Origin of the sequence: Pseudomonas sp. SJZ103, from assembly GCF_007828335.1 — a bacterium.
GTDB lineage: Bacteria > Pseudomonadota > Gammaproteobacteria > Pseudomonadales > Pseudomonadaceae > Aquipseudomonas.
The window spans coordinates 397,905-628,590 of record NZ_VIUN01000001.1 but is presented as its reverse complement, the minus strand read 5'-3'; the positions used below and the strand labels follow the sequence as shown (position 1 = coordinate 628,590).

The 230,686-nt window shown below is 61.0% G+C and carries 214 protein-coding genes (1 of these 214 running past the window's edge); 88 read left to right on the top strand and 126 right to left on the bottom strand.

The annotated features are described in order from the left end of the window. From FBY10_RS03115 to FBY10_RS03100, 4 genes are all read right to left on the bottom strand, one after another. A protein-coding gene (locus FBY10_RS03115) for a protein-glutamate O-methyltransferase CheR (protein ID WP_145335089.1) crosses the window boundary here: on the bottom strand, positions 1-786 show its 5' portion. Its footprint begins 468 nt before the window's first position; the window shows 786 of its 1,254 coding nt (coding positions 1-786); the start codon lies at positions 784-786; its stop codon lies beyond the left edge, outside the window. After that, on the bottom strand, positions 783-1,295 hold the full coding sequence (locus FBY10_RS03110; protein ID WP_131697296.1) for a chemotaxis protein CheW: 513 nt from the start codon (positions 1,293-1,295) through the stop codon (positions 783-785). The genes FBY10_RS03115 and FBY10_RS03110 overlap by 4 nt, the downstream gene beginning before the upstream one ends. Continuing rightward, positions 1,295-2,917: a methyl-accepting chemotaxis protein gene (locus tag FBY10_RS03105; RefSeq protein WP_145335091.1), complete on the bottom strand. Its 1,623-nt coding sequence runs from the start codon at positions 2,915-2,917 to the stop codon at positions 1,295-1,297. Before FBY10_RS03105 ends, FBY10_RS03110 begins: the two co-directional genes overlap by 1 nt. A gap of 159 nt (positions 2,918-3,076) precedes the next feature. Further along, positions 3,077-3,784, bottom strand: a complete 708-nt coding sequence (locus tag FBY10_RS03100) for a tellurite resistance TerB family protein (protein WP_131697298.1) — start codon at positions 3,782-3,784, stop codon at positions 3,077-3,079. Positions 3,785-3,975: 191 nt separating this feature from the next. Here FBY10_RS03100 and FBY10_RS03095 point away from each other — a divergent pair, with 191 nt between their 5' ends. The 8 genes from FBY10_RS03095 to FBY10_RS03060 all read left to right on the top strand — a co-directional run bounded on the left by FBY10_RS03095 (position 3,976) and on the right by FBY10_RS03060 (position 14,178). After that, positions 3,976-4,887: a LysR family transcriptional regulator gene (locus tag FBY10_RS03095; protein ID WP_145335093.1), complete on the top strand. Its 912-nt coding sequence runs from the start codon at positions 3,976-3,978 to the stop codon at positions 4,885-4,887. A gap of 132 nt (positions 4,888-5,019) precedes the next feature. Beyond that, positions 5,020-6,477 carry a gamma-aminobutyraldehyde dehydrogenase gene (locus FBY10_RS03090; protein ID WP_178116712.1) on the top strand — a complete coding sequence of 486 codons (1,458 nt, stop codon included), beginning with the start codon at positions 5,020-5,022 and terminating at the stop codon, positions 6,475-6,477. 71 nt (positions 6,478-6,548) lie between these two features. After that, entirely contained in the window at positions 6,549-7,700 is a 1,152-nt protein-coding gene (gene ydcS / locus FBY10_RS03085) for a putative ABC transporter substrate-binding protein YdcS (protein ID WP_131697301.1), read from the top strand. A gap of 139 nt (positions 7,701-7,839) precedes the next feature. After that, positions 7,840-8,874 carry an ABC transporter ATP-binding protein gene (locus FBY10_RS03080; protein ID WP_131697302.1) on the top strand — a complete coding sequence of 345 codons (1,035 nt, stop codon included), beginning with the start codon at positions 7,840-7,842 and terminating at the stop codon, positions 8,872-8,874. A 1-nt stretch (position 8,875) separates the two neighbouring features. Further along, positions 8,876-9,805: an ABC transporter permease gene (locus tag FBY10_RS03075; protein ID WP_090408657.1), complete on the top strand. Its 930-nt coding sequence runs from the start codon at positions 8,876-8,878 to the stop codon at positions 9,803-9,805. Continuing rightward, a complete protein-coding gene (locus FBY10_RS03070) occupies positions 9,795-10,604 on the top strand; it encodes an ABC transporter permease (protein ID WP_016977919.1) in 810 nt (269 codons plus the stop codon). Before FBY10_RS03075 ends, FBY10_RS03070 begins: the two co-directional genes overlap by 11 nt. A gap of 169 nt (positions 10,605-10,773) precedes the next feature. Further along, positions 10,774-12,198 (top strand): gamma-aminobutyraldehyde dehydrogenase, encoded by a 1,425-nt coding sequence (locus FBY10_RS03065; RefSeq protein WP_131697305.1) that lies wholly within the window; start codon positions 10,774-10,776, stop codon positions 12,196-12,198. 354 nt (positions 12,199-12,552) lie between these two features. After that, positions 12,553-14,178, top strand: coding sequence for a glucan biosynthesis protein D (locus FBY10_RS03060; RefSeq protein WP_131697306.1), 1,626 nt, complete (start codon positions 12,553-12,555; stop codon positions 14,176-14,178). Positions 14,179-14,226: 48 nt separating this feature from the next. Here FBY10_RS03060 and FBY10_RS03055 read toward each other — a convergent pair whose 3' ends face one another. The 3 genes from FBY10_RS03055 to FBY10_RS03045 form a co-directional block, all read right to left on the bottom strand. Then, a complete protein-coding gene (locus FBY10_RS03055) occupies positions 14,227-14,412 on the bottom strand; it encodes a hypothetical protein (protein WP_131697307.1) in 186 nt (61 codons plus the stop codon). Between the two features lie 270 nt (positions 14,413-14,682). After that, the gene (locus FBY10_RS03050) at positions 14,683-15,789 is read right to left on the bottom strand and encodes an NADH:flavin oxidoreductase/NADH oxidase (RefSeq protein ID WP_131697308.1); all 1,107 of its coding nucleotides are present in this window, start codon (positions 15,787-15,789) and stop codon (positions 14,683-14,685) included. A 221-nt stretch (positions 15,790-16,010) separates the two neighbouring features. Beyond that, on the bottom strand, positions 16,011-17,912 hold the full coding sequence (locus tag FBY10_RS03045) for a potassium transporter Kup (protein WP_027604535.1): 1,902 nt from the start codon (positions 17,910-17,912) through the stop codon (positions 16,011-16,013). Positions 17,913-18,201: 289 nt separating this feature from the next. Between FBY10_RS03045 and rimO the strand changes: the two genes are divergently transcribed. The 5 genes from rimO (at position 18,202) to tsaA (ending at position 22,127) form a co-directional block, all read left to right on the top strand. Continuing rightward, positions 18,202-19,542 (top strand): 30S ribosomal protein S12 methylthiotransferase RimO, encoded by a 1,341-nt coding sequence (gene rimO / locus FBY10_RS03040; protein WP_145335097.1) that lies wholly within the window; start codon positions 18,202-18,204, stop codon positions 19,540-19,542. Between the two features lie 100 nt (positions 19,543-19,642). After that, positions 19,643-20,116: a GNAT family N-acetyltransferase gene (locus FBY10_RS03035; protein ID WP_145335099.1), complete on the top strand. Its 474-nt coding sequence runs from the start codon at positions 19,643-19,645 to the stop codon at positions 20,114-20,116. 71 nt (positions 20,117-20,187) lie between these two features. After that, positions 20,188-20,898 carry an rRNA pseudouridine synthase gene (locus FBY10_RS03030; RefSeq protein ID WP_027604539.1) on the top strand — a complete coding sequence of 237 codons (711 nt, stop codon included), beginning with the start codon at positions 20,188-20,190 and terminating at the stop codon, positions 20,896-20,898. Positions 20,899-20,966: 68 nt separating this feature from the next. Next, positions 20,967-21,428: a DUF1456 family protein gene (locus tag FBY10_RS03025; RefSeq protein WP_131697343.1), complete on the top strand. Its 462-nt coding sequence runs from the start codon at positions 20,967-20,969 to the stop codon at positions 21,426-21,428. 3 nt (positions 21,429-21,431) lie between these two features. Further along, the gene (gene tsaA / locus FBY10_RS03020; protein ID WP_131697344.1) at positions 21,432-22,127 is read left to right on the top strand and encodes a tRNA (N6-threonylcarbamoyladenosine(37)-N6)-methyltransferase TrmO; all 696 of its coding nucleotides are present in this window, start codon (positions 21,432-21,434) and stop codon (positions 22,125-22,127) included. 116 nt (positions 22,128-22,243) lie between these two features. On the opposite strand, the gene fpr is transcribed toward tsaA, so the two are convergent. Then, positions 22,244-23,023 carry a ferredoxin-NADP reductase gene (gene fpr, locus FBY10_RS03015; RefSeq protein ID WP_024073760.1) on the bottom strand — a complete coding sequence of 260 codons (780 nt, stop codon included), beginning with the start codon at positions 23,021-23,023 and terminating at the stop codon, positions 22,244-22,246. A 124-nt stretch (positions 23,024-23,147) separates the two neighbouring features. Here fpr and FBY10_RS03010 point away from each other — a divergent pair, with 124 nt between their 5' ends. Further along, entirely contained in the window at positions 23,148-24,074 is a 927-nt protein-coding gene (locus tag FBY10_RS03010; RefSeq protein ID WP_042944277.1) for a LysR family transcriptional regulator, read from the top strand. Between the two features lie 3 nt (positions 24,075-24,077). On the opposite strand, the gene FBY10_RS03005 is transcribed toward FBY10_RS03010, so the two are convergent. From FBY10_RS03005 to FBY10_RS02995, 3 genes are all read right to left on the bottom strand, one after another. Beyond that, positions 24,078-24,440: a diacylglycerol kinase gene (locus tag FBY10_RS03005; RefSeq protein ID WP_065938722.1), complete on the bottom strand. Its 363-nt coding sequence runs from the start codon at positions 24,438-24,440 to the stop codon at positions 24,078-24,080. A 75-nt stretch (positions 24,441-24,515) separates the two neighbouring features. Beyond that, positions 24,516-25,166 carry a response regulator transcription factor ErdR gene (gene erdR / locus FBY10_RS03000; RefSeq protein WP_131697345.1) on the bottom strand — a complete coding sequence of 217 codons (651 nt, stop codon included), beginning with the start codon at positions 25,164-25,166 and terminating at the stop codon, positions 24,516-24,518. Positions 25,167-25,427: 261 nt separating this feature from the next. Continuing rightward, positions 25,428-26,138, bottom strand: coding sequence for a tRNA-uridine aminocarboxypropyltransferase (locus tag FBY10_RS02995; RefSeq protein ID WP_131697346.1), 711 nt, complete (start codon positions 26,136-26,138; stop codon positions 25,428-25,430). A 179-nt stretch (positions 26,139-26,317) separates the two neighbouring features. Here FBY10_RS02995 and FBY10_RS02990 point away from each other — a divergent pair, with 179 nt between their 5' ends. After that, positions 26,318-26,758: a PA3611 family quorum-sensing-regulated virulence factor gene (locus FBY10_RS02990; RefSeq protein ID WP_065903274.1), complete on the top strand. Its 441-nt coding sequence runs from the start codon at positions 26,318-26,320 to the stop codon at positions 26,756-26,758. Positions 26,759-27,134: 376 nt separating this feature from the next. Continuing rightward, complete coding sequence (locus tag FBY10_RS02985; protein WP_145335100.1) at positions 27,135-28,247, top strand: TIGR00730 family Rossman fold protein; 1,113 nt, start codon at positions 27,135-27,137, stop codon at positions 28,245-28,247. A gap of 186 nt (positions 28,248-28,433) precedes the next feature. On the opposite strand, the gene recX is transcribed toward FBY10_RS02985, so the two are convergent. From recX to FBY10_RS02870, 23 genes are all read right to left on the bottom strand, one after another. Continuing rightward, positions 28,434-28,901 (bottom strand): recombination regulator RecX, encoded by a 468-nt coding sequence (gene recX, locus FBY10_RS02980; protein WP_016977936.1) that lies wholly within the window; start codon positions 28,899-28,901, stop codon positions 28,434-28,436. An 8-nt stretch (positions 28,902-28,909) separates the two neighbouring features. Next, the gene (gene recA / locus FBY10_RS02975; RefSeq protein WP_048720087.1) at positions 28,910-29,968 is read right to left on the bottom strand and encodes a recombinase RecA; all 1,059 of its coding nucleotides are present in this window, start codon (positions 29,966-29,968) and stop codon (positions 28,910-28,912) included. 83 nt (positions 29,969-30,051) lie between these two features. Continuing rightward, on the bottom strand, positions 30,052-30,552 hold the full coding sequence (locus FBY10_RS02970; RefSeq protein WP_131697348.1) for a CinA family protein: 501 nt from the start codon (positions 30,550-30,552) through the stop codon (positions 30,052-30,054). 81 nt (positions 30,553-30,633) lie between these two features. Continuing rightward, positions 30,634-31,134 (bottom strand): lysis system i-spanin subunit Rz, encoded by a 501-nt coding sequence (locus FBY10_RS02965; RefSeq protein WP_131697349.1) that lies wholly within the window; start codon positions 31,132-31,134, stop codon positions 30,634-30,636. After that, the gene (locus FBY10_RS02960; protein ID WP_131697350.1) at positions 31,122-31,679 is read right to left on the bottom strand and encodes a glycoside hydrolase family 19 protein; all 558 of its coding nucleotides are present in this window, start codon (positions 31,677-31,679) and stop codon (positions 31,122-31,124) included. Before FBY10_RS02960 ends, FBY10_RS02965 begins: the two co-directional genes overlap by 13 nt. A gap of 22 nt (positions 31,680-31,701) precedes the next feature. Further along, a complete protein-coding gene (locus FBY10_RS02955) occupies positions 31,702-32,712 on the bottom strand; it encodes a contractile injection system protein, VgrG/Pvc8 family (protein WP_145335102.1) in 1,011 nt (336 codons plus the stop codon). Positions 32,713-32,721: 9 nt separating this feature from the next. Beyond that, positions 32,722-32,934 (bottom strand): tail protein X, encoded by a 213-nt coding sequence (locus tag FBY10_RS02950; RefSeq protein WP_145335104.1) that lies wholly within the window; start codon positions 32,932-32,934, stop codon positions 32,722-32,724. Further along, positions 32,927-33,310 (bottom strand): phage tail protein, encoded by a 384-nt coding sequence (locus FBY10_RS02945; RefSeq protein ID WP_131697353.1) that lies wholly within the window; start codon positions 33,308-33,310, stop codon positions 32,927-32,929. The genes FBY10_RS02950 and FBY10_RS02945 overlap by 8 nt, the downstream gene beginning before the upstream one ends. Then, on the bottom strand, positions 33,310-34,767 hold the full coding sequence (locus FBY10_RS02940) for a hypothetical protein (protein WP_145335106.1): 1,458 nt from the start codon (positions 34,765-34,767) through the stop codon (positions 33,310-33,312). Before FBY10_RS02940 ends, FBY10_RS02945 begins: the two co-directional genes overlap by 1 nt. Positions 34,768-34,894: 127 nt before the next feature. Then, positions 34,895-35,467, bottom strand: coding sequence for a phage tail assembly protein (locus FBY10_RS02935; protein ID WP_145335108.1), 573 nt, complete (start codon positions 35,465-35,467; stop codon positions 34,895-34,897). 51 nt (positions 35,468-35,518) lie between these two features. After that, positions 35,519-36,025 carry a phage major tail tube protein gene (locus FBY10_RS02930; RefSeq protein WP_145335110.1) on the bottom strand — a complete coding sequence of 169 codons (507 nt, stop codon included), beginning with the start codon at positions 36,023-36,025 and terminating at the stop codon, positions 35,519-35,521. Beyond that, entirely contained in the window at positions 36,025-37,191 is a 1,167-nt protein-coding gene (locus FBY10_RS02925) for a phage tail protein (RefSeq protein WP_145335112.1), read from the bottom strand. Before FBY10_RS02925 ends, FBY10_RS02930 begins: the two co-directional genes overlap by 1 nt. A 2-nt stretch (positions 37,192-37,193) precedes the next feature. Continuing rightward, on the bottom strand, positions 37,194-37,385 hold the full coding sequence (locus FBY10_RS02920) for a hypothetical protein (protein WP_131697357.1): 192 nt from the start codon (positions 37,383-37,385) through the stop codon (positions 37,194-37,196). An 84-nt stretch (positions 37,386-37,469) separates the two neighbouring features. Further along, positions 37,470-37,706, bottom strand: a complete 237-nt coding sequence (locus tag FBY10_RS02915) for a tail fiber assembly protein (protein WP_131697358.1) — start codon at positions 37,704-37,706, stop codon at positions 37,470-37,472. A gap of 9 nt (positions 37,707-37,715) precedes the next feature. Beyond that, complete coding sequence (locus FBY10_RS02910) at positions 37,716-38,468, bottom strand: hypothetical protein (RefSeq protein WP_145335114.1); 753 nt, start codon at positions 38,466-38,468, stop codon at positions 37,716-37,718. 67 nt (positions 38,469-38,535) lie between these two features. Continuing rightward, positions 38,536-39,078, bottom strand: coding sequence for a hypothetical protein (locus FBY10_RS02905; RefSeq protein ID WP_131697360.1), 543 nt, complete (start codon positions 39,076-39,078; stop codon positions 38,536-38,538). Further along, positions 39,075-39,713, bottom strand: coding sequence for a phage tail protein I (locus tag FBY10_RS02900; protein ID WP_131697361.1), 639 nt, complete (start codon positions 39,711-39,713; stop codon positions 39,075-39,077). Before FBY10_RS02900 ends, FBY10_RS02905 begins: the two co-directional genes overlap by 4 nt. Then, complete coding sequence (locus tag FBY10_RS02895) at positions 39,710-40,705, bottom strand: baseplate J/gp47 family protein (protein ID WP_145335116.1); 996 nt, start codon at positions 40,703-40,705, stop codon at positions 39,710-39,712. The genes FBY10_RS02900 and FBY10_RS02895 overlap by 4 nt, the downstream gene beginning before the upstream one ends. After that, entirely contained in the window at positions 40,702-41,034 is a 333-nt protein-coding gene (locus tag FBY10_RS02890) for a phage baseplate protein (protein ID WP_099601229.1), read from the bottom strand. The genes FBY10_RS02895 and FBY10_RS02890 overlap by 4 nt, the downstream gene beginning before the upstream one ends. Positions 41,035-41,043: 9 nt before the next feature. After that, positions 41,044-41,655: a phage baseplate assembly protein V gene (locus FBY10_RS02885; RefSeq protein WP_145335118.1), complete on the bottom strand. Its 612-nt coding sequence runs from the start codon at positions 41,653-41,655 to the stop codon at positions 41,044-41,046. Between the two features lie 3 nt (positions 41,656-41,658). After that, complete coding sequence (locus FBY10_RS02880; protein ID WP_145335120.1) at positions 41,659-42,174, bottom strand: hypothetical protein; 516 nt, start codon at positions 42,172-42,174, stop codon at positions 41,659-41,661. Positions 42,175-42,194: 20 nt separating this feature from the next. Further along, a complete protein-coding gene (locus FBY10_RS02875; RefSeq protein WP_131697366.1) occupies positions 42,195-42,539 on the bottom strand; it encodes a phage holin family protein in 345 nt (114 codons plus the stop codon). A 599-nt stretch (positions 42,540-43,138) separates the two neighbouring features. Then, positions 43,139-43,882 (bottom strand): XRE family transcriptional regulator, encoded by a 744-nt coding sequence (locus tag FBY10_RS02870; protein WP_178116720.1) that lies wholly within the window; start codon positions 43,880-43,882, stop codon positions 43,139-43,141. A 176-nt stretch (positions 43,883-44,058) separates the two neighbouring features. Here FBY10_RS02870 and FBY10_RS02865 point away from each other — a divergent pair, with 176 nt between their 5' ends. The 3 genes from FBY10_RS02865 to fdxA all read left to right on the top strand — a co-directional run bounded on the left by FBY10_RS02865 (position 44,059) and on the right by fdxA (position 47,571). Continuing rightward, positions 44,059-44,280, top strand: coding sequence for a hypothetical protein (locus tag FBY10_RS02865; RefSeq protein ID WP_145335648.1), 222 nt, complete (start codon positions 44,059-44,061; stop codon positions 44,278-44,280). Positions 44,281-44,513: 233 nt separating this feature from the next. Then, positions 44,514-47,105, top strand: coding sequence for a DNA mismatch repair protein MutS (gene mutS, locus FBY10_RS02860; protein ID WP_131697367.1), 2,592 nt, complete (start codon positions 44,514-44,516; stop codon positions 47,103-47,105). 142 nt (positions 47,106-47,247) lie between these two features. Continuing rightward, positions 47,248-47,571 (top strand): ferredoxin FdxA, encoded by a 324-nt coding sequence (gene fdxA, locus FBY10_RS02855; RefSeq protein WP_053137462.1) that lies wholly within the window; start codon positions 47,248-47,250, stop codon positions 47,569-47,571. Between the two features lie 496 nt (positions 47,572-48,067). Here the strand turns inward: fdxA and apbC are convergent, their stop codons facing one another. Then, positions 48,068-49,162 (bottom strand): iron-sulfur cluster carrier protein ApbC, encoded by a 1,095-nt coding sequence (gene apbC / locus FBY10_RS02850; RefSeq protein WP_131697368.1) that lies wholly within the window; start codon positions 49,160-49,162, stop codon positions 48,068-48,070. Between the two features lie 172 nt (positions 49,163-49,334). On the opposite strand from apbC, the gene metG reads away from it, so the two are divergent. The 4 genes from metG (at position 49,335) to FBY10_RS02830 (ending at position 53,530) form a co-directional block, all read left to right on the top strand. After that, positions 49,335-51,386, top strand: a complete 2,052-nt coding sequence (gene metG, locus FBY10_RS02845; protein WP_145335122.1) for a methionine--tRNA ligase — start codon at positions 49,335-49,337, stop codon at positions 51,384-51,386. A gap of 114 nt (positions 51,387-51,500) precedes the next feature. Beyond that, complete coding sequence (gene rsxB / locus FBY10_RS02840) at positions 51,501-52,463, top strand: electron transport complex subunit RsxB (protein ID WP_145335124.1); 963 nt, start codon at positions 51,501-51,503, stop codon at positions 52,461-52,463. Between the two features lie 138 nt (positions 52,464-52,601). Next, positions 52,602-53,240 (top strand): endonuclease III, encoded by a 639-nt coding sequence (gene nth, locus FBY10_RS02835; protein ID WP_145335126.1) that lies wholly within the window; start codon positions 52,602-52,604, stop codon positions 53,238-53,240. A gap of 107 nt (positions 53,241-53,347) precedes the next feature. Continuing rightward, on the top strand, positions 53,348-53,530 hold the full coding sequence (locus FBY10_RS02830; protein WP_090408779.1) for a PA3496 family putative envelope integrity protein: 183 nt from the start codon (positions 53,348-53,350) through the stop codon (positions 53,528-53,530). An 84-nt stretch (positions 53,531-53,614) separates the two neighbouring features. Here FBY10_RS02830 and FBY10_RS02825 read toward each other — a convergent pair whose 3' ends face one another. From FBY10_RS02825 to FBY10_RS02815, 3 genes are all read right to left on the bottom strand, one after another. Next, positions 53,615-54,247 (bottom strand): response regulator transcription factor, encoded by a 633-nt coding sequence (locus FBY10_RS02825; protein ID WP_027604587.1) that lies wholly within the window; start codon positions 54,245-54,247, stop codon positions 53,615-53,617. Between the two features lie 592 nt (positions 54,248-54,839). Further along, entirely contained in the window at positions 54,840-56,057 is a 1,218-nt protein-coding gene (locus FBY10_RS02820) for an argininosuccinate synthase (protein ID WP_012722490.1), read from the bottom strand. 129 nt (positions 56,058-56,186) lie between these two features. After that, a complete protein-coding gene (locus FBY10_RS02815; RefSeq protein WP_145335128.1) occupies positions 56,187-57,095 on the bottom strand; it encodes an OmpA family protein in 909 nt (302 codons plus the stop codon). A 156-nt stretch (positions 57,096-57,251) separates the two neighbouring features. Here FBY10_RS02815 and pyrC point away from each other — a divergent pair, with 156 nt between their 5' ends. Further along, positions 57,252-58,298 carry a dihydroorotase gene (pyrC, locus tag FBY10_RS02810; protein ID WP_145335130.1) on the top strand — a complete coding sequence of 349 codons (1,047 nt, stop codon included), beginning with the start codon at positions 57,252-57,254 and terminating at the stop codon, positions 58,296-58,298. Further along, positions 58,295-58,966, top strand: coding sequence for a ribonuclease T (rnt, locus tag FBY10_RS02805; protein ID WP_078740972.1), 672 nt, complete (start codon positions 58,295-58,297; stop codon positions 58,964-58,966). Before pyrC ends, rnt begins: the two co-directional genes overlap by 4 nt. Before the next feature lie 65 nt (positions 58,967-59,031). Here the strand turns inward: rnt and FBY10_RS02800 are convergent, their stop codons facing one another. Beyond that, a complete protein-coding gene (locus tag FBY10_RS02800; protein ID WP_003172097.1) occupies positions 59,032-59,634 on the bottom strand; it encodes a peroxiredoxin in 603 nt (200 codons plus the stop codon). 244 nt (positions 59,635-59,878) lie between these two features. Between FBY10_RS02800 and FBY10_RS02795 the strand changes: the two genes are divergently transcribed. Together FBY10_RS02795 and bfr are read left to right on the top strand one after the other, a co-directional pair. Next, complete coding sequence (locus FBY10_RS02795) at positions 59,879-60,097, top strand: bacterioferritin-associated ferredoxin (RefSeq protein WP_078740971.1); 219 nt, start codon at positions 59,879-59,881, stop codon at positions 60,095-60,097. 200 nt (positions 60,098-60,297) lie between these two features. Beyond that, positions 60,298-60,768 carry a bacterioferritin gene (gene bfr / locus FBY10_RS02790; RefSeq protein ID WP_012722487.1) on the top strand — a complete coding sequence of 157 codons (471 nt, stop codon included), beginning with the start codon at positions 60,298-60,300 and terminating at the stop codon, positions 60,766-60,768. A 69-nt stretch (positions 60,769-60,837) separates the two neighbouring features. On the opposite strand, the gene grxD is transcribed toward bfr, so the two are convergent. Together grxD and FBY10_RS02780 are read right to left on the bottom strand one after the other, a co-directional pair. Continuing rightward, positions 60,838-61,176, bottom strand: a complete 339-nt coding sequence (gene grxD / locus FBY10_RS02785; RefSeq protein ID WP_027604591.1) for a Grx4 family monothiol glutaredoxin — start codon at positions 61,174-61,176, stop codon at positions 60,838-60,840. Between the two features lie 86 nt (positions 61,177-61,262). Next, a complete protein-coding gene (locus tag FBY10_RS02780) occupies positions 61,263-63,371 on the bottom strand; it encodes a molybdopterin oxidoreductase family protein (protein ID WP_131697373.1) in 2,109 nt (702 codons plus the stop codon). Positions 63,372-63,802: 431 nt separating this feature from the next. On the opposite strand from FBY10_RS02780, the gene argF reads away from it, so the two are divergent. After that, entirely contained in the window at positions 63,803-64,723 is a 921-nt protein-coding gene (argF, locus tag FBY10_RS02770; protein WP_145335132.1) for an ornithine carbamoyltransferase, read from the top strand. Then, the gene (locus FBY10_RS02765; RefSeq protein WP_131697375.1) at positions 64,720-65,829 is read left to right on the top strand and encodes an ABC transporter ATP-binding protein; all 1,110 of its coding nucleotides are present in this window, start codon (positions 64,720-64,722) and stop codon (positions 65,827-65,829) included. Before argF ends, FBY10_RS02765 begins: the two co-directional genes overlap by 4 nt. A 63-nt stretch (positions 65,830-65,892) precedes the next feature. Here the strand turns inward: FBY10_RS02765 and ybaK are convergent, their stop codons facing one another. Continuing rightward, positions 65,893-66,363 (bottom strand): Cys-tRNA(Pro) deacylase, encoded by a 471-nt coding sequence (ybaK, locus tag FBY10_RS02760; RefSeq protein WP_145335134.1) that lies wholly within the window; start codon positions 66,361-66,363, stop codon positions 65,893-65,895. A gap of 326 nt (positions 66,364-66,689) precedes the next feature. On the opposite strand from ybaK, the gene FBY10_RS02755 reads away from it, so the two are divergent. From FBY10_RS02755 to FBY10_RS02705, 11 genes are all read left to right on the top strand, one after another. Next, entirely contained in the window at positions 66,690-67,544 is an 855-nt protein-coding gene (locus FBY10_RS02755; protein WP_145335136.1) for an MIP/aquaporin family protein, read from the top strand. Positions 67,545-67,622: 78 nt separating this feature from the next. Further along, complete coding sequence (gene glpK / locus FBY10_RS02750; protein ID WP_145335138.1) at positions 67,623-69,128, top strand: glycerol kinase GlpK; 1,506 nt, start codon at positions 67,623-67,625, stop codon at positions 69,126-69,128. A 95-nt stretch (positions 69,129-69,223) separates the two neighbouring features. Beyond that, positions 69,224-69,979, top strand: coding sequence for a DeoR/GlpR family transcriptional regulator (locus tag FBY10_RS02745; RefSeq protein ID WP_027604598.1), 756 nt, complete (start codon positions 69,224-69,226; stop codon positions 69,977-69,979). Between the two features lie 235 nt (positions 69,980-70,214). Next, entirely contained in the window at positions 70,215-71,753 is a 1,539-nt protein-coding gene (glpD, locus tag FBY10_RS02740) for a glycerol-3-phosphate dehydrogenase (protein ID WP_145335140.1), read from the top strand. A gap of 312 nt (positions 71,754-72,065) precedes the next feature. Beyond that, the gene (locus tag FBY10_RS02735) at positions 72,066-72,992 is read left to right on the top strand and encodes a glutamate/aspartate ABC transporter substrate-binding protein (RefSeq protein ID WP_090408822.1); all 927 of its coding nucleotides are present in this window, start codon (positions 72,066-72,068) and stop codon (positions 72,990-72,992) included. Between the two features lie 194 nt (positions 72,993-73,186). Continuing rightward, positions 73,187-73,933 (top strand): amino acid ABC transporter permease, encoded by a 747-nt coding sequence (locus FBY10_RS02730; protein WP_024073702.1) that lies wholly within the window; start codon positions 73,187-73,189, stop codon positions 73,931-73,933. Beyond that, entirely contained in the window at positions 73,933-74,604 is a 672-nt protein-coding gene (locus FBY10_RS02725; RefSeq protein WP_145335142.1) for an amino acid ABC transporter permease, read from the top strand. Before FBY10_RS02730 ends, FBY10_RS02725 begins: the two co-directional genes overlap by 1 nt. Further along, positions 74,601-75,335, top strand: coding sequence for an amino acid ABC transporter ATP-binding protein (locus FBY10_RS02720; RefSeq protein ID WP_131697381.1), 735 nt, complete (start codon positions 74,601-74,603; stop codon positions 75,333-75,335). The genes FBY10_RS02725 and FBY10_RS02720 overlap by 4 nt, the downstream gene beginning before the upstream one ends. 107 nt (positions 75,336-75,442) lie before the next feature. Then, positions 75,443-77,344, top strand: a complete 1,902-nt coding sequence (locus FBY10_RS02715; RefSeq protein WP_145335144.1) for a sensor histidine kinase — start codon at positions 75,443-75,445, stop codon at positions 77,342-77,344. Further along, the gene (locus FBY10_RS02710; RefSeq protein ID WP_131697383.1) at positions 77,341-78,678 is read left to right on the top strand and encodes a sigma-54 dependent transcriptional regulator; all 1,338 of its coding nucleotides are present in this window, start codon (positions 77,341-77,343) and stop codon (positions 78,676-78,678) included. The genes FBY10_RS02715 and FBY10_RS02710 overlap by 4 nt, the downstream gene beginning before the upstream one ends. Beyond that, positions 78,678-79,016, top strand: coding sequence for a GlpM family protein (locus FBY10_RS02705; protein WP_131697384.1), 339 nt, complete (start codon positions 78,678-78,680; stop codon positions 79,014-79,016). Before FBY10_RS02710 ends, FBY10_RS02705 begins: the two co-directional genes overlap by 1 nt. 124 nt (positions 79,017-79,140) lie before the next feature. On the opposite strand, the gene FBY10_RS02700 is transcribed toward FBY10_RS02705, so the two are convergent. The 6 genes from FBY10_RS02700 to FBY10_RS02675 are packed head-to-tail and all read right to left on the bottom strand — an operon-like array spanning position 79,141 to position 86,497. Next, the gene (locus FBY10_RS02700) at positions 79,141-80,538 is read right to left on the bottom strand and encodes a sigma-54 dependent transcriptional regulator (RefSeq protein ID WP_131697385.1); all 1,398 of its coding nucleotides are present in this window, start codon (positions 80,536-80,538) and stop codon (positions 79,141-79,143) included. After that, entirely contained in the window at positions 80,528-82,297 is a 1,770-nt protein-coding gene (locus tag FBY10_RS02695) for a HAMP domain-containing sensor histidine kinase (protein WP_145335146.1), read from the bottom strand. Before FBY10_RS02695 ends, FBY10_RS02700 begins: the two co-directional genes overlap by 11 nt. Next, on the bottom strand, positions 82,297-83,421 hold the full coding sequence (locus tag FBY10_RS02690; RefSeq protein ID WP_131697387.1) for a GNAT family N-acetyltransferase: 1,125 nt from the start codon (positions 83,419-83,421) through the stop codon (positions 82,297-82,299). The genes FBY10_RS02695 and FBY10_RS02690 overlap by 1 nt, the downstream gene beginning before the upstream one ends. Positions 83,422-83,452: 31 nt before the next feature. Beyond that, a complete protein-coding gene (locus FBY10_RS02685) occupies positions 83,453-84,412 on the bottom strand; it encodes a carboxylesterase (RefSeq protein WP_145335148.1) in 960 nt (319 codons plus the stop codon). Beyond that, a complete protein-coding gene (locus FBY10_RS02680) occupies positions 84,409-85,803 on the bottom strand; it encodes an aspartate aminotransferase family protein (RefSeq protein WP_053133503.1) in 1,395 nt (464 codons plus the stop codon). Before FBY10_RS02680 ends, FBY10_RS02685 begins: the two co-directional genes overlap by 4 nt. Beyond that, complete coding sequence (locus FBY10_RS02675; protein ID WP_131697390.1) at positions 85,796-86,497, bottom strand: MtnX-like HAD-IB family phosphatase; 702 nt, start codon at positions 86,495-86,497, stop codon at positions 85,796-85,798. The genes FBY10_RS02680 and FBY10_RS02675 overlap by 8 nt, the downstream gene beginning before the upstream one ends. Positions 86,498-86,712: 215 nt before the next feature. On the opposite strand from FBY10_RS02675, the gene FBY10_RS02670 reads away from it, so the two are divergent. After that, entirely contained in the window at positions 86,713-87,483 is a 771-nt protein-coding gene (locus FBY10_RS02670) for a MipA/OmpV family protein (protein WP_145335150.1), read from the top strand. 116 nt (positions 87,484-87,599) lie between these two features. Here FBY10_RS02670 and FBY10_RS02665 read toward each other — a convergent pair whose 3' ends face one another. The 5 genes from FBY10_RS02665 to FBY10_RS02645 all read right to left on the bottom strand — a co-directional run bounded on the left by FBY10_RS02665 (position 87,600) and on the right by FBY10_RS02645 (position 91,150). Then, positions 87,600-88,004: an EamA family transporter gene (locus FBY10_RS02665; protein WP_145335152.1), complete on the bottom strand. Its 405-nt coding sequence runs from the start codon at positions 88,002-88,004 to the stop codon at positions 87,600-87,602. After that, positions 88,001-88,381 carry a transporter gene (locus tag FBY10_RS02660; RefSeq protein ID WP_131697393.1) on the bottom strand — a complete coding sequence of 127 codons (381 nt, stop codon included), beginning with the start codon at positions 88,379-88,381 and terminating at the stop codon, positions 88,001-88,003. Before FBY10_RS02660 ends, FBY10_RS02665 begins: the two co-directional genes overlap by 4 nt. Next, entirely contained in the window at positions 88,378-89,298 is a 921-nt protein-coding gene (locus FBY10_RS02655; protein ID WP_145335154.1) for an arginase, read from the bottom strand. Before FBY10_RS02655 ends, FBY10_RS02660 begins: the two co-directional genes overlap by 4 nt. Positions 89,299-89,415: 117 nt before the next feature. After that, positions 89,416-90,075, bottom strand: a complete 660-nt coding sequence (locus tag FBY10_RS02650) for a DsbA family oxidoreductase (protein ID WP_131697395.1) — start codon at positions 90,073-90,075, stop codon at positions 89,416-89,418. A 55-nt stretch (positions 90,076-90,130) separates the two neighbouring features. Beyond that, positions 90,131-91,150, bottom strand: a complete 1,020-nt coding sequence (locus tag FBY10_RS02645; RefSeq protein WP_145335156.1) for an alpha/beta fold hydrolase — start codon at positions 91,148-91,150, stop codon at positions 90,131-90,133. Positions 91,151-91,332: 182 nt separating this feature from the next. On the opposite strand from FBY10_RS02645, the gene metR reads away from it, so the two are divergent. Next, on the top strand, positions 91,333-92,250 hold the full coding sequence (gene metR / locus FBY10_RS02640) for a transcriptional regulator MetR (RefSeq protein WP_053133526.1): 918 nt from the start codon (positions 91,333-91,335) through the stop codon (positions 92,248-92,250). 17 nt (positions 92,251-92,267) lie between these two features. Here metR and FBY10_RS02635 read toward each other — a convergent pair whose 3' ends face one another. From FBY10_RS02635 to FBY10_RS02625, 3 genes are read right to left on the bottom strand one after another with little or no spacing between them, the layout of a single operon-like run. After that, positions 92,268-92,774 (bottom strand): GNAT family N-acetyltransferase, encoded by a 507-nt coding sequence (locus FBY10_RS02635; protein WP_131697397.1) that lies wholly within the window; start codon positions 92,772-92,774, stop codon positions 92,268-92,270. A 5-nt stretch (positions 92,775-92,779) separates the two neighbouring features. After that, positions 92,780-93,193, bottom strand: coding sequence for an NUDIX domain-containing protein (locus FBY10_RS02630; protein WP_145335158.1), 414 nt, complete (start codon positions 93,191-93,193; stop codon positions 92,780-92,782). A 32-nt stretch (positions 93,194-93,225) separates the two neighbouring features. Continuing rightward, complete coding sequence (locus tag FBY10_RS02625; RefSeq protein ID WP_145335160.1) at positions 93,226-94,542, bottom strand: HD domain-containing phosphohydrolase; 1,317 nt, start codon at positions 94,540-94,542, stop codon at positions 93,226-93,228. A 255-nt stretch (positions 94,543-94,797) separates the two neighbouring features. Between FBY10_RS02625 and FBY10_RS02620 the strand changes: the two genes are divergently transcribed. From FBY10_RS02620 to FBY10_RS02605, 4 genes are read left to right on the top strand one after another with little or no spacing between them, the layout of a single operon-like run. Continuing rightward, entirely contained in the window at positions 94,798-96,672 is a 1,875-nt protein-coding gene (locus FBY10_RS02620; RefSeq protein WP_131697400.1) for a bifunctional diguanylate cyclase/phosphodiesterase, read from the top strand. A gap of 25 nt (positions 96,673-96,697) precedes the next feature. Continuing rightward, positions 96,698-97,666: a cytochrome-c peroxidase gene (locus FBY10_RS02615; protein ID WP_131697401.1), complete on the top strand. Its 969-nt coding sequence runs from the start codon at positions 96,698-96,700 to the stop codon at positions 97,664-97,666. Positions 97,667-97,676: 10 nt separating this feature from the next. Beyond that, entirely contained in the window at positions 97,677-99,491 is a 1,815-nt protein-coding gene (locus tag FBY10_RS02610; protein WP_145335162.1) for a DAHL domain-containing protein, read from the top strand. Next, positions 99,488-100,867, top strand: a complete 1,380-nt coding sequence (locus FBY10_RS02605; protein WP_131697403.1) for an ATP-binding protein — start codon at positions 99,488-99,490, stop codon at positions 100,865-100,867. The genes FBY10_RS02610 and FBY10_RS02605 overlap by 4 nt, the downstream gene beginning before the upstream one ends. Before the next feature lie 158 nt (positions 100,868-101,025). On the opposite strand, the gene FBY10_RS02600 is transcribed toward FBY10_RS02605, so the two are convergent. Continuing rightward, entirely contained in the window at positions 101,026-101,553 is a 528-nt protein-coding gene (locus tag FBY10_RS02600) for a hypothetical protein (RefSeq protein WP_145335163.1), read from the bottom strand. A 371-nt stretch (positions 101,554-101,924) separates the two neighbouring features. Here FBY10_RS02600 and FBY10_RS02595 point away from each other — a divergent pair, with 371 nt between their 5' ends. The 6 genes from FBY10_RS02595 (at position 101,925) to FBY10_RS02570 (ending at position 115,701) form a co-directional block, all read left to right on the top strand. Further along, complete coding sequence (locus tag FBY10_RS02595) at positions 101,925-103,505, top strand: glucan biosynthesis protein (RefSeq protein ID WP_256663401.1); 1,581 nt, start codon at positions 101,925-101,927, stop codon at positions 103,503-103,505. Then, positions 103,502-105,766, top strand: coding sequence for a beta-glucosidase BglX (gene bglX, locus FBY10_RS02590; RefSeq protein ID WP_256663389.1), 2,265 nt, complete (start codon positions 103,502-103,504; stop codon positions 105,764-105,766). Before FBY10_RS02595 ends, bglX begins: the two co-directional genes overlap by 4 nt. 81 nt (positions 105,767-105,847) lie before the next feature. After that, positions 105,848-107,467, top strand: a complete 1,620-nt coding sequence (locus tag FBY10_RS02585; protein ID WP_145335168.1) for an FMN-binding glutamate synthase family protein — start codon at positions 105,848-105,850, stop codon at positions 107,465-107,467. A 12-nt stretch (positions 107,468-107,479) separates the two neighbouring features. Next, positions 107,480-107,764 carry a putative quinol monooxygenase gene (locus FBY10_RS02580; protein ID WP_131697407.1) on the top strand — a complete coding sequence of 95 codons (285 nt, stop codon included), beginning with the start codon at positions 107,480-107,482 and terminating at the stop codon, positions 107,762-107,764. 248 nt (positions 107,765-108,012) lie between these two features. Beyond that, the gene (locus FBY10_RS02575) at positions 108,013-109,146 is read left to right on the top strand and encodes an OpgC family protein (RefSeq protein ID WP_145335170.1); all 1,134 of its coding nucleotides are present in this window, start codon (positions 108,013-108,015) and stop codon (positions 109,144-109,146) included. 66 nt (positions 109,147-109,212) lie between these two features. After that, positions 109,213-115,701 carry an NEL-type E3 ubiquitin ligase domain-containing protein gene (locus FBY10_RS02570; RefSeq protein ID WP_145335172.1) on the top strand — a complete coding sequence of 2,163 codons (6,489 nt, stop codon included), beginning with the start codon at positions 109,213-109,215 and terminating at the stop codon, positions 115,699-115,701. Positions 115,702-115,751: 50 nt separating this feature from the next. On the opposite strand, the gene FBY10_RS02565 is transcribed toward FBY10_RS02570, so the two are convergent. Both FBY10_RS02565 and FBY10_RS02560 read right to left on the bottom strand, forming a co-directional pair. Then, a complete protein-coding gene (locus tag FBY10_RS02565; protein WP_131697410.1) occupies positions 115,752-117,170 on the bottom strand; it encodes an amino acid permease in 1,419 nt (472 codons plus the stop codon). Positions 117,171-117,428: 258 nt separating this feature from the next. Continuing rightward, positions 117,429-122,048, bottom strand: coding sequence for a hypothetical protein (locus tag FBY10_RS02560; RefSeq protein ID WP_145335174.1), 4,620 nt, complete (start codon positions 122,046-122,048; stop codon positions 117,429-117,431). A gap of 192 nt (positions 122,049-122,240) precedes the next feature. Here FBY10_RS02560 and FBY10_RS02555 point away from each other — a divergent pair, with 192 nt between their 5' ends. After that, a complete protein-coding gene (locus FBY10_RS02555; protein WP_145335176.1) occupies positions 122,241-125,384 on the top strand; it encodes a transglycosylase domain-containing protein in 3,144 nt (1,047 codons plus the stop codon). On the opposite strand, the gene FBY10_RS02550 is transcribed toward FBY10_RS02555, so the two are convergent. The 7 genes from FBY10_RS02550 to FBY10_RS02520 form a co-directional block, all read right to left on the bottom strand. Next, complete coding sequence (locus tag FBY10_RS02550) at positions 125,327-126,067, bottom strand: molecular chaperone (protein ID WP_131697413.1); 741 nt, start codon at positions 126,065-126,067, stop codon at positions 125,327-125,329. The genes FBY10_RS02555 and FBY10_RS02550 overlap by 58 nt on opposite strands. A gap of 13 nt (positions 126,068-126,080) precedes the next feature. Next, entirely contained in the window at positions 126,081-126,599 is a 519-nt protein-coding gene (locus FBY10_RS02545; protein WP_237683036.1) for a CS1 type fimbrial major subunit, read from the bottom strand. Continuing rightward, positions 126,599-127,339, bottom strand: coding sequence for a molecular chaperone (locus FBY10_RS02540; protein ID WP_131697414.1), 741 nt, complete (start codon positions 127,337-127,339; stop codon positions 126,599-126,601). Before FBY10_RS02540 ends, FBY10_RS02545 begins: the two co-directional genes overlap by 1 nt. A gap of 15 nt (positions 127,340-127,354) precedes the next feature. Beyond that, a complete protein-coding gene (locus FBY10_RS02535) occupies positions 127,355-128,278 on the bottom strand; it encodes a hypothetical protein (RefSeq protein ID WP_256663390.1) in 924 nt (307 codons plus the stop codon). Between the two features lie 365 nt (positions 128,279-128,643). Beyond that, positions 128,644-129,903 carry a hypothetical protein gene (locus FBY10_RS02530; RefSeq protein WP_237683035.1) on the bottom strand — a complete coding sequence of 420 codons (1,260 nt, stop codon included), beginning with the start codon at positions 129,901-129,903 and terminating at the stop codon, positions 128,644-128,646. 5 nt (positions 129,904-129,908) lie between these two features. Then, positions 129,909-132,434, bottom strand: coding sequence for a CS1-pili formation C-terminal domain-containing protein (locus FBY10_RS02525; RefSeq protein ID WP_145335180.1), 2,526 nt, complete (start codon positions 132,432-132,434; stop codon positions 129,909-129,911). 118 nt (positions 132,435-132,552) lie between these two features. Further along, positions 132,553-133,044 carry a CS1 type fimbrial major subunit gene (locus FBY10_RS02520; protein WP_131697417.1) on the bottom strand — a complete coding sequence of 164 codons (492 nt, stop codon included), beginning with the start codon at positions 133,042-133,044 and terminating at the stop codon, positions 132,553-132,555. 522 nt (positions 133,045-133,566) lie between these two features. On the opposite strand from FBY10_RS02520, the gene FBY10_RS02515 reads away from it, so the two are divergent. Both FBY10_RS02515 and FBY10_RS02510 read left to right on the top strand, forming a co-directional pair. After that, positions 133,567-134,115 (top strand): PadR family transcriptional regulator, encoded by a 549-nt coding sequence (locus FBY10_RS02515; RefSeq protein WP_145335182.1) that lies wholly within the window; start codon positions 133,567-133,569, stop codon positions 134,113-134,115. Next, a complete protein-coding gene (locus FBY10_RS02510) occupies positions 134,112-134,879 on the top strand; it encodes a siderophore-interacting protein (protein WP_131697419.1) in 768 nt (255 codons plus the stop codon). The genes FBY10_RS02515 and FBY10_RS02510 overlap by 4 nt, the downstream gene beginning before the upstream one ends. 18 nt (positions 134,880-134,897) lie before the next feature. Here the strand turns inward: FBY10_RS02510 and FBY10_RS02505 are convergent, their stop codons facing one another. From FBY10_RS02505 to FBY10_RS02455, 11 genes are all read right to left on the bottom strand, one after another. Then, positions 134,898-135,854, bottom strand: a complete 957-nt coding sequence (locus tag FBY10_RS02505; RefSeq protein ID WP_145335184.1) for a fimbrial protein — start codon at positions 135,852-135,854, stop codon at positions 134,898-134,900. A gap of 106 nt (positions 135,855-135,960) precedes the next feature. Then, a complete protein-coding gene (locus tag FBY10_RS02500; RefSeq protein WP_145335186.1) occupies positions 135,961-136,509 on the bottom strand; it encodes a fimbrial protein in 549 nt (182 codons plus the stop codon). 11 nt (positions 136,510-136,520) lie between these two features. Further along, the gene (locus tag FBY10_RS02495) at positions 136,521-137,000 is read right to left on the bottom strand and encodes a fimbrial protein (protein ID WP_131697422.1); all 480 of its coding nucleotides are present in this window, start codon (positions 136,998-137,000) and stop codon (positions 136,521-136,523) included. Positions 137,001-137,013: 13 nt separating this feature from the next. Beyond that, positions 137,014-137,526 (bottom strand): fimbrial protein, encoded by a 513-nt coding sequence (locus FBY10_RS02490; protein WP_371920959.1) that lies wholly within the window; start codon positions 137,524-137,526, stop codon positions 137,014-137,016. Continuing rightward, complete coding sequence (locus tag FBY10_RS02485) at positions 137,519-138,100, bottom strand: fimbrial protein (RefSeq protein WP_131697423.1); 582 nt, start codon at positions 138,098-138,100, stop codon at positions 137,519-137,521. Before FBY10_RS02485 ends, FBY10_RS02490 begins: the two co-directional genes overlap by 8 nt. A 21-nt stretch (positions 138,101-138,121) precedes the next feature. Continuing rightward, entirely contained in the window at positions 138,122-138,883 is a 762-nt protein-coding gene (locus tag FBY10_RS02480) for a fimbria/pilus periplasmic chaperone (RefSeq protein ID WP_145335188.1), read from the bottom strand. Continuing rightward, the gene (locus FBY10_RS02475; RefSeq protein ID WP_178116711.1) at positions 138,880-141,483 is read right to left on the bottom strand and encodes an outer membrane usher protein; all 2,604 of its coding nucleotides are present in this window, start codon (positions 141,481-141,483) and stop codon (positions 138,880-138,882) included. Before FBY10_RS02475 ends, FBY10_RS02480 begins: the two co-directional genes overlap by 4 nt. A gap of 19 nt (positions 141,484-141,502) precedes the next feature. Beyond that, positions 141,503-142,063 carry a fimbrial protein gene (locus FBY10_RS02470; RefSeq protein ID WP_131697426.1) on the bottom strand — a complete coding sequence of 187 codons (561 nt, stop codon included), beginning with the start codon at positions 142,061-142,063 and terminating at the stop codon, positions 141,503-141,505. Positions 142,064-142,113: 50 nt separating this feature from the next. After that, entirely contained in the window at positions 142,114-142,635 is a 522-nt protein-coding gene (locus FBY10_RS02465) for a fimbrial protein (protein ID WP_131697427.1), read from the bottom strand. Positions 142,636-143,062: 427 nt separating this feature from the next. Further along, positions 143,063-143,686 carry a Pr6Pr family membrane protein gene (locus tag FBY10_RS02460; RefSeq protein ID WP_131697428.1) on the bottom strand — a complete coding sequence of 208 codons (624 nt, stop codon included), beginning with the start codon at positions 143,684-143,686 and terminating at the stop codon, positions 143,063-143,065. Positions 143,687-143,690: 4 nt separating this feature from the next. Continuing rightward, positions 143,691-143,924 (bottom strand): VF530 family DNA-binding protein, encoded by a 234-nt coding sequence (locus tag FBY10_RS02455; RefSeq protein ID WP_016977534.1) that lies wholly within the window; start codon positions 143,922-143,924, stop codon positions 143,691-143,693. A gap of 507 nt (positions 143,925-144,431) precedes the next feature. Between FBY10_RS02455 and FBY10_RS02450 the strand changes: the two genes are divergently transcribed. Next, positions 144,432-146,849 carry a glucose/quinate/shikimate family membrane-bound PQQ-dependent dehydrogenase gene (locus FBY10_RS02450; protein ID WP_145335192.1) on the top strand — a complete coding sequence of 806 codons (2,418 nt, stop codon included), beginning with the start codon at positions 144,432-144,434 and terminating at the stop codon, positions 146,847-146,849. A 104-nt stretch (positions 146,850-146,953) separates the two neighbouring features. Here FBY10_RS02450 and FBY10_RS02445 read toward each other — a convergent pair whose 3' ends face one another. The 9 genes from FBY10_RS02445 to FBY10_RS02405 form a co-directional block, all read right to left on the bottom strand. Further along, complete coding sequence (locus FBY10_RS02445) at positions 146,954-149,290, bottom strand: bifunctional diguanylate cyclase/phosphodiesterase (RefSeq protein ID WP_145335194.1); 2,337 nt, start codon at positions 149,288-149,290, stop codon at positions 146,954-146,956. A gap of 214 nt (positions 149,291-149,504) precedes the next feature. Continuing rightward, positions 149,505-150,677: a PotD/PotF family extracellular solute-binding protein gene (locus tag FBY10_RS02440; protein ID WP_131697431.1), complete on the bottom strand. Its 1,173-nt coding sequence runs from the start codon at positions 150,675-150,677 to the stop codon at positions 149,505-149,507. Next, positions 150,674-151,648 (bottom strand): GTP-binding protein, encoded by a 975-nt coding sequence (locus FBY10_RS02435; RefSeq protein ID WP_145335196.1) that lies wholly within the window; start codon positions 151,646-151,648, stop codon positions 150,674-150,676. The genes FBY10_RS02440 and FBY10_RS02435 overlap by 4 nt, the downstream gene beginning before the upstream one ends. A 14-nt stretch (positions 151,649-151,662) precedes the next feature. After that, the gene (locus FBY10_RS02430) at positions 151,663-151,965 is read right to left on the bottom strand and encodes a hypothetical protein (RefSeq protein ID WP_065938646.1); all 303 of its coding nucleotides are present in this window, start codon (positions 151,963-151,965) and stop codon (positions 151,663-151,665) included. A gap of 13 nt (positions 151,966-151,978) precedes the next feature. Then, positions 151,979-152,728, bottom strand: coding sequence for an SDR family NAD(P)-dependent oxidoreductase (locus FBY10_RS02425; protein WP_145335198.1), 750 nt, complete (start codon positions 152,726-152,728; stop codon positions 151,979-151,981). Between the two features lie 138 nt (positions 152,729-152,866). Then, the gene (locus tag FBY10_RS02420) at positions 152,867-153,628 is read right to left on the bottom strand and encodes an SDR family NAD(P)-dependent oxidoreductase (RefSeq protein ID WP_145335200.1); all 762 of its coding nucleotides are present in this window, start codon (positions 153,626-153,628) and stop codon (positions 152,867-152,869) included. 10 nt (positions 153,629-153,638) lie between these two features. Then, complete coding sequence (locus FBY10_RS02415; protein WP_145335202.1) at positions 153,639-154,979, bottom strand: MFS transporter; 1,341 nt, start codon at positions 154,977-154,979, stop codon at positions 153,639-153,641. Between the two features lie 38 nt (positions 154,980-155,017). Beyond that, positions 155,018-155,896, bottom strand: a complete 879-nt coding sequence (locus FBY10_RS02410; RefSeq protein WP_003234086.1) for a polysaccharide deacetylase — start codon at positions 155,894-155,896, stop codon at positions 155,018-155,020. A gap of 11 nt (positions 155,897-155,907) precedes the next feature. Continuing rightward, a complete protein-coding gene (locus FBY10_RS02405) occupies positions 155,908-157,239 on the bottom strand; it encodes an amidase (protein WP_145335204.1) in 1,332 nt (443 codons plus the stop codon). A 336-nt stretch (positions 157,240-157,575) separates the two neighbouring features. Between FBY10_RS02405 and FBY10_RS02400 the strand changes: the two genes are divergently transcribed. From FBY10_RS02400 to cmoB, 6 genes are all read left to right on the top strand, one after another. Then, positions 157,576-158,565, top strand: coding sequence for a GntR family transcriptional regulator (locus FBY10_RS02400; RefSeq protein WP_027604651.1), 990 nt, complete (start codon positions 157,576-157,578; stop codon positions 158,563-158,565). A gap of 119 nt (positions 158,566-158,684) precedes the next feature. Then, the gene (lon, locus tag FBY10_RS02395) at positions 158,685-161,105 is read left to right on the top strand and encodes an endopeptidase La (RefSeq protein ID WP_131697436.1); all 2,421 of its coding nucleotides are present in this window, start codon (positions 158,685-158,687) and stop codon (positions 161,103-161,105) included. A 190-nt stretch (positions 161,106-161,295) separates the two neighbouring features. Continuing rightward, the gene (locus tag FBY10_RS02390) at positions 161,296-161,685 is read left to right on the top strand and encodes a protease inhibitor I42 family protein (RefSeq protein WP_131698287.1); all 390 of its coding nucleotides are present in this window, start codon (positions 161,296-161,298) and stop codon (positions 161,683-161,685) included. A gap of 1 nt (position 161,686) precedes the next feature. After that, positions 161,687-162,343, top strand: a complete 657-nt coding sequence (locus tag FBY10_RS02385) for a lysoplasmalogenase (RefSeq protein ID WP_131698288.1) — start codon at positions 161,687-161,689, stop codon at positions 162,341-162,343. Between the two features lie 35 nt (positions 162,344-162,378). Next, positions 162,379-163,122 (top strand): carboxy-S-adenosyl-L-methionine synthase CmoA, encoded by a 744-nt coding sequence (gene cmoA / locus FBY10_RS02380; protein WP_145335206.1) that lies wholly within the window; start codon positions 162,379-162,381, stop codon positions 163,120-163,122. Further along, entirely contained in the window at positions 163,119-164,075 is a 957-nt protein-coding gene (gene cmoB, locus FBY10_RS02375; protein ID WP_065938637.1) for a tRNA 5-methoxyuridine(34)/uridine 5-oxyacetic acid(34) synthase CmoB, read from the top strand. The genes cmoA and cmoB overlap by 4 nt, the downstream gene beginning before the upstream one ends. A gap of 78 nt (positions 164,076-164,153) precedes the next feature. Here cmoB and tadA read toward each other — a convergent pair whose 3' ends face one another. The 10 genes from tadA to lptF all read right to left on the bottom strand — a co-directional run bounded on the left by tadA (position 164,154) and on the right by lptF (position 174,546). Beyond that, positions 164,154-164,651 (bottom strand): tRNA adenosine(34) deaminase TadA, encoded by a 498-nt coding sequence (tadA, locus tag FBY10_RS02370; protein ID WP_145335208.1) that lies wholly within the window; start codon positions 164,649-164,651, stop codon positions 164,154-164,156. Then, positions 164,651-166,027, bottom strand: coding sequence for a multicopper oxidase family protein (locus FBY10_RS02365; RefSeq protein ID WP_145335210.1), 1,377 nt, complete (start codon positions 166,025-166,027; stop codon positions 164,651-164,653). The genes tadA and FBY10_RS02365 overlap by 1 nt, the downstream gene beginning before the upstream one ends. Positions 166,028-166,184: 157 nt before the next feature. Then, positions 166,185-166,928 carry a pyridoxine 5'-phosphate synthase gene (gene pdxJ / locus FBY10_RS02360; RefSeq protein WP_131698293.1) on the bottom strand — a complete coding sequence of 248 codons (744 nt, stop codon included), beginning with the start codon at positions 166,926-166,928 and terminating at the stop codon, positions 166,185-166,187. A gap of 52 nt (positions 166,929-166,980) precedes the next feature. Beyond that, on the bottom strand, positions 166,981-167,670 hold the full coding sequence (gene recO / locus FBY10_RS02355) for a DNA repair protein RecO (protein ID WP_131698294.1): 690 nt from the start codon (positions 167,668-167,670) through the stop codon (positions 166,981-166,983). 142 nt (positions 167,671-167,812) lie between these two features. Beyond that, positions 167,813-168,715: a GTPase Era gene (gene era, locus FBY10_RS02350; protein WP_027604661.1), complete on the bottom strand. Its 903-nt coding sequence runs from the start codon at positions 168,713-168,715 to the stop codon at positions 167,813-167,815. After that, entirely contained in the window at positions 168,708-169,397 is a 690-nt protein-coding gene (gene rnc, locus FBY10_RS02345; RefSeq protein WP_027604662.1) for a ribonuclease III, read from the bottom strand. Before rnc ends, era begins: the two co-directional genes overlap by 8 nt. Before the next feature lie 147 nt (positions 169,398-169,544). Then, positions 169,545-170,399: a signal peptidase I gene (gene lepB / locus FBY10_RS02340; protein WP_131698295.1), complete on the bottom strand. Its 855-nt coding sequence runs from the start codon at positions 170,397-170,399 to the stop codon at positions 169,545-169,547. A gap of 5 nt (positions 170,400-170,404) precedes the next feature. Then, entirely contained in the window at positions 170,405-172,204 is a 1,800-nt protein-coding gene (gene lepA, locus FBY10_RS02335; RefSeq protein WP_027604664.1) for a translation elongation factor 4, read from the bottom strand. A 151-nt stretch (positions 172,205-172,355) separates the two neighbouring features. Then, positions 172,356-173,435, bottom strand: a complete 1,080-nt coding sequence (gene lptG / locus FBY10_RS02330; RefSeq protein ID WP_145335212.1) for an LPS export ABC transporter permease LptG — start codon at positions 173,433-173,435, stop codon at positions 172,356-172,358. After that, complete coding sequence (lptF, locus tag FBY10_RS02325) at positions 173,428-174,546, bottom strand: LPS export ABC transporter permease LptF (RefSeq protein ID WP_145335214.1); 1,119 nt, start codon at positions 174,544-174,546, stop codon at positions 173,428-173,430. The genes lptG and lptF overlap by 8 nt, the downstream gene beginning before the upstream one ends. A 284-nt stretch (positions 174,547-174,830) precedes the next feature. On the opposite strand from lptF, the gene FBY10_RS02320 reads away from it, so the two are divergent. The 5 genes from FBY10_RS02320 to rlmF all read left to right on the top strand — a co-directional run bounded on the left by FBY10_RS02320 (position 174,831) and on the right by rlmF (position 181,429). Continuing rightward, complete coding sequence (locus tag FBY10_RS02320) at positions 174,831-176,321, top strand: leucyl aminopeptidase (RefSeq protein ID WP_131698298.1); 1,491 nt, start codon at positions 174,831-174,833, stop codon at positions 176,319-176,321. Positions 176,322-176,372: 51 nt separating this feature from the next. After that, positions 176,373-176,801 carry a DNA polymerase III subunit chi gene (locus FBY10_RS02315; protein WP_131698299.1) on the top strand — a complete coding sequence of 143 codons (429 nt, stop codon included), beginning with the start codon at positions 176,373-176,375 and terminating at the stop codon, positions 176,799-176,801. Positions 176,802-176,808: 7 nt separating this feature from the next. Then, positions 176,809-177,201: a DNA polymerase III subunit chi gene (locus tag FBY10_RS02310; protein ID WP_371920956.1), complete on the top strand. Its 393-nt coding sequence runs from the start codon at positions 176,809-176,811 to the stop codon at positions 177,199-177,201. Between the two features lie 150 nt (positions 177,202-177,351). Then, positions 177,352-180,198, top strand: coding sequence for a valine--tRNA ligase (locus FBY10_RS02305; protein ID WP_145335218.1), 2,847 nt, complete (start codon positions 177,352-177,354; stop codon positions 180,196-180,198). Positions 180,199-180,412: 214 nt separating this feature from the next. After that, positions 180,413-181,429 (top strand): 23S rRNA (adenine(1618)-N(6))-methyltransferase RlmF, encoded by a 1,017-nt coding sequence (gene rlmF, locus FBY10_RS02300; protein WP_145335220.1) that lies wholly within the window; start codon positions 180,413-180,415, stop codon positions 181,427-181,429. 67 nt (positions 181,430-181,496) lie between these two features. Here the strand turns inward: rlmF and FBY10_RS02295 are convergent, their stop codons facing one another. After that, the gene (locus FBY10_RS02295; protein ID WP_003188840.1) at positions 181,497-181,778 is read right to left on the bottom strand and encodes an HU family DNA-binding protein; all 282 of its coding nucleotides are present in this window, start codon (positions 181,776-181,778) and stop codon (positions 181,497-181,499) included. Positions 181,779-182,173: 395 nt separating this feature from the next. On the opposite strand from FBY10_RS02295, the gene yejK reads away from it, so the two are divergent. Next, positions 182,174-183,178 carry a nucleoid-associated protein YejK gene (yejK, locus tag FBY10_RS02290; RefSeq protein ID WP_131698303.1) on the top strand — a complete coding sequence of 335 codons (1,005 nt, stop codon included), beginning with the start codon at positions 182,174-182,176 and terminating at the stop codon, positions 183,176-183,178. Beyond that, positions 183,178-183,528 (top strand): glutaredoxin family protein, encoded by a 351-nt coding sequence (locus FBY10_RS02285; protein WP_131698304.1) that lies wholly within the window; start codon positions 183,178-183,180, stop codon positions 183,526-183,528. The genes yejK and FBY10_RS02285 overlap by 1 nt, the downstream gene beginning before the upstream one ends. On the opposite strand, the gene FBY10_RS02280 is transcribed toward FBY10_RS02285, so the two are convergent. The 5 genes from FBY10_RS02280 to FBY10_RS02260 are packed head-to-tail and all read right to left on the bottom strand — an operon-like array spanning position 183,529 to position 187,291. Continuing rightward, complete coding sequence (locus tag FBY10_RS02280) at positions 183,529-184,506, bottom strand: FecR family protein (RefSeq protein WP_145335222.1); 978 nt, start codon at positions 184,504-184,506, stop codon at positions 183,529-183,531. After that, positions 184,503-185,081: an RNA polymerase sigma factor gene (locus tag FBY10_RS02275; RefSeq protein WP_131698306.1), complete on the bottom strand. Its 579-nt coding sequence runs from the start codon at positions 185,079-185,081 to the stop codon at positions 184,503-184,505. The genes FBY10_RS02280 and FBY10_RS02275 overlap by 4 nt, the downstream gene beginning before the upstream one ends. 9 nt (positions 185,082-185,090) lie before the next feature. Then, on the bottom strand, positions 185,091-185,417 hold the full coding sequence (locus tag FBY10_RS02270) for a DUF3325 domain-containing protein (RefSeq protein ID WP_131698307.1): 327 nt from the start codon (positions 185,415-185,417) through the stop codon (positions 185,091-185,093). Continuing rightward, on the bottom strand, positions 185,418-186,992 hold the full coding sequence (locus FBY10_RS02265) for a PepSY domain-containing protein (RefSeq protein ID WP_145335224.1): 1,575 nt from the start codon (positions 186,990-186,992) through the stop codon (positions 185,418-185,420). Beyond that, positions 186,989-187,291 (bottom strand): DUF3649 domain-containing protein, encoded by a 303-nt coding sequence (locus FBY10_RS02260; protein WP_145335227.1) that lies wholly within the window; start codon positions 187,289-187,291, stop codon positions 186,989-186,991. Before FBY10_RS02260 ends, FBY10_RS02265 begins: the two co-directional genes overlap by 4 nt. A gap of 183 nt (positions 187,292-187,474) precedes the next feature. Between FBY10_RS02260 and FBY10_RS02255 the strand changes: the two genes are divergently transcribed. The 3 genes from FBY10_RS02255 (at position 187,475) to fecA (ending at position 191,331) form a co-directional block, all read left to right on the top strand. After that, complete coding sequence (locus FBY10_RS02255) at positions 187,475-187,963, top strand: sigma-70 family RNA polymerase sigma factor (RefSeq protein ID WP_131698310.1); 489 nt, start codon at positions 187,475-187,477, stop codon at positions 187,961-187,963. Continuing rightward, positions 187,960-188,901 (top strand): FecR domain-containing protein, encoded by a 942-nt coding sequence (locus tag FBY10_RS02250; protein ID WP_145335229.1) that lies wholly within the window; start codon positions 187,960-187,962, stop codon positions 188,899-188,901. Before FBY10_RS02255 ends, FBY10_RS02250 begins: the two co-directional genes overlap by 4 nt. A 90-nt stretch (positions 188,902-188,991) precedes the next feature. After that, positions 188,992-191,331 carry a TonB-dependent Fe(3+) dicitrate receptor FecA gene (fecA, locus tag FBY10_RS02245; protein WP_145335231.1) on the top strand — a complete coding sequence of 780 codons (2,340 nt, stop codon included), beginning with the start codon at positions 188,992-188,994 and terminating at the stop codon, positions 191,329-191,331. On the opposite strand, the gene FBY10_RS02240 is transcribed toward fecA, so the two are convergent. Further along, positions 191,328-192,200 (bottom strand): LysR family transcriptional regulator, encoded by an 873-nt coding sequence (locus tag FBY10_RS02240; RefSeq protein ID WP_145335233.1) that lies wholly within the window; start codon positions 192,198-192,200, stop codon positions 191,328-191,330. The genes fecA and FBY10_RS02240 overlap by 4 nt on opposite strands. Positions 192,201-192,304: 104 nt before the next feature. Here FBY10_RS02240 and FBY10_RS02235 point away from each other — a divergent pair, with 104 nt between their 5' ends. Continuing rightward, positions 192,305-193,816, top strand: coding sequence for an MFS transporter (locus tag FBY10_RS02235; RefSeq protein WP_145335235.1), 1,512 nt, complete (start codon positions 192,305-192,307; stop codon positions 193,814-193,816). A gap of 49 nt (positions 193,817-193,865) precedes the next feature. Here the strand turns inward: FBY10_RS02235 and FBY10_RS02230 are convergent, their stop codons facing one another. Together FBY10_RS02230 and FBY10_RS02225 are read right to left on the bottom strand one after the other, a co-directional pair. Continuing rightward, the gene (locus FBY10_RS02230; RefSeq protein WP_131698315.1) at positions 193,866-194,276 is read right to left on the bottom strand and encodes an HPF/RaiA family ribosome-associated protein; all 411 of its coding nucleotides are present in this window, start codon (positions 194,274-194,276) and stop codon (positions 193,866-193,868) included. 213 nt (positions 194,277-194,489) lie between these two features. Beyond that, positions 194,490-195,437: a LysR substrate-binding domain-containing protein gene (locus FBY10_RS02225; RefSeq protein WP_131698316.1), complete on the bottom strand. Its 948-nt coding sequence runs from the start codon at positions 195,435-195,437 to the stop codon at positions 194,490-194,492. 137 nt (positions 195,438-195,574) lie between these two features. Between FBY10_RS02225 and FBY10_RS02220 the strand changes: the two genes are divergently transcribed. Then, positions 195,575-196,951, top strand: coding sequence for an L-serine ammonia-lyase (locus tag FBY10_RS02220; RefSeq protein WP_145335237.1), 1,377 nt, complete (start codon positions 195,575-195,577; stop codon positions 196,949-196,951). Positions 196,952-197,288: 337 nt separating this feature from the next. Beyond that, the gene (locus FBY10_RS02215) at positions 197,289-197,606 is read left to right on the top strand and encodes a DUF3509 domain-containing protein (protein ID WP_131698318.1); all 318 of its coding nucleotides are present in this window, start codon (positions 197,289-197,291) and stop codon (positions 197,604-197,606) included. On the opposite strand, the gene FBY10_RS02210 is transcribed toward FBY10_RS02215, so the two are convergent. The 4 genes from FBY10_RS02210 to FBY10_RS02195 form a co-directional block, all read right to left on the bottom strand. After that, the gene (locus tag FBY10_RS02210) at positions 197,603-198,091 is read right to left on the bottom strand and encodes a phosphate-starvation-inducible protein PsiE (protein ID WP_027604688.1); all 489 of its coding nucleotides are present in this window, start codon (positions 198,089-198,091) and stop codon (positions 197,603-197,605) included. The genes FBY10_RS02215 and FBY10_RS02210 overlap by 4 nt on opposite strands. A 168-nt stretch (positions 198,092-198,259) precedes the next feature. Then, a complete protein-coding gene (locus tag FBY10_RS02205; protein ID WP_145335240.1) occupies positions 198,260-198,529 on the bottom strand; it encodes a type II toxin-antitoxin system RelE/ParE family toxin in 270 nt (89 codons plus the stop codon). Continuing rightward, a complete protein-coding gene (locus FBY10_RS02200) occupies positions 198,519-198,707 on the bottom strand; it encodes an antitoxin (protein WP_115487608.1) in 189 nt (62 codons plus the stop codon). The genes FBY10_RS02205 and FBY10_RS02200 overlap by 11 nt, the downstream gene beginning before the upstream one ends. A gap of 154 nt (positions 198,708-198,861) precedes the next feature. Beyond that, a complete protein-coding gene (locus FBY10_RS02195; protein WP_065924200.1) occupies positions 198,862-199,107 on the bottom strand; it encodes a DUF6124 family protein in 246 nt (81 codons plus the stop codon). Positions 199,108-199,530: 423 nt separating this feature from the next. On the opposite strand from FBY10_RS02195, the gene FBY10_RS02190 reads away from it, so the two are divergent. Next, positions 199,531-199,791 (top strand): YebG family protein, encoded by a 261-nt coding sequence (locus FBY10_RS02190; protein WP_012722374.1) that lies wholly within the window; start codon positions 199,531-199,533, stop codon positions 199,789-199,791. Positions 199,792-199,846: 55 nt separating this feature from the next. Here FBY10_RS02190 and FBY10_RS02185 read toward each other — a convergent pair whose 3' ends face one another. Next, a complete protein-coding gene (locus FBY10_RS02185; protein ID WP_027604689.1) occupies positions 199,847-200,866 on the bottom strand; it encodes a Glu/Leu/Phe/Val dehydrogenase dimerization domain-containing protein in 1,020 nt (339 codons plus the stop codon). A 184-nt stretch (positions 200,867-201,050) separates the two neighbouring features. On the opposite strand from FBY10_RS02185, the gene FBY10_RS02180 reads away from it, so the two are divergent. Then, positions 201,051-201,854, top strand: coding sequence for a SirB1 family protein (locus FBY10_RS02180; RefSeq protein WP_145335242.1), 804 nt, complete (start codon positions 201,051-201,053; stop codon positions 201,852-201,854). A 161-nt stretch (positions 201,855-202,015) separates the two neighbouring features. Here the strand turns inward: FBY10_RS02180 and maiA are convergent, their stop codons facing one another. The 3 genes from maiA to hmgA are packed head-to-tail and all read right to left on the bottom strand — an operon-like array spanning position 202,016 to position 205,237. After that, entirely contained in the window at positions 202,016-202,651 is a 636-nt protein-coding gene (gene maiA, locus FBY10_RS02175) for a maleylacetoacetate isomerase (protein WP_145335244.1), read from the bottom strand. Positions 202,652-202,663: 12 nt separating this feature from the next. Continuing rightward, positions 202,664-203,950 (bottom strand): fumarylacetoacetase, encoded by a 1,287-nt coding sequence (gene fahA, locus FBY10_RS02170; protein WP_145335246.1) that lies wholly within the window; start codon positions 203,948-203,950, stop codon positions 202,664-202,666. Positions 203,951-203,953: 3 nt separating this feature from the next. Beyond that, entirely contained in the window at positions 203,954-205,237 is a 1,284-nt protein-coding gene (gene hmgA, locus FBY10_RS02165; protein ID WP_145335248.1) for a homogentisate 1,2-dioxygenase, read from the bottom strand. Between the two features lie 120 nt (positions 205,238-205,357). Between hmgA and FBY10_RS02160 the strand changes: the two genes are divergently transcribed. Beyond that, positions 205,358-206,137 (top strand): IclR family transcriptional regulator, encoded by a 780-nt coding sequence (locus FBY10_RS02160; protein WP_131698323.1) that lies wholly within the window; start codon positions 205,358-205,360, stop codon positions 206,135-206,137. Between the two features lies 1 nt (position 206,138). Here the strand turns inward: FBY10_RS02160 and dacB are convergent, their stop codons facing one another. From dacB to FBY10_RS31425, 7 genes are all read right to left on the bottom strand, one after another. Beyond that, the gene (gene dacB, locus FBY10_RS02155) at positions 206,139-207,584 is read right to left on the bottom strand and encodes a D-alanyl-D-alanine carboxypeptidase/D-alanyl-D-alanine-endopeptidase (protein ID WP_131698324.1); all 1,446 of its coding nucleotides are present in this window, start codon (positions 207,582-207,584) and stop codon (positions 206,139-206,141) included. A 206-nt stretch (positions 207,585-207,790) separates the two neighbouring features. Then, on the bottom strand, positions 207,791-210,208 hold the full coding sequence (locus FBY10_RS02150) for a TonB-dependent receptor (RefSeq protein ID WP_145335251.1): 2,418 nt from the start codon (positions 210,206-210,208) through the stop codon (positions 207,791-207,793). 109 nt (positions 210,209-210,317) lie between these two features. Then, positions 210,318-211,253: a glutathione S-transferase family protein gene (locus FBY10_RS02145; protein ID WP_145335253.1), complete on the bottom strand. Its 936-nt coding sequence runs from the start codon at positions 211,251-211,253 to the stop codon at positions 210,318-210,320. Between the two features lie 75 nt (positions 211,254-211,328). Continuing rightward, positions 211,329-211,604 carry a GIY-YIG nuclease family protein gene (locus FBY10_RS02140; RefSeq protein ID WP_090409144.1) on the bottom strand — a complete coding sequence of 92 codons (276 nt, stop codon included), beginning with the start codon at positions 211,602-211,604 and terminating at the stop codon, positions 211,329-211,331. Positions 211,605-211,640: 36 nt separating this feature from the next. Next, entirely contained in the window at positions 211,641-212,111 is a 471-nt protein-coding gene (locus tag FBY10_RS02135) for a nuclear transport factor 2 family protein (RefSeq protein ID WP_065938610.1), read from the bottom strand. A gap of 96 nt (positions 212,112-212,207) precedes the next feature. Next, positions 212,208-212,843, bottom strand: a complete 636-nt coding sequence (locus FBY10_RS02130; RefSeq protein ID WP_131698327.1) for a response regulator transcription factor — start codon at positions 212,841-212,843, stop codon at positions 212,208-212,210. A 207-nt stretch (positions 212,844-213,050) separates the two neighbouring features. After that, on the bottom strand, positions 213,051-213,476 hold the full coding sequence (locus tag FBY10_RS31425) for an Hpt domain-containing protein (protein ID WP_131698328.1): 426 nt from the start codon (positions 213,474-213,476) through the stop codon (positions 213,051-213,053). Positions 213,477-213,928: 452 nt separating this feature from the next. On the opposite strand from FBY10_RS31425, the gene FBY10_RS02120 reads away from it, so the two are divergent. From FBY10_RS02120 to FBY10_RS02085, 8 genes are all read left to right on the top strand, one after another. Then, positions 213,929-214,555 (top strand): DUF1120 domain-containing protein, encoded by a 627-nt coding sequence (locus FBY10_RS02120; RefSeq protein ID WP_145335255.1) that lies wholly within the window; start codon positions 213,929-213,931, stop codon positions 214,553-214,555. Positions 214,556-214,597: 42 nt separating this feature from the next. Then, positions 214,598-215,212: a DUF1120 domain-containing protein gene (locus FBY10_RS02115; protein WP_131698330.1), complete on the top strand. Its 615-nt coding sequence runs from the start codon at positions 214,598-214,600 to the stop codon at positions 215,210-215,212. Positions 215,213-215,243: 31 nt separating this feature from the next. After that, complete coding sequence (locus FBY10_RS02110) at positions 215,244-215,864, top strand: DUF1120 domain-containing protein (RefSeq protein WP_131698331.1); 621 nt, start codon at positions 215,244-215,246, stop codon at positions 215,862-215,864. A gap of 89 nt (positions 215,865-215,953) precedes the next feature. Then, the gene (locus FBY10_RS02105; protein ID WP_145335256.1) at positions 215,954-216,580 is read left to right on the top strand and encodes a DUF1120 domain-containing protein; all 627 of its coding nucleotides are present in this window, start codon (positions 215,954-215,956) and stop codon (positions 216,578-216,580) included. A gap of 32 nt (positions 216,581-216,612) precedes the next feature. Then, positions 216,613-217,317, top strand: coding sequence for a fimbria/pilus chaperone family protein (locus tag FBY10_RS02100; RefSeq protein ID WP_145335258.1), 705 nt, complete (start codon positions 216,613-216,615; stop codon positions 217,315-217,317). A 79-nt stretch (positions 217,318-217,396) separates the two neighbouring features. Further along, positions 217,397-219,829, top strand: a complete 2,433-nt coding sequence (locus tag FBY10_RS02095; RefSeq protein ID WP_178116710.1) for a fimbria/pilus outer membrane usher protein — start codon at positions 217,397-217,399, stop codon at positions 219,827-219,829. Positions 219,830-219,840: 11 nt separating this feature from the next. After that, positions 219,841-220,980, top strand: a complete 1,140-nt coding sequence (locus tag FBY10_RS02090) for a DUF1120 domain-containing protein (protein WP_145335260.1) — start codon at positions 219,841-219,843, stop codon at positions 220,978-220,980. Positions 220,981-220,997: 17 nt separating this feature from the next. Beyond that, complete coding sequence (locus tag FBY10_RS02085) at positions 220,998-221,645, top strand: DUF1120 domain-containing protein (RefSeq protein WP_131698335.1); 648 nt, start codon at positions 220,998-221,000, stop codon at positions 221,643-221,645. On the opposite strand, the gene FBY10_RS02080 is transcribed toward FBY10_RS02085, so the two are convergent. From FBY10_RS02080 to FBY10_RS02055, 6 genes are all read right to left on the bottom strand, one after another. Then, positions 221,642-222,907 carry a CynX/NimT family MFS transporter gene (locus FBY10_RS02080; RefSeq protein WP_131698336.1) on the bottom strand — a complete coding sequence of 422 codons (1,266 nt, stop codon included), beginning with the start codon at positions 222,905-222,907 and terminating at the stop codon, positions 221,642-221,644. The genes FBY10_RS02085 and FBY10_RS02080 overlap by 4 nt on opposite strands. After that, the gene (locus FBY10_RS02075) at positions 222,897-223,556 is read right to left on the bottom strand and encodes a FadR/GntR family transcriptional regulator (RefSeq protein WP_145335262.1); all 660 of its coding nucleotides are present in this window, start codon (positions 223,554-223,556) and stop codon (positions 222,897-222,899) included. The genes FBY10_RS02080 and FBY10_RS02075 overlap by 11 nt, the downstream gene beginning before the upstream one ends. A 260-nt stretch (positions 223,557-223,816) precedes the next feature. Further along, positions 223,817-224,581 (bottom strand): amino acid ABC transporter ATP-binding protein, encoded by a 765-nt coding sequence (locus tag FBY10_RS02070; protein WP_003171943.1) that lies wholly within the window; start codon positions 224,579-224,581, stop codon positions 223,817-223,819. An 11-nt stretch (positions 224,582-224,592) separates the two neighbouring features. Next, positions 224,593-225,690, bottom strand: a complete 1,098-nt coding sequence (locus tag FBY10_RS02065) for an amino acid ABC transporter permease (RefSeq protein WP_131698338.1) — start codon at positions 225,688-225,690, stop codon at positions 224,593-224,595. A 10-nt stretch (positions 225,691-225,700) separates the two neighbouring features. Then, positions 225,701-226,882 carry an amino acid ABC transporter permease gene (locus tag FBY10_RS02060; protein ID WP_145335264.1) on the bottom strand — a complete coding sequence of 394 codons (1,182 nt, stop codon included), beginning with the start codon at positions 226,880-226,882 and terminating at the stop codon, positions 225,701-225,703. A 72-nt stretch (positions 226,883-226,954) separates the two neighbouring features. Then, complete coding sequence (locus FBY10_RS02055) at positions 226,955-227,986, bottom strand: amino acid ABC transporter substrate-binding protein (protein WP_145335267.1); 1,032 nt, start codon at positions 227,984-227,986, stop codon at positions 226,955-226,957. A gap of 345 nt (positions 227,987-228,331) precedes the next feature. On the opposite strand from FBY10_RS02055, the gene FBY10_RS02050 reads away from it, so the two are divergent. Both FBY10_RS02050 and rhlB read left to right on the top strand, forming a co-directional pair. Beyond that, a complete protein-coding gene (locus FBY10_RS02050; RefSeq protein WP_131698341.1) occupies positions 228,332-228,988 on the top strand; it encodes an alpha/beta hydrolase in 657 nt (218 codons plus the stop codon). Positions 228,989-229,083: 95 nt separating this feature from the next. Then, the gene (gene rhlB, locus FBY10_RS02045) at positions 229,084-230,547 is read left to right on the top strand and encodes an ATP-dependent RNA helicase RhlB (RefSeq protein WP_167654877.1); all 1,464 of its coding nucleotides are present in this window, start codon (positions 229,084-229,086) and stop codon (positions 230,545-230,547) included. The last annotated feature ends 139 nt before the right edge of the window (positions 230,548-230,686 follow it).

The following is a 230,686-nucleotide window of genomic DNA, read 5'->3' as shown; positions in this document are numbered from 1 at the left end:
GCTGAACGCAAAGGACTGCGGCACACCGATCGAACGCATGCCATGCCGGCCCAGCAGGCTGCCCTCGGCCGGGCCGATAAACAGCACGCCGTCCACGTGGGTCAGGCCTTTGAGCACATCGAAGACGTGCTTCTGGGTCGGCTGGTCGAAGTAGATCAGCAGGTTGCGGCAAAACACAAAATCGTAGCTCGCCTCGTTGGTCAGCAATGCGGGGTCGAGCAGGTTGCCCACCTGCAGGCGCACCTGTTCGCGCACCCGCTCGGCGATGTGGAAGCCGTCGCCATATTCGACGAAGTGGCGATCACGAAAGGCGATGTCACCGCCGCGAAACGAGTTCTTGCCGTACACCCCGCGCCGGGCACGCTCCACCGACAGAGGGCTGACGTCGATGCCCTGCACTTTGAACTGGTGCGGCGCGAGGCCGGCATCCAGCAGCGCCATTGCGATCGAATAAGGCTCTTCGCCGGTGGAACAGGGCAGGCTGAGGATACGCAGCGCACGCATCTGGTTGATCTCGAGCAGGCGCGCCTTGGCCAGGCGGGCCAGGGTCGCGAAAGATTCGGGGTAACGGAAAAACCAGGTTTCGGGGACGATCACCGCTTCGATCAGCGCTTGCTGCTCATCGTGGGAACGCTGCAGATGGTGCCAGTAGTCATTCGTGGTGCCGGCCTGAATGGCTTGGCACCGCTGGCGTACGGCACGTTCGATGATGGCCTCGCCGACCGAGGCGACATCCAGGCCGATGCGTTCCTTCAGGAAGGCAAAGAAGCGCGGGTCGCTGCTCATAGGCTCTGCTCGGCGCTGAACAGCAGAGTGCGCACTGGCTCAGTGAGCAATTCATCGACGCCGATCCACTGCATCAGGCCCAACGCATCTTCACGGACCAGCCCCAGGTACGGGGCTTCACGGTTGTCCAGGCCATAAGGTTTGAATTCCTCAATCGCGCAACGCAGGGTGTCGGTGGCCTGCTCCAGGATCAGCCCCAGCCAGCGCGCTTCGACCCAGGGTTCGGGTTGATAGTTGACCAGCACCAGCCGCGTGCTGGTGCGGGCCTGGGCAGGTTTGCCGAAGGTCAGGGCGCTGAGGTCGATGACCGGCACCAGCAGGCCACGATGGGCGAAGATCCCCGCCACCCACTGCGGCGCATGGGCGATGGGCTTGAGGGGCAGGCGCGGCAGCACCTCGGCCACTTCCGTAGCCTTGAGGGCAAAGCGCTCCTGGCCGACGTGGAACACCAGGAACAACGCTTTTTTCGCTGCCGGGACGGCGCCGCGTTTAGCCGCGAGGTCGCTCATCAGACTTTGAAACGCGACACGCCGCTGCGCAGACCCACCGCAACCTGGCTCAGTTCATCGATGGCAAAGCTGGCCTGGCGCAGGGACTCCACCGTCTGGCTGCTGGCATCACCCAGTTGCACCAGGGCGTGGTTGATCTGCTCGGCGCCCGTGGCCTGGGCCTGCATGCCTTCGTTGACCATCAACACCCGCGGCGCCAGCGCCTGTACCTGATGAATGATCTGCGACAGCTGCTCGCCCACTTGTTGCACTTCGAACATGCCTCGGCGCACTTCTTCGGAGAACTTGTCCATGCCCATGACACCAGCGGAAACCGCCGACTGAATCTCACGCACCATCTGCTCGATGTCGTAGGTCGCCACGGCAGTCTGGTCGGCCAGGCGGCGCACTTCGGTGGCGACCACGGCAAAACCGCGCCCGTATTCACCGGCCTTTTCGGCTTCGATGGCGGCATTCAAGGACAGCAGGTTGGTCTGGTCGGCGACCTTGACGATGGTCACCACTACCTGGTTGATATTGCCGGCCTTCTCATTGAGGATCGCCAGCTTGGCGTTGACCAGATCGGCGGCGCCCATCACCGAATGCATGGTTTCTTCCATCCGCGCCAGGCCTTGTTGGCCGGAACCGGCGGCCACCGAGGCCTGGTCGGCGGCGGTGGACACTTCGGTCATGGTACGGACCAGATCCTTGGAAGTGGCAGCGATCTCCCGCGAAGTGGCACCGATCTCGGTGGTAGTCGCAGCAGTTTCAGTGGCAGTGGCCTGTTGCTGCTTGGAGGTGGCGGCAATTTCGGTGACCGAGGTGGTGACCTGTACCGAAGAACGCTGGGCCTGGGACACCAGGGCCGTAAGCTCGGTCATCATGTCGTTGAAGCCGGTTTCCACCGCGTTGAATTCGTCCTTGCGCGCCAGGTTCAGGCGTTTGCTCAGGTCACCGTCACGCATGGTGCCGAGGATGTCGACGATGCGCTGCATCGGCGCCATGATCGCGCGCATCAGCAGCAGGCCGCACAGACCAGCGGCAAGAATCGCCACGGCCAGCGACATGAACATGCTGACCTTGGCCGAGGCAACCGCGTCGTCAATAGCCGCCGTTGCTTTATCCGACACTGCCTTGTTTTCGGTGATGATGTCGTTGAGCTTCATGCGCCCTTCGGTCCAGATCGGCGTCAATTGCTCTTCCAACAACTCGCGTGCGGCCGGCATGTCATTAGCTTCGACGCGCTCAAGCACCTGGCCCAACACCTTGTTGTAGTTGATGTGAGCGGCCTTGAAGTTATCGAACTCCATGCGATCGGCCTGGCTATGGACCGTTGTTTCGTAGTTGGCCATCTGCTGCTCGATACGCGATTCGAAGGCCCTGTAGTCCGACTTATCGCTACTGGTGAGGGTTTTATCCTCGCGCAGGCCAATAATATCGATGGTCTGCAAATAGCTGTCGACCCACGCGCTGCGAATCATCGAACTGAGATAAACCCCCGGCACCGCATCGTCACGCACCGCTTCCTGACTGGCTTCGATCTTCATCAACCGTGAGTAGGACACCACAACCATCAGCAGCATGATCGCGATAATGACCGCAAAGCTCGCCAAAATCCGCTGGCGCAAGGTCCAATTCTTCACAGTACTTCCTCGAAGGGCCATTCAAATGGAGGGGAGTATAGCTGAGCAGAAGCCCTCATTTATCAATGGGTTTTGGTGTTGTGCCGACATAAATGCAAAAACACCTGTGGGAGGGGGCAAGCCACCTCCCACATCTATGGTTTTGCGTACACCCGGTGGTTATTGACTAAGCCGTACCTGCTTTTCCAGCTCTAGCTTCAAGCCGGGCTCGAGTTTCAGTTGGCGGGCCAATTCGTCCAGATAGGCCTTTTCCATAAAGTTCTCCTCGTCCACCAGCATCACGCTGGCGATGTACATCTCGGCGGCCATTTCCGGGGTACTGGCGGCGCGGGCGACGTCGGTCGGGTCCAGCGGTTTGTTCAACTCGGCGTGCAGCCAGCTTTGCAGTTCGCGGTCGTCGTCCAGCTTGGTGAATTCACCTTCGATCAGTGCGCGTTCACGCTCATCCACATGCCCGTCGGCCTTGGCTGCAGCGACCAGGGCCTTGAGGATCCCCTGGCTGTGCTGCTCGACCTGGGCCGGTGGCAGGCGGTCGATGGTTTGCGGCTCGCCCTGAGGCACGTTGGCCTGCTTGGCCTGCCAGTTGCCGTAGGCTTTGTAGGCAATCACGCCCAACGCGGCCAGCCCGCCGTAGGTCAGGGCCTTGCCGCCAAACTTGCGCGCCTTCTTGTTGCCCAGCAACAGGCCCATGGCACCCGCCGCCAGGGCGCCGCCGCCCGCACCGCCGAGCAAGCTACCCAGACCGCCGCCGCCGAGCAGCCCACCGAGGGCGCCTTTATCGTCCTGCTTGCGCTGGCCGCCGGTTTTGTTCTGCAACATGTCCTGGCCGGACTTGAGCAACTGATCGAGCAATCCACGGGTATTCATTCGTAGCCTCCAGACACTAGGGTTCATAGGACCAATAGGCCCTCAGCGTAAAACTAAGTGCCAAAAAGCCGCGATCTAGAGTGCTTCCAGATGTAACGCCGCGCTGACCGCTTGTAGCTTGTCGCTGCCGTTCGCTAAAACCGATATACACTCGGACAAATCTATAAAAATACCCCACCGGTAATTCCAGCATGATGACCTTGCGTCAAATCCGGCATTTTATCGCCGTGGCCGAGACCGGCTCGATCTCCGCAGCCGCGCAGACCGCGTTCATTTCCCAGTCCACGCTGACCCTGGCGATCCAGCAACTGGAGCAGGAAATCGGCGTCAACCTGTTCAACCGCCATGCCAAGGGCATGAGCCTCACGCATCAGGGCCATCAGTTTTTGCGCCAGGCGCACCTGATCCTCGCCACCGTCGACAATGCCAAGCGCAGCCTGCAACAGAGCACTGATCAGGTAGCCGGGCAGTTGATCGTCGGCGTGACCAGCCTGGTCGCTGGCTATTACCTGGCAGATTTGCTCACCCGCTTCCAGCGTGCCTATCCCAACGTGGAGATCCGCGTGATGGAAGACGAGCGCCCGTATATCGAGCATTTGCTGGTCAGCGGTGAAATCGACGTGGGCGTGCTGATCCTCTCCAACCTGGAAGATCGCCACGCCCTGCAGACCGAGGTCCTCACCCACTCGCCCCACCGCCTGTGGCTGCCGGCGCAACACCCGCTGCTGGAGCACGACAGCATCAACCTCGCCGACGTGGCAAGCGAGCCGCTGATTCAGCTGAACGTCGACGAAATGGGGCATAACGCCCAGCGCATGTGGACCGGTGCCGGCCTGCAACCGCGCGTGACCCTGCGCACCGCCTCCACCGAGGCCGTGCGCAGCCTGGTGGCGGCAGGCCTGGGCGTGTCGATCCAACCGGACATGACCTACCGCCCCTGGTCCCTGGAGGGCGACATTATTGAAGCGCGACCGATTGCCGACCTCAGCCAGACCCTGGACGTCGGCCTGGCTTGGCGTCGGGGCACTGCACGCCCGGCATTGGTGGATCCGTTCCTCACCGTAGCGCGGGAACAGCCACACCCACGCAAGCCATCTATTTAATCGAATGCTGCGTTCAGTATTTAGTATTTGTTGACCTCGCGCCTGACCTCTAGTCTCTCTCTATCCATAAGAGAAGGTGAGGCGCCTCGTAGGAGAACGCCCATGACCACACAAGAAAAGAGATCGCGAAAAATGTCCGGCGCCCCCACCCCGCTGCTCACTGCGTTGTTGATCGACGGCGAACTGGTCCAGGGCCAGGGCGTTGCCGAGTCGATCCTCAACCCGGCCACCGGCGAAGTGCTCACCCGGATCGCCGAAGCCAGCACCGAGCAGGTCGAAAGCGCCATCCTCGCCGCCCACCGCGCCTTTGCCGGTTGGTCGCGGACCACGCCGCAACAACGCTCGAACATCCTCCTGGGCATCGCCGACGCCATCGAGAAACAAGCCGACTACCTGGCCCGCCTGGAATCGCTGAACTGCGGCAAGCCATTGCACCTGGCGCGCCAGGATGACTTGAGCGCCACCGTCGATGTGTTCCGCTTCTTCGCCGGCGCCGTGCGCTGCCAGACCGGCCAGCTCAGCGGCGAGTACCTGCCGGGCTACACCAGCATGGTGCGCCGCGATCCAATTGGCGTGGTGGCCTCGATTGCGCCGTGGAACTACCCCTTGATGATGGCCGCATGGAAGATCGCCCCGGCGCTGGCGGCCGGTAATACCCTGGTGTTCAAGCCGTCGGAACATACGCCGCTGTCGATCCTCGCATTGGCCCCGGTCATGAAGGACTTGTTACCACACGGGGTCGTCAACATTCTGTGTGGCGGCGGTGAAGGCGTCGGCAGCCATTTGGTCAGCCACCCGAAGGTGCGCATGGTGTCGCTGACCGGCGACATCGTCACCGGCCAGAAAATCCTGCAAGCCGCCTCCAAGACACTCAAACGCACACACCTGGAATTGGGCGGCAAGGCGCCGGTGATCGTGTGCAACGACGCCGACCTGCAAGCCGTGGTCGAAGGCGTGCGTGCCTACGGCTACTACAACGCCGGCCAGGACTGCACCGCGGCGTGCCGCATCTACGCTCAGGCGGGCATCCACGACAAATTGGTCGCCGAACTGGGCGCGGCGGTCAGCAGCCTGCGCTTTGCCGGCAAGCGCGATGCCGATAACGAACTCGGCCCGCTGATCAGCACACGCCAGCGCGACCGCGTGGCCAGCTTTGTCGAGCGCGCCCTCGGCCAACCGCATATCGAGCGGGTCACCGGTGCGGCCGTGCATTCGGGGGCTGGCTTCTATTACCAGCCGACGCTGCTCGCCGGCTGCAAACAAAACGATGAAATCGTCCAGCGCGAAGTGTTCGGCCCGGTGGTCACCGTGACCCGCTTCGACGCACTGGAACAGGCGGTGGACTGGGCCAACGATTCCGAATACGGCCTGGCCTCCTCCGTCTGGACCCAGAACCTGGACAAGGCCATGCAGGTCGCCGCGCGCCTGCAATACGGCTGCACCTGGATCAACAGCCATTTCATGCTGGTCAGCGAAATGCCCCATGGCGGGTTGAAGCGCTCGGGGTATGGGAAAGATCTGTCCAGCGACTCTCTACAGGACTACAGCGTGGTGCGCCACATCATGGCCCGCCACGGCCAGCACCTTTAAAACAACAACTAAGCTCATGCGTTACGGCTTCACACACTGCCCCGACCATAATTAAAGAAGAGGGAACCCCCATGTCTGCGCATAAGACCGCACTGCTCAGTGCCCTGACCACCGCGCTGCTGGCCAGCGTCAGTATCCAGGCCGCCGAACCGCTCAAGGCGGTGGGCGCCGGTGAAGGCCAGTTGGATATCGTCGCCTGGCCCGGCTATATCGAACGTGGCGAAAGCGACAAGGCCTACGACTGGGTCACAGGTTTCGAGAAGGAAACCGGCTGCAAGGTCAACGTGAAAACCGCCGCCACCTCTGACGAAATGGTCAGTTTGATGGCCAAGGGCGGTTATGACCTGGTCACCGCGTCGGGCGATGCGTCGCTGCGGTTGATCGTCGGCAAGCGTGTGCAACCGATCAACACGGCGTTGATCCCCAACTGGAAGAGCATCGACCCGCGCCTCAAGGATGCGCCGTGGTATGTGGTGGGCCAGCAGACCTACGGCACCCCGTACCAGTGGGGCCCGAACGTGCTGATGTACAACACCACCGTGTTCAAGACCGCGCCGACCAGTTGGAACGTGCTGTTCGATGCGCAAAACCTGCCGGACGGCAAGCCGAACAAAGGACGCGTGCAGGCCTATGACGGGCCGATCTACATCGCCGATGCGGCGCTGTACCTCAAGTCCACCAAGCCTGAGCTGGGCATCCAGAGCCCGTACGAGCTGACCGAGACCCAGTACAAAGCCGTGCTCGAGCTGTTGCGCGCGCAGCAACCGTTGATCCACCGCTACTGGCATGACACCACCGTGCAAATGAGTGACTTCAAAAACGAAGGCGTGGTGGCCTCCAGCGCCTGGCCGTATCAGGTCAACGGCCTGCAAAACGAGAAGCAGCCGATTGCCTCGACCATTCCCAAGGAAGGCGCCACCGGCTGGGCCGACACCACCATGTTGCACAGCGAGGCCAAACACCCCAATTGTGCCTACAAGTGGATGGACTGGTCGCTGCAGCCGAAGGTCCAGGGCGATGTCGCCGCCTGGTTCGGCTCGCTGCCGGCGGTGCCTGCAGCCTGTAAGGAAAGCGAACTGCTCGGCGCCGAGGGTTGCAAGACCAACGGCTTCGACCAGTTCGACAAGATCGCCTTCTGGAAAACCCCGCAAGCTGAGGGCGGCAAATTCGTGCCGTACAGCCGCTGGACCCAGGATTACATCGCGATCATGGGCGGCAGGTAAAACCCTGCAGACGGCATAGATCCCCTGTGGGAGGGGGGCAAGCCCCCTCCCACATTGACCGCATTCACAGATGTTTTGACTTTTCAGAAGTCCAGGCCGGGCCGCTGCGACGACCCGCGCCCTTTTGGAGCACCGCACCATGACGCTTGCAGTCCAATTCACCCACGTCTCCCGTCAGTTCGGCGAAGTGAAAGCCGTTGACCGGGTTTCCATCGATATCCAGGACGGCGAGTTCTTTTCCATGCTCGGCCCATCCGGCTCGGGCAAGACCACCTGTCTGCGCCTGATCGCCGGTTTCGAGCAGCCCAGCGCAGGCTCGATCCGGATTCATGGCGAGGAAGCCGCCGGCTTGCCGCCGTATCAGCGTGATGTAAACACTGTGTTCCAGGACTACGCGCTGTTCCCCCATATGAATGTGCGCGACAACGTCGCCTATGGCCTCAAGGTCAAGGGCGTGGGCAAGAGCGAACGCCGCAACCGCGCCGAAGAAGCCTTAGGGATGGTCGCCCTCGGTGGCTATGGCGAGCGCAAGCCGGTGCAGCTCTCCGGCGGCCAACGCCAACGGGTGGCCCTGGCCCGCGCGCTGGTCAATCGCCCGCGTGTGTTGCTATTGGACGAGCCGTTGGGCGCCCTCGACCTCAAGCTGCGCGAACAAATGCAAAGCGAGCTGAAGAAGCTGCAACGCCAGCTTGGCATTACCTTTATCTTCGTCACCCACGACCAGACCGAAGCGCTGTCGATGTCCGACCGTGTGGCGGTGTTCAACAAAGGCCGGATCGAACAGGTCGACACCCCGCGCAACCTGTATATGAAACCGGCCACCGCGTTCGTCGCCGAGTTCGTCGGCACCTCCAACGTCATTCGCGGCGAGTTGGCCCAGCGCCTCAGTGGCAGTGCGCAGCCGTTCTCGATTCGCCCGGAACACGTACGTTTTGCCGAGGGCCCGCTGGGTGCTGGCGAAGTGGAAATCAGCGGCTTGCTGCACGACATCCAGTACCAGGGCAGCGCCACCCGCTATGAACTGAAACTGGAAAACGGTCAGGCGCTGAATATCAGCCAGGCCAACAGCCAGTGGCTGGACATCAGCAGCGGCCATCAGGTCGGCCAGTCCATCACCGCCCGTTGGGCACGGGAAGCCATGACGCCGCTGACTGACCGCGCAGGCGAGGTGTGACATGAGCCTGGCCCTTTCCCAACCGCCGATGCGCAGGTTTTCCAACCTGCTGTACCGCAAGCCCAACCTATACCTGGCGATGCTGCTGATACCGCCGCTGATCTGGTTCGGCGCGATCTACCTGGGTTCGTTGCTGACCCTGCTGTGGCAAGGCTTCTATACCTTTGACGACTTCACCATGGCGGTCACGCCGGACCTGACCCTGGCCAACTTCGCCGCGCTGTTCCAGCCGTCGAACTTCGACATCATCCTGCGCACCTTGAGCATGGCGATCGTGGTGTCGATCGCCAGCGCCATCGTCGCCTTCCCGATTGCCTACTACATGGCGCGCTACACCACGGGCAAGACCAAGGCGTTCTTCTATATCGCGGTGATGATGCCGATGTGGGCCAGCTATATCGTCAAGGCGTATGCCTGGACCTTGCTGCTGGCCAAGGGCGGCGTGGCGCAATGGTTCGTGCAGCACCTGGGCCTTGAGCCGGTGTTGCAATTCGTGCTGGGCATTCCCGGCGTGGGCGGCAGCACCTTGAGCACCTCGCACCTGGGACGCTTCATGGTGTTCGTCTATATCTGGCTGCCCTTCATGATCCTGCCGATCCAGGCGTCCCTGGAGCGCTTGCCGCCGTCACTGCTGCAAGCCTCCGCCGACCTGGGCGCCAAGCCGCGCCAGACCTTCATGCAGGTGATTCTGCCACTCTCGGTGCCGGGGATTGCCGCCGGTTCGATCTTCACGTTTTCGCTGACCCTGGGCGACTTCATCGTGCCGCAACTGGTGGGCCCGCCGGGCTATTTCGTCGGCGGCATGGTGTACGCCCAGCAAGGCGCCATCGGCAATATGCCCATGGCCGCGGCGTTCACCCTGGTGCCGATCGTGCTGATCGCGGTTTACCTGTCCATCGTCAAACGCCTGGGGGCCTTCGATGCACTCTGAAAAATCGTCTATTGGCCTGAAGATCGCTGCTTGGGGTGGATTGGTCTTTCTCCATTTCCCGATCCTGATCATCTTCCTCTACGCCTTCAACACCGAAGAAGCCGCGTTCAGCTTTCCGCCCCAGGGCTTTACCCTAAAGTGGTTCAGCGTGGCCTTCGCCCGGCCGGACGTACTGGAAGCGATCAAGCTGTCGTTGCAGATCGCCGCCATCGCAACCCTGATTGCCATGGTGCTTGGCACCCTGGCCTCGGCGGCGCTGTATCGCCGCGAGTTCTTTGGCAAGCAAGGCGTGTCGTTGATGTTGATCCTGCCGATCGCGCTGCCGGGGATCATCACCGGTATTGCGTTGCTGGCGACCTTCAAGACCCTGGGCATCGAGCCGGGGATGTTCACCATCATCGTCGGCCACGCAACGTTCTGCGTGGTGATCGTCTACAACAACGTGATCGCCCGCCTGCGCCGCACGTCCCACAGCCTGATCGAAGCCTCGATGGACCTGGGTGCGGACGGCTGGCAGACCTTCCGTTACATCATCATGCCCAACCTCGGCTCGGCGCTGCTGGCCGGCGGCATGCTGGCGTTTGCACTGTCGTTCGACGAAATCATCGTCACCACCTTCACCGCCGGCCATGAACGTACGTTGCCGCTGTGGTTGCTCAACCAGTTGAGCCGGCCACGGGATGTGCCGGTGACCAACGTGGTCGCGATGCTGGTGATGCTGGTGACGATGTTCCCGATCCTCGGTGCCTATTACCTGACCCGCGGCGGTGAAAGCGTGGCCGGGAGTGGTGGTAAATAATTTTTTGTTGAAGACACCGAGCTCAAATGTGGGAGGGGGCTTGCTCCCGATAGCAGTGTGTCAGTTGTAGATGATGTGACTGAAAGACTGTCATCGGGAGCAAGCCCCCTCCCACATTCAGAGCCGGTTTATTCAGTGACATAACGATCGCTTTTTGGAGGAATGAACCATGCAAACCAAACTCTTGATCAACGGCCACCTGGTCGAAGGCGAAGGCCCGGCGCAAGCAGTGTTCAACCCGGCACTGGGCCGTGTGCTGGTGGAAATCAACGAAGCCAGCGAAGCCCAGGTCGACGCCGCCGTGCGCGCCGCCGATGCGGCCTTCGAAGGCTGGTCGCAAACCGCGCCCAAGGATCGCTCGCTATTGCTGCTGAAACTGGCCGACGTGATCGAAGCCCATGGTGCAGAGCTGGCCAAGCTGGAATCGGACAACTGCGGCAAGCCCTACAGCGCCGCCCTGAACGACGAGATTCCGGCGATTGCCGACGTGTTCCGCTTCTTCGCCGGCGCCAGCCGTTGCATGAGCGGTTCGGCCGGTGGTGAATACTTGCCTGGCCACACCTCGATGATCCGGCGCGACCCGGTGGGTGTGATCGCGTCCATCGCGCCCTGGAACTACCCGCTGATGATGGTCGCCTGGAAAATCGCTCCCGCCTTGGCTGCAGGTAATACCGTGGTGCTCAAGCCATCGGAACAAACCCCGCTGACCGCGTTGCGCATGGTCGAGCTGGCGTCGGAGATCTTCCCGGCCGGCGTCCTCAACCTGGTGTTCGGCCGTGGGCCCACCGTGGGCAGTCCGCTGGTAAACCACCCTAAAGTGCGCATGGTGTCGTTGACCGGCTCCATCGCCACTGGCGCGAATATCATCTCCAGCACCGCCGACAGCGTGAAACGCATGCACATGGAGCTGGGCGGCAAGGCCCCCGTGATCATCTTCAACGACGCGGATATCGATGCCGCCGTGGAAGGTATTCGCACTTTCGGCTTCTACAACGCCGGCCAGGATTGCACCGCTGCGTGCCGAATTTATGCGCAAGCGGATATCTACGATGCGTTTGTCGAAAAGCTCGGCGCGGCGGTCGCCAGCATCAAATATGGTGTGCAGGATGACCCGGCGACCGAGCTGGGCCCGCTGATCACCGCGCAACACCGCGACCGTGTCGCCGGGTTTGTCGAACGCGCCGTAGCACAACCGCATATCCGCCTGGTCACCGGTGGCAAGGCGGTGGAAGGCAATGGCTTCTTCTTTGAGCCGACCGTCCTGGCTGACGCGCAGCAGGATGACGAGATCGTGCGCCGCGAGGTGTTCGGGCCGGTGGTGTCGGTGACCAAGTTCACCGATGAGGCGCAGGTATTGGGCTGGGCCAATGATTCGGACTACGGGTTGGCGTCGTCCGTGTGGACCGCCGACGTAGGACGTGCCCATCGCCTGGCCGCGCGCTTGCAATACGGCTGCACCTGGGTAAACACCCATTTCATGCTCGTCAGCGAAATGCCTCACGGTGGTCAGAAACTGTCGGGGTATGGCAAGGACATGTCCATGTACGGCTTGGAGGACTACACCACGGTTCGCCATGTGATGTTCAAGCACTGATCCCCCCAAGCGCCGTAACGCTTTATTGTAGGAGCGAGCTTGCTCGCTCCTACAGGCTTCCCCCATGGACATCACCCGCCGCGACTTCCTCAACGGCGTCGCCATCCGCCCTCCCACATTTCGATCTTCATAATTCCCAGGTAATGTGTCCACTCACAGCGCTGGAAATGTCTTGTTTCACATGCAATGCCATCACCCAGCCATCAATCAATTTTCCTACGTCATCGAACCGCTTAAGCTATCCGGCGTCTGTTTAATGTCCGTTGTGTTTGGCCGAAGGCATGTCCGAACCGTAATTTCTGATCCAGCACGTGCCAGGAACGGCGCGGGATTTGCTCACGACAGGTTGTCTCTATGCACCGCAGGAATTTGCTCAAAGCCTCCATGGCCATTGCGGCCTACACCGGTTTGTCAGCCAGCGGCCTGCTTGCCGCGCAGGCCTGGGCCGGTAACCGTGCCGCCGATGGCAAGGCCGTGGCGTTCGATTTTGAAACGCTCAAGGCCCAAGCCAAGCAGCTCGCCGGCACCGCGTATAAAGACACCAAACAGGTGCTGCCGCCCACACTGGCGACCATGACCCCGCAGAATTTCAATGCCATCGGCTACGACGGCAACCATTCGCTGTGGAAGGAATTGAACGGCCAACTCGACGTACAGTTCTTCCACGTCGGCATGGGCTTCAAGACGCCGGTGCGCATGCACAGCGTCGACCCCAAGACCCGTGAAGCCCGTGAGGTGCATTTCCGTCCTTCGCTGTTCAACTATGAAAAAACCACTGTCGACACCAAACAGCTGACCGGCGACCTGGGTTTCTCCGGCTTCAAGTTGTTCAAGGCGCCGGAGCTGGATCGCCATGACGTGCTGTCGTTTCTCGGCGCCAGCTACTTCCGCGCGGTGGACTCCACCGGCCAGTACGGCCTCTCCGCCCGTGGCCTGGCGATTGATACCTACGCGAAAAAACGCGAGGAGTTCCCCGACTTCACGCAGTTCTGGTTCGAGACCCCGGACAAGAACGCGACCCGCTTTGTGGTCTACGCCCTGCTCGACTCGCCGAGCGCCACCGGTGCCTATCGTTTCGATATCGACTGCCAGGCCAACCAGGTGGTGATGGCCATCGACGCCAACATCAATGCCCGCACCGCCATCGAACAGCTGGGCATCGCCGCCATGACCAGCATGTTCAGCTGCGGCACCCACGAGCGGCGCATGTGCGACACCATCCATCCGCAAATCCACGATTCGGACCGCCTGGCGATGTGGCGTGGCAACGGCGAGTGGATCTGCCGCCCGTTGAACAACCCGGCCAAGTTGCAGTTCAACGCGTTCGCCGACACCGACCCGAAAGGTTTCGGCCTGGTGCAGACCGATCATGAATTCGCCAGCTATCAGGACACCGTCGACTGGTACAGCAAGCGCCCAAGCCTGTGGGTCGAACCGACCACCGCGTGGGGCGAAGGCTCGATCGACCTGCTGGAAATCCCCACCACCGGCGAGACCCTGGACAACATCGTGGCTTTCTGGACCCCGAAAAAACCCGTGGCGGCCGGCGACTCACTCAACTATGGCTACAAGCTGTACTGGAGCGCATTGCCACCAGTGAGCACGCCGCTGGCGCAAGTCGACGCGACCCGTTCCGGCATGGGCGGCTTTACCGAAGGCTGGGCGCCGGGCGAGCACTACCCGCAAGTGTGGGCACGCCGCTTTGCCGTGGACTTCAAGGGTGGCGGCCTGGACCGTCTGCCAGCCGGCACCGGGATCGAGCCGGTGGTGACCTGCTCCCACGGTGAAGTGAAGGATTTCAGCGTGCTGGTGCTCGACAACATCAAGGGCTATCGCATTCTGTTCGATTGGTACCCTACCAGCGACAGCGTAGAGCCGGTGGAACTGCGTCTGTTTATCCGCACCCAGGACCGCACCCTGAGTGAAACCTGGTTGTATCAGTACTTCCCGCCTGCACCGGACCAACGTAAGTACACCTGATCCAGATCGTTCCCACGCCCTGCGTGGGAACGATCCTTAAGCACGGCATCAGAACCGCGACACACTCTTCATCGCCCCAATCAGATAGCGCATCGCCACCTGATCGCTCTCGGTCAGGGCGCGATACTGCGCCAGTAATTCGGCTTCGTCCGAACTTAACCTGCGGCCACGCAAGGACACCCTGCGGGTGAAAAAAGACGCCACCACACCCGCTACACCATAGGACTTGGCCATGGGCTGTTTCTCCTGATATCGATCAAATACTCCTGTGCCCACAAACCGTTTCCCGTGAAGCGCAATGCCCCCGTGGACAAACAGACTGACTCCCTGGGCCAGAAATCAGTCCTAACCTAAGCGTAGAAACAATCTCGTCACGTGTGGGATTTTTTTAGAGTATTCACTTAAAAAATCACTTCGGTAACAAATACCTACAACCTCATCCCACAGCATCAGGCAAAAAAAACCCACCGATTCAAGGTGGGTTTCGATGGAGCCGATGCTGGATCAATCCCTCAAGTCAGACTCATGAATCGGCTGGTCCCGATGGGTCGCCCGTTGGTACTGAGCCGGCCAAATGGCCTTGCGCCCGCCCAGATCATCATCGGCGTGCAACGGCCAGTAAGGATCACGCAGCAGTTCACGGGCCAGGAAGATGATGTCGGCCTGGCAGGTACGCAGGATGTGCTCTGCCTGGGCCGGTTCGGTGATCATGCCGACGGTGCCGGTGGCGATGCCCGACTCCTTGCGCACGCGCTCGGCAAAGCGCGTCTGGTAGCCAGGGCCGGTGGGGATTTCGGCGTTGGCGGCAGTGCCACCGGAGGACACGTCGATCAGGTCAACGCCCAGGTCTTTGAGACGGCGCGCCAGTTCCACGGTTTCATCGGGGTTCCAGCCATCTTCCACCCAATCGGTGGCCGACACCCGCACGAACAGCGGCAGCTCCTGGGGCCAGACTTCGCGCACGGCTTCGGTCACTTGCAGCACCAGGCGGATACGGTTCTCGAAGGAGCCGCCGTATTGGTCCTGACGCTGGTTGCTGATGGGCGAGAGGAATTGATGCAGCAGGTAACCATGAGCAGCGTGGATTTCCACCACTTCAAAACCGGCGGTCAGGGCGCGCCTGGCGGCGGCGACAAAGTCGGCGATCACCTGCTGGATCTGCGCCTCATCCAATGGCTTGGGTTGTGTGTGCTGCGGGTCAAAGGCAATCGGCGACGGCCCCACCGGCACCCAGCCACCGTCCTGCGGCTTGACGCTGCCGTGCTTGCCGATCCACGGCCGGTGGGTGCTGGCCTTGCGTCCGGCATGGGCCAGCTGGATGCCCGCCACCGCGCCCTGGGCGGCAATAAAGCGGGTGATGCGTTGCAGGGGGGCGATCTGTTCGTCGTTCCACAGGCCCAGGTCTTCGGCCGTGATACGGCCATCGGCGGTCACGGCAGTGGCCTCGGTGAATATCAACCCGGCGCCGCCAACCGCGCGGCTGCCGAGGTGGACCAGGTGCCAGTCGTTGGCCAGACCATCGACACTTGAGTACTGACACATTGGCGACACGGCGATGCGGTTGAGCAGGGTCAATTGGCGCAGGGTATAGGGTTCGAGCAGCTGACTCATGGCGCACCTCTTATTGGCTTTTGGGCACTTTTGTAGGAGCGAGCTTGCTCGCGAAGGTCTCATAGGCGCCGCGTTTATCCAGGATTAACGCGTTACCGTAACGTTTTTCGCGGGCAAGCCCGCTCCTACACAACAGTGCTTAGAGCCTAGTCGACAACAGTGGATTGCACAGGGTTCAGAAGCAAAGCGGGAGCCGATTGCCGGCTCCCGTACCGCAGCGCTTACATTTCGACCTGGGTGCCCAGCTCGATCACCCGGTTGACCGGGAGCTTGAAGAACCGCAGGTTGCCGTTGGCGTTCTTGAGCATGAACGCAAACAACGCTTCGCGCCAACGGGCCATACCCTTGATGCGCGAGGCGATGACTGTTTCACGGCTGAGGAAGTAGGTGGTGCGCATCGGACTGAAATCCAGGCCGTCCAAATGGCACAGCTTCAAGGCTTCGGGCACGTCCGGCTCATCGGTAAAGCCGAAGTGCAGGATCACGCGGAAGAACCCTTCGCCGTAGGAGTCCACCTCGAAGCGCCGTGAGGCCGGGACACGCGGGATGTCTTCGTAGACCACCGTCAGCAACACCACCTGTTCATGCAGCACCTGGTTATGCAGCAGGTTGTGCAACAGCGCGTGGGGCACGGCGTCCGGGCGGGCGGTGAGGAACACCGCCGTGCCCTGCACGCGATGCGGCGGCTGCACGCGAATGCTGCTGATGAAGATCGGCAACGGCAGGCCACCTTCGTCGAGGCGGTCCACCAGCAATTGCTTGCCGCGCTTCCAAGTGGTCATCAGTACGAACAGCACAATCCCCGCCAATACCGGGAAGGCGCCGCCCTGGATGATCTTCGGCACGTTGGCCGCGAAGTACAGCCCGTCCACCAACAGGCAGCAGACCAGGACCGGCACGGCCAGAATCGGGGGCCATTTCCACAGCAACAGCATGACTGCCGACACCAGGATAGTGGTCATCAGCATGGTCCCCGTCACCGCCACGCCGTAGGCCGACGCCAGCGCGTTGGAGGACTCGAAACCCAGCACCAGCAGGATCACGCCGACCATCAACGACCAGTTCACCGCACCGATATAGATCTGGCCCTGTTCGGCGCTTGAGGTGTGCTGGATATGCATGCGCGGGATATAACCCAGCTGGATCGCCTGGCGCGTCAACGAGAACGCACCGGAAATCACCGCCTGGGACGCAATCACCGTGGCCAGGGTGGACAACACCACCAGCGGGATCAGCGCCCAACTCGGCGCCAGCAAGTAGAAGGGGTTGCGCGCGGCTTCCGGATCGCCCAGCAGCATGGCGCCCTGGCCGAAATAGTTGAGCACCAGCGCCGGCAACACCAGGATGAACCAGGCGCGGGCGATGGGCTTGCGGCCGAAGTGGCCCATGTCGGCATACAGCGCTTCGGCACCGGTCAACGCCAGCACGACCGCACCGAGGATCGCCACGCCGATGCCAGGATGGGCCTCGAAGAAACGCACGCCCCACATCGGGTTCAGGGCATTGAGCACTTCAGGGTGCAGGGTAATGCCATACACGCCGAGGCCACCCAGCACCAGGAACCAAGTCACCATCACCGGCCCGAACAGCTTGCCGATGCGGTCAGTACCGTGCTTCTGGATCAGGAACAGCGCCACCAGCACCACCAAGGCGATCGGCACCACCCATTTTTCCAGGCCGTCGAACGCCAGTTCCAGGCCTTCAATGGCCGACAGCACGGAAATCGCCGGCGTGATCATGCTGTCACCATAGAACAGCGCCGCACCGCACAGGCCGCACACCACGAGGAAACTGCGCAACTTCTTGCGCTCCCCTGCCGCCCTTCGCGCCAACGCGGTCAGGGCCATGATGCCGCCTTCGCCCTGGTTATCGGCGCGCAGCACAAACAGCATGTACTTGATCGACACCACCCAGATCAACGACCAGAAGATCAGCGCCAGGATCCCCAGCACGCCGTCATGGTTGACCTGCACCCCATAACCACCGTTGAACACCTCTTTGAGGGTATAGAGCGGGCTGGTACCGATATCGCCGTAAACCACCCCGACCGCTGCCACCAGCATGCCGATCGGCTTTGCGTTGGAATGCTCGGCACCTGCTGCCTGACTACTTGCCTGACCCATCAACCACTCCTGCCCTTTGACCTGAGGTCTCTTATAAACAACGCGTCTAAGCTGACCCTAGCATGCGCTGTTTTACTTCTCGTAACAGACGTTTTATTGACCCAAGGGTTTTACCCGTGCGCAACGGCGCGAAGCATAGCGCAGCACTCGTCGCATTTCCCTGCATAAAGCTGGTCAAGTGCGTTGCCCGTCGCTAGAATTGCGCACTTTTTGATCAGAGGCGCAGCAAGCGCCCGTCCGCAGCCCTGTCGTGCCCGACTGGCGGCGTCATTCAATACCGAGGTTAGACATGTCCACCACCATCGCAAAAGCCAACCCCAAGGTTGGCTTTGTTTCCCTGGGTTGCCCGAAGGCTCTCGTCGATTCCGAGCGCATCCTCACGCAACTGCGTATGGAAGGCTATGACGTTGTGTCCACTTACCAGGACGCCGACGTGGTGGTGGTCAACACCTGCGGCTTTATCGACTCGGCCAAGGCAGAGTCCCTGGAAGTGATCGGCGAAGCCATCAAGGAAAACGGCAAGGTCATCGTGACCGGTTGCATGGGTGTGGAAGAAGGCAATATCCGCAACGTGCACCCAAGCGTGCTGGCCGTGACCGGCCCGCAGCAGTACGAGCAGGTGGTCAATGCCGTGCACGACGCGGTGCCGCCGCGCCAGGATCATAACCCGCTGATCGACCTGGTGCCGCCCCAAGGCATCAAGCTGACCCCGCGTCACTATGCGTACCTGAAGATTTCCGAAGGCTGCAACCACAGCTGCAGTTTCTGCATCATCCCGTCGATGCGTGGCAAGCTGGTCAGCCGTCCGGTGGGTGACGTACTCGACGAGGCCCAGCGCCTGGTCAAATCCGGCGTCAAAGAGCTGCTGGTGATCTCCCAGGACACCAGCGCCTACGGCGTCGACGTGAAATACCGCACCGGCTTCTGGAACGGCGCGCCGGTGAAAACCCGCATGACCGAACTCTGCGAAGCCCTCAGCAGCCTGGGCGTGTGGGTGCGCCTGCACTACGTCTACCCGTACCCGCACGTGGACGAGCTGATCCCATTGATGGCCGCCGGCAAGATCCTGCCTTACCTGGACATCCCGTTCCAGCACGCCAGCCCGAAAGTGCTCAAGGCCATGAAACGCCCGGCCTTCGAAGACAAGACCCTGGCGCGCATCAAGAACTGGCGCGAGATCTGCCCCGAGCTGATCATCCGTTCGACCTTCATCGTCGGCTTCCCCGGCGAAACCGAAGAAGACTTCCAGTACCTGCTGGACTGGCTGACCGAAGCGCAACTGGACCGCGTGGGTTGCTTCCAGTACTCGCCCGTGGAAGGTGCGCCGGCCAACCTGCTGGACCTGGCCGTGGTCCCGGATGACGTCAAGCAGGACCGTTGGGAGCGCTTCATGGCGCACCAACAGGCAATCAGCTCGGCGCGCCTGCAACTGCGTATCGGCAAGGAAATCGAAGTACTGATCGACGAAGTGGACGAGCAAGGCGCAGTCGGCCGCTGCTTCTTCGATGCGCCGGAAATCGACGGTAATGTGTTTATCGACGATGCCAGCGGCTTGAAGCCGGGTGACAAGGTCTGGTGCACCGTGACCGACGCTGATGAGTACGATCTGTGGGCTGAAAAGCGCGACTGATCAAAAAAACTTGAAAAGCCCTGCCTCTGGACAAGATGCGGGGCTTTTTTAGGTCTATTGTTTTGCCCATCGGCACCCATCATGGCAAGGGGCAGCGGGCATGCGCCAGCATTCGGTTATCCACACACCTAAAACCAGCGACTACGCAGAGTTGACGCGCATCTGGGAGGACTCGGTGCGGGCCACCCATGATTTTTTACCGGACAGCTACATCGAGCTGCTGAAAAACCTGGTGCTGACCCGCTACCTGGATTCGGTGATGCTGATCTGCACCCGTGACCCGCGCCAACGCATCACCGGGTTTGCCGGGGTGGCGTGCGGTAAGGTGGAGATGCTGTTTATCGACCCGCAATACCGCGGGCAGGGCCTCGGCCGGCAGTTGCTGCGTTATGCAATCGAAAGCATGAACGCCGACGAACTGGACGTTAACGAGCAGAATCCCCAAGCCTTGGGGTTCTATTTCAAGCAGGGTTTCGAAGTGATCGGGCGCACCGAGCATGATGGCTTGGGGCAGCCTTATCCATTGCTGCACCTGCGGCTGCGCCAGCAACAACAAAAGGCCCGTCAGGGCTAAATGAAATGGGGCCGGGATTAACCGCGCCCACACAGGTACAATAGCCGCCCCCTTTTGTTACGGCCCTTGTCATGACTGACCCCATACGCCTCTCCAAACGCCTTATCGAACTGGTCGGTTGCTCCCGTCGGGAGGCTGAGCTGTTTATCGAAGGCGGCTGGGTCTCGGTGGACGGTGAAGTGATCGACGAACCGCAATTCAAGATCACCACCCAGAAGGTCGAACTGGACCCAGAGGCCAAGGCCACCGCGCCAGAGCCGGTGACCATCCTGTTCCACGCCCCGGTCGGTGTAGATGCAGAGACGGCAATGGCCTCGATCAGCGCCGAAACCCTGTCCGAAGAACACCGCTTCAGCAAGCGTCCGCTCAAGGGCCACTTCCTGCGCCTGACCGCCAGCGCCGACCTGCAAGCCAAGGCCAGCGGCCTGTTGGTGTTTACCCAGGACTGGAAGATTCTGCGCAAGTTGACCGCCGATGCCGCCAAGATCGAGCAGGAATACGTGGTGGAGGTTGAAGGCGACATGGTTGCCCACGGCCTCAACCGCCTGAACCACGGCCTGACCTACAAAGGCAAAGAGCTGCCAGCCGTGAAAGCCAGCTGGCAGAACGAAAATCGCCTGCGCTTTGCGATGAAGAACCCGCAACCGGGCGTGATCGCCCTGTTCTGCGAAGCCGTTGGCCTGAAAGTCGTTGCCATCCGCCGCATTCGCATCGGCGGCGTGTCCATCGGCAAAGTGCCAGTCGGCCAATGGCGTTACCTGTCCGGCAAAGAGAAGTTCTAAGCCGCCTCCCCTTTCCAGGCACCGCCCCACCCGGCGGCGCCCACCGTTGAAAACCAGGATTGCCCACCATGATTCACAACGACGTACTGCGCAGCGTGCGCTACATGCTCGACATCAGCGACAACAAGATGGTCGAGCTGATCAAGCTCGGCGGCATGGAAGTGACCAAGGAAGACCTGCTGACTTACCTCAAGAAAGATGAGGAAGAAGGTTTTGTGTTCTGCCCGGATGACGTCATGGCCCACTTCCTTGATGGCCTGGTGATTTTCAAGCGCGGCAAGGACGAAAGCCGTCCGCCGCAGCCGATCGAAACCCCGGTAACCAACAACATCATCCTCAAGAAGCTGCGCGTGGCCTTCGAACTGAAGGAAGACGACATGCACGCCATCCTCAAGGCTGCCGAATTCCCGGTGTCCAAGCCTGAACTGAGCGCACTGTTCCGCAAGTTCGGCCACACCAACTACCGCACCTGTGGCGACCAGTTGCTGCGCAACTTCCTCAAGGGCCTGACGCTGCGGGTTCGTGCGTAAGCCATGAGTTACCAGGTCTCGCCCGTCGGTTTCGTACGTTCCTGCTTCAAGGAAAAGTTCGCCATCCCGCGCCAACCGCAACTGGCGCCTGCCGCGCGGGGCGTGCTGGAGTTGGTGGCGCCGTTCGACCAGGGTGAGGCGGTACAGGGCCTGGAACAGGTCAGCCACGTGTGGCTGTTGTTCCTGTTCCACCAGGCCCTGGAAGATAAACCTCGTCTGAAAGTGCGCCCGCCACGCCTGGGCGGCAACACGTCCATGGGCGTGTTTGCGACCCGCGCGACTCATCGGCCCAACGGGATTGGCCAGTCAGTGGTCAAGCTGGACAAAGTGGAGCCGGGGCGGCTGTGGATTTCCGGGATCGATTTGCTCGATGGCACACCGGTGTTGGATATCAAGCCGTATGTGCCCTACGCCGACATCATCGACACGGCCACCAACAACATCGCCAGTGGAGCGCCGCAGTTGATTCCCGTGCAGTGGCTGAAGACGGCTCTGCAGCAGGCACAAGGCCACGCTCAGCGCCTTGGAGAGCCATTGGTGGAGTTGATCGATCAGTGTCTGGCACAGGATCCGCGGCCGGCGTACCAGACGCCTGGGCCTGAGCGCGAATACGGGGCGCAGTTCTGGGATGTGGATGTGCGCTGGCACTATCCTGAGGCGGGGATGATTTGTGTGCTGGAAGTGGTTCCGGCGGGATAAACCGGAAACCAAATGTGGGAGGGGGCTTGCTCCCGATGGCGGTGGGTCAGTCGATATACAAGTTGACTGATCCACTGCCATCGGGAGCAAGCCCCCTCCCATATTTTTTACCGCAGTTATTTCTCGACGAACGCGCGTTCGATCAAGTAATCACCCGGCTCACGCATGCGTGGCGAAACCTTCAGGCCGAAGCTGTTCAGCACTTCGCTGGTCTCATCCAACATGCTTGGGCTGCCGCACAACATGGCGCGGTCGTCCTCGGGGTTGATCGGTGGCAGGCCGATGTCGCGGAACAGCTTGCCGCTGCGCATCAGGTCGGTCAGGCGGCCTTCGTTTTCGAAAGGCTCGCGGGTCACGGTCGGGTAGTAGATCAACTTTTCACGCAGGGCCTCGCCGAAGAACTCGTTCTGCGGCAGGTGCTCGGTGATGAATTCGCGATAAGCGACTTCGTTGACGTAACGCACGCCGTGGCACAGGATCACTTTTTCGAAACGCTCGTAGGTTTCCGGGTCCTGGATCACGCTCATGAACGGAGCAAGGCCGGTACCGGTGCTGAGCAGGTACAGGTGTTTACCCGGCTTCAGATCGTCAAGCACCAGGGTACCTGTCGGTTTCTTGCTGATGATGATCTCGTCGCCTTCCTTCAAGTGCTGCAATTGGGAAGTCAGCGGGCCATCCGGCACCTTGATGCTGAAGAACTCCAGATGCTCTTCCCAGTTTGGGCTGGCAATGGAGTAAGCGCGCATGAGCGGGCGGCCGTTGGGCTGTTGCAGGCCGATCATCACGAACTGACCGTTCTCGAAGCGCAGGCCCGGATCGCGGGTGCACTTGAAGCTGAACAGAGTGTCGTTCCAGTGATGAACACTGAGGACACGCTCGTGGTTCATGTTGCTCATGTACGGGGGACTCCTGGGAATGGGTCTGCGCCAAAGATGAAGTGCGCAATTGCACAGCATTCTAATGGCGGCGACAATATCTGTTAACTGGATTATTAAGATAAGGGTTATCGGTTATATCGATATGCGATTTACTCTCCGTCAACTGCAAGTCTTCGTCGCCGTCGCCCAGCAGGAAAGCGTCTCCCGCGCTGCTGGCCTTCTGGCCTTATCTCAATCCGCCGCCAGCACCTCGATTACCGAGCTGGAGCGCCAATCCAGCTGCCAATTATTCGACCGCGCCGGTAAACGCCTGAGTCTCAACGCTTTGGGCCATCAGCTGTTGCCTCAAGCGGTGGCGCTGTTGGACCAGGCCAAGGAGATCGAAGACCTGCTCAACGGTAAGTCCGGCTTCGGCTCCCTGGCGGTCGGCGCCACCCTGACCATTGGCAATTACCTGGCCACCCTGCTGATCGGCAGCTTCATGCAGCAGCACCCGGAAAGCCAGGTGAAGCTGCATGTGCAGAACACTGCCAATATCGTGCACCAGGTTGCGCACTACGAAATTGATCTGGGTCTAATCGAAGGCGACTGCAGCCACCCCGATATAGAGGTGCAAACTTGGGTGGAAGATGAGCTGGTGGTGTTTTGCGCGCCTCAGCACCACCTGGCCAAGCGCGGCGTGGCCACCATGGAAGAGTTGACCCATGAGGCATGGATCCTGCGGGAGCAAGGCTCCGGCACGCGCCTGACCTTTGACCAAGCCATGCGTCATCACCGCAGTGCGCTGAATATCCGCCTGGAGCTGGAGCATACCGAGGCGATCAAACGGGCGGTGGAATCGGGTTTGGGGATTGGGTGTATTTCCCGGCTGGCGCTGCGCGATGCATTTCGCCGTGGCAGCCTGGTGCCGGTAGAAACCCCGGACCTGGACCTGGCCCGGCAGTTCTACTTCATCTGGCATAAACAGAAATACCAGACCTCAGCGATGCGCGAGTTCCTGGAGCTGTGCCGCGCCTTCACCGCCGGGGTTCAGCGCAGCGACGAGATCGTGCTGCCAAGCATTGCCTGATCGTTAGATCAGAATCACTGCCCACACCAGGGTGATCATGGTCAGTGCCACGAATTGCGCGGCGCTGCCCATGTCCTTGGCGTTTTTCGACAAGGGATGGCGATCAAGAGAAATACGGTCGATCGCCGCTTCTACCGCCGAATTGAGCAATTCAACGATCAAGGCCAACAGGCACACCGCAATCAGCAGCGCCCGCTCAACACGGCTGACGTGCAGGAAAAAACTCAGCGGGATCAGGATGACGTTCAACAGCACCAGTTGACGGAACGCCGCCTCACCGGTGAAAGCCGCGCGCAGGCCATCCAGGGAATAGCCCCCTGCATTAAAGATACGTTTGAGACCGGTTTGACCCTTGAAAGGCGACATAGACGTAGGCAACTGAACCAAAGAAGTGGGGAAACTAGATCACGCAAAGTCAAAAAAGCGTGAATCGGTAACAACTTAATGCTGCGAAATAGACTCAAGTTGTTGCAAGAGCAGCGCCGCCTGGGTCCGCGTGCGCACCCCCAATTTGCGAAAGATCGCCGTGACGTGAGCCTTGATGGTCGCTTCCGACACACTCAGCTCGTAGGCGATCTGCTTGTTCAGCAAACCTTCGCAGACCATGGTCAGCACTCGAAACTGCTGGGGCGTCAGGCTGGCCAGGCCATCGCGGGCGGCCTTGGCTTCGTCGGACACGTTGATTTGTTCAAACGCTTGGGGCGGCCAGGAAACATCACCGTCCAACACTGCGCGCACGGCCTTCTGAATATCTTCCATCGCGCTGGACTTTGGAATGAAGCCACTGGCGCCAAATTCCTTGGAGCGCACCACTACGTCGGCGTCTTCCTGGGCAGAGACCATCACCACGGGGATCTGAGGGTATTGCCCACGCAGGAGCACCAGCCCCGAGAAACCGTAGGCGCCAGGCATGTTCAGGTCGAGCAGCACCAGGTCCCAATCGGATTTTTCAGTAAGGCGGGCTTCCAGCTCGGCAATGCTGGCCACTTCAACCAGGCGCACGTCGGGGCCAAGACCCAGGGTCACGGCCTGATGCAGCGCACTGCGAAACAGCGGGTGGTCATCGGCTATCAGGATTTCGTATGTGGCCATTGATTAAATGATCCTGTTTTTTATGGCAGCCCTGATGGGTTCAGGGTTCGCCAGTACACCAGGCAACGGCCAGGCAGCCATTGCCACAGGGCAGGTTCAACGTCAAAAGCACCTGAATCGACGTCGAAAATTCACGGTTGCGCCCCAATCGGCGCCCAGCATGCCCAGCGCAGCCTGGGGGGTCAAGCACTACGCCCATGGGCATTTTAGCGAGGTGCGGGTTTACGCTGCCATCATGCAAACGTCGCCTGGCTATCGCGCTTATATATAGGGTGCAAGACGAGTATGGACGCTGTCGGCCGGATCCAGTGGCAACTGGAACTTTGCGGCCAGGTAATGGGTGCTGAATACGTCAAGATAGGCGTCCAGCACTTCGCTTGCCGCGGCGTCATCGGCCAGCTCCAGGCACAGGGCCGCGACTTCGGCGGTGCAGAAATGGTCGTCGCGCTTGGAGCGGCGCAGTTTGTAGCGCGAGAGCTGCTCCGGCGCCAGACTCAATACCGGCAGATGCTCCAGATAAGGGCTCTTGCGGAACATCTTGCGCGCTTCGCTCCAGGTACCATCCAGCAGGATGAACAGCGGGCGCCTGCCTTCTGCCACCGTCACGGTACTGACGACACGCTCGGCGGCCACGAATTCGCCGGGGAACACAATGTAGGGCTGCCACTGCGGGTCAGCGAGCAGGGTGAGCAAATCCGGGTCGACTTCGGTGCGCGACCAGGCGAAGGCGGTAGTGTCGTCGATAACATCGGCGATCAGCCAGCCGGTGTTGCTGGGCTTCATCGGTTCGACATCGTGCATCAGCAGGCACATGGCAGACCTGGCTGCGACCCGGGGGCGCCAGGCGCACAGGCAATACTCGGGAATGACCCGGCAGCCGGGACAGCGTTCGGCACGGGAGCCTCGATTGACGAAGGGCTTGATCGCGCGTGCCAGTCGCTGGGTACGCAGGCGGGAGACGGCGTGGCTCATCGGATGCGCCGTACAGAGGGGTAGATCGACACGGACAAAACTCGTGAAAGGCTGAAGTGGCCGCAGTTTACCAGCGATACGCCTGGCTGTAGTGGCAAGGCGTCACCTATAATTGCGCGCCACTGAACGCACAGCGCAGTGGCTGGTCTATGCACCAGTAACCGAATCAGGAGAGTTTCATGCTGCGTTCCATGCTGCGTCTTGCCGCCCCATCCATCGCACTTGCGCTGGTACTGCCTGTGGGCGCCCAGGCGGCCTCGCTGCTGGAGGCCCAAATGAACCGGAAGCTGCAAAGCGTCGCTGCTGAAAGTAACAAGGACCTGCCCCGGGAAATCGACGAGAAAACCCTCGAAGTCGCCTACACCGTTGAAGGCATGCAGTTGATCGATCACCTGAGCGTCTTGCCCGACCGTGCCGAACAAATGCGCGCCAACCCCAAGGCTGTGTACTTCCAACTCGGGCAAAGCGTGTGCCTGAACAAAGGTTATCGCGAGCTGATGGCCAAGGGCGCAGTGATGCGCTACGAAATCACCGAGAACAAGACCAACCGTCCTGTGGCATCGGTGAAGTTCGTGGAAGCGGATTGCCCGGCACCGGCTGCCGCCAAGAAGAAAAAGTAATCTTCGCTAGCCCCTAGCGCGCTGCTGTCCAGTAGCGCGCACTCCCCCGCGTCAACTCCCTGAACATCGCTGAACTACCTGATGAGCGACCAATAAGCGGTTGCCAGCCAAGGGTTTTTCGGCCCATCATCAAGTCATCCCAATCGCCCGTTCATAACGGCTCCCGTGCTGTTCTGTAACAATTTCTGAGCAAAACAGGGTTGCCCTCCTGCGACTTGCAGTGCAAAGGTTTTTTAAATCACAAGGAACATACAGAGCCCGTTTGTCGCCTGGCAAACATGTGCAATGCCTTGGGCATGCAGCGACACAAGCAGTGTCGTGGCCCCGGACGAATTTCTCGCCGCAGGCCCAGCCTCTGTGAAGAAGGAGAAGTTGAATGCCTTACGAACCGAATGACAGCCTGATCCGGCATTTTGAAGAAAACGGCGCTGACCTTACGCAGCAGGTCGAAGCTCAACTCCAGCAGATCGCCCCCAACAGCCCGAATATCCCCCTGTATCGCGACATGATTCTGACCGTGCTACGGATGGCCCAGGACGACCGCAACCGCTGGAACGCCAAGATCACCTTGCAAGCCATTCGCGAACTGGACCACGCCTTCCGCGTACTCAAACAGTTCAAGGGGCGCCGCAAAGTCACGGTGTTCGGCTCGGCACGCACCCCGGTGGAAAGCCCGCTGTACGCCTTGGCCCGCGAGGTGGGTGCCGCACTGGCACGCTCGGACCTGATGGTGATCACCGGTGGTGGCGGCGGCATCATGGCGGCGGCCCACGAAGGGGCTGGCTTGGAACACAGCCTGGGCTTCAACATTACCCTGCCGTTTGAACAGCATGCCAACCCAACCATCGATGGCACCGAGAACCTGCTGTCCTTCCACTTCTTCTTTACCCGCAAGCTGTTCTTCGTCAAGGAAGCCGATGCGCTGGTGCTGTGCCCGGGTGGTTTCGGCACACTGGATGAAGCCCTGGAAGTATTGACCCTGATCCAGACCGGCAAGAGCCCGCTGGTGCCGGTGGTGTTGCTGGATGCGCCGGGTGGCGGTTTCTGGCAGGGGGCCCTGGACTTTATCCGTAGCCAACTGGAAGCCAATCGCTACATCCTGCCCACTGACCTCAAGCTGGTACGCCTGGTGTACAGCGCTGAAGAGGCAGTGGAAGAGATCAATAGGTTTTATGCCAACTTCCATTCCACGCGCTGGTTGAAACGTGAGTTTGTGGTGCGCATGAATCACCCGCTCAGTGATCGAGCGCTGGCTCATTTGCAGAGTGAATTTGCCAGCCTGCGGTTGAGTGGAGAATTCCAGCAGCTTGCCTATACGGGCGAGGAGCATGATGAGCCGAAGTTCAGCCATTTGACGCGGTTGGTGTTCAACTTCAATGGCCGCGACCAGGGCCGGCTGCGGGAGCTGGTGGATTACATCAACTTGCCGGAGAACTGGGCGCAGGCCCAGGGGAAGACGCAACAGCGGGTAGCGCCGCAGCCGGCGTGAAATCCAGAAACGCAGAATCCAGAAACGAAAAAAGGCCCGCTATTTTCATAGCGGGCCTTTTTTGGGGGCTTCAGGTTTGGTGTTTCAGGTGTAGATCGAAGGTGAGGCCATTGGGGCTGCTTCGCAGCCCAACGCGGTGCAAGCCCGCTCACCACAAACAAGCCCGTTCACCGCACAACAAAGTGTTCAGTCGTCCATATCTCGACCGCTGAGTAAGCGGCTGATCATTTCCATCGAAAAACCGCGATAACTCAAGAAACGCCCCTGCTTCGCACGTTCCCTGGCATCGATGGGGAGATGACCAGAAAATTTGCGACGCCAGGTGTCTTCCAGTTGCGCCTGCCAACTGATACCGCACTCACGCAAGGCAAGGTCGATATCGGCGCGCTGTAAACCGCGCTGGCTCAGCTCTTCGCGAATCCGCGCGGGGCCGTAGCCGGAGCGAGCTCGGTAGGAGACAAAACTTTCGAGGTAACGGGCTTCCGAAAGCAGCCCCTCTTCCGTCAAACGGTCAAGGGCAGTTTCGATCATCTCGGGTTCCGCGCCGCGCTGACGCAGTTTACGCGTCAGCTCGACTCGACCGTGCTCGCGGCGAGCGAGCAGGTCCATTGCGGTGCGCCGAACGGCGACAAGTGTATCCAGTACAACAGTCATCGTTTGCTTCAGATGTCAGTGTCGGCTTCTTCTACTTCTTCAACCGGCTCGCGGTTGGCGGCAGCTTTCACGTCTGGTGCTGGGGTCAGCAGTTTGTCGCGAATCTGCTTCTCAAGCGTGGCAGCGATATCCGGGTTGTCCGCCAGGAACTTGGCCGAGTTGGCCTTGCCCTGACCGATCTTGCTGCCGTTATAGGCATACCAGGCACCGGACTTCTCGACGAAGCCGTGCAGCACGCCCAGATCGATCATCTCGCCGTTCAGGTAGATACCCTTGCCGTAGAGAATCTGGAATTCAGCCTGGCGGAAAGGCGGAGCCACTTTGTTCTTCACGACCTTGACGCGGGTTTCGCTACCCACAACCTCATCACCCTCTTTCACCGCGCCAGTACGGCGGATGTCCAGACGGACCGACGCGTAGAACTTCAGCGCGTTACCACCGGTGGTGGTTTCCGGGCTGCCGAACATCACGCCGATCTTCATACGGATCTGGTTGATGAAGATCACCAGGCAGTTGGCGTTCTTGATGTTACCGGTGATTTTACGCAGCGCCTGGGACATCAGGCGGGCTTGCAGGCCCACGTGCATGTCGCCCATTTCGCCTTCGATTTCTGCCTTGGGTACCAGAGCTGCCACGGAGTCGACCACGATCACGTCGATGGCGTTGGAGCGCACCAGCATGTCGGTGATTTCCAGGGCTTGCTCACCAGTGTCCGGCTGGGACACCAGCAGGTCGTCAACGTTGACGCCCAGCTTGCCGGCGTACTCAGGGTCGAGGGCGTGCTCGGCGTCGACGAACGCGCACGTGGCGCCCATTTTTTGCGCTTGGGCAATCACCGACAGGGTCAGGGTAGTTTTACCGGAAGATTCAGGGCCGTAGATTTCAACGATACGGCCTTTTGGCAGGCCGCCAATGCCGAGCGCGATGTCCAGACCCAGAGAGCCAGTGGAAATAGCCGGGATCGCCTGACGGTCGTGATCGCCCATACGCATTACGGCACCCTTGCCGAATTGACGTTCGATCTGACCCAGGGCCGCAGCCAAGGCTTTCTTCTTGTTGTCGTCCATTAAAGTCCTCACGTAATCAATAAGGCCTGACGGCCAACACCTGTATAAGTAGACAGTATTGTTCCACAAAGATCAGAGATCGCCTACCCCTGATTTTCTATTTCTGCTGCAGCTCGTCGCAACAAGCCCTCCAGCGCGGCCTTCACCGTTTGTCGGCGGACCTCATCGCGGTTGCCGGGGAAGTGCGCAAGCTCGGCCGTGACCTCCTCGCCAACACCAAAGGCCAACCATACGGTGCCCACCGGTTTGTCCGCCGAACCACCATCCGGCCCCGCCACACCGCTGACCGCCACGGCAAAGCGCGCCAGGCTTTTCTCCTGGGCGCCGCGCACCATGGCCTCCACCACTTCCTGGCTGACCGCCCCAACCTTTGGAAACAACGTCTCCGGCACATTCAACTGCCGGGTCTTCTGCCGATTGGAATAGGTGACATACCCCGCCTCGAACCAGGCCGAACTCCCCGGGATCCGCGTAATGGCCTCGGCGATACCGCCACCGGTACAGGATTCGGCCGTGGTGACGTGGGCATTGAGCACCTGCAGGCGGCGACCCAGTTCAGCGGCAAGTTGAGTGATTTCCTTCACGACGGTCTCCAGAAGTGGGCGGGGGTTTGCCTACCCTACAGGAGCAAATCGCTCATGCAAGCGACAGACGGGAACAAGAGATTAGCGGGTGACAGCGCGCACATAAGCCTGGCAAGCGCGCAAGGCGATCAGTCCTTGGTCGCCGGCATCGGTGATGCCGATAATTCGTTGAGCATGCGCCGGGTCAAGTCGGGCTCGCGCGGCTGCATGAACCACGCGGACGGCGGTGGCGGCGGTTGGCATTGCACAGCCACTGGCGGGCTCGGCTGCGTCGAGAAGGACTGACAACCGCACATCAGCAGTGGCCAGGCGGTCGCGCAGAGCAGCCTGGTTATGTTGCGCATCGCTTAACTCCCGAGCATGGTGTTGGGCGCTGGCACTGAGCTGTTGCTCCAGGGCCAGCCGTTTGTCCTGCTGTACCTGTTGCTGGCGCAGGGCTGCCTGGGTTTGTTGACTGAGCGCCTGGGCATGGACAGCCGCTTGCCGCTCCAACTGCGCCCCCAATCGCCAAGCCTGTACTTGCCAGGTCACCGCCACTAACAGGCAAACGCCGATCAATCGCCAAGCCCCTAGGAAGCGCATAACACCGCCTTCGCCAGCGCCCACAATCGCAAGCGATCCTCGAGCCCATTCAACCCGCCGTTGATCCGCCGTGTGATGGCGGTGAACTGATCCTTGTCTGCCAGCTCATTCAGGCCATTGCTCTGCCAGAACCAGGCGGCCGACTCAGCCGCCCATTGTGGTTGCTCCAACAACATGGGATATCTCAACAGACGATCATCACCAAACAACGCCTGGCTGCATGCCAGGTAATTGCGCCGACCGGTGATCTGGATCAGCCCCCTGCCCCGGTACAACTGACCATCGCCATCCGCTTCAGAGGTGTTGCCCAGGCGCGCGGCCAGGCTGCCGGTGTCGTATTTGCTCAGGTAGTGATCGCTGCCCAGTTCACGGACGTAACGCAGTTCGCCGGATTCGTGGCCAATCTGGGCGAGGAAGGCGGCGATGCGCTTCGCACGGTTGATCTCGAAACGAACGAAAGCCGCATTCAAGGGCGCTAAAAAAAGGCCCGCTCTAAGGCGGGCATCCGGCATAACGCCAAGCAGTTGGGGGAGTGTTATCACCATTGGTTTTACTCTCGAAAAGTAGCTATCTCGACAACCCACCGGCCGTAATCGAACTGCGGTATCCCGTCGCCGGATCGCCGACATGAACCACCTGCCTTATCGACCATCGCCCCTGCATATAGGACGGCCAGCTCTCATCCAGCACTAACAGCCCTTCCGCGGCCAACAATGGATTGCCCGGGCAATCGATCAGCAACTTTAAATTTTCACGCCCCACACGGCGTAGTTCGCCTTCGGCAACGGCGCGGGCTTCGGCTTCGTTCTGGTAGCGTTGGCGTAAGGTTTTGAACGGGGCGTTCCCCACCTGGACTACGCGCTGCTTGCCGGCTGAGGCATCCCACCAACTGGCGCGGCAGCCTTCGTATTTCGAGCGGGATTTTTCGTCGAGTTTGGCGGTAATGAAGCTCTGTTCACCGGGGCGGTTATCATCCGTCACGGACAGCTTCACTTCCGGCAGTAGCTGGCCGGAGAGCGACTTGACTCGGCCGGCTTCGGCCAACACATAGAGTTCGTTAAACGGTTTGGTCACCGCACTATAGAGTCGGGCAAGGCGCGAAATGAACGCCATGTCGCTTTCGTTGGACTGGTCGATGTGCGCGATCGCAATCCCCTCCAGCGCTGGCGCCACTCGCGGTGAATAGCCGTGACGACTGACCAGTCGGCGAAACAGCGCGCCCAGGGTGGTCGGACCGTAACTGGCGGATCGACGCTGGCGGTAACCCGTTGCATCGACCACGCTGAAGGGCGCTGCGGTGGCTACGATCATCAAGCGCATGGGAAACAGCACCGGGGTCCGTTGGGTGACGACAAACTCGCCCTTCTCCACCAACCCCGATTCCAGGTAACCGACACGCAAGCCGATCTTGCCGTTCAGAGTGGGCAGGCCGTCCAGCCCCTCGATATTGAGGGTCAGCTCCAGCCGGTCACTCTCAATGCCCGCAGCGTCAGTGTGGCTCCAGCGCATCAGGCGTTGATTGAGCAGCGCCGCGTTGGCGCCATAAAACTCGACGATAGGCGTAAATCCCTGTGCCATGCAGCCTCCTTAATCCCAGGCCAAAACGGGTCGCACAGCACCTGACCGAGCGTGCAATTCCGGCACGATCACCCACACGCCGGCCGGTAGCACCGGGCCATATTCGGCAAGCTCGGGGTTCAGGCGCCAGAGGGTTTCTTCCGCTGCGTCATCGCAACGGCCCAACTCCCGATAAAGCAACAGATTGACCGAATCACCGGCGATACTTCGCACTCTACGCATTGACGAATTCCTCTAACTCCAGCGTCCAGGCCATGACCATAGCGGTGCCGTCATCGATCACATTGCTCTGGGTTTCCACCACCGAATTAATCCGCCACAAGCCCCAGTTACGGCCGATGCCGTCAACCAAAGGCAACGGCGCACGCGTGTTTTGCAGCGCGCGCAACTCGTCCAAGCGCTGCATGCCTACGCCGTACATGGCCGTGCCGCTGAATGTGAGTTTTTCCAGCTTCTGCCCGCTCTGCCGCGACTGCGACTTGCTGGCAATAATCGCCAGGTCACTCCAGCCGCCGTCGCTGGCACGGATCAACGAGGAATAGGCAAATCCTCGGGACAAGCCAAAGATAAAGTCGCCGAGCACCATTTGTTGTCGCATCAGTCACCTCCTGGAGGATCGGCCAGTGCCGCGTTGCGTCGGATGCCCAGGCTGTCGGTGAGCATCGGCATGCATTGGAACTGCAGCGCCTGGATCACCTGGTTGACGACCTGCTGGGCATCGGCGGGGTTTACACCGGTGATCTGGATACTCGGGGCGAGGGTGACTTGCACGTTATCCGTGCGCGCCGCGTTGAGTTCCTTGCTCACCGCATTGGGTGCAGGCAGGCGATCACTTGAACTGAACAATTTGTCGCCCAGCCAGGCGCCCGCCTCACTGCCCAGCAAACCGCCAATTGCGCCACCGACAGCGGTGCCAACGCCGGGGAAAACCAGAGTGCCGATAGCGGCGCCTGCGGAGGCACCGGCCCAGGCACCACCGGCGGTGCTGAGGCCTGAGCCGACGGCTTTTACGTCACCATTGCGCACGCCTTGAACCACATTGACTGCAGCGTCAACGTACCGCAGCGGACCGAGACGGCGGGCGCCGACCGACTCCAGCCGGTTCATCGTGTCAGCCAGGCGGGAGGTTGTCGGCATTGGTACGCGGACAACATCTCCAGTGGAATGACTCAAAGGGCTGGACGATAAAGGTTGGGGAGTATTCGCACCCACTTGGCCGGGCATCGGAATCAAGCCTCGTTCCAATGCGTCAATTAACCCGACGCCCCTGCCTGGCGCCAGATTGCGCACGGCACTGCTCCCCAGCCGAGTGTCCGGCGAACTTGGGGAGACACGCTGAGTTGTTGCGCCGCCATGAAAGCCTAATCGTGGGGCTTCCAATACCTTGCTCACCTTCTCGAACAGGTTGCGCACCGTCGCGTTAAACCCACTGGTCGCTTTACTGGAGGTAGAGGTGTTCCTCAACCTCGCCAATCTTGGTCTACCCGAATTTTTGCGCCCGCTCGTGTACTTTGGTCCGAAGCGCTCGCGCCCACGTAGCGCCTCGCTGACGCCTGGGCAGCAACCGTCGCTCCCCTTGCTGGCGCCCTTGAACAACGCGCCAACGCCGGGAATTTTACCAAGCGTCACCTCAAGTGTTTTGTCTGAAACCTTGGTCCTGGCCGACTCCGCCAGGCCTTCACCCGACCACTTGAGCAACTGTGTGATCGAGGATTCGTCGGCAGACGCTTTTTCTTTCGGCGTGTTTTTCGCTTCACTGCCGGTGGAGCCGCCAGCCGTGCCCGCCAGTGCTGCGCTCGTAATGAACAATGTGCTGTTGAGCGTTTCCAGTGTTTCACGCAGCCGCACTTGCTCCAGGGTCAAGGCGTTGATATCCACACTGACGGTGATCAGCGCCGAGCTGAGTTCGGACTGCGGCTGCGGCGCCGCCTCCAGACTCAGAGGAGTGGCAAGGCTTGCGGAAAACGGCGCGAGCACACTACCAAGCTCCACATCGCCGATCATCCAGCGCTTGTCTTCCTGGGCGAGCCTGGTCTGATATTGAGTCTCTTGCATCCCGCTTACTCCTGTTTAACGCCAAGGCGAGTGATCGCGATGTCGTAGCGGCGCAATGCTTTGCCGGCGTCCCAGTCAAGGATCTCAGCCTCATTGACCGAATAAATCAGCGGCACCACATCGAGGATTACTTCGATGTCGCGCTCCGAAAGAAGTCCGCCGGTTTGTTTAAAAAATCGTCGATGTGCCCTTGCAGTTCGGTCCAGTCGGGCACGGTCAGGTTGGCGAGGTCGGGGATCATCAAGCCGGTGCAATGGGCGGTAATGAACTCGGCGCGCTCTTTGTTGGTGACGAGTTTTTTCATTACCTTGGTGGCACGCAGAGCGGGCATTTCCAAGGGCAGTTCAGTGAGCGTCCGACCGGCCGCGTCGAGAGGCAGCAACAATTGGACGGGCTGATCGTGGGTTGCCGTCGCTTGCTCATCCAGAAAAAACGACGCAGGACGCGTCGACATCTCGTGTACGTATTGGGCGATGCTGACGTAGTCCGGGCGCTTGAGTTGGTCGAGCTCTTTTTCCGACAGGCCGGTGGCGAGTTTCGCCAGTTCGAAGAACTGGTCGTCCTCGTCGTCACCGGCCCGGGCCAGCGCTTCTTTTTGCGCGGCGTAGTACAGCGGTTTGAGTTGAACCTGCTGGATCGGCGCGCCTGTGTCGGCGGTGATCGGGGACAGCAGGCTATGCAGCGGAGGCATCCAGGCCATGGAGCAATTCCTTGGTTAAGTATGGGGGCGAGCACGCCCGCCCCCCGGGGGTTACGGCATCAGCACGGCGCGGCGCGCATCGCCGAGAATGTCGACACCGTTGAGCACGAATTTCTGAGTGCGCACGTCGATGTCGATCACCGGAATGCCGTTTTCCAAGCGGTTGTAGGTGCGGCAGGACAGCTCCAGGGTGGTGGTGGGTTTCTCGCCCATCTTCAGCGCGGCCTCGCCCAGGGACTTCAGCTTGCCGCCGACGGTGTGGTAGGTGAAATACGTCCTGCCGTCCTGGTCCTGGCCGGCTTCACGCACGTTCAGCAGGATGTCCTCGCCCAAGGTTACGCCCAGGGCTAGCATGATTTCCGGACCCGCGCCTTGCAGTTCCAAAGTGGCATTCAGCACCTTGGCGCTCTTGGCCATTTCTTCGCCGATAAAGCGTCCGCCGGTCATCGACTCCATGTCGAAATCGATCTTCGGCGGTGTGAACGAGTTGACCGTCGCGGACAACGGCAGGCCTTGAAGGGTGGCCGCAATGGCCTGTCTGACTCGGTTGGTAAACATTAGAGAACGTCCTCCAAGAACTGCTCGATGATTTCATCGCGGGCGTTGAGTTGATAAATCATGTGTTCGTTCGGCGCATAGCGGCCGTAATCGATGACGATGAACCAGGTGCCGTTCTTGTACTTCTCGACACTGTTGAGTTCCGGGTGCAGGTACACGCTGCCGCCGGGAATGGTTTCGTCGGCGACCAGGGTTTGCAGCCAGTCGTTGATGCGCTTGACCTCCTGGTCCATGAAGGACTTGGTGAGGTTCTTGGCCATGGCCTTTTGACCCGCCTTGACCAGCTTGCGGCTGATGGCGTCTTCCAGGCCGACGTAGCTGATGAACTTGCCGGTGATGGAGCGGTTACCCAGCAGCGAAAAACCGCCGAGGATGGTGCGGGCGTAGTAGCTCACGCCGTAACGGTTGAGCAGGTCGCCTTCGGTGGAGGTGTCGAGGATGTTGTACTCGACCACGCGGGAAACGTCCTCGGCGAACGTCACCTGATTACCTGGGCTTTCCCACTGCTTGACCTTGGCCAGCGCAGCGATCGCCAGGGACGATGGCGCGAGGAACACGTTTTTCTTCGCCGCCTTGGAGTACACCGACGGCATGTTGTGCACCAGCAGGCAACGGTCGAAACCGAGGTCAGCACCGCCCAGTTCACCGCTGTAGGTCACCTGATCGGCCACCGCAGCGTCCTTGCCATCCAGCACCACACGGGCCTTGATACGCTTGCCGAAGGCAGCGAACTCACCGGCCACCGCCTTGGTACCGGTGAAGCCTGGGGCGCCGATGATGGTCAGGTCTTCCGGCACGCTGGCCAGTGCGGCCAGGCCCAGCTTGCGACCGGTGACCGGCTCGTTGCCGCCGATTACATTGTTGAGGGTGTCCGCCAGGGTGGCGCCCTCCTCCACGATCACCACATAGACCGGAACCTTGACCACTTTGAGGATCTGGTAGACCGCGTGGAACAGCGTGCCAGTCTCCGCACCAGTAGGGTCCAGCAGCGCCTGGGTGGTGAAACTGTTGATACGGAACGGCGCGTTTTTCGGGATCGACGCATGGGCATTCGGCGCGGTGCCGACCAGGCCGATCACGTTGTCGCCGAGGCCACCCATGGCCTCGGGGGATTCGGTGGCATTCACAGTGATGCCGTTGTGCTCGAAGTTCAGAACCTCAGCCATGGTTAGTCAGCCTTCTTGGTGGTGGCCTTTTTGGCCGGGGTGGCGTTGAGGACGCTGGTCAGTTCCAGGCGACCAGCGGTGCGCAGAGCGGATGCTTCGACGTCCAGCAGTTCCAGTTCCTCACCGACGGTGGACCAATGGCCACCTCCGGTGGGGAATGGGATGAGGACGGTGTAGGTTTGGCGGGTGGGCATGAGTGGAATTCTCCGAGTGGAAAACGCCAAAGCCCCTGCGGGAGGGGCTTTGGGGAGGCGAAAAAAAACCGCTTTCGCGGAGGGTTACTTTAGGAACTCCGGTTTAGGAGGCCATACAACGGCATCAGGATCGCTCCCTTGATCTGGAATATCTCGCAGGCCCTGACGGTACGCCAAGAACACAGCTTTATTTTTATCCAACATTGGATAGTCGGGCATCGCCGCATAATCACTGGCAGACAAATCCTGATCACGAGCACTACGAATGACTTGCCACTTAATGAGTGGGTGAAGTTCGGCAGGCACAAAAATTGGTTTCATAGTCTCTCCTTAGCTCAACGCCAACATAGTTCCCCAGTCGCCTGGACTGGTAACAACACCTGTGCACGCGCCTGCCAACATCACTTCGACAATGCCGGAAGCAGAAGTCCGCATTGGATGAAGGTGGTAATAGGCGCCAAACAGTTCACTGGGCGCAACCACCGTCGAGCACCAGCGCCACTTGCCTTTTTCTGCACCGACACTCCAAGCGCCAGTAATTGAACCCTCCAAGACACGGACGAAAGCGCCCAATGTAATATAGGAGTTGAGTGGAACCGCGCCCGTTCCATTAGCAAGCGCCGTATCAACCGTATAAGGGAAAGCGAGCCAAGGAGCAGCGTCGGCGGTTGCCCACTTCAATTGCCACACGTTTACAATAGTTCGAAAGTACTCACTGGCTCTGATATTGAAGCCGGGGAATTGTTCGCGCACGTCTGCCTGGACCTGCAGCAGAAAATCCACATCTGCCTGCGGACGACCTGTAGCTTGAGAGGCAGTGGTGATTGAACGAAGCTTGTTACATGCCACCTCGCCATGAATCCCCCAGTTATCGATCAACTTTCCATCGGCGCTGGGGTACAAATTGAAATTTTTAGTCACCGCAAGCCTGGGCAAACGGCTTTTCAAATCTAAAAGCTGTGCATCGTAGGCGCGCCGAGCATCCGCAATCGCCTTATCAATCTCACCGACCTTTCCAGTGATTACATTGGTAAGACTATTCGCCGCACTGACGACGGCAGCCAGCTGCTGTTCTGTACTCAAAATACGATCTCCTTATCTGTTTTGATCACTCAGAAAAACTTAATTAACCACTACAAAAAATTCACTGCTAAAAAGTACTACCCTTACGCTCAAGTACCATTACTCGAAATAAGAGCCCGACCCCTCTGGCCATATTGTCGACACTCGCGGCAGAGAGAGCCGCCAACTCATCGACCAACAACACATTAAGATTTTCACTCCCTACCACAATTGTCACGCTATCCGCCGGCAACGGCGAAACATCCAACGTAAACTTTTGCAGTACCCGAGCTGCCGCCGCTTTATACGTCAGCAACTTCCCCGCCACGGAATACACCGCCAGCAAAGTCCCACTGGCGAGGTAAAAACCAAACTCGCCAATTTCATACTCAGCCTCGCCATCAAACAGCGCGGCCATCCTGAGTTGGCGGTCGCCTAGGTCTTCGTAATCCACAATGGCGACCCGCTGGCGCTCATCGCGCAAGGCCAGCTCTGTGCCCTCAGGGTTGTAGCGGCCGGTACCGGCGCCGATGTGCGTGATTTCGCCTTTCAAACCCTGGTTTTTGGCCTGCAGCACTTCATCCAAACCCTTGGAGGTGAAGCGCACCAGGCGCGTAATGTCATCTGTCATGGCTGCGCCCTAAGGTCGTAGTCGTTAATGGTGTAGTGCTGGGCAACGCCTGCACTGTTTAGTCGAGCAACCAATGCCAATTCAGGTAGTGCACCTCGCAGGCTTAACTCGCTGTCGCTGAACGGGGCGTGAACAAACGCGGTCAAGGCAAGTCGACCTTGCGTCTCATGCACTACGGTGATCGTGGCTCGATCCCGCTCACTCTTAGCCGCATTGATACGGCGAATCAGCCGATTGTGATCACCACTGGACCAACTGCGCCCGATGATCGCCTGCACATCAAAGGTGTAAGGCACGCCCAATGGCCGCTGCTGATACCAGGCGCTGATGTTGGGGGTGAAACCCAGCGATTCCACCGCGTGGTTCAACGATTTTGGTGTGCCCGCCTGGCGCTGGATCTGCCAGGACAAGGCCACGGTGAGACGTTTTTCGGTCTCGCTGGCGTCTGCATCCCATTCGCTGACGCCACGGTCGGCGGCCAAGTAAGGAAGAAATTCGGTGGGCGTCTGCAGCGGATTCATCAAGGCAGGAAAAGGTGGTACAACCCGCTCCAGCAACGTCCCAAACCCCAAATCCAAGGCCTTTTCCAGTGGTGAGCTGTTGGCGGGCAACAAACTCGCTTTGGGTTCACTCATAGCGTGCGCACCTCCACCTCGACGCCCGTGCAATACGGGGCCTGGAATGCCGTGCTGATGATCGGCGCCAGCGGCTCGAGGATCTGCAGTTGCGCGGCGCCGGCGCTGTGGATCGCATAGTCGATCCAACTTGGGTCCACGCGGCCTTCCAGGCGATGGCAGGACTCTGCGTAGTCTTGCAGCAGTTTCTGCGCAGCCACTTGCGTGAGCCCGGAGTCCGGGCCGGCGTTGATCTTCGCGATCACGCGGATTTTGTAAGGCAGGATTTGCGCAGCTTGCACGCTGACCAGATCGGTCTCTGGTCGTACATCCGGCCGTGCGAAATGTCGGCGAACACCGTCAAGCAAATTGGCGGAAGGTGCTCCGTCGCCGTCCCTGGAAAGCACGGTCACCATCACTTCGCCGGGCGCGGTTCGTCGACCGTTGCCGTCCTTGACCTGGGCCGCGTAGCCGTCCGGATCGAAGGTGTAGCTGACAGTCACCACGCCTGGCGTGGCGCTTTGCACCTTGACCGACGGCCGCTCGCCAAGGGTGAAGACTTCGCGGCGATACTGCATACGCGAACCCGCCGCCGGCGCATGGGGTGCCAGGTAATAACGCAGCCGCGCGTCGTCATCGCTCTCCAATGTCGGCGGTACAGGCGGGAAAGCCGCCGGATCACCGGGGTCGAGCACTTGGCGCTCCAGGCCCATATCGGCCAGGCGTGCATCCAGGTTACTGCCGGTGGCCCACCACGCCAGCATCTGCTTGATGCGGGCGTTGTACTTGCGTTCGTGGGTTTGCAGGCGCACGCAAAAAGCTTCCAGGGCCAGGGTCAGCAGCTCGCTTTCGTTGTCGAGGCTGACCTTGAGTTTGGCCGCGCTTTGCGGCGCGCGGGTGGCGACGTAATCGACGACAAACGCCTTGAATTCCGCCAGCAGCGGTTCGAATTCATCGACCGCGATAATCGCCGGCTCCGCCAGTTGGTTCTGGCCTGGGATCAGCATGCTCATGTCACGACCTCGAAGGATTGTTGGCGGTTTTTCCAGGTGCCGGCAAAACGCAGCAATAAACCGGCGCCCTGGCGGGTGGCGACGATGACCTGGGGTTGAAAGTCGGCAATGCCGTTCTGGGTGTTATAGAAGGCTTGCGCGGCATGGCTTTGAGCAAGGATCAGCAGGTCGTCGCCGAGGTTCTGGCCGAGCAGTTGCGGGATCATCGAGCCGTACATCGGGCGCTTCTGACGAGTGCCTAAGGGGGTGGTCAGCGCTCGGGTGGCACGCTGTACGAATTGCAGCCAGTCATCGACGGCTGCCCCCGTGTTCCTATCGATTCCGATCATGGCAACTCCTTATGCGCGGCTGATCACGCGCCCCTGGTGATCCACCACCGGGCCGCTCAAATGCACGCCGGCGGCATCCAGCGAGAGGCCGGTGGCGCCGAGTTGCAGGGTGATGCTCTGGGCACTCATGGTCAGGCTGGCAGCGCCGACCTTGATGTCGACCTGTTCGCGAGAACCGCTGAACGTGGTTGGGCCGTTGATCCAGTTGAAAGTGTGGCTGGCGTCGTCGTAGTCGCTTTGGGTGCCATCCTGATGGCGCCGTCGGGTCAGCGAGGCCACGCTGGACACGGGTGGAAACAGACTACTGTTCAGCCCGAACAACGCCACAGACTGCGCGCCCCCTTCCCCACCACCGTAGTTGAGCAGCAGGCATTGTTCGCCCACCGATGGAATTCGGGTTTCGGTCTGCGCACCCGCACTGGGGTTGAAGAATCGAATCGCCGGGGTAAGCAACTCACCATGGCTGACCTTGCAGGTATTGCTGGCAGCGTCGACCTCCTGGCACACGCCAATGCGGCAGAAACTTTCCGCGCGTCGATACAAGTCTTCGAGCTGGGCTTCCATTTCCGCCAGGCGCTCGACAATCGGCCCCAGTTGCATGCGTAACAATGCGTCGAACATGGACTACTCCTGCAGGGGCCGATATTGATCCGGATCGTCGATGTCCGAGACTTCCCAGGTGCGGGCAAACAGCGGCGTACCTGTGGGATCTTGGAGCAACGACGGGCCGAGATAGAGGGTTTGGGTGAAGGAAACGGTCCAGGTGTCGTAGTCCGTTTCAGCGCTGTAAAATCCGGAAGGCGCCGCAACGATGGACGTGGGTAAATCGCACTGATCCGGCGGCAGGCCCCAGCGGTTATCCAGGGCCAGGTCCATCAATTGGCTGGCCAGGTCGCACGCGTCAAAGGGTGCCGCGCCGCTGGCGACCGTAGCCTTGAGTGAAACCGACAAAACATGCGCCTTGCGCCCTTCAGGTGAACGAACCCCGGGACCGTTACGCTCCATGCTGATCAGCACGCCGGTGTGATCCCCGGCGCCGGCAAAGTCCTGGTGGTTGCCTACCTGTAATTGTGGGAAGGCACGCTTCAGCGCGTCCTCAATCGCTACAGGCAGTTGGGATGGTTTTTCGATATGTGTCATCAGTTGCGTCCTTGCAGCAGTTACTGCTGATCCGGTCGGGACGTCGGCGCTTCGTTGACCCCGATGCGCTTGGCCGCCCAGCGTTCATAAAGGCCGATGGCGACATCTGCGCCGGCCATGGCCGTCAGGCAACCAATGGCGCCGGCGGTCCAGATTGACATGCCGGCGGCGTAGCACAGCATCAATGCCGAAACCCCGCAGACCATGCACGCCCCGGACCGCAGGGCCAGGCGCCGGACCAGCGACCAACCGCGGGCGCCCTCCTTGTCGGCGCGCCACATTTCGCCGGATACGCCGCCGATCAGGGCCAGTGCGATCACCAGCCAGATAGGCATTTCCGCTAACGCTTGCTGCTCGTTTGTCATGTCACGCCTCCTGGCTGAGCAATGCCGGCGAAGGGCCGGCTTTCGGGTAAATCCATTTATAGGTAGGCATTCCAAAAAGCCCGGTTGCCCGGGCTTTTCAGTAATGCGGTCCAGCTTCGATCTTTCGGCGCTACTGGCGCGGTACGGATCTTTCCTCAATGTTTTTCCGACCACGATCCCTGTCTGCCGGATAACTGCTTCTGGTGCTTTACGCTGCACACCCGGGTCAGTTGCCAACCCTCTGAACCGTTAAGGCCGGTTCATCGCTGCCTGTTCTTGCAAAGCTGTGAAACTAAAGAGCGTCGGCATCCTTGCCGGTGTTGCCTGACATCCCTGCCATCGCTCTGATGGCGTCCTTGCCGATGTTGCGTGCCTTCCTTGTCTTCCTTGGCAGCATCCTTGCCGCCTCCACCAGGCCTTGTTGGCTGGCTTGAGATGAAGAGTATGCATGTATGCATATACAGTCAATGCACAAATGCATTTATTTTCGACATACTCATGCATGGATGCATTTCCGACCTTACGGGTAAAGGGTTTGACGATTTTCTATAGACGAAAAAAAGCCCGCTCGATGGCGGGCTTTCTCTTACACAAGAAGGTTAACGGGCGTACATCCCCCACCAGAACACATGGCCAAGGATGCTGATCTGCTCATCCTGAATATCCTGGAAGCTGTAGTCCTCATCCGGGTGTTCATCGCGATTGAAACTACGCAGGCGAATCCCGGAAGGCAGGCGATAGAGCTGTTTCACCCGCAACTGGCCGTTGTGATTGATGGCATACAAGTCGCCATCGACGATGTCGCCGATGCCACTTTTGCCAGCATTCACGCCGACCGTCGCGCCGTCGCGCAGTACCGGCAACATACTGTTGCCGCGCACCGTCACACACTTGGCCTGGTCGAACTGCACACCGTTATGCCGCAGGCTGCGCTTTCCAAAACGCAGGCTGGCCTTCTCGCTTTCCTCGATGACGAATCTTCCTGATCCAGCAGCCAATTCAACCTCGCGCAGAAAGGGGATCGACACCTCGTCATCATTAACTGGGGTGTCGTCGTCCCACAGGCTTATATCCTTGAGTTCCGAATGCATCGGGTCGCGCCCGTCATCGCGCAAAGCCCCCACTGCTGCGCGCCCGCGCAGTTGGTCGGTGCTGACGCGGAAGTACTCGGCGATGCGCGAGATGTGTTTATCCGACGGATCAACGATCTTGCCGCTGAGGATCCGGGACAACGTGGATTGAGGCACGCCAGTACGCCGGTGAAGCTCCGTAGGGGAGATCCGGTCGCGGTCCAGCAGCTCTCTCAAGACGATAGAAACGTTGCGTTTTTGCATAGCGGGGATAGTGAAGGGAGTTTTCGAGGTTGGCAAATGCTAATTTGCATAATCCATGCATTAATAATGCATTTGCCATGCCTGCGTCGCCTTCAACCTTGCGTGCTAACCTTGCCGCCATCACAAAACATGCCGGGCCAAGCGCCCCCTTTAGCCCATTTGAAGCGGTATGCGGAAAACCAAGAATGACCCAATGGCGAAATCAGAGCTTCTGGGGCAAGGCATGGATCTATGCTCTGCTGGCACTCTTCATGATAATTTCCGATGGCTCAGATCTTAGCTCGCTGGGCGACGGGGGCTCATCCAATCGCAAGCGCGTCTTCAGCCCGGGATTTATTGTGCTATGCGTTTTCGTCGCAGTGATTGAATTGACAGCGCTGAACCATTTTTATGGGGCAAACGCATGAGTCAGGCGCTGTAGTACAACGTTAAAGCCGCCCCAATCAAGTAAGGCTGCTCGGCCCCTGCAACGAAGCCTTGCGCATTTAAATTAATGCACCACCCCCTTTGCGTTTTACCTATCCGCTTGCGACCTGCGAAGGGCCGACCTCGCGTGTTAACCTTGCGGCCATTGCAAAATCAGCAGGGCCGAGCGCCCCACCTTTGCCCCACTCCTTTCAACGAATTTGCCTATTATCCAATGAGTAAAAACACGTCCGATCTGTCCTCTCACACCCCGATGATGCAGCAGTACTGGCGCCTGAAAAACCAGCACCCTGATCAGTTGATGTTCTATCGCATGGGCGACTTCTACGAGATCTTCTATGAAGACGCGAAGAAGGCGGCCAAGTTGCTGGACATCACCCTGACCGCGCGCGGGCAGTCGGCGGGGCAGTCGATTCCGATGTGCGGGATTCCCTACCATTCGTTGGAAGGCTACCTGGTCAAGCTGGTGAAGCTAGGCGAGTCGGTGGTGATCTGTGAGCAGATCGGCGATCCGGCCACCAGCAAGGGCCCAGTGGAACGCCAGGTGGTGCGCATTATTACGCCGGGGACGGTGAGTGATGAGGCGCTGCTGGATGAGCGTCGCGATAACCTGATCGCCGCGGTGTTGGGCGATGAGCGCTTGTTCGGGCTTTCGGTACTCGATATCACCAGCGGTAATTTCAGCGTGCTGGAGATCAAGGGTTGGGAGAACCTGCTGGCAGAGCTGGAGCGCATCAACCCGGTGGAGTTGTTGATCCCGGATGATTGGCCGAAGGATCTGCCAGCGGAAAAACGTCGTGGGACCAAGCGTCGTGCGCCGTGGGATTTCGAGCGTGATTCGGCGCTGAAAAGCCTGTGCCAGCAGTTCTCGGTACAAGACCTGAAGGGCTTCGGCTGCGAAACCCTGACCCTGGCCATCGGCGCTGCCGGCTGCCTGCTCAGCTACGCCAAGGAAACCCAACGCACCGCCCTGCCGCATTTGCGCAGCCTGCGCCATGAGCGCCTGGACGACACCGTGGTGCTCGATGGCGCGAGCCGTCGCAACCTGGAACTGGACACTAACCTGGCCGGCGGGCGCGATAATACGTTGCAATCGGTGGTCGACCGTTGCCAGACGGCCATGGGCAGCCGCTTGCTGACTCGCTGGCTGAACCGTCCACTGCGGGATTTGACGGTACTGCAAGCGCGTCAGACATCTATTACCTGCCTGCTGGACGGCTATCGCTTTGAAAAGCTGCAACCGCAGTTGAAGGAGATCGGCGATATCGAGCGCATCCTGGCGCGGATCGGCCTGCGCAATGCGCGGCCCCGCGACCTGGCGCGTCTGCGCGATGCCCTCAGCGCCCTGCCGCAACTGCAAGTGGCAATGACCGAGCTGGATACCCCTCACCTGCAACAGCTCGCTGTAACGGCTGGTACCTACCCGGAACTGGCAGCGCTGTTGGAAAAGGCCATCATCGACAACCCGCCGGCGATCATCCGTGACGGTGGCGTACTCAAGACCGGCTACGACAGCGAACTGGACGAACTGCAGTCCCTGAGCGAAAACGCCGGGCAGTTCCTGATCGACCTGGAAGCCCGCGAAAAAGCCCGCACCGGCCTGGCCAACCTGAAGGTGGGCTACAACCGCGTGCATGGCTATTTTATCGAGCTGCCGAGCAAGCAGGCCGAGTCGGCGCCCATCGACTATCAACGCCGCCAGACACTCAAAGGTGCCGAGCGTTTCATCACGCCCGAACTGAAAGAGTTCGAAGACAAGGCGCTGTCGGCCAAGAGCCGTGCCCTGGCCCGGGAAAAGATGCTCTACGAGGCCTTGCTCGAAGACTTGATCAGCCAACTCGCACCGCTGCAGGACACCGCTGCTGCTCTGGCGGAACTGGATGTGCTGAGCAACCTCGCCGAGCGGGCGCTGAACCTCGACCTGAACTGCCCGCGCTTTGTCAGCGAGCCGTGCATGCGCATCGTGCAGGGGCGTCACCCGGTGGTGGAGCAGGTGCTGACCACGCCGTTCGTCGCCAACGACCTGTCGCTGGATGACGATACCCGCATGTTGGTGATCACCGGTCCGAACATGGGCGGTAAATCCACCTACATGCGTCAAACCGCGTTGATCGTACTGCTGGCGCATATCGGCAGTTTTGTACCGGCAGCCAGTTGCGAGCTGTCCCTGGTGGACCGCATCTTCACCCGGATCGGCTCCAGCGATGACCTGGCCGGTGGCCGCTCGACCTTTATGGTGGAAATGAGCGAGACCGCGAATATCCTGCACAACGCCACCGAGCGCAGCCTGGTGCTGATGGACGAAGTGGGACGCGGCACCAGCACCTTCGACGGCCTGTCCCTGGCTTGGGCTGCGGCCGAACGGCTGGCGCACCTGCGTGCCTATACGTTGTTCGCCACCCACTACTTCGAACTGACCGTGCTGCCGGAAAGCGAGCCGTTGGTGGCCAACGTGCATCTCAATGCCACCGAGCACAACGAACGCATCGTGTTCCTGCATCACGTGCTGCCCGGGCCCGCCAGCCAGAGTTACGGCCTGGCCGTGGCGCAATTGGCCGGCGTGCCGAACGACGTGATCACCCGTGCCCGCGAGCACCTCAGCCGCCTGGAAACCACGGCCCTGCCCCATGAAACCGTAGTTGCCAGCCCAGCCAAGACGAGCCGCAAACCCGCTGCGCCGCACCAGAGCGATATGTTCGCCAGCCTGCCCCACCCGGTGCTGGATGAGTTGGCAAAGCTTGACCTGGACGACTTGACGCCGCGAAAAGCGCTAGAAATGTTATATGCACTGAAGACTCGGATATAACGCTGACGCTTACAAGCTGATAGACTCTCGCGCGGTTTGGGATGCTGCTGGCTTTTAGCCTGGCCTGCAGACTATCGCTCCCAAACCTCGCGAGCCCTACCACAAAGGGTTTCGCTGCCGCCGCCTGAGGAGAGAATTAGAAATGACCTTCGTCGTCACCGACAACTGCATCAAGTGCAAGTACACCGACTGCGTAGAAGTGTGTCCGGTGGACTGCTTCTACGAAGGGCCGAATTTCCTGGTTATCCACCCGGACGAGTGCATTGACTGCGCCCTGTGTGAGCCTGAATGCCCGGCCGTCGCTATTTTCTCCGAGGACGAAGTCCCGGCGGATATGCAGGAATTTATTCAGTTGAACGTCGAGCTGGCGGAAATCTGGCCGAATATCACTGAGAAGAAAGAACCGCTTCCAGACGCGGAAGAGTGGGATGGCAAGAAAGGCAAAATCAAAGACCTTGAGCGCTAACGCGCTGCTGCCCTCCCAAAAAGGCCCCTTGCGGGCCTTTTTTGCATTCAGGGGCAGGCGTTCACTTTTCTACAGGCAAAAAAAAGGGGCGGTATGACCCGCCCACATTTTTTCCCTAGTCCCTGTGTTCCTTTTCATCATCCTGATGAATCGCATCCTGCGACGTTCCTTCAACCATCGTTCCTTGATGGCTGTGTCAATCCGTGGACACAGGGCTGATGTTAGAGAGTTCCCAGGGAAGTTCAACGGGATCCAACCCGGGCACCGACAGGCTTCAGCGTACAGACAAATATAAATAATTGTTATATTTCAAACAGATAGAAAAATCTCTCAAGGATTCGAGACGCACCCCCCCAGCAAAAAAACCAAACACTTACGAGAAAGTAAGTGAATGCTTACACGAGCAATTGCGTAAAAGCGCAAGGGAACCCCGTTGACCGATCCCCAGGCAAGAAAAAGCCCCGACAACGTCGAGGCTTCTTGTCCTTCAGCGAGTTCAGTCGTCGCTGACCGTAATCGTCGGCATTGCCGGGGCGGCCGCTTCCTGCAGGACGATCCGCGCGCCCACATGACGAGCCAGCTCCTGGTAGATCAGGGCGATCTGACCATCGGGCTCTGCCGCTACAGTGGGCTTGCCGCCGTCGGCCTGTTCACGAATGCCCATCGCCAATGGCAACGAGGCCAGCAGTTCAACGCCGTACTGGGTCGCCAGCTTCTCGCCACCGCCCTCGCCGAACAGGTGCTCGGCGTGACCGCAGTTGGAGCAGATATGCACCGCCATGTTCTCCACGACACCCAGCACCGGGATGTTGACTTTGCGGAACATCTCCACGCCTTTTCTGGCGTCCAGCAGCGCCAGATCCTGGGGCGTGGTCACGATCACCGAGCCGGCCACCGGGACTTTCTGCGCCAGGGTCAGCTGGATATCGCCGGTGCCTGGCGGCATGTCGATCACCAGGTAATCCAGGTCGCCCCAGGCGGTCTGGGTAACCAATTGCAGCAGGGCGCCGGAGACCATCGGTCCACGCCACACCATAGGCGTGTTGTCATCGGTCAGGAACGCCATGGACATGACTTCCACGCCCATGGATTCGATCGGCACGAACCACTTCTGGTCCTTGACCTTAGGTCGCGTGCCTTCGGCGATGCCGAACATCACGCCTTGGCTTGGGCCGTAGATGTCGGCGTCGAGAATCCCCACGCGCGCGCCTTCACGGGCCAGGGCCAGGGCCAGGTTGGCCGCAGTGGTGGATTTGCCCACGCCGCCCTTGCCGGAAGCGACTGCCACCACGTTCTTGACATTGGCCAGGCCCGGGATCTGCGCCTGGGCCTTGTGCGCGGCAATCACGCACTGGATGTCGACTTTGGCCGAACGCACACCGTCGAGGCCCTCGATGGCGATTTGCAGCATCTGCGCCCAACCGCTCTTGAACAGGCCGGCGGCATAACCCAGTTCCAGTTGAACCGAGACCTGATCGCCCTGGATTTCGATGGCGCGTACACAACCGGCGCTGACCGGGTCCTGGTTCAAATAGGGGTCGGTGTACTGGCGAAGAACGGCTTCCACCGCTGCGCGATTGACGGCGCTCATGGGCTACTCCCGAAAAAAGACTGACTGAAACAGGCGGCTATCCTAACCGTTCCAGCGGCGTTACGGCACGCTTTCGCAGATGCAGAAGATTCTGAAACAGCGCCACGGGGTGAAATAAATTTCCCGGCGCTTTATAGTGGCCGACCTCCGTTTCATCAAGTAGCCGAGCCCCATGTCCGAGCCACGCAAGATCCTCGTCACCAGCGCCCTGCCCTATGCCAATGGTTCCATCCATCTTGGCCATATGCTTGAGTACATCCAGACCGATATGTGGGTGCGCTTCCAGAAGCATCGCGGCAATCAATGCATCTATGTCTGCGCAGACGACGCCCACGGTTCGGCCATCATGCTGCGCGCCGAAAAGGAAGGGATCACCCCGGAACAACTGATCGCCAATGTGCAGGCTGAACACAGCGCCGACTTTGCCGAGTTCCTGGTGGATTTCGACAATTTCCATTCGACCCATTCCGAAGAAAACCGTGAGCTGTCGAGCCAGATCTACCTGCGGTTGAAAGACGCCGGGCACATTGCCACGCGCTCGATCACGCAGTATTTCGACCCGGAAAAGAAAATGTTCCTGGCCGACCGCTTCATCAAGGGCACCTGCCCGAAATGCGGCACTGAAGACCAGTACGGCGACAACTGCGAGAAGTGCGGTGCCACCTATGCCCCCACCGACCTGAAGGATCCTAAGTCGGCGATCTCCGGCGCCACACCGGTGCTCAAGGATTCCCAGCACTTCTTCTTCAAGCTCCCGGATTTCCAGCAGATGCTGCAAACCTGGACCCGCAGCGGCACCCTGCAGGACGCCGTGGCGAACAAGATCGCCGAATGGCTGGACGCAGGCCTGCAGCAGTGGGACATCTCCCGCGATGCGCCGTACTTCGGCTTCGAGATCCCTGGCGAGCCCGGCAAATACTTCTATGTGTGGCTGGACGCGCCGATCGGCTACATGGCCAGCTTCAAGAACCTCTGCGACCGCACGCCGGAGCTGGACTTCGACGCGTTCTGGAGCAAGGACTCCACCGCCGAGCTGTACCACTTCATCGGCAAGGACATCGTCAATTTCCACGCCCTGTTCTGGCCAGCCATGCTCGAAGGTTCGGGCTACCGCAAGCCCACCGGCATCGCCGTACATGGCTACCTGACGGTCAACGGCCAGAAGATGTCCAAGTCCCGTGGCACCTTTATCAAGGCACGCACTTATCTGGATCACCTGTCGCCGGAATATCTGCGCTACTACTACGCCTCCAAGCTGGGCCGTGGTGTGGACGACCTCGACCTGAACCTGGAAGACTTCGTACAAAAGGTCAATTCGGACCTGGTCGGCAAGGTGGTCAACATCGCCAGCCGTTGCGCCGGGTTTATTCACAAGGGCAACGCGGGCCTGCTGGTGGCCGAGAATGCCGCGCCGGAACTGACCGACGCGTTCCTGGCTGCCGCGCCAAGCATCGCGGACGCCTATGAAGCCCGCGACTTCGCCCGCGCCATGCGCGAGATCATGGGCCTGGCTGACCGCGCCAACGCCTGGATTGCCGACAAGGCCCCCTGGTCGCTGAACAAGCAGGAAGGCAAGCAGGCTGAGGTCCAGGCGATCTGCGCCACCGGCGTCAACCTGTTCCGCCAGTTGGTGATCTTCCTCAAGCCGGTGCTGCCGTTGCTGGCCGCCGACGCCGAGGCGTTCCTCAATGTCGCGCCGCTGACCTGGAACGACCACGCCACCTGGCTCAGCAACCATCAGTTGAACGAATTCAAGCCTTTGATGACCCGTATCGACCCAGTCAAGGTCCAGGCCATGACCGACGCATCGAAAGAAGACCTGGCCGCCAGCCAGACCGATACCGGCGAATCGAAACCGACCGGTAACGGCGAGCTGGCCAAAGACCCGATTTCTCCGGAAATCGACTTTGACGCCTTTGCTGCCGTGGACCTGCGTGTGGCGCTGATCATCAAGGCCGAAGCAGTGGAAGGTGCGGACAAGCTGCTGCGCCTCACACTGGATATTGGTGACGAACAACGCAACGTGTTCTCCGGGATCAAGAGCGCTTATCCGGACCCGTCCAAGCTCGATGGTCGCCTGACCATGATGATTGCCAACCTCAAGCCGCGGAAAATGAAGTTCGGCATCTCCGAAGGCATGGTGATGGCGGCAGGCCCTGGCGGCGAAGAGATCTACCTGCTGAGCCCGGACAGTGGCGCCAAGCCGGGTCAACGTATCAAGTAAGCCCTGCAAAACAGCCCTGTCGTTTCTGCGACGGGGCTTTTCAGCTAGTCCCCCTTTCTCGCTTGCCGGATAATCAGACCCTGTTTGTTCAACCGGCACGCCAATGATCACTCCATGAATCTGATTCAACGTATCGACGCGCTGCTGCCGCAGACACAATGCGGCAAGTGCGGGCACCCGGGCTGCAAGCCTTACGCCGAAGGTATCGCGCGCGGCGAGGCGATCAACAAGTGTCCGCCCGGAGGACAGGAGACCATCGCTGGCCTTGCGCTATTGCTGCGTGTGCCGGTTCTGGAACTGGACACCAGCCGCGGGGAAGCGCCGGCCCAGGTCGCCTACATCCGCGAGGCCGAATGCATCGGCTGCACGAAATGCATCCAGGCCTGCCCGGTGGACGCGATTGTCGGCGCCGCCAAGTTGATGCACACCGTTATCATCGATGAGTGCACCGGTTGCGACCTGTGTGTCGCGCCCTGCCCTGTCGACTGCATTGAGATGCGCCCACTGGCCACAGGGCTGCCGATCGTTGGCGGCCTGGCAGCGAACGAAAACGAGCGCCGTGAACGAGGCTTCAAGCGCGACCGTGCCCGGCAACGCTTTGAACAACGCAATGCGCGCCTGCGACGGGAAGAAGAACACAGGATTGCCCAACGTTTGGCGCGGGCCCAGCGCTCAGCGCCAGTGCCCCCCTTGCCACTTGACGCAGTGCGGGCCACCCAGGATGCGGCGGTAAAAAAAGCCAAGATCAATGTGGCCATGAGCCGCGCCCAATTGCACAAATCCTTGAAGGCTTTTGGGCACCCGCCGACCTTTGACCAGCAATCCCAGCTGATCGCCCTGCAACAGCAGTTCGAGGCAGCGGAGCAGGTATTGGCAGCCTTGGACCAGCATCACACACCCGCGACACCGCTGCCTGCCGTCAACAACCCCGACCTCAAGCGCGCCAAAATCCAACTGGCGATGCGCCGAGCCGAGTTGAAGAAAGCCCTGGATCAACAGGCTGATCCGCAACAATTGGCCGACGCGCAACACAAGCTCGATGACGCGCAGCGCCAAGTAGACGCCCATGGTGCATGACTGAATAATCCTGGGGGTTGTTACGGTCCATCGCCGACACCACATTGATATCCGTCGGGTTGATCCCGCTCGCAGGCTCCCAGGCCTGGCCCCATTATTCGAAACTACGCTGACCGCCCGAAAGGAAGCCTGAACCCCATGAACGCCGCAAAACGCCTGGAAATTTTCCGCAGGCTTCACGAAGACAATCCGGAGCCCAAGACCGAACTGGCCTACTCCTCGCCGTTCGAATTATTGATTGCAGTGATCCTGTCGGCCCAATCCACGGACGTCGGCGTCAACAAGGCCACGGCCAAGCTTTACCCCGTGGCAAACACGCCAGAGGCGATTTATGCCTTGGGTGTGGATGGGTTATCGGAGTACATCAAGACCATCGGCCTGTACAACAGTAAGGCCAAGAATGTCATCGAGACCTGCCGCTTGCTGATAGAACGGCATGACAGCGAAGTGCCACAAACCCGCGAAGCGCTGGAGGCCCTGCCGGGGGTGGGCCGCAAAACCGCCAACGTGGTGCTCAACACCGCATTCCGGCAATTGACCATGGCCGTGGACACCCACATTTTTCGGGTCAGTAACCGAACCGGCATAGCCCGTGGCAAGAACGTGGTCGACGTGGAAAAGCAGCTGATGAAGTTCGTGCCCAAGCCATACCTGCTCGACTCTCACCACTGGCTGATCCTGCACGGGCGCTATGTTTGCCAGGCCCGCAAGCCGCGCTGCGGCAGCTGTCGCATCGAAGACCTTTGCGAATATAAGGACAAGACATCCGACGATTGAGGGTCCATTGGTTTTCTCGATCAGCCGATTGAAAAAATCTTTTTTACCCATTCATGGATTATCGTTATAAGGAGCGCCAACGGCAGTCTTACTCCGGAGTTAACGTTATGAGCACTGACAAAGAACAGTTGGACGTAGAAGACGACCTCGTTGAGTCGGAGGACGATGGCGCAGAGGCACCTGTGGCAGAGGTCGCCAAGACCAATCTGAGCAAACGCCGTACTATCGACAACCTTCTGGAAGAACGACGCTTGCAAAAACAACTGGCCGACTACGACTTCGACCTCTAATCAAGCGGTCGACGGCCGGAAGCCTCCCTGACGGAGGCTTTTTTCTGCCGGTTACGCGGCCTGTGTGCAGTGCTGTGCCCTCACCTATACCAAGCCGTTACGCTGAGCCAACTCGATCAGGTCCACGAGAGAGCGGGCATTGAGCTTGAGCAGCAGACGAGTCTTGTAGGTGCTGACGGTCTTGTTGCTGAGAAACATACCGTCGGCAATCTCCTTGTTTGTTCTGCCCCGAGCCAATTGCTGCAACACCATCATCTCCCGGCCCGACAGACGCTCGACCATATCAGCCTCACTGGCATTGCCCATGGTGGAGCGTACCGAGTTGAGTGCCTGGTTTGGAAAATAGCTGTAGCCCGACAAAACCGCCTTGATCGCACTCAGCAACTCGGTCAGGTCCTGTTGCTTGCACACATAGCCAGCAGCGCCCGCCTGCATACAACGCATGGAAAAGTGACCTGGGGCCTGGGAGGTGAGCACCAGGACCTTGAACGGTACAGCCTGTTTGGTAGACGAAAGCCGGCAAATAACTTCCAGGCCATCGAGTTTGGGAATCCCAATATCCAGTATGACAATGTCCGGCATATGCTCCCGCGCAAGTTGCAACGCATCGACACCGTTATTGGTCTCGGCAACGACCTCATAACCATGACGTTCCATTAGCATACGCACAGCAAGACGAATGACGGGATGATCATCCACGATCAGCACTTTATTCATGAGAAAGTCCAATTTCGCTGTTCGAATTATTTAGAGCAAACACAATAGCCTAGTCGTTTCCTAGTTGGCATAGCGTTCCCCCCCGAGCAACAGCAAGCAGAGACCCACCCCACAACGATAAAGGAAATCCCCTACAAAAAAACACCGATTCGGATGTTTCCAGTTTTATGGAGCCTTTCAGAACTTTCCGGGGCATCACATATTTTGAGTGAAATTTCCAGAGTCCCCAGGGGATAAGGTAAACGTGCCGTACGCAACTATCAGGAAATGCCCCTTGCCTGGCGACTGCAGGTGCCGGAGCTGGCAGAGAAAAATCGGTAGTTTCAGTTCCATTTAACATATTTACTTACATCCTTATTTCCTACAGAATTTTTGACTTCTCACGTACTCCTCGCATCTATATGAGTGAATTATCTGTAAGACTGGTTCCTACATAAATGATAAAAAATCATTCACCCGACAAAAAAACCAGCGACCCGATAAGTTGGAGCACTGATTAAACAAGTTTAAACAACGTGGACTTAATCAAAATCTCCAGGCAAAAAAAATGGCCCCTTGAACAAGGGGCCATTTTTTACAACAGGCTAAACACTCAGAACAACGAACGGCCTTTGTTGGCAGCAATGCGCATGCGCAATGCATTCAACTTGATAAAGCCCGCTGCGTCGGCCTGGTTATAGGCGCCGCCATCTTCTTCGAAGGTGGCGATGTTGGCGTCGAACAGCGAGTCATCGGATTTGCGGCCGGTAACGATCACATTGCCCTTGTACAACTTCAGACGCACAACGCCGTTCACGTGGGCCTGGGAAGCGTCGATCATCTGTTGCAGCATCAGACGCTCAGGGCTCCACCAGTAGCCGGTATAGATCAGGCTGGCGTACTTGGGCATCAGCTCGTCTTTGAGGTGAGCCACTTCACGGTCTAGGGTGATGGATTCGATGGCGCGGTGGGCACGCAGCATGATGGTGCCACCGGGGGTTTCGTAGCAGCCACGGGACTTCATGCCCACATAGCGGTTCTCGACGATGTCGAGGCGGCCGATGCCGTGTTCGCCACCGATACGGTTCAGGGTCGCCAATACAGTGGCCGGGGTCATTTCCACGCCGTCCAGCGCGACGATGTCGCCGTTGCGGTAGGTCAGTTCCAGGTACTGCGGCTTGTCTGGAGCGTTCTCCGGGGAGACGGTCCATTTCCACATGTCTTCTTCGTGCTCGGTCCAGGTGTCTTCCAGCACGCCGCCTTCATAGGAGATGTGCAGCAGGTTGGCGTCCATCGAGTACGGGGACTTCTTCTTGCCATGACGCTCGATCGGGATCGCGTGCTTTTCAGCGTAATCCATCAGCTTTTCACGGGACAGCAGGTCCCATTCACGCCAAGGGGCAATCACTTTCACGCCGGGCTTGAGCGCGTAGGCACCCAGTTCGAAACGCACCTGGTCGTTGCCCTTGCCGGTAGCGCCATGGGAAATGGCATCAGCGCCGGTTTCGTTGGCGATTTCGATCAGGCGCTTGGCGATCAGCGGACGTGCGATGGAAGTACCCAGCAGGTACTCGCCTTCGTAGACGGTGTTGGCGCGAAACATCGGGAAGACGAAATCGCGGACGAACTCTTCGCGCAGGTCGTCAATGTAGATCTCTTTCACGCCCATGGCTTGCGCCTTGGCACGTGCAGGTTCGACCTCTTCGCCCTGACCCAGGTCAGCGGTGAAGGTCACCACTTCACAGTTATAAGTATCCTGCAGCCACTTGAGGATCACCGAAGTGTCCAGGCCGCCGGAATACGCGAGAACGACCTTGTTTACGTCGGCCATGCCATCACTCCACGGGGTTTTACGGAAAGGCGTCGATTCTACCGATCAAAACCGTGGATTTACAGGGGCGCGACAGCAAATGAAGATAAAGCGACAGATTATGTCGAGCGAGCGACCGATGGTCGCACGTTACGAAGTGTGCGCAGGGTTGCTCGGGCCAGTGACCTGGGGGGCCGGCTTCTCGGGGGCAGCCACACGTTCGAGCTGAATATTCACACGGCGGTTACGGGCCCGGTTGGCGGCAGTAGTGTTGGGCGCCAAGGGGTAACTTTCGCCATGGAACCGCAGGGTGATCTGGGACTCCGGGATACCGTTGGCCTTGAAGTAGTCCATCACCGCCAGCGCGCGACGGCGGGAAACATCACGGTTGCTCAGGCGATTGCCGCTGTTGTCCGAGTGACCGTTCAACTCGATATGGTTGACGGTCGGGTCCGCCTTCATGAATTCGAGAATCACCGCCAGCTTCTGCTTCGCCGCAGCGTCCAACTCGATGCCGCCACCGGGGAAGCCCACTTCGGTCTGCTTGACCTGATCGTAATTCATCGGCAGCAATTTGGCCGTGCACAGCTGATAGTCGCTGTAGGCCTTGTTGAATTTCACCGGCAGCAGGCGAATCTCTGAATAGCCACCCTCGCGTCCATAGTGCCGCACAGTGGGCGAGCGTCCATCGAGCAACCCGTTGAAAAGACGCCCGGCCTGGGCCTGAGAGCTATTGAAGAGCACATCACCGCTGCCGGCACGTACGGCACCGAGATTGATGTCACCCCGACCGGGCTGCCAGGGGGCAGCGGCGGCCAACAAGGTGGCCGACCCTGCACCCAGCGATCCGTTATAGGCTTTCAGACGAAACGTCGCCTGCTCGCCGGCCCGGCGCACGAACTCACCCGAACCGAAGTCGGTGATCGGCTGGGTCAGGCGGCACTCGAACTTGTCCCCCTCTACCTTCCACTCAATGTTCTCCAGACGTGTCTGGAACGTGAGGGCCATCGCAGGCAGGCTGGCGAACACACTGAGCAAGGCTAGATAATGCTGGCGCACGGGAGGCTCCACTGGTTTCTACAACACTTCAAAGCGTCATACATCGATAAGGCATACGAAAGGCTATCGGATGCATCCCGCAAAACTTGATAGCGAGTGCCTGCAAGAGTCTTTTCCGGTAGCATTCCCACCAGATTGACCCGCCTGGAATCCCCAATGTCCGACCGCCTGACCCTGCTGCGTCCCGACGACTGGCATATTCATCTTCGCGATGGTGCTGCGTTGCCCCAAACCGTGGCCGATGTAGCGCGTACGTTTGGCCGCGCCATCATCATGCCTAACCTGGTACCACCGGTGCGTAACGCCGCCGAAGCCGACGCCTATCGCCAGCGTATCCTCGCTGCACGGCCGGCCGGCAGCCGCTTCGAACCGTTGATGGTGCTCTACCTCACCGACCGTACCCAACCTTCCGAGATCCGTGAGGCCAAGGCCAGCGGCTTCGTGCACGCCGCCAAGCTGTACCCGGCCGGCGCAACCACCAACTCCGACTCCGGCGTGACCAGCATCGACAAGATCCTGCCCGCCATCGAAGCCATGGCCGAAGTCGGCATGCCGCTGCTGATCCACGGTGAAGTCACCCGTGGTGATGTGGACGTGTTCGATCGCGAGAAGATCTTCATCGACGAGCATATGCGCCGTGTGGTCGAGCTGTTCCCGACCCTCAAGGTGGTGTTCGAGCACATCACCACGGCCGATGCCGTGCAGTTCGTCACCGAGGCCTCGGCCAACGTCGGCGCGACCATCACCGCTCATCACCTGCTGTACAACCGCAACCACATGCTGGTGGGCGGGATTCGGCCGCACTTCTATTGCCTGCCGATCCTCAAGCGCAATACCCACCAGGTGGCCTTGCTGGATGCTGCGACCAGCGGTAATCCGAAGTTTTTCCTCGGCACCGACTCTGCGCCCCACGCTCAGCACGCCAAGGAAGCCGCATGCGGTTGTGCCGGTTGCTACACCGCGTTCGCCGCCATCGAGTTGTATGCCGAAGCGTTCGAACAGCGCAACGCCCTGGATAAACTCGAAGGTTTCGCCAGCCTCAATGGCCCGCGTTTCTACGGCCTGCCAGCGAATACCGACCGCATTACCCTGGTCCGTGAAGACTGGACCGCCCCTGCCAGCCTGCCGTTTGGCGAGCTGACCGTTATCCCGCTGCGCGCCGGTGAAACACTGCGCTGGCGCCTGCTGGAGGAAAGCAAGTGAGTGAAGACCATTACGATGACGAACACGAGCACAGTGGTGGCGGCTCCCGCCACCCGATGGCCGAGCGGTTTCGCGGCTATCTGCCGGTTGTCATCGACGTAGAAACCGGTGGTTTCAACTGCGCCACCGACGCCCTGCTGGAAATCGCCGCGACCACCATTGGCATGGACGAACAGGGCTTTGTGTTCCCGGAGCACACCCACTTCTTCCGCGTCGAGCCGTTTGAAGGCGCGAACATCGAAGCAGCGGCCCTGGAATTCACCGGGATCAAGCTCGACCACCCACTGCGCATGGCAGTCAGTGAGGAAGCGGCGCTGACCGATATCTTCCGTGGCGTACGCAAGGCCTTGAAGGCCAATGGCTGCAAGCGCGCGATCCTGGTCGGGCATAACAGCAGCTTCGACCTGGGCTTCCTCAACGCCGCTGTGACGCGGTTGGACATGAAACGTAACCCGTTCCACCCGTTCTCCAGTTTCGACACCGCCACCCTCGCCGGCCTGGCCTATGGCCAGACCGTATTGGCCAAGGCCTGCCAGGCGGCCGGTATCGACTTCGACGGTCGCGAAGCCCACTCGGCCCGCTACGACACCGAGAAGACGGCCGAATTGTTCTGCGGCATCGTCAACCGCTGGAAACAAATGGGCGGCTGGGAAGACTTCGGCGACTGAGGTCAAATCCCACCCATAAAAAAACCGGCCTTCTCAGGCCGGTTTTTTTGTCCCGCGAATCTGGCTTACAGCTTGCCAGCGTTCTCGGTCAGGTAAGCCGCAACGCCTTCTGGCGAAGCGTTCATGCCCTTGTCGCCTTTTTTCCAATTGGCAGGGCAGACTTCGCCGTGCTCTTCGTGGAATTGCAGGGCGTCGACCAGACGGATCAGCTCTTCCATGTTACGGCCCAGTGGCAGGTCGTTGATGATCTGGGAGCGTACAACGCCCTTGTCGTCGATCAGGAACGCGCCACGGAAAGCCACGCCGCCTTCGGACTCAACGTCGTAGGCCTTGGCGATGTCGTGCTTCATGTCGGCAGCCATGGTGTATTTGACTTTGCCGATGCCGCCATCGTTGATGGCAGTATTGCGCCAGGCGTTATGGGTGAAATGGGAGTCGATGGAAACGGCAACCACTTCAACGTTACGCGCCTTGAAATCGTCCATGCGGTGGTCCAGAGCGATCAGCTCCGAAGGGCAGACGAAGGTGAAGTCCAGCGGGTAGAAGAACACCAGGCCGTATTTGCCTTTGATGGCTTCAGACAGTTTGAAGCTGTCAACGATTTCGCCATTGCCGAGCACGGCAGGTACGTCGAAATCCGGGGCTTGTTTGCCGACGAGTACGCTCATTGGGTATCTCCTGATGTAAAGGTGACGATTGAAGTAAAAGGACCGGCCCTGAGTCTGCCGCATTCAAGCGACAGCCCTGTGACGCAGTCACGCTTCGTGAAGACCGACCATCATACACTGAAAAAACCGTTCGTCAGCGTGAGGGCAACGCAGGCAAATACCCTACGAATCTACTTTGACAATCATTCTCGTTAACATTAAGATCCATCGCACTTAAGCCTTAAACCCGCGACGGTTCTCCCTTATGTATGTGTGCCTGTGTACTGGCGTCACCGACGGACAAATCCGCGAAGCGATCTACGAAGGTTGCTGCAGCTACAAGGAAGTACGTGAAACCACCGGCGTTGCCAGCCAGTGTGGTAAATGTGCTTGCCTCGCCAAGCAAGTGGTACGGGAAACCCTGACGCAGCTGCAAACAGCCCAGGCTGCGCTCCCCTACACAGCAGAATTTACACACGCATAATTGGCGTGTTTTAAAGAGCCGGACTTAGTGTCCGGTTTTTTTATGCCTTTAATTCAATTAGTTAGCGCCAAGACGCGGAACACAAACATTCTTATTCCGATTAATTTTCATTTATTATTCAATAACTTAGGTTTGACACTAGGGTTTTCGCCGCTCAAACTCCGCCTTATACACAGCTATTACAGGGCAGGACCCCAGTCATGAAAGGCGACATCTCAGTCATCCAGCAACTCAACAAAATCCTTGCCAATGAACTGGTCGCGATCAATCAGTACTTCCTGCATGCGCGCATGTACGACGATTGGGGCCTGGAAAAGCTGGGCAAGCGCGAATACAAAGAATCCATCAAGGCCATGAAGGACGCCGACGCACTGATCAAGCGCATCCTGTTTCTGGAAGGGCTGCCGAACGTCCAGGACCTGGGCAAGCTGAACATCGGCGAGCACACCCAGGAAATGATCAGCAGCGACCTGGGCTTCGAGCGCAAGAGCCACAGCGACCTCAAGGCCGCCATTGCGCACTGCGAAACCAAAGGCGACTTCGGCAGCCGTGAACTGCTGGAAGACATCCTGGAAGACCAGGAAGAACATATCGACTGGCTTGAAACCCAACTGGGCCTGATCGACAAAGTCAGCCTGGAGAACTACCTGCAATCGCAGATGGGCGAATAACCCCCCCGCTCACAGGTACAAAAAAGCCCCGCTCTCTCACGAGAAGCGGGGCTTTTTATTGCAGGCGAATCAAGCGTCGGTCTTGGCCGCCGCGTTTGCCGCTGCATCTTTGATCAACGCCTGCAACGAACCATCAGCTGCCATTTCAGTGATGATATCGCTACCGCCGACCAGTTCACCGGCTACCCACAGTTGTGGGAACGTAGGCCAGTTGGCGTACTTCGGCAGGTTGGCGCGGATTTCCGGGTTTTGCAGAATATCCACGTAAGCGAACTTCTCGCCACACTGCATCACAGCCTGGGAAGCCTTCGCGGAGAAACCGCACTGAGGAGCGTTAGGTGCGCCCTTCATGTAAAGCAGAATGGTGTTGTTGGCAATCTGCTCTTTGATCGTTTCGATGATATCCATGGAACACCTCGGCTGGAACTTTGCGACTCACAGGTCGGCACGGTGGCGCATTGTAACGCAAAATTCCAACGCGGTGCTCGGGCGCCTTATGCGGCAGCGACTTGGACCGGTACGCCATTCAATGCCGCATTGCCCGATAACTCATCCAATTGCCGCTCGTCGGTCAAGTCATTGGCGCTCGCCCCCGGTAGCTCGCTGGCGATGGTCATCTGCACGCCCGGACGGCCGTGGCCCCAACCATGGGGCAGGCTGACGACGCCGGGCATCATGTCCAGGCTGGCGACCACCTCCACCTCGATCATGCCGATACGTGAACTGACGCGCACCCGCTGCCCATCTGCCAACTGGCGACTGGCCAGGTCGTCGGGATGCATATGCAGCTGGTGCCGAGGCTTACCCTTCACCAGCCGGTGATAGTTATGCATCCAGGAATTATTACTGCGCACATGGCGACGGCCGATCAGCAGCAACTCGCCAGCCACCGGCATCGGCTGCGCCGCAAAGCGCGCCAGATCCGCCAGAATCACTGCCGGTGCTGCCTGCACTTTGCCATCCACGGTTTTCAAGCGCGCGGCAAGATTGGGCTTGAGCGGCCCCAGGTCCATGCCATGAGGATGATCCGCCAGCTTCGCCACCGACAACTTATGGCTCGACGCATCACCATAAGCACCGGCGCGCAACCCGAAGTCGATCATTTGCGCAGGCGGCATGGTTGGCTTGAGCGCCATACCGGTCTGCGCAGCGAATGCCGTGGCCAGGCCGACAAAAATCTCCCAGTCATGCAGCGCCCCCTCAGGCTTGGGCAAGATCGCGCGATTGAAACGTGTGACATTGCGCACGGCGAACATATTGAACGTGGTGTCGTAGTGGTCGTTTTCCAGTGCCGACGTGGAGGGCAGGATCAGATCGGCATAACGCGTGGTCTCGTTGATATAGAGGTCGACGCTGACCATGAACTCCAAGCCGTCCAGCGCCTGCTCCAACTGGCGGCCATTGGGAGTCGACAGCACCGGGTTGCCCGCCACCGTCACCAGAGCACGGATCTGTCCTTCGCCGCCGGTGAGCATTTCTTCTGCCAATGCAGACACTGGCAACTCGCCACCGTACTCCGGGCGCCCGGACACGCGACTCTGCCAGCGATTGAAATGCCCGCCACCGGTAGACGCGACCAAATCCACCGCCGGACTGGTGCATAACGCACCGCCCTCGCGGTCGAGGTTACCGGTGACCAAATTGATCAACTGCACCAGCCAATGACACAGCGTGCCGAACGCCTGGGTCGACACCCCCATACGCCCGTAGCACACCGCTTTATCCGCAGCAGCGAAATCCCGCGCCAACTGGCGGATCTGCCCGGCAGGCACGGCACACTGGCGGCTCATGGCTTCGGCGGTAAAGCCGAGGATCGCACGGCGCACATCCTCAAGGCCTTCTACCGGCAAATGACTGTCGCGCGTCAGGTTCTCGGTAAACAGCGTATTGAGTACCCCGAACAGCAGCGCCGCATCCCCACCAGGCCGCACGAACAGGTGCTGATCAGCGATCGCCGCCGTCTCACTGCGCCGAGGATCGACCACCACTACTTTGCCACCCCGGGCCTGGATGGCCTTGAGGCGCTTCTCCACATCGGGCACGGTCATGATGCTGCCATTGGAGGCCAACGGGTTGCCGCCCAGAATCAGCATGAAGTCGGTGTGGTCGATGTCCGGAATCGGCAGCAACAGGCCGTGGCCGTACATCAGGTGGCTGGTGAGGTGATGGGGCAACTGGTCAACGGAGGTGGCAGAAAACCGGTTGCGCGTCTTGAGCAGGCCCAGGAAGTAGTTACTGTGGGTCATCAGCCCATAGTTGTGCACGCTGGGGTTGCCCTGGTACACCGCCACCGCATTCTGCCCATGCCGCGCCTGGATGCCCGCCAGCCGCTCGGCGACCAGGGCAAACGCCTCATCCCACGGGATGGGCTGCCATTCGCTGCCCACCCGCAACATGGGCTGATGCAGGCGGTCAGGATCATTCTGGATGTCCTGCAACGCCACAGCCTTCGGGCAGATGTGGCCACGGCTGAAGCTGTCCAGCGCGTCGCCCTTGATCGAGGTGATCGCCAGGCTGCCGTCTTCAGCTTGGGTGGTTTCCAGGGTCAGGCCACAAATGGCTTCACACAGATGGCATGCACGGTGGTGGAGAGTCTTGGTCATGGCCAGTCTCTTTATTGGGCTTTGGCCTGACTATGGGCCGTGACCCTGACAGGCACCAGCATCGTTAGTCCTGTGAATCGAGAGCCATCAAGCCAGGCCATGAGCAAACATGAGCAAATGTTACAGAACCTGTAATCAACCCCTGAAACCGACGCAGCCTGGCCCAAGCCCGCCCCCGCGCATTGCAAAAGGTTGCGGCGTCAGTGTACAAATGGCCCGCTGCTGTCTGGAAATCGTCTTCAAAAGCGCTAGCGCGCCCGTCTGAACATCCGTAAAAACCGTAGCCCTATTGGTAAGACGCGACATTTAATTATAAGATCGCGCCTTCCCCTATTTCGTCGCCCCGTGCGGCTTTCGCCGCAGGTCTCGCCCGTTGTCACAATAAACAAGGCTTTGAGTATCTGCGGTCTGTTGCAAAAAGGTAGTTAATGATGAGCGCAAGGCACTTTCTCTCCCTGATGGATTGCACGCCCGAAGAGCTGGTCAGCGTGATCCGTCGAGGCATTGAGCTTAAAGACCTGCGTAACCGCGGCGTACTGTTCGAGCCTTTAAAAAACCGCGTGCTCGGGATGATTTTCGAGAAGTCGTCGACCCGCACTCGCCTGTCCTTCGAAGCCGGCATGATCCAGCTGGGTGGCCAGGCCATCTTCCTGTCGCCGCGTGACACCCAACTGGGCCGTGGCGAGCCGATCAGCGACTGTGCCATCGTCATGTCGCGCATGCTCGATGCGGTGATGATCCGTACCTTCGCCCACAGCACCCTGACCGAATTCGCCGCCTACTCCCGCGTGCCAGTGATCAATGGCCTGTCCGATGACCTGCACCCGTGCCAGTTGCTGGCCGACATGCAGACCTTCCTTGAGCACCGTGGCTCGATCCAGGGCAAGACCGTGGCCTGGATCGGTGATGGCAACAACATGTGCAACAGCTATATAGAAGCGGCGATTCAGTTCGACTTCCACCTGCGCATTGCCTGCCCGGAAGGCTTCGAGCCGGCTGCCGAGTTCCTGGCCAAGGCCGATGGCCGCGTGCAAATCCTGCGCGATCCAAAGGATGCAGTGATCGGCGCGCACCTGGTCAGCACCGACGTCTGGACCTCGATGGGCCAGGAAGACGAAACGGCCAAGCGTCTCGCTATGTTCGCTCCCTATCAGGTTACGCGGGAACTGCTCGACCTGGCCGCGCCCGATGTACTGTTCATGCACTGTCTGCCGGCACACCGTGGCGAAGAGATCAGCCTCGACCTGCTCGACGACCCGCGCTCCGTGGCCTGGGACCAGGCCGAAAACCGCCTGCATGCCCAGAAGGCCCTGCTCGAATTCCTCGTCGAGCCGGCGTACCACCACGCATGAGCCAGCCCTTACTGCTGAACTTGCGCAATCTGGCATGCGGCTATCAGGATCAACGGGTGGTGCAGAACCTCAATCTGCACCTCAACGCCGGCGATATCGGTTGCCTGCTCGGTTCTTCGGGCTGCGGCAAAACCACGACGTTGCGGGCAATTGCCGGATTTGAGCCGGTGCACGAAGGCGAAATCAGCCTCGCCGGCGAAGTGATCTCCAGCGCCGGCTTCACCTTGGCACCGGAGAAACGTCGCATCGGCATGGTGTTCCAGGACTACGCGCTGTTTCCCCACCTCAGCGTGGCCGACAACATCGCCTTCGGCATTCGCAAACACCCGCAAAAAGACCGCGTGGTCGCCGAACTGCTGGAATTGGTCAACCTGAAGAACCTGGGCAAGCGATTCCCCCACGAATTATCGGGCGGCCAACAGCAACGCGTTGCCCTCGCCCGCGCCCTGGCGCCGGAGCCACAACTGTTGCTGCTGGACGAGCCGTTCTCCAACCTCGACGGCGAACTGCGGCGCAAGCTCAGCCACGAGGTACGCGATATCCTCAAGGCGCGGGGCACCAGTGCGATCCTGGTCACCCATGACCAGGAAGAAGCGTTCGCCGTGAGTGATCACGTCGGAGTCTTCAAGGAAGGCCGCCTGGAGCAGTGGGACACGCCCTACAACCTCTATCACGAACCACTGACGCCTTATGTCGCGAGCTTTATTGGGCAGGGCTATTTCATCCGCGGCCAATTAAGTTCGCCCGATTCCGTCCATACCGAACTGGGGGACCTGCGCGGTAACCGGGCCTACACCTGGCCTACGGGCGGTGCAGTTGACGTCTTGCTACGCCCGGACGACATCGTCTACGCGCCGGACAGCCCCTTGAAAGCGCGGATCGTCGGCAAGACCTTCCTCGGCGCGTCGACCTTGTACCGCCTGCAACTGCCGACCGGCGCGCAGCTGGAGTCGATTTTCCCGAGCCATGCCGACCATCAGGTGGGCGCCGAGGTGGGCATTCGCGTAGCCGCTGAGCATTTGGTGCTGTTCCAGGCGTCAGGCAGCATCGCGGCGCAGGTGCCTCGATCCGAGTCCGGCGTACGGCGCTATAGCCCGGCTGGCTGAGTCGATGATCAACGTGTGGGAGGGGCTTACCCCCTCCCACATTGGCTCTCCAGTGGCCAGGAATTACACCCGGCCAATTTCTGCAAATTTGGCCTGGGTATGTTCCGCCAGCACCGCGGCGGACAACTCCACCTCCAGCCCCCTTCTCCCCGCACTCACAAAAATTGTCGCAAACGGCTGCGCCGTCACGTCGATAAATGTGCGCAAACGCTTTTTCTGCCCCAGCGGGCTGATACCGCCCAGCAGGTAACCGGTAGAACGCTGCGCCGCGGCTGGATCCGCCATTTCGACTTTTTTTACCCCGGCCGCATGAGCAAGGGCTTTTAGGTCAAGACTTCCGACGACCGGCACTACAGCCACCAATAATTCGCCTTTTTCGCTGCTGGCCAACAAAGTCTTGAATACCCGCCCCGGGTCGAGGCCCAATTTTTCTGCGGCCTCCAGACCATAGGAGGCCGCCTTGGGGTCATGTTCATAACTGTGGATGCGATGTTCGGCGCGAACTTTTTTCAACAAATCCAGTGCGGGTGTCATGAAGTCTCCGGGCGTGGCAAACAGATGGCCAATTCTAGGCCAACCCCATACAAAACGCTCTAGTCCGCCCTCCACGCCGACGAGACTTAACGCAGAGGGCGTGATCATTCATCAAACCAATAGTTCGAAAGTGACCAACAGTTCACTTTCGACCTTTGACAGCCGTCATTCTTGTCTATATTTTTTCGTTTCCGAATACTGTAGGAATACCTCTACAGAGTTCCAGCAGTAAGCCGTGCCTTGGATGGGGATCCTCGTCACGGTGAAAATCGCGCAACCGCCCGTTGAGGCCGTGCGCCAGACAAGAACAACAATCGAGGTTTTCCATGACAACTGCTCTTCAACAGCCTTCACTTTCAAGCCAATGCATGGCTGAGTTCCTGGGGACTGCGCTTCTGATCTTCTTCGGTACGGGATGTGTCGCTGCGCTCAAGGTCGCGGGTGCCAGCTTTGGGTTATGGGAAATCAGTATCATCTGGGGGATCGGCGTCAGCATGGCGATCTACCTGAGCGCCGGCATCTCCGGGGCTCACCTCAACCCAGCGGTGAGTATCGCCCTGTGTATTTTTGCGGATTTCGAAAAGCGCAAACTGCCCTTCTACATTCTTGCCCAAGTCGCCGGCGCCTTCTGCTCGGCCGCCCTGGTGTACACCCTCTACAGCAACCTGTTTTTCGATTACGAACAAACTCACCACATGGTCCGCGGCACCCAAGCCAGTCTGGAATTGGCGTCGGTATTCTCCACCTACCCTCACGCGCTGCTGAGCACCGCCCAGGCCTTCCTGGTGGAAATGGTCATTACCGCGATCCTGATGGGCGTGATCATGGCCCTTACCGATGACAACAACGGCCTGCCGCGCGGCCCGCTGGCCCCCCTGCTGATCGGACTGCTGATTGCGGTGATTGGCAGCGCCATGGGGCCGCTGACCGGTTTTGCGATGAACCCGGCGCGGGATTTCGGGCCCAAGCTGATGACCTTTTTCGCCGGCTGGGGTGAAATGGCCTTTACTGGCGGCCGCGATATTCCTTACTTCCTGATTCCGATTTTCGCGCCGATTGTCGGCGCATGCCTCGGTGCTGCGGCCTATCGCGGGCTGATTGCCCGCCACTTGCCGAGCGCCGCACCTGCTATAGCTGAAACAACTGACACGGCTGTCAACGGCAAGACTCGTATTTCCTGAAAGCGCCAGCCTGGTCCTCTGCCCCTTCGCGGCCCAGGCTGATTTCTGACTTCCTTATTTCCGTGCAAGGCAATCAATATGACCGACCTTCAGAATAAGAACTACATCATTGCCCTTGACCAGGGCACCACCAGTTCCCGGGCGATCATCTTCGATCGTGACGCCAACGTGGTCTGCACTGCCCAGCGTGAATTCACGCAGCACTACCCACAGGCTGGTTGGGTCGAACATGACCCAATGGAAATCTTCGCCACCCAGAGCGCGGTGATGGTAGAAGCCCTGGCACAGGCCGGTCTGCACCATGACCAGGTCGCCGCCATCGGTATCACCAACCAGCGTGAAACCACCGTGGTATGGGACAAGGTCACCGGCCGTCCGATCTACAACGCCATCGTCTGGCAGTGCCGCCGCAGCACCGAGATCTGCCAGCAGCTCAAGCGCGACGGTCACGAGCAATACATCAACGACACCACCGGCCTGGTCACCGACCCGTACTTCTCCGGCACCAAGCTCAAGTGGATCCTCGATAACGTCGAAGGCAGCCGCGAGCGCGCGCGCAACGGCGAGTTGCTGTTCGGCACCATCGACAGCTGGCTGATCTGGAAATTTACCGGCGGCAAGACCCACGTCACCGACTACACCAACGCCTCGCGCACCATGCTCTTCAACATCCACACCCTGGAGTGGGATGCGAAGATGCTGGAGATCCTCGACGTTCCGCGGGAAATGCTGCCGGAAGTGAAGTCTTCCTCCGAGATCTACGGCCGCACCAAAAGCGGCATCGCCATCGGCGGTATCGCCGGTGACCAGCAAGCGGCGCTGTTCGGCCAGATGTGCGTGGAGGCCGGCCAGGCCAAGAACACCTACGGCACCGGCTGCTTCCTGCTGATGAACACCGGTGATAAAGCGGTGAAATCCAAGCACGGCATGCTCACCACCATCGCCTGTGGCCCGCGTGGCGAAGTGGCGTATGCGCTGGAAGGCGCGGTGTTCAACGGTGGCTCCACCGTGCAATGGCTGCGGGACGAGCTGAAAATCATCGCCGATGCCACCGACACCGAATACTTCGCCGGCAAGGTCAAGGACAGCAACGGCGTGTACCTGGTGCCGGCCTTCACCGGCCTGGGCGCCCCGTACTGGGACCCGTATGCCCGTGGCGCACTGTTTGGCCTGACCCGCGGCGTACGCGTGGATCACATTATTCGTGCCGCTTTGGAGTCGATTGCCTACCAGACCCGCGACGTACTCGACGCCATGCAACAGGACTCGGGCGAACGCCTCAAGGCCCTGCGCGTAGACGGCGGGGCGGTGGCCAACAACTTCCTGATGCAGTTCCAGGCCGATATCCTCGGTACCCAGGTCGAACGTCCGCAAATGCGTGAAACCACGGCACTCGGCGCCGCTTACCTGGCGGGCCTGGCCTGTGGCTTCTGGAGCAGCCTGGACGAGTTGCGCGGCAAGGCCGTGATCGAGCGCGAATTCGAACCGCAACTGGAAGAAACCGCCAAAGAGAAACTCTACGCCGGCTGGCAAAAAGCGGTAAGCCGCACCCGTGACTGGGAACCGCACGAAGGCGCCGAATAAGCCACGCGCTGGACCCATATTGGGTTGTAACTGGCAGGGAGCAGATTCCTACGTCATCATGGGCCACTTTTGTATGGCAGCCCAAAGGACGCCCCATGAATCTGCCTCCCCGCCAGCAGCAAATCCTCGAACTGGTCCGCGAACGCGGCTACGTGAGTATCGAGGAAATGGCGCAGCTATTCGTTGTCACCCCGCAAACCATCCGCCGCGACATCAACCAGCTGGCGGACGCCAATCTGCTGCGCCGCTACCACGGCGGCGCGGCCTATGACTCCAGTGTCGAGAACACCGCGTACGCCATGCGTGCCGACCAGATGCGCGATGAGAAACAACGCATCGGCGAAGCCATCGCGGCACAAATCCCCGATCACGCCTCGCTGTTCATCAATATCGGCACCACCACCGAATCCATCGCCCGTGCGCTGCTCAACCACAACCACCTGAAAATCATCACCAACAACCTCAACGTCGCCACCATGCTCAGCGCCAAGGACGACTTCGATGTGTTGCTGACCGGCGGCAATGTGCGCCGTGACGGCGGCGTGGTGGGCCAGGCCAGTGTCGACTTCATCAACCAGTTCAAGGTCGACTTCGCGTTGGTGGGTATCAGCGGTATCGACGAGGACGGCAGCCTGCTGGACTTCGACTACCAGGAAGTCCGGGTTTCCCAGGCGATCATCGCCAATGCGCGCCAGGTGATCCTGGCGGCGGACTCGAGCAAATTCGGGCGCAATGCCATGATTCGACTGGGGCCGATCAGCCTGGTGGACTGCCTGGTGACGGATCAGGAGCCGGTGCCCGCCTTGGTGCAGTTGCTGAATCAGCACAAGGTTCGTCTGGAAGTCGTATAGCGCCTGCACTGACGCCATCGGGGCCGACGATTCGACTTGCCCCCGATGGCGGTTTATCCAGCGCTTTTTTCTCGAGCCTTGCCCAGGCTTATGTTCACAAATTTTCCTTTTCCCGCCCTTCGATGAGTTTTTTCAATCGAAGTCGGCTGGCTGTGGCCACGTTTATCAGCTACCATTTTCGGAAATGAACATTAATGTTCGAATTCCAATATGAAAAAGATCGCGAGGCCAGCCGATGAACCCTTCTACCTTGCCTGCTCCACCGCTTGCCGAAGTCTATGACGTTGCCGTAATCGGTGGCGGGATCAATGGCGTCGGCATTGCAGCAGACGCAGCCGGTCGCGGTTTGTCGGTATTCCTTTGCGAAAAGGACGACCTGGCCAGCCACACCTCCTCCGCCAGCAGCAAGCTGATCCACGGCGGCCTGCGCTACCTCGAACATTACGAATTCCGCCTGGTACGCGAAGCCCTGGCCGAACGTGAAGTGCTGCTGGCCAAGGCCCCGCACATCGTCAAGCAGATGCGCTTTGTCCTGCCACACCGCCCACACCTGCGCCCAGCGTGGATGATCCGTGCCGGCCTGTTCCTGTATGACCACCTGGGCAAGCGCGAGAAACTTGCTGGCTCCAAGAGCCTCAAGTTCGGCCCCGACAGCCCGCTGAAAAGCGAAATCACCAAAGGCTTCGAATACTCCGACTGCTGGGTCGACGACGCGCGCCTGGTGGTACTCAACGCCATGGCTGCCCGTGAAAAGGGTGCGCATATCCACACCCAGACCCGCTGCATCAGCGCCCATCGCAGCAATGGCATGTGGGACATGAACATGGAACGCGCCGATGGCAGCCTGTTCTCGATCCGCGCCCGCGCGCTGGTGAACGCTGCCGGCCCGTGGGTCGCCAAGTTCATCAGGGACGACCTGAAGCTGGACTCGCCCTACGGCATCCGCCTGATCCAGGGCAGCCACCTGATCGTGCCGAAGCTGTATGAAGGCGCCCACGCACACATCCTGCAGAACGAAGACCAGCGTATCGTCTTCACCATTCCGTACCTGAACCACCTGACCATCATCGGCACCACCGACCGCGAATACACCGGCGACCCGGCGAAAGTGGCGATCACCGAAGGTGAAACCGACTACATGCTCAAGGTGGTTAACGCGCACTTCAAGAAACAGCTGAGCCGCGACGACATCGTCCACACCTACTCGGGTGTGCGCCCACTTTGCAACGACGAGTCGGACAACCCGTCGGCCATCACCCGCGACTACACCCTGTCGCTGTCCGGTGGCGTGGGTGAGGCACCGATCCTGTCGGTGTTCGGCGGCAAGCTGACCACCTATCGCAAGCTCGCCGAATCGGCGATGGCGCAACTGGCCCCGTACTTCACCCAGATGCGTCCAAGCTGGACCGCCACCGCCAGCCTGCCCGGCGGCGAGGACATGACCACGCCAGAAGCCCTGGCCGAGGCCATTCGCAGCAAATTCGACTGGGTGCCGAGCGAGATCGCGCGCCGTTGGTCCACCACCTATGGCAGCCGCACCTGGCGCCTGCTGGAAGGCGTGCAATCGCTGGCTGACCTGGGCGAGCATCTGGGTGGCGGCCTGTACACCCGCGAGGTCGATTACCTGTGTGCCGAGGAATGGGTAACCCAGCCCCAGGACGTGCTGTGGCGCCGCACCAAACTCGGCCTGTTCACCACCCCGCAGGAACAGGACAACCTGCAGCGCTACCTGTCCAAGGTTGAGCAGAACCGCAGCAAGATCGAAGCGGCCTGACAGGCCCGTCGTACAAAAGCCCCTGCGCCGTAAGCCCAGGGGCTTTTTTATGCCGGCCTTGGCATTCGGTTTTCCGAACGCCACAGGTAAGCCTATTCGGTTTGCCGGATCAAACGGTTACATATTTGCCGTCATACAAAATTAATTTTCATATAAATCAACTTGTTAACCTTTTATTTCCGGTCTGGCACGACTCATGCTCTACACTCCTAGACGATTGCCTGGGACGCCTCAGGAGCCGTCACGGGCATTCGCTGTACAAGAGAGCCGTTAGCTGGCTTCATAAAAAAAACAAATGTCGAGGAAGTATTGATGCGCATCGTTCCCCATATCCTGGGCGCAGCTATCGCTGCTGCTCTGATCAGCACTCCAGTTTTTGCCGCCGAACTCACCGGCACGCTGAAGAAAATCAACGACTCCGGCACCATCACCCTCGGGCACCGCGACAGCTCCATTCCGTTTTCCTACATTGCGGATGGTTCGGGCAAACCTGTGGGCTACTCTCACGACATTCAGCTGGCCATCGTTGAAGCCCTGAAAAAAGACCTGAACAAACCCGATCTGCAGGCCAAGTACAACCTGGTCACCTCGCAGACCCGTATTCCGCTGGTTCAGAACGGCACCGTCGACATTGAGTGCGGTTCCACCACCAACAACGCCGAACGCGCTCAGCAAGTCGCCTTCACCACCAACATCTTCGAAATCGGCACCCGTCTGCTGGTCAAGAAAGACAAGGAAGGCAAGCCTAGCTACGCCGACTTCGCCGACCTGAAAGGCAAGAACGTCGTCACCACCGCCGGCACCACGTCCGAGCGCATCATCAAGGCGATGAACGCTGACAAGCAGATGGGCATGAACGTCATCTCCGCCAAAGACCACGGCGAGTCCTTCCAGATGCTGGAAAGCGGCCGTGCCGTAGCCTTCATGATGGACGACGCCCTGCTGGCCGGTGAAGAAGCCAAGGCCAAGAAGCCGGATGACTGGGTCATCACCGGTACTCCACAGTCCTTCGAAGCCTACGCGTGCATGGTTCGCAAAGAAGACCCTGCCTTCAAGAAAGCGGTAGATGACGCCATCGCGGGCCTGTACAAGTCCGGCGAAATCAACAAGATCTACGCCAAGTGGTTCGAAAGCCCGATCCCACCCAAAAACCTGAACCTGAACTTCCCAATGAGCGACAAGGTTAAGGAACTGATCAAGAACCCGACTGACAAGCCGGCGCCTGACGTAAAAATCTGATTTCTGACTAACCTTATCGCCTGAGGGAGCCAACCCTCCCTCAGGCGTCTGTTACTACCTGCTGGTTATACTTTGGAACACTCGACCTGGCGGTTTTCGAGCCGATCGTGTGTGCCTGGCGTTCATCGTCAGGCGGGAATGGACTTTCCCCAAGCGGGTGCTTGTACATCGATCGATCTCGAGGGGAGACCCTAATGAATTACAACTGGGACTGGGGCGTGTTCTTCAAGTCCACCGGCGTGGGCAGCGAGACTTATCTCGACTGGTACATCGCCGGCCTGGGCTGGACCATCGCCATCGCTGTCGTGGCATGGATTATCGCCTTGCTGCTGGGCTCCATTCTTGGGGTCATGCGCACTGTGCCAAACCGCCTCGTATCAGGCATCGCGACCTGCTACGTGGAACTGTTTCGTAACGTGCCGCTGCTGGTGCAGCTGTTCATCTGGTACTTCCTGATACCCGACCTGCTGCCGCAGAACCTGCAGGACTGGTACAAGCAGGACCTGAACCCGACCACCTCGGCCTACCTGAGCGTTGTCGTGTGCCTGGGCCTGTTCACCGCTGCCCGTGTGTGCGAGCAAGTGCGCACCGGTATCCAGGCGCTGCCACGCGGCCAAGAGGCCGCCGCGCGTGCCATGGGCTTCAAGCTGCCGCAGATCTACTGGAACGTGCTGCTGCCCCAGGCTTACCGGATCATCATTCCACCGCTTACCTCGGAATTCCTCAACGTCTTCAAGAACTCCTCCGTGGCGTCCTTGATCGGCCTGATGGAACTGCTGGCACAAACCAAACAGACCGCCGAGTTCTCGGCCAACCTGTTTGAAGCCTTCACCCTGGCCACGCTGATCTACTTCACCCTGAACATGAGCCTGATGCTGCTGATGCGCGTGGTCGAGAAGAAAGTCGCCGTGCCCGGCCTGATCTCCGTGGGGGGTAAATAATGGAACTCGATTTCAGCGGCATCATCCCCGCCATCCCAGGCCTGTGGAACGGCATGGTCATGACCTTGAAGCTGATGGTCATGGGCGTGATCGGCGGTATCGCGCTGGGTACGATCCTCGCACTGATGCGCCTGTCGTCAAACAAACTGCTGTCCCGGTTGGCCGGCGCCTATGTGAACTACTTCCGCTCGATCCCGCTGCTGCTGGTGATCACCTGGTTCTACCTGGCGGTGCCGTTCGTGCTGCGCTGGATCACCGGCGAAGACACACCGATCGGCGCGTTCGCCTCCTGCGTCGTGGCGTTCATGATGTTCGAAGCCGCGTACTTCTGTGAGATCGTGCGGGCCGGCGTGCAGTCGATCCCCAAGGGCCAAATGGCGGCGGCACAGGCAATGGGCATGACCTATGGCCAGACCATGCGCCTGATCATCCTGCCCCAGGCGTTCCGCAAGATGACCCCGTTGCTGCTGCAACAGTCGATCATCCTGTTCCAGGACACCTCGCTGGTCTACACCGTGGGCCTGGTGGACTTCCTCAACTCCGCCCGCTCCAACGGCGACATCATCGGGCGCTCCAATGAGTTCCTGATCTTCGCCGGTGTCGTCTACTTCATCATCAGCTTTTCCGCCTCGCTGCTGGTCAAGCGTCTGCAAAAAAGGTTTGCCGTATGATCTCTATCAAGAACATCAACAAGTGGTATGGCGACTTCCAGGTGCTGACCGATTGCAGCACCGAGGTTAAAAAAGGCGAAGTGATCGTGGTGTGCGGGCCATCGGGCTCGGGCAAGTCCACCCTGATCAAGTGCGTCAACGCGCTGGAACCGTTCCAGAAAGGCGACGTGATCGTCGACGGCACGTCCATCGCCGATCCGAAGACCAACCTGCCGCAACTGCGTTCGCGCGTGGGCATGGTGTTCCAGCACTTCGAACTGTTCCCGCACCTGACCATCACCGAAAACCTGACCATCGCGCAGATCAAGGTGCTCGGCCGCAGCAAGGAAGAAGCCACCAAGAAAGGCCTGCAACTGCTTGAGCGCGTGGGGCTGTCGGAACACGCCCACAAGCACCCCGGCCAACTCTCGGGAGGTCAGCAACAACGCGTGGCCATTGCGCGTGCACTGGCCATGGACCCGATCGTCATGCTGTTCGACGAACCGACCTCGGCGCTGGACCCGGAAATGGTCAACGAAGTGCTGGACGTGATGGTGCAACTGGCCCAGGAAGGCATGACCATGATGTGCGTGACCCACGAAATGGGCTTTGCCCGCAAAGTGGCCGATCGCGTGATCTTCATGGACAAAGGCCAGATCATCGAAGACTGCCCGAAAGAGGAATTCTTCGGCGACGTCAGCGCCCGCTCCGAACGCGCGCAGCACTTCCTTGAGAAAATCCTGCAGCACTAAGCACTCCATAGCGCCTACTGTAGAAACCGGGCCAATGTGGGAGGGGGCAGCCCCTCCCACATTGGACCGCACAGGCTGGCAGCTCTGGTTGACCCAAGGCATCTGTGATGAAATGCGACCCCAACCAATTTCGCGCCGCACCGCCATCACTTGCCGTGAAACCTCGCCTGATTCGCCAACTGTTCCTTCCGCCGTTGATCATCGCCCTGATGATCGGCCTGGGTTATATCGGCTTCTGGATCAGTGAGTACTACGGCATCCGTACGCTCAGCGACAATGGCGAACGCCAGCTGGAGCTGCACGCCCGCACCGTCGAAAGCGAAATCAGCAAATACACCTACCTGCCCAGCCTGCTGGAGCTGGAGACCAGCGTCTCCAAGCTGCTGGCCGAGCCTAACCAGGAAACCCGCAAAGCGGTCAACGATTACCTCGAAGGCCTGAACCGACGCAGTCGCAGTCGGGCCATCTACGTGATGGACACCACCGGCCGCGTGCTGGCCACCAGTAACTGGCGCGATGCCGACAGTTACCAGGGTGAAGACCTGTCCTTTCGCGCCTATTTCCAGAATGCCGTGCGCGGCCAGCCCGGGCGTTTCTACGGCATCGGCAGCACCAACGGCGAACCCGGTTACTACCTGGCCCACGGCCTGGAAGAGCACGGCAAGATCATCGGCGTGGCGGTGGTCAAAGTGCGCCTGGAAGCCCTGGAGGAACGCTGGCAACGTGCGCGCCTCGAAGCCTTTGTGAGCGACGAGAACGGCATCATCATCCTCTCCAGCGATCCCGCCCGTCGCCTCAAGGCGGTACGCCCGCTGAGCGATGAGATCAAGGAACGCCTGGCGCACAGCCTGCAATATTACTGGGCCACGCTGAACGAGCTGGAACCCCTGGCCCGCGAGCGCTTGAATGAACGCAGCGAAAAGCTGACCTTCCCGGCCAACACCGAAGTGGTCAACGACGAGCACGAAGTCAGCTACCTGGCGCAAACCCGTCCACTCAATGACACACCGTGGAATTTCACCCTGCTCACCCCGCTCAACGACCTGCGCCGCGCGGCGATCAACCAGGGCATCCTGGTGGCTGTCGCGTTTGGCCTCGTCGCGTTTTTGCTGATTGCCTGGAACGAGCGACGCAAAGTCATTGCCACCCGCCTCGCTGCGCGCGAAGCCTTGCAGGAAGCCAACAGCCAGCTGGAGCGACGGATTGCCGAACGCACCGCCGACCTGCGCGCCAGCAACGAACGACTCAAGGGCCAGATCCGCGAACGGCGCCAGGCCGAAGAAACCCTGCGCCGCGCCCAGGATGAACTGGTACAAGCCGGCAAACTGGCAGCCATCGGCCAGATGTCCACCAGCATTGCCCATGAACTGAACCAGCCGCTGGCCGCGCTGCGCACCTTGTCCGGCAACACCGTGCGCTTCCTCGAACGCGGTGCGCTGGACACTGCCAGCGCCAACCTCAAGACCATCAACGAACTGATCGACCGCATGGGCCGCATCACCGCCAGCCTGCGCTCCTTTGCCCGACGCGGCGATGACCAGGGCGAAGCCAGCCTGGCCAAGGCCGTGGACGCCGCGTTCCAGGTCCTCGGCCCACGCCTGGACAGCCTGCCGCTGACCCTGCACCGCGACTTTATCCCGGCCCAATTGCAGATCGACCAGACACGCCTGGAACAGATCCTGGTCAACCTGATCGGCAACGCCCTCGACGCCATGCAGGCACAACCGGCTCCCGAGTTGTGGCTGGAAGGCTGCGTCGCCGAGGGCAAATACCGCCTGCTGGTACGCGATAACGGCCACGGCATCGACGCCGAGGTCCGCAAGCATTTATTCGAACCGTTCTTCACCACCAAACCCGGCGAGCAAGGCCTGGGCCTGGGCCTGACCCTCTCCGCCAGCCTCGCGGCGGCCACCGGCGGCAGCCTCGCCGTGGAACACCCGGCCGGTGGTGGAACTGCCTTTGTCCTGAGCCTGCCGCTGGTGGGCGCTCAACAAGCTGAGTCGACATGAATATTGATCCTCAAGACCTCACCGTGCTGATCGTCGAAGACGACCCCCATGTGCTGCTCGGCTGTCAGCAAGCCCTGGCGCTGGAAGATATCCCAAGCGTGGGCGTGGGCAGTGCCGAGGAGGCATTGAAACGTATCGGCGAGAACTTCGCCGGCATTGTGATCAGCGATATTCGCCTGCCGGGCATCGACGGCCTGGAGCTGCTCACCCGTCTCAAGACCCTGGATAAAAGCCTGCCCGTGGTGCTGATCACCGGGCATGGCGATATTTCCATGGCCGTCGGCGCCATGCGCAATGGCGCTTACGATTTCATGGAAAAGCCCTTCTCCCCCGAACGCCTGGTCGATGTCGCACGTCGCGCCCTGGAACAACGCGGGCTGGCGCGGGAAGTCTGGTCGCTGCGCCGCCAGTTGGCTGAACGGGATTCGTTGGAAGGCCGCATCATCGGTCGCTCGCCGGCCATGCAGAACCTGCGTGAGCTGATCGCCAACGTCGCCGACACCTCGGCCAACGTGCTGATCGAAGGCGAGACCGGCACCGGTAAGGAACTGGTCGCGCGTTGCCTGCATGACTTCAGCCGCCGCCACGATCACCAGTTCGTCGCCCTCAACTGCGGCGGCCTACCCGAGAACCTGTTCGAAAGCGAGATTTTCGGCCACGAAGCCAACGCCTTTACCGGCGCCGGCAAGCGCCGTATCGGCAAGATCGAGCACGCCCACGAAGGCACGCTGTTCCTCGATGAAGTGGAAAGCATGCCGATCAACCTGCAGATCAAATTGCTGCGGGTGTTGCAGGAGCGCACCCTGGAACGCCTGGGCTCGAACCAGAGCGTGGCCGTGGATTGCCGGGTAATCGCCGCCACCAAGTCCGACCTCGACGAACTGAGCCGCGCCAGCCAGTTCCGCAGCGACCTGTACTACCGCCTCAACGTGGTGACCCTGGAACTGCCGCCCCTGCGCGAGCGCCGCGAGGACATCCTGCAACTGTTCGAACACTTCCTGCAGCAGTCGTCGCTGCGTTTTGACCGCACCGCGCCGGAACTGGACAACCAGACCCTGTCCAGCCTGATGAGCCACGACTGGCCCGGCAACGTACGCGAACTGCGCAACGTCGCCGAACGCTTCGCCCTCGGCCTGCCCGCCTTCAAGAAAAGTGGCAGCAGCAGCGGCAGCCAAGGCCTGGCCTTTACCGAGGCGGTCGAAGCCTTTGAACGCAACCTGCTCAGCGATGCCCTGCAACGCAGCGGCGGCAACCTGACCCAGGCCAGCCAGGAACTGGGCATGGCCAAGACCACCCTGTTCGACAAGGTCAAGAAATACGGGTTGAGCCACTGATGGATCTTTTTTTGAAAGCCGCCCTTGGCGCGGCGGTGGTGTTGATCCTGGCGGCACTGGCCAAGACCAAAAACTATTACATCGCAGGGTTGGTGCCGCTGTTCCCGACCTTTGCGCTGATCGCCCACTACATCGTCGGCAAGGGCCGTTCGGTGGACGACTTGAAGACCACCATCCTGTTCGGGATGTGGTCGATCATTCCGTATTTTGTGTATTTGGCGACGCTGTATGTGATGGTGGATCGAATGCGGCTGGAGGCCTCTTTAGCCGTAGCAGCGGTAGCGTGGCTGATGGCCGCGACGATCCTGGTGAGTATCTGGGTACGCATCCATACCTGACCCGACTCGGCCAAAAAATGTGGGAGGGGGCTTGCCCCCGATAGCGGTGTGTCAGTCAGCTCATCTTTAACTGATCCACTGCAATCGGGGGCAAGCCCCCTCCCACATTTTTATCCCGGTTGAGTCAGCGGACTATCTTGTCGACCTGAATGCCCAGCTTCTTCAACCGATACCAGAAGCTTCTCTCGGAAATCCCGATCTTCGCCGCCGCAGCAGCCTGCACGCCATTACTCTCCTGCAACGCCGCCAGGATGTAGGCTTTCTCCACCTCCGCCAGCGCCGCATCCAAGTCCCGGGGAATGCCCGGCCCGTCGCTGAGGATCGCGGTCACGCCGCCTTCGCTGGGTTTGGAAGCAAACAGATAACCCGGCAAATCAATGTCTTCGATCACAGGCGTGGCGGCCACGATGGTCGCGCGCTCCACACAGTTTTGCAGCTCACGAATATTGCCCGGCCAGTGATACGCGGCCATGGCCTGCAACGCCTCAGGGCTGAAACCGGTGATACGCTTGCCGGCCGTGGCGCTGAGGGTCTGGGCAAAGTGACGGGCCAGGGGCGCGATGTCCTCCACACGCTCACGCAGGGCCGGCAGCGGGATCGGGAAGACGTTGAGGCGGTAATACAGGTCTTCGCGAAACTCTTTATTGGCCACCGCCTCCAGCAGGTTCTTGTTGGTGGCGGCGATCACCCGTACATCCACCTTGCGCTCGCGCGGGTCGCCCACCGGCTCGATCACCCGCTCCTGCAAGGCCCGCAGGATCTTGGCTTGCAGCGCCAGGGGCATATCGCCCACTTCATCAAGAAACAGCGTGCCCTTGTCGGCCTGCTGGAAACGCCCTACCCGGTCAGACACGGCGCCGGTAAACGCGCCCTTGCGATGGCCAAACATTTCGCTTTCCAGCAGCCCTTCGGGGATCGCCGCGCAGTTGACCGCCACGAACGGTTTGTCGGCACGGCTGCCGTGCTTATGGATGGCGCGGGCGACCATTTCCTTGCCGGTGCCGCTTTCGCCGGTCAGCAGAATGGTGGTGCTGCTGTCGCGCACCGAATCCACCGCCTGCAGCACTTTGCGAAACGCCGGGCTGTCGCCGACCAGGCTGTCGAACTGCGTCTGCTCATCCAGCTCGGCGCGCAGGCGGACGTTGTCGCGCATGATGTCGCGAAACTGCAGGGCCTTGGCCACGGTGATGTCCAGCTCGTCGATATCGAACGGCTTGGCGATGTAGTCGTAGGCACCGTTGCGCATCGACTGCACGGCGTTTTTCACCGTGCTGTAGGCGGTCATCACGATCACCGGCACGTGGGGATAACGCACCTTGATCTCGGCCAACAAGGCCGGCCCGTCCATGCCCGGCATGCGCCAGTCACTGATCACCAGGTCAATGTCTTCCTGTTCCAGCACCTTGAGCGCATGCAGGCCGTTGCCCGCAATGAACACCTGCACGTTGTTCTGGCCCAGGGCCGACGCCAGCAGGTCGCAGAGCTTGGGTTCGTCGTCGACTACCAGAATGTTATGCGTCATGACTGTCCTCGTCGTCTTCGCCTATCGCTGGAATGTACAGGCTGAAGGTGGCGCCGGCATCGTTTTCGCTGGCGCATTCGATGCTGCCGTCGTGACTTTCCATGATCGAATAGACCTTGGCCAGGCCCAGGCCCGTGCCCGAGGCCTTGGTGGTGACGAAGGGCGTAAAGATGCGCTCGATCATCTCCGGCGCAATGCCCTGGCCGGTGTCGGCGATGGTGATGACGGTGTTGTCGCCCACGCTGCGAATGCCCAGGGTCAGGCACCCGCCTTCGGGCATGGCATCGATAGCGTTGATAATCAGGTTGAGGCACGCCTGCTTGAGCTGCTTGGCATCGGCGTAGATCGTCGCTCCCGGCGCCTGGTCATCGATCTGCGCGTCGATGTTATGGCTGGCCAGTTCCGGCGCACAGAAGCCAAGGATCTCCTCCACCAACGGGCGGGCCGGCTGCAGCACGCGCAACGGTGGGTTGGGTTTGGCAAAGTCGAGGAACTCGGTGATCAAGTCGTTGATGCGGCTGACTTCGCTGATCACATATTCCAGGTGACGCTTGTCGGCGTCCGGCAGGTCTGCGCGGCGGTGCAACAACTGGGTAGCCGTCTTGATGATGCCCAACGGGTTACGAATCTCGTGGGCCAGGCCCATGGCAACTTCACCCAGGGCATGCAGGCGATCACGCCGGCGCAGTTGGGCTTCGAGGTGGTGCAGCTCGCCCAGGCGCTCGGTCATATGGTTGAAGGTGCTGCTCAATTGCGCCAGTTCGTCGCCACCACTGACCAGCACGCGGTGCGCGTAGTTGCCTGAGATCACCGCGCTCACGCCTTCGGACAAGTCCCGCAACGGCTTGGTCAGGCGCCGCGACACCAGCACACCGGCCGCCAGGGACAATGCCGAACTGAGCAGGAAAATCAGCACGAACAGGTTGCTCTGGTTCACCAGCCCCACCAGGCTGGTATGGCGCAGCAGGCCGCTGAAAATCACGCCTTGCAGGTCACCGGCGTCATTGAAGATCGGCCAGTACAACCCACTGTAGCTGTTGGTGAACTGCTCGCTGGGCTGCTTGGTGCTGCGCATCGCGGTCTCGACACTTTTCGGGATGCGCGAAGGGTGATCCACGAAGCGCTGGGTCGAAAATATCTCCGAGAACCCCTCGGGGTTGGCCAGGTACAAGCGCAGGTCGAGGGAATGCACATCGGCCACGCTGGTGAGGAAGCTGCTGTCCAGGTAGGTCGCCACCAGCAAGCGGTAGTCGACGCCGTCCTGGCTGGTTTCGAAGGTCGAGACCACAATCCCCGTGCTCACCCCCGCCACTTGCACGGTCTGCAGCACCGCGTTGCTGGTCAGGCTGATCTGTTTGACGATGTCATCGGAGGCGGTGCTGAACACCACCTTTTGATCGCTGGTGCGAATCAGCGCCACCACGTCGATGTCAGTGGCATCGGCGATGTCCGCGGTCAGCCGGTCATGCTTGGCGGCCTGCTTGCTTGAGGGGGGGCTGGTGTAGCGCAGGAACAACTTGGCCATGCGCGCGTTGTCGTGAAGGATGTCGCCGATCTCATCCTTGACGATCTTGGTCGATTCTTGCAGCCAGATACGCACGTTGCTGTCGAAAATCTGCGACAGCGTGGTCGCCGCCAGCTCTGCCGCGATCATGGTGGGAATCACGCTGACCAGCCAGAACGCCAGCACCAGCTTGCGCTGGACGCTCCAGCGCGAAATGGCAAAGGGGCGGGCTTTCTGGCGGGTCTTGGTGATCATCAGGTTTCGCTTATCGCAGCAGCCATGGCAGGGTCGGAACGATCCGGTCGAATAAACAGTTTTACAAGCTTGAGCAGGCCGTTGACCAGCCGGTTGCGGTGGCGGAAAAACACACTGTTGCCCTGGAACTCGCAGCCCAGGCGCAGCTTACTGGCATACCCGGCCTGACCGCACTCATACACCGCAATATTGTGTTGAATACAGTAGTCGACGTTGGTCAGCCAACTGCGGAAGTACAGGTTGTAGTCACGGGAGAACGCAACGTCATGCCCGAAAAACTTGTCCACCAGCCGGTGCTCGTCCACCAGGATCAGGTTGAACGCCACCAACTGCTCGTCGACCCAGTAAAGAACACAGACGGCGCGATCGCCAAGGCGTTCGAGCACGCCGGTAAAATAACCGGCAGGCAGGCGTTCGAACTGCAACTCGGCCCGCTTCAGCGTGGCCTCGTACAGGCGCATGACCTCGGGCAGCACATCGTCGATATTGCCTCGCCATTCCACCCGTGGTCCCGGTGCACGCAGCTTGCGGCGCAAGTCCTTGCGGGTGGATTTGCCCAGCGAGCCGAGGTAGGCGTCCACCGAGCCGTACGGCAACGGCAACACCCCGGTGGGCAAGCTCGGCATGCTTTGAAAACCCACCGCCCGGCAACTATCGAGCCAATGCGGGTCCTGGCTGGGTGCATCCTTGACCGCCACCAGGCCGATACCGAAATCATCGGCATCCTGTCGCGCGGCGTCCAGCAAGTGTTTAAGCAACAACGGGCGACGCGACTCGGGCACGCCACTGGCAACCCCGGCGTCGCAACGCTCGGCCACCGGGGAGCCAATGGCATACAGGCCCAATTGCAAAACACCCGGCCACAGCCGCTCCACACGTTCGGCCAAACGCTTGCCGGCGCCCGACACCGTGGTGTCGAGCCGGTAATGGGTGATGAACGCAGTGGCCACGGCCACCAGCGTACCATCGTCGTAGACCGCCAGGTAGCGCCATTGGAAGTCATCGATGGCGGCGTTTTCCACGGCGACGTAATAGTCCCAGTCTTCCAGCGCACCGGGAAAACAGTCGTTCCAGGCGCTACGCTGGAGGGCCCGGATAGTCGGGAAGGCTTGGGTGGTGATCACAGGTATCCCTTATTTCTGTGGTGAACGCCGATCAAATGTGGGAGCTGTCGAGCCCCGGCGAGGCTGCGATGGCATCACCTCGGTGTACCTGAAAGACCGAGGCGCCTGCAGCGCAGCCTCGCTGAAGCTCGACAGCTCCCACATTGATCTGTATTGGGTTGACGCCCGTGTGCTGCTCGACAAAGTCGGCACTCAACTCGATCACCCGCCGGTATTGCAGGTCGACGGTGATCATGTGGTAACAGTTGTCCAGCAGGATCTTGGTCACCGGGCCACCCAGGTGACGCTCCACGTAATCGGCGTTCCAGCGGCTGGTGATGTCGTCTTCGAGGGAGTGCAACACCAGGGCCGGCACCTTGACCTTGGGCATGCGTTTCCTGACCACGGCGTTCATGCGGTGCAACTCGCGCACCGTGATGCCTTCCATGGTCAACAAACCGGCTTCGCTGCTCTCCCCTTCCTTCATCTGCCGCTCGACGATTGCCCGCAAGCGTTCGTTCTTGATGCCGTAGGGCGGCTTCTCTTCGAAGCGACAGACGTGCACGCCGAACGGAATCTTCATCAGCAACGGCGTGAGGAATGCCAGCTTGTTGATGCTCCAGCCGTCGTACTTGAGGGTGGTGGAATACATCAGCAGCCCGGCGACTTGCCCTGGGTGCTCGGCGGCCACGTACATCGACATCACCGCGCCCATGGACAAGCCACCGACAAACACCTGTTCGTGGCGTTGCCTGACCTGTACGAAGGTCTTGCGCACGCCTTCGTACCAGTCGCGCCAGCCGGTGGCCTGCAGGTCGCTGTTATCGCCGCAATGCCCGGCCAGGGTGGGCACGTACACCGTGCAGTTACCCGCCTTGGCCAGGCCCTTGGCGACCTGTCGCAATTCCGTCGGGGTGCCGGTCAGGCCGTGGATCAACAGGATCCCGACCGGACCTTCACCGAGAACGAAACCGGCACTACCTTCACCGAGGTCGATCCCAGTTGCGTTCACCGTTTGGTCGCCCGTACCAGCAGTTGTTCGAGCAGCTTCAGGCCCAGCTCGATTTCCGGGTAGCTGATTTCCAGGGACGGTGCCAGGGTGATCACGTTTTTGTAGTAGCCGCCCACGTCGAGGATCAGGCCGAGTTTGCGCCCATCCACCACCATGTCGCCTTTCATGCCTTCTTCGACCATGTAGTCCAGGGTCGCCTTGTCTGGCGTAAAGCCGTCCGGGCCGCAGATTTCGCAGCGCAGGGCCAGGCCCAGGCCGTCGACGTCGCCGATGATCGGGAAACGCTTCTGCAGGTCTTGCAGGCCTTCGAGGAAGAATTTGCCTTTGGCCATGACCATCGCGCCGTAGTCGACTTCGTTGGTCATCTTGAACATTTCCAGGCCCACCGCCGTGCCCAATGGGTTGGAGGCGAAGGTGGAGTGGGTCGAACCTGGCGGGAAGATCTTCGGGTTGATCAACTCTTCACGGGCCCAGATGCCGCCCAGTGGGTTGAGGCCGTTGGTCAGCGCCTTGCCGAACACGATCACATCCGGTTGTACGTCGAAGTGCTCGATCGACCAGAGTTTGCCGGTGCGGTAGAAGCCCATCTGGATTTCGTCGGACACCATCAGGATGCCGTGCTGGTCCAGCACATGCTTGAGCTCGCGGTAGAAGTTCATCGGCGGGATCACGTAGCCACCGGTGCCCTGGATCGGCTCGACGTAGAACGCGGCGTATTCACTCTGGCCGACTTTCGGGTCCCACACACCGTTGTATTCGGTCTCGAACAAGCGGGCAAATTGCTGCACGCAGTGGCTGCCGTACTCTTCCTTGGTCATGCCTTTGGGGCCGCGGAAGTGGTACGGGAACGGGATGAACTGGGCACGCTCGCCGAAGTGACCGTAGCGACGACGGTAGCGGTAGCTGGACGTGATCGACGAGGCGCCGAGGGTACGCCCGTGGTAGCCGCCTTCGAAGGCGAACATCAGGCTTTTGCCGTTGGTGGCGTTACGCACCACCTTCAGGGAGTCTTCGATCGACTGCGAGCCGCCGACGTTGAAGTGCACGCGACCGTCGAGGCCGAATTTCTTCTTGGCGTCCACCGCGATCATTTCCGACAGCTCGATTTTGCCTTTGTGCAGGTACTGGCTGGCGATTTGCGGCAGGGTGTCGATCTGCTGTTTCAGCGCGTTGTTCAAGCGCGGGTTGGCGTAGCCAAAGTTGACCGCCGAGTACCACATTTGCAGGTCGAGGTAGGCCTGGTCTTCGGTGTCCCACACGTAGGAACCTTCGCAACGGCTGAAAATACGCGGTGGCTCGATGTAGTGGACGGTGTCGCCGTAGGAGCAGTACTTGGCTTCTTTATCCAGAAGGATCTGGTCTTCGGCGGTAGCGATGCGGATATCAGACATGATGGAAGAGTTCCTGGTTGTCGGCAGCAGAAAAAGGGGTGGCGTTGGCGGCGATGCCCTGAGGCAGTCGGGCCAGCAATGCAGGCACTTCGGCGAAGGTGTCGAAGCGCGCGTAAGGAATGTTGTTGGCTTCGCAGTACAGGGCGAGGCTGCCTTTGGCGAACACGAAGTCGGCGGTGGAGGCCACGCACATGTCCGACTTGCCGTCGCCGATCACCAGCACGCGCTTGTTGCGCGGGGTGGATTTGCACTTGCAGTTGCCGGACGCCGCTCGGCAGGCGTCGCTGGCGTACGGGAAGTCGATGCGCCAGCTGTTCTGGTCGACCTGGCGCAGGCGGTTGGCGAGGATCGGCAGCAAGGTCACGTAGTTGCGCGACAGGATCCGCGCGATGCCTTGCTCGATGCCGTCGCTGACCACTTCGATGGACGCACCCAGGCCCATGACGTGATCGACGAAATCCGGGAAGTCCGGGTCGATCTCGACACTGTCGAAGTACGCCAGCAGTTCGCTTGGGGTCGCCTTGATCAGCGCCAGTTGGCGGCTCAGGCATTCGCGGGAACCGATATGCCCATCCAGCCATTCCTGTTCGATGGTTTCCCACTCGGGGCCGGCGAAGCGTTGGAGGACGTTGTCGATGACATCGGTGGGGGTAATGGTCCCGTCGAAGTCACACACGATATGCCAGTGGATCATCTGCGTTTACCTTGAGGAGCGCGCTGTGTGCGCTTGCCCAAGGGGTAGAGCAGGGAGTGTGCCAACTGGCTGAAGCCCGGCGGGGCTGGGCGCGCGCGGGGATATGTGTCGCAGGAGCTACAATTTTTGTAGCTTGCTACAAACAAGATGAGTGCTTGCGCAGGCGCGGCGGTTTGCGCGTTCATGCGGGCGTATTCAATCAAGGAACTGGGACCATGTTGAGGATCACATGCGCGGCATTCGCCGGTTTACTCGGACTGTGGAGTGTCTCCAACACCGCATTGGCGAATAGCATCAGCGGTGACGTCGGTGCTGGCATCAGCTACCAACCCCACGACCCCACCGGCAGCCGCTATGAAACTCGGCCGGTGCCCTATCTCGACCTGGACTGGGGCAACGTCAGCCTGGGCACCGATGACGGTTTGACCTGGAGCGCGCTGAACACCCACGGCTTCAGCGCCGGCCCTTACATCAATTACCTGCAGGGGCGCACCTCCAATGGCTCACTGCAGGGGCTGCGCAATGTGTCGGACATGGCCGAGATCGGCGGTTTCATCCAATACGCACCGGCCGACTTCTGGCGGGTCTATGCCCAACTGGGCCAGGCGGTTGGAGGCGGTCATTCGCAAAGCGGCGCGCTCGGCAAGGTAGGCGGCGAACTGGGCTACCCGCTGGGTGGCGGGATTATCGGCAGCAGCGGCCTGGTGGCGCACTTTGCCGATGCGCGCCAGACCCAGACGTTTTTCGGGGTAGACGATAACGAGGCGGCAGCCACAGGTTTCAAGGCCTATAACGCCAGCGGTGGTTTCCAGAACCTCACGCTGAGCCAGAGTTTCCAGTTCCCGCTGGCGCCCAACTGGTCACTGCTGACCAGCGCCAGCTGGGTGCACCTGGTGGGTTCGGCGGCCAACAGCAGCATCGTCAAGGAAACCGGGGACGTGAACCAGGGCCAGGTACAGACGGCGATCAGCTACACGTTCGATTGATCACTTCGGACGAAATGTGGGAGGGGGCTTGCTCCCGATAGCGCAGGGTCAGCCAATGCATACGGGACTGATCTACCGCTATCGGGAGCAAGCCCCCTCACACATGGGTGCGTATTTCAGTTTTCCTCGCCTTCGGCCAGCAGCGCTATACCGCCAATAATCACCGCCACCCCCGCCCAATGCAGCGAACTGATATGTTCCCCCAGCCCCAGCCACGAACCCAGCAACACCACCACAAACACCAGTGAACTCAGGGGAAACGCCAGGGACAGGCTGCTGCGCCGCAGGATCAGCATCCACACGAAAAACGCGCCGATATAGCAGGCAATCGCCGCCAGGATCCCCGGATTGCGCGCCACCTCGGACAACCACTGCCAGTTGAAATCCATCTGCCCCAACTGGTCGCCGGCAACCTTGGTAAACAGCTGCCCGGCACTCTCGGTGCAGATCAGCAAGGCCCATAGCACCACCGTGCCCAGGCGCCCATGTAACCAACCGGTATGGATCGTTTGCGTACTCATGCCTGACTCCCTGCAATCGCTACCAGCATCACACCCAAGGTAATCACCAGCGTGCCCAACCAACGGCGGCGGCTGACGACTTCGCCCAGTACCACTTTGCCCGCCAGCACCACGCCGCAATAGGCCAGCGCCGCGGCCGGGAACAACAGGCTCAACGGCGCACGAGACAGCGCTTCGAGCCACACGAAAAACTCAATCACATAAGCACCGATCCCCGCCCACAGCAGCGGCGCATTGAATACCTGGCCCCAGAACGCATTCAGGCGAAAGTTGCCCTCCAGCTCCGGCAAACGGTCCAGGCCGAGCTTGAAACACAGTTGGCCGATCACATCGAGCACGATGGAAAAGGCCACCAGCAACACCACGGTCAGGGTCACGGGAACAGCTCCTCAAACAGGTCGATCAGGGCTTCATTGGTGGCGGCGTTGCGCTGCAAATCCTCCGGGCTCCAGCGCTCCGGTGGCGGTTGGTCGGACTTGGCTTCCCAACGCTTGAACGCATTGCTGAAGGCCGGCGTGGCGAACTCGCCGCACACGTCGATGCCGATGATGCGCTTACGCGCTGCCAGCGCCCGCAGGGCTTGCAGCAGGTGGGTCAGGCGCATGCCACCCTGGTCCCAGTTGGTGGCGGCGTCTTCGCTGGCGAGCACGTCTTTGTCGAGGGTGATCCAGATCGCTTCGGTGGGCAGGCTGCTGATCATCTGTTCGAGAAACGCCGCCCAGTCCAACTCGGCCAGGTTGCGCCAGTGCAGATGGTTTTCCCGTTGCTGGTGGCCGGCGCCATCGCCGACCCGGCCCCAGACTTTCGACGGTGGGTGCTGCCAGGGAAACAACTGCAACTGCCCACGCTTGAGGGCAGCGAGGTTACCGCCGCGCAGTTGCGGGTTGTGCAGGTCATCGCTGCACGGGCCGAGGGTGACGATGCGCTTGATCGCCGGCATTTTCAGCGCGCGGTTGACCCATGAGCCACAGTGGCGCTTGGGCGCAAAGCGCACCCAGTCGGGGTGGTTGTCGAAGTGGATCAGGCTGGTGGGTTCTTTCAGGTCGGCCAGAAACGCCGGGGTCAGGTGGTGATAATCACCGGAGCCGACAAACAGGATTTCCGGGCGCGCATCCGTGGGCCGGGGCCGCTGGGCCAGGCGTTCGGCGAAGCGCTTCCAGGTTTTTTCGGTAGACCACAGGCGCAGCTTCGGGCCCAGGTCCAGCAGGTCGATACGCGTGGCACGGCCACTGGCCAAACGTCGGGCAATCGGTGCCTGACCGGTGAGGCTGTGGTCGAGGTCAAGAATGTTCAAGGTCATGTTCCCCTATGGCTTTAGGGGGTCAATGCAAGGGGCGGGCCAGCGCTTACCTCAAGGTCAGTGAGAAATAAATGTGGGAGGGGGCTCGCCCCCTCCCACATTGGATCTCAGTCAGCCTTGGTTTTTGGCTTCGCTGATGATCTGGCGAATCGCGCCGACAAAGGCTTCCGCCGGCTGGCCACCGCTCACGGCGTACTGGTCGTTGAACACGATGGTCGGCACCGACGTCACCCCACGGGAAGTCCACAACTGCTCTTGCTCGCGGACTTCGGCGGCGTATTCATCGGAGGCGAGAATCTCGGCGGCGCGCTTTATATCCAGGCCGACGCTTTCAGCGATGATCGCCAGGGTGGCGTGATCGGAAGGGTCCTGGCCATCGGTGAAGTAGGCTTTGAACAACGCTTCCTTGAGGTTGTACTGCAAGCCTTCGAGCCCGGCCCAATGCAACAGGCGATGCGCGTCGAAGGTGTTGTAGATGCGGCTTTGGCCATCGGTGCGAAAGGCAAAACCGAGCTCGGCGCCCATGTCACGGATGCGCGCACGGTTGGCCTGGGATTCTTCGGCGCTGGAGCCGTATTTCTCGGTGATGTGTTCGACGATGTTCTGACCGATGGCGGGCATGTTCGGGTTCAGTTCGAACGGCTGGAAATGGATCTCGGCCTGGACCTCGGCACCGAGCTGGTCGAGGGCTTCGGTCAGGCCGCGCAGGCCGATGATGCACCAGGGGCAGGACACGTCGCTGACGAAATCGATTTTCAGGGGAGTACTCATGGTAGGCAACCTCGCAGGCTTCAATACGCCGTAAAGGGTGCACGATACACCAATGTCACAGCAGCTTCGAAGGCGCGACCGGGTCAATCTGCGCCCAATGTGCGGCATCTTCGCGATGAGCCTGCAGGTACGGCAACACCGCTGTCAGCAGCGGCGCCTTGAACGCTTCCTGGAAACGATGGGCCATGCCGGGAATCAACTTCAACTGGCTGCCCTGGATATGCGCCGCCAGGTGCACGCCGTGCATCACCGGCAGCAACGGATCGGCGGTGCCGTGGACCACCAGCGTCGGTACACGCAGTTGGTTGAGCAACGGCACGCGGCTCGGTTCGGCGAGGATCGCCATGATCTGGCGCTTCACGCCTTCCGGGTTGAAGGCGCGGTCGTAAGACAGCGCCGCCTGGTGCAGCAACGCCTGGCGATCATCCTTCACGTTCGGGCTGCCCAGCGCCGCGAGCAAATCGGCCTGCTGCTCCAGCGCCACTTCACGATTCGGCGCACTGCGTCGCGACAACAACTGCACCAGCGCCGCATTCGGTGCCGGCAAGCCTTCGGCACCGGAGCTGGTCATGATCAGGGTCAGGCTTTCCACGCGCTGCGGCGCCATCGCCGCCAGGTGCTGGGCGATCATGCCGCCCATGCTTGCGCCCAGTACGTGAAACTGCTGGATCTGCAAGGCGTCCATCAAGCCCAGGGCGTCGTCGGCCATATCCGTCAGCGTGTAGGGTGCCGCCACCGGCAGGCCGAGCTTGTAGCGCAGTACCTCAAAGGTCAGGTTGGCGTTTACCGGCGCCTGGCGCCAGGTCGACAGGCCGACATCGCGGTTGTCATAGCGGATCACTCGGAAACCCTGCTGGCACAGGGCGACGACGACTTCGTCGGGCCAGTGGATCAGTTGCCCGCCCAACCCCATCACCAGCAGCAAGGCAGGGTCGGACGCACGGCCGATACTCTGGTAAGCGATGCTCACCTGAGCCAGGTCGACCGTTTGGGTCGGGACATTGACATCACATCGAGAAGCCGCAAAAGACGGCAGGCCGAACAGTAGAGCGGCCAGTAAAAGCAACACGCGCATGAAAAACACCGAAACGCAGAACCCCAGTAGAGCGCGAGTCTGATGAAGTTTGTTCAAGCGCGCTGCCACAGTTCCATGACAGTTTGATGAAGAGTGCCCGGCGGTCCTGGTCGACACGCGTTGCAACATGAGACAAACTCACGCTATCCCGCTTCGTCACAAATTGTCTTCATGGAGAGCCCGTGCTCGAGATCCGCCACCTCAAGACCCTGCACGCCTTGCGCGAAGCCGACAGCCTGGTGGAGGCCGCCGAGCGCCTGCACCTGACGCAGTCGGCGCTGTCCCACCAGTTCAAGGAGCTGGAAGAACGCCTGGGCATGCCGCTGTTCGTGCGCAAAACCAAGCCGGTGCGCTTCACCAGCGCCGGTCTGCGCCTGCTGCAATTGGCCGACGCCACCCTGCCCCTGCTGCGCGGCGCCGAACGCGACATCGCGCGTTTGGCCGGTGGCACCGCCGGGCGCTTGCACATGGCGATCGAGTGCCACAGTTGTTTCCAGTGGCTGATGCCGACCATCGACCAGTTCCGCGATGCCTGGCCGGAAGTCGAGCTGGACCTGGCGTCGGGCTTTGCGTTCGCCCCGCTGCCGGCCCTGGCCCGTGGCGACCTGGACCTGGTGGTGACCTCCGACCCGCTGGAGCTGCCGGGCATCACCTATGTGCCGCTGTTCACCTACGAAGCCATGCTCGCCGTGGCCAACCAGCACGCGCTGGCGAACAAGGCTTACATCGTGCCCGAAGACCTGCTGACCGAAACCCTGATCACCTACCCGGTGGAGCGCGATCGCCTGGACATCTTCACCCGCTTCCTGGAACCGGCCGATGTGGAACCGGCCCAGGTGCGCACCTCGGAACTCACGGTGATGATGATGCAACTGGTCGCCAGCGGCCGCGGCGTGTGCGGCATGCCCCATTGGGCGCTGCATGAATACAGCTCGCGCGGCTACGTGAAGGCCAAGCGTTTGGGCGAGAAAGGGCTGTTTGCGACGTTGTACGCGGGGATTCGTGCGGACATGCTGGATGCGCCGTACATGCGCGACTTTTTGCTGACGGCCAAGGACACGTCGTTTTCAACGCTGGATGGCGTGAGCGCGGTACGCTGAAGCAACACATCTGGAACTCAGTAAGCCGTGAGTTCGCGCCACATGTAGATTTTGTCGAAGTAGTCCACGCCCACCCGCACCGCCAACGGTTCCAGGCCGTACTGGATAAACCCGCAGCGTCGGTACAGTGCAAACGCTGCATCGTTGCCGGCAGTGACGGTCAGCTGGATCACTTTCAGACGCGGATGTCGGCGCGCTTCATCCAGCGCGGCCTCGACCAAGCGCCGACCCAAGCCTTTGTGCTGGTAAGCCGCGTTCACGTACATGCCGAACAGGGTCACCTTGTGCCGCGCCTTCTCGCGAGGCTCGAAGGCCAGGCCGACGATGCCGGCCAGTTCCCCGTCGACGTACGCGCCGAGCAAGCGATCCAGCGGACTCTCCAGGCGCTTTTCCCACCAGCTCAACGGCATGGCTGCACGCTCGGCCACACTGGAAGTGAACGCCTGGGGATAGGCGCCGTAAGCTTCCAGCATCAACGCCCGATAAGCTTCGGCATCGTTGGCCCCCAGCGCACGGACGCTCATTCGCGTCAGGCCGGCGTGGTCAGTGACGCACGGTAAAACGGCAGGATCAGGTCACGGGTCAAGGGCGCCAGAACCAGGCCACCATCACCGGCAGGATCGATCCAGCGCACCTCTTCGATTTCAGCGGCCGGGCTGACCGGACCATCGATCTGCACCTGGAACAATTCAGCGTCCACGGTGAATCCCGGTTCGTTGGCTGCGGGGGCCGAGAAGTGACCGAGGTAGACCGCGTCACCGGGCTTGATGCGCAGGTTCAGCTCTTCGTACAGCTCGCGGGCCAGGGCCTCGGCGGGCTGCTCACCGGCGTCGATCTTGCCACCGGGTTGCATAAAGGCCTGGGTGCCGCGCTTGCGTACCAGCAGGGTGTGGCCATCGCTGCCGATCAGCAGGGCAGCGGCGATACGGATAGTGCTAGGCATGAACTGAAAACCTTGAACTCAAAAAATGAAAATTAATGAAGCACCGCGTCGGTCTCGTCCGGCTCCTTGATAAACACGCTGTACTTGGCGCCTTCCATCGCCTCAAACGCAATCAGCTTGTCCACCAACGGCAGGTTCAACACCTTGCCGGCATTGAGCAGCAACATGCCGTTATCGGCGTTGAGGTTGCGCGCCAGGACCATGCCTTCTTCCAGCTCACGGGTGGTGAGCACCTTGACGGTGGGGTCGCCCAGGGTCACATCACTGAGAAACGCGGCGCAGGCCAGGATGAAGTCCTCGACCAGCTCCGGATCGTAGAGGCGCCCGGCATATTTGCGGATGTACAACAATGCCTCATCGCTGTTCATCTGCCGCTCAAGGATCAACCCCTTCTGCAACTCGATGAAGTCCACCGCCAGTTTCAGCAGGCGCGAACCAAACGGAATCGCATCGCCCTTGAGGTGGTCGGGAAAACCGCTGCCGTCCCAGCGCTCCTGGTGATGACGAATGATCCGCGCGGCATCCTTCATCGGCTCCAGGGTCATCAGCAGCGATTCGCTCTGGGCCGGATAGCCACGGTAGCGCTCGCGATCAGTGCTGTGCAGCTTGTCGGCCGGCTCGATCAACATGCTGTCGCTCCAGCTCAGCTTGCCGATGTTGTACAACGCGGCGGCCATGGCCAGGTCGCGCGAACTGGCTTCGTCCATGTACTGGGCGGCGCAGTACACGCGCACCAGTTCGATCAGCGGACGATTGGTCTGTTTGTTCTTGGGCAGGCGCAGGTTGGCCAACAACGAAAACACTTCAGTGCCGGTCACGTAGCTGCGCTTTAGCTCGTCGTAGGCAAGGTCGAGCATGTCGGCGGTTTGCTGCAACTCGGACGTGCGCGCCGCCACCCGTTTTTCGAGTGTGGCGTTGAGCACCTTGAGCTGTTCGTTCTGCTCCAGGGTCAAGCGCTCCAGGCGCTGATGATCCAGGGTCTGCTGGAGGATCAGCTTGAGTTCGTCGTCGTTCCAGGGCTTGCCGATATAGCGGTGGATCTGCCCTTCGTTGATCGCCTTGATGATCGTCGGCAGATCGGCGTAACCGGTCAACAGGATACGGCAGGTGCCGGGGTACAACCGATGGACTTCGGCCAGCAATTGCGCGCCGTCCATGCCAGGCATACGCGCATCGCTCATGATCAGGTCGATGGGCTGGGCCGCCATTATTTCCAGGGCTTGGGCACCGCTGCCGGCCAGCACCACATCGAAAGGCTGGCCACGCAGCAGCCGACGCAGGCTGTTGAGGATCGACTCTTCGTCGTCGACCAGCAAAATAGTGGGCTGTTTAGCGAGTTGTTCATCCATGCTGACTGCGCCTTCAAATTAAACAAAATTGAGCCGATTTATACACTTGTGCCATGCCGCCTCCGTCTCTGGAAGGGCAAAGCCGGTCGACGCGGTGTGTATACATGCAAAAGCCTGCACTGATTTGACGCCAACTGGCCGTCGATATCAAGGGAGCTCGACTATGCTGTCACCTTAAGTGGGCGTCTCACTCATCTTTGCAATCAGGGAAGGAATCGTTATGTCGTCGAGTCGCTTGCAGCTGTGGAGTGCGTCATGACCCCGGACTCAGGACGGGCCAATCGGCGAATTCTGATCGTCGATGACACCACATCCATCCACCAGGACTTTCGCAAGATCCTCTGCGCCGACACAGACGGCGAGGCTTCCCTGGACACCCTTGAGCAAACCCTGTTCGGCACCACGACGGTTGTGCGCCAGGCGTTTGTGCTGGACTCCGCCTACCAGGGCCAGGAAGCCCTGGATCTGGTGAATCGGGCCCTGGCAGCCAATGCGCCCTATGCCATGGCGTTCATCGACATGCGCATGCCGCCTGGCTGGGACGGCCTGGAAACCATCGAGCAGTTGTGGAACGTCGATCCCAACCTGCAGATCGCCCTGTGCACCGCCTATTCCGACTATTCGTTTGAAGCGATCGAAGCGCGATTGAAGTACAATGACCAGTTGCTGATCCTGAAGAAGCCCTTCGACCACCTGGAAATCCGCCAGATGGCCAGCGCCCTGACCTGGAAATGGCAGCTCGCCCAGGATGCCGCCCTTAAGGTGATCGGGCTCGAACGCACGATTGAGGACCGCGTGCAGGAGTTGCTGAAAGTCTCGCACCTGCTGCAATACGACGCGCTCACGGAGTTGCCCAACAGCACGTTGCTGGGCGACCGCCTGACCCAGGCCATTGCCCTGGGCCGACGCCATGACACGCAACTGGCGGTGATGTTTATCGGGCTCGACCGCTTCAAGCGCATCAACAACGCCCTGGGTTATCCGGTGGGAGATGAGGTGCTCCAGCAGGTCAGCCAAAGCCTGGTGGCGGCCGTTCGGGCGTCGGACTCGGTGTTTCGCTATGGCTCGGACGAGTTTGTGATCCTGCTCAATGATGTCCAGCATCCCCAGCAAACCCAGCACATCGCCCAGAAGGTACTCAAGGCCATCAGCGTCACCCGCCATGTCGCGGGGCACGACCTGAGCGTTACCGCGAGCCTGGGCATCAGCCTCTATCCGAATGACAGCAGCACTGCGGTGGAGCTGATCAAGCACGCCGAAACCGCCATGCACACCACCAAGGAGCGTGGCCCGGACGATCTGAGTTTCTACACCGAAGACATGAACCTGCGCGCCCAGCATCAACAGAACCTGGAAAGCGCGATCCGCCAGGCCCTGGAACACGATGAGTTTGCGCTGCACTACCAGCCCAAGCTGGACCTGAAAACCGGACGGATCCTCGGCGCAGAGGCGCTGATCCGCTGGTTTCAACCGCGCTCGGGCTGGGTCCACCCGGCCGACTTCATTCCGGTGGCCGAAGACAGCGGACTGATCGTCCCCTTGACCCAGTGGGTGCTGCGCCACGCCTGCGAACAGGCACAGGCCTGGCGCACCATGGGCCTGGCGCCGCTGCGCATCTCGGTGAACATCTCGGCCATCGACTTCCGCCAGCGCGAGTTTGTCGACAACCTGGCCGCCATCCTCAAGCAGACCGGCCTGCCGCCCAACCAGCTGGAGCTGGAAATCACCGAAAGCGTACTGATGCAGAATGTCGACGATACGGTCGATATCCTGAACCGGATCAAGGCCATGGGCGTGCGCCTGGCCCTGGATGATTTCGGCACCGGCTACTCCAGCCTCAGCTACCTGCGACGCTTTCCCATCGATGTGCTGAAGATCGACCAATCATTCGTGCGCGGGCTGCACGAAAATAGCCAGGACGCGCAACTGATCAGCGCTATCATCGGCATGGGCAAGAGCCTGGAGCTGAACATCATCGCCGAAGGGGTGGAGACCGTCGAACAGCTGAACTTCCTGAGAGCCCAGCACTGCGAAGAAGGCCAGGGTTTTCTGTTCAGCAAGGCCGTACCTGCGAAGGATTTCGCCCAGTTACTGCAGGTGGGCAGCCCCACACTGATGCCCGACCAATAGCCCTATGCCTGCAAGGAGTGCTCGCTTGAGCGACGTTTCAACCTACCGTTTCGGCCTCACCCTCTCGTTGGGGCTGTGCCTGGGGATGACCGTGACGGCCGCGCCGCTGGACGAAGCGCTCAAACCCATGCCGCCGGTGCCGCCACTCGACCCGGCCAAGGTCGAGCTGGGGCGCCAACTGTTCAATGAGCCGCGCCTGTCGGTCAACAACACACTGTCCTGTGCCAGCTGCCATCACCTCGAATCCGGGGGCGCCGACACGAAACCCTTCTCCCTGGGTTTCGACGGCAAGCCCGTGGAAATCAATACGCCTTCGGTATTCAACGCCAGCCTGAACTTCAAACAGTTCTGGAATGGCCGGGTGGATACCCTGGAAGCGCAGGTCGAGCAGGTGGTCATCAGCCCGGTGGAAATGGGCAGCGACTGGAAAACCGTGGTGCAGAACCTGACCGCCCTGCCCGCCTACCAGGCAGCGTTCAAACAGACCTACCCCGATGGCATCACCGCGGCCAATGTGCAAAATGCCCTGGCCACCTATGAACGCACGCTGCTGACGCCCAACTCACGGTTTGACCAGTACCTGCTGGGCAACACGGAAATCCTCACGATCCAGGAAAAGTACGGTTACCAGCGCTTCAAGGATTACGGCTGCATCGCCTGTCACCAGGGCATCAACATCGGCGGCAACATGTTCCAGAAGTTCGGCGTGATGGGCGACTACTTCAAGGCACGCGGCAACCCCGTCGAGTCGGACCTGGGGCGCTACCTGCTGACCAAGGATGAAGAAGACCGCCACGTGTTCAAGGTGCCCAGCCTGCGCAACGTCGCGGTCACGGCGCCGTATTTTCACGATGCCTCGGCCAGGACCCTGGAAGAAGCGGTTGACGTCATGTTCAAGTACCAACTGGGACGCAACCCCTCACAGGAGGATAAAGACCTGATTATCCAGTTTCTCAAGACCCTGACCGGCGAATGGTTGGGCAAGCCTTTATGAGCAGATTGTCATGACCCTCTATCGCCGCCGCGCCAGCCAGTTGGCCTTGGGGTTCATCACCCTGTTGCTGGCCTCGACGCTGATCTTCCTGTACGTCAAGTCGTCCAGCGACCAGGCGTCTTCCTACACCCACTCCCGGGACCTGATCCGGCAGCTGCAACAACTCAACGCCCAGTGGGACAGCGAAGTGCTCAAGGCCAGGATCGCCATCACCCACAATTACGACCCCCTGGTGGCGCCTCTGACAGAAATGACGCGGCTGTGGGCCGAGCTGGAAGCGCACGACTCGTACCACAGCCCGCAAGACCTGCCCGCCTGGCAAGCCAGCCGGCAGGCTTATCAAGCGGCCATCCAGGAAAAGGCCCGGCGCATCGACCAGTTCAAGTCCCACAATGCCGTGTTGCGCAACTCCCTGGCCTTCCTGCCGACCGCCGAAGACGATATCCAGGCGCAGTTCAACCAGGTGAACGACGATACAAAACCGCAACTGCAAAGCGTGGCCACCGACACCTACGACTTGCTGCTCAGCAGCCTGGAATTCGCCCTGGTCACCACCCAAGAGCGCGCCGCCGACATCCTCGTCGGCCTGGGCAAGCTGGCAGTCAACAAGGAACTGCTGCCCAGCGAGTTTCGCGCCCCGGTGGAGATCCTGAGCAATCACATCGAACTGATCCTGCGCGAGCAGCCGGTGGTGAACACCTTGCTCCAAGAGATCGCCGCCATCCCGGTTGCCGAACGCCTGGATGACCTGACCAACCACCTCAACCAGGACCAACAGGCCCTTGACCTTGTCGAACAGCAATACCACCGCTACCTGCTGGTGTTCTCGACCCTGCTGGTGGCCTTGCTGCTGTACCTGACGATTCGCTTGCTGCGCAGTTTCGCCGAGATCAACCGCGTCAATCGCGCCTTGCAGGCGGTGAACGAAACCCTGGAACAGCGCGTGGAGCGGCGCACCCAACAGCTCAAGAATGCCCAAACCGAGCTGATGGACAGCGCGCGCCAGGCCGGCATGGCAGAGATCGCCACCAACGTGCTGCACAATGTCGGCAACGTGCTTAACAGCGTGAACATCTCCGCCGACCTGGTCACCCGCAAACTGCGCAGCAGCAAGGCGATGGGCCTGGGTAAAGCCATGCAGTTGATCAATGAGCGCCAGACCGACCTGGGCACCTTTATCACCGAGGATGAAAAGGGCAAACTGCTGCCCGGCTACTTGAACCAGTTGGTGGACGCCATTGCCGTCGAGCAACAAGGCCTGATCGAGGAACTGGCGCAGTTGAGCAAAAGCGTGGACCACATCAAGGACATCGTCTCCACCCAACAATCCTATGCGGGTGCAGCCTCACTGAAGGAGCCGGTGCAGATCAGCACCTTGATGGAAGACGCCCTGCGCATGAACGCGGGGGCACTGAGCCGGCACAATGTCACGGTGGTCAAGCACTACGGGCAGGTTCCGGAAGTCCTCGGCGACAAACATCGCTTGCTGCTGATCATGGTCAACCTGATCAGCAACGCCAAGTACGCCATGTCCAACCTCACCGACCGGCCACGGCAGATGACCCTGACGGTCCAGCAGCTGGATGAAGACACTCTGCAGATCAGCGTGAAGGACGAGGGCGAAGGTATACCCGCAGAAAATATGACGCGCATCTTCACCCACGGTTTTACCACCCGCAAGGAAGGCCACGGCTTCGGCCTGCACAGCTGCGCACTGGCCGCCGTGGAAATGAATGGACGGCTCACCGCCCATAGCGACGGGCCGGGCCAAGGTGCGATATTCACCCTGACAATCCCCCTCACTCCTGCCGGAAGCCCCGTATGAACCAGCCTCCCAACCGGCGCATCCTGCTGATTGATGACACGCCGTCGATTCACGACGATTTCCGCAAGATCCTGATGCCTGCCGTTGAATCCAACCAGGTGCTGGACGACATGGAGTCGGCACTCTTCGGCGATACAGCCAAAGCCCAGGCCCAGGTGTTCGACCTGCACTCGGCCTACGGCGGCGAAGAAGGCCTGCAGTTGCTCATCACCGCCATGGCGCAACAAAAGCCCTATGCCCTGGCGTTTGTCGACATGCGTATGCCCCAAGGCTGGGACGGTGCGAAGACCATAGAAGAACTCTGGAAAGTCGCCCCCGACCTGCAAGTGGTGGTGTGCACCGCGTACTCGGACTATTCCTGGGAAGACCTGCTGGATCGCCTGCACGGTCATGATCGCTTGCTGATCCTGAAAAAGCCGTTCGACAACATCGAAGTCCAGCAGATGGCCAACACCCTGAGCAATAAATGGGACATGGCCCGTCGCGCCACCCTGCAAACCAGCCAGCTGGAACGGCAGGTGGAACAACGCACGCAAGCGCTGCAGCAGGAAATCGAAGAGCGCAAGCACCTGGAAAGCCAACTGGTGCAGTCGGAAAAACTCGCCTCGCTGGGGCAGCTCGCCGCGGGCGTGGCCCATGAGATCAACAACCCGGTAGGCTTTATCTCGTCCAACCTCAGCACGCTCGACGGCTACTTCAACCAGTTGCAACAGATGCTGGAGGCTTACCAGCAGGCCGAAGAAACCCTCGCCACGGGTGAACAGCACGCGCAGCTCAAGGCATTGCGCACCCGCCTGGAACTGGACTTTCTACAGGACGACATTCCGATATTGATCCACGAGTCCAAGGAAGGCATCGGTCGCGTGGCGCAGATCGTCAAGGACCTGAAAAACTTTTCGCGGGTGGACAACGACCAGACCTGGCAATTTGCAAACCTGCAACAAGGCATCGATTCGACACTGAACATCGTTGCCAGCGAACTCAAGTACAAGGCCGATGTGGTCAAGCACTACGCGCCGCTGCCAGAGATCGAATGCCTGGCCTCGCAGCTCAACCAGGTGGTGATGAACCTGGTGATCAATGCTGCGCAGGCCATGGGGCCGGAACGCGGCATCATCACCCTCAGCAACGGTGTGGAAGGCGAGAACGTGTGGCTGGAAGTGGCGGACAACGGCTGCGGGATTGCCCCCGAGGCGATACAGAAAATCTTCGACCCGTTTTTCACCACCAAGCCGGTGGGCGAAGGCACGGGGTTGGGGCTGTCACTCTCCTACGGCATCGTCAAGAAACACCATGGCGATATCTCTGTCAGCAGTGAGCTGGGCAAGGGGACGACGTTTCGCGTGGTATTGCCGATTCGGCAGACGACGACGTAGGACACGCCCTCCGCGAACTGAACGTAGGCCGCTTGACGCTCAGCGGCCCCGCCAGTAAGGACATCGCTCGAATGCGGGGGATCAAATCCCAGTCGGCGCTGTTTTCAGTGCTCCTGCAAGCCCGGCAGCGCAAACGAACGTGCCCCCCAGCGCCTGGGTCAGCCCAACATCGACTTGACCGACTTGGGCGTGGACTCGTTATGGGCGACCGCTTGCCCGTATCCGTTTATAACCGACAACCAATCGCCCCTCGTGGCCCCCGCAATCGCTGTGGCCAAACCCGTCTTCAGGGTTTTATCAAGGCCGCTTTTCAGCCCTTCCATCATCCCGTCTACGCTGCCATCTGACTTTTCCACCCCATGAAGCATGTTGCTCAAGCCGGGAATAAACCAGGTGTGCCGAGCAATGTCGCCACTCGCCTTTTGTATCCCGCTGCGCTCTGCGGCTTCGGGCGTCTGCGCCGATGGAGCCCGGTGAGTAGAACCCAATGACGGTGCCAGTTGCCGATCGAGCCTGGCCTTGACCAACGCGTTGTCATTGGACATGGCGGGTGCAGATTCGCGGCGTGTCGACGTATAGAGCGGCGTGCTGTCTGACGCAGAATGAGGCGCGGTAGAAGGCACCTGCGGCGGCTGGGCAAAGCGTGCCAGGAGGTCCAAAGAGGTCAGGGCAGTATTGATATTCATGGTCGGCTCACTTTGGGAAAGGTGGAGGAACTCCCGTTTAAGTGGCCAGGGACGACCTATGAGTTCCGCGCGCCAAGGCCTCTGAAATGGGCACCTGCGTGGCCAAGCCTTGGCCGCGATTTCGCAGCAGACGCAGCATGAACGATCGACCTTTAAAAAAACCTGCTCAGAGCGTTGATCTGCCTGCCCTCGCAACCTGTTATTTCTGACAGTAGACAGACCCTTTTCCCGACTCGACACTCCACACAAGCAACACGATTGCATGCCGGTGGCGTGCTGAACGTGAGGCCTGGCCCCTCATCGTCGAAGGAAAGGACACCATGTCTACGCGCCGCGAGTTCCTCACATTCGCTTCACTGGGCGTCCTGCTCATGCCTCTGGGCAGGGGCGCCCAGGCGGCCAATACAACCGACCAGTCACGCGCTTTTTCCTTCGAAGACTTGATCGAACAGGCACAAGCCGATGCCTTGAAACCCTACACCTACCCCAGCACCGCATCGGCCACGCTGCTGGCGAGACTCGACTACACCGCCCACGGCCAGATCCGCTTCAAACCCGAGCGCGCCCTGTTCGCCAAAGGCCCGGGTAAGTTCCCTGTGACGTTCTTTCACTTGGGGTCGTTTTTTCGCACCCCCGTGAGGATGTATGTCCTGGACAACGGCATAGCCCGCGAGATCGTCTACGACCCGGCGCACTTCGATATGCCAGGCGACAGCCCGGCCCATGCCTTGCCCCGTAACAGTGGGTTCGCCGGTTTCCGTATCCAGGAAAGCCGCCTGGGCGACCAGGCCAGGCTGGCGTGGCAACAGAACGACTGGGTGGCCTTTCTTGGCGCATCGTACTTCCGGGCCATCGGCGAGTTGTACCAGTACGGTCTATCGGCACGGGCGATTGCCCTGGACGTGGCACAAGCCGGCAAGGCCGAAGAGTTTCCCGACTTCACCCACATCTGGTTCGAGCCGCCAAAGCACCCACACGCAAACGCCATGATCCTCTATGCGCGGCTCGACGGTCCCAGTATCTGCGGCGCCTACCGTTTCGAGATCCACCGCACACAGGGCGTGGTCATGGACATCGACTGCACGTTTTTCCTGCGCAAGAACGTCAGCCGGCTGGGCATTGCGCCGCTGACCTCGATGTTCTGGTTCAGTGAAACCGCCAAGCGCACCGCCGCCGACTGGCGCCCCGAGGTCCACGACAGTGACGGCCTGGCGCTGTGGACCGGCAGCGGAGAACGTATCTGGCGCCCCCTGAACAACCCGCCACGCACCCTGGTTTCGGCGTTCAGCGATCGTCAACCGAAGGGCTTCGGCCTGCTACAACGCGACCGCAATTTTGACCACTACCTCGATGGTGTGAATTACCAGCGGCGTCCCAGCCTGTGGGTCGAGCCGTTGGGCGATTGGGGCGAAGGCAGCGTGCAACTGATGGAAAACGGCACCGACGACGAGATCCACGACAACATCGTCGCAATGTGGGTGCCCTCGGCGCCAGCCGAAGCGGGCAACCGCTATGCGCTGCGTTATCGCCTGCACTGGCTGGCCCGGGAGCCCTACGTTTCGCCACTGGCAGTGTGCGTGGCCACACGCCTGGGCAAAGGCGGCCAACCGGGCCAGCCGCGCGCTGTGGGTGTGCGTAAATTCGTGGTCGAATTCCAAGGCGCACCCTTGGAAAAACTCGCGCCGGGGGTCAAGCCCGAGGCCGTGATCAGTTGCTCCAGAGGCGAGCTCAGCCAGGTTTTTACCGAAGCGGTGCCGGACGACGTCGCCGGCCATTGGCGAGCACAGTTCGATTTGAGCGTCGACGGCAAGGACCCGGTGGAACTGCGCCTTTTCCTGCGCCTTGACGGCCAGCCGCTGTCAGAGACCTGGCTGTATCAGTACCATCCCTTCAATTCGGAATCGACGGCAATTGGTACCCCTTCAACGGCTGACACCGGCAATCGCCCGTGAGGCTCTATAGCAAATTGGCACTGTGCTACCTGGCGTTCAGTCTCAGCGGCAGCGCTCTCCACGCCGGCGAGCAAGACCCCGTCGAGCGCTTGTTGCAGCAGATGACACTCGAAGAAAAAGTTGGCCAACTCAACCAACTCGGCGTCCAGGACACGCCTACCGGCCCCGTCATTGACCAGGGCGAACTGACGCAACTGCCCATGCACACCGTTGGTTCGGTCCTCGGCGTCTACGGTTTCGAGCGGACTCGCCGGTTACAGGAACAGGTCGTCACGCGTTCGCGCCTGCATATACCGCTGTTGTTTGCGTTCGATGTGATTCACGGTTTTCGTACCGTATTTCCCGTTCCGCTGGCAGAAGCCGCGGCCTGGGACCCCGACCTGGCGCAACGGACCGCTCGCGCGGCGGCCGTTGAAGCGACGGCCAGCGGCGTGCATTGGACCTTCGCCCCGATGGTCGACATTGCCCGCGACCCGCGCTGGGGTCGCGTGGTGGAAGGTACCGGCGAAGATCCGTTCCTGGGCGCGGCGCTGGCCAGCGCTAAAGTGCTGGGGTTCCATGGTCCCGGGCCTCCAGCCCCCTCATTTATGCTGGCGACCGCGAAACACTTCGTGACCTACGGCGCGGCCGAAGGCGGGCGCGACTACAACGTCGCTGACGTGTCGGAACGCACGTTGCGGGAAGTGTATTTGCCGCCTTTCCAGGCGGCTATAGCAGCTGGCGTCGATGGCATCATGCCCGCATTCAACGAGCTGGCCGGGACACCCCTGCACAGCAACAGCGCCTTGTTGACCGGTGTGCTGCGCAATCAATGGAGGTTTCGCGGCCTCATCGTCAGTGACTTCAACGCCATTTGGGAGCTGAGCCAGCACGGCATCGCAGGAGGCCCGGCCGACAGGGCAAGGCTGGCGTTCAACGCCGGCGTGGACATCGACATGGCCAGCCAGACTTACCGCCAATACCTGCCCACGCTGGTGCGCAATGGCCAGGTTCCCCTGACCGCCGTGGACGATGCGGTGCGCCGCGTACTCCAGGCCAAGCAGCGCCTGGGACTGCTTGAAGATCCCTACCGCTATAGCGACGAGGCACGGCAACGGGCCAATGTGCTGACACCGCAGCACCGGGCACTGGCGCGCGAGGCCGCGCAGAAGTCGATTGTCTTGTTGAAAAACACCGATGCCCTGCTGCCGCTGTCCAAGCACCTGCGTAACGTGCTGGTGGTCGGCAGCCTGGCCACGGATGCCGAGGCCACGATCGGCCCATGGGCCTTGGCGGGTCATCCCGAAGATTCGATCACGGTCTTGCAGGGCATACGCCGCGCTGTCGCGCCTGACACTGAGGTGGTTTACCTGCCCGGCGCTTCGCCCATCAGCAACGAGACTCAGAACCTTATCGAGCTCCAGCAGGCCGCCCGCGCTGCCGAGGTGGTGGTCGCCGTACTTGGCGAGCACGCAGATCAGAGCGGCGAAGCCCGCAGTCGCGCGAATCTGGGCTTGCCGGGTGGCCAGGAGACGCTGTTGCGTACCCTGCTGGACAGCGGCAAACCCGTGGTCATCCTGCTGATGAATGGCCGCCCGTTGGTGCTCTCGCAGACCGTGCGCCAGGCGCCGGCGCTGCTGGAAACCTGGTTCCTGGGCAGTGAGATGGGCAATGCCGTGGCCGATATCCTGTTCGGTGACGTCAACCCCAGCGGCAAACTGCCGATCACGTTCCCGCGCAGCGTGGGGCAGATCCCCCTCTACTACGCGCACAAGCGCACCGGTCGTCCGCCCAGCGGCGATGAGAGGTATGTCTCCGGCTACATCGATGAGCACTGGGCGCCGCTGTACCCCTTCGGCTTCGGCCTCAGCTACACCTCGTTCAGCTACTCCCCGCCGCGGCTCAGCGCACAGCGGCTGGCGTCCACCCAAGCGTTGGCCGTATCGGTCACCGTCACCAATACCGGAGCGCGCTCAGGCGAAGAAATCGTGCAGTTGTACCTGCGCGATGATGTCGCCAGCGTGACCCGCCCGGTTCGCCAATTACGCGGCTTTCGCAAAGTGCACTTGGCGCCCGGCGAGGCTCGGGACCTGACCTTTACCCTTGATCAAGAGGACTTCGCCCTGCTGGACCGCGATTTTTCGCCGGTGGTTGAGGCCGGCACGTTCACCGTCTTCGTCGGGGCAGATTCGACCACCGAAAACCAGGCCCGGTTTGAACTGACCGATAGCCGCGCATTGTCTATTTCGGGCCAGTCTGTCCCATCACGGGGATCAAACTGAGCACACCTGCAGGTTGTCTGGCGTTTCGTTACTGGCGCAGAATGCCGGATCGACCTGAGAGTCCGAACCCAAGGAAACCGTATGAGCCTGTCCTTGCTAAGCCGTTACGCCTTCTTTGCCGTGTGCGTCATTTTCACCCTCGCCAGCCTCCCCTTTATCCAACACGAATGGCTGTGGCCCATCACCCTGGTCACCGGTGTGTTGAGCCTGATCGGTATTTTCGACCTGTTGCAAAGCCCCCACGCGGTGCGCCGCAACTACCCGATCCTGGGCAATATCCGTTACCTGGTAGAAGCCATCCGCCCGGAAATCCGCCAGTACCTGCTGGAGTCCGACAGCGACGCCCTGCCCTTCTCGCGCTCGCAGCGCTCGCTGGTGTATTCGCGCGCCAAGAACGAAACGGCCGACAAACCCTTCGGCACCCTGATCGATGTGTACCAGCTGGGTTTCGAATTTATCGGCCACTCCATGCGCCCCGCGCCGCTGAGCGACCCCAGTGCCTTTCGCGTGATGGTCGGTGGTCCGCAATGCTCGCAGCCGTATTCGGCGTCGGTGTTCAATATCTCGGCGATGAGCTTTGGCTCGTTGAGCGCCAATGCGATCCGCGCACTCAACCAGGGCGCCAAGCTCGGCAATTTCGCCCATGACACCGGCGAAGGCAGCATCAGCCCCTATCACCGCGAAAACGGCGGCGACCTGACCTGGGAATTGGGCAGCGGCTACTTCGGCTGCCGCACCAGCGACGGCCGCTTCGACCCGGAGCGCTTTGCCGTGCAGGCGCAAAACCCGCAGGTGCGCATGATCGAAATCAAGATGAGCCAGGGCGCAAAACCCGGCCACGGCGGTATCCTGCCCAAGCACAAGGTGACTAAAGAGATTGCCGAAACGCGCGGCATCATGATGGGCGAAGACTGCATCTCGCCGTCGCGTCACAGCGCCTTCTCCACCCCTGTCGAGTTGATGCAGTTCATCGCGCAACTGCGCGAGCTGTCCGGCGGCAAGCCGGTGGGCTTCAAGTTCTGCCTGGGCCACCCGTGGGAGTTCATGGGCATTGCCAAGGCCATGCTCGAAACCGGCATCCTCCCGGACTTTATCGTGGTGGACGGCAAGGAAGGCGGTACTGGCGCGGCGCCCGTGGAGTTCACCGACCATATCGGCGTGCCGCTGCGCGAAGGCCTGTTGTTCGTGCACAACACCCTGGTGGGCCTGAACCTGCGCGACAAGATCAAGCTCGGTGCCAGCGGCAAGATCGTCAGCGCCTTCGACATCGCCAGCGTGCTGGCCATCGGCGCCGACTGGGCCAACTCGGCGCGTGGCTTCATGTTCGCCATCGGCTGCATTCAGTCCCAAAGCTGTCACACCAACAAATGCCCGACCGGCGTCGCCACCCAGGACCCATCGCGCCAACGCGCCCTGGTGGTACCGGACAAGGCCCAGCGCGTGTTCAACTTCCACCGCAACACCCTCAAGGCCCTGGCCGAGATGCTCGCGGCGGCAGGTTTGGACCATCCGTCGCAGCTGTCGGCCAAACACTTGGTACGGCGCATGTCGGCGACCGAGATCAAGCTGTTCTCGCAGTTGCATGTGTTCCTCAAGCCTGGCGAGTTGCTCACCGGCGAGGTCACTGGCGAGTTTTATTCACGCATGTGGCAGATGGCGCGGGCGGACAGTTTTGAGCCCCATGAAGTCGACGCTGCTTAAAGGACCCAGATCGTGTTGAAAGTCATCGCCGAAGATTTCATCAAACCCGAATACCTCGACACCGTGCGCCCCTGGTACGCCGAACTGGTGGAAAAAACCCGCCAGGAACCGCTGTGCATTTCGTACGATCTGTTTGTCGATCAGAAAGACCCAGGGCACTTCATTTTCATCGAGCAATGGCCCGACCAGGCCGCGCTCGACACCCATTGCCGGACCGAACACTTCACCCGGCTGGTGCCGCAGATCAACGAGCACCAAGCCAAGCCGTGCACAGTACTGTTGATGAATGCGTTCTAGCCCCCCCTTTCCCCGCTGAACCGGACCACCGACGGCATCGTTGAAACAAGGAAATTCACATGCCGTTACTGGACTTCGCTGCAATCGCCGGGCTACTGGTGATCATTGATGCCTAGAGACATTCAGTAATACCCAACCTTTGCAATTACTTACAAATAACGCCAACCTGCGCCCGCCCGACGTGCGGCGTACGACGACGCGCGCGTTCGCCTGTCATTACTAAACCTTTTGTTCAAGAGCCCGCTGCCATGCTGAACGGACGCGACCCACGCATCGATTTTTTTCGGGGCCTGGCGTTGATCTTCATTTTCTGGGATCACGTCCCCCACAATCCTCTCGGCCAGATCACCCTGCGAAATTTCGGCTTCAGCGATGCGGCGGAGGTCTTTGTATTCCTCGCGGGTTACGCCGCCGTCCTGGCCTACGGCAAGATCCTGCAACGTGACGGCTACTGGATTGCCGCACTGAAAATCCTGCGCCGCGCCTGGGTGTTGTACGTGGTGCATATCTTCCTGCTGGCGATGCTGATGGGCATCGTGTTCTTCGCCAACAGCCATGTGGAAACCCGCGACCTGGTCGAGGAGATGGGCCTGACGCACTTCGTCACCCACCCGCAACAGGCCCTGACCGATGAGTTGCTGCTGCGCTTCAAACCCAACCTGATGGACCCGCTGCCGCTGTACATCGTGCTGCTTGCCGGATTGCCGCTGGTGTTGCCGCTGCTGTTGCGCAGGACCTGGCTGGTGGTGGCCGCGTCGGCGACCGTGTACCTGCTGGCGCCCTGGATGGGCTGGAACCTGCGCGCGATTGCCGACGGTGTGTGGTACTTCAACCCGGTGACGTGGCAGTTCCTGTTTATCCTCGGTGGCGCGGCGGCGCTGCATGCCAGCCAAGCGCGCCCGCCGGAACAGCGCCCGCTCAAGCGCCAGCCGTTGTTCCTGGCGGCGGCGGTGTACACCGTGGTGGCGTGTGTGCTGACGCTGTCGTGGCGCTGGCCCGAGGTGCATGACGCGGTGATGCCGTCCTGGCTCAGCGACCTGATCTACCCCATCAGCAAGACCAACCTTTCGCCGCTACGCCTGCTGCACTTCCTGGCCCTGGCCTATGTCACCGCCAAACTGTTGCCGGGTCGCGGCTGGACGCAAAACTGGCTGGCCGAGCAAAGCTGCCGCATGGGCCGCTACTCCCTGGAGGTATTCTGCCTCGGCGTGCTGCTGGCGCCGCTGGCAGACATGCTCAACGCCCAGGCCGAGGATGCCTGGCCTATGCAGATTTTCAGCGCACTGTTGGGGCTGGCGCTGATGGCCGGGCTGGCGGCGTGGCTGGAGTTCAACAAGCGTCTGGACCAGACGCTGCGCGGCGATGCACCGGCCTTTAAATAGATAGCCCCGGCGCCGGCATGCGCGATGGTTCCATCTGCCTTCCACTTATCGTGAAAGGTAGAGCGCATGCCGACTCATCAATTACTCAACGGCCTGTCCGGCAATCTGCAATCAAGTACCGCCTGGTCCCAGCAACAGGCACTGGCACTGATCCAGCGTAATGTCCTGCAAGCCCTGGAGGGCCTGGACGCCGAGGAAAAACCACGTTTCCTGCGCTTGCAACGCAACGCCCTGGCGGCCCTGGCCGCGGTTGAGGCCGAAAAGGAGCGGGTGGTACGCAGCTTCAAGACCGATGGTCTGGCGCAGTTGCGTAACCGAATCGGTGGGCGCGATCCGGAGCACTATCGCTTCGAGACCACCTACCTGGAAAAGGTCGAGCAACCCTTGCCCTGGGACCGGCAGCCGGGCAGCCACGTCCGCGTGCCCCGTCGCTCCGATAGGGATCTGCGCGACATCGAACACGTCAAGAGCCTGTCGTTATGGGAAGCCGCGTGCCTGAATTTTGGTTTCACCACTTCGATCCACCAGGACTCCGGCTACAGCCTGGTGGACGCCAGCCGCGTCGTGGGCGAAGACGGTGATCTGAGCCTCACGGCGCAGGCATTCATCGCCATTGCCCGCGAGCTGGACCTGGGCCACCAACTGCAAGTGAAAATCCAGGCCACCCTCGGTGAGAACGGCACGCTGCGCCGGCTGATGGGCGAGGCGGTACTGGCGCTGTTGCAATTCGATGTGCTCGACGCCTGGCGCAACCGCGCCCGCAACGGCCTGACCCGCGAGGTGTATGACCGCCTTACGGCATCGCTCGAAGGCAGTGGGCCGCAACTGCCGGTCGACAGCCTGAGCCTGACCTCCGGCGTCACGCCCATCATCGCCGTGCCTTTCGTCCCCTGGGAAAGCGCGATTCCCGTACCGCTGCTGCTGATCAGGGTGGCCAGCCTCGGCGTGCTGTCCTATTTTCCGTTCCGCCCCGGCGGGGCGTTGCGCCACCACAGCGACGCGCGCGCGGCAGAGGCGGATTTTCGCCAGCAGTTGCTGGACAGTCACCAGCAAGGCGACCTGGGTTGGTTTTCCCAGCAACTGCCGTTGGTGGGGCTGTCGGTGTTCCAGTCGTTGCTGACCCAGGCGCCACGCCCCGAGGGCATGAGCTGGCTGGCCGGGCGGCTTTACGATGGCTTTCACACGGCGTTCCCGGAGCGGACGCTCAACGATATGCGCTTCTCCACCGACCCGCATACCGGCCCCGCCGTCACCCTGGTGCAAGCCCTGACTTACCGGCAGATCCAACGCTGCCAGGCCGATCTGGACACCCTGGCCAACAGCCGTTCCGAAGCCGATTGGCAAGCGGTCAAGGACGCCACCGCCGCCATTGCCGCCGAAGTCCTGCAACTGCTGCTCACACCCCTGCCCGGCGGGGTCACGGGCATGAACCGGGTCATGCAACTGGCAGTACTGGGCAGCATGACCTACAGCGTCAGCGCAGGCCTGGATGAAGCGGTCAAGGGCGATGCCAGCAGCTTCGCCTCGACCCTGAGCGATGTCGCCGACCTGGCCATCAGCGGGCGCTTGATCAGCGTTGCCGGCAGCGCCCATCGCCAGCGCATGCGCGAACACCTGCACCGGCTGGGCAACCCGCGCAAAGTCACGCGCCCCGACGGTGTGGATGAACTGTGGAAACCCGACGCCCGCCCCTACGCCCACAGCCAGCAATACCTGCTCGAGGGTAAACGCGCCGACGCCCTGTGCGTGTTCACCGTACAAGACCGGCAATACGTCAAGCTACACCATGACAACCAGACCCTGGTGGCAGAGGTCGTCCACGACCAGGTCTCGCAGCGCTACAGCCTCAAGCGCAGCAGCAGCGGGTACAAGCCGCCGATTATCTTCAACCCGGCGCTGCAAGCCTGGACCTTCGACCTGCACAACACCCAAGCCCTGTCGGATACCCAACTGCTGCAGCAGATGCTGCCCAACGATGCATCGGTTATCGCCCAGGCCGATCTGGAACGCACACTGCGCAGCACGGCCACCTCCCGCGATACCCTGGAGCATGTGTGGCGCGGCGAACCGGCACCGTTGAACCTGATCGAAGGCGTGCGACGCCTGCAGGCCGACCAGGTGATCGAACACATCATCAATCGCTTTCATGAAGCCGGCTACCTGCCTCCCTATGGCGAAAGCGTGGTGCTATGCCTGCTGACCCAGCTCCCCGATTGGCCCAGCGCCGCCCTGCTGAGCATCAAGGACCCGCAACGCAGGGTGATCGCAACCTTCGGCAAGACCGAGCAGCCGATGCCCGGCTCGACGACGATCACGATCATCCGCAGCGCTAACGGCAGCTACCAGGCCGAAGGCGATCACGGCCAGCCGCCCTATCGGGCCGCCCCCCTGTTGAGCCTGGTCATCAGCCTGCAACCGGGCACCTCACCACTGGGCTTCACGGATCAACCCGACGCCACGCCTGAACAGCGGATCATGGCGGTACGGCGCGACGTCGCCGCCCTCGCGCGTCGCGAACGCCTGGCATTGTTCGCCGCCGTGGTGAATTACGCCGGTTATGAAAAACATGAGGCATTGCCACCCACCAATGTGCGCCGCTTCCTGCCACTCAAGGCGTCAGCGCCGGCGGTCGCCGTCACTCCACTGCTGAAAAAATTGCGCGACCTCAATAACCCACTGTCACCGGCCATGCTGGAGCGTCTATTGGCCCAGCATCCGCTGACCCCGCGCCAACAGCAGGCCTACTTACGAGAAGGAGGACTGCCGACGGTCTTTGCCGAACTGCTGGATAACCATCGCACCGCGCTGCGTATCGACGCCGCGATCGACGCGCTGTATCACCCGCGCCAGTTCAACAACGATGCCGATCAATGGGCCAGGGAGTTTGCCTCGGCGTTGATACGCCGAAGTCTCAAGCGCAATTTCGTCATCACCGAAGTGGTTGCCGGCCGTATCGCCAAGCCGTATGCCAGCAGCGGTCCTGACGACCTCACTGTAGAGCTGCGTCACTACGGCGAGGGCGTCTATGAAGCCTACGATATGCACAATGCCGGCACGATTGCGGTATCGCCGGCGGTGGACAGTTTCTACCTGGCCATCAGCTCGGTGCTGCAACCCCATGAGCGGCAACAATTGGGCATGCGCAGTGCCTCCGACGCCATGGGCCTGCGGGTCACCTTGGGCGACTACATGAGCAACCAGCGCGGCCCGGAGGGTTTTGTGAGGCTGGCCGACGGGTCGCTGGCGCAGTACGAGCATACGCTGTCACTGCCGAGCCACCTGCGGCCGGATGCCCTGGGCATTTTCGCGCTTGGGGGCGAGCACTATCTGCCCCTGTTCGGTTCCTGGTACCGGATTGCCCATGACACGCGGACCTTCAAGTGGCGGCTCAAGCACCCGCAAAAGATCGGCGTCGACACCCCAACCCTGGAGCACAATGGCGACGGCGCCTGGCGCCTGTCCAGCGAGAATCCCATGGGGTGGGACGACCACAGCCTGCTCTACCGTCTTGGGGGCGACCACTACGCATTCCCTCGGGATACCGCCCGCACCCTTCTCGCCCTGACCGACACCCCGGCCCACGTGCTGCGCCAGGCACACCGCAGCGGCCGGGCGGCGCCGCCGCTGCTGGCCGATACCTGCAAACGCCTGCGTATCGACCAGGAAATCAACCGGTTCATCGAGGCAATGTATGAGTTCCCCGGCTCCCCTTCCGCGCGCCCGGACCTGCAGTTGCTGGTGATCTCCAGCCTGCCCGGCTGGCCCGACAGCCACGTGCTGCAGATTGTCGACAGCAATGATCGTGTCACCCACCAATACCCTGAGCATCGGCGGCCCAACGACCAGGTCGTGAAGGTCACCGATGCGCAGTTCAAAAGCGCCAGGCTGCTGGACGCCATTGTCCCCCACGACGATGTGGTCCAGGGCCTGTTGGGCCGGCTACCGAAGACCCCGGAACAGCGCCGGGTCGAGCTGATTACGCAAATCGTCGAGTACACCGACCGGGAGCGGGCGCAAATCCTCAAGTCCCTTTACCGACGCAGCGAGTCCGAAGGCACCGAGCAAGAGCGCCGCTTCAAGACCCGGCATCCAGACCTGCCGACCCGCACGGTCAAGGCCATTCTTGGCCACGCCTCGCCACGCGAGCTGAAGCAGTTGCACGAGAAAAACCAGTTGAGCCTGCGCCTTTCGGAACAGGCGCGCCTGAGTAGCCACGAGTTGCGCTTGAATCGCGCCTTCGAAGGCTTATATGCAGACGCCTGCGCCAATGCCGACAGCGACAGGATCACCTTGTACCTGCTGCGTTCCCTGCCGGGTTGGCCACGGAGCCTGCGCATCGATATCCGTGAACGGGACAACGAGGGGCGCCTGCTGGAAACGGCGGGTTACCTGGTGGGTTCATCACGCAAGACCGTGGCCCGAACCACCCACGGCTATCAAGCCTATGACCAACAGGGCCAAGCCTTGGGCCAGCCTTCGATCAGACTGCTGCGGGTCATTCTCAGCACCTTGACTGCCGCCGAGCAGGCCGTCCTTGAAGTGGACACCGAAGCCGGTATCGCCGACCTGCGCAACCAGCTTGCCGAACTGGCCTTCGCCCGTCGCGTGGACATCAAGGGCCTGCTGGACATCCCGCACTTGCAGCCCTGGATGCAACCGGCCATGGGGCTGGACCGTTCGTTTCTGGTGTATCCGCTATGGCGCCAGATCCAGTCTTTTTTCGGCCCCCGACCGCCGAGTCTGGTGGCCAAGGCCCAGGAGCTTTACCCCAGCTTCAACAACGACGACGCACGGCGCTTCTTGCGGTCGTTGAACATGACGGACCCGGAAATACTGATCGAGCTGGAGCGCCGCCAGGCCGAGTACCAGGCCATGGATGTGGAGCTTTCCCGCTGGAGTGAAACCTTGCTGCCGGCTGACAACGCACTCAATGACCCCTTGGGCATGAACCGTGGCCGGCGGCGCCATATCGCCTACCAACTGCGGGGCGCATGGCGGCGCGAAAACGCGACGTTCTATATCGCCGGCCTGTTCAACGTGCCGTCACTGGAGTTGCAACTGGACGACGAAGGCCTGCCGCCGGGGGCTTTCCTGACGGGTACCAGCGGCTTCAGCCACATTGAATACCTGCGAATTTCCGGCAACACGTTCCCTGCCACGGGGGCGGAATTTCTCAGTAAGTTCGCCCAGCTCAAGGCATTGCGCGTCGACTGTCGCCTCACGGACTTGCCCAGCGCGATCACGGATATGACCACCCTCACCCACCTTGACCTGAGTGACAACGACCTGCGTTTGACCGAAGAGGCCGTGCAGCGCCTGGCAAACATGGTCAACTTGCAAAAACTCGACCTGAACGACAACCCGGACCTGACCCTCACACCGGATGTCAGCCGGATGCTGCAGATGAATACACTGCGCCTGGCCAACACCGGCATCACGCAATGGCCCATCGGGGCCAGCGCGCTGCCGGTGCTTACAGAGCTGCACCTGCAGGCAAACGGGATCACTACCGTTCCCGAAGAAGTCTTCACCAACCCCTGGCTGCAAACCGCCAATCGCAACACCCTGCTGCACGAAAACCCGCTGTCGGTGGAGACCCTGGAGAGCATCGACGCCTACCGGATTGCCACGGGTATCCGACTGGGTGGCCAACTGCGTACACCGGCCCATGCCCCGGCGGCGCCGAACGACCTCGATACCTGGCTGACCGGCGTGGCGGCGCAGGACGTGGCCGCCCGCCAACAACTGTGGGAGCAGTTGAAGGCGAATGAAACGGCAAGTGCCGATGATGTGTTCCGGGTACTGCGTGACCTGAAGAGGACCCACGCCTACCGCAGCCCCGCGTCAAGAACACGGCTGACCGAGCGGGTCTGGAGCCTGCTGATCGCCATGGGCGAATCGACGCAACTGCGTAACACGATCTGCCTCAATACCTACGGTTCAGGCAATTGCGGCGACAGCGTGCTGCTGGCCTTTACCAACATGGAGCTGCATCACCGTATCCACCAGGCCAAGCTGCAACCCAGGAGCTACCTGGCCGACCGGGCCTTGCTGGAACTGGCCAAGAGTTGCTTCTACCTCAATCAGCTCGATCACTTTGCCGACCAGTTCGTGCTTGCGCGCGAGCGTGCCGACCTGGACGTCGATCACGCCGAGGTGACCATCTACCTGCGCAGTAAACTGGCGCGGGAATTCAACCTGCCGTTTTATCCACTGGAGCTGCTGTACAGCGTGGATGACTATGTGACGCCGGCAGTGATCGACGACGCGCGCCGGACCCTGCGCCGGCTCGGCCAGTCACCGGCGTTGCAGGAGGCGATCGTGGCCACCGAGTTCTGGATCGAGTACCTGGCCAGCAGTGAGCCGGAGGCGTTTTTCACCGTCAAGGACACCATCACCTACAAAGTCAGCGTGTTGGATCAGGCGTTTTCGGACAGGCGTTCGGATGAATACCTGGAGCGTCGCCAGCAACTGGCCGACGAGGAAGCCAACGAACACAACCGCCTGGTGCGGCAGTTGACCGAGGGCACGCAACGCACGTTGCAGCGGGTCTGAGACAGTGCGGGCCGACCTGTCGCGAAACAGGCCGGCCCGCGCTCAAGGGATCACGCCGACGGCTGTGAACCCTGGGCGACCTGGGTCGGCTGCAGCTTGAACACGTAGAACAACACGGTCAGCAGCACCAGGAAGGCCGGTCCCACATAGAGCGCCACGCGGGTATCCGGGAAGTACGCCATCAGGCCCACCACCAGCACCAGGAACGCCAGGGCCAGGTACGAACTGACCGGATACAGCCACATGCGGTACTTGAGGGCTTTCTGTTCGGCCGGGCTCAGGCTGCTGCGGAACTTGAGCTGCGCCAGCAGGATCATGACCCACGTCCAGATCGCACCGAAGGTGGCGATGGACGTGACCCAGACGAAGACTTTCTCCGGCACCAGGTAGTTGAGCAACACGCCCAGCAGCAAGGCAAAAATCGACAACAGCAGTGCCTTGCGCGGTACCCCGTTGCTCGAGGTGGTACCGAACGCGGCCGGTGCCTGGCCGTTCTGCGCCAGGCTGTAGAGCATGCGCCCGGTGCTGAAGATGCCGCCGTTGCATGACGACAACGCTGCGGTGATCACCACGAAGTTGATGATGCCGGCGGCGGTCTTGATGCCCAGGCGCTCGAAAGTCATCACGAACGGGCTGCCCTGGGTGCCGATTTCATTCCATGGGTAGATCGACAGGATCACGAACAACGCGCCCACGTAGAACAGCAGAATGCGCCAGAACACCGAACCGATGGCGCGGGGAATGGTCTTCTGCGGGTTCTTCGCTTCCCCGGCGGTGAGGCCGATCATCTCTACGCCCAGGTAGGCGAACATCACCATTTGCAGGGACATCAACACGCCCTGGACGCCATTGGGCATAAAGCCGCCGTGGGTCCACAGGTTGGAAATGCCGAGTGCCACGCCGTCGTTGCCAAAGCCGAACGCGATGATGCCGACGCCGCCGATCACCATCGCAATGATGGTGACGATCTTGATCAACGCGAACCAGAATTCGAATTCACCGAAGGCCTTCACTGCGATCAGGTTGATGGTACCCATGCTGATCAGGGCTGCCAGGGCCCAGATCCAGCGCGGTGTGTCGGGGAACCACACGCCCATGTAAACGGCCACGGCGGTAATCTCCGCCACGCAGGTCACCAGCCACAGGAACCAATAGTTCCAGCCGGTCAGGAAGCCCGCCAACGGGCCGAGGTAATCCTGCGCGTAGCGACTGAATGAGCCGGCGACCGGGTTGTGCACGGCCATTTCGCCGAGGGCGCGCATGATCACCAGGATGGCCAGGCCGCCGATGATGTAGGAGAGCATGATGGCCGGGCCGGCCATTTCGATGGCCTTGGCCGAGCCAAGGAACAGGCCGACACCGATACAGGCGCCGAGCGCCATCAGGCGGATATGCCGTTCGCCCAGTTCGCGTTTGAGCGGGCCGCCCGAAGCGGTCTCGCCATGGGGCAGGTGGTTGCCGACTGGCATAGGGATACAACCTCGTCTTGTTATTGGATATGAGCCTCCGAGTCCGGCACGCCACGGCGGGTGCGCCATGGGGTGCCGTCTCCGCTTGACCTTTTGGGTCAAACGGTCTGGCCGGGCCAGATCAGGGGGGTGCAGTATAAAAAGCTCAACCCAGTGATTTTCACTCTATAAACGGCAATATTCAGCGGGAATTCCCGGAAAACTCCGATTGCGCGGTTGGAGTATCGCACGGCAATGGTGCGTCATTTCAAGCCGCGCCTATTCGTCACGCCTCCACTGCGGTGCGTCGAAGAACAACTTGCGCGCCATGCGCAGGTTGATTTCGCCACGATGGATCTCCAGGGCCTGCGAGGCCCGCCCGCCCTGCCCGGCCTGGATGCTGGCAAACGCCTGGGCCTGCGCCTGGGCCTGGGTTTGTTTGCCCATGCGGTGTTGCTCCGGGGTCTTGAGGTGCGCCGCAGTGAAATGGTCGTCCGGCCCCGCCTGGCGTTCATAGTGGAAATGCGCGTACCACAGGGGCTGGCGCGTGTGTACATCCACCACCCCATAAGCCTGCAACCAATCATTGGGGCGTGCGGCGAGAGCGACACGCCCGCCCTGCCGGAAAATATTCGCCTCATGATGGCTGACCAGCACGTCCACCCCGGACTGAGTGGGCAGGCGGGCCTTGATCGCATTCAATCGAGCCTGCAAACCCTGCTCGGATAAACGACTGGCCGCAGCCCGCAGTGCGTCGGCTTCGGTCCTGGCCCGCGCCCGCTGGGTGGCAGCCAGGCGCGCCGGCTCGCTGTGCTGAAGGTGTCGCTGGATGGCCTCGGCACACTGGCGCAACTTGTCGGCGCGCTGCTCCAGGATGTCCTGCAGCGACTGTGGTTCGTTGGCCCTGCGCGCCATTTTCAGGACTTCGCCAATGGCTTGCTCCACCGCAGCCCGCAAGGCCTGGCCCTGCTCAATCAAGCGACTGAGACTGGGCATTGAACCTGCACGCCGGGGAGCCGCTTTCTCGACCGGTTCCCAGATCCCATCGGCGGCCGGGGTGAACGAGGCAATCACGCTGTTCTGGGCATCCAACACCTCTGCCACCTGCGTCGGCTGTTCGCCAGTCGTCATCTTGAGTTGAGCGACATACAAACCCTGATTGCGTGTGCGAATGATATTTTTGCGCGGTGCACGAGGTGCCGGCACCGGGCGTGGCGCAGGGTTCGCGGGCATCAGGGCCGCAGACAGCTCGCGTTCGACCTCAGCGTGCAGTTGGGTGAACAGCTGCTGCAACTTATCCAGGTAATCGAGATGGAATTTATCCGGCTCCATGGCCCGCCAGAATTCGATGCGGTCATCGGTCTGGGCGTAGACACGGTTGAAGCTCTCCAGCAACTCGATGCGTAACTCCGTGCTATGGGGCGCCAATTCGTCCAGTTGCGCCTGGGACCCACTGGCCCAACGCGCGCGCTGAATGGTGTCGTCCAGGCTTTGGAAAAAATCTTCATCCAGCCTCGGCCCTTCGGTCTTCAGCGCCACCGCCCACAGGGCCGTCACCTGCAACGACTGCAGTTCCAGCACCGTCGGCCCAACCAAATCGCCCTGCCGCAAGGCTTGGGCCCTGTCCCGCCCGAACTTGGGAACCGCTTCCAGCTCTTGCAGCAAGTTGAGTTCCTGAGTACGCCAGCGGATCGCATTTTCGTTGCTGTCAGCCAACTGCCGTAGCCCTTCCATCAACACCTGGTGGGCCTGTTGATTGACGTCCCAGGTGGCCTCGTCCTCACTCAGCGATTGCACCCGGTCCAGCAACGGTACCAATCGGGCATTGATGGCGACGGTCGTTGCCCGGGCGTGCATCAGCAGTTGCCGCAGGCTGAGGATCAGCCCCTCGAGCGACGTCGACAGTTCACGTTCATAGCCCGCTCGGGGCTTGAGCAGTTGCAGCGCCTTGAGGCATTGCAGTTCCAGCAATGACGCCTCCAGCTTGCTCTGCAACTCCTGGGTATAGCGACTGCTCGCCGTGGCGCGCTGCTGGTCGGTGACGCTGGCGGCATCACTGGTCTTGAGGGTGTAGGCCACGACCATGGCCCGATTCGCGGTTTCCCGACGCTGGCCGTATTGACGATAGTCCCGCTCCAATTGCTCGTGACGCGACTCAGTGTCCGCCCCTGCCACCGGTGTATCGGGCTGCCCGCCGATCAAGCGCAGACGCAGGCTCAAATCCACGTCCCAATAGACATTGTCCACCAACTTGAGCCAAGGCCCGGACACACGACCATCGGCGCTGATGATCCGCACACTGTTGTCCGTGACCCTGGCCCGGTACAAATGACCGCGTACCAGCACCTGCCACTGCGGCGGTTGCGTGGCGGGGTTGAATAACATCCCATTGAGCCGCCCGCCCACCTGCGCGCCGGGCAAACGTACCGGCCAAGGCAGGGCAAAGGCCTTGAGACTCAGCTGCTCAAGGCGGGCTTTCAAATCCGCTGTCAGGGTGTCGCGGGCATTGCTCCAGCCACCGGGGGCGCGTAGTTGCACGTCGAGTGGGCCACGCACCAGGGTTGCCGGCGCGAGCCTCCGGGGGGTCGGCTCGAACGCCGGGTGTTGCAGGTCCAGGGTCGACGGCCACTCGTGGGGCGAAGCCCGGTGCGCGAGTATCAGCACCAGGTTGCTCAACAGGTCCATCACACCCGATACCTGTAAGGCCGGCTGGTTGCCGCTGATGGCCTGCACGTCCTGCTGAACACTGTCCATCACCTGAACCATCCATCCCACCAACGCCACCGGTCCCCTGAGGAACGGCAACAGGCTGTTGAACAGCAACCAGCCGCCTTCCTTCAACGTCGCCCAGCGCTGCTCGGCGTTGGACACCGATTGGCGTTGGGCCAGACTGACCAGCGCCTGGACCGTGGAAGCAAATACCTGAGGCAGCGGGTCAGCGGCCAGCGGTTGCTTGCTCAAGCGCGCCGGCGCCGGGCGCTCGGGCACGCTGAACTCATCGCCGGCCAGGAAGCGCCGCACATGCGGTTCCTCGAAACCGCCGTTGGCATACACCGCCTGGCGTGTCGCGGGGAGCCAGGCCAGTACCGTGTCCTGCAGTTCGCCGGGAGCCTTGATCGCATCGAACAAGGCTTGAGCCGTTGCGAATTCACGCAGGCAGGGACTGAACAAGGGCTGGTAGAGCAGATGCGGCCCCTCCTCGGACTGCCGGGGGCCAATCACATACAGATTGACCACCGCATCCGGCGATGAGGTCGGCGTGGCCTCGAATGCCAACGGCCAAAACGCCGCATCCGGTTGCTGCATCACGGCCGCCTGCACCAGGCGATAACCGGCCTCGGTCAAGCCGTGCTCGCCCTTGATCTTCATCTGCAACGCCAGCAGCGGCAGTTGTGCACGGACCTGCCGGGTGAACAACGCTTCACGGCGCTGCCGCTCAGCCGCATCGTCCACCAGCGTTTGCTGGAGCAGCGCCGGGTAGGTTTGCCCGATATCCACCTCGGTCACACATCCCTTGAGCAACGTTGCCGTCAGCCAGTCGGGGGCGGGGCTGCCGTTGAGGTGGATCGACGACGGCAAATGGGGAAAACCACCCAGGTTCGCCAAGGCCAGGTCCGTAAGGCTCAGGCTCACCGGGTGCACCTCGCCCGTGGCAAACCCGCCCGGCGTCATCGCCGCCGTCACGATGTGGTAAGTCATTTCGATGTCCTCCGGCTCGATGCCGTCGGCCCGGCGATCCTTGCGCAGGCATTGCTTCAGAGCCTGTGCGGCAAAGGTACGCAGCGGCGCGATGCCGTCAACAAAGCTACGCCCGTCGGCTGCGGCCTGCGCCACGACCAGTGCCTGAAGCGCACGGGCGTACGCCAGGCTGTCTGCCGCCGACGCATGGATCAGCCACAGTGGCAGTTGGTCCTGCAAGCGCAGTTGAAACGGGGTCAGGACTGACTCAAACCAGCGCGAAGGATCAGTCACATAGTCGAGCATGTGCTGAAACTGCGCGGGCGTTCGGGGCACCGTGAGGTCGATGGCCAATACATCCGCCCGCTGACGCTCGGCATAACTGGCGGCCAGCGCATCGAACGGATCCCCCCAGGGCACCTGGACAAACCACTCGAGCGTCGGGCCGGCCAGGCGCTGGCTGAGGTAGTCGGGAATCAATGGCTCGATGTCCTCCAGGCGGGCGAGCGGGTGAAGGCCGGTCGCCGGGCTGAACAGCAGCAAGGTAGGCAGCTCGGCACCGGGCAACCGATGGGCGAGGATCAGCAGCGGCAGCATTTCCGAGGTCTGTGAACCTTGCGGCCTGACATGTACGGTCTGGACCTGCAACGTTGCGCCGTGCAGGCTCCATTCGCGATCCGGGCGACTGGCGCGTAACGCCGTGCGGGGGAATAACCGGGCAAATTGCTGCTCATCCATCCCCGGCGGTTTCTGGCTGTCATACAACAAGGCCAGGCAGTCATCGGACAGGTAGGCCCATCGCGTGGTGTTCACCGACACCGTTGCCCGCCACCATGCTTCCAGCCGCTCCAGCCAGGCCTGCAACAGGTTCGGCCCGAGCTGGTTGACCACCTGCTCGATAGCCGCCAAGGGCGGGCCACCGGGCACATGGATTTCTCGTTGACGCAGGCATACTTGATGGTAGTCCTCGATATACCGCATCGGCCGGGCACTGGTCAGGCGCACCATCACCTCATCGGCAAGCAGGCTGTAGTGGTACTGGTCGGCCTGCATCGGGGTGCCGATGGCCACCCGTTCGGCCAGCAGGTTGAAGGCTGGGAAACGTCGATCGAGTGTGGCCTGCACCTGCGTGATCGCCACCTCCCGCAGGGTGGGGACGTTGGAAAACAGCGTGAGAACTTGCTCGATATGGTTACGACGCAATGAAGGTGTTTCAGGCATGGGCTGGACTTCCTTGTACGGACGCTGGAATCGGTCCGATAAGCCCTGAACGGTAGGGGCAGTCCCGCGCCCATTTGTGGTAACCGGGTATGCACCCGCCCGCCCTCACTGCAGACAATTTCCTCGACAGCGCCAATCAGCGTCTAAGCTTCAGTCAAGTCCGATCAATCTGCAGGGATGGATCAATCGACTATGGGCGCTTTATGGCAAACCGATTCAACCGAGGCTGCGGCTCCCACCGACAGCATGGACGAACAGCCATTGCCACGACGCCCCCGCAAACCGTTGTACAGGTGGCGAATGGTATGGCTGCTGCTGGTGATCGGCCTGATAGCTGCGGGCTTTGCCGCCCAGCGCGAAATGCGCACGTCGCACTGGCAGGCCCGGGAACTGAGCCGCCTGGCCGCGACCTTGACCTACACCCTGGAACCCGGCCCCAGCGAGGCGCTGGTTTATCCTGGTGCCGGGCCGTTCGACAAACGCCTGGGTTACAGTGACCTCGATGAGTTCCTGCCGCGCCTGCTCAAGCGCAACTACCTGATCCAGAGCCAGGTGCGCTTCTCCGCGCCCTTGATGACCTATGTCGAGCGCGGCCTGTTCGTGCCCTACACGGAGAAAATCCAGGCGGGCTTGTCGATCAGCGACTGCCGCGCCGAGCCGTTGTACCAGTTCATCTATCCACAGCAGTCCTACCAGCGTTTCGACGCGATCCCGCCTGTGGTGGTCAACAGCCTGCTGTTCATCGAAAACCGCGACCTGCTCGACCCGGCACACCCCCAGGCCAACCCGGCGGTGGACTGGCCGCGTTTCGCCAAGGCGGCGTGGTCGCAAGTGGCCAAGCTGTTGCATTTGCCCGGCCAGACGGCCGGCGGCAGCACCCTGGCCACCCAGCTGGAAAAATACCGCCACTCCCCTGATGGGTTGACGCTGTCGGGCGGCGAGAAACTGCGCCAGATGTTTTCCGCCAGCGTGCGCGCCTATCAGGACGGCCCGCAGACCTTGCAGGCGCGCCAGAACATCGTGCGCGACTACCTCAACAGCGTGCCGTTGTCTGCGGTGCCCGGTCACGGCGAAGTGCATGGTATGGCCGACGGTCTGCGGGTGTGGTACGGCGCCGACTTCAACCGCACCAATGCGCTGCTCGCCGACAACAGCCCGCAGAACCTCGCGCAAAAGGGCCTGGCCCTGCGCGAAGTGTTGTCGTTGATGATCGCCCAGCGCCGGCCTTCCCATTACCTGTCCAAAGGCCACGCGGAGCTGGCGACCCTGACCGACAGCCATATCCGCCTGCTGGAACAAAACAGCGTCATCGCCCCTGCCCTGGCCAAGGCGGCCCTGGCCAGCAAGGTCAGTTACCGCGACTGGCAGCAGCAACCGACGATCCAACCGATTGAAACCAACAAAGGCATCAGCGTGGCCCGCAACCGTCTAGCCACCCTGCTCAACCGCCCGCTGTATGACCTTGATCGCCTGGACCTGAGCGCCACCAGCACCTTGCAAAATGACCTGCAAACCCAGACCACCGCCTACCTCAAGCACCTGGCCGATCCGGCCTTCGCCGGGCAACTCGGCCTGCTCGGCCCGCGCCTGCTGACACCCGCCAGCACGACTCAGGTGCGCTACAGCTTCACGCTATACGAGATGACGCGCGACGGCGCGCGAGTGCGGGTGCAGACCGACAACACCGACCAACCTTTCGATATCAACGAGAGCAGCAAGCTCGAACTGGGCTCCACCGCCAAGCTGCGGGTGCTCACCACCTACCTGCAAATCATCAGCGAGTTGCACCAGCGCTATGCCGGCCAGACGCCCGCCGTGTTGAAAAAAGTCGAGATTGACGAGCAGGACCGCTTGTCGCGCTGGGCCGTGGACTACCTGGCGCAAAACCGCGACCAGAGCCTGTCGAAGATGCTCGACGCCGCGCTCGACCGGCAATATTCCGCCAGCCCCGGCGAAAGCTTTTTTACCGGTGGCGGCCTGCATCGCTTCCATAACTTTCGCAATGAAGACAACGGTCGCAACCCGACCTTGCGCGACGCCCTGCGCGAGTCGATCAACCTGCCGTTCATTCGCCTGATGCGCGACCTGGTCCGCTACAGCACCTATCACGGTGACAACAACAGTGCCGAGTTGCTCAAGGACGACAGCGACCCACGGCGCCAGGAATACCTGGCCCAGTTCGCCGACCGCGAAGGCACGACCTTCCTGCTGCGCTTCTGGAAAAAATACCGCAACAAGGACACCCAGGCCCGGCTCGCGACCTTTCTGGACGGCCTGCACCCTACCGCCATCCGCCTGGCCGCCGTGCACCGCTACCTGTTGCCCCAGGCCAGCCAGGCGAGTTTCAACAGCTTCGTGCGCTCGCACCTGACCGGCACCAAAACCGCAGAAAAACTCACCGACGAGCGCCTGAGCAAGCTCTACAAAAACTACGGCCCCGGTGCCTACGACCTGCCGGACCAAGGTTATATCGCCAAGGTCCACCCCCTGGACCTGTGGTTGCTCGGTTACCTGCTGAACCACCCCGACGCCACCTTCACCCAAGCCGTCGCCGCCAGCGAGCACGAGCGCCAGGAGGTCTATGGCTGGCTGTTCAAGAGCCGTCATAAGAGCGCGCGCGACAGTCGCATCCGTACCATGCTGGAGATCGAGGCGTTCCTGGATATTCATCAACGCTGGCGGGCGGTCGGCTACCCGTTCGACCATTTGGTGCCTTCCCTGGCCACCGCCATCGGCAGCTCGGGAGACCGCCCGGCGGCGTTGGCGGAACTGGTGGGGACGATCCTTAACGACGGCATACGCGAGCCGACGCTGCGCATCGACAGCCTGCATTTTGCCGCAGACACCCCCTATGAAACCCACCTGGTCAACAACCCCGACAAAGGCAAGCGGGTGATGCCCAGCGAAGTCGCCACCGCCTTGCGCGGGGCGTTGTCCCAAGTGGTGGATGCGGGCACGGCGAAACGCGTGTCGGGCAGCTTCAAGCTGGGCGACGGCACACCGCTGGCCATGGGTGGCAAGACCGGCACCGGCGACAACCGCATCGAAGCGATTGGCGCCGGTGGGCGCGTGCTCAGCTCCAAGTCGATCAACCGCACGGCTACCTTTGTGTTCTATATCGGCGACCGGCATTTCGGCACCCTCACCGCCTTCGTCCCCGGCAGCGGCGCGCAGAACTTCACCTTTACCTCGGCACTGCCGGTGCAGGTGCTCAAGGGCATGGCGCCGGTGCTGATGCCGTATCTGCAACCGGGTGGCCATACCTTGTGCAGCGTACCTCAGCCACTGATCTCGACGACTTTCTCGGTGCTGCCCTCTACCACGAAGAACCGATAGACCCGTCCGGCCTGCTTCTCAAAGCTGAACACCCGACCCGGGAAGATATGGTTCTTGGTGATCGGCGCGCAGTCCGTGCGGTCGGCGACCGAACAGTCCTTGAACTCATCCACCACTACGACGGTGTTACCGGCATTGCGCAGGGTGTAGGTGCGCCCGCCGTTCTCGACGCGGGTATCAAAACGGCTGTGTTCGGGCCGCACAAAAAACACCGTGCCGTATCCGGACATCACCCGCACACCCGCCGCCAGGGATGCTTCATAGGCGGCGCGGTCTTCGTCATTGATGCCGAAGTCATCGTCCTTTTCCGGCGCCACCGGCAGGTAGCGCACCCGGAAGTAACGTTCCCGATCGCGCTCGCCCATGAACAGGAAGCGCGTGCTTTGCATCGCATTGGCCGGCACGATCAGGCGTGCCGGGCTGGCCATCAGGCCATCGCGCACGAGGCCGTCGGCCTGGCTTTTGAGGGGCACTTCGTCGTAGCTGCCATCGGGTTTGTAGAGCATCTCCGTGACTTTGATCTTGACGAACGCGGTGCTGGTGCCGCCGTTGAACACGCGCTTGAGGTAAGTGTTCTTGTCGCCATTCAAGTAGTCGTAAAAATCGCCGACGTTGATGGCCGGCCCGGCCTGGGCGTTGAAGGACCACAGGCACATGCCCAGTACTGCATAAACGTATTTCATAAGCACCTCGTTATCACGGTCGCAACGCGTCGAAGATCAGATGAACGCTGCCGAAATAGTCGCCCGGGGTATAACCGTCCTCGGGCTCGACAGCGGCAATTTCCAACAGCACCCGCTTGCCGGCCCGCGCCTCCTCGGCAGGCACCACTAGGGTGTCGGTCAAGTCCAGCCATTCGCCGTTGAAGTTGACATTCAACAGAATCAGGCGCCGGCCGTTGGAGAGCACCGGCAACTCCCCCAGGCGCGCGACGATGCCGCCGCCGCTGTTCTTCACATCGAAGTGCTCACGCAATGGCTTGAGCGTGCGACTCACCAGGTTCCAGGCCATCTCCTGCTCGCGCTCCAGAAACACCGGGTTGATGGGCAGCACGTAAAAATCGGCGGTTGGGATGGTGACCGACACATCGAACACCTGCTCCTCACGGATCGCGAGGGCCTGGGTACTGAGCAGCGCTGTAACCATCAACAGCAATAGCGTCGCGATGACCTTGTCCGGGCGATACCCGGCTCCATGGGCTCTTTTCCTGAGCATCAGCCTTTGACCTCATAAGGTTTTTTTTCGCTGCCCTCAACCAGGGTAAAGCGGTAGGTACGCCCGGCCTGCTTGGTAAAGCTGAAGGCACGACCGGGCAGGATGTGGTTCTTGGTGACGGGCAGACAGTCCTGGGCATCGCCGCTGGCGCAGTCCTTGAACTGATCCACCACCACGACGCTGTTACCGTCGTTATGCAGCGCGTATTGGGCGGGTTGCTCGTCGATACGGGTGGCAAAGCGAGTGTCTTTGGGGCGCACGAAGAACACCGTGCCAAACCCGGCCAGCACCGTGACCCCGGCCGAGAGACTTTCTTTGTAAGATTCACGCGCCTCACTGGACACGGCAAAGTCATCCTCCGGCTCCGGCATCACCGGCACGAAGCGCAGGCGGAAATAGCGCTCTTTTTCCCGCGCGCCCAGGTACAGCAAGCGTGTGCCCTGCATGCCATTGGAGGGGACGATCAGACGCGCCGGCGTGGCCATCAAGCCATCGCGAGCGGTGTTTTCTGCGTTGCTCTGGAGCTCGACTTCCTCGGAGCTACCGTCGGCCTTGTAGAGAATCTCCATCACCGACACCTTGATGAACGCCGTACTGTCGCCGCCGTTGAAGACCCGTTTCAGGTAGGTGCTTTTGTCGCCGTCCAGGTAGTCATAAAACACCCCCACGTTGATATTGGGGGCCGCTGGTGCCGACAGCGGCAACCAGCACAGCGCGCACAGCGCCAACAAATGTTTCATTGCTGTAAACCTCATTTAGAGCTCCGAATCCCAGACCACCGTGACCTGGCCCGAGTAGGTGGATCCACCCCGGCTGAGCATCTGGTCGGCGTAATTCTTCTTAACCTCGAAGTGCAAGGTGCCGGGCCGTTGGTTGACATAGAAGCCCGGCTGGAACTGCTCGGTACCGGCGCCGCTGCGCAACAGCGGTTGGCGATTCACAGCGCTGCCGTCCGGTCGATTCAGGCCATGGGGCAGGCTGACGCTGACGTCCAGCGGCACCTCATGGCCGTCGGTGGGGTTCTTCAGGGCGCAGGTGTCGCCTATGGTCCGCTCGCAGCTCATTTGCATCTTGAAACGCGACGAAGCAGAAATGCGGAAGGTCTGGTCGCGGAACAAACGCGCAGGTTTGCGGCCCTGGTTCAGCCAGGCTTGCCAACCGCCTTGGGGCACCAGCTCGATACGGTTGCCGTTGGGGGGAACTTCGACTTTAAGGTCATGTTGCACCGCCAGGGTGAAGTTCAGGGTCAGGGTAGGACTGCTGGGCAACATCACGTCGCCCAAATCAAAGTCCTTCCCTGGCCCTACGGTGTATTGATGGCGACCGACGTACTCCCCTGAAGTCATGCCCAAGGGGTTGGGCGTGATGAGTTCATAGGCGAACTCCAGGTTGGTTAAGCGCATGGTGGGAATATCGAACCTGGCTTGTCTGGCACAGAGAGAACCGACCGGTGTTCGCCAGAAAAACCCATACGTTGTCGTCCCATACAAGCTCACCCCTGTGCCCAGGCAGGTGCGCGGCGGGTAAACCCAACTGGAGCCGGTCCATAATTGCTGGTGAGCTTGCAAAGGGGTAACGCCGCCGCCCACCAGGCTGACCAGATTGGGGATGGCATACGTCGAGCCGACACCCATGATCCGTACCCTTAACGTCTCGGTCTCCTGAGTCTGTCGATGCACGACGGTCAGGTCCTGCCACTCCGTTGGCACTTTAAACATCGCGCCTTGGCGTTGATCCGTATGAAAAGCAGCGATCTGCGTAACGGAATCCGCCGAAATGGCGGCCCTGAGACTGAATATATTCAAGGCAGTACATTGGGCGGGAAAAGACGCACAGTAACCAACGCTTGGCGTTTTGTTCTCGAACTTATTCAAGTGCGGCTGTGAAGGGTCCGGCCGAAACTCAGCATGGATGTTCATCTCCACACCCATTACGGGCATTGCCAGCGACGCCAATAACAAACTGGCAGCAAGCTGCGAACACCGCCCTGCCAGCCTCGATACAGTCTTGCCGCTTCCCGCAACGGCATCCATCTGACGGCACCTCATACTTCTGAATCCCAGACCACAGAAACCTGGCCCGAATAGGTCGATCCGCCCCGGCTGAGCATCTGGTCGGCGGAGTCTTTCGTGACCTCGAAGTGCAACGTACCGGGCCGTCGATCGACGTAGAACCCCGGCTGGAACAACTCGGTACCGGCACCGCTCAACAGCAGCGGCTGGCGGTTCACGGCTGCGCCATCCTGACGATTCAAGCCATGGGGCAGGCTGACGCTGATATCCAGGGGTACTTCATGACCGTCGGTGTTGTTTTTCAACGCACAGGTGTCACCGATGACGCGCTCGCAGGCCATCTGCATCTTGAAGCGCGACGAGGCGGAAATATTGAAGGTCTGGTCACGGAACAGCCGCGCCGGCTTGCGCCCCTGGTTCAACCAGGCCTGCCAGCCGCCCTGAGGGATCAGTTCGACACGGTTGCCACCGGGGGGAACCTCGACCTGAAGTTGGTGTTGCACAGTCAGGGTGAAATTGAAGGTGATGGAATTTTGTGAGGGCATCATCACATCACCAAAATCATAATCACCCCGAGGTCCCATCGTGTAGGTGAGGCTACCGGTGTATTCGCCGGAGGACATGCCCAGCGGGTTGGGCGTCCTGAGCTCATAGGCATACTCCAGCTGAGTGAACCTCATCACCGGGATGTCCACCGAGGGCTTTCGATTGCAAATGCCAGCCCCTTCAGGAACCAGCCAGAAGTAAGAGGCAAACGTAACGCCTGCCGCCAGATGGTTGGTGCTTTGGCAAGGACTGGGCGCTTGTCGCCATTGACGGTCCCAGCCAACACCTGGTTGGGCCCAAGCCGAGACTCCCGGCGGGCGCGAAACACTCCACATCCCACCCAGACCTGCAATGCGCATCTGTACAGTCTCAGTCTCTCCCGTTCTAAGATGCGTGACGGTCAAATCTCGCCAGTCTGAAGGCACCTGCACCATAAACCCTTGACGGTCGTCCTCGTGATTGGCCAAAACCGGTCCATTGGAGCTGGCGGTGAAGGTCGGTTCTCGAAGACTGAAAATATCCAGCGCCTTGCACCGCGCCGGAATATGGAATTCGCAGATCGTACTGATGGGCGTGGTGTTCTTGAATTTGTTGACCATCGGGTTGCCGGGATCGGGGCTGAACACAGCAGTAATTTCCTGGGTAAATGCAGCCGCCGTTGTACTGAACAACAGAGCTGCGCCCACACTGCCGAACCGGGTGATCAATGTGCTGATAGGTCTCATGGTAATTAGTGAACGTGTCATGACACTCAACCTGCTACGTGTGTGGTGATAGCGGAATCGGCCAACGTATCCGGCGTACACCGCAGATCACCGATCATCAGCACGTCGTTTTCATTGCGCGCGTTGGCGGTATCCAGGCGGAACTGGCACAGCAACTGGTTGTTGCGGCGCACTTCGAGGGTCGGCGAGCTGGCGTTCATTTCCAGGGAGAAGAACCCATCCACTTCGCTCACACCTCGGCTGGCGTGGTTGAGGATGTGATGGCCCTTGAGCGGCTTGCCCTGGGGGTCCACCAGGCGCCCGAGTACGGTGACGGTGCGCATCACGCTGATCTTGCGGTAGTCCACGCCGCCCTTGTTCAAGTGGTAGGCGGTGCGCGGTGGCTGGATATTGGCCGCCGGGGCGTGGTTGCCATCGAAGTCGAAGCTGACCGAGCTGCCCCTGTAGGCGGTGATCGGGATGAAGTTGCGCCCCGGTCGCAGCACGGTGCTGCCGCCACTCAGGTCATCGGCGCGCAGGACGATGTCGTCCACGTCGCTTTCAATATCGACAATCATCCCCGAGCCGCTGCCGGCGTATTGGCTGGTGAACACCATCTTCTGCCCGCCGAAGGCGAAGGTACTGTCCAGGTTCAGGCCACCGGTCAGTTCGTTATTGAACGATGAGCGCTGCACGAAGCCGTCGCCATTGACCGCGTCGTTCTGGAAGCTGGCCATGCCCGACAGGCCCACGCCGTAGGTATCGGTCAGTACCGTAGCGGAGACGCTTTGCAGCACGTGGTCCTGCAGGTCGCGTCGGTAGCTCAGCGAGCCATTGTTGTCACGCTTGCCATCGCGGGAGGTTCGCGTACCGATGCTGGCGGACCACTGCTCGCCGGGGCTGCCGAGCGCCAGGCTGACGCTCAGGTCGATCCCGCGATTGCGTTTGTCGCCGGTGCTGGAGCTGGCCGGGCGGTCGAACACCGACAAGCGCCAGTTGGCATCGCTGCCGAACAATTGGGTGCGTTCGGTCCAGCCCAGGTCCAGGCCCAGGCCTTCGTTGTTGCCTTCGCTGTAGGCCAGCCGCGCATTGATGGAACGCAGGTTGCTCAGGCGATGATTGATGGACAGCGACGAGAGGCTGGTCTGGCCGATGAACACATCGCGCTGGCGGATGCGGGTACCGTCGGGCAGGGTTTCGTAGGTGTTGCGGTTGTCCAGCCAACTGCGCGTGTGGTTGAACACCACGCTGCCCAGGCCGTAGTTGTAGAGGCTGTTGAAGTCGACGCCGGTGCCGTAGTTGTCGGTCTGGTAGACGTTGGCATACAGGCTGGCGTTACTGGCCAGGCTCCAGTCCAGCGACGTGCCGTATTGCATGCTGTCCTTGACCTGGCGCCCGGACATGCCCAGCACCACCCGCGGGTGAGCCAGGTAGTTGAGGGATACGCCGGCGGTCAGGTCGCCGCTGGATTGTTCGTCCCAGTTGCTGAGCAACTTGCTCTCTTGCCCGGCAAATACGTTGTAGCGCCAGCGGTTGTCGAGGTTGCGCCAGTTGTTGGGCTTGTACACCAACTCCTGGGTGGTGCTGGTGATCTGGCCGTCTTCTACCAGGCGCACTTCCACCTCGTAGATGCCGCCGGGCAAGGGCCGCGTGTCCAGGCTTTGCAGGCCGGTGGAAACGGCTTGGGTGTTGATCAGCAGGCCGTTGCGGTAGATCTCCGCCGAGGCCTGGCGATTGGCGGTGACGTAAATCGGGTAGATGCTCGGCTTGGGGTTGCTGATCATCAGGCTGTCGGAGCTGCCATACATCACGCCGACGGCGGTGTCGGGGCTGGCACCGAAGGTGCGCAGTTGGCGGGTCAGGCCTTCGGCATTGGGGGTGAAATAGCCCAGGCGCAGGAACTCACCGCGCATTTCGCGCTGGGCATACAGCGAGTACACGGCATGGTTGAGGGCATCGTCGTCCGGGCCGCCCAAGCGCGAAAACTGCATGTTCATCACCTGGTTCCAGTTGCCCAGGCTGCCGCTGGCGTCCAGCCCCAGGCGTCCGCCGAGGTCCTGGCCCTGGCCGCCGCTGAGGTTGAGCTGGTTACGTACGATCAGGCCGGTGCTGCCACCGGAGGGCAGGGAGTAATACTTGGACTCTTGCCCCTCACGTTCGGCGTTTTCGGTCAACAACGTGACCAGGGACTTTTCCAGGTTGTAGTGGACCGCCAGCAGTTGCGCCGGGCAGCTGCTTTCGCAGGCGCCCAACGGCACGCCCTGCTTGAGGTAATCACCCCAACTATCACGCTCGACGTCCTTGATCACACTGCCTTCGTGATCGGTGAAATCCAGCAGGGTCAGGCGGTCATCACGGGTCAGCACGATCATCGCCTCGGCGACAAACTCCTGGTCCAATTCGACCCGTACTGCCAACGGCACATCAAAAAAGTGCTCTTCAAAGTCCGCCGGTAAACCCTTGGCCTGGGACAGCAAACTTCTTGGGGTTGTGCCAGTTGTCGCGTCAGCTGCAAACGCCCCCGTACAAAACAACAAGGCAAGCGCTGCCGCGATGAGAATCATCGGGAACATGAACGGATACTCTGATTACACTCGGGGAATTCTTGGATACCGATCAACCGACAGAGGCTGCCCGTCGATCGGTAAGGGCTAAGCAATAAGCCGATGCTTATCGATCAACAAATCGCGCTCAACGGGTGACGCGCGGCTCGTGATCGAACACCACGGTGTAGTTGGTGGTGTACAGGCCAGCGTCGGTGTCAGCCGGTTTGGCGGCCGCAACGACCAGGTCAGCCTGGGTGCCGGGAGTGGAGCTGGCATCATCCACGACTTCCAGTGGCGAACCGGTGAGGGTCACGCCGTTGAAGGTGGTGGTCAGGGCAATCGAAGAGGTGCCGTTGCTCAGGGAAGCCGGGCCGCCTTCGATGTAGGCCTTGATCGAACCGTCGGTATTTTTTACCGCGTAGGTCGCACGGATCGGGCTCAACTGACCGGTCACGGTGTTGTAGGACATGGTTTCGTCCTTACCGAAATCCGGGTCCAACGGCTGGGCGTGGAACTGTTTGGTTGGGATCGTTGCCTTGATGTTGATGACGCTGGTGGCTTCACCGGCGGCAAACACGCTGGAAGCGCCGACAGCCAGTGCGATCAGTGGCAGTACGAAAGCGGTCTTTTTAAGCATTTTAATTACCTGTTGTGGCATCAGATGTTAGTGGGGGATTCGTTATTTACTGCATGGCAAAACCCGAGCAATTCGTGTCTTGCGACGCCGGTAAATAGTCCCTCGAAAACCCACTTAACGATGCCAGCGCTTTCGCTTAAACGCGTAATTAATCACGACGCGACGCGACAGATAAAAACCTTATTATTCAATAAGATGAATATTAACTGTCATCCATTTATTACACCGCAGATACCTCAGTACCACTCGCATTAATCACTTATCCGTAGGACATGGGCTACACGCTATCTATTGAGGGGTTCTCAACGTGATTAGAACTAACGCACTGATTAACCAGTTTATCTTTCATTCATAAAAGTGCCATTTACCTGTCAAGTAATTGCTGGTATTGCCAGGCGCTAATTCAATGCATCCGGCCCGTTGCAGGCTGCCTTTTGTCGCCGCTACCGCTCGTCAGACGCTTTTGCGCAAAGCGTAAGATATATCTTAAGTTGTATCTAAATCAGACAGGAGAACACGACAATGAGAGACCCTCATCACCACCGAGACCACGGTGACGACCGCGACGGCTTCGAAAAACGCCCCGGCCGCGAACGCGGCGGACGTGGCCCGCGCGTCTTTGCGCCGGGTGACCTGAAATTGCTGCTGCCAGCTCTTATCGCCGAACAGCCATGCCACGGCTATGACCTGATTCGCCGGATCGAAACCCTCTTCGATGGCGCCTACAGCCCCAGCCCCGGCGTGATCTACCCCACGCTGACCTTCCTGGAAGAAAGCGAATTGATCGCCGGCGATGCCGAGGGTGGAAAAAAACGCTACACAATCACCGACGCCGGTCGTCTGTTCTTAAGCGAACAGGCTGTCGCTCTCGACGGCATTCGCCTGCGCATGGAGGTGAGCAAGCGCTCGTTGCGCGGCCATGATCGCCCAGCGGAAATCCACGAGGCGGTGCATAACCTGCGTCACGCCTTGCATTCGCACCACGGGCGCTGGAGCCCGGAAGAAATCGTTCGTGTCGCGGCGCTGCTCAACGGCACCGCCCAAGCCATTGCCGACGGGGAAGCCCAATGAATACTCAAGCCATCCACCGCGTGACCCACGAAATCAAACGCCGCCGCCTCGAGGTACTGCGGGTAGTCGATATCACCCCGCGCATGCGCCGTATCACCTTGGGCGGGCCGGAACTGGCGGGCTTTATCAGCCTGGGCAGTGACGATCACATCAAGCTGCTGTTCCCGCAGAACGCCGCCGAACAGGCAGCGCTGGAGAGCCCGACGTTCAGCATCAAGGGTGACGGCCCGCAACCGGCGATGCGCGACTACACGCCACGCCGCTTCGACCTGGACACCGGCGAGCTGGACATCGACTTCGTGCTGCACGGCGACGGCCCCGCCTCCACCTGGGCCGACCAGGCCAAGGTCGGCCAACACCTGTACATCGGCGGGCCACGCGGCTCGATGATCGTGCCGGACATCTTCGACAGCTACCTGCTGATCGGTGACGAAACCGCGCTGCCGGCCATTGGTCGACGCCTGGAAGAACTGCCGGCGGGGCGCAAGGTACTTGCGCTGATTGAAATCGCCAATGCGGCGGAACAGCAGGCCCTGGAAAGCGCCGCCGATGTGGAGGTGATCTGGGTGGTGCGCGGTCAGGATGACCTGCTCGACAGCGTGAAAAACCTCACGCTGCCGAGTGGCTCGCTGTACAGCTTTGTCGCCACCGAAACCAAGCTGTCGCGCCAGGTCCGCCGGGTGCTCCTGGACACGCATAAGGTCAATGAGGAATTCCTCAAGGCCGTGGGTTACTGGCGTGCGGCCGACAGCGAAGAGGAGTAAGCCTCAGGTGTGGGGATGTCATGGCACCCCCATGACAAGTACACCGCTGCCGCTCACAGCCCCGGCGGCAGGCAAGGACCCGGCACGCCGTACGAGGGAAAACGTCACATCGTCGCCTCCTACACTGTTGGTAATCTGGGTCAGGAACGAACCACCGACTTGAACCGCACTTGCGCCACGAACAAGGGCTGTCCCCACGTCCGGGTTGGTCATCATCAGCAGACGCGTGTCGAACGATGAGGGGCTGCCCTTGTAAGTGATGGTGATCGGCGTGGAAATCCCGCCGTCCGGGCATGAATAAGTGAGCCGGCGATTGCTGCGGATGGACGTGGTCAGCGGATCGGTACCTATTGCTCTCTGATGAACATCGCCGAAGTTGATCTCGATCGGGTTGTTATTGTTGATCGTGCAGGTAGACGGGGAGATGGTGAAGTTGTTGGCGGCCGTATAAGTGACGGTGAGTTGCGGCCGAGTCGCGTCGTAATTGTTCGAGCTGGTCAGGCGTAACAGGCCGAGGGTGTCGCCTGCTCGAATATCGATCGGGTTGGAGGGACTGTGGCGCACCAGAATATAGGGGGTGATATTGATCGGATAGCCGATCCCGTTGTTGGGCATGGTGGCCACCCGTATACCCGCCGGAACCGGGGTATTGAGGAAAGCGCCATTGATGCGCAAACCACTCTGTTCACCGGCGAACTTGGGGCCGGATGTCCAAGGTGTACCTGAGGCATTGCCCGTTTCCCAATAGTCAGCGCCCCACACGGGGCCCGCTCCAGCCGTAAACCGACATTCGAGCCGAGCACCTTCCATCAGAATCCTCGTGCGATCTGTATCGAGTCGCACAGTTACGGGAACGGTCAGATGAGTGACGCGCGCCCACTCACCGCCATTGACCCTGCAGTCTACGGCTTGCGCGGTTGTGTTAATGCCCATCAGCAGGAGAAGCACAATGGCGCTGTCATATAGTCGTTTCATGTTGATCTCTCGTTGCTTCTCTACACAGGCGCCATCCAGCGAACAATCAGCCCGTGTAAATGACCTGAAAGCCAATGCGTATGCACCCGGTTGTTGAGCTTATGAATTACGGATAGTCCAGCGTAAACGTAGAGGTCACGGTGTAGGCGCCATGGCCAATGGTCTGATCCCTGATGGCATTCGGCTCACCCTGCACATAGGCTTTGAGCTCGATCACATTGCTGCCATTGACCAATACCTGTTCGTCACTGACGTTATTCACGGGTAATGGCTTGTTGCTCAGCGTCTCCAGCCCCAGCCCGATACCCGAGGCACCGCTACCGCCATCAAGCGCGAACAATCCGGGCAGCGCCTGGTTTTCCACGCCGCCGAACGTGATGGTCACCGTGTTGCCGATCGTGGTGTCACAGTCCTCCAGATGCAGCTTGAAACCTTTGCCCACTGAGCGCGTGTTGATGTAGAGGTGCTTGCTGGTAAGGTCCCAGAGCTCCAGGTTAATTGCCTCGTCGCCAGGCCGGATAGTGCAGGCCTCTTCAACCAGGTTGCCCTTGAAATTCAGGTTGTCCGCCGCCTGCGCCCCGGGGATCAGGCTGAAGGCTGGCAGCCCCGCCAGCACGGCACACAGCCACCTCCGATGAACCCTTTCATGTCCCATGGCTTCAACTCCTACTGGTATTCGGCCAACAGCGTGGCCACCGCTGTAAACCTTGCGGGGGCCAGCGTTGCACCCGGCTGCTTGACCGGCACGACTTCCAATACCGGCGGTGACGACACGGTTATGTCCAGTGGCGTATTGAGTCGAAACGGCAGGTTATTCTGAAATATCCGAATCCCCAGGTCTGGCGCACTGGTCTGCAATGCCGCGCCGTCGAATGTCGTAGGTGCCCCGTTGACACTCAACTTCAGCACCCACGGCAGCGTGTCAGCCCCACAACTGATGGTGTAGCCAACCTCCTGACGGTATCTCACACCATCGACTCGCTTTACGCCGACATCGCCGAAATCGACTTCAATTTTGTTCCCCGCATCGATCGTGCAGGGCGGCGGTTCATTAAGCGTTCCGCTGAAGGTCAAGTTGGCCGAGGCGCCGCTGCTGAGGGCGATGGAACACAAGGCGAGCAAGGCTCGCCGCTGCCAACAGGTCATTGATCGTTCCTCATCACTGGTAATCGACCACGAGGGTAGCGGCGGCATCGAACGCGCCCCCCGTCAGTCTGCTGCCCGCGCGTTTGACAGGCACCGCCTGCACGACGGGGAAGGTTGGATAGGTAAAGTTCACGGCCGCATTCAGGGGCCAATCCGCGCCATTAACGAACAGTTTCACCCCAAGATCCGGGTTACGGGTCGAGAGTACGCGACCATCGAACGAAGCCCCGGTGCCCCTGAGCTCAAGCCTCATCGCATTGCTGAAAGGCGCGTCGCAGGTGACGGTATAGGGCACGTCGCGACGATAGTTGACACCGTCCACCCGCGACGTCAGCAGATCATTGCCAAAGGGCACGTTGAGCGTACTCCCACCATTAATGACGCATGGAGGAGGCGCAATGATGACCGCGCGGATGATCAGGCTGGTTTCGGCCAGCGCACCCTGGCTGACGGCCCACAGCAGGCCTCCCCCTATAAGAATGGCCCGCGAGCCGACTGCCTTCGTCATTAGATTGCCCTCACTCATAACTGAGCCTGAAATCCACCACGGCCCGAAATGCCCCACTGGTCAACGGAGCGGAGGTGCGCGTGGGTTGAACATGCCAGGTCTGGAGACTGCTGCCCTCGGTCAAAAACAACGGCTCGCCCCGGGAGCCCAGTTGCACGTCCCGGCCCAGGGCGTCGGTCAAACGCAGCCCCATCCCGGTGATGCCTTGCACTTTGACCAGCCGTGGATCATCAGCATCGGCAGGCGCGATAAACGTGACCGACAGCACCGGTTGATGGGCGCTCCATGCCAGGTTCCCGGTACGCTCACTGCGGATACTGCCGGCGATGCGCTGGCAGTCCTGGAAGCGCAGCTGAAAGGGCCTCGATGGCGCCTGATCGCCAGGTCTTTGCAACTGGCTGGCCGACACAGCGCCCAGGTCAATCGTTTGATGGCGCGATGTCATCTCCAGGCTGCAAGGCGATTCATGCATGGACCCGTTAACGTTCAACCGGCCACGCTGACCATCGATACCGTCGTCATCCTCGGCGCTCACACGCGCCGCCAAGGCCAATAACACGCAGCCCAGGACTTTCACGTTGTGCGACTTCATGGCGTTCTCCCGCAGCAGACGCTACTCATTAGGCGATGAGACTTGCGCGTTCACCGTGCAAGTCTGGCCACTGCAGGTGAACGCCAGGAGCGGGCGTCCACCGTAATCGTTCACATAGGCCAGATAGGGGGCCTGGCCAAGTGCCTTGGCCGTTGGCCCCAAAGCCAGCGTGCCCTTGGGCGGGATCATCACCGGTTCAAAGCCCGCCACGGTTTTGCCGTCTTTGCTGCTGCGCGCGTCCACCAGGGACACGTAGTAAGGCGTGGGGTTATTCACCTGGTAACGGTCGCCTTGCCGGGTGAGGGTGAGCTTTTCCTGCCAGGGATTAGCCAAGTCCTGCTGGCTGGGCATGATGGCTTGCGGGCGGTAAAACAATTTGATGCGGGTCTGCAGCGCAATTTGCAGGGTGTTGGATTTGTCGCTGCGCGGCGGAATTTCCCTCAGGTTGAAGTAGTAGACGGTCTCGCGATCCTGGGGCAACGATTTGACCGCTGGCAACGCCTGGACTTTCACCTGGCTTTGTTTACCGGGCTCCAAGCGTTGAACCGGCGGCAGCACGATAAGGGGCGAGGCGATTTTGTTGCCCTGCTCGTCCTCGATCCACCCCTGGGCCAGGTACGGCAACTGGGTGTTGTTATTGGTAATGTTCACGCTGGTGGCATCCTTGCCCCCATCAAAAATCACACGGGTCCGGTCCAGGCCAACCGCAGCGTCAGCGTTCGGATTGAGGCCCAGAGCCAGCAGTGCGAAGACCAGGAGTGTAGGGCGCGTATTGAGCATCATGAGGCGGTATTCTCCGTATCGGTGCGCTTCCCGGTCAGCGCTGCTGGCTCGGGTGAGGATTGATCAGTGGCGACACTCTGGCAGCGCAGTTGCAGGGCATCGGTCAAGCTGTCTGCTGGCAACACCACAGGCAGCGTGAGCAGGCATTGGTCGATGCCGCCCCAACTGACGATCATCTGCTCGCCGGCCTGGATGCCGCTCAGGTAAACGGCGCCGCCGTCGTTCACAATTCCGGTGTCCTGCTGTTTTATGTTTTTCACCGTCGCGCCGAAGGGCGGTGAACTGCCATCCGGCAGGCGCAGGACTGCCATGGCCTTTTCACCGGCAATCACGTCCAGCGATCGATAACCAATGGCCCCGTCGGTGAGTGTCAGTTGCGTCACCGACTGAGTGGCCTCGACGTTGCTCGGCAAGCTCTCCAGGTCAACACTGGCGGCCGTACGCTGGTAGCTGCTGATATCGGAGATCACCGCCTTGCCGAAGGCATTGGTGCGGGTCGACACGCCGTAACCCCGCACAGGCACGTCGGGTACCCCACCGGTGTCGAGCATCAGGCGGGTCCCGCCGACGGTATTGGTTCGGTGCAGGGCCGCACCGTAGGGCGTGAGCGTGCCGCCACCGCGAATAGACGCACTGAGGGTTCTGCCATTGCCTTGTTGTGTGCTGGCGCTGAGATCGATATCAGCCTGGTCGCCAATATGGCTCAGATAACCACTGGCAGAGCGATCGCTGGCACTGAGCTGGTAGCTGTTGCGTTCATCGATGCGGTCACTGTAACGCGTGGAAAAGCTCTCTTTGCCCGAGGTCCTGCTCCCATCCAGCGACAGTGTGCCGCTGCGCCCCAATGGCAGGCTGACCGTCAGCGCCATTCCGCTATCCTTGTAGGCGTACTCCTGACTGCGGTACATGTTCAGGGACAGGCTCATGTTCCTGACGGAGCCCACATTGAAGTAGCGCGACATCGACAGGTTCCAGCGCTGCGTGTCCGGGCGCCCCCAATACGTCTGTTTGTTGTAACTGGCGTAGACCGTCGCCCCAAGGTCACGAAACTGCTTATTGAGCGTCACCGTATACAGTGCCTTGCTGTCGCCGATCGGTTTCCAGCCCTCGATGAACTCAACGTTATCGATTTCGCCGCGCTCGCCGTTCAACCCGTAATGGCGAGCGTCCAGGTACTCACTCATGCTCAAGTAGTTTTTCTCGGAAAACCGGTAACCGGCAAACGTCACCTGGCTGTCGTACTGCTCGAAGTGCTTGGAGTATTGAAGGCGGTAGGATTTGCCCGAGAGCGACTGACTCCACACACTGGCGTGGGACTGAGTGACATCCAGCGATACGGCTCCAAGCGCCAACAGGTCACGACCGGCGCCGACAGACAACGCACGGTAGTTGTTATCGGTGATAGCGCCGCCGAACAGCGACCAGCCATTGCTGACCCCCCAGGAGAATTCACCGGTACCGAAAACATTGCCATCGGCGCCGTATTGAAGATCGGAGGGTCGCCCCGCCGCCAGCTTGTAACGAACCTGGCCAGGGCGCGTCAGGTAGGGAATGCTTGCCGTATCGATCTGGAAGGTGTGTACCGAACCATCCTGCTCTTCCACCCGCACATCCAGGGTGCCGCTCACGGCGTCATTGAGGTCCTGAATACGATACGGGCCTGCCGCGACCAGCGTTTCATAGAGCACGCGGCCCTTCTGGCTGATAACAACCCTGGCATTTGTTTTGGCGACCCCTACCACTTCCGGCGCGTAACCACGCAAGTTGGGGGGCAGCTGGCTTGCATCCGAAATGAGAGCGGCGCCGGTATAGCGGAAGCTGTCAAACAGGTCCGAATACAGGTAGTCCTCTCCCACCGTCAGGCGCGCCTTCAGTGCAGGCACTGCGCGATAGGCGTAGTAACGACTCCACTCCAGCTGTTGTGGGTCCCCGTACCCGCTGTCGAGGCCTTTTTCGACACGCGCCTGCCAGTCCGCCCTCAGGCGCCAGGGCCCGGCATTCGCCCCCAGGGTACCGTTACCACTGAGATTGTTTCGGGTGCCGTCATTCTTCTGATAACTGGACTGCACCGTCATGTTGTAATCGACCAGCAGCCCCGGCACGCCCTCATCCCAACGGGAAGGTGGATCCCAATTGATGGCGCTGTATTCAAGGTAGGCCTGGGGCACGCTGATGTTCAGCGTGGAGGTGGCCAGGTCGCCACTGACCTCCATGCCCGGCAAGCTTTCTATATCCAGGCAGTCACTGCCTTTCCACCACTTGAGTTCAGCAGCGCCCGACGCCTTGAGGCCCAACAGGCCCACCAAGGCCGGCGACAAACAGGCCTGGCTGCCTTTAGGATCATTATCGGGAGGATAGAAAGCCACTGAGTGCTCGGCAATCGCCTGGTTATTGATCTGCACCCCCATCGAGTAAGTGCCAGGCAGAATAAAACCGCTGCGCGCGAACTGAGACAAGTCAATATTAGTTCGATCACTCAGATCAAGAACGTCCGTATTAAACTCAATATCCCCGACAGCCATCGCAGTGCCCGGCAATAATATCAACCCACTGAAAAAGTTTGAGCGCAGCGTATTTTTGACCTTCGCCGTATTCAACATGCAAGCAACCCATCAAAGTTCAGAAATATTCCAACTTGAACCGCACTGCGGCACGGTGCGCGCCGGCCACTATGGGCAATCCGTTGCCAACAAAATGAAGCGTGAAGTGAAGCGTCATGTCGCCTTCCGACAAGGGATGCGGCGTCATCGGCTGACCGGGAATACTCAATTGGCCAACGGAATCCTCGATATTGAGGGCAACACCTTGTGAGCCACCAAATACCGCAAAAGAACGGCCGCCTCTGTCGGTGGGGCCATCAAATGTCACCCGCAGGTGCTGCCAGTCGGGCAGCGTTACTCCAGGGCGCAACGGGTCGGTGCGACTCAATGTGCAATTGACCAGGCGCAACTGGAAGGATTGGTCCCCTCCCCTGGCGCGTCGCAAAAACCGGCCAATGGGCTCGGGGTCCACATCGATGGTTTGATCGACACTGACCAACTCCAGCCCACAGGCCGAGTCAACGACCTCTCCTCCCAGCGTGACGAGCCCATTACCTTGCGCAGGCACCTGGGCAACCACCCAAGGGCTGATGAACATCGTCAATGAAGAGGAAATAGCGAGACTTATGAATGTTTTCACCTATGCCTCCACCAGCCTCCCCCGCCACCCTGGGTGGCGGGGGAAAAAGCTTACTGATAAGCCAAGGTGAAATTGGTCACCGCGCTGAAATCGCCCGGCACGATGTCGCCCGTAGCAGCGCCTTGCACATAGGCACCGAACTCCAGTGTGTTATCACCGGTGGCAATAACCTGCGGTGTGGTAGCCACACCCAACTGAACGGGTTGGCTGCCATGGGTCATCATGATGCCCACATTGCCCGCGCTACCGACGGTACCCAGCGCACCCGGCACAACGCTGGATGGCGCCCCCGTGAAAGTCGTGGTCACGGTGTTATCGGTGAGGCCGGCCAGATCGCAGCCTTCGAGCTCAATCAGCAAGCGCCGAGGCTCGGACTTCCCTCCCGCCTGCAACTGATGCTTGGCAATCGCGCCGAGGGGAATGGTTTGATCGACGGAGTCAGGCTTGATGGAGCAGGCCCCGGAATGGACCGAGCCCACAAACGTGACCGTTCCATCCGCCGCCTGAGCGACAGACATCGACCCTACCAACAACCCGATGGATAACAGCGCAGTGTTAATTTTAGCGTTCATGTATAGAGGCTCACATAGTAATAAACGTCATTAAGTCATTCCGCCGCTTTAGCACGCAGAACATCCCACTTTTTTTCCAATTACTTGCATTGCAACTCAGCTCATTTGAAGCCCGGCAATTATCCAGCGCAGATTTTAGAAGTTAAGTCGGCACATTCATTTAATTACGTAGCCCTGCAACACCAAGACACATAGGAAAATTATGGCAATTTGCCAAAACTTTGAATGTATCTGTAAGAATTGGATTACATGGATTTTAACGAGAAGGTTTTATGGGTAAATATAACTGTAGGAACAGGATTACATCACCTGAAAAACCAGGGCATTTATGTGAAAAGATTAACTAATGAGTTGAAGAGTTCGAGAGGAAGCACGCAACCGTTCGACAAGACGGTGCGTGCCCAATAGCGCTAAGGAAAGGAGTGAATCAGGCGCGGGGCTTGATGAGCTTATCCAGCCCCACCACGGCCAGTGCAACCAGCACAAACCCGGCCAGAATGCCCCCGGCATTCACAAACACCTGTGGATAACCGAGGGTGCCGACATCGATGAACGGGTATTGATATTGCCCGAGCAAATCCCCGCGCAGCAGCACATAAGCGAAGTAGATCAGCGGATAAATTACCCACGCACCAACGTGCTTGAGGCGCAGGCTGCCCTTGGGTACACACCGGCACCAGTAGATGACAAACAACACCGGCATCACGTCGTGCAGCAATTCGTCGGCGATAAATTGAAAGCCTTCGGGCTGCCACAAGTGCCGCAGCAACAGGCTGTAGGCCAGGCTCACCACCACGATGCTCACGGCAATGCCACTGCTGACACTGGGCGCGAGAAAAAACCGCCTGGCGGCAGAGTCCCGACGAATCAGTGCGTAACTGAGCACCACCGCTGCCAGGGTATTGGTCAGCACCGTGAAGAAACTGAAGAAGTTGATCAGCCCGCCCAGCAGGCTGGCGCCGGCTTCCCAGCGCGAATAGAAAATCAGGTATTGCTGAATCGCCAACCCCACCCAACCGGCCAGCGCCGCTGCCGCCACATACCGCTTCATGGGATCAATCCAGCGGGCGTTTGGTGCGCATCAGCTTGACGTACAAGCCTTCGACCTTCTCCCGCGCCCAAGGCGTCTTGCGCAGGAAGGTCAGGCTGGACTTGATACTCGGGTCACTCTTGAAGCAGCGCACATCAATGCGTTCGGCAAGGCCTTCCCATTCGTAATGTTCCACCAGGGTGGTGAGGACGTGTTGCAGGGTCACGCCGTGGAGGGGGTCGTTGCTTGTCGCGGTCATGCCGGGCCTATGAAAAAGTACTCACGAAGGTGCACACCTTATCACTCCACCCTTACAGGTAAAAAAGTTCCCGCTTTCGGCGAAAGACAGATGTTAGGTTGTAACCACCCGTCTCAACCCTTATCACCGTCCGCCCCCACCGTCTAAAAAACCCTGAAGTTCCCCCTCCCCCCCTATTTGGCAGCGGCGATCTGTCACTGTTACCAAATCGGAAATGATGCATCTTGCGATTCGTGCTTTCTCTTGGTGCGCCGGCGCTTTATCCTTGTCGGCAATAACCTGAAACGTTTCACTCCCCCGGTCGACCCCATTTTGCTGATTATTCCTACCCGTCAAGACAGCGCTGTCTTACACCGATCTGCGCCTGGGAATAAATCGCCCGCCTGTGGATAACGCTGATATCCCCAGAAAAACGTAATTAACGCTGAACCAAGCCCGTGCCGAATCGTCATCTACAGTGAAGAAACACGGGGATACATAATTCCAACGTAACGGAGAAACACAACTATGAGCACTGACGGTGCTTCAAGTCCAAGCCGCCTGCTCCCAAGGCTGCTAGGCGTCTTGCTGCTGATCATGGGGCTGGCCCTGCTGGCCGGTGGTATCAAGCTGAGCCTGCTCGGCGGGTCGCTGTATTACCTGCTGGCCGGTATCGGCATCACCCTGACCGGCCTGTTGCTGCTGGCCACCCGCCGCGCCGCGCTGGGCCTGTACGCGCTGGTGCTGTTCGCCAGCACCGTGTGGGCCCTGTGGGAAGTCGGCCTGGATTGGTGGCAGTTGGTGCCGCGCCTGGCGCTGCTGTTCGCCCTGGGCATCGTCATGCTGCTCCCGTGGTTTCGCCGTCCATTGCTGCGTGGCCAACCTGCCCCGCTGGGCACTGGAGCGCTGAGCGTGGCCGTGGTGCTGGCCGGTGCTACCGCCCTTGCCAGCCAATTCACCAACCCCGGTGAAATGGTCAAGACCGGCCAACTGGACCGCGACGCGGTACCGGGCATGGCCAGCGCCGCACCGTCCCAGGCGGATGGCGATTGGAATTCCTATGGCCGCTCGGCCTACGGTGATCGCTACTCGCCATTGGCGCAGATCACCCCGGAAAACGCGCACAAGCTGGTACCGGCGTGGACCTATCGCACCGGCGACATCCCAGGCCCGAACGATCCGGGTGAAACCACCGCAGAAAACACTCCGCTGAAAGTCAACGGCATGCTCTACGTGTGCACGCCGCACAGCCAGGTGATCGCGCTGGACCCGGACACCGGCAAGGAAATCTGGCGCTTCGATCCGAAGATCAGCAGCCAGGGCGCCGAGAACTTCAAGGGTTGGGCACACATGACCTGCCGTGGCGTGTCGTATCACGATGACGCCGCCTACGCTTCCGAGCAGAGCCCGACCGGCAGCGCCAGCCCGGCTGCCGCGCCGAACGCCTGCCCGAAACGCATCTTCGTACCGACCGCCGACACCCGCCTGATCGCCCTGAACGCCGACACCGGCAAGATGTGCGAAGACTTCGGTGACAAAGGCCAGGTCGACCTGCGTGCCAATATCGGCAGCTTCGCCCCCGGCGGTTACTACTCCACTTCGCCACCGGCCGTGACCAAAAACCTGGTGGTGATTGGTGGCCACGTCACCGATAACGTCTCCACCGACGAGCCCAGCGGCGTGATCCGCGCGTTCGACGTACACACCGGCAAGCTGGTGTGGAACTGGGACAGCGGCAACCCGGACGACACCACCCCGTTGGCCGAGGGCAAGACCTACACCCGCAACTCGCCGAACATGTGGTCCATGTTCGCCGTGGATGAAAAACTCGGCATGCTCTACCTGCCGATGGGCAACCAGATGCCTGACCAATACGGCGGCGACCGTACCGACGATTCCGAGAAGTACGCAGCGGGCCTCACCGCTTTGGACATCGACAGCGGCCACGTGAAGTGGACCTTCCAGTTCACTCACCATGACCTGTGGGACATGGACGTTGGCGGCCAGCCGTCGCTGATCGACATCAAGACCGAAGCCGGCGTGAAGCAGGCGGTGATGGCGTCGACCAAGCAAGGCAGCATCTACGTACTGGACCGCGCCACCGGCCAGCCGGTCGTGCCGATCCACGAAGTGGCCGTGCCGCAAGGTGCAGTCGCGGGTGACCGTACTTCCCCGACCCAACCGAAGTCCGAACTGAACTTCATGCCACCGCCGCTCAAAGAGCGTGACATGTGGGGCGTGACGCCGTTCGACCAGATGCTGTGCCGTATCGATTTCAAATCCATGCGCTACGACGGTGCTTTCACCCCGCCTTCGCTGCAAGGTTCGATCGTTTACCCAGGTAACTTCGGCGTGTTCGACTGGGGTGGCATTTCCGTCGACCCGGTACGCCAGATCGCCTTCGTGAACCCGAGCTACATGGCGTTCAAATCCAAGCTGATCCCGGCGGCCGATATCGCCAAGCAAGGCCCACGGGTCAGCGAAACCGAAGGCGTGCAGCCGAACAAAGGCGCGCCGTACGGCGTGATCCTCGAAGCCCTGCTGTCGCCCCTGGGCCTGCCGTGCCAGGCACCGGCATGGGGTTACGTGGCCGCGGTCGACCTGACCACCCACCAGACCATCTGGATGCACAAGAACGGCACCGTGCGTGACAGCTCGCCGGTCCCGGTTCCCCTGACCATGGGCGTACCGAGCCTGGGCGGCACCTTCACCACCGCCGGTGGCGTGTCGTTCCTCAGCGGTACCCTCGACCAGTACCTGCGTGCCTACGACGTGAAAAACGGCAAGCAACTGTGGGAAGGCCGCCTGCCGGCCGGCGCGCAAACCACACCGATGACCTACACCGGCAAGGACGGCAAGCAGTACGTGCTGGTCGTGGCGGGTGGTCATGGTTCCCTGGGGACCAAACAGGGTGACTACGTGATGGCGTTTAAACTGCCGGATTAAGCGTTATCGGCGGCAAAACAAAGGCGGCTACCCTCACAGGTAGCCGCCTTTTTCATAAGCAATGAAGATCAACATCCGGGAGGGGCGATGGACTGCACCCGTCGTTAGAGCGGTGTCCGTTCACGCCGCATCCACATCTCGAACGCCATGGCATTGAGCGGCCGGCTGATCAGGTAGCCCTGGGCAGTGTCGCAGTTCCAAAGCTTGAGCAGCTTGAGGCTGGGCTCGAATTCCACGCCTTCGGCCACCACCTTGAGCCCCAGGTTGTGGCTCATTTCGATGGTCGAACGCACGATCACGCCGTCACCGCTGGTGCTGTCGAGGTTGCGCACGAAGGACTGGTCGATCTTCAACTCCTGCACCGGCAGGCGCTGCAGTTGCGCCAGCGACGAATAGCCGGTGCCGAAGTCATCCACCGACAGGCTGATGCCACACCCGCGCAGTTGCTCCAGCACGCTCAAGGCTTGTTGCGGGTTGTGCATGATCGCGCTTTCGGTGATCTCGAAAATCAGCTGCTTGGCCGCCACGCCGTACTGCATCAGCAGGGTGGTGACACGGATCGCCAGGTCGTCATCGACCAAGTCATCCACCGAGATATTCACCGACAACTGAATGTGCATGCCGCGCTGCGACCACTCACCGATCTGGCGGATGGCTTCTTCGATCACCCACTGGGTCAGCCCGCCCATGCTGCCGGTGCGCTCGGCCAGGGGGATGAATTCGGCGGGCGACACCAGCCCCAGGGTGGGATGCTGCCAGCGCAGCAGGGCTTCGGCCTGGCACACGTCGCCGTGCTTGAGGTCGAGCTTGGGCTGGTAGCACAGGTACAACTCGCCTTCGACGACGGCCCGGCGCAGGTCGCGGATCAGGGTGATCTGGCGCTGGTGGGCGAGGTCGCGGTCCTGCTGGTATATCTGCAGATAGCCCGGCAGCGTCGCCGCATCATGGCGAGCGATAGCGGCGCGGCTGATCAGTTCTTCAACGTGCTGACCATCGGCGGGGTAAGCGGCGATACCGATGCTGACTTCGTGGCGCACTTCGTCATTGCCGATGCGCTGGGGTTCGGTAAGCAGCGCGTAGAGGCGGTCGGCGCGGGCCACGGCACGGTCGACCTCGGTGTTTTCCAGCAACAGCAAAAACTCGCTGCCGGTGATGCGCGCCGCCGTGTCGCTGGCCAGCAGGCTCATGGACAGGCAGCGGCTGGCTTCGCGCAGCATTTCATCCACACCCTCGGGACCGAAGCCCTCGTTGATAACGCGGTAGTTCTCGATCCCCAGGTACAGCAACACCACCGGCCGCCGCGCACTGATCGCACTGCCCAGGCGCTCCATGGCCAGGGCACGGTTGGGCAGGCCGGTGAGGGAGTCATGCAAAGCGTTATGGGCCAGTTGCCGTTCGCGCACGGCGATGCCGCTTTGCATGGCATTGAAGGCGCGGGCCAGCAAACCGAATTCATCGTGGCTGCGTACCCGCACCGGCGTGCGGTAATCACCGGCCCCGATGCGCCCGGCCGCCTCCACGAGTGCATTGAGCGGGCGCGAGACCCGCCGCGCCAGGAACAGCGCGCCGGCCAACGACACCAGCAGCACCGCCAGGGCAATCCCGAGAAACTGCCGGTCCAGCGGCGCAAAGGATTCCAGTGCATGGTCCAGCGGGCTCTGAAGCAATACACGCACTTCATCACCCTCGCCAGTGTTGGCCAACGCCAGCACTCGGCTGAGCACGCGCTGACCGTGAAACACATGGATCTGCGCCTCAGGGTTGAGCGGTGCGCCGTGCAGCAGGCTGAGGGCAGTGGCCTGGTACGCGTCGGGCTGGGTGCTGAACAGCGGGCCGGGCGTGCCGTCCTGCACACTGAGGAACGACACTTCCAGGTTGCTCATGGCGCGCAGTTCATAGGCGAACAGTTGGTCCATGGCAAAGCCCATCACGATGCGCGCGATGGGCAACGGGTCGCGCACCTCATCCTGCACCAGCAGGTAAGGCCGCCCGTCCAGGGCCACGATCAACATTTGCAGGCCATTGCGCCGCGCATGACGCAAGGCGACGTCATAGGGGAACCGCTGGCCGCGGGTGAGGATGGGGAGCGTGCTGACCATGACCTTGCCGTCCAGGCCCAGCACAAACACTTCGCTGGAACGGATGCCGGTGCCGTGGCGACGCAGTGCCGCCAGGATCGGCGCAGGCTTGCCCCCGGCCACGGCCTGCTTGAACGGGCCATCGCCGGCGAGCCAGTCGAGCCCGTATCGCAGGCGCCGCCCGCGCAGGTCCAGCAGACGCTCGAATACCTGGGTTCCGGTTTTCAGTTGGACTTGTGCCTGGTTCTCCACGGCTCGGCGGGTGGCGCTCTTGACGGCGAAATAGGTCGCGGCGACCACCACCAGCAGCAACAGCGCCAACACCCCGGCGATGCGGGTTTGAAAGGTATGGCGCCATGTCATGGCAGTGCCCTCCGGCAGCGTTCGCCTCTCTCTGCCGCCGCGTCCCTTAGTCATGTGCATTCCCTACGCCCAGACCCGCCGTCAAAAAAACATCCATTTAGACTGGAAATTTTGTCTTAGCAGATTAGCTGGGACAGAGCAGAAGCGCACCGAATAAAAACGGGGTTTTCACCGTCACTTTATTGGCGACAACCCCTTGGCCATACCCGCTTATTCAGCCGCGGGCGCGCATGAAGTCCCCCCAACGCCGCACCAGATAGTTGTGCTCATCCATGACCGAATTCCACACCGCGATATGCCCCATGCGCTGCTCATAGGAGCCGCCATCGCGCACCTCGCCGATATCGATCAACGGCAACCCATCACTGCCGGGCAACTCTTCCCGCGCAGGCTTGCCGGCGTACCAGTAATCCCATTCGGCACTGCTGAGGTGATCGCGGCTGCGCGCCGGATTGCCGATGTAGTAACCCTGGCGCGCCATCACCGCACCCGGCCAGCCGGACAACCACCAATTGAGGTACGCATACGCCGCATCCAGCACCGGGCCCTGGGCATGGCGCGACAATGACAAGCCGCCGAACCAGGCGCGATAGCCTTCGCGGGGGACCGCCAGGCGGTATTTCACCCCGGCGCGGTGCAGGCGCATCAGGGTCGGCGACCACAAGCTCTGAATATCGATGCTAGGGCTGAGCATCAGTTGCGCCGCCTCTTCATCGTCGGACCAGAACGCGGCGAAATGTCCTTCCTTCTGCTTGCGCACCAGAATATCGGCGAGCACGTCGATCTCTTCGATGCTCATATTGCCGATGTCGTTAAAGCGCGCCAGCCCCGCGCCCTGCACGGCCAGCGCAGCATCCAGGGCGCCGATGGCGGCATCGCTCTGCAGCGCCGTGCGTGCGCGCCACGCCGGGTCCAGCAGCCAGCCCCAGCTTTCGTTACCGTGGCAAAACCCCTCGGGCAGGCGCTCGGGGCGGTAGGCGAAGCTGTCGGCATTGTGGGTCAGAGGCAGCATGCTGATGCGTTCGGTGACGGTGCTGCCAAGGCCGCCGTCGTGCTGAACGAATAGGCGCTCGCTGGGTACGCTGCCGCTGCCCAGGCGGTCGCTGGGCGACAGCCGACCGCGCTTGGGCAGGTCGTTGATCTCGTGCCACAGCGCGATACGCCGCGTGTCGATGGGCTGGATCGCCCGGGCCGGCCACACGAAGTCGACGTTGTGAAACCATTGGTCGTACAGGTCATAACTGTCGGGCTGCATCACCGCGATGCGCTGGGCCTGTTCGACGTCGTGCACCTGGTACACCAGCCGAATCCCCAGTTCCTGTTCGGCGCGCACGCGCAGGCATTCGAGCAAGGTGACCGAGGTGCCGAGCACCCGTAAGGTGATCATCCGGCGAACCGCCGTGAGAACACTTCAAAGGAACGCTGCAGCAACGCAGGATCGAGGCCACGCAGGATAAACACCAGGCGCGATTGCCGGTCGGTGCCTGGCCACGCAGGCAGATGGACCGGAGCATGCAGGCAATGCTGCACGCCATGAATGACGATGGGGGCGTTACTGGCGTTCACGTTGAGCAGTCCTTTGACGCGAAGGATTCGTTCGCCGTGGCATCTTAACAGCATCGACAACCACACCCCGAAGCCGACCCAGTCCAGCGGCTGGTCGAAGGTCATACTGCACACTTGGGCTGCCCCATGGCTGGCGCTGGTGGTCTGATGCAATTGCCAGCGGCTGACTTCCATGGCGGGTTCGGCACTGCGCAGGCCTTCACCGAGCAACAGTTGGTCGCCGCTGTGGATGGCGTGGGTATCGAGGATCGGCGTACCGGCGTTGAGCGCCTGCAGATGCGCACGCAGCGGTTCGCAGTCATCCACAAGATCAGTCTTGCTCAGCAGCAAACGGTCTGCCGCCGCGACCTGGGCCAGCCATTCCGGGTGCAGGCGTTCTTGCAACGCGGCGTGGCTGGCGTCGACCAGCGTCACCACCAGGCCGATATGAAAACGCCCGCGCAGTTGCACGTCGTTGTTCAAGGTGGCAAGGATCGGGGCCGGGTCGGCCAGGCCGGTGGTCTCGAGGATCACCCGTTTGAACGCAGGAATTTCGCCACGCTCGCGGCGTTGCAACAGACCGAGCAACGCGTCCTTGAGCTCGCCACGGATGGAGCAGCAGATGCAGCCGCTGGGCAACAGCACGGTATTAGGCGCGACTTCTTCCACCAGCAGATGATCGATGCCGATGTCGCCGAATTCGTTGATCAGCAGTGCCGTGTCACCCAGGCTTTCACCTTGCAGCAGGCGCTGGAGCAAGGTGGTTTTGCCGCTGCCGAGAAAGCCGGTGATCACATTTAGAGCAATGCTCATATTTACCTCCGGCCCTACAATGGGGTGTTTTCCAGGTGGTCAAGTAGACGCGGGTCAAGGGGATCCAGCGGCCGGCCGAGCATGGTTTCAGCTGCCTGCCAGAGTTGATCCAGCCCGCTTGCCAGTGCCTGTTTGCCGGTGGCGCCCAACAGCAGATAGGAGGCGCCCTGGAAGTCTTCGACCTTGAGTCGGAACACCGCCAGCACCTGGTTGATCGCAGCGATACGGCGCAGGCGTTCGCGGCGCCGGGGCAGTTCATCGCCCAGGGGGTCGCTCCAGTGCAGGTCTTCGCCGAGCAATCCGCAGAGTCCGCACATGGCTACACCTCACTCATGGCATGACATCGCCGGAGTTCGGGCCCAGGGTCTGGCCGACGAACAGGTTGCCACCCGGCTCACTGGCCAGCAGCACAGCGGTGGGCGCCACTTCGTCCGCCAGGCCGAAGCGCCCCAAGGGCAGCTCCTTGGCCTTGGCGCGCTTCCAATCGTCACTGATGCCGCCCACTAACGGCGTCTCGATCGGGCCGGGGGCGATGGCGTTGACCAGCACGTTATCCTTGGCCACTTCCAACGCCAGGGATTTGGTAAAGCCGATCACCCCGGCCTTGGCGGCCGCGTAGTGGGTCAGTTCGGCGCCGCCCTTGATGCCCAGTTGCGACGCCACGTTGATGATCCGTCCCCAACCCTGCGCGAGCATATGCGGCAAGGCGCGCTGGCTGGCGACGAACACGCTGGTGAGGTCGACGCGCAGCATGTCGTTCCACATCTCGATGGACAGGTCGACGCAACGCGCCTGGGTAAGCATCCCGGCATTGTTGACCAGGATATCGATGCCGCCGAAGTGTTCGACGCAACGGTCGACACTGGCCTGGGCACCTTCGACCGTGCCGACATCGGCCACGCACTCGACCACTTCGGCGCCGAGGTTGCGGCAGGTGATTGCGGTTTCGGCGAGGCTGGCGGCGTTGCGGTCGGCCAATAGCAGACGCGCGCCTTCAACGGCGTAGGCGCGGGCGATGGCGGCACCGATGCCGCTGCCGGCACCGGTGATCACGGCCCGGCGGTTGGTCAGTTGGTTCATGCAAAAACTCCTGAAAAATTCCACTTCCAATGTGGGAGGGGGCTTGCCCCCGATGGCAGTGGGTCAGTCACAGATGGGCTAACTGAACCACCGCCATCGGGGGCAAGCCCCCTCCCACATTTGGATCAAGTACATCAGTCAGTCAGGCCAGCGCACGGTGAGGCCGCCGTCGATGACGATGCTCTGCCCGGTCAAATAACTCGACGCCTCACTGGTCAAGAACTGCACCAGCGACGCCACCTCATCTGCGCGCCCTACCCGCCCCAGCGGAATCGCCCGCGCGGCCTTGGCCAGGCCTTCCGGGCCGAGGGAGTTCTTCGCATCCAGCGATTGCGGTGTTTCGATCAACCCCGGGATCACCGCATTGCAGCGAATGCCCAGGGGCGCCAACTCCACCGCCAGCGAGCGGCACAACCCCGGCACACCAGCCTTGGCTGCGGCGTAATGGCTGTGTTCCTGCCAGCCATACACGCCGCCGGCAATCGAAGAGATCGCCACCAGCGCGCCGCCTTCGTTCATATGCCGCGTCGCCGCGCGGAAGGTGCGCATCACCCCCGTGAGGTCGACATTGAGCATCTCGTTCCATAACTCATCGGTCATTTCCAGCAGCGGCGCACGGCGCAGCAAACCGGCGTTGGCCACCGCGTAATCCAGCCGGCCGAAATGCTGTACCGCCTGTTCGGCGAGGGCGTCCACCGAGGCGGTATCGCCCACGTCCAGCGGTAACATCAGGCACTCGCCCCCCGCCTCCTCCACCTGCGACACGGTGGTGCTCGGGTCGTGGGGATCGGCCGGGTAATACCCGCCCACCACCGCCACGCCGCTGCGTGCATAGGCCACGGCGAGGGCTTGGCCAATGCCACTGGCGGCACCGGTAATCAGCGCAACTTTACGGCTCATCACATTCTCCTTACTGAACGGTTTCCGGACGCACATGGCGGGCGGCAAACATCAGCGCGCCGGACAAGAAGCACGGCAGCGCGCCGAACCACAGCGCGGCGGTCTGCCAGTCACTGCCGGCGGACAACACCTGGGTCGCACCAAAACCTGCGACCACGGCACCAATCGGGCCCATGGCATGGATGATCGCGCCGCCGGTGGCGCGGATGCTGGTGGGGAAACTTTCACTGATAAAGAACAGCGCCGCCGAGTACGGCCCGATCAGGAAGAACAGGCCCAGGCTGTACAGCCCGACCACCATCGGCATATTGCTCGGACCAAACAGCATGCCGGCAAACGCCAGGCCGCCGAGCATCCACCCCAGGCCGATGACGTTACGACGGCCGATCTTGTCGCCCATCCAGCCGTGGCTGAGGTAGCCGCAGTAACCCACCAGGTTCGACAGCACGAGGATGATCAGCGAGTTCTCGAACGAGATGTGGTGCACGCTGACGATCACCGAAGTGCCGAGCACGCTGAACACCTGGATCGCTGCCCAGTTGAGCAGCAGCGCAGCGCCGATCACCAGCGTGGCGCGACGGGCCGGGCCACGGAAGGCCGCCTTGAGACCGGCCTTGCTGTGTTCGTCGTAGTCCACGCCGTAGGTCACGGCAACGTTTTGCGCTTCTTTCACCGCGCCGCTTTTACGCAGCTCGCTGATGCGCTGGTGGATCTGGAACTGCGGGCTCTCCTTGAGCTTGCGCGCCATGATCGCGATCACCACCGCCGGAATCGCGGCGAAGATGAAGCAACCCTGCCAGCCGATGATCGGCAGCAACAGCGCGGTCAAACCGGCGGCGATCAACGCACCGACCGGCCAGCCGCCCTGCACCAGGCTGTAGATGAAGCCGCGACGCTTGGTCAGTCGCGGGTCTTCTGACGCACCATACAACTCGGTCAGATAGGTGGCGTTGACGGTTTCTTCGGCATACCCCAGGCCGCCCAGCGAACGGATCAGAATCAGCGGCGACTTGCCCCACGCCCCGCCAATGGCGGTCAGTGCCGAGCACAGTGCGGAACCGGCCACGGTGAAAATAATCCCTTTGCGCCGCCCCAGCTTGTCGACGATCGGCCCGATGGCCAAGGCGACGACGGCGGTACCCACCGCCACCCAAGTCGCGATTTCAGCTTGCTCCACTTCACCCCAGCCAAAGTGCCGGCCGATCTCCGGCAGCAAGGTGCCGAACAGGATGAAGTCATACACCGCAAACACCCAGGCGAAAAACGCGATCCAGGTGGCGAAGCGCACTTCCTGGGACGTCAGTTGCCGGGGTTTCCAGCCAGTCAGGTCAAGCTTGTTGTAGATGGACATAATCGCGCCTCGGGAGGTGGGGGCTGCTTGGGTTGGGATCAGGTACGCGGTTGGCGGCGGATAAAGTCGTCGGCGATTTCGTCGAAGGTGACGAAGCGCACGCCGGCATGGCTCTGGATGTGTTCGATCAAGCGCTCGAGCATCAGCAGCACTTGCGGGCGGCCGGACACGTCGGGGTGGATGGTCATGGTGAACACCGCGTGTTCGTGCTCGCGGTAGACCCAGTCGAACTGGTCGCGCCACATTTCTTCGAGGTGACGCGGGTTGACGAAACCGTGGCTGTTGGGGGCTTTCTTGATGAACATCATCGGCGGCAGGTCGTCGAGGTACCAGTTGGCCGGGATCTCCACCAGGTCGGTTTCTTCACCGCGCACCAGGGGTTTCATCCAGGTGTCGGGGTGCTGGCTGTAGTCGATCTTGGTCCAGCTGTCGCCCTTGCGCACGTAGTAGGGGTGGAAGTCGTTGTGCATCAGGCTGTGGTCGTACTTGATGCCTTTCTTCAGCAGCAGCTCGTTGGTGACCTTGCTGAATTCCCACCACGGCGCGACGTAGCCGGTGGGACGCTTGCCGGTGACTTGGGTGATCAGTTCGATGGACTTGTCGAGGACGATTTCTTCCTGCTCGGCGGTCATCGCAATCGGGTTTTCGTGGCTGTAGCCATGCACGCCGATTTCGTGACCGGCGTCGGCCACGGCCTTCATCTGCTCGGGGAAGGTTTCCATCGAGTGGCCGGGGATAAACCAGGTGGTGCGCAGGCCGTAGCGTTCGAACAGTTTGAGCAGGCGCGGCGCACCGATTTCACCAGCGAACAGGCCGCGGGAGATGTCGTCGGGCGAGTCTTCGCCGCCATAGGAACCGAGCCAGCCGGCGACGGCGTCGACGTCGACGCCAAATGCACAGAGGATGTCTTTAGCCATGGTGTGTCTCCTTAAATGTTGAGTACGGATTCGACGGATAAGGCCGCGCGCAACAGCCGCGCGTCTTCTCCTGTCGGGGCGCTGAGCAGCAGCCCGGTGGGCAGGCCCTGGGCATCACGGCCACTGGGTAAGCTGACGCCTGGCATGTCGAGAAAGCTGCCGGGCATGGTCAGGCGCAGGGTGGCGAGGTTGGTTTTGACGAACAGTTCGTCGTCGGCTTCAAGCGGTGCCAACGCCGGGGCGACATGGGCGACGGTGGGGGTGATCAGGATCGCGCCGTCGAGGTCGTCGAGCAGTTGCTGTTGCAGGCGGCGGCGCGCCTCGGTCAGGTGGATCAGTTGGCTGGCCGGCAATCCGCGCGCGGCTTCAAGGCGGCGGCGCACACGGGGGTCGAGTTGCTCGGCATCAGTGCTGTCGAGCAGGGACTGGTGCAGGGCGAAGGCCTCGAACGCGCCGAGCCAGCCTTGGTGCTTGATGAGGTCCAGGGTGGCCTGGAACGGGGGGCTTTCACGCTCTTCAATCAGCGCGCCTTCCGCCTTCAGTCGCTCAACGGCGCGCAGCAGGTTGTTGCGCACGGCAGGCTCCACGTCGGCCAGCACGCCCTGTTCCAACACAAAACGCTGCCCTTTCAGGCGGCGGGCACTGTGCTGCTGGGTACGGCCATGGAGCAGGTCGTCGATGGCCAAGGCATCGCGCACGCTGCGCGTCAACGGACCGAGGCTGTCGAGGGAGTGGGCCAAGGGAAACACACCGTCGCGGCTGTAGCGTCGGCTGCTGCTGCGGTACCCCACCAATCCGTTGAGCGCCGCCGGAATGCGGATGGAACCGGCGGTGTCGGTGCCCATGGCGATCGGCACGATACCGGCCGCGACCGCCACCGCCGACCCGGACGACGAGCCGCCGGGAATGCGCGTCTGGTCCGTGCCATGGGGATTGTGCGGCGTGCCGAAATGCGGGTTCAGGCCCAACCCGGAATAGGCCAGTTCGCTGAGGTTGGTCTTGCCGACGCTGACCATCCCGGCACGGCACAACAGGCCCACACTGGGGGCGTCGAGCAACGCGGCGGGCGCAGTACGGCGGTAGGCGGCGCCCGCGGTGGTGATGCTGCCGGCCACATCGAACAGGTCTTTCCAGGCCAGGGGTACGCCGTCGAACACGCTCAAGGGCTGGCCGGCACGCCAACGGGCGGCGGACGCTTCGGCTTCACGGCGGGCGCGCTCGGCGGTCAGGGAAATAAATACGCCGGTCGAGCGGCTCGCTTGATTGAGTGCCTGTTCAAGGGCTTGCACCGGGTCGCTGCGACCGCTGGCGAAATCCTCGGCCAGTGAAGTGGCGTCTGACATCAGGGAAACCTCATAAAACGTACATATTCATAAAATGTACATTTTACAAAGGCAGCTTTCGTGCCAGTCTCTGCGTAGCGCTCTTGACGCGATTACGCATTTTTACCCAGAGCTACGGGATAGATGGTGTTGCTCGATGGAAAAAAACCTTGCGCCACGCTTGCGAAGCGCCTCCGATGAAATAATGTACCTTTTATTAATAAGTACATTTTGGTGCAGAAAAGTAACATTCCTACATTCAAGGCCCCAAAAAAGTGCCACCGACGTGGCGCAGAGTGACAGGCGCAACTTATGAGAGAATCCCCGGCCACCGTCCTACATGCCTTTGAGAAATCGATGAAAGCAGTGTCCGCCTCGGCCTCCCGTTACGCGATGATTCACCAGGTGTTGCGCGACGCGATCGTCAACGGCACCGCCCGCCATGGCCTGGTATTGCTGGAAGCGCCCCTGGCCGAGCTGTTCGGCACCAGCCGCGTGCCGGTGCGCAAGGCGCTGGACCTGCTGCACGCTGAGGGCTTGATCTGCCGTTTCAACGGCCGGGGTTACCTGATCAACCCCGAAGGCCTGGCCATGGAACCGCTGCGCCTGCCCCTGAGCCATGCGCACCTGGGCCTCAATGGCGAGGCCGAACTGGTGGACACCCGGCCGCTGGGCGAGCGCATCGTCGAGGAAATCGGCGCGGCGCTGTCCACCTGCATCGCCTTTGGCCATTACCGCCTGGATGAACAGGCCGCCGCCGACCACTATGGCGTCAGCCGCGCGGTGGTGCGTGAGGCGCTGATGCGCCTGCGCGACCGTGGCCTGGTGGAAAAAGAGCCCTATTCCCAATGGCTGGCGGGGCCACTGACCGCGCGGGAGGTCACCGAGGATTACGAACTGCGCGCCTGCCTGGAACCCGAAGCCCTGCGCCAAAGTGCCCCGAACCTCGACCGCGACATGCTTGAAGCCATGCTGCAGCGCGTGCTGGATGCCCAGGACAGCCCGCAGTGCAGCCTGGAAGCCATCGAGCAGATCGAAGAGGACCTGCACCAGCGCTGCCTGGCCGGCCTGCAAAACCGCAAGATTGCCGCGCTGATTCGCCAAGGCCAGAGCCCGATGATTATCAGCCGGATTTTTTACCGATTGCTGGGGATCGGCGCTGATCCGGCGATGCTCGCCGAACATCGCTTGATTTTGGAACTGCTGCTGCATGGCGCATTCGATGCGGCCGCGTTGAACCTGCGCGAGCATTTGCAGCGGGCGCGGCAGCGGATGTTGCAGCGTCTGAAAGTGCTGTCGGTGCTGCCAGAACAGCCACTCCCCGCCTACCTCCACAAAATCAGCTGACCCACATTGACCAAGTCGCCGCAGTAATTTCATGCAATATGTTGCTATCTCACCCCCACCATTGAAACCACTGCTACCCCGCCCCATCTAACCTGCATACTTCCTTATGCAGGTGCCCCATGAGCGACCAGCAAGAATTCCCTGATTACGACCTCAACGATTACGCCGACCCCGAAAACGCTGAAACCCCTTCGTCCAATACCGGCCTGGCCCTGCCTGGGCAAAACCTGCCGGACAAGGTCTACATCATCCCGATCCACAATCGGCCGTTCTTCCCGGCGCAAGTGCTGCCGGTGATCGTCAACGAAGAGCCGTGGGCCGAGACCCTGGAGCTGGTGAGCAAATCCGACCACCACTCCCTCGCCCTGTTCTTCATGGACACGCCGCCGGAAGACCCACGCCATTTCGACACCTCCGCCCTGCCGCTGTACGGCACCCTGGTGAAGGTGCACCACGCCAGCCGCGAAAACGGTAAGCTGCAATTCGTCGCCCAGGGCCTGACCCGCGTGCGGATCAAAACCTGGCTCAAGCACCACCGCCCACCGTATCTGGTGGAAGTCGAATACCCGCACCAGCCAAGCGATCCGACCGACGAGGTCAAGGCCTACGGCATGGCGCTGATCAATGCGATCAAGGAACTGCTGCCGCTCAACCCGCTGTACAGCGAAGAGCTGAAGAACTACCTCAACCGCTTCAGCCCCAACGACCCGTCGCCCCTCACCGACTTCGCCGCCGCCCTCACGTCGGCCACCGGTAATGAGCTGCAGGAAGTGCTGGACTGCGTGCCGATGCTCAAACGCATGGAAAAAGTCCTGCCGATGCTGCGCAAGGAGGTGGAAGTCGCGCGCCTGCAAAAAGAACTCTCCGCCGAGGTGAACCGCAAGATCGGCGAGCACCAGCGCGAGTTCTTCCTCAAGGAACAGCTCAAGGTCATCCAGCAGGAACTGGGCCTGACCAAGGACGACCGCAGCGCCGACGTCGAACAGTTCGAGCAACGCCTGGAAGGCAAGGTGCTGCCGGCGCAGGCGAAAAAACGTATCGATGAAGAACTGAACAAACTGTCGATCCTCGAAACCGGCTCACCGGAATACGCGGTGACGCGCAATTACCTGGACTGGGCCACCTCGGTGCCATGGGGCGTGTATGGCGAGGACAAACTCGACCTCAAACACGCGCGCAAGGTCTTGGACAAGCACCATGCCGGCCTGGATGACATCAAGAGCCGCATTCTCGAATTCCTCGCAGTGGGCGCCTATAAAGGCGAAGTCGCCGGCTCCATCGTGCTGCTGGTGGGTCCGCCGGGCGTGGGCAAGACCAGCGTGGGCAAATCCATCGCCGAGTCCCTCGGGCGGCCGTTCTATCGCTTCAGCGTGGGCGGCATGCGCGACGAGGCCGAGATCAAGGGCCATCGCCGCACCTACATCGGCGCCATGCCGGGCAAGCTGGTGCAGGCGCTCAAGGACGTGGAGGTGATGAACCCGGTGATCATGCTCGACGAGATCGACAAAATGGGCCAGAGCTACCAGGGCGACCCGGCCTCGGCGCTGCTCGAAACCCTCGACCCGGAGCAGAACGTCGAATTCCTCGACCACTACCTGGACCTGCGCCTGGACCTGTCCAAGGTGCTGTTCGTGTGCACCGCCAACACCCTGGACTCGATCCCCGGCCCGCTGCTGGACCGTATGGAAGTGATTCGCCTGTCGGGCTATATCACCGAAGAAAAAGTCGCCATCGCCAAACGCCACCTGTGGCCAAAACAGCTGGAAAAAGCCGGCGTTTCGAAAAACAGCCTGAGCATCAGCGACGGCGCCCTGCGCGCACTGATCGACGGTTACGCCCGAGAGGCCGGGGTGCGCCAGCTGGAGAAACAGCTGGGCAAACTGGTGCGCAAGGCGGTGGTCAAGCTGCTGGACGCGCCGAACTCGGTGATCAAGATCGGCAACAAGGACCTGGAAAGCTCCCTCGGCATGCCGGTGTTCCGCAACGAGCAGGTGTTGTCCGGTACCGGTGTGATCACCGGCCTGGCCTGGACCAGCATGGGTGGCGCGACCCTGCCAATCGAGGCGACCCGCATCCACACCCTCAATCGCGGCTTCAAGCTGACCGGGCAGTTGGGTGAGGTGATGAAAGAGTCCGCCGAAATCGCCTACAGCTATATCAGCTCCAACTTGAAGTCGTTTGGCGGCGATCCGAAGTTCTTCGACGAAGCCTTCGTGCACTTGCACGTACCGGAAGGCGCCACGCCGAAGGACGGCCCGAGCGCCGGGGTGACCATGGCCAGCGCGCTGCTGTCCCTGGCCCGCAATCAAGCGCCGAAAAAAGGCGTGGCCATGACTGGCGAACTGACGTTGACCGGGCATGTGCTGCCAATTGGCGGGGTGCGTGAAAAGGTGATTGCGGCGCGGCGCCAGAAGATTCACGAACTGATTCTGCCGGAGCCGAACCGTGGCAGTTTTGAAGAGTTGCCGGAGTACCTGAAGGAAGGCATGACCGTGCACTTTGCCAAACGCTTTGCGGATGTGGCGAAGGTGTTGTTCTGATAGAGCGCTAGCGCCTGAAATGGCCTCATCGGGGGCAAGCCCCCTCCCACACTTGAATGTGTTCACACATCAACATGTGGGAGGGGGCTTGCCCCCGATGGCGTGAGTGGCCGCAACCTGTATCCTGCTTGTAACACCCTGTCTTATCTTCGGTTATGCTCGGTCTTCGTCGCCAAACAACGGAGCCCCCATGACCGCTGCCCGCCTGCTTCTCCCCCTGAGCCTTTGCCTGCTCGCCGCCTGCGCCAGTGCGCCGAAGCAAAACGTCACCGTGGAAGAACAGGGCGCTTGTCCGCTGCAACTCAAAACCGGGCAAAACCTGATCCTCACCCTGCCAAGCAACCCAACCACGGGTTATCGCTGGGCCATCCAGGATTCCGCCGGAGGCGTACTGCGCGCACTGAGCCCCGAGGTGTACAGCAGCTCGGAATCCGGTGTGGTCGGTGGCGGAGGCCAGTCCACCTGGCGCTTCCAGGCTTTCACGGCCGGCCAGGGTCGTTTGCGCCTGACCTCCCAGCAACCCTGGGAACCGGAAGCCGAGCCCGCCGAGACCTTCGACTGCGCCATTACGGTGAACTGATATGCCATGGCTGATTCTTGCGCTGATGGGCGCAGGCACCTTTATCTACGGCCTGAGCACCCATGCCACGTTGCTGTGCCTGCTGGTCAAGCCGCTGCCGGTACTGGCGCTGCTGGGCTGGCTGCATGATGCGCCGCCTACTGACTATCGACGCTGGATCAGCCTCGGGCTGATTTTTTCCCTGGTCGGCGATGTATTGCTCGCCTGGCCGGGCGACCTGTTTATCTTCGGCCTCGGCGCCTTCCTGTTTGCGCACCTGGCCTATCTCAAAGCCTATTTCAGCGACTGCCGCCGCTTGGCGCTGTTGCCGTTGGTATTGGCGCTGGGCGTGGGCGCGATCCTGCTGAGCATCCTGATCTCCCACGGCCTCGGTGAACTGCTGATACCGGTGGTGGTTTACGCACTGGTGATCAGCGCCATGCTTTGGCGCGCGCTGGCACGCCTGGGCAGCGATGTGCCGAAACGCTCGGCGCTGCTGGCGGCGGCGGGGGCGGTGTCGTTTGTATTTTCCGACACGCTGATCGGCATCAATCGGTTTGTGCTGTCGTTCGAGGCCGCGCCGTATTTGTTGATCACAACTTACTGGCTCGGCCAATGGGGCATCACCGCCTCGGCTTTCCATCAGACAACCCGCGCATCCGCTGACCAACTTGGCTAAAATGCCGGCCTTTCCCCCTCGTCGCCGGAACAACCGTGAGCAAAGAACCCGATCGCCTATTCGCCCAGCCCCTGCCCCAGGTGCCGGACTTCGCCTTTAACGAGGACGTGGTGCGGGTGTTCCCGGACATGATCAAGCGCTCGGTGCCCGGTTACCCGACGATTGTCGAAAACCTCGGCGTGCTCGCGGCGCAATTTGCCCAACCGAACAGCGTGCTCTACGACCTGGGCTCGTCCCTGGGTGCGGTGACCCAGGCCTTACGTCGCCATGTGCGCACGGACGGTTGCCGAGTGATCGCTGTGGATAACTCGGCGGCCATGGTCGAGCGCTGCCGCGAATACCTCAATGGCCAGGACTCGATGTTCCAGGAGCTGCTGCCGGTCGAAGTGATCGAGGGCGACATCCTCGCGCTGCAGTTCCAACCAGCCTCGGTGGTGGCGTTGAACTTCACCCTGCAATTCATCGCCCCGGATGAGCGCCTGGCATTGCTCGGGCGTATCCGCCAGTCATTGCTGCCCGGCGGTGCGTTGATCCTTTCGGAAAAGCTGCGCTTCAACGACCTTGAAGAACAGGCACTGCTCACCGACCTGCATATCGCGTTCAAACGCGCCAACGGCTACAGCGAACTGGAGATCGCCCAGAAGCGTAGCGCCATCGAAAACGTCATGAAGCCCGACAGCCTCGAAGAACACCGCGAACGCCTGCTGGCGGCCGGGTTCTCGAAAGTCGTGCCGTGGTTCCAGTGTCTTAACTTTGCCTCGTTGATTGCCTTGCCATGATTGATCTGTCCCCCCTCGCCCGCCATCTGGTCGGCACCCCTCTGGCTGTATGGGCCCAAGGCCTGCAAGCGCAGCTCGATAGCAAGATGGAAAAGGGTCATGGCGACCTGGAGCGTTGGCAGAGTGCCCTGGACGCGCTGCCAAAGATCCAGCCCAGCGAAGTCGACTTGCTCAATGGCTTGGTGCTGGACACCGATTGCGACGATGCCACCCGCGCGCAGATGCACACCGCGCTGATGGGCTTGAGCCCGTGGCGCAAGGGCCCGTTCCACCTGTTCGGTGTGCATGTGGACACCGAATGGCGCTCGGACTGGAAGTGGTCGCGTGTGGCCCCGCACCTGGACCTGAAGGGCAAGCGCATTCTCGATGTCGGTTGCGGCAACGGTTACTACATGTGGCGCATGCTCGGCGCCGGGGCCGACAGCGTGATTGGCGTCGACCCGAACTGGCTGTTCTTCTGCCAGTTCCAAGCCGTACAGCGTTACCTGTCTGAACCCAAGGCCTGGCACCTGCCGTTCCCGTTTGAAGACCTGCCGGCGAACCTGGAAGGCTTCGACACAGTGTTTTCCATGGGTGTGTTCTATCACCGTCGCTCGCCGATCGAGCATCTGCTGGCGCTGAAGGACACCCTGGTCAAGGGCGGCGAACTGGTCCTGGAAACCCTGGTGGTGGAAGGCGATCAGCAACAGGTGCTGGTGCCGGAAGACCGTTATGCGCAGATGCGTAACGTGTGGTTCCTGCCGTCGGTACCGGCATTGATGCTGTGGCTGCGGCGTGCCGGGTTCAGTGATGTGAGGTGTGTGGATGTGAGCGTGACTACGGTGGAGGAACAGCGCGGGACGGAGTGGATGAAGTATCAGTCCCTCAGCGACTTCCTCGATCCGCAGGATCACAGCAAGACGATTGAAGGGCTGCCGGCGCCGATGCGGGCGGTCATCATCGCCAAGAAGTAACCGCTAATCTCCCGGAAACAACAGAGATCCAAATGTGGGAGGGGGCTTGCCCCTCCCACATTTGCTCATCAGTGTTTTTTAGAGCGGGGGCTTGGCCCGGCGTGCCTTGAAAAATTCGCTCAACACCGTGCCGCACTCCTCCGCCAGCACACCGCCTTCAAACAACACCCGATGGTTCAGAAAGCCCTGGGTAAAAAACTGCCCCTGGCTTTGCACGATCCCCGCCTTGGGCTCCAACGCGCCATACACCACCCGCGCAATTCGTGAATGCACGATCAGGCCGGCGCACATGCTGCACGGTTCCAGGGTCACGTACAGCGTACTGCCCGGCAGGCGGTAGTTGCTGACCGCTTGCGCAGCCGCGCGGATGGCGACCATTTCGGCATGGGCGCTGGGGTCATGGCCGCTGATCGGGCAGTTGAAGCCGCGACCAATGATTTCACCATCCTGCACCAGCACCGCGCCCACCGGCACTTCGCCCAGCGTCGCGCCTTGGGCGGCAAGTGCCAGGGCTTCGCGCATGAAATCCTGATCGCGGCTGCGGTCGATAATCGCCGTGGGGCGAAACTGGCGCATCACGCCACCTCGATGGCGGCCATCAGACCGGTTTCCATGTGGTCGATCACGTGGCAGTGGAACATCCACACCCCAGGGTTATCCGCCACCAATGCCACGCGGGCGCGTTCGTTCTTGCCCAGCAGGTAAGTGTCGGTGAAATACGGGATCACCTTGTGGCGGTTCGAGGCGATCACCTTGAAGCTCATGCCGTGCAGGTGGATCGGGTGCTGGTACTGGGTCATGTTTTTCAATTCGAAAATGTAGCTCTTGCCTTTTTCCAGCTTGGCAATCGGTCGGTCGGCGCAGGTCTTGTCGGTGATGTCCCAGGCCTGGCCGTTGATCTGCCACAGGCTCGGCGGCTTGCCGTTATCCACCGATACGGAGCCGACCCACTCGAAATTGAAGTTGAGTTTCTCCGCATTGGCCAGGTCCGGCTCGGCAATCGGGTTGGCGGGCAATGCCGGGGGCCATTCGCTCGGTGCATCGGTGTTGGCGACTGAGCGGAAAGTGCCCAGGCGCACCGGGCCGTTACGGATCGACAGTTCTTCGCCCGCCGGCGGCGCCTTGATCGCCAGGCAGATACGCATGCCCGGGCCCAGCCAGTATTCCTTGCCCAGCGGGCGCGGCTCGACGGGGTTGCCGTCCAGGGCGTAGATCTGCGCTTCGACGTCGGGGATGTTGATGCGATAGGTCAGGGTGTTGTCGAGGTTGAGCAGGCGCACGCGGGTGATCTGCCCGGCGGGCAGGTCGATCACCGCCTGGGATACGCCATTGATCGTCGACAGCCGCCCGGCCGTGCCGCCACGCGCGGCTTCACGGGGAATGCTGAAGGCAACGAAGGCGCCCTCTTCGTCCACGTGCCAGCTCTTCAGGCTGAGGGTGCGTTCGTGCTTGAAACCGGTGGGCTCGCGCTCTTCGATGATCAGCGGGCCGACCAGGCCTCGGCCGAGTTCTTCGCTGCTGTTCACATGGGGGTGATACCAGTAGCTGCCGGCATCGGGCACGCGGAATGTGTAGTCGAAGTATTCGCCGGGCAACACCGGCAATTGCGAGACGTAGGGCACGCCGTCCATTTCCAGCGGCAGGCGGATGCCGTGCCAGTGGATCGTGGTGGCGACCGGCAGGTGGTTGATAAAGCGCACCCGCAGCCACTCACCCTGGCGCACGCGCAACTCGGTGCCAGGTGCCGAAGGGCCGAAGGCCCAGGCTTCGGTCTTGTGCCCCGGCACCAGCTCTACATCGAGCGGCGCGGCGATCAGTTCGTAATCGTGCCCCGCTTCGGCTTCGGCGACCTTCCCCAGCCAGTAGCGGTAGGCGCCACCGGCACCGACGCCCACTACGGCCAGGCCTGCAAGACCACCCAGGATTTGTCGACGGGAAAAGGATCGGGACACAACAACCTCACGTATCTGCCGCAGGCGCAGGGCCTGCAAAGGGCAGATACGATACACCTGCATTGGCTAAACAGTAAGGCTTCGCATTGCCGCATGACACAAAGACGGCGCACACCTGTAGGAGCGAGCTTGCTCGCTCCTACAGGTGAATCTGCGGTCAGCGCTTGGCGGCCGCCAGGATCAGGGCTTTCATCTCGGCCACAGCGCCTTTGAACCCGACGAACAGCGCATGGGCCACCAGCGCATGGCCGATGTTCAGCTCGTTGATGCCCTTGATCGCAGCCACCGCTTCGACGTTGTGGTAATGCAGGCCGTGGCCGGCGTTGACGATCAGGCCTTCATTAAGGCCGCAGTTCACACCGTCAATGATGCGCTGCAGTTCATCCGCCACGTCGGTCGGTGTGGTGGCGTCGGCGTAACGGCCGGTGTGCAGTTCGATGGCCGGCGCGCCGACACGGCGGGACGCTTCGATCTGGCGCTCGTCGGCGTCGATGAACAGCGAGACCTCGCTGCCGATCTTCGACAGGCGCTCCACCGCAGCCTTGATCCGCGCTTCCTGGCCGGCTACGTCGAGGCCGCCTTCGGTGGTCAGTTCCTGGCGGGTTTCCGGGACCAGGCAGATGTGCGCCGGGCGAATGCGCTCGGCGAAGGCCATCATTTCTTCGGTGACGCCCATCTCGAAGTTCATGCGGGTTTGCAGCACGTCCTTAAGCAGCAGCACATCGCGCTCCTGGATGTGGCGGCGGTCTTCGCGCAGGTGCACGGTGATGCCGTCGGCGCCCGCTTCTTCGGCGTCCAGCGCGGCCTTGACCGGGTCAGGGTAACGGGTGCCCCGAGCCTGGCGCAGGGTAGCGACGTGGTCGATGTTGACGCCAAGAAGAATGCGATTGCTGGTGGTCACGGAAGCGCTCCTGAAAAGGGGAAAGAAACGCTGCACAGCATACACGGGGATGTCAGGGCTTTCGAAACAACTCGCGACTGACCAGCGGCCGACCGCCCAAGTGCACAGCCAGGGCCTGGCGCATCAGGCGCTTGGCGGCGGACAACGCACCGGGTGCGCTCCAGTCGGCCTCGCTCATGGCCAGCAGCTCGGTACCCTGGAACAGGCCCGGTTGCAGCAGGTACACACGCTCCAGGCCCGCATCCACTTGCAGGCGGTACATGCCGTCGGCGGCGATGGGCTCGCCATGCAGGTCGTTGTTCAGTTCAAAACCGTAGCCCAGGTCGTCGAGCAGGCGCCATTCGAAGGCGCGCAGCAGCGGCTCCAGGGGGCGGCCTTCTGCAAGGGCCAGCAAGGTGGCGGCGTAGTGATCGAAGACAGCCGGGTGCGGGTCTTCGGCGGGCAACAGGCGGATCAGCAATTCATTGAGGTAGAGGCCGCTGAACAGTGCATCGCCATTGAGCCAGGCGGAAGTGCCGACGCTTTCCAGGCGGCCGACGTTTTTCAGCTCGCCCTTGCCGCGAAACTCCACATCCAATGCCACGAAGGGCCGCGCCAATGTCCCCGCCTTGCCCCGCGCGCTACGCAACACCGCGCGCAGGCGGCCTTGCGGCGTGAGGAAATCCACCAGCGCGCTGGTCTCACGGTAGGCGCGGCTGTGCAGGACGTAGGCGAGTTGGCTGGGGGGTTGGGATTGGGACATGGGTTCTCTATCTTGAAAACAACACAAACCTAATGTGGGAGGGGGCTTGCCCCCGATGGCAGTGTGTCAGTCACTTATTTATTAACTGACTCACCGCCATCGGGAGCAAGCCCCCTCCCACATTTTTTGCCCTGCGCTGTTCTTACAGGTCGCCGTAACCGAGGGAACGCAGAGCGCGCTCGTCATCGGACCAACCACCCTTCACCTTCACCCACAGGTTGAGCATGATCTTGGAATCGAACAGCAATTCCATGTCCTTGCGCGCTTCGGTGCCGATGCGCTTGATGCGCTCGCCCTTGTCGCCAATGATGATTTTCTTCTGGCCGTCACGTTCGACGAGGATCAGCGCATGGATATGCAGGGTCTTGCCCTGCTGCTTGAACTCTTCGATTTCGACGGTGATCTGGTACGGCAGCTCGGCGCCCATCTGGCGCATGATTTTCTCACGCACCAGTTCGGCGGCGAGGAAACGGCTGCTGCGGTCGGTGATCTGGTCTTCCGGGAAGAAGTGCTCGTTCTCCGGCAGGTAGCCGGCGATCACGCGCTCCAGGGCTTCGAGGTTGTGGCCGTGCTGGGCCGAGATCGGCATGATCTGCGCGTTCGGCAGTTGCTCCTGCAACCAGCTCAGGTGCGGCATCAGTTCGGCTTTGTCTTCGATACGGTCGGTCTTGTTCAACGCGACGATCAAAGGCCCGGTGACGTACTGCACACGCTCGAGGACCATCTGGTCTTCGTCGGTCCACTTGGTGCGGTCGACCACGAAGATCACCACGTCGACGTCTTTCAACGCCGCCGAAGCGGTCTTGTTCATGTAGCGGTTGAGGGCTTTCTCGCCGCCTTTGTGCATACCCGGGGTGTCGACATACACCGCTTGCACGCTGCCTTCGGTCTTGATGCCCAGCATGTTGTGGCGGGTGGTCTGCGGCTTGCGCGAGGTGATTGCAAGCTTCTGGCCGAGGATATGGTTCAGCAGCGTGGACTTGCCCACGTTCGGGCGGCCGACGATGGCAACATAGCCACAGCGTGTTGCGGTTGAATCAGTCATGGCCATTCTCCACGCCCAGGGCAATCAGTGCTGCAGCGGCCGCTACCTGTTCGGCAATACGACGGCTCACACCCTGACCTCGGCTTTTTTCATTCAGTAAGGTGATTTCACATTCCACGAAGAACACGCGGCAATGGGGCTCACCCTGGATATCCACCACTTCGTAGCGTGGCAGGTCACAACCGCGCGATTGCAGGAATTCCTGCAGGCGGGTCTTCGGATCCTTGTTGGTGTCGACCAGCGTGAGGCTTTCGATCTCGGAGGTCAGCCACGCGGTGACGCGCTCCTTGGCCGCTTCCATGCCTGCATCGAGGTAGATCGCACCGATCAACGCCTCAAGCGCATCGGCCAGGATCGACTCACGGCGGAACCCACCGCTCTTCAACTCACCGGAGCCGAGGCGCAGGTACTCACCCAGACCAAAACCACGGGCCAGTACGGCCAGGGTCTCGCCCTTTACCAGCCGTGCGCGCAAACGCGACAGCTGACCTTCACGGGCTTGGGGAAAGCGCTCGAAGAGGGCTTCACCGGCGACGAAATTGAGGATGGCATCACCGAGAAATTCCAGGCGTTCGTTATTACGCCCTGCAAAGCTGCGGTGTGTGAGGGCAAGGACCATCAATTCCTGATCCTTGAAGGTGTAGCCGAGCTGGCGCTCGAGACGACTTAGAGAAACGGTCACGGTTTACCCATATCTGTGTGGTGGCACCGGCGGCCATCGACGATTGACGCAGTGTTCAAATTCAAATCCTGGTTGGTATTGCACGGGGACGGAAAATGTCCAAGCCCCAGAAAAGCATTCGGCGCTGTGTTCACAGCGCCGCTTGTATTACTTGATCAGCCCGACCCGCGAGAAGTTCGGCAGGTGGCTGAGCTTGGGTTCCGGCCAGCTCATCCAGACCGCAAAGGCCTTGCCGACGATATTCTGGTCGGGAACCATGCCCAGCAGATCCTTGGGAATGCTGGGGTCATCCCAATAGCGACTGTCATTGGAGTTGTCGCGGTTGTCGCCCATCATGAAATAGTGCCCGGCCGGCACTTTCCACTCGCCATCAGGCATGGCGCGGTAGCGGCTCATCTCCTTGCGGATTTCGTGCTCTACCGCCCCGAGTTTTTCCTGGTACAGCTCGGCACTGCCCAGGCTGTTCGGTTCGGAACCGATCAACTTCTCGGCCACTGACTCGCCATTGATCAACAGACGCTTCTCGCTGGTGTAGCGAATCACGTCGCCCGGCAGGCCCACCACACGCTTGATGTAGTTGACGTTCGGGTCGCTTGGGTAGCGGAACACCATCACATCGCCGCGCTGCGGGTCACCGACTTCGATGACCTTCTTGTCGATCACCGGCAGGCGAATCCCGTAGGAGAACTTGTTCACCAGGATGAAGTCACCCACGTCCAGGGTAGGTTTCATCGAGCCCGACGGGATCTGAAACGGCTCCACCAGGAAAGAACGCAGCACCAGCACGATGAACAACACCGGAAAGAACGACTTGCCGTATTCAACCAGCAAGGGCTCTTTGTTCAGCTTCTCGATCACCAGGCCATCGGGCTGGCTGACGCTGCCCTGATAGGACGCGATAGCCGCCCGCCGACGCGGGGCGAAGAACACCAGATCGAGCAACGCCAGGAGACCGCAAACGGCAACGGCGATGACCAGCAACAGCGGGAAATTTAGCGACATAGGACCTAACTATCCAACCTGAGCACCGCAAGGAAGGCTTCTTGTGGAATTTCCACGTTGCCCACTTGCTTCATGCGTTTTTTACCGGCCTTTTGCTTCTCAAGCAGCTTGCGCTTACGGCTGACGTCACCACCGTAGCATTTGGCCAGTACGTTCTTTCTGAGAGCCTTGACGGAGGTTCGCGCAATGATCTGCCCGCCAATGGCGGCCTGGATCGCGACGTCGAACATCTGGCGCGGAATCAGTTCTTTCATCTTTTCAGTCAGCTGGCGACCTTTGTAGTGCGCGTTGTCCTTGTGCACGATCAGTGCCAGGGCATCGACCTTGTCGCCGTTGATCAACACATCCAGTTTCACCAGATTAGCCGATTGGTAACGGTCGAAATGGTAATCCAGCGAAGCATAGCCGCGACTGGTTGATTTGAGACGGTCAAAGAAGTCCAGGACCACTTCGTTCATCGGCAAATCGTAGGTCACTTGCACCTGGGTACCGAGGAACAGCATGTCGTGCTGCACGCCACGCTTTTCGATACACAGGGTAATGACGTTGCCCAGGTGTTCCTGCGGCACAAGAATATTGGCCCGCACGATCGGTTCGCGCATGTCTTCGATGGAAGACAGGTCTGGGAGCTTGGACGGGTTGTCGACGTAAATCGTTTCACCGTTTTTGAGCAACAGCTCGAAAATAACCGTCGGCGCCGTGGTAATCAGGTCCAGGTCGTACTCGCGCTCCAGGCGCTCCTGGATGATTTCCATGTGCAGCATGCCGAGGAAGCCGCAGCGGAAGCCGAAGCCCAGGGCGTCGGAGCTTTCCGGGGTGTACTGCAACGACGAGTCGTTGAGGGTCAGCTTTTGCAGGGCTTCGCGGAAGTCTTCGAAGTCGTCGGAACTGACCGGGAACAGGCCGGCGTAGACCTGCGGCTGGATGCGCTTGAAACCCGGCAGCACGTCGACGTCAGGGGTGGAGCTCAAGGTCAGGGTGTCACCCACCGGCGCACCGTGGATGTCCTTGATACCGGCGATAATGAAGCCTACTTCGCCGGCTTTCAGATCAGTGGTCGCGGTGTGCTTGGGGTTGAATACACCGACGCTGTCCACCAGGTGGATCTTGCCGGTGGACTTGACCAGGATCTTGTCGCCCTTCTTCACACGGCCGTGACGCACGCGTACCAGGGAGACAACCCCCAGGTAGTTGTCGAACCAGGAGTCGATGATCAACGCTTGCAGCGGATCTTCGTAGTTGCCGGTGGGGGCTGGAATGGTCTTGACCAGGCGCTCGAGCACTTCGTCGACGCCCAGGCCGGTCTTGGCGCTGCACTCGACGGCGTCGGTGGCGTCAATGCCGATGATTTTTTCGATTTCTTCCTTTACCCGGTCCGGATCGGCCTGTGGCAGGTCGATCTTGTTCAGTACCGGCATGACTTCCAGGCCTTGCTCGATGGCGGTGTAGCAGTTGGCCACGGACTGGGCTTCAACGCCCTGGCCCGCGTCCACTACCAGCAGCGCACCTTCGCAGGCCGCCAGGGAGCGGCTGACTTCGTAGGTGAAGTCAACGTGGCCCGGGGTGTCAATGAAGTTCAATTGGTACTTGATACCGTCTTTGGCGGTGTAGTACAGGGTAACGCTGTGGGCCTTGATGGTGATCCCGCGCTCGCGTTCGAGGTCCATGGAGTCCAGCACCTGGGCTTCCATTTCACGCTCGGCAAGGCCGCCGCACATCTGGATGAATCGATCGGCCAGCGTCGACTTACCATGGTCAATGTGGGCGATGATGGAGAAATTGCGGATATGACTCAAATCACTCACGGATCAACACTCAAAAAGGCTGCAGGCAGATTGCCCGCTGAAAAATAGCCGGGAATTGTACCTGATGCTCAGGCCAGGCGTCATCTTTGCTGACCAGAACAAAAATGCCCCACTCATTCGAGTGGGGCATTTTTTATGCATCACTGCGGTATCAGCCGGCCCGGCGCAGCAGCCAGAACCCGGCCAGGGCGCAGATGGTCGTCGGCACCAGCACCGCAAACAGTGGCGAGAACCCGAACACCAGGCTCGACGGGCCGAGCAGGTCCTGGGCGATGCGGAAGGTGAAACCCACCAGCACCCCGGTAAACACGCGCTGGCCGAGAGTTACGGAGCGCAACGGACCGAAGATGAACGAGATCGCCATCAATACCAGGGCCGCGGTCACCACCGGTTGTAACACCTTGACCCAAAATGCCAGCCAGTAACGACCGTTATTCAAGCCTTGGTCCTTCAGGTAGTGGATATAACCCCACAGCCCGGAGATCGGCAGGCTTTCGGGGATCATCACCACCGTATTGAGCAGTTCCGGCTTGAGGGCGATGTCCCACTCTTCACTTGGTACGTTGATCACTTCGGTGCTGGCCTTGGTGCCTTGGCCGACATTGCGGAAGTAAGTCGTGGTGATGTCGGTCAATTGCCACTTTTCGTCGCTGTACTGCGCGCGTTTGGCGAAGCTGGACGACAGCATGTGACGTTCCTTATCGAACGTGTAGCGCGTCACACCGATCAGCAGTCCGCCCGGTTGCACGGCGTTGATGTGGATGAACTCATCACCCTGACGGTGCCACAGGCCATGTTTGGCGCTCTGTGCATCGCCCGAGCCCTGGGCCAGGGCGCGATTGGCCTGGGCGGTGGTTTCGGCCGGCGGCGCTACATATTCACCGATCAGCACGCTGCACAGCATCAGCAGCAACATTGGCTTCATGACCGCCCAGACAATACGACCGATGGACACCCCGGCGGCGCGCATGATGGTCAGTTCGCTGTTGCTGGCCAGGCTGCCCAGGCCGATCAGGCAGCCGATCAGCGCGGCCATCGGCATCATGTCGTAGAGACGACGCGGCGCGGTAAGTGCAACGTAGCTGAGCACGTCCCACACGGTGTAGGTGTCGCTGACGTTGCCGACTTCATCGATGAAAGCGAACAACGAGGCCAGGCCCAGGATGATGCCCAGTACCGCCAGGATGGCGATCAGGACGCTGCTACCTATGTAGCGATCGAGCTTAGCCACGAGCCAACTCCTTCTGGCCAAGACGGCTCATCATTTTCAAACGAATAGGCTCCCAATAAAGCAGCCCCAGGCCGATCAGCAGGAACATTCCATGTACCCACCACAGGCCCAGGGTCGGCGACAGCTTGCCTTTCTCCAGGGAGCCACGGGCGGAAATCAGGATAGTGAGGTAAGCCATGTACAGCAGGATCGCCGGTAACAGCTTGAGGAAACGGCCCTGGCGCGGGTTGACGCGCGACAGCGGCACGGCCATGAGGGTCACGATAAACACCAGCAGCGGCAGGGAAATCCGCCATTGCAGCTCGGCAATGGAGCGCAGTTCCTTGCTGCCGAGCAGGTCCTTCGTGGGGATGGCGTCGCGGTCGGTGACTTCGTCGCTGATGTCCGGGCGGGCCAGCATCACACCATAGGTGTCGTACTTGATCGCGCGATAGTCAGCCATGCCTGGACTGCCATCGTATCGATAGCCATTTTCCAGAATCAGGTAGCGGCTGCCGTCAGGACGCACTTCCTGGCGACCCGAATCAGCCACCAGCACGGAAATGCCACGGTCTTTCTTGTCTTGGCCAAAACGCTTCTCGGAGATGAACACGCCGCCCAGGTTGGCGCGGTCGTCAGTCAGGGTTTCCGTGTAAGTCACCCGTGAGCCGTCATTGAGCGCCTGGAAACGGCCCGGCTCGAGGGTGTCGAACTCGGTCATCGCGTCCTGTTTGTTCAGCACCAGCTGGAACTGCATGGCGCCCTGGGGAGCCAGGCTCAGGCTCAACCAGGCCACGATCAGCGCAACGCCGGCCGCCGGAATCATGGTCATGCCCAGCAGACGCTGCTGGCTCATGCCGGTGGCCGAGAGCACGGTCATTTCACTTTCAAGGTACAAGCGGCCGTAGGCCAGCAGGATCCCAAGGAACAGGCCCAGCGGCAGGATCAGTTGCAAGAACCCCGGCAGGCGAAAGCCCATGATCAGGAACAGCGAGCCTGGGTCCAGGGCGCCGGAGGCAGCCTGGGCCAGGTATTTGACGAAACGACCACTCATGATGATGACCAGCAGAACCGCACTCACGGCACTCAGGGTCAACAGGACTTCGCGGGACAGATAACGGAAGACGATCAAACCAGACACTCCAGGGTTGTCAGGCTAAGGCGGCCAAACAAGCAAGCATACCGAGTCAGCCCGTTTACACCGGGCCGGCTAAAAAGATGGCGCATTATCCTGTGATTGACCGCGCCTGTCACTGCGCAACCTCACGCGCACCTACAAAGCGTACGCCAAGGGTTGTCAGGCTCCGTCGGCGAGGTTCAAACTGCGGCCTTTGTCGCTGGCGGTTTACACGGCTGCCAAGCTTTAAAGCCTGCGTACAGACGCAAGGCTCTCAGACCTTTATAAGGGACCCGAAAATGGAATTGGTTGTAAAAAGCGTTAGCCCCGAAACGTTGAAAACCGCCACCCTCGTGGTCGCCATCGGCGAAGGCCGCAAGCTCGGCGTGGCCGCCAAGCAACTCGACGAACTCAGCGGCGGCGCCATCAGCGCGGTCCTCAAGCGCGGCGACCTGGCCGGTAAAGTCGGCCAGAGCCTGCTGCTGCAAAGCCTGCCTAACCTGAAAGCCGAACGCGTATTGCTGGTGGGCGTGGGCAAGGACGCTGAACTGGGCGACCGCCCGTTCCGCAAGATCATCAGCGGTATCCTCAACACCCTCAAGGGCCTGGGCGGCAGCGATGCAGCGCTGGCACTCGATGAAATCGTTGTAAAAGGCCGTGACAGCTACGGCAAGACCCGCCTGCTGGCCGAAACCCTGGTGGACGGCGGCTACCTCTTCGACCAGTTCAAGAGCCAGAAAGCCGAACCCCGCGCCCTGAAGAAAATCACCCTGCTGACCATCAAGGCTGCCCAGGCTGAAGTCGAGCGCGCCGTGACCCACGCCCAGGCCATCGCCAATGGCATGTCGTTCACCCGCGATTTGGGCAACCTGCCGCCGAACATCTGCCACCCAACCTACCTGGGCGAACAAGCCAAGGCATTGGGTAAAGAGTTCAAGGGCCTGAAAGTCGAAGTGCTGGACGAGAAGAAGATCAAGGAACTGGGCATGGGCTCGTTCTATGCCGTGGGCCAGGGCAGCGACCAGCCGCCACGCCTGATCGTGATGCAATACAACGGCGGCAAGAAGTCCGAGAAACCTTACGCCCTCGTCGGTAAAGGCATCACCTTCGACACCGGCGGCATCAGCCTCAAGCCGGGCCTGGGCATGGACGAGATGAAGTACGACATGGGCGGCGCCGCCAGCGTGTTCGGTACCCTGCGTGCCGTGCTGGAGCTGAAGCTGCCGATCAACCTGGTGTGCATCCTGGCCTGCGCCGAGAACATGCCGAGCGGCGGCGCTGCCCGTCCGGGCGACATCGTCACCACCCTCAGTGGCCAGACCGTGGAAATCCTCAACACCGACGCCGAAGGCCGCCTGGTGCTGTGCGATGCCCTGACCTACGCCGAGCGCTTCAAGCCGCAAGCCGTGATCGACATCGCCACCCTGACCGGCGCCTGCATCGTTGCCCTGGGTTCCCACACCTCGGGCCTGCTGGGCAATAACGACGAGCTGATCGAGCAACTGCTCAGCGCCGGCAAGGCCGCCGACGACCGCGCCTGGCAACTGCCGCTGTTCGATGAATACCAGGAACAGCTGGACAGCCCGTTCGCCGACATCGCCAACATCGGTGGCCCGAAAGCCGGCACCATCACCGCTGCGTGCTTCCTGTCGCGCTTTGCCAAGAACTTCAACTGGGCGCACCTGGACATCGCCGGCACTGCCTGGACCAGCGGCGGCAAGGACAAAGGCGCCACCGGCCGTCCGGTGCCACTGCTGACCCAATACCTGCTGGACCGCGCCAAAGCCTGACACTGAAGATGCCGGGGTGGTGATCTCGCCGCCCCGGCCTCAGGAACCTCAATGACCCAAGTCGACTTCTATATATTGCCCAGCGCCGATCCACTCGCGCGCCTGGACTTTGCCTGCAAACTCACCGAAAAAGCCTGGCGCATGGGCCACCGCATCTACCTGCATTGCAGCGATGCCACCCAACGCGATGAACTCGACGCCCGCCTGTGGCGCTTCAAGGGCGAAAGCTTCGTGCCCCACGGCCCCGCAGAATCCGAACCCGAAGGCCAGGTTGTCCTGGGTTTGGGCGACAGTTGCGGCGATCACCATGACCTGCTGGTTAACCTGGACCTGAAAGTACCGCCGTTTGCCAAGGCCTTCGCCCGTGTGGCGGAAGTGGTGGTGGAGGATCCGGCTATTCGTCAGGCCGCGCGGGAGAGTTTCCGTTTCTACCGCGAACAGGGCTATCCTTTGCAAGATCACCGGCTACAACGACTTTGAGTACATGATGGACACTCCCAACCCGACAAAAAAAGATGACCACCTGCTGGACGACCTCGAGTCGATCCGTCAGTTGCTGGGTGATGATGACTTGCAACCGCCGCTGCTGACCGAACAGGCCGATGGCGAGGTACAGATTCCGCTGTTGTTCGACATGGTCGGTAGCAAGCAGGCTGCACCGGAGCCGGTCGTCGAAGCCCCCGTCGTCGTGGACACTGGCCCTGCGCCCGCTGAAAAGGGCCCCGACGCCCTGCTGCTGCACCTGGACAACGAACTGCGTGCGGCTGCGCAATTGATCATGCAAGACGTGATCGACGACTTTGCCCCCCATATCGAAACGGAGATCAAGCGCCGGATGGATGCGCGGATGGAGCGGCTGCTCAGCCAGTACCAGTCTTAAACCGTCCATCAGATCCCCTGTGGGAGGGGGCTGGTCCCTCCCTCATTTGATTGCCTGCACCTTAAGCCCGCCTTCGCCTCGCCCTGCGCTCTATCCCCCGTTATACTTGCCGGCTTTCCTGAATAAATGCCAACTAGGGTCCCGCCGCGCATGGATAAGACCTACCAGCCGCACGCTATTGAAACTTCCTGGTACAACACCTGGGAGTCCGAGAACTATTTCGCTCCGCAAGGCGCGGGCGAGTCCTACACCATCATGATTCCGCCACCGAACGTCACTGGCAGCCTGCACATGGGCCATGGCTTCAACAACGCGATCATGGATGCCCTGATTCGCTTCCGCCGCATGCAGGGCCGCAACACCCTGTGGCAACCGGGTACCGACCACGCCGGTATCGCCACCCAGATGCTGGTGGAGCGCCAACTCGAAGCCTCCGGCCAGAACCGTCACGACCTGGGTCGCGAGAAATTCCTGGAAAAAATCTGGGAATGGAAAGACCAGTCCGGCGGCAACATCAGCCGTCAGATCCGTCGCCTCGGTTCCTCCGTCGATTGGAGCCGCGAGCGCTTCACCATGGACGACGGCCTGTCGGAGTCGGTGAAAGAAGCCTTCGTGCGCCTGCATGAAGACGGCCTGATCTACCGTGGCAAGCGCCTGGTCAACTGGGACACCAAGTTGCACACGGCGATTTCCGACCTTGAAGTGGAAAACCACGACGAGAAAGGTTTCCTGTGGAACCTCAAGTACCCGCTGGCCGACGGCGCCAAGACCGCTGAAGGCAACGACTACCTGATCGTCGCGACCACCCGTCCGGAAACCATGCTCGGCGACGCCGCCGTAGCGGTTAACCCGAACGACGAGCGCTACCAGGCACTGATCGGCAAGTTCGTCGAGCTGCCGCTGGTAGGCCGCCGCATCCCGATCATCGCGGACGACTACTGCGACCCTGAATTCGGCACCGGCTGCGTGAAAATCACCCCGGCCCACGATTTCAACGACTACGAAGTCGGCAAGCGCCACAACCTGCCGCTGCTCAACATCTTCGACAAGAACGCCGCCGTATTGCCGGCCTGCCAGGTGTTCAACCTGGACGGTACGCTGAACGACAGCATCGACGGCAAGATCCCGGCCGAATACGCCGGCCTTGACCGTTTCGAAGCGCGTAAGCAGATCGTTGCTGCCTTCGACGCCGCCGGCCTGCTGGTCAGCGTTGACGACCACGGCCTGAAAGTGCCGAAGGGCGACCGTTCCGGCACCATCATCGAGCCGTGGCTGACCGACCAATGGTACGTGTCCACCAAGCCGCTGGCCGAGCCGGCAATCGCGGCTGTGGAAGACGGCCGTATCCAGTTCGTGCCTAAACAGTACGAAAACATGTACTTCTCGTGGATGCGTGACATCCAGGATTGGTGCATCAGCCGTCAGCTGTGGTGGGGCCATCGCATTCCGGCCTGGTACGACGAGTCGGGCAAGGTCTATGTCGGCCGCGACGAAGCCGAAGTACGCGCCAAGAACAATCTGGGTCCGGACGTCGCGCTGCAGCAGGACAACGACGTACTCGACACCTGGTTCAGCTCGGGCCTGTGGACGTTCTCCACCCTGGGTTGGCCGCAACAGACCGAGTTCCTGAAAAAATTCCACTCCACCGACGTGCTGGTCACCGGCTTCGACATCATTTTCTTCTGGGTTGCCCGGATGATCATGCTCACCATGCACTTGGTGAAGAATGAAGACGGCACCCCGCAGGTACCGTTCAAGACCGTGTACGTGCACGGCCTGGTGCGTGATGGCCAAGGCCAGAAGATGTCCAAGTCCAAGGGCAACGTCCTGGACCCGCTGGACATCATCGACGGCATCGACCTGGAAACCCTGGTGCAGAAACGCACCTCGGGCCTGATGCAGCCGAAACTGGCGAAGAAGATCGAGAAGCAGACCCGCGACGAATTCGCCGACGGCATTGCCAGCTATGGCACCGACGCGCTGCGCTTCACCTTCTGCTCGCTGGCGTCCACCGGTCGCGACATCAAGTTCGACATGGGCCGCGTCGAAGGCTATCGCAACTTCTGCAACAAGATCTGGAACGCCGCGCGCTACGTGCTGGATAAAGGCGAAGACTGCGGCCAGAACGGCGAAGCCGTTGAACTGAGCCTGGCCGATCGCTGGATCATCTCGCAGTTGCAGCGCACCGAAGCCGAAGTGACCCGCCAACTCGACCAGTTCCGTTTCGACCTGGCCGCACAAGCCTTGTACGAGTTCATCTGGAACCAGTATTGCGACTGGTACCTGGAACTGTCCAAGCCCGTGCTGTGGGACGAAAACGCGCCGATCGAACGCCAGCGCGGTACCCGTCGCACCCTGGTGCGCGTGCTCGAAGTGGCGCTGCGCCTGGCGCATCCGTTCATGCCGTTCATCACCGAAGAAATCTGGCAGCGCCTGGCGCCGCTGGCCGGTATCGAAGGCAAGACCATCATGCTGCAACCTTGGCCGGTGGCCAACGAAGCACGCATCGATGAGGCGGCCGAAAGCGATATCGAATGGCTCAAGACCCTGATGCTCGGCACGCGCAACATCCGCGCCGAAATGAACATCGGCCCGGGCAAGCCTCTGGCGGTGTTCGTGAAGAACGCCAGCGCCGAAGACCAGCGTCGTCTGACCGAGAACGATGCGCTGCTCAAGAAGCTGGCGAAGCTGGAATCGATCACCGTACTGGCTGAGGGCGTCGAAGCGCCACTGTCGGCGACCGCATTGGTCGGCGACATGGAAGTGCTGGTGCCGATGGCCGGCTTGATCGACAAGGGCGCGGAACTGGCCCGTCTCGACAAGGAAATCCTGCGCCTGCAAGGTGAAGTGGCGCGGGTGGGCGGCAAGCTGTCCAACGCGGCATTCGTCGACAAGGCACCGGCTGAAGTGATCGACAAAGAACGCGCCAAGCTGGCCGAGGCCGAACAGGCTCTGGGCAAGCTGGCGGAGCAACATGCGCGGATTTCCAGCCTGTAAGGGGCAATCCGTGTGAAAAAAGAGACCCTCGGGTCTCTTTTTTTTGTGCATGCGGTCAATGTGGGAGGGGGCTTGCTCCCGATAGCGGTGTATCAGTCCCAGCATTTTTGACTGCCACACCGCTATCGGGAGCAAGCCCCCTCCCACATTTGACCGAGTTATCCTCGGGAATGTGTGACAATGGCCGTCACTTTGAGCCAACACCAGAATCATCATGACCGCCCCCACTACGCCCAAACCTCCACGCAAGAAGCCTAAAACCGCAGCCACGGCCAAATCCGTCGCGCCGCGCAAAGAGGCTACCCTGCACCCACGCAACCGCCACACAGGCCGTTACGACTTCCAGGCGCTGATCAAGACCACGCCGGAACTGGCGCAATTCGTGATCATCAACCCCTATGGCAAAGAGAGCATCGACTTCGCCAGCCCGGACGCGGTGCGGGTGTTCAACCGGGCGCTGCTCAAGTCGTTCTATGGCATCCAGCATTGGGATATCCCGCAGGATTACCTGTGCCCGCCGGTGCCGGGACGTGCCGACTATGTGCACTTCCTCGCCGACCTGCTGGCCAGTGTCAACGATGGCAAGATCCCGCGTGGTTCAATCGTCAAGGTGCTGGACATCGGCATGGGCGCCAACTGCGTCTACCCGCTGATTGGCTATATGGAGTATCGCTGGAACTTCCTCGGCTCGGAGGTCGATCCTATCGCCGTGGCCGCCGCCAAGGCCATCGTGCAATCCAACGACCTGAGCAAGGTCATCCAGTTGCGCCAGCAGGAAAACCCCAAGCACATCCTGCTGGGCCTGCTGGAGCCGGGTGAGCGTTTTGACCTGACCATGTGCAACCCGCCGTTCCATGCGTCCATGGACGAAGCCACCAAGGGCAGCGAGCGCAAGTGGCGCGCCTTGGGCAGGGCCGATCCCAAGCGCAAATTGCCGGTGCTGAACTTCGGTGGTCAATCGGCCGAGTTGTGGTGTGAAGGCGGTGAAGCGCGCTTCGTGACGCAGTTGATCGCCGAGAGCGCGCACTTTGCCCACAAGGTGTTGTGGTTCAGCACCCTGGTGTCAAAAGCGTCAAACTTGCCCGCGATCGAGACCGCCCTGAAAAAAGCCGGCGTGCTGGAAAGCCAGGTGGTGGAAATGTCCCAGGGCCAGAAGCAGAGCCGTTTCGTGGCCTGGACTTTCCAGACCAAGAACGAGCAGCAGATCTGGCGCCAGCGCTGGGTGCGATAGAGACAAATCGCAGGCAACAAAAAACCGTGCCCGGATCGCTCCGAAGCACGGTTTTTTTTGCTGCGTCTTACTTGTTAACAGCGTCGGTCAGGCCTTTGGCCACAACCAGCTTGATAACTTTCTTGGCAGCGATTTCGATGGCAGCGCCAGTCGAAGGGTTACGGCCAGTACGGGCAGGACGCTCGGTCACTTTCAGTTTGCCAACGCCTGGCAGAGTGATTTCGCCGCCGTTTTCCAGCTGATCAGCAACAACTTGGCTCAGTTGGTCCAGCAGAGCGCGCACGGTGGTTTTCGGTGCGTCTACTGCTTCAGCCAGGTCAGCGATCAGTTGGTCTTTAGTAATAGCCATTGTGGTGTTCCTTCCCTATCAAATTCATATGGATTGCAGAGTGCAGTGTCAGCCGTCGAGCCCGACCGTCACGGCCTGGCACCCCCGGCTATAACCACGGAGATCGGGGTTATAGATGCTTGAAACGGGGATTGGTTCGACCTGACAGATGCTGAATGCACGCTTATCGCCGAGACTTGGCGTAAGACGGGGCAAAACTAGCACAGAGACGGGGAAATATCCGCCTCTACCTACCCATTTGGTCAGCTTTATCGCTCTAAACCGTGAAAAAAAGGCATATGCCCCGTCGGAAGGCACCCAAAACGCCTTCGAAGCACGTCTTGGCCAATGGGTGCGGTACACTGGGCGACTTTTCGGGGAGGCCAACCGCTCCCCTTCAACCAGCCGAGAAGCCTATGCCGATCCGTCATTGCATCGTCCACCTGATCGACAAAAAACCCGACGGCACACCTGCAGTTCTCCACGCCCGCGACTCCGAGCTTGCCGAGTCGGCCGCCATCGAGAACATGCTTGCCGACCTCAACGAGAGCTACAACGCCAAACAAGGCAAGGCCTGGGGTTTCTTCCACGCCGAATCCGGCGCGCACCCGTTCAGCGGCTGGTTGAAGGACTATTTCGAGGGTGGCCAGGATTTCACCACGTTCAGCCGCACCGCCGTCGAGCACCTGCAGAAGCTGATGGAAGAGTCCAACCTCTCCACCGGCGGCCACGTGCTGTTTGCCCACTACCAGCAAGGCATGACCGACTACCTGGCCATCGCCTTGCTGCACCACAGCGAAGGCGTGGCAGTGACCGATGAGCTGGACGTGACCCCGTCCCGTCACCTGGACCTGGGCCAACTGCACCTGGCAGCGCGTATCAACGTGTCCGAGTGGCAGAACAACAAGCAATCCAAGCAGTACATCTCGTTTATCAAAGGCAAGAACGGCAAGAAGGTCTCGGAGTACTTCCGCGACTTCATCGGCTGCCAGGAAGGCGTCGACGGCCCGGGCGAGACGCGCACCCTGCTCAAGGCCTTCAGCGACTTCGTCGAAAGCGAAGATTTGCCGGACGAATCCGCCCGCGAAAAAACCAAGACCCTGGTCGATTACGCCAGCAGCCAGGCCAAGCTCGGCGAACCCATGGGCCTTGAAGAATTGTCGGGGTTGATCGATGAAGATCGGCCCAAGGCGTTCTACGACCATATCCGCAACAAGGACTACGGCCTGTCGCCGGAAATCCCGGCCGATAAACGCACCCTCAACCAGTTCCGCCGCTTCACCGGCCGCGCAGAGGGCTTGTCGATCAGTTTTGAAGCGCACTTGCTGGGCGACAAGATCGAGTACGACGAAGCCGCCGGTACCCTGATCATCAAGGGCCTGCCGACGCAACTGACCGACCAGCTCAAGCGCCGTAACTGATGCTCGGCGGGGTCCTCAAGAAAGTCCTGCTGGTGTTGTTGGTGGTGGTGGTTATCCAGAACTGGGGCAAGATCGAGCGGCTGTTCAACCCCTCCCAAGTGGTGCCGGAGCAGACGCGAGCCTCGGCGCGGGTGGCGCTGTACGCCACCGAGTGGTGTGGCTACTGCAAGCAGATCCGCCGCTTCCTCGACCAGAAGGGCATTCCGTACCAGGCCTTCGATATCGAGAAGGACGCCCAGGCGCGCAAGGCGTATGAGGCGCTGGGTGGTGGCGGGATTCCGTTTGTGGATGTGAACGGCACGCTGATTCGCGACTACAACCCTGACGCGATCATGGCCGCGCTGAAGTAATCAGCGCACCACGATCACCCGCCCCAACAGACTGTGCTGCTCGAACCCCAACACCGCTTGCAAGGCGTTGAGTACCGCCTGGGGGTCCTTGCTCGGAAAGCTGCCGCTGACGCGCCTGGCACCCATCGCTTCGTTGAGCAGCAGGATGCGGCCAGGGTAGTAACGCGACAGGTCCTTGACCACGTCGGCCAGCGGCGCCTTGTAGTAGTTGAGCCAGCCATCCCGCCAGGCCAGGCGGGATTCGCTGTCGACCGCGTGCAGGGGATCGGCGCTGCCATCGGCGTAGGCCACTTGCTGGCCCGCCGTCAGAATGTGCTGCTGGCCCTGTTTCGACGCGGTCACGCCGACCCGCCCCGACAACACCGTCACCTCGGCCCCCGCCGGTTGCAGGCGCACTTCGAACTGCGTACCCAGCACCCGCGCTTCGCCGCTGCCCGCCTCGACCACAAAGGACTCGCCGGTGTGGGTGACGTTGAAAAACCCTGCACCGCGACGCAATTGGATATGCCGCTCACCGTGGCTGAAGTCCACGGCAATTGCACTGTCCGCATCCAGCGTGACCTGGGACTGATCGGCCAGGGTGAAGGTCTTCACTTCACCCGGTGCGGTCACGTAATCGGCGCCGAAGTCATCGATCCAACGCGAAGGCTGCCAACCGGCGCCCATGGACACCATCAACACCAGGCACGCCGCCACGGCCAAAGCGCCGGACCAGCGCACCACCCGCGAGCGCTTCGGTGTGTTCATCGCATTGAGGTAGCCCTGCAATGCCAGCGCGTCCTCATCCGCCAGTTGGCGTGCCGCCACTTCGCTCAACTCCCAGAGCACCTGGGCCTGGGCATACGCTTCGACGTGCGCAGGATCAGCCCTCAGCCAGCGGCTGAAAGTGGCCTGGTCGCCACTGCTGGGCTGGTCGTGCAACAGGCTCAGCCAGGCCAGCGCGGCTTGTTCCTGGTCAGGCGTGGGGGTCAGATTCACGGTGCTTTCCCTGGCGTGCGCGATGGCGATGGTTCGCGAAGGCTGGCTTTGCAGGCTTCAAGGGCACGCATCATATGTTTTTCCACGGCGCTTTGGGACAGGCCCATGGCCTTGGCGATTTGCGCGTACTTGCGCCCGTGAATGCGGTTGAGCAGGAAGATCTGCCGGGTGCGCTCCGGCAGGCTGCGCAGGGCGGCTTCGACATGCCGCAGGTCGTTGCCCGCCTCAAGCGCCGCCTGGGGTTCGGAACCCTGGTTATCCTGCTGCTCCGGCAGCCAGCCTTCACTGCTGCGTACCCGCGCGCCTTCGCTGCGCAGGTGGTCGATGGCGATATTGCCGGCGCAACGCAGCAGGTAGGTGCTGAGTTCTTCGACCTGCACCAATGGCCGACGCCAAAAGCGCAGGAACAGGTCCTGCACCAGGTCGGCCGCCGTGGCGCGGCACCCTACACGTCGGCTCACCAACGCTTCCATCTGCGAACGCTGGGACAAGAACACTTGCAGAAAATGCGCGCGCCCACCCGCCGCGTCAGTCTGCGGGCTGTCCTGGGAATCGGGTGGCGTGCTGATCATCATGGCAGGGGCTCAGAAAACAGCGAAGGCCGCAACGGGGCTGGCCAGCAGGCCGACGCCTGCCAGGATCAAGGCCAGCCTTGGCCGATACGGCAACAACAGCACCAGCAACAGGGCGCTGAGCATCAACACCGCGCACCACTCCACCAGGCCCTGGCCCCAACCGGCACTAGCCACTGCGGGCCAGATCGCGACGGTCAGCAGCAGCCAACCGATGACGCGCAAAGCAAGCCGCCGCCGAGGCGATGGCTTGCTGTGCAGCAGTTCGCCGTGGTGGCGGTCGGTGGACAGGCATAAGGCGGTGAACCCGGCGTAACACATCAGCAGCGCAAGGAGCATTCAGTTCGCCTCCTGCTTGAGGTGGAGCGGCCGCGCCCGCTCGGCCTTGGGCTGCGAGGCCTTGCGGTGTTGCATCTTCCAGGCCGCCCAGGCGAGGAACACGCCGCTGGCCAGGCAGGTCAGGTCGAAGCCGGCCATGGCCCAGTCGCCCGTTGCCAGTGACGTGCCCAGGTGCTGCGAGGTGGTCAGGGCATTGAGCAACGGGATTGCGACAAACAGCAGTGCTGCGAAGCTCAATTGTTCAACCCAACCCTGGCGGCCCCGGCGCAGGATCGCATGCAGCAGGCTCAGGCCCCAGGCGATAAAGAAGGCCTGCACTTCCCAATCGGAGCGCTCGGCGAAGCTCACCGGCAATAAACGGTTGGCCCAGAAGAACGCTGCAATGGCGATCAACAACCCGGACATGCTGGCGATGTTCAGCACTTCCACCAGCCGCAGTTCAAACGGCATCACCGCGGATTTTGCATGCTTGAGTTGACGCTTGCCGAGCCAGATCACCAGCCCCGTACCGATCATCGCCGTGCCCGCCAGGCCGCAGATAAAGTACAACCAGCGCAGCACCGGGCCGGCGAAATGGCCCATGTGCAGGCCATAGAAGCTGCCGCCGATCGCCGCCGGCAGCGATTGTTCGCCACTGACCCGTACCAGCTCGCCGGTCTTGCCGTTGAACGACACGGTACTGCCGAAATCATGCACCACGCGGTCGGAGCCGGCACGGAACACGTTGACCGAGGCGTTTACATCACTCGGGTTGTTCACCGCCAGCCGCCCGACATGTCCACCCGCCCACTGCGCCCTCGCCTGCTCGTACATCGGCACCAATGACAGCAATTGGCCTGGCTGACCCAGCGCCGGTGCGTTGTTGGTGGCGGGGAACACGTCATTGAAGAAGGCCCGGGTGTCGTTGCCATAGGAGGCCACGATCGGCGCCGGCATCACCATGCTCATGAAAATCACCAGGCTGCTGTAGGTGATCATCAAGTGAAACGGCAGCACCAGCACACCCACCGCGTTATGCCCGTCGAGCCAGGAGCGCTGGCCCTTGCGGGGGCGGAAGGTGAAGAAGTCCTTGAAGATTTTCTTGTGGGTGATGATGCCGGTGATCAACGCCACGAACATCACCATCGCTGCAATGGTCGACAGCCAGCGGCCCCAGGGATACGGCATTTGCAGCTGGAAGTGGAAGCGGTAGAAGAAATCCCCGCCCATGCTTTCCCGGGCCTCTACGGCTTGCCCGCTCACGGGATCGAGGGTTTTCTGAATGAAATTGCCGCGTTTGCCGGGGTCGACTTTGTCTTGCCACATTACTGACAGGCCAGGGTCGCGGCTATCCGGCAGGGTGATGAACCAGCGTGCGGCCGTGGGTGCGACCTTCTGCAGGTAGTCCTGGGCGACACTCAGACTGCGCGCGTCATCCAGGGGATGGGCCTGTACCTCGGGTTGCATCCAGTGAGTGATCTCATCCTTGAAATAGGCCAGGGTGCCCGTCAGGAAAATCGCAAACAGCAGCCAGCCAAAGATCAGCCCGGCCCAGGTGTGCAACCAGGCCATGGCCTGGCGAAAGCCCTCTTTCATGTGCGTGCCATCCACAAGCCCGCGCCCGCCAGGGTCGCAAACACCGCACTCGGCAGCATCACGCCACACCAGGCGCGCCATGCCGTACGACAGGCAAAGCACCACAGCACCGCCAACAGGTAGAACACAAACGAACTCATCATCCCGGTGATCACCGCATCGGCGCGGGAGGTCGGCATCCACAGCGCCAGGCAGATGCTGGCCAGGGACGCCATCAAGTAACCGCCGACCACAGCGGCGAGCACCCGCGATGTGACAGCGAGGCGGTAGGAGGCGGGCAGTGAGGTTTTGCTTTTCATGCGGGAGGCGCCAGGTTCATCAGCGCGCAATATTAATGATAAATATTCTCATAAGCAAAACAGAACGGATGAAACACCTGCCTTCACGCATTGCCGAACGGTTTCCGGCCCCCTACAATGCGAACAATTCTTGTTCTCTAAAGCATGCCGATGTTTGCCGGCCTGTAAAAAAGGGAGATCGCGTTGCAGCCGTCCAACACTGTCGAAGTGCTTTACAACGACCATCACCACTGGCTCACCGGCTGGTTGCGACGCAAGCTCGGCTGCCCGGAAAGCGCTGCGGACCTGGCGCAGGACACCTTCATCCGGGTCCTGACCGCACGGGAAGCGCCGACGCTGATCGAGCCCCGCGCCTTCCTCACCACGGTCGCCAAGCGCGTGCTGTTCAACTTCTACCGCCGCCAGGACCTGGAGCGCGCCTACCTCGACGCATTGGCGCAGATGCCTGAACAGGTAGCGCCATCGGAAGAAGAACGCGCGATCATCCTGCAAACCCTGGTCGAGTTGGACCAATTGCTTGATGGCTTGCCCACCCTGGTCAAACGCGCTTTCCTGCTGGCCCAACTCGACGGGCTGACGTATGCGCAGATCGGCGCCGAACTGGGCATCTCCATCGCCACCGTCAAACGCCACCTGCAGAAAGCCGCCCTGCGCTGCTACTTCGCCCTATGAATGTCTCGACCCAGGTTGCCGAACAGGCCGTGCACTGGCTGATGGAAATGCAGCAAGGCGCGCTCACCCCACGCCAGCAAGCGGCCTGGCAGCAATGGCTGAATGCCCACAGCGAACACCAGCGCGCCTGGGACCATATCCAGCGCGTCAACCAACGCCTGCGCGGCATGCCCTCGCCCCTGGCCCACGCGGCGTTGAACGCACCTAAGTCCAGCAGCCGGCGCCAGGCCCTGAAGTTGTTGCTGATCCTCGGCGCTGGTTCGGCCGCCGCCTGGAGCCTGCGCCAGCAACATATCCTGCCGCCGCTGAGCGCCGACTACCGCAGCCCGGTCGGGCAACGGCGCAAGGTGCAATTGGCCGACGGCAGCCAGTTGCAGCTCAATACCGGCAGCGCCGTGGATGTGCATTTCGACGGCCGGCAACGGCTGATCCGTCTGCTCGAAGGCGAGATCCTGCTCACCGGCATTGCCGGCAACGCGCCGCTGCAGGTGCTGACCGGCCAGGGCCTGCTCAGCAGCCAGGCGGCGCGCCTGAATGTGCGCCAGTTCAACGACCACACCCAACTGGCGGTCTTCGACGGCCGCGTCGACGTGATGCCCAACAGCTACAGCGGCCTGCCACTGACGGTCGAAGCGGCGCGCCAGGTCAATTTCACCCGCAAGGGCTGGGACACCCCGCGCCCTACCGACGCCAACAGCGGCGCCTGGGCAGACGGCATGCTGGTGGCCGCGCATACGCGCCTGGAAGATTTCCTCGCCGAACTGGGCCGCTATCGCCGGGGCCAGGTCAATTGCGACCCGCAAGTCGCCAACCTGCTGCTGTCCGGCAGCTACCCGCTGGACGACAGCGAACGCATTCTCGACCTGCTGGAAGTCAGCCTGCCGGTCAAGGTGCGGCGTTTTACCCGCTATTGGGTGAGCGTCCAGGCACGCGCGTAAATTATTTTCAGCCACCGTGAGCCGTTTTCCGCACCTCGCGTGACAGAGAAGGAAAGCCACCTTGATCCTTCCTTCTCAGGACCGCCCTTCATGCCCCAGCAACCCACCCTCCTCGCCCGCACCTTGCGCCAACTGCTACTGGGCGCCAGCCTCAGCTTCACCGTACTGCCTGGCGTGATGGCGGCCGATGCCAAGCCGTATCACATCGCGCCAAGCTCGCTGGAAGCAGCCCTGAACCAGTTTGGCCGCGAAGCCGGCGTGTTGATTTCCTTCGGTTCCGAGGTCACCGCGGGCATGCAGAGTCGTGGTTTGTCCGGCAACTACAGCGCTGCCGAGGGCCTGCAAAAGTTGCTGGAAGGCACCGGCCTGCAAGCCCGCGCCGAGGGCGACAATGCCTACAGCCTGCAACCGGCAACAGCGCCGGCGACTGTCGAGTTGGCGACCTCTAGCGTGGTCGGCGACTGGCTCGGCGATGCGGCACAAACCAATATATTCGAACACCCCGGCGCCCGTGACGTGATCCGCCGCGAAGAGTTCGAACGCCAGGGCGCTACCCAGGCCAAGGACGTGCTCAATCGCATCCCCGGCGTCAACGCCCCGGACAATAACGGCACCGGCAGCCACGATATGGCGCTGAACTTCGGCATTCGCGGCCTCAACCCGCGCCTGGCATCGCGCTCAACGGTGCTGATGGACGGCATCCCGGTGCCCTTCGCGCCGTACGGCCAACCGCAGTTGTCCTTCGCGCCGATCAGCATGGGCAACATGGACGCCGTGGACGTGGTACGTGGCGGCGGCGCGGTGCGCTACGGCCCGCAGAACGTTGGCGGCGTGGTCAACTTCGTGACCCGCGCGATCCCGGATGCGCCGACCGTCAAAGGTGGCTTGCAGACCGAAACCAGCCCGTCTTCCAGCCATGACGGCTTCAAGACCACCGGCAACCTGCTGGCCGGCGGCACTGCCGAGAATGGCCTGGGCGGCGCGATTTTGTATTCCGGCACCCGTGGCGGTGACTGGCGCGAAAACAGCAACACGCGCATCGACGACCTGATCCTCAAAGGCAAATACCAGCTCGACGACGCCAACAGCTTCAACGCCATGGCGCAGTACTACGAAGGCCAGGCCGATATGCCTGGGGGCTTGAACGTCGCGGACTACAAGGCCGATCCGTATCAGTCCACCCGCCCCTACGACAAATTCTGGGGCCGCCGTACGATGTTCAACGTCGGCTATCGCTACGAGCAGGACCGCCGCGAATTCACCGTCAACAGCTTCTTCACCAAGACCCTGCGCAGTGGCTACCTGGACCAGGGCACCTTCCTGTCGCTGTCCCCGCGTGAATACTGGGTGCGCGGCGTGGAAACCCGTTTCGCCCAAGGCTTCGACCTCGGTCCGACCAGCCATGAAGTGGGCGTCGGCTACCGCTACATCAACGAAGCCGGCCACGAGTTGCGCTACCGCACGCCGATTTCCGCCAATAACCAGCAAATCCCCAGCACCGACAGCCGCAATGACCGCGACACCCGCGGCGGTACCGAAGCCAATGCGTTCTTCGTCGATGACCGGATTGATATCGGCAAATGGACCATCACCCCGGGCATCCGCTACGAGATGATCGAGTCCCAGCAGAGCAACAACCTGACCAACGTCAAATACAAAGGCGACTACAACACCGCGCTGCCGGCGTTGAACGTGCTCTATCACCTGACCGACGACTGGAACCTGTACGCCAACACCGAAGGTTCATTCGGCAGCGTGCAGTACAGCCAGATGCCCAACCGTGTGACCAGCGGTGAAGTGAAACCGGAAAAAGCCCGCACCTGGGAACTGGGTACCCGCTATGACGACGGCACCTTGCGCGCAGAGATCGGCGCGTTCCTGATCAACTTCGACAACCAGTATGAAAGCAACCAGACCAACGATTCGGTGATCGCCCGCGGCGAGACGCGCCACCAGGGTATTGAAACCAGCGCCAACTACGCCCTCGATGGTTTGAGCCCGGCGTTGGCCGGTTTCGATGTGTACGCCACCTACGCCTATGTCGACGCCACCATCCGCGAAGACGGCCCGAACAAAGGCAACCGCGTGCCCTTCTCGTCCAAGCACAAGGGCACCCTTGGCGTGGGTTACACCGAAGGGCGCTGGAAACTCAATGTGGACAGCAGCTATCAGAGCAGCCAGTTCGCCGACAACGCCAACACTCAGGCAGAAAGTGCTGACGGCGCCAACGGTCGAATCCCCGGCTACATGCTGTTCAGCAGCCGCGCGGCCTATGATTTCGGCCCGCAACTGTCGGATCTGAACGTGGCGGTCGGCGTGAAGAACATCTTCAACAAGCAGTACTTCACGCGCTCGTTCGACGATAACAACAAGGGCAAATACGTTGGTGAACCGCGTACGGTGTACGTGCAGACCTCCATCGCGTTCTAACTGCCCGCCAGGCAACTGGGGGTGGCCGCGACCAACGCATCGATTGCACAGCGTGTCTTGGCCGGCATATGGACGGCAGTGGGCCAGATCACATGGATGGGCGCAGGTTGGTCGCGATAGTCGGGCAACACCGCGACCAACCGCCCACGCAGCACGTAATGCGCAATCAACCAACTCGGTAACCAGGCCAGGCCGACGCCCGCGATGGCGGCATCGGCCACGGCCTGGAGGTCGTCCATCATTAACGGCGAGGCCACGCGATTGCGCTGCGGGGTGGTACTGCGATAGGCGATACCGCGGTGGTCGGCAAGGTCTTCAATGCATTCAATCGGCCCGACGCGCTGCAAGTACGCCGGTGACGCCGCCAGTCCCATGGCCTGCTCGCCCAGGCGACGAGCACTGAGGCGGTCGGTGTCGGGCAGCGGGCCGATCCGCACGGCGACGTCGAAGCCTTCCTGTGCCAGGTCCACCAGCCGATCGGCGAAGCTGATCTCGATCTCCAGTTCCGGATAACGCGCCATCAATCCCCACAATGCCGGGGCCGCATAGTGGTGCCCGAACGCCAGTGGCAGGCTGGCCCGCAAGCGGCCGCGTGGCTGTTGCCGGCCGCTTTCCAGCACTGACTCGGCAGCCTCGAGTTCCGCCAACGCCCGCAGGCAATGTTCGTAGTACGCCTGGCCGTCCTCGGTCAGGCGCTGGCGGCGGGTGGAGCGCTGCAGCAGGCACGTGCCCAGCCGTGCTTCCAATCGCGCCAGGCCCTTGCCAACCGCAGAGCGTGTGAGGTTCAGCCGTTCGGCGGCCTCAGTCAGGTTGCCGCTTTCGACGATGTGCAGAAACAGCTCAACGCCATCAAAACGCGGTGTGGCCATGGCTCTATTGTCGCCCTTGATTCCCCTATGGACAGAAAACTTATCACGAATAACGAACCCTATTCCCCTGAAAATACCCCGACACCCATCCACAGGAGAATCCCATGCCACCCGCCGCCACGTTAACCGCCGCCAGCCGCCCGCGTACTGCCAGGAATGGCCTGGCCCTCACTGCCGTGTGCCTCGTCGCCCTGATGTTCGACCTGGAGATTTCCAGCGTCCCGGTGATCCTGCCGACGCTCGAGCGAGAATTGGGCACGGGCTTCCAGGACGCCCAATGGATCATGAACGCCTACACCCTCGCCTGCACCTGCGTGCTGATGGCAGCGGGCACATTGGCGGATCGCTTTGGTCGTCGCCGCATGCTGGTGTTGTGCCTGTGGGTGTTTGGCCTGGCCTCCCTGGCCTGCGGGCTGGCCGAGGATGCCTCGCTGCTGATCACGGCGCGGTTTGTCCAGGGCATCGGTGCCGGAGCGATGATGATTTGCCAGTTCGCCATCCTGTCGCACCTGTTCAGCGAACCGGTAGCGCGGGCACGGGCGTTTGCAATATGGGGGGTGATTGCCGGCGTGGGCCTGGGCTTCGGACCGATGATCGGCGCATTGATCCTGACGGTGACGGATTGGCGCTGGGTGTTCCTCGTGCACGTGCCGCTCACCCTGTTCACTCTGGTGCTGCTGCGCATCAGCGTGCAGGAGTCCCGTGACCCGGCCGCCCGTCGCCTAGACATCGCCGGCATGCTCACCTTGACCGTGTCGGTGTTTGCCCTGGTGTACTTCATCACCCAAGGCAGCGAGCACGGCTTCGGCACACCGGCCATGCTCGGTTGGGCGGCGTTGTCGGTGCTCGGCTTGCTGCTGTTCATCACGGTCGAGCTTCGCAGTGCGCACCCGATGTTCGACTTCTCGGTGTTCCGCATCCAGCGTTTCAACGGCGCGTTGATGGGTTCGATCGGCATGAACTTCAGCTTCTGGCCGTTCATGATCTACCTGCCGTTGTACTTTCAGGCGGGCCTGGGTTACGACACCTTGACCACCGGCGCCGCGTTGCTCGCCTACACCCTGCCGACCTTGCTGGTGCCGCCGCTGGCAGAGCGCCTGGCCCTGCGCTATGGCGCCGAACGCATCATCCCCCTCGGCCTGGGCCTGATGGGCGCGGGCTTTCTGGCCATGGCCGCCGTCAACGGCGCCGAGCACCCACGTATCGAGCTGGTGCTGCTCATTTGCGTGATCGCCGGCGTAGGCCTGGCGCTGACCAACTCGCCCACCACCAACACCACCACCGGTTCGGTGTCGGCGGACCGCGCGGGCATGGCCTCGGGCATCGACCTCAGTGCGCGGCTGATCACCCTGGCGCTCAACATTGCCCTGATGGGGTGGGTGCTGTTGCTGGGGATCAGCCATCAACTGGCCGAGGTGCTGCCCGCCACCACGGCAATGGATTGGCCGGTTATCAGTCAAAACATTGCCGCAGGAAAACTCGAGTCGATGGGGCTGACAGTCAACGACGCCCAGGCGGCACTGCGCCACGGCGCCGGTTGGGCGATGCTGTTTGCCGGGTTGGGTGCTGGCGGGTTGGCGCTGTTGAGCCGGTATTTTTTCCGACGCGGCCGCTAAACGAAAACGGGCCTGCAGATGCAGGCCCGTTTGCAGGGGGTGAAAAAAGTTAGCCGTTGATGACAGCGTTTTCGTTTTCCAGGAATTCCTGTTCCAGCGCGTCTTCGTTCACTTTGTTGATTGGCTGGTTTTTCGCGGCAGCGCGGGGCTTGCCTTGCAGTCTGCCAAACAGATGTTCCAACGCGTGATCGAGCTTGGTGGCCGCACTGTCAATCGCCTGTTCGAGGGTATCGCCCTTGGCGGACACCGAAAGCGCTTGATGGCCTTTAGGCCGCGCTTCCAGGCGGCAACTTAAATCGTGGGGACCGGGCTTGTCGCCGTTCTCATCCCGCAGGTAGACCTCCACTCGGGTCAGGTCTTCTTCATAACGTTCGAGCGTGCTCTCAATGGTAGTACGTACCCACTCCTCCAGTCGGATGCTGCTTTCAATATGGTTATCGCTATTGACTTGGATTTGCATAGTTCTTCCCTTATTTCAGCTAGCTCGCGGGAGGTCACAAACTGCAACACCGGGGTGGTGAAACCATGACCTCTTGATTACACAATTGAGCAGCCAGAGAAACATTTCAACCCCTTTGCAAAGATAAATCCTACATTACAAATTAACCCTGACGACAAGCAAAAACGCTGTTAGGGTGGGGAGTTAGTTACATCTTCTTACGCCCTGCGATCCTCACAATTGCCCCTCTCCCAGCGGGTGCAAAGCGCGAAAAATCCCTGCTTCCTCTACCAGCCAGTCATGCACCGCGCGCACGCCCGGATGGCTCAGCGCGCCCGGCGCATACAGCAGCACATAGCGTTTGTGGTTGGGCACCGCAAGGCCGAACGGCACGATCAAGGTGCCGCGTTCCAGCTCATCGTTGAGCAAGGTGCGTCGCGCAATCGCCACGCCCATGCCGGCGATGGCGGCTTCGATGGTCAGGTGGTTGCGGTTGAAGGTGTGGCCACGGCGTACGTCTGCGTCGTGGTAGCCGATGGCATTCAGATAGAACTCCCACTCCGCATACTCATAACTCCCACGCCAGGCGGTAATGTCGTGCAGCAGCGGGAAATGCACGAGGTCGGCTGGGCCGTGCAACGGCGGCCGCCCTCGCAACAGGCTCGGCGCGCACACCGGGAAAATCTGCTCATCCAACAGGGCTGTGGATAACAGCCCGGGGTAGCTGCCGTCATTGAGGTCGATGGCGAGGTCGAAGTCACCTTCGTGCAGGGCGATGCTGCTGTCCTCGGCGACCATACGCAGTTGAATATCCGGGAAGCGCTGCTGCAAACGCGGTAAACGTGGAGTCAGCCACTTGCCTAGGAACGAGGGGATAGAGCGCAGGCGCAAGGTGCCGCTGATCATCCCCGCGTCCAGGCGCTGCAACTCGGCGTCGATGCTGCCATAAGCCTCCCCCACCGTTGCCGCCAGGCGCTGGCCCTCGGCACTCAGCTCCACACCCCGCGCTCGTCGATGAAACAGCCGAAACCCAAGACGCTCCTCCAACTGGCGGATTTGTTGGCTCACCGCCCCCGGAGTGATGTGCAGTTCTTCGGCGCAGCGGGTGAACGACAAATGCCGTGCAGCGCAGGAAAACACGTGCAGCCAGACATAAGTCTGGCCATTGAGAGGGCGAGCCATAGGGTTTAGTCCTGCTAAAGGGTGTCTTAGGATAATTCGTTGGTCAGTGCTGATCCAGAGGCTCAGTATCACGCCAACTGCGCTCGTCCTACAAAACATGGCAGCGATTCCTACTCCATTGCTTGTAAGGCTTTAGCATGGCTATCAGTGTTTTCGATCTATTCAAGGTGGGCATCGGCCCTTCCAGCTCCCATACCGTCGGCCCCATGCGCGCGGCGGCGACCTTCGTCCAAGCCCTGAGCGACCAGCAATGGCTGGGTGAAACGCGCCGCGTCGAAGTGCGCCTGTATGGCTCGCTGTCCGCCACCGGTGTCGGCCACGCCACCGACCGCGCCTGTGTCATGGGCCTGATGGGCGAATGGCCGGATCAGGTCGCTCCCACCTCGATCAACCCGCGTATCCAACAACTGCGCGAGTCCGGTCGCTTGTTACTGGCCGGCAAGCATGAAATTGCCTTCAACTGGCAAAGCGACCTCCTACTGCTGGACGAAAGCCTGCCCTACCACCCCAACGCCATGTCCCTGCTGGCCTACGGCGACAACGGCCTGCTGAGTGAGCAAACCTATTATTCGGTGGGTGGCGGTTTCATCATCGACGCCGCTGAAGCCGCTTCGGGCATTGCACCGACCAGCGATGTGCAATTGCCTTACGAGTTCTCCAGCGCCGTCGAACTGCTGGCCCTGTGCAACAAGCATGGCCTGCGGGTTTCCGAATTGATGATGGCCAACGAGCGCGCATGGCGCAGCGATGAACAGATCCGCAGCGGCCTGCTGCATATCTGGTCGGTGATGCGCGAATGCGTGGAACAAGGCCTGCGTGACGAAGGCATCCTCCCAGGCGGCCTGGACGTGCCCCGCCGCGCAGCAAAACTGCACCGCAGCCTGCTGGAAATCGGCAAACCCAATGTGATCACCTCGACCTTGTCGGCCATGGAATGGGTCAACCTGTTTGCCCTCGCCGTCAACGAAGAAAATGCCGCGGGCGGTCGCATGGTCACCGCGCCGACCAATGGCGCGGCGGGGATCATCCCGGCGGTGCTGCATTACTACATGAAGTTCAACGCCGCCGCGTCCGACGACGATGTGGTCAATTTCTTCCTGGCCGCCGCAGCCGTCGGCATTCTGTGTAAGAAAAACGCCTCAATCTCCGGTGCCGAAGTCGGCTGCCAGGGCGAAGTCGGGTCAGCCTGCGCCATGGCCGCCGCCGGCTTGGCCGACATCCTCGGCGCCAGCCCCGAACAACTGGAAAACGCCGCCGAAATCGGCCTGGAACACAACCTCGGCCTGACCTGCGACCCAGTCGGCGGCCTGGTGCAAGTGCCGTGCATCGAGCGCAATGCCATCGCCGCGGTCAAGGCCATCAACGCCACGCAAATGGCTCTGCGCGGCGACGGCAAGCACTTCATTTCCCTCGACCGGGTGATCCGCACCATGCGCGATACCGGCGCCGACATGCATGACAAATACAAAGAAACGTCACGGGGCGGCCTGGCGGTCAGCTGGGTGGAGTGCTGATTGCGCTGTCAGCGATCGTTTTTTCCGTGTTGCCCTGAAACGGATCACCGATCTCAATAACAACATAGAACCCATGTGGGAGGGGGCTTGCTCCCGATAGCGGTGAATCAGCCAAGTATTCATTGACTGATGCACCGCTATCGGGAGCAAGCCCCCTCCCACATAAGGCGCTCATTGTTTGACAGATCGCTGTACGGCACGCCCTTTGCTGTACAGCTCATGAGGTAAACGGAATTTGTACAACCTCAGCGACGGAGTGGCCGGTGGTCAGGCAACGCGAACTAATCACGACACCGGTCGTCAATGACTGCATGTTCTTATCAGGCGGTAACGCACCATGGACAATCCTTTTCAGATCATCACCGACACCTTCACCCCAAAATACCGCGTCAACCTGAGCATCCAACGGCTCGACGGAAGCATCATGCTCACCCTCTCGGATGAGACGGGTGTAGTGGCCAAACGCATGATCAGCGCCGAACAACGCAACGACCCGCAACGGCTCAAACGCCTGGTGCAAAGCATTCAATTCGGCATTGCCATCGAGCAGGGCCACAGCGCCATGGAGATCCTGACGGTGATGACGGACGGCGACAGCCACAAATTGTTGCAGCGGCCACCGGCCCGCGCCCTTCCCTTCAGCGTCGGGCTTTAAAGCTCACCCTTCTCGGTTTCCAGGCTCGCCTCGCCCTTGCGACGCGGGCCTTCGACCTTCACCGACGGGAACGCCGACGACGCGTAACGCACCACCAGAATCGCAAACGCCAACAGCAGAATCCCGCCGCACAGGTAGATGATGCCGAGGTCGGGCGGGTTGTGGTGAGACACGTTGGAGATCAACAGACGCGTCAGCGCGGTGATCGCCACGTAGATCAGGAAGCGCACCGGCATGTGGTTGGTCTTGAAATAAATCCCGACCATCGCGCCCAATTCCAGGTAGATGAACAGCAGCAAGATGTCATCGATCTTGATGTGTCCATTCTCCAGCATCCCCAGAAATTCCATCACCGCTGCCCAGGCGGTCACCGCACCGATGGCGAACAACGCCAGGTAGTGGAACGACTCGACAAACAGGTTACCCAGGGACTCGGCCAGCCCATGGACTTGATGGCGCAGCTTTTCGGCCCAATTAAATTTCACGATGGTGCTTCCTTAGGTCGGTTCGACCGGATAATGCGGGTTGGACGTGACGGTTGTTCTGCATGCAGAAAAAAGGCCAGAGGCGGGTATAAGATGATGGCGGGGTGACATGAGACACGTGGGAGGATGAGCAGAGTAGATACTTTGCCAATCCGAGAAGCGGATTTTTCAAGGATATCGCTGGCGGGCGTGTAAAACCGAGATGACCCGAATGTTGTCTGTCACCTTATAAACGACCAGATAATTCGGGTGTACCACCATCTCTCGCGTGCCGATGACACGCCCAGGGCGGTAAAGATGGGGCCTACGAGAAAGAGCCAGCACGGAGGCTTCTATTGCTTGGTTTAGCTCAAGCGCAGCAACTGGATTGCGGTCGCTGATGTAATCAGTAATTTGCCGGAGTTGCACCCGCGCTGCGGGAGCCCACTCAATCAGCATCGCCTTTCTTGCGTTTGGATTCGATTAACGCGCGCATCTCTGCCATCACTTCATCATGAGGAATGCCAGGGCTTGGATCATCAAGAGCGGCCTGTACCTTGGCGCGAAACCAGCGGTCATAGCTGTCGGCCTGCTCTTCGGTATCTGCGGGGATACCTGAGGAAAAGGAAGTGTCCATAAAAGCCTCCGTTGTCGATGAAGAAGGAGTCTAGTCGCTGGAGTTTTTACTGTCGTGCTCCGAGCGATGAAGTGAGTAACAGGAAAAATCGAAGCCATTTGTGACTATTTTTTGACCGTTCCCATAAACGTAGGAACGGTCAGAGGGCTTGGCATCAAACTGGTGCGACTTTCTCTAGCGCTTGGTCGACTAACAGACCGCCAATCTCAACCAATTGGTGAATGGCCAATACCAGACTTCGCTGCGGACCTTCAAGGTCGAATGCCAGCATATTAGCCATTTCACGGGCGCTGTTCAGGGTTTCGCTGGCGTTAGCCAGTAAGGTTTCTGTGTCAGCTTCAGGCGTGACGCTGAATAGCGTCGAATCGGTGGACGGGGGGTTGGGAGTGATTTTTTTCATAGATTAGTTCCTTAGTTAAGAAACCATCACCGCCTGCCGCCAAGCAGGTTGGGTGACGGATTGCACAAGGTTGGCGGACCGGTAAGGAACAACCCGGCACCCCGAAGGGTCCATGCGCAACCCGCCATGACACAAGAATGCAAATGCAAAAAACGCCTGCAGTCTTATAGGGGTGTTGTTGCGCTTCCTTGTTGGGCCGCCAAGCCCGCTAGCTGCATTTGCAGCGCCCGGTGAAAGTAAGCCACCGGACAATTCCAGCGCAACCCCGGCAAGTTGTCAGAAATTTCCGGTGTAGCAAACCCCTATTTCCCGGCTACATTAAAAAACTGCTACCCAAACCCCACAGTTTGGCTTAACCTTTTAGCTGTATATAAATACAGTAGTCGCAAAAGACAACTATCGTGAAGGCATGTGAGGTGGTGAATGGCCGTCGAAGTGGTATACCGCAGCAGCCGAGATCTGGAGCGTTTGTTCATGGATAAAGCCGAAGCTGACCGTCATGACAAGATGCTTGAACTCGCTGAGTTGCTCGCAGAAGTGTTGCAAAAAGCCGTGCCGTCCCTGAGCGAGCAGCAGGTGGAAGAAGCGGGGATCTACATGGCGAAGAATCGCGATGTGTTTGCCAAGGCGTTCAAGAGCCAACCGGACGCGTTGTCCGAGCTGCTGAACGCACCGGCGGAATAAAGTCCGAATTGAACAGGCCCTGAGTCCATGATTCAGGGCCTTTTTAATGCCTGGCCTATTTGTAGAGCAAACGCTCGGCCAGTTCGTCCGCGACCCGTGCCGGGGAACGTTTTTCGGCCTGGGCGTGGGCGAAGATTTCGGTCAGGCGCGTGCCGATGTTGGACAGGTGCGCGGTGATGGTCGGCAGTTCGGCGCCGCTGTGCTTGAGGGCGACGTAGATCAGGCCACCGGAGTTGATCACGTAGTCCGGGGCGTAGAGGATGCCGCGGCCTTCGAGTTGGTCGGCCACTTGCAGGTTGGTCAGTTGCGCACTGGCGGAACCGGCCACGGCGGCGCAGCGTAGCTGGCCGACGCTCTGGCGGTTGAACACGGCGCCCAGGCCGCAGGGTGCGAGGATGTCGCACGGGGTGCTGAGCAAGGCGTCGTTGGCGATCGGGTGCGCGCCGAGCTGTTCCATGGCCAGTTGCACCTTGCCGTGATCGATGTCGCTGACCAGCAGTTCGGCGCCGGCGGCGTGAAGTTGTTCGGCCAGGGCGAAGCCCACGTTGCCCAGGCCCTGGATGGCCACGCGCAAGCCTTCGAGGTTGTCGCTGCCCAGACGGGCCATGGCGGTGGTGCGGATACCGGCGAACACGCCCATGGCGGCATGGGGCGAAGGGTCCCCGGCGGCGGTGGTGCTGGTAACGAAACGGGTGTGTTGAGCGATGCAGTCCATGTCGGCGACCGAGGTGCCGCTGTCGGTGGCGGTGATGTAGCGACCGTCGAGTTGCTCGATGCAACGACCGAAGGCTTCAAACAGTGCCGCACGGTTTTCCACATGGGCGGGGCGCAGGATCACCGCCGTACCGCCACCCACCGGCAACCCGGCCAGGGCGGCCTTGTAGCTCATGCCTTGGGCCAGGCGCGCGGCGTCCGCCACGGCGCTTTCATCGTCGGGGTAAGCAAGGTAGCGACAACCACCCAGGGCTGGGCCCAGGCGGCTGTTGTGGATGGCTATGACCGCCTTCAACCCCGTCACCGGGTCGATGCTCAGGTGCAGCGATTCAAGGCGGGTGCTGTGCATGAGAGCAAACATCGTCGAGCTCCCGAATCACTTCTTGTGTCGCCAAGTATAGGCTTGCGGCAGAAAACTGCCGAAGTGCGCTGGAATAAGCCGCTCGGTTTTGCAGGCCCTGCGACATAAGCACGTAGGATATCTCTCAAGACACTGGACGAAATTTCCCAGCAAGGCTAAAACGGGGCATCTGCCGGAGAAAGCAATGAATCCCCGCCAAGCCTTTTTCGCCTGCCTGGAACGTTCGCCCCCCGCGCTGTTTGAAGCCGCGCTGTGGATTGCCGCCGAGCATGACCCGGCGGTGCTACCGGCGTTGATCATGCAGGACCTGAAATTGCTCGAGCAACAGGTCAACCAGGGCATGCCCATGCTGCCGGCGGACGAACTGGGGCAGCCCTTGCTGCGACGCATGAATGACCTCGGCTTCGCCCAGGATGACTTCACCCCGCTGCGCCCCGCCGCCGCCCTGCTGGACAAGGTGTTGCAACGCAAACGCGGGCAGCCCCTGGCCCTGGGGTTGATTGCCATGGAGCTGGCTCGACGCCTGGGGATCCCCATGGTCGGCGTCAACTTCCCCGGCCACTTCCTGTTGCGGGTGCCCGGTGCCGATCACCTGCTGGACCCCTGCGGCGGGCGACGCCTGTACCCCAACGATTGCCGCGAGCTGCTGCAACGCCAGTACGGCCCCAACCTCAAGTTGCAGGTCGACCACCTGCACACCGCCGAACCCCGTTCGATCCTGCAACGGCTGTCCCGCAACCTGCGCCAGTTGCACCTGGCCAATGACAACCCTTTGGCCGCGCTGATCGACGCCGAGCGCGTGCTGGAACTGGGCAATGCCAGCGCTGCCGATTACCTCGCGCGGGCCAGCCTGTATCAGCGCCTGGACTGCCCCAACGCCGAGCGCTTCGACCTCGAACACGCGCTCATGCTCAGCGAAGACCCGATCCAACGCCTACGCCTGACTGAGCGGCTGGGGCACCTGCCGCCCAACTTCGTGGTGCATTGAACCCACGACTTTTCAGCAGCAAATTGTCCTGTGGCGAGCGGACTTGCCACAGGACAATTTGCTCTTCAATCGATCGGTAAAATCAGGCCATGCCGATGGCGAAGGTGCCGGCAAACAGGAACATCAAGGTTTTTATTGTTCCCGCGCGAGGGAACGATCATTCAAGGCGTATCGGGTTGGCTGGCAGGATGGGCCTGGATGAATGCCGGATGCTGCGCCGCCAACGCCGCCACCCTGCCGATGCGCGGGTAAGCCGCCAATGGCACCTTGAAGCGCTCCGCCGCATACAACTGGGGAATCAGGAATGCGTCCGCCATCCCCGGCTGCTCGCCAAAGCAATAACCCTTATCGCCAATCAACTGCTCCACCGCACCCAGCCCCAGGCTGATCCAATGCCCGATCCACTCCAGCACCTGCACTTCATCATGCCCCCACTGACGCAGCAGGTTCTGGGTGCTGGAATTGTGCAACGGGTGAATATCGCAGCCGATGATCGACGCCACCGCGCGTTCATGGGCACGGGTGACCATGTCCTTGGAAAGCAGCGGCGCCTGTGGATAACGTTCGTCCAGATATTCAATGATCGCCGCGGACTGAATCAGCAACTCGCCCTCATCGGTGCGCAAGGCCGGGACGCGACCTTGGGGGTTGATGGCCAGGTATTCGGGCTGGCGATTGGCGCCACCCGCCGGCACCAGCAGGTTGACGGGCACCGCAGTGAAATCCAGGCCCTTGAGCGCGAGGGCGATGCGCACCCGGTATGACGCCGTTGAACGGTAGTAGGTATAGAGTTCCATCGCCCTGCCCTCCTAGCGCGCCGCGACCACGGTGCCACGGCATTCGCCGAAGCCGATGGAGGCAAAGCCTTCACGGTTGCAACGGGCGCGCAGAATGACTTCATCACCGTCTTCAAGGAACCTGCGCACTTCGCCGGAAGGCAGTTCGATGACCTTCTTACCGCCCTCGGTCATCTCCAGCAGGCTGCCGAACTGCCCTACCTCAGGGCCGGACAAGGTGCCCGAACCGAACAGGTCGCCGGCCTGCAATTGGCAGCCGTTGACGCTGTGGTGCGCCACCAACTGCGCGACGGTCCAGTACATATGCAGGCTGTTGCTCAGGGCCAGACGATGGGCCGGCAGGTTTTGCTCGCGCATCGACGCCGTGGTGAGCAGTACTTCCAGTTCTATATCGAAGGCGCCGGCCGCCTGATCGCGTTTATCCAGCAGGTACGCCAGCGGTTGCGGATCGCCTTCGGGCCGCGCTGGTTGTGCTTTACGGAACGGCTCCAGGGCTTCGGCCGTGACCACCCACGGTGAAATGGTGGTGATGAAGCTCTTCGACAGGAACGGCCCCAGCGGCTGGTATTCCCAGGCCTGGATGTCCCGCGCCGACCAGTCATTGAGCAGGCAGAAACCGGCGATATGCTCGGCCGCATCGCCAATGGCAATCGAGTCGCCCATGGCATTGCCCTGGCCGATCCAGATGCCCAGTTCCAGCTCATAGTCCAGGCGTGCGCAGGGGCCGAAGCTCGGCTCAGTCTGGCCGGCCGGCAAGGTCTGGCCTTTGGGGCGACGTACCTCGGCACCCGAGGTGCGAATGGTCGAGGCGCGGCCGTGATAACCGATCGGGACGTACTTGTAGTTCGGCAGCAGCGGGTTATCCGGGCGGAACAGTTTGCCGACGTTCTGCGCGTGCTCGATGCCGACGTAGAAGTCGGTGTAGTCGTTGATCTTCGCCGGCAGGTGCATCTGGCAATCGGCGGCGCGGTGCAGCACCTGCGCTTCACGGGTTTGCAGTTTGCTGCCCTCCGCCAGCAGTTCCAGCAGGCGCTCGCGCAACGCCACGCGCGGGCCACGGCCCAGCTCGAAAAAGGCGTTCAACTGGCCGCCCACGGTGGATTCAACGGCTTGGCGGGCCTCGCCTTCAAACTCATCCAGGGCGGCGTGCAGGTCGAGGATCGCGTCGCCAATCGCGACGCCGCTGCGCGGGGCCGAGCCATTGATGCTGAACACCCCCAGCGGCAGGTTTTGCAGGGGGAAATCGCGGTGACCGTTGGCGGAGGCTACCCAGCTGCGGGTAAGGGTTGGCTGCGTCATGGGTTATCTCCGGTTCGGGTTGAAGGTGGCGGGCAGCGAGGCCCAGCACGCGTCATAAGAAGGTTGCAATTGCGGGCACTCCAGGGCGAACTGGGTCGGACGCAGCACTTGGCTGGTCTCGAACATGAAGGCCATGGTGTTGTCGATCTTGTGCGGCGCCAGGTCCACGTTGATGGCTTTGGTGCAGGTCTCGCCGTCCGGGCCGTGGGCGCTCATGCAGCTGTGCAGCGACGCGCCGCCGGGCAGGAAGCCTTCGGCCTTGGCGTCGTAGGCGCCCTGGATCAAGCCCATGTATTCGTTCATCAGGTTGCGGTGGAACCACGGCGGACGGAAGGTGTTCTCGGCCACCATCCAGCGCGGCGGGAATATCACGAAGTCGAGGTTGGCCAGGCCATGAGTGCTGGTGGGCGAGGTCAATACAGTGAAGATCGACGGGTCGGGGTGATCGAAACTTACCGTGCCAATGGTGTTGAAACGGCGCAGGTCGTATTTGTACGGCACGTTGTTGCCGTGCCAGGCCACCACGTTCAGCGGTGAATGGTCCAGCTCGCAGGCCCACAGTTCACCGAGGAATTTCTGCACCAGCGTGGTCGGTTGCTTGAGGTCTTCGTAGTGGGCCACCGGGGTGAGGAAGTCACGCGGGTTGGCCAGGCCGTTGCTGCCGATAGGCCCCAGGTCCGGCAGGCGCAGCGGTGCGCCATGGTTTTCGGCGACGTAACCGCGCGCTTGTGCATCCAGCAGTTCAACGCGAAATTTGAGGCCACGGGGCAACACCGCAATTTCCAGCGGCTCGACGTCCAGCACGCCCAATTCGGTGGCGATGCGCAGGCGGCCCTGCTCGGGCACGATCAACAGTTCGCCGTCGGCATTGAAGAACACACGGTCCATGGAGCGATTAGCGCAGTAGTTATAGATGCTGATGCCCGAGGGTTTTTCCGACCCGGCGTTGGCCACCATGCCGACCAGGCCGTCGATAAAGTCCGTCGGCTCAGTCGGAATATCCAACGGGTTCCAGCGCAGGCGATTGGGCGTCACTGCGCCCAAAGGGCCACCGGCCAGCTGCCGCTCCAGCTTGATAAACGCCGGGTGATTGGCCGACGGTTGGATGCGGTACAGCCAGGTGCGGCGGGCTTCGCTGCGCACCATGGTGAAGGCGGTGCCGGAAAACAGTTCGGTATACAGCCCGTAGGGCGCTTTTTGCGGAGAGTTCTGCCCGACCGGCAAGGCGCCGAGCAAGGCTTCGCTGGCGAATTCATTGCCGAAGCCCGACAGGTATTCGAGGTTCATGGATCATCCTCTATGCGGAAGTTGTTTTTATCGTAATCCAGTTACGCATAACGTAATTTGATCACTGTCGACCGTCAAGCTATAAAGACGCCCATTCATCTCTCGGATTCTCGCCTCTCCATGGAAAAGCCCCGCGACACCGGTAAACAGAAAGTCCGCTCGGCCGAAGTGGGCACCGATATCCTCAAGGCCCTGGCCGAACTGTCGCCCTCCACGTCGTTGTCGCGGCTGGCCGACCATGTGCAGATGCCGGCGAGCAAGGTGCACCGTTATTTACAGGCGCTGATCGCCTCAGGTTTTGCCGAACAGAACACCGCCACCAACCATTACGGCCTGGGGCGCGAAGCATTGCGTGTTGGCCTGGCCGCGCTGGGTAGCATGGACGTGCTGAAAGTCGGCGCGATGCCCCTGGCAGAGCTGCGCGACGATTTGAATGAAACCTGCTTTCTGGCGGTATGGGGCAACCAGGGCGCAACCGTGGTACAGATCGAACCGGCCGTGCGCGCCGTGACGGTGGTGACGCAATTGGGTTCGGTGTTACCGCTGCTCAGTTCATCCACCGGGCTGGTGTTCAGTGCCTTCCTGCCGTCGCGGGAAACCGTCGAGTTGCGTGAGCGTGAAATTCAGGCCGGTACCGCCCATGCCCTCGCCAACGACCAGGCCTACGCCACGGCCTGTGAACAGATCCGCCAGCGCGGCCTGCACTTTGTGCATGGCCTGCTGATGCCGGGGGTGGATGCGTTGTCGGCGCCGGTGTTCAACGCGGTCGGGCAAGTGGCGGCGGTGATGACCGTGGTCGGTCCCACCTCGCTGTTCCACGCCGACGAAGATGGCCCGGCGGCGCAGCGCTTGCTGGCGGCGACCCGGGCCGTGAGTTGGCGGATGGGCTACCAGCCCTGAGCTAGTCGTGCCACTGGGACAGCGCCAGCGCCAGGCGATTTTCGAGGGCGCGGATAGGGGCTGCGTCGCTGACGTAGTTATTGCTGATCATCGAAAATACCAGGCGCCGTCCGTCGGCATCGGTGATATAGCCGCTCAACGATGATACGCCGGCCATGGAGCCGGTCTTGGCGTGCAGGTTGTTTTGGGCAGCCGTCCCGCGCAGGCGATATCGCAGGCTGCCGCCGGTCATACGGTCGGCATTGCCGGCAATCGGCAAGGCGTTGTACCAGGCGTCGAACCAGGGTTGTTTGGAAGTGGCCAACAACAGATCGGTCAGATTCTGTGACGACACCAGATTACGTCGCGATAGACCCGAACCGTCCACCTGATTCAACGTCGCCGGGTCCAGGCCCTGACGCTGCATAAAGGCTGTCACCGCTGCCACGCCCGCGGCCGCCGTGCCGGCATTGGCGGTTTTGCGGCCCATGGCCTTGAGCAAGGCTTCGGACATGTTGTTGTTCGAGAGCTTGAGCAGCGGCGTGATCAAGCCCTGCAACGGCGCCGATTGATGCTCCGCCAACACCGTCGCCGTCGCGGGGCTGGTGCCACCGATCACGCGCCGGCCCAGCACGTGGATGCCCTGCTGCGCCAAGGCCTGCTCAAACAGATTGGCCACCAGTTGCGTCGGTTCCCACACACTCACCCATTGCCGGCTTTGCTTGCCCGGTGCGAGCGCGCCGGTGAGTTGCAGCAGGTTGGTGCCGTGCTGGCGGGTGATGCCGTAGCTGTTGCCGGGGCCACTGACAGCGCGGTTGCTCAGTTGCACGTAGTCGGTGGACGGGCTCACCACCACGCTCACTGGCTGGCCGAGTGCGACGGGAGCCTTCGCCGTAACGAGCAAGGTGCCCGCGTCAAAATCCGCATTCGGCGACACCGTCAGCGCCGAAATCTGCGCGCCGTAGTAGGTACTTTCGTCGTCCTGGGCCCAATCCAAGCCCAGGCGCTCGGCGTCGAACCACGTGTCATCGAACACCAGGTCGCCTTGCACCTGGCGCACGCCCTGGCTGGCCAGCTGGACGGCCAATGCCTGGTAGTCGGCGAACTGCGTGGTCGGGTCGCCGAGGCCGCGCAGGTACAGGTTGCCGGCAAGACGTTCACCTTGCCGGGTGCCGTCGCTCAACAGTTGGGTGGAGAAGCGGTATTGCGGCCCCAGCACATCCATCGCCGCAGCGGTGGTGAGCAACTTGAGGTTGGAGGCCGGGATCAGGCGTGTGCGCGGATTGTGTTGATAGAGGGTGCTGCCGCTGCGGGCGTCGCGCACCATGACGGAAACCGTGGCGCCATCGAGGGCCGGATCGGCCAGCAGGTGATCCAGTGTTGAAGGCGTGGAAGGCTGCGAAACACTCGCGCAGCCGCCCAGTAAAACGCTCAGGCACAGCAGGTGTAGCCATCGTCCAAAGTGCATCGGTACTGTGTTCCGCAAAGCCATTAATGGCCGCAACGCTAACAGCTCCGTACCTTTGTGGCGAGCGGGCTCGCCCCGCGCTGGGTGGCGAAGCCGCCCTTACTAATGCCGCCGTGTTTTTTCAGGAACACCGCAGAACCTGTTTTGGGGCCGCTTCGCAGCCCAACGCGGGGCAAGCCCGCTCACCACAGGGAACCCGCCGGGGTTTAGAACTCCAGGGTGCTGGACACCGACACCTGCCGCGCATCGCCCATGGACACAAACAAGCGGCTGGCCGCCGAGGTGTAGTAGACGCGGTCGAACAGGTTCTTCACGTTGACCTGGAATTTGACCTTCTGCCCGTCGATCCTGGTGTCGTAGGTGGCGAAGGCATCCGCCACGGTGTAGCCCGGCAGGTTGAAGTCGTTGGCGGCGTCGCCTGCGCGCTCGCCGACATACCGCGCACCGGTGCCGACACGCAACTGATCGCCGCCGAAAATGTTGCCGAAGTCGTACGCGACCGACAGCGAACCGGTGTGCCTGGCCACGTTTTGCAGGCGGTTGCCTTCAAGCGCCGGGTTGTTGTCCTTGATGTCTTCGGCATCGGTAAAGGCGTAGCTGCCGATCAGGCTCCACTTGTCGGTCAATTGGCCGGTGGCGTCCAGTTCCAGGCCACGGGAACGTACTTGCCCCGCGATGCTGTAGACGGTGTTCGCACCGGAGCCCACCGACACCAGCACATTGCGCTTGTCGATAGTGAACAACGCGGCACTGGCGGTGATGCGCCCCGGGATATCGAGCTTGGCGCCCAGTTCCCACGACTTGGATTCCTCAGGCGTGAGGTCACCGGTCAGCGTGCTGCCATCGAGCAAAGGGGCGATGGTGGAGTTGGGTTTGAACGACTCGGTGTAGCTGCCGTAGAACGACAGCTCATCGGTGTAGCGATACACCAGGCCGGCACGCGGCACCCAGGCCTGGCCGTTGCCGTCGGTGTTGGCCTTGAACGGCACGCCCTTGCCGGCGTACTGGTCATACATCTGATAGCGCGCACCGGCCACGAAGATCCACTGATCGGTCAGGTGAATCGCGTCCTGGAAGAACAGCGAGTCGCTGCGCAACAGGTCGGTCTGGGCGCTGTCGGCAGCACTGACGTTGGTGCCCGCGACTTCGTTGCCGTACACCGGGTTGTTGTAGTTGAACGTGGAGCGCGAATCCTGACGAATCAGGTCGGCGCGGTAGATCTTGCGGTACTCGTCGTCCAGGCCGAACACCAGGTCATGCTGCATGCCCAGTACATTGACCTTGCCTTCCAGGCTCGCCGTGGTGAAGCGGTCAGTGGTGATCGCGCCCTGGGTGCCGTCCATCTTGCGGGTCAGGGTGCCGTTGGTGCTCACCGCGCTGACGCGCACCTGGCTGGCGTCGTAGGTCTCACGGTTCCAGCTGTAGCCGAAATGGGCTTTCCAGTCGTCGTTCAAGTCGTGGTCGGCTTCAAAGCGGTACAGGTCGGAACGGCCTTCCATGTTGTTGAACGGCTCATCCAGACGGCGAGTGGCCGGGATGTCCAATGGGTGGTTGGACTTGTCGATGGCCGTGCCGCGGTCGAACGGCGAGAGAAATTCGCGGTGTTCGTAGGCGAACAACAACTTGGTTGAATCGCCATACCAGGCCAGGGACGGCGCCACCAGCGACTCGCGGTGAGTGCCGAAGTTGCGCCAGTAGTCTTCGTCTTCATGGTCGACGATCAGGCGATACGCCAGGCCCGAATCCCCGATGGGGCCGGTGGTGTCGAGGTTGCCGCCACTGCCGTTCTTGCCGTCGCCGAAGGTCGAGCCGCGCACGGTCAGGGACGTGGCCTGGGTCAGTTGCGGCTTTTTGCTGACGATATTGACTACGCCGCCCGGGTCCTGGATGCCATACAGCAGCGACGACGGGCCCTTGAGCACTTCGACCCGTTCTGCGGTTGAATTCAACGCCCGGCCCTGCACCACCGGCATGCCATCGCGCATGATCGAACCGTTACGGTTGTCGCCAAAACCGCGCAGCATCACCGCGTCCTGGGTGCTGGCCAGGGTATTGGCCTGGGTGATGCCGCTGATGTTGGCCAGGGCATCATCCAGGTTGCGCGGGGTCTGGTCGCGCAGCACTTGGGCGGGGACCACGTTGACGGTTTGCGGGGTTTCCAGCAGCAAAGCACGGGAGCGCATCACCGAGCTGGTGGGCGGGGGCTGGTAGCTGGTGCTGTCCTCGGTTTGGCCGACGCCGCTGATGGTGGTCGCGCCGAGGTTGAGCGCGCCATCGGTGGGCACCGGTTCCAGGGCCAAGGTGCGGGCGTCGATCTGGCGGAACGTGAAGCCGGAGTTGCCCAGCAGACGTTGCAGGGCCTGGTTGGCACTCATTTGCCCGCTGACCGCCGGGGCACTGAGGCCGTAAGGCGCTTCATCGGTGTAGATCACGCTGATCCCGGTGACCCGGCTGAAATCGCTCAGGGCCTGGGGCAGCGGCTTGGCTGCCAGGGCAAAGGTGAACTGGGCGCTTTGCTGCTCCTGCGCCTGCGCCACGCCGAGGGGCAGCAACGCCAGCCCCGACACCGCCAATACCGAGGCTCCCAGCCACTGTTTAACCAAACCGCCCGCCGTCGACTTCATGCTGTGAGAACCCGTGTAGAAAACGCCATTAATGCGAATAGATCGCAGTTTCAAGCACTACACGGATTGGCGGGCGATTTACCTCACCTTTGTTGGCAAATATTTTTATTTATTGCGCCTGAATGCGGAACCCCCAGCGTGGGAAATGCACATGCACGGTGCCGGCGCGTTCATCGGTGCGGCGCAGGATCAGTTCTTCGCGCCCGGCAAACAACAGCTCACCCACGACCGGGTCGGTGCCGTAGTCAGTGGCCGAGATGCTCACCTGCTGGCCGGGCTTGAAGCCGTTCAAGTCCTCGAACAGCGCTTCGGGCAGCGCCGCCGGTGTGGCATTGCGCGCCACGTCCAGGGCTTGCTCGGCGCTCATCTGGGTAGCAGTGCCATGGCCGAAGCTCAGCACGCGGTCAAGCCAGGCGACTACGGCGGGATAGGCGTCCACCAGCGGCGCCGTCACCGAAGAGCCTTTGAGGAACCACAGCGGGTGCGCCAGGGCAAAGTCGGCAATCGAAGGTTCGCCGAACAGGAAATCCCCAGGCGCGTGCTGCAATTGCTGATCAATGCGGCCGATGATGACCGGCCATTGGTGCTTGACCTGGTCGAGTTGCACACGGGCTGCCGTGCCATCGCTGAACAGTTTGCTGCGGTCAGCCACCAGCACCTGAAGCAGCTCCGGCGGTACCTTGGCAAATTTGACCGCCAGGGATTCGGGCTGGAACACCAGCGCTACGGCATGGGAAAACACCACCGAATCCGCCCAGGCCGCGAAGCCTTGGGTGACCAGTTCCAGGCCTTGGGGAAACAGCGCCGGTGCCGCTTTATCCTGCTCCAGGCGCCGGGCGATCAACGCGGTGTCGCAGTAGATATCGGCGCCGACTTGCAACACCGGGGTCTTGCGATAGCCGCCGGTGAGGGCGGTCAGGTCAGGCTTGGGCATCACCGGCGAGATATGCACCGAGTGCCAGGACAAGCCCTTGAAGCCCAGCAACAGGCGGGCTTTTTCAGCGAATGGGGACTGCGGGTAGTGGTGCAGGATCAGCTCGGACATGCCCGGCTCCGTTGGCGAAGTGAGCCACTAGCTTAGCCTGCAACACCGCGCGTGGGGACGATGGCAACCCATCAATCAAATCAATGAGCCACTCGCCGCCAGGCACTCCTTGGCGCTTTTCTTCAACTTCTTGATCAAGCGTTCCTGACGCAACGCCTCGCCTTTGCTCGCGCATTGCTCCGTGTACACCAGCGCGACCGCCGGGCTGGACAGGAAAAACCGTGCGCCCTTGCCGCTCTGATGAGAGGCAAAACGACGCACCGGGTCATTGCTGATGCCGCAATACAACGCGCCATTGGCGGCGCGTACCAGGTACACAAACCAGGGTTTGGGTTCAGAAGGATCAGTCACGGGTCGATTCGGCAAACCAGAAGAGCGCCAAGCTTATCAACGACCGGCCTGAAATGCCCTGAGGCCTTTGAGTGCCTGGGCACGCACGGCGTTTTTCAGTGCCGGCGACCAGCCCAGCAACAGGCCCTTGAGGCCCAGGGCCTGACGCGACCAGCGCCACAGGTCGAAGTGGTCGTGGTGTTCGCAGATCTTGCCATCGCGAAACACGAACCGCGCGCCGATATCGTTGACCACCGTATTGCCGGTGGCGCTGAACAGGTAAGTCGCGACCCAGTGCGCGCTGCCGGTCGTTTCATCGCTGCGTACATGGTCGAACGTCAGGGAAAAATCCTTGGCCCGGGTAGTGAGCATGCGCCACATATCGCCGGCGTCACGCCCGCGCAATTCACCGAAAGCCGGGTCGCTGAACAGCACATCCTCGGTGTAGCAGGCCGCCATGGCCTCGGCATCCAGCCGCTGGAAGGCGCTGTAGAACTCGGTGATCAGGGCGTTGTGTGCGTCGCTCATGGGCAGGTTCCAAACCAGGGGTTTTAAGCCGTCCAAGATAGTCCGGGCGCCGGTAAAACTCTATCGCCATTTACACCGGGAATGACCCACCCGGCGCTACGGCACCATGCCGCAGCTGCGGGCATAGGCAAACAGATCCACGTCGGTGGAAATGCACAGCCGGCTCATGGCGGTGCTTTTCTGCTTGCTGATCGTGGAAATACTGCGATTGACCCGGGCCGCAATCTGGCTGACGGTCATGCCGCTGGCCAGCATCCTCACCACTTCGCGTTCCTTGCTGGATAACTGCGGCTGTTGCAGTTGATCTCCGGTGCCCGCCTCCACCAACTGGGCCCGCAGGCATTCACTGACAAATGTCTCGCCCTTGATCACTGTACCGATGGCGGTGGGCAGCTCCCTGGCCGAGGCGCTCTTGGCGACAATCGCCCGTGCCCCATGGGCAAAGGAAGCACGCAACGTCGCCACATTGGCAAACATGGTGACCAGAATCACCGGCAAATTCGGGTACTGGCGTCGCAACAATCCCAGCAACCCGTAGCCGTCCGCCTGCTGACCACCCGGCATGGCGAAGTCAGTCACCAGCACGTCACACGCCACCGTACTCAACAACCGGAGTAACTCATCGGGACCGTCGGCCTCACCGACGACTTTGCATCTACCGCCCGCCTCAATCACCACCCGTTGCCCGATGCGCACAATGGGGTGATCGTCGGCAATAATTACACGCAGCATAAATACCCACGAATGATGGCAACTGGAATTGGCGCAAAAATACCTGTGTCCTCGCGCGTCAACAACCACTCGGTGCGACACGTTCCGGACCGCGACCCGTGTTTGATAGCTGACAAACTTATACCTACAAAACAAAAAGAAACTACCTACATACAAAGCCTCCAACACAAAGGGGAAACATCCTACAAGACTCTCTATTCCAAGGATTCATAACCGGCTTAGATAAGCAATGTATACGCGCAAGTTACGCTGAAAGACTTGCAACTGCGGCATGTTCGCCACCACACCACGGGCCTGGACTCGAGCGATCAACTGCTCGGCGCGGCGCTCCAGGTCAACGCCCCCGACGAACGCCAGGCTGCCCACCAGTCGGTGCAATCGCTCCACCACCAATGACGCATCGGCGCGGGCCTGCGCCAGGTCCAACAACGCGTTGTCTTCACGTGCTTCATCCATCAGGCTGGCCAGCGCCCGGTTCACCATCTCATCACTGCCGAAAATGTCGATCAGGCGGGCACGCGTCGGCCACGCGATCGCACCTGCACAACACGCCGGCGCCTCCACTAGCGGTGGTGGGGGCGAGGGTGCCAACTTCAGGACAGGTACTTGATTGGAAAATACCCTTGTCACCATGGTCACCTCACTGCGCTTACATTGATTGTTCAGCCCATGAGTTCATCAATACCCATCTGAGTGGGGTTGGAAGATGCAACAGCCAGATCAACGAACAGCGTGCAAAATTCCCGTGGCGCTCATATGACTGTCATAAGCAACAATGAATATCCCTAAGGATGTAAAAAAGACGATACAACAACTACGAAAAATCTAGTTTTCCTACGACTAAGAACATAAATTCCCACGAACTAACGCCCAAATACCTGTTACTTCGATTGTCGTAATAGTTGTATTTCCCCCATCCCGCCCCCCGGCTAAATTGCCGCCACCCCGCAAAGAGGGAATGGTCTCGCTGACTTAAGCGGCCCTGACCAAATACAACCCGCCGCCTTGCTCGCCGCCTTCGCCGAAAGACCGGACGATGCCGTGCGCGCGCTTTATCAGCCAGCCCTGTAGTGGAACGTATAGAAATGAGCAAGTCCCTAATCCTGTTGAGCGCCGCCCTGTTGCTCACCAGTGCTACATCCACCTTTGCCGCCAGCAGCGTGGACCTGACCGTCAAGGGCCTGATCACTCCAAGCGCCTGCACCCTCACACTGCCGGGTACGGTCGACTTCGGGAAGATCTCGGCCAAAGACTTGAATCAGGACGGAACGACACGACTTGAAGACAAAACCCTTCAGTTGACGGTGAACTGCGAGGCCCAGACTCTTTTTGCGATCAATCCAGTCGATAACCGGGCCGGGACATCGTCCAACAGCAACATCGCAGGCTACGGGCTGGGACTGATCAACGGCACGGAAAAACTCGGCTTGTATGTCGTGATCGTGCGTAACCCGGTCGCCGATATCCCGTCCGATATGCTGCAATTTCGCGACGGCGCATGGCGGATGCAATGGGACGATGACTACGTCGAGCCGAACCGATTGATTGCATTCGGCAGCTTCGTTCCGGATGTCGGTTACTTGCCCCACCCCCTCGAAAATGCCTCCGTGGAAGTCTTGTTCAACACCTGGATCGCCCCGGCAAACACCCTGACCCTGACCGACGAAGTCGCTCTGGACGGCTCGGCGACCCTGGAAGTGAAGTACCTGTAACCCGACGATCCGTTGAACCCTCCTGACAAGGAAACCATGCCTATGAACGCTCTAGCCTCGCGGCTCATGCTGATGCTGCTGTTCACTCCGCCAGCGTTTGCCGCCAGCACCACCGACCTGACAGTCAAAGGCAGCATCACTCCCAGTGCCTGTGCCCCACTGGTCTCCGGTGGCGGTGTGATCGAATTCGGGAAGATGTCGGCCAAGTCGCTCAATGCAGAGCAACACACCGTGCTGCCCAACCAAAGCATGCAATTGAGTGTGCGCTGCGAAGGGCCGACATTTTTCACCCTCAATACCATTGATAACCGCACTGGCTCGTCGGCCAACCACGATCATTGGCATGGCCTGGGTATGACGCCAAACGATGAAAAGCTCGGCGGCACCGCCTTTCACCTGTACACACCGGTGGCGGATGGCATTGCCGCAACCATCATTACTTCAAGCGATGGCGGTGTGACTTGGGAGCCGACCAATCAGCTCAATCACATGAAACTGACGGCCGTGGCAATCGGCGATCAGCGGCTGCCTATCGCCGTTCGGGACTTTGACGCCGAGATCCGCCTGTATACCCATGTCGCCCCTGCCGACACCTTGACCCTGCTGGACGAAGTCCCCATCGACGGGCACGCCACGGTCCAGCTCAAGTACTTGTAACCACCCTCTTAGCGAAAGGAGTTCGATCACCATGAAGATACTGCTCAGTACCGTCGCCACCAGCCTGATGCTGCTGACCTGCGCTTCCACCTATGCGGCCTCCACCGTAGACCTGACGGTCAAGGGCCTGATCGTGCCCAGTGCCTGCACACCCAACCTGACCAGCGGCGGGGTCATCGACCACGGCAAGATTTCCGCCAAAGACCTGCGCCCGGATAACGCCACGCACATCGGGACTCACGTCATGACCATGGCGGTAACCTGCGATGCACCGATTCAATTTGCCCTGCACTCCGTCGACAACCGTGCCGGGTCATCGATATCCACCTCCGACTACGGCCTGGGCCTGATCAACGGCACCCAGAAACTCGGCTGGTTTCAACTGACGCTGCGCAATGCCGTCGCCGACGGTACGCCGATGCAAACCATTGCCTCCGGGGACGGTGGCAATACCTGGTACAGCGAAAAACTCTGGGACGCAGGCTTGTATATGTCGGTCGCCACGATGGATGACGCCACACAGCCAGCCTCGGTCAAGGAACTGGTGACGGAGCTGGTGGTGGATACCTCTATTGCCCGCACCGATGGCCTGGATCTGAGCAACGAGGTCACCCTCGACGGTTCGGCCACCCTTGAAGTGAAGTACCTGTAAGCCCACGGGCGCCCATGCCTGGCGTGATTCGCAGGCCTGGGCGTGTTTTTCGTATCGCCCGCATTCACCTCGACACGTGGCGCCTTCCCATGAACACGCTCCCTCGCCTGCCGGCGGTTTTGCTCTTGCTGGCAACCACTCATCCGGTCTTCGCTGCATCCGCTGTCGACCTCACCGTAACCGGCCGCCTGACCCCGGATGCCTGTCACGTCACGCTGTCAGACGAGGGTACGGTCGACCACGGGAAAATCCCCTCCCATACGCTCAACGCCAGCGAGTTCACAGCCCTGCCCAGCCGCGTGCTGGAGCTGAATGTGCAGTGCAGCCGACCAATGCTGTTCACCTTGGTGGGGCTTGATAACCGAGTGGAGTCTTCACTGGCGCCCGGATCGTTCTACGGCCTGGGCAAAAACCCCCACGCCCCGCAGGAGCGCCTGGGATCCGTGGCAGTGTCTTATCAAAACCCGGTAGGCGACGCGCAGTCCCTACAGGTGCTGGCCTCCAACGATAGTGGTGAAACCTGGGCCCCGGAGCCCAATGCCTACCCCAAAGCCTACATGGGCTTTGCGCCGCTCGGTGATCGCCAGCCCGACTTTATCGGCCAACTGCGCGCTCAGTTGCGCATCGACACCGCTATCAACTTTGCCCAGTACCTGACCCTGAATCAGGAAGTCCCCCTCGATGGCTCCATCGTGCTGGATCTTCGTTACCTCTGATTTTTCACACAGCCCCAATGGAAAACCCCGTCATGACGACGACATTGTTCAACACCGCCACCTGCCTCTTGGCCCTGACGCTGCTGCTTGCCACGGGTGCACAGGCTGACGGCATGGTCCCGGACACCTCCGTCGTGATCGTTCACGAAGCCGAGGGTGAAGCCGCTGTGTCGGTCACTAACACCGATAGCCAACTGGCCCTGCTCCACGTCACGCTGGAAGACATTCCCGAAGACCCCGAGCCGCTGCTGGTGGTGACTCCGCCGCTGTCGCGGGTGGAGCCGTCCAAATCGCAACTGGTGCGTTTCATTTTGCAAAGCCCCCAACCGCTGCACACCCAACGGCTCAAGCGCGTGATTTTCGAAGGCATGCCCCAAGGCCGATCGGCGACCGAAGCCGGACACGCGCGGGTCGGCGTGACGGTACGTCAGAACCTGCCCGTCATCATTCACCCCAAAGGGCTCGCCCCCAACCGCACGCCCTGGACCGGCCTGACCTGGTCACTCAACGGCGGCACGTTGCAGGTGCGTAACGACACCCCTTATGTGGTGCGACTGGCCCAGGAACTACGCCTGTTGCCTGGCAATGGTCGAGCGATGTTGCCGCGCACCTATGTGTTGCCCGGGGAACACCTGAGCATTGCAGCCACCGGCGGTGCGGCCAGTACAGTCCGGTTGCAGCCGGCAACGGTCTATGGCTTTGCCGTAGGCGCTTATGAAGCGCCCCTCACCTTCTGACGAAAACCCCGGGCGTCCAGGCGCCTGTATCACGAAGTGACGGCTCACTGACCGTCACCACACCCTTCGAGTGCCTTTCGTGAAAACAGTATTGAGTTACCGTGACGGCGAAGCCCTGCCCGACAGGCCACCCCGTTTTGCACTGCCGACGATACTGTTGGCGTGCGCACTGCTGCCCACCAAGGCCTGGGCGGATGAACGACCGAGCTTTGATGCCGCCACCTTGCACCAACGTGGAATTGATCCGACGCTCGCCAACCTGCTGCTGGACGCCCCGCGTTTTGCCGCAGGACGGCATGCCGTGAGCCTGCTGGTCAATGGCCAGCGCCGCGGGCGACTGGAGGTCGGCTTTGATCAAGACGGTGCCTTGTGTTTCGACCGTGCGTTGCTGGATCTCGCCAACCTGATCATTCCCGACGACAGCGAGCGCTGCCACGCCTTTCTCGACCAGTACCCGCAAACCCTGGTGGAACCGGACCCCGCCACGCTCACGGTGTCGCTGGTGGTACCGACTGAAGCGCTACGACCGCTGCAGCAGGACGTCTCAGGGTACGAAACCGGTGGTTTTGCCGGCCTGCTCAATTACGACCTCACCGGTTTTTATAACCGCTTCGGTGACGACAACAGCCGGTTCGGTTCGGCCAATACCGAGGTAGGGTTCAACGCCGGCGACTGGGTCGTACGCAGCCGCCAGGTACAGACCTGGCAGGATGGCCTCTCGCGCAGTACGCACCTGGAGGCCTATGCCCAGCGTACCTTCGCCAGCCATCAGGCGGTGCTGCAAGCGGGGCAAATCAACCTCTACAACCCGGTATTGTCAGGGGCGCAGATCACCGGGGTCCAGGTCCTCACCGAACAGGCCCTTCAAGAACAAGGCCAGGGCGCGACCATCGACGGTATCGCCAACAGCCCGGCGCAAGTCGAGGTGCGACAGAACGGTGCGTTGATTCATTCCACGGTGGTTCCGGCCGGGCCGTTTTCGCTGACCGATGTACGGCGCCTGAACTCACGCTCTGACGTCGAAGTCACGGTCAAGGAAAGCAGCGGTGGCGAGCGCCGCTTTACCGTACCGGCGGCCATGCTCGGCGTTGGGATGGCGGCGCCCGGGTACTCGATGGCGGCGGGACGGGTGCGCAATATCGGCGACGGCCAAGGCGACGAGCCTTGGGTGGTCAGCGCGGGCTGGACCGGTGCCGTGCACCCGCAGCTGTCCTTGGGCAGCGGTGTGCTGGCGTCCAGCGAATACCGGGCTGCGGGTGTGAGCCTGGGCTGGCTGCCATGGTTGGACAGCCAGGTCCAACTGTCCACCCAGGTTGCCGATACCCAGGCACCGCACGCCGTACGTGGCGTGCAAACCGACCTGTCATGGTCCCAGCGCTTGAATGATCAATGGTCGTTCAGCGCCGCCAACTCCTGGCGTTCACCGGGTTATCGCGAGCTGGAGGAAGCGACCTACGAGCCTGAATCTACCCAGCAACGACGCTCCCGTTATCGCGACCAACAAAGCGCCACGCTGGGCTGGTCCCACCCATGGCTGGGCGCATTCAGTGCCGGGGTTTCGCGCTCCAGCAATTTTGACGGCAACACCAGCAGCCGCGGCCTGGCGTCGTGGGGCACGAACGTCGGCGGTGTATCGCTGTCGGCGAGTGCCGAATGGCAGATGGGCGGACGCCAGCAGCAGGACAATGCCGTCTACCTGAATGTCAGCCTGCCCCTGGGCGAGAGCCGTCGAGTGCGAGCCTGGGTACGCAACTCGGGCGGCGAACATCGCACCGGTGTGGGGTTGAATGAACAGATCGACGATCAACTGAGCTACCGCGTCAGCGCCGAACATGACACCCGTGACCAACAGGTGGAGACCACCCTCGGTCTTTCGGCACTGCCCCGCTACAGCCAACTCGACTTCAGCTACAGCCGCGCCGATGCCGAACGCTCAAGCTATCAAGGCAGTGCCCGAGGCGGCGTGGTGCTGCATGCCGCCGGGGTGACGTTGTCGCCGTATCCGGTGCGTGACACCTTCGCCCTGGTCTCGGTGGGCGAGATGAGCGGCGTAAAACTGAGTACCCCCAGCGGCCCGGTCTGGACCGATTGGCAAGGCCAGGCCGTGGTTCCCCACGTGAGCGCCTATGGCCGCAGCCCGGTTGAAGTACAGCCCCGTTCACTGCCGCGCAATGCCGATATCAACAACGGCCTGGCGATGATCTCGGCCGGGCGTGGAGCAGTGGATCGGGTCGATTTTGCCGTGACATTGACTCGCCGGGTGTTGCTCACCGTACGCACCGAACACGGTGCACTGCTGCCCCGTGGTGCCTCCGTCAGTACCGATGCGGGCGAGTTCGTGACCCTGGTCCAGGACAGTGGCCAAGTGTTTCTACCCAACGTCCTGGAGCAATCAGGGTTGTGGGTCAGCGCGCCGGGATTGACGCGCTGCCGACTGCAGTTCGAGTTACCGCCCAAGGGCGACCCTCTGGTGTATTTCGAAACCGCGCCCGCACGCTGCACCCCTTCATGAGGAAGATCGCCATGCCCTTTATCCGCGCCCCATGGCTGACGGCCGTCTTGATGACCGTCAGTCTCGTCGGCACCGCCTTGGCCGACGACGAGTGCCAGTTGAACATCAGCGAACCTTTGCTGGACTTCGGCCTGATGAAGCGCCTCGCACAAAACGACAGCGCCCCACAACGCCTGCTCGGCGAGCGCCGCTTGAGCCTGAACCTCAACTGCCCGGAAACGACGGACATGAGTGTGTTCTATCGGGCCCTGGCGGCCGACGCACAACGCCTGCAATTTACCGAGCACGGCAGTTATGCAATTGAAGTCAGCGATGGCGTGCTGGATGGCCGGGCGGTTGAGCTGGGGTTGCTGCAGGCCGCCGCGCAGCCGCCCGCCGCCATCGGTAGCGCAGTGAATTGGCGCCCGGGCTATGGCGTGGCGCCGGTGCAAGGCGGGGCCGTGCTACGGGGTAAACACCTGTCCTTGCAACTGAGCCTCAGCGCCTGGGCGGACATGGCGGCCACCCATGTCCGCGAAGCCACCACGTGGGAAGTGTCCGGAACATTCGACGCCCACCAGAGCGGTCGCTATCGGGAGTTGACCCTGCGCGCCCACTTTGCGCCCGCCGCCTGCACACCGCAGCTGTCCAACGGCGGCCTGGTGGATTACGGCACGCTGCTGGCCAAGGACCTGAGCGCCACCCACGAAAACCCGCTGCCCACCCGCCCGCTGCAATTTTCCGTCGGCTGTGATGGGCCGGCACGCTTCGCCTTGCGCATGCACGACAACCGCGACGGCTCGGCCACCGGCGGCACCGATGAAACCGCTTATGGATTGGACCGGGATAACAGCCAGAACAAGATCGGCCGCTTCTACGTGAACATTGACCCGGCAGACTTTGTCGCCGATGCCTACGGCACGCTCTATCGCACCGACTCCACCAGCAATGGCACGGCCTGGAGCAGCGCAAGTGCCAGACAGATCCCTATCGCCGCCAACAGCTATATGGGCTTTACCGACAAGGCCGGCAGCACCCAGGGGCCCGTTGCGATCCAACACCTCACCGGCACCCTGCGCATCAAGGCTTACCTGGCCCCCCTGCAATCGCTGGACCTGCGCCAAGTGGTGCAGATCAATGGTTCCGGCACTCTCGAAATCATCTACCTCTAGCCTGTGGAGCTTCCCTCGTGAACACGTACTGCCTGAGTTTTTCTGCCCTGCTGCTGTGCTCAGCCCAGCCAGCGCTGGCCGCTTCCTCCGTGGACCTTAACGTCAAAGGCCGGATCACGCCGACCGCCTGCACACCGCTGCTGTCCAGTGGCGGGGTGATCGACTACGGCAAGCTGTCCCAGCAAGACCTCAACGTCGACAAGGGCACACGCCTGCCGGTCAAGCAGCTGCAAGTCAGTATCGGTTGCAACGCGCCGAGTCGCTTCGCCCTGCGCATGCGCGACAATCGCGACGGCACGGCCACGGTCAACAGCGAGATTTACTATGGGCTGGGGCTGGACAAAAGCGGCAACCGCATCGGTCTCTATTCCTTGAGTTTCGACCCTCGCCAGACCCAGGTCGACACCACCGCGCCGGTCTACGGGACCGAATCCACCACCGGTGGCATAGCCTGGCGCACGGCCGACCTCAACACGATCGACATAGGTGCCAACAGTTACCTGGGCTTCACCGACACGGCCGGCAGCACAACCGGCCCGTCAGCGATCCGGGAGCTGATCAGCACGGTCAAGGTCGAAACCGTGATCAACGCCACGAAGAACCTGGACCTGAGCAGCGACACCTTGCTCGACGGCTCGGCGACGCTGGAGGTGGTGTATCTCTAGCGTTTCTCGCTGCTGACCTGCACATACAGCGCCCGCCCCGCGCCCAGCCCGGCGATGATCGCACCCACGCCGATCACCGCGAAGATCCAGCCAATGGCCGACCAACCGCCGGTCCAGTCGTGCACCAGGCCCACCGCGAATGGACCGACGGACGCGAGGGTGTAACCGAAGCCCTGGGCCATGCTCGACAGGTTGGCGGCCACATGGGAATCACGCGAGCGCAGCACGATCAAGGTCAGCGCCAGGCTGAACGTGCCGCCCTGCCCCAGGCCGAGCAGAATGGCCCAGCCCCACAGACCGTCCAGCGGTGCATACAGGCAACCGAACAATCCAACCAGGGTGAACAGCATCACCACCACAATCGCCAGGCGCTGGTCCTTGCCGCGCGTGGCAAGCCACGGTGCGGCCAGGGAACTGAACAACTGCATGATGATGGAGCCGGACAACGCCAAACCGGCTTCGGTGGCACTCAGGCCACGACCGATCAAAATCGACGGCAGCCAGCCAAACACGATGTACGACAGGGACGATTGCAGACCCATGTACAGGGTGACCTGCCAGGCCAACGGGTCACGCAACAGGCCCTTCACTCGGTAGGCGACCTGGTGGGCGCCGTGTTTCTGGCCGACCTGCGGTAACCAGAACAACGCTGCCACCAACGCCGGCAGAATCCAGAAGCCCAGGCCAATGGTCCAGCGGTCGCCGAAGTAATGACTCAGCGGCACCGTGGCGCCAGCGGCCAACGCTGCGCCCAGACACAGGGCCATGGTGTACACACCGGTCATGGCGCCGGCGTGTCTGGCGAAATCGCGCTTGATGATGCCCGGCAGCAATACGCCGATGATGCCGATGCTCGCACCGGCAATCAGGCTGCCGGCGAACAACCCCACTTCGCCAAACGAACTGCGCAGGATGATGCCGGCGGCCAGGCTCAGCAAAATCCCCAACACCACTCGCTCGGCGCCAAACCGCCGGGCCAGGATCGGGGCCATGGGCGCGAACAAGCCGAGGCACAACACCGGCAAGGTGGTCAGCAAACCGGCCTTGGCCGCCGACAATCCCAGGCTGCTGGAAACCTCGGCCAGCAACGGCGCCACGCTCGACAACGCCGGGCGCAGGTTCAACGCCACCAGGATCAGGCCCAGCAGCAACAGCCAAGGGCGGCTTACCAGCGGGTGACTGGCTTGCACCACTTCGTCATCGGCTTCGGCGTCGATCAACAGCTCTTCCAACTCGGTCGTACGTTTGGTTTCAGGGTTCATTGATCAACTGCCGGCAAAGGGATTTGGCGCGTTCCGCGTCCTGGTGTTCCACGGCTTCGAGCAGGGCGATATGCAGGTCGAACACCGCCTGGCGGCGCGGCGAAATGTTCAGGGTCTGGCGCAACTGGGCGCCGACGATGGCGGAAAAGTACTGGTACAGCTCGCTCAATGCCGGGTTGTGCGCGGCGTCCACCAGGCGTTTGTGGAACTCCAGGTCGGCGCTGATATAGGCCTCCAGGTCACCGTGGTACAGCACCGCGCTGGCTTTGAGTGCCTCGTGCAAACCCGTGAGGTCGGCTTCGGTACGGCGCAACGCCGCGAGCCCGATGGCCTCCACTTCCAGGATCTGCCGCGTCTCCTGCGCCTGCTCCAGGCTGCAGTGAGATAACGCGCGCATGGCCCCCAGCGGGTCGGTCATGGAGCGCAGGTAACTGCCGTCGCCCTGGCGGATCTCGATCAACCCGGAGAACGCCAACACACGCATGGCTTCGCGCACGGTGTTGCGGCTGATGCCCAGCTCGGCGGCCAGCTCCGGCTCGGTGGGCAGACGTTCGCCGACGGCCCACCTGCCTTCGCTGATGCGCCAGCGCAATTGCTCAAGGGCCTGGTCCACCAGGGAGCGTTTGATCAGGGGAGCGATGTCAGTCATGGGATGCAGACTTTCGTCCAATCATAGGATGAATTTTCCTACAGCCTATTCAGAGTTGCCTACAAAGGCAACGCACTAGGGTTCTTAGGCTGGAAAAGGAGCAGTATTTTCGATTGGTACAATTACCCTTAGAGGGTAATTATTCAGCGCAGGTGTCTTATGGAAAAGTACACACCTCATTACGATCTGGCGGTGATCAAGGCCTCCTGAACAGACAAAAATAAACCCGGCCAGGCCGGGTTTATTTTTTCAAGCATCGATCAATGCAGGATCTGGCTCAAGAACAGCTTGGTCCGGTCATTCTGCGGGTTGTCGAAGAAGTCATTCGGCGCCGCCTGTTCGACGATCTCGCCCTTGTCCATGAAGATCACGCGGTTGGCCACGGTGCGGGCGAAGCCCATTTCGTGGGTCACGCACAACATGGTCATGCCGTCTTCGGCCAGGCCGATCATGGTGTCGAGTACTTCCTTGACCATTTCCGGGTCGAGGGCCGAGGTCGGCTCGTCGAACAGCATGATTTTCGGCTTCATGCACAGGGCACGGGCAATCGCCACACGCTGTTGCTGGCCGCCGGACAGTTGCCCCGGAAACTTGTGGGCCTGCTCCGGGATGCGCACACGCTCCAGGTAGTGCATGGCGATTTCCTCGGCCTTGCGCTTGGGCATCTTGCGCACCCACATCGGCGCCAGCGTGCAGTTCTGCAGGATGGTCAGGTGCGGGAACAGGTTGAAGTGCTGGAACACCATGCCGACTTCGCGGCGAATCGCTTCGATCTGCTTGAGGTCGTTGGTCAGCTCCACGCCATCGACCACGATGCGGCCCTGCTGGTGCTCTTCCAGACGGTTGAGGCAACGGATGGTGGTGGACTTGCCCGAACCCGACGGGCCGCACAGCACGATACGCTCGCCCTGCTTGACGTTGAGGTTGATGTCTTTCAACACGTGGAACTGGCCGTACCACTTGTTGACGCCCTGCATCTGGATAATGCCTTCAGGGCTCACAGGCTGTTTGATCGCTTCGCTCATAACATCAACTCCTAACGCTTGTGGCCTGTGTCGAGCTTGTGTTCCAAATGAATGGAATAGCGCGACATACCAAAACAGAAAATCCAGAACACCAAGGCGGCAAACACATAGCCTTCGGTGGCCATGCCCAACCATTTAGGGTCGGCGGCGGCTTGCTTGACGCTGTTGAGCAGGTCGAACAAACCGATGATGATCACCAGGCTGGTGTCCTTGAACAACGCGATAAACGTGTTGACGATGCCCGGGATTACCATCTTCAGGGCTTGCGGCAGAATCACCAGGCCCATGCTGCGCCAGTAACCCAGGCCCATCGCCGCGGCCGCTTCGTACTGACCTTTAGGAATCGCCTGCAAGCCACCGCGCACCACTTCGGCCACGTAGGCCGACTGGAACAGGATCACGCCGATCAACGCCCGCAGCAGCTTGTCGATGCCCATGCCTTCAGGCAGGAACAACGGCAGCATCACCGAGGACATGAACAGCACGGTGATCAACGGCACGCCGCGCCAGAACTCGATAAACGTCACGCAGACCACACGAATCGCCGGCATGTTCGAACGCCGTCCCAGCGCCAGCACAATACCCAGTGGCAAGGCACCGGCGATGCCGACGGTGGCGATGACCAGGGTCAGCATCAGGCCGCCCCATTGGCTGGTGGCCACGTTGGTCAAGCCGAAGATCCCGCCGTGCAGCAGGAAAAACGCGATGATCGGGTACAACACCAGGAAGCCCAGGCCGTAAATCGCCTTGCGCGGGAAACGCGAGATGAACAACGGTGCCACGCCGACAATGGCCAGCCACACGGTCAGGTCTACACGCCAGCGCAGGTCGCCGGGGTAGTAGCCGTACATGAACTGCCCGAAGCGCTGTTGGATAAACACCCAGCACGCGCCCTCTTTAGTGCAATCGGCGCGAGTAGTGCCGACCCAGTTGGCATCGAGGATGGCCCAATGCAGGATCGGCGGCACCACCAGGTAGATCAGGTAAAACGCCAACAGCGTCAGCAGGGTATTGAGCCAACTGGAAAACAGGTTGGCACGCATCCAGGCCATCGGTCCGAAGACTTTACTCGGCGGCGGCATATCAGGTTTGAAAGTATGCGAACTCATGTGCGTTTCCTCACCGCTCGATCAGCGCAATGCGCTTGTTGTACCAGTTCATCAGCAGGGAAATGCTGATGCTGATCGCCAGGTACACGCTCATGGTGATGGCAATAACCTCGATGGCCTGGCCGGTCTGGTTGAGCACCGTGCCGGCAAACAGCGAAACCATTTCCGGGTAACCGATACCGGCGGCCAGCGACGAGTTCTTCGCCAGGTTCAGGTACTGGCTGGTCAGCGGCGGAATGATCACCCGCAGGGCTTGCGGGATGATGACCTTGCGCAGCGTCGGCCCAGGACGCAGGCCCAGGGAGCGCGCAGCTTCGGTCTGGCCGTGGCTGACGGACTTGATGCCCGAACGCACGATCTCGGCGATAAACGCTGCCGTGTACACGGTAAGCGCCAGGGTCAGCGCCAGCAGTTCAGGGATCAGTACCCAGCCGCCGACAAAGTTGAAGCCTTGCAGCTTGGGCATTTCCCAGTGCAGCGGCGCGCCGAAGATCAAGGCACACAACGCTGGGATCACGATAAACAGCGCCAGGCCCGCCCAGAACTTATGGAAGGGTACGCCGGTCGCTTCAAAGCGCTTGTTGGCCCAACGCGCCATCAGCACGATTGCCACAATGGCAACCACGATGCTGGCCACAAACGGCCAGAACCCGTCAGCGGCCAGCGCTGCCGGCATGTTCAGGCCACGGCTGCTGACAAAGAAGGTGTCGTCGAAGTTATGGCTGTTGCGTGGCCCCGGCATGGTCAGGAACACCGCGAAGTACCAGAACAGGATCTGCAGCAGCGGCGGAATGTTGCGGAACACTTCCACATACACGGTCGCCAGCTTGTTGATCATCCAGTTCGGGGACAGACGTGCCACACCGATGATGAAGCCGAGCAGCGTCGCCAGGACCACCCCGATCACGGTCACCAGCAAGGTGTTGAGCAAGCCGATGACAAAGACGCGGGCATAGCTGTCCGATTCGGTGTAGTCGATCAGATGCTGCGCGATGCCGAAGCCGGCACTGCGCTCAAGAAAGTCGAAACCCGAGGTAATGCCCCGGTGCTGAAGGTTGGTCTGGGTATTGTCGAAGAGGTACCAGCCCAGCGAGATCACCGCCACAATCGTGATGATCTGGAAGAGCCACGCACGCACTTTGGGATCGCTGAAGCTGAGCTTCTGCTTTGGTGCGCCGATTTGTTTTTGCATGAAGTGCCCCGGAAAGAATGGAACAGAACATCACCCGGCGGTTGGCCCTCCGGGTGACAGAACCATCAGCGATCAGCGCACAGGGGGTGCGTATTGAATGCCGCCAGCGTTCCACAGCGCGTTCAGGCCACGGTCGATTTCCAGCGGGGTGCTCTTGCCCAGGTTGCGCTCGAACACTTCACCGTAGTTACCGACTTGCTTGACGATCTGTACGACCCAATCTTTCTTCACTTTCAAGTCTTTGCCGTATTCGCCGTCAGCACCGAGCAGACGTGCAACGTCCGGATTCTTGGTGGACTTGGCTTCAGCTTCAACGTTTTTGGAAGTGATGCCGGCTTCTTCAGCGTTGAGCATGGCGTAGCCCACCCAGCGCACGATGGCCAGCCACTCGTCATCGCCGTTACGCACGACAGGGCCCAGCGGCTCCTTGGAAATGGTTTCCGGCAGAACCACGTAGTCCTTCGGCGCGGCCAGCTTGCTGCGCTGGGCGAACAGTTGGGACTTGTCGGAGGTCAGTACGTCGCAACGACCGGATTCCAGCGATTTGGCGCTTTCATCGGAGGTGTCGAAGGTGATCGGGGTGTACTTGAGGTTGTTGCCGCGGAAGTAGTCGGAAACGTTCAGCTCGGTGGTAGTACCGGCCTGGATGCAGATGGTTGCACCGTCCAGTTCCTTGGCACTTTTGACGCCCAGCTTACTGTTAACCAGGAAGCCGATGCCGTCGTAGTAAGTGATGAAGCCTGGGAATTTCAGGCCCATACCCGCATCGCGGGAGCTGGTCATGGTGGTGTTACGCGACAGGATGTCGACTTCGCCGGACTGAAGCGCGGTGAAACGCTCCTTGGCGTTCAACTGGCTGAATTTGACCTTGGTGGCGTCGCCAAAAACGGCAGCGGCCACGGCACGGCAAACGTCAGCATCGATCCCGAGGATCTTGCCGCTGGCATCCGGTACCGAGAAACCCGGCAAGCCGTCACTCACGCCACATTGCACAAAACCTTTCTTCTGCACGGCGTCCAGCGTAGCGCCAGCCTGGGCGAAACCACTGACACCCAGTACAGCCGCCGCAGAAACGATGGCCAGGGTGGATTTCAATACCTTCATTCAAACCTCCAGTTGCTCTTGTTGTGTCGAAGCTCCAACCTCAGCGCACCCTTATGAGGCGATATCGACCCGTGTTGGCTTTTTTTGGGGTCAAGCGGCATGAGGCTTTCGCGGAAATTCCAGCTGCTATCCCGAAAGCGGCAGTCACTGATAGTGTTACCGCCTCAGGAAAGTTCTGACATCGCCCTACACATAGCAAGGCGCGTACCAGAACGGCGGCTGAGTCGTTTCAGCCCCTAGTCAATGGAAAAAGATTCACCCTTGCGACATTCTCTTAACAGATCAACCTGTCGCGCACCGTTCCGACGCACCCAATCGGAGCGCACGCACATATATGGAGCAGACATGACCGAACCCTTGATTCTTCAGCCCGCCAAGCCCGCAGACGCCTGCGTAATCTGGTTGCATGGCCTGGGTGCCGATCGCTACGACTTCCTGCCGGTGGCCGAGGCGCTGCAGGAAAGCTTGCTGTCCACCCGCTTTGTATTGCCCCAGGCACCGACCCGCCCAGTGACGATCAACGGCGGCTACGAGATGCCCAGTTGGTACGACATCAAGGCCATGAGCCCGGCGCGCTCGATCAGCCTGGAAGAGCTGGAAGTGTCGGCAAAAATGGTGACCGATCTGATCGAAGCCCAGAAGAGAACCGGAATAGACGCTTCGCGGATTTTCCTCGCGGGCTTTTCCCAAGGTGGGGCCGTGGTATTCCACACCGCGTTCCTGAATTGGGAGGGGCCATTGGGCGGCGTAATCGCCCTCTCCACCTACGCGCCCACCTTCAGTGACGAGCTCGAATTGTCGGCCAGCCAGCAACGCATTCCCACCCTGTGCCTGCATGGTCAGTACGACGAGGTAGTACAGAACGCCATGGGCCGCAGCGCCTACGAGCATCTGAAAACCCGTGGTGTCACCGTGACATGGCAGGAATACCCAATGGGCCACGAAGTGTTACCGCAGGAGATACACGATATAGGGACTTGGTTGACCGCTCGCCTGGGCTGAAACCCACGTTTATGTAGCCGTATGACAGACGCACTACGCCGCGCCCGATTCTTGCATTACACTGGCCGGCGTACATTCCTTAACCAATTAATGAGATCACCGTGCTCAAAGCACTCAAGAAAATGTTCGGCAAAAGCGAGGCTGAGCCGCTCGCGCCTGTTCCCAGTGCTCCTGTCCCCTCCTCCGGCAGCCGCAATGACGGTCAACAGCCAGGCCGGACTGCACCTGTCGCCCAGCCAAAGACGCCGACGGTGACACCGCCCGAACAGGCAAAACCTGAGACGCAAGCCGCCCCCGCCCCCAAGCCTCGCCGGGAACGCGCCCCCAAACCACCGGTGATCCCGTGGAAACTCGAAGACTTCGTCGTCGAGCCTCAGGAAGGCAAAACCCGCTTCCACGATTTCAAACTGGCCCCGGAACTGATGCACGCCATCCAGGACCTGGGGTTCCCATACTGCACGCCGATCCAGGCGCAGGTATTGGGCTTCACCCTGGCCGGCAAAGACGCCATCGGCCGCGCCCAGACCGGTACCGGCAAGACCGCCGCGTTCCTGATCTCGATCATCACCCAGTTGCTGCAAACGCCGCCGCCGAAAGAGCGCTACATGGGTGAACCGCGCGCGCTGATCATCGCGCCTACCCGTGAACTGGTGGTACAGATCGCCAAGGACGCCGCCGACCTGACCAAGTACACCGGCCTCAACGTGATGACGTTCGTGGGCGGCATGGACTTCGACAAGCAGCTCAAGCACCTCGAAGCCCGCCACTGCGACATCCTGGTCGCCACCCCCGGCCGCCTGCTGGACTTCAACCAGCGCGGTGATGTGCACCTGGACATGGTCGAAGTGATGGTGCTGGACGAAGCCGACCGCATGCTCGACATGGGTTTCATCCCACAAGTGCGCCAGATCATTCGCCAGACACCGCCAAAGGCAGAGCGCCAGACCCTGCTGTTCTCCGCGACCTTCACCGAAGACGTGATGAACCTCGCCAAGCAGTGGACCACCGAGCCGTCCATCGTCGAAATCGAGGCGCTGAACGTCGCCAGCGAAAATGTCGAACAGCACATCTATGCCGTGGCCGGTGCCGACAAGTACAAGCTGCTCTATAACCTGGTCAACGACAACGGTTGGGAGCGCGTGATGGTGTTCGCCAACCGCAAGGACGAAGTGCGCCGCATCGAAGAACGCCTGGTGCGCGATGGCGTCAACGCCGCGCAACTGTCCGGCGACGTGCCGCAACACAAACGCATCAAGACCCTGGAAGGCTTCCGCGAAGGCAAGATTCGCGTGCTGGTGGCCACCGACGTGGCCGGGCGCGGGATTCACATCGACGGCATCAGCCACGTGATCAACTTCACCCTGCCGGAAGTGCCGGACGACTATGTGCACCGTATTGGCCGCACCGGCCGGGCGGGCGCAGCGGGTGTGTCGATCAGCTTTGCCGGGGAAGATGACTCGTATCAGTTGCCGTCGATCGAGACCTTGCTGGGGCGCAAGATCAGCTGCGAGACACCGCCGACGCACTTGCTGCGGGCTGTAGAACGCAAACGCCCGTAAAGCTTAAATGCGATAAAAATGTGGGAGGGGGCTTGCTCCCGATGGCGGTGGATCATTCAACAGAGATGTTGAAATTTCCAACCCCAACCGGGGCCACCCCCCTCCCCCCATTTGGGCTTGGGTCGGCGGGCGATTTACA

Coding starts and splice junctions, on each gene's coding strand:
- FBY10_RS03110 (WP_131697296.1), bottom strand. CDS start 1,295: ATGAGCGACCTCGCGGCTAAACGCGGCGCCGTCCCGGCAGCGAAAAAA.
- FBY10_RS03100 (WP_131697298.1), bottom strand. CDS start 3,784: ATGAATACCCGTGGATTGCTCGATCAGTTGCTCAAGTCCGGCCAGGAC.
- FBY10_RS03095 (WP_145335093.1), top strand. CDS start 3,976: ATGATGACCTTGCGTCAAATCCGGCATTTTATCGCCGTGGCCGAGACC.
- FBY10_RS03090 (WP_178116712.1), top strand. CDS start 5,020: ATGTCCGGCGCCCCCACCCCGCTGCTCACTGCGTTGTTGATCGACGGC.
- ydcS (WP_131697301.1), top strand. CDS start 6,549: ATGTCTGCGCATAAGACCGCACTGCTCAGTGCCCTGACCACCGCGCTG.
- FBY10_RS03080 (WP_131697302.1), top strand. CDS start 7,840: ATGACGCTTGCAGTCCAATTCACCCACGTCTCCCGTCAGTTCGGCGAA.
- FBY10_RS03075 (WP_090408657.1), top strand. CDS start 8,876: ATGAGCCTGGCCCTTTCCCAACCGCCGATGCGCAGGTTTTCCAACCTG.
- FBY10_RS03070 (WP_016977919.1), top strand. CDS start 9,795: ATGCACTCTGAAAAATCGTCTATTGGCCTGAAGATCGCTGCTTGGGGT.
- FBY10_RS03065 (WP_131697305.1), top strand. CDS start 10,774: ATGCAAACCAAACTCTTGATCAACGGCCACCTGGTCGAAGGCGAAGGC.
- FBY10_RS03060 (WP_131697306.1), top strand. CDS start 12,553: ATGCACCGCAGGAATTTGCTCAAAGCCTCCATGGCCATTGCGGCCTAC.
- FBY10_RS03055 (WP_131697307.1), bottom strand. CDS start 14,412: ATGGCCAAGTCCTATGGTGTAGCGGGTGTGGTGGCGTCTTTTTTCACC.
- FBY10_RS03050 (WP_131697308.1), bottom strand. CDS start 15,789: ATGAGTCAGCTGCTCGAACCCTATACCCTGCGCCAATTGACCCTGCTC.
- FBY10_RS03045 (WP_027604535.1), bottom strand. CDS start 17,912: ATGGGTCAGGCAAGTAGTCAGGCAGCAGGTGCCGAGCATTCCAACGCA.
- rimO (WP_145335097.1), top strand. CDS start 18,202: ATGTCCACCACCATCGCAAAAGCCAACCCCAAGGTTGGCTTTGTTTCC.
- FBY10_RS03035 (WP_145335099.1), top strand. CDS start 19,643: ATGCGCCAGCATTCGGTTATCCACACACCTAAAACCAGCGACTACGCA.
- FBY10_RS03030 (WP_027604539.1), top strand. CDS start 20,188: ATGACTGACCCCATACGCCTCTCCAAACGCCTTATCGAACTGGTCGGT.
- FBY10_RS03025 (WP_131697343.1), top strand. CDS start 20,967: ATGATTCACAACGACGTACTGCGCAGCGTGCGCTACATGCTCGACATC.
- tsaA (WP_131697344.1), top strand. CDS start 21,432: ATGAGTTACCAGGTCTCGCCCGTCGGTTTCGTACGTTCCTGCTTCAAG.
- fpr (WP_024073760.1), bottom strand. CDS start 23,023: ATGAGCAACATGAACCACGAGCGTGTCCTCAGTGTTCATCACTGGAAC.
- FBY10_RS03010 (WP_042944277.1), top strand. CDS start 23,148: ATGCGATTTACTCTCCGTCAACTGCAAGTCTTCGTCGCCGTCGCCCAG.
- FBY10_RS03005 (WP_065938722.1), bottom strand. CDS start 24,440: ATGTCGCCTTTCAAGGGTCAAACCGGTCTCAAACGTATCTTTAATGCA.
- erdR (WP_131697345.1), bottom strand. CDS start 25,166: ATGGCCACATACGAAATCCTGATAGCCGATGACCACCCGCTGTTTCGC.
- FBY10_RS02995 (WP_131697346.1), bottom strand. CDS start 26,138: ATGAGCCACGCCGTCTCCCGCCTGCGTACCCAGCGACTGGCACGCGCG.
- FBY10_RS02990 (WP_065903274.1), top strand. CDS start 26,318: ATGCTGCGTTCCATGCTGCGTCTTGCCGCCCCATCCATCGCACTTGCG.
- FBY10_RS02985 (WP_145335100.1), top strand. CDS start 27,135: ATGCCTTACGAACCGAATGACAGCCTGATCCGGCATTTTGAAGAAAAC.
- recX (WP_016977936.1), bottom strand. CDS start 28,901: ATGACTGTTGTACTGGATACACTTGTCGCCGTTCGGCGCACCGCAATG.
- recA (WP_048720087.1), bottom strand. CDS start 29,968: ATGGACGACAACAAGAAGAAAGCCTTGGCTGCGGCCCTGGGTCAGATC.
- FBY10_RS02965 (WP_131697349.1), bottom strand. CDS start 31,134: ATGCGCTTCCTAGGGGCTTGGCGATTGATCGGCGTTTGCCTGTTAGTG.
- FBY10_RS02960 (WP_131697350.1), bottom strand. CDS start 31,679: ATGGTGATAACACTCCCCCAACTGCTTGGCGTTATGCCGGATGCCCGC.
- FBY10_RS02955 (WP_145335102.1), bottom strand. CDS start 32,712: ATGGCACAGGGATTTACGCCTATCGTCGAGTTTTATGGCGCCAACGCG.
- FBY10_RS02950 (WP_145335104.1), bottom strand. CDS start 32,934: ATGCGTAGAGTGCGAAGTATCGCCGGTGATTCGGTCAATCTGTTGCTT.
- FBY10_RS02945 (WP_131697353.1), bottom strand. CDS start 33,310: ATGCGACAACAAATGGTGCTCGGCGACTTTATCTTTGGCTTGTCCCGA.
- FBY10_RS02940 (WP_145335106.1), bottom strand. CDS start 34,767: ATGCAAGAGACTCAATATCAGACCAGGCTCGCCCAGGAAGACAAGCGC.
- FBY10_RS02935 (WP_145335108.1), bottom strand. CDS start 35,467: ATGGCCTGGATGCCTCCGCTGCATAGCCTGCTGTCCCCGATCACCGCC.
- FBY10_RS02930 (WP_145335110.1), bottom strand. CDS start 36,025: ATGTTTACCAACCGAGTCAGACAGGCCATTGCGGCCACCCTTCAAGGC.
- FBY10_RS02925 (WP_145335112.1), bottom strand. CDS start 37,191: ATGGCTGAGGTTCTGAACTTCGAGCACAACGGCATCACTGTGAATGCC.
- FBY10_RS02920 (WP_131697357.1), bottom strand. CDS start 37,385: ATGCCCACCCGCCAAACCTACACCGTCCTCATCCCATTCCCCACCGGA.
- FBY10_RS02915 (WP_131697358.1), bottom strand. CDS start 37,706: ATGAAACCAATTTTTGTGCCTGCCGAACTTCACCCACTCATTAAGTGG.
- FBY10_RS02905 (WP_131697360.1), bottom strand. CDS start 39,078: ATGACAGATGACATTACGCGCCTGGTGCGCTTCACCTCCAAGGGTTTG.
- FBY10_RS02900 (WP_131697361.1), bottom strand. CDS start 39,713: ATGAGTGAACCCAAAGCGAGTTTGTTGCCCGCCAACAGCTCACCACTG.
- FBY10_RS02895 (WP_145335116.1), bottom strand. CDS start 40,705: ATGAGCATGCTGATCCCAGGCCAGAACCAACTGGCGGAGCCGGCGATT.
- FBY10_RS02890 (WP_099601229.1), bottom strand. CDS start 41,034: ATGATCGGAATCGATAGGAACACGGGGGCAGCCGTCGATGACTGGCTG.
- FBY10_RS02885 (WP_145335118.1), bottom strand. CDS start 41,655: ATGTTCGACGCATTGTTACGCATGCAACTGGGGCCGATTGTCGAGCGC.
- FBY10_RS02880 (WP_145335120.1), bottom strand. CDS start 42,174: ATGACACATATCGAAAAACCATCCCAACTGCCTGTAGCGATTGAGGAC.
- FBY10_RS02875 (WP_131697366.1), bottom strand. CDS start 42,539: ATGACAAACGAGCAGCAAGCGTTAGCGGAAATGCCTATCTGGCTGGTG.
- FBY10_RS02865 (WP_145335648.1), top strand. CDS start 44,059: ATGACCCAATGGCGAAATCAGAGCTTCTGGGGCAAGGCATGGATCTAT.
- mutS (WP_131697367.1), top strand. CDS start 44,514: ATGAGTAAAAACACGTCCGATCTGTCCTCTCACACCCCGATGATGCAG.
- fdxA (WP_053137462.1), top strand. CDS start 47,248: ATGACCTTCGTCGTCACCGACAACTGCATCAAGTGCAAGTACACCGAC.
- apbC (WP_131697368.1), bottom strand. CDS start 49,162: ATGAGCGCCGTCAATCGCGCAGCGGTGGAAGCCGTTCTTCGCCAGTAC.
- metG (WP_145335122.1), top strand. CDS start 49,335: ATGTCCGAGCCACGCAAGATCCTCGTCACCAGCGCCCTGCCCTATGCC.
- rsxB (WP_145335124.1), top strand. CDS start 51,501: ATGAATCTGATTCAACGTATCGACGCGCTGCTGCCGCAGACACAATGC.
- nth (WP_145335126.1), top strand. CDS start 52,602: ATGAACGCCGCAAAACGCCTGGAAATTTTCCGCAGGCTTCACGAAGAC.
- FBY10_RS02830 (WP_090408779.1), top strand. CDS start 53,348: ATGAGCACTGACAAAGAACAGTTGGACGTAGAAGACGACCTCGTTGAG.
- FBY10_RS02825 (WP_027604587.1), bottom strand. CDS start 54,247: ATGAATAAAGTGCTGATCGTGGATGATCATCCCGTCATTCGTCTTGCT.
- FBY10_RS02820 (WP_012722490.1), bottom strand. CDS start 56,057: ATGGCCGACGTAAACAAGGTCGTTCTCGCGTATTCCGGCGGCCTGGAC.
- pyrC (WP_145335130.1), top strand. CDS start 57,252: ATGTCCGACCGCCTGACCCTGCTGCGTCCCGACGACTGGCATATTCAT.
- FBY10_RS02800 (WP_003172097.1), bottom strand. CDS start 59,634: ATGAGCGTACTCGTCGGCAAACAAGCCCCGGATTTCGACGTACCTGCC.
- FBY10_RS02795 (WP_078740971.1), top strand. CDS start 59,879: ATGTATGTGTGCCTGTGTACTGGCGTCACCGACGGACAAATCCGCGAA.
- bfr (WP_012722487.1), top strand. CDS start 60,298: ATGAAAGGCGACATCTCAGTCATCCAGCAACTCAACAAAATCCTTGCC.
- grxD (WP_027604591.1), bottom strand. CDS start 61,176: ATGGATATCATCGAAACGATCAAAGAGCAGATTGCCAACAACACCATT.
- FBY10_RS02780 (WP_131697373.1), bottom strand. CDS start 63,371: ATGACCAAGACTCTCCACCACCGTGCATGCCATCTGTGTGAAGCCATT.
- argF (WP_145335132.1), top strand. CDS start 63,803: ATGAGCGCAAGGCACTTTCTCTCCCTGATGGATTGCACGCCCGAAGAG.
- FBY10_RS02765 (WP_131697375.1), top strand. CDS start 64,720: ATGAGCCAGCCCTTACTGCTGAACTTGCGCAATCTGGCATGCGGCTAT.
- ybaK (WP_145335134.1), bottom strand. CDS start 66,363: ATGACACCCGCACTGGATTTGTTGAAAAAAGTTCGCGCCGAACATCGC.
- FBY10_RS02755 (WP_145335136.1), top strand. CDS start 66,690: ATGACAACTGCTCTTCAACAGCCTTCACTTTCAAGCCAATGCATGGCT.
- glpK (WP_145335138.1), top strand. CDS start 67,623: ATGACCGACCTTCAGAATAAGAACTACATCATTGCCCTTGACCAGGGC.
- FBY10_RS02745 (WP_027604598.1), top strand. CDS start 69,224: ATGAATCTGCCTCCCCGCCAGCAGCAAATCCTCGAACTGGTCCGCGAA.
- glpD (WP_145335140.1), top strand. CDS start 70,215: ATGAACCCTTCTACCTTGCCTGCTCCACCGCTTGCCGAAGTCTATGAC.
- FBY10_RS02735 (WP_090408822.1), top strand. CDS start 72,066: ATGCGCATCGTTCCCCATATCCTGGGCGCAGCTATCGCTGCTGCTCTG.
- FBY10_RS02730 (WP_024073702.1), top strand. CDS start 73,187: ATGAATTACAACTGGGACTGGGGCGTGTTCTTCAAGTCCACCGGCGTG.
- FBY10_RS02725 (WP_145335142.1), top strand. CDS start 73,933: ATGGAACTCGATTTCAGCGGCATCATCCCCGCCATCCCAGGCCTGTGG.
- FBY10_RS02720 (WP_131697381.1), top strand. CDS start 74,601: ATGATCTCTATCAAGAACATCAACAAGTGGTATGGCGACTTCCAGGTG.
- FBY10_RS02715 (WP_145335144.1), top strand. CDS start 75,443: ATGAAATGCGACCCCAACCAATTTCGCGCCGCACCGCCATCACTTGCC.
- FBY10_RS02710 (WP_131697383.1), top strand. CDS start 77,341: ATGAATATTGATCCTCAAGACCTCACCGTGCTGATCGTCGAAGACGAC.
- FBY10_RS02705 (WP_131697384.1), top strand. CDS start 78,678: ATGGATCTTTTTTTGAAAGCCGCCCTTGGCGCGGCGGTGGTGTTGATC.
- FBY10_RS02700 (WP_131697385.1), bottom strand. CDS start 80,538: ATGACGCATAACATTCTGGTAGTCGACGACGAACCCAAGCTCTGCGAC.
- FBY10_RS02695 (WP_145335146.1), bottom strand. CDS start 82,297: ATGATCACCAAGACCCGCCAGAAAGCCCGCCCCTTTGCCATTTCGCGC.
- FBY10_RS02680 (WP_053133503.1), bottom strand. CDS start 85,803: ATGTCTGATATCCGCATCGCTACCGCCGAAGACCAGATCCTTCTGGAT.
- FBY10_RS02675 (WP_131697390.1), bottom strand. CDS start 86,497: ATGATCCACTGGCATATCGTGTGTGACTTCGACGGGACCATTACCCCC.
- FBY10_RS02670 (WP_145335150.1), top strand. CDS start 86,713: ATGTTGAGGATCACATGCGCGGCATTCGCCGGTTTACTCGGACTGTGG.
- FBY10_RS02665 (WP_145335152.1), bottom strand. CDS start 88,004: ATGAGTACGCAAACGATCCATACCGGTTGGTTACATGGGCGCCTGGGC.
- FBY10_RS02650 (WP_131697395.1), bottom strand. CDS start 90,075: ATGAGTACTCCCCTGAAAATCGATTTCGTCAGCGACGTGTCCTGCCCC.
- FBY10_RS02645 (WP_145335156.1), bottom strand. CDS start 91,150: ATGCGCGTGTTGCTTTTACTGGCCGCTCTACTGTTCGGCCTGCCGTCT.
- FBY10_RS02635 (WP_131697397.1), bottom strand. CDS start 92,774: ATGAGCGTCCGTGCGCTGGGGGCCAACGATGCCGAAGCTTATCGGGCG.
- FBY10_RS02630 (WP_145335158.1), bottom strand. CDS start 93,193: ATGCCTAGCACTATCCGTATCGCCGCTGCCCTGCTGATCGGCAGCGAT.
- FBY10_RS02625 (WP_145335160.1), bottom strand. CDS start 94,542: ATGGATGAACAACTCGCTAAACAGCCCACTATTTTGCTGGTCGACGAC.
- FBY10_RS02620 (WP_131697400.1), top strand. CDS start 94,798: ATGACCCCGGACTCAGGACGGGCCAATCGGCGAATTCTGATCGTCGAT.
- FBY10_RS02610 (WP_145335162.1), top strand. CDS start 97,677: ATGACCCTCTATCGCCGCCGCGCCAGCCAGTTGGCCTTGGGGTTCATC.
- FBY10_RS02605 (WP_131697403.1), top strand. CDS start 99,488: ATGAACCAGCCTCCCAACCGGCGCATCCTGCTGATTGATGACACGCCG.
- FBY10_RS02600 (WP_145335163.1), bottom strand. CDS start 101,553: ATGAATATCAATACTGCCCTGACCTCTTTGGACCTCCTGGCACGCTTT.
- FBY10_RS02595 (WP_256663401.1), top strand. CDS start 101,925: ATGCCTCTGGGCAGGGGCGCCCAGGCGGCCAATACAACCGACCAGTCA.
- FBY10_RS02585 (WP_145335168.1), top strand. CDS start 105,848: ATGAGCCTGTCCTTGCTAAGCCGTTACGCCTTCTTTGCCGTGTGCGTC.
- FBY10_RS02575 (WP_145335170.1), top strand. CDS start 108,013: ATGCTGAACGGACGCGACCCACGCATCGATTTTTTTCGGGGCCTGGCG.
- FBY10_RS02570 (WP_145335172.1), top strand. CDS start 109,213: ATGCCGACTCATCAATTACTCAACGGCCTGTCCGGCAATCTGCAATCA.
- FBY10_RS02565 (WP_131697410.1), bottom strand. CDS start 117,170: ATGCCAGTCGGCAACCACCTGCCCCATGGCGAGACCGCTTCGGGCGGC.
- FBY10_RS02560 (WP_145335174.1), bottom strand. CDS start 122,048: ATGCCTGAAACACCTTCATTGCGTCGTAACCATATCGAGCAAGTTCTC.
- FBY10_RS02555 (WP_145335176.1), top strand. CDS start 122,241: ATGGGCGCTTTATGGCAAACCGATTCAACCGAGGCTGCGGCTCCCACC.
- FBY10_RS02550 (WP_131697413.1), bottom strand. CDS start 126,067: ATGAAATACGTTTATGCAGTACTGGGCATGTGCCTGTGGTCCTTCAAC.
- FBY10_RS02545 (WP_237683036.1), bottom strand. CDS start 126,599: ATGCTCAGGAAAAGAGCCCATGGAGCCGGGTATCGCCCGGACAAGGTC.
- FBY10_RS02540 (WP_131697414.1), bottom strand. CDS start 127,339: ATGAAACATTTGTTGGCGCTGTGCGCGCTGTGCTGGTTGCCGCTGTCG.
- FBY10_RS02530 (WP_237683035.1), bottom strand. CDS start 129,903: ATGACACGTTCACTAATTACCATGAGACCTATCAGCACATTGATCACC.
- FBY10_RS02525 (WP_145335180.1), bottom strand. CDS start 132,434: ATGTTCCCGATGATTCTCATCGCGGCAGCGCTTGCCTTGTTGTTTTGT.
- FBY10_RS02520 (WP_131697417.1), bottom strand. CDS start 133,044: ATGCTTAAAAAGACCGCTTTCGTACTGCCACTGATCGCACTGGCTGTC.
- FBY10_RS02515 (WP_145335182.1), top strand. CDS start 133,567: ATGAGAGACCCTCATCACCACCGAGACCACGGTGACGACCGCGACGGC.
- FBY10_RS02510 (WP_131697419.1), top strand. CDS start 134,112: ATGAATACTCAAGCCATCCACCGCGTGACCCACGAAATCAAACGCCGC.
- FBY10_RS02505 (WP_145335184.1), bottom strand. CDS start 135,854: ATGAAACGACTATATGACAGCGCCATTGTGCTTCTCCTGCTGATGGGC.
- FBY10_RS02500 (WP_145335186.1), bottom strand. CDS start 136,509: ATGGGACATGAAAGGGTTCATCGGAGGTGGCTGTGTGCCGTGCTGGCG.
- FBY10_RS02495 (WP_131697422.1), bottom strand. CDS start 137,000: ATGACCTGTTGGCAGCGGCGAGCCTTGCTCGCCTTGTGTTCCATCGCC.
- FBY10_RS02490 (WP_371920959.1), bottom strand. CDS start 137,526: ATGAGTGAGGGCAATCTAATGACGAAGGCAGTCGGCTCGCGGGCCATT.
- FBY10_RS02485 (WP_131697423.1), bottom strand. CDS start 138,100: ATGAAGTCGCACAACGTGAAAGTCCTGGGCTGCGTGTTATTGGCCTTG.
- FBY10_RS02480 (WP_145335188.1), bottom strand. CDS start 138,883: ATGATGCTCAATACGCGCCCTACACTCCTGGTCTTCGCACTGCTGGCT.
- FBY10_RS02475 (WP_178116711.1), bottom strand. CDS start 141,483: ATGTTGAATACGGCGAAGGTCAAAAATACGCTGCGCTCAAACTTTTTC.
- FBY10_RS02465 (WP_131697427.1), bottom strand. CDS start 142,635: ATGAACGCTAAAATTAACACTGCGCTGTTATCCATCGGGTTGTTGGTA.
- FBY10_RS02460 (WP_131697428.1), bottom strand. CDS start 143,686: ATGAAGCGGTATGTGGCGGCAGCGGCGCTGGCCGGTTGGGTGGGGTTG.
- FBY10_RS02455 (WP_016977534.1), bottom strand. CDS start 143,924: ATGACCGCGACAAGCAACGACCCCCTCCACGGCGTGACCCTGCAACAC.
- FBY10_RS02450 (WP_145335192.1), top strand. CDS start 144,432: ATGAGCACTGACGGTGCTTCAAGTCCAAGCCGCCTGCTCCCAAGGCTG.
- FBY10_RS02445 (WP_145335194.1), bottom strand. CDS start 149,290: ATGACATGGCGCCATACCTTTCAAACCCGCATCGCCGGGGTGTTGGCG.
- FBY10_RS02440 (WP_131697431.1), bottom strand. CDS start 150,677: ATGATCACCTTACGGGTGCTCGGCACCTCGGTCACCTTGCTCGAATGC.
- FBY10_RS02435 (WP_145335196.1), bottom strand. CDS start 151,648: ATGAGCATTGCTCTAAATGTGATCACCGGCTTTCTCGGCAGCGGCAAA.
- FBY10_RS02430 (WP_065938646.1), bottom strand. CDS start 151,965: ATGTGCGGACTCTGCGGATTGCTCGGCGAAGACCTGCACTGGAGCGAC.
- FBY10_RS02425 (WP_145335198.1), bottom strand. CDS start 152,728: ATGAACCAACTGACCAACCGCCGGGCCGTGATCACCGGTGCCGGCAGC.
- FBY10_RS02420 (WP_145335200.1), bottom strand. CDS start 153,628: ATGAGCCGTAAAGTTGCGCTGATTACCGGTGCCGCCAGTGGCATTGGC.
- FBY10_RS02415 (WP_145335202.1), bottom strand. CDS start 154,979: ATGTCCATCTACAACAAGCTTGACCTGACTGGCTGGAAACCCCGGCAA.
- FBY10_RS02410 (WP_003234086.1), bottom strand. CDS start 155,896: ATGGCTAAAGACATCCTCTGTGCATTTGGCGTCGACGTCGACGCCGTC.
- FBY10_RS02405 (WP_145335204.1), bottom strand. CDS start 157,239: ATGTCAGACGCCACTTCACTGGCCGAGGATTTCGCCAGCGGTCGCAGC.
- FBY10_RS02400 (WP_027604651.1), top strand. CDS start 157,576: ATGAAAGCAGTGTCCGCCTCGGCCTCCCGTTACGCGATGATTCACCAG.
- lon (WP_131697436.1), top strand. CDS start 158,685: ATGAGCGACCAGCAAGAATTCCCTGATTACGACCTCAACGATTACGCC.
- FBY10_RS02390 (WP_131698287.1), top strand. CDS start 161,296: ATGACCGCTGCCCGCCTGCTTCTCCCCCTGAGCCTTTGCCTGCTCGCC.
- FBY10_RS02385 (WP_131698288.1), top strand. CDS start 161,687: ATGCCATGGCTGATTCTTGCGCTGATGGGCGCAGGCACCTTTATCTAC.
- cmoB (WP_065938637.1), top strand. CDS start 163,119: ATGATTGATCTGTCCCCCCTCGCCCGCCATCTGGTCGGCACCCCTCTG.
- tadA (WP_145335208.1), bottom strand. CDS start 164,651: ATGCGCCAGTTTCGCCCCACGGCGATTATCGACCGCAGCCGCGATCAG.
- recO (WP_131698294.1), bottom strand. CDS start 167,670: ATGTCCCAATCCCAACCCCCCAGCCAACTCGCCTACGTCCTGCACAGC.
- era (WP_027604661.1), bottom strand. CDS start 168,715: ATGACTGATTCAACCGCAACACGCTGTGGCTATGTTGCCATCGTCGGC.
- lepB (WP_131698295.1), bottom strand. CDS start 170,399: ATGTCGCTAAATTTCCCGCTGTTGCTGGTCATCGCCGTTGCCGTTTGC.
- FBY10_RS02320 (WP_131698298.1), top strand. CDS start 174,831: ATGGAATTGGTTGTAAAAAGCGTTAGCCCCGAAACGTTGAAAACCGCC.
- FBY10_RS02315 (WP_131698299.1), top strand. CDS start 176,373: ATGACCCAAGTCGACTTCTATATATTGCCCAGCGCCGATCCACTCGCG.
- FBY10_RS02310 (WP_371920956.1), top strand. CDS start 176,809: ATGGACACTCCCAACCCGACAAAAAAAGATGACCACCTGCTGGACGAC.
- FBY10_RS02305 (WP_145335218.1), top strand. CDS start 177,352: ATGGATAAGACCTACCAGCCGCACGCTATTGAAACTTCCTGGTACAAC.
- rlmF (WP_145335220.1), top strand. CDS start 180,413: ATGACCGCCCCCACTACGCCCAAACCTCCACGCAAGAAGCCTAAAACC.
- FBY10_RS02295 (WP_003188840.1), bottom strand. CDS start 181,778: ATGGCTATTACTAAAGACCAACTGATCGCTGACCTGGCTGAAGCAGTA.
- yejK (WP_131698303.1), top strand. CDS start 182,174: ATGCCGATCCGTCATTGCATCGTCCACCTGATCGACAAAAAACCCGAC.
- FBY10_RS02285 (WP_131698304.1), top strand. CDS start 183,178: ATGCTCGGCGGGGTCCTCAAGAAAGTCCTGCTGGTGTTGTTGGTGGTG.
- FBY10_RS02275 (WP_131698306.1), bottom strand. CDS start 185,081: ATGATGATCAGCACGCCACCCGATTCCCAGGACAGCCCGCAGACTGAC.
- FBY10_RS02270 (WP_131698307.1), bottom strand. CDS start 185,417: ATGCTCCTTGCGCTGCTGATGTGTTACGCCGGGTTCACCGCCTTATGC.
- FBY10_RS02265 (WP_145335224.1), bottom strand. CDS start 186,992: ATGAAAGAGGGCTTTCGCCAGGCCATGGCCTGGTTGCACACCTGGGCC.
- FBY10_RS02260 (WP_145335227.1), bottom strand. CDS start 187,291: ATGAAAAGCAAAACCTCACTGCCCGCCTCCTACCGCCTCGCTGTCACA.
- FBY10_RS02250 (WP_145335229.1), top strand. CDS start 187,960: ATGAATGTCTCGACCCAGGTTGCCGAACAGGCCGTGCACTGGCTGATG.
- fecA (WP_145335231.1), top strand. CDS start 188,992: ATGCCCCAGCAACCCACCCTCCTCGCCCGCACCTTGCGCCAACTGCTA.
- FBY10_RS02240 (WP_145335233.1), bottom strand. CDS start 192,200: ATGGCCACACCGCGTTTTGATGGCGTTGAGCTGTTTCTGCACATCGTC.
- FBY10_RS02235 (WP_145335235.1), top strand. CDS start 192,305: ATGCCACCCGCCGCCACGTTAACCGCCGCCAGCCGCCCGCGTACTGCC.
- FBY10_RS02230 (WP_131698315.1), bottom strand. CDS start 194,276: ATGCAAATCCAAGTCAATAGCGATAACCATATTGAAAGCAGCATCCGA.
- FBY10_RS02225 (WP_131698316.1), bottom strand. CDS start 195,437: ATGGCTCGCCCTCTCAATGGCCAGACTTATGTCTGGCTGCACGTGTTT.
- FBY10_RS02220 (WP_145335237.1), top strand. CDS start 195,575: ATGGCTATCAGTGTTTTCGATCTATTCAAGGTGGGCATCGGCCCTTCC.
- FBY10_RS02215 (WP_131698318.1), top strand. CDS start 197,289: ATGGACAATCCTTTTCAGATCATCACCGACACCTTCACCCCAAAATAC.
- FBY10_RS02205 (WP_145335240.1), bottom strand. CDS start 198,529: ATGCTGATTGAGTGGGCTCCCGCAGCGCGGGTGCAACTCCGGCAAATT.
- FBY10_RS02200 (WP_115487608.1), bottom strand. CDS start 198,707: ATGGACACTTCCTTTTCCTCAGGTATCCCCGCAGATACCGAAGAGCAG.
- FBY10_RS02195 (WP_065924200.1), bottom strand. CDS start 199,107: ATGAAAAAAATCACTCCCAACCCCCCGTCCACCGATTCGACGCTATTC.
- FBY10_RS02190 (WP_012722374.1), top strand. CDS start 199,531: ATGGCCGTCGAAGTGGTATACCGCAGCAGCCGAGATCTGGAGCGTTTG.
- FBY10_RS02185 (WP_027604689.1), bottom strand. CDS start 200,866: ATGTTTGCTCTCATGCACAGCACCCGCCTTGAATCGCTGCACCTGAGC.
- FBY10_RS02180 (WP_145335242.1), top strand. CDS start 201,051: ATGAATCCCCGCCAAGCCTTTTTCGCCTGCCTGGAACGTTCGCCCCCC.
- maiA (WP_145335244.1), bottom strand. CDS start 202,651: ATGGAACTCTATACCTACTACCGTTCAACGGCGTCATACCGGGTGCGC.
- fahA (WP_145335246.1), bottom strand. CDS start 203,950: ATGACGCAGCCAACCCTTACCCGCAGCTGGGTAGCCTCCGCCAACGGT.
- hmgA (WP_145335248.1), bottom strand. CDS start 205,237: ATGAACCTCGAATACCTGTCGGGCTTCGGCAATGAATTCGCCAGCGAA.
- FBY10_RS02160 (WP_131698323.1), top strand. CDS start 205,358: ATGGAAAAGCCCCGCGACACCGGTAAACAGAAAGTCCGCTCGGCCGAA.
- dacB (WP_131698324.1), bottom strand. CDS start 207,584: ATGCACTTTGGACGATGGCTACACCTGCTGTGCCTGAGCGTTTTACTG.
- FBY10_RS02150 (WP_145335251.1), bottom strand. CDS start 210,208: ATGAAGTCGACGGCGGGCGGTTTGGTTAAACAGTGGCTGGGAGCCTCG.
- FBY10_RS02145 (WP_145335253.1), bottom strand. CDS start 211,253: ATGTCCGAGCTGATCCTGCACCACTACCCGCAGTCCCCATTCGCTGAA.
- FBY10_RS02135 (WP_065938610.1), bottom strand. CDS start 212,111: ATGAGCGACGCACACAACGCCCTGATCACCGAGTTCTACAGCGCCTTC.
- FBY10_RS02130 (WP_131698327.1), bottom strand. CDS start 212,843: ATGCTGCGTGTAATTATTGCCGACGATCACCCCATTGTGCGCATCGGG.
- FBY10_RS31425 (WP_131698328.1), bottom strand. CDS start 213,476: ATGGTGACAAGGGTATTTTCCAATCAAGTACCTGTCCTGAAGTTGGCA.
- FBY10_RS02120 (WP_145335255.1), top strand. CDS start 213,929: ATGAGCAAGTCCCTAATCCTGTTGAGCGCCGCCCTGTTGCTCACCAGT.
- FBY10_RS02115 (WP_131698330.1), top strand. CDS start 214,598: ATGAACGCTCTAGCCTCGCGGCTCATGCTGATGCTGCTGTTCACTCCG.
- FBY10_RS02110 (WP_131698331.1), top strand. CDS start 215,244: ATGAAGATACTGCTCAGTACCGTCGCCACCAGCCTGATGCTGCTGACC.
- FBY10_RS02105 (WP_145335256.1), top strand. CDS start 215,954: ATGAACACGCTCCCTCGCCTGCCGGCGGTTTTGCTCTTGCTGGCAACC.
- FBY10_RS02100 (WP_145335258.1), top strand. CDS start 216,613: ATGACGACGACATTGTTCAACACCGCCACCTGCCTCTTGGCCCTGACG.
- FBY10_RS02090 (WP_145335260.1), top strand. CDS start 219,841: ATGCCCTTTATCCGCGCCCCATGGCTGACGGCCGTCTTGATGACCGTC.
- FBY10_RS02080 (WP_131698336.1), bottom strand. CDS start 222,907: ATGAACCCTGAAACCAAACGTACGACCGAGTTGGAAGAGCTGTTGATC.
- FBY10_RS02075 (WP_145335262.1), bottom strand. CDS start 223,556: ATGACTGACATCGCTCCCCTGATCAAACGCTCCCTGGTGGACCAGGCC.
- FBY10_RS02070 (WP_003171943.1), bottom strand. CDS start 224,581: ATGAGCGAAGCGATCAAACAGCCTGTGAGCCCTGAAGGCATTATCCAG.
- FBY10_RS02065 (WP_131698338.1), bottom strand. CDS start 225,690: ATGAGTTCGCATACTTTCAAACCTGATATGCCGCCGCCGAGTAAAGTC.
- FBY10_RS02060 (WP_145335264.1), bottom strand. CDS start 226,882: ATGCAAAAACAAATCGGCGCACCAAAGCAGAAGCTCAGCTTCAGCGAT.
- FBY10_RS02055 (WP_145335267.1), bottom strand. CDS start 227,986: ATGAAGGTATTGAAATCCACCCTGGCCATCGTTTCTGCGGCGGCTGTA.
- FBY10_RS02050 (WP_131698341.1), top strand. CDS start 228,332: ATGACCGAACCCTTGATTCTTCAGCCCGCCAAGCCCGCAGACGCCTGC.